A 230,686-nucleotide genomic window follows, 5' to 3' on the forward strand; every position below is an offset into this window, starting at 1 on the left:
AAAGGTGACGCGCGATCGGACAGAGCGGGATCCGTCAGAACATAGCGCCCTGCCACTCGCAGCAGCAAACACGCATGGCCTAAAAACCACAAACGATCATCCGTTCCGCTAAAATCGGCTTCCTGCCACCACTGGCTGATGAAATGGTCATAACCCTTTTCCGGCGGTGCGGGCAGCTGTTGTGCTTTACGTTCTTTGCGCCAGCGCCTGAGATCGCCCTCCTGCCGGTTATGCGGTTCAGTATTGGTAAAACCTTCAGGTGTGTGATGCGCTTTTGAGGGATCGTAATACGGATTTTTACCTGACATAGGACTCCACGGGATAACGATTTTCGTTTTAGACGGCAGTGCAAAACCATAATGAGAATTAATTAGCATACTTACTGAGCACACGACAGGATGAAAGTGAAAGATTATGTGCACGTTTTGTCGCGTTCAGAGGTTAAGGAAACCTTAATAACTGCGTGTTCTACTGGGGATGTTGAAAAGGAGGATACTCATGACCCGGAATACACAAAAAAGCCGCAAGGCATTTGCTTCGCGACTGACACATATCATGCAGATTCAGACACAGTACGGACGACTGTGGCTACGTTCACGCTTTCGCCGGATGTACATTCCGGCTTCACTGAAGATTGTGCTTCTCGCTTCGCTGGGACTTCTGGCTCTGGCACTCACCGGCACTCTGCTGTTGATTCTGGACGCGGTGGCGCTCGTCTCGGGACTCCTCAGACGCCCTTTCCGTCGCGGCAGTTTTCGCCCGCTGATCAGAAAGTCTGTATAATGCAAAACCGTGTCGGCATGACCCGGCACGGTTTGAGTTTCAGAGAGGCATTCCCGATTATCAGGCAGGCATACCACAAAGTTTGGTCAGATTTCTGGCGCCGATCATGAGGGTGGCAACATAGGATTGTCTGCGGGTCACGACTTCGACCGCAACACGCGCATCTTTATATTTTATGAGATAGGTTGAGGGCCAGCCCTGGCGACGTTTACCGTAGGCTTTTTCATGACTGTCGATAGCTGCATGAGCAACCACCAGATGGGAGAGAGTTTTATCACCTTTAATGATGCGCTTCATAATGGACTCCGCCTTAGACACAACTGTCAAAATGAGGAAACATTAATCACTTGATACGCATCGCTTTATGCGACGCTTATTCGAATCACTTCTTTGCAAAACTTTGTCACAATCTGAGTATCTCCGCGCTTTTGTTTATACGCAAGTCTTACTAAGCAGGAAACATACCATTGCTGCACGAAGCGGCCTTTTACTTTGCGCCTGCCACTGTCCCTGAGGACTGCTGATCTCCGCCAGCCACAGCGGATCACTGTGCAACTCTTTAAAATTAATGCTGATTTTGTTGGCGCAGATGATCGGCCAGGCGTCGGAGGGGTTGTTGCAGTAATCTTTGCCTTTCATGCCGCCATAGGGATACCACTTCTCTGGTTCCTCTCCGGTCAGTAAGGCAATGTTGTGGTTCACTTCGCTGTCATTTTCTTCAGACCATTTGATCATCGGTTATTCCATCCTGCAAGGCACATGCGTGGAGACTACCGGAGGAATAAGACAGTTTTATGAATAAAAGCAGAAGGAAAAGGAGGAAAGGAAGCACGGAATGAAAAACCCGCCAGAAGGCGGGTTAACGACACACATTATCTTTCAGGAATAAAACCGCGCAGGCTGAGCGCAGAATCATCGTCTGCCTCAACGGGCGGCACGTTGCCCCTTGCCTGTGCAGCCAGCACCTTGAGCAACTCGGTTTGCTGGCGTTGCTGCTCAGCAATCTCGTGTAAAAGTGCAATTTGCTCATTTGCCCTGACACTGGCGCGGCTGACGAAAAACCACACCAGAAGAAATAACAGCGCTGAGAGTGCACACAGCACCAATGAAGCCAGGCTGTTTTGGCCCATTGCGAAATCAAACATTGACTACCCTACCCCTGAATGTTCAGAGCGTTCATCTTACCACCCCCGGCAGGCCAGGGAAGCCATTCACGAAAAAACAGGGTTTTCTTAACGGTACTGAACCGCCGGAGCCGGCGGTCTGACAGTCAATGTCAGAAAGGAATAAAAGAAGTGACCGCACAGACGCCCAGATCAAAGTTTCCGCCCTGATCGCAGTAGCTGTTGAGTGCGAGCAAATACAGACCAATACAGATAAGCAGGAACAGAACGAACGTAACGATCCTCCTGGCATTGAAAACAGGCTTTTTCAATTTGATGGCAGGTCTCTTTGGGTTTACACAGCGTCTATCAGAGCTCAATGGCGATGTCCAACATATGACAGAACAGAAGGACATAGTACGACGAAAATCTTAAACAACAATATAACGAAGAGCAGGCTTTCAGACGCATAACACTGTGCAATAATCACATACGTAAATCATACATAAAAATGTATATGTTTTATCTATATATGCGCAGAGGAATGAGGTTGATCTGCATCAAATAAGTTAGCTTATCTTTCAGTACGGCCGTCAATACATCCCAGCAGCTTGCTTCCAAATAATACACCGCCCATTAGAAATCACATATCAAGATTTAAAGAAAACAAAGAAAGCTTTCTGATAAGTAAATCAACTTCTCATTCATCATGATAATATTGATTGTTGCGGCGGAGAGTCACGCTGACCGGCGTAGGAATGATGGCGGTCTGCCGCCTCCCTGAGACATACCGCGGAATGTGGCCTGCCACATCTGTTTAAAAACGAACTTTATTTGGAAGTTATATAGAAAATAATAAGTTTAAAACCGTCTGATTAATTAAATACAGCGCAAGGAGAAAGATAAAATAATTCAGTTTTATCGTAATTTCACCGGAACTTATTTATTGAATTACACTATGCATTAAAATATCATCCCGCCGTCGAACAGTTCATCTGTCTCTTCTGTTATATAAATGAAAGCATAGTGGCTGAAATAATTTTCAGCTGGTTCATGCTGACTATTTTTTGTTGAGGGATTAATAAATGCATGCATGGAATAAAAAGTTCTTCTTGTCTAAAATAGCGCTGGCCTGCGCTGTTGCGGCCGCGGCACCTGCGGCGATGTCAGCGGATATCTCGGGTACCGTTTATGACACTTTCTACCACGATTCAACTTTAGCGGGTCACATTGGCTACCGTGGCTACGCCGATAACGACGGCACCGATAACGGTTATGCCGGTGGAGATATTTACTCCTCCATCAATGACTCAGTAGTGAACGGCGTTATCTCCACTTACTATCTGGGTTTTGATAACAACACCAGCAATACGCTGAATATCACCAACACGACCGTCAATGGCATGATCACTTCAGAGTGCATGACCACTGACTGCGGCGATGCGCGTAATGATTATGACCAGTCCCGTCTGCAACTGACCATTGATAATTCCACCATCAATGACACCTACGAACATTTCGATTATGACGTGACTGATGCCAATAAAGTCCGTGACCACGAAACGCTGGATACATATGGTCTGGGTGTGGCGGTGACGTTGGATCAGGAAAGTGACATCGTTATCAAAAATAATTCTCACGTGGCAGGCATTGCGCTGTCGCAAGGTTACGAGTGGGAAGATACCGACGTTAATAACAGCAACACATTTGATAATACCCTGACGGTTAATGATTCCGTGCTGACTTCTGGTTCTTATACAGAATTGCAGACCACCGGTTTCTATGGCCAGTCCGACAAGCCAAGCGATTACGGCAATATCAGCGCAGCCGGTACTCAGGCTGACGACGTCGCATTATCCGTTGTGGCAAGTGCCACTGCGGATAACGCAATGAAAACCAATGCGGTATTCAATAACTCGACCATTACCGGTGACGTAGCTTTCGTCAGCACCTTCGATGAGAACTACTACGTTGGCGGTCATGACAGTAACGCTGATGGCACGCTGGATACCAATGGCTGGGATGACACTGACGAGCTGAACCTGACGCTCGACAACGGCAGCAAATGGGTTGGCGCAGCCATCTCAAATGTTCAGATGGACTCATCACTCTACAATCGCAGCACCAACAGCATCTGGCCGGGCTCTGTCTTCAGCAGCACAAACGGTTATCTGACCGGTGATCAGGTTTATCAAAGTGGCCTGTTCGATGTGGCGCTGAACAACGGTTCTGAGTGGGATACCACCAAAGCGTCTAACATTGACGATCTGACCGTGAACAACCATTCTCAGGTAAACGTTGCTGAATCTGACCTGCTGGCAGACCACATTTCCCTGACCAATGCCTCAACCCTGAAAATCGCTGCACACGGTGGCGTTTACACGGATGAACTGAACCTGAACTCAGGCAGCCAGGCTTCTCTGACCGAAGAAACTGCCGCCCTCTACGCCAACACCATCACTGTGGGCAACGGTTCTGAACTGAACTTAGGTCTGGGCCAGGTTGATACACATAACATGGTACTGACTGATAACGGTACGTTTGATATCGGCAGCCGTGAGTATGTCCTTAACGCTGATATGAACAATGCCCGTGACAAAACTGCCGCTGATTACGCTTATGATCAGGGAACCATCGGTATTAACTCCGACGGTCATCTGGCCGTAAATGGCGTGGCTAACGGTAACTATCAGGTGCGTATCGATAACGCAACCGGCGAAGGTCAGGTTGCTGATTATCAGAATAAAGAGCTGATCCGCATCTATGGCGGTAACGCGACCTTTACTCATGCTAACACCGCTGATCTGGGTGCTTACAAGTATCAGGCAGAACAGGCTGGCGATACCGTTGTGCTGGTAAAACAAGGCATTACTTCAACCGCAAATGCAGCACTGAGCCTGCCTTCTTCAAATGCTGCTACCTGGCATATGGAGCAAGACACCTTAGAAAACCGCATGAACAGTTCCCGTCACACCCAGGGTAATGATAAAGGCGGTGTGTGGGTTAACTACTTCGGCGGTCAGCAAAACGGTGACAATGGCGTGATTGATTACGATCAGGACGTCAACGGCATCATGGTCGGTCTGGATAAAGTCACCGAAGGTGGCGGCGAACGTCAGTGGCTGGTCGGTATGGCTGCAAGCTTCGCGAAATCCAGCCTGTCTATGGATGATGCAGATGCCGATACTGACAGCCAGTCAGCACGCGTTTACTCAAGCCTGGACTTCAACAACGGCGCATTCTTCGATTCCTCCCTGAGCTACAGCCACTTCAGCAACTCTACTGACAGCACCATGAGCAACGGTCAGCAAGTATCAGGTGACAGCACGACGGATGCCTGGGGCTTTGGTCTGAAAGTCGGTTATGACTGGAAATTCGCACCGCAAGCTTACCTGACACCATATGCAAGCGTCACTGGCGTGTTCATCGGTGATGATGATTACACCATGAGCAACAACATGCGTGTCACCGATCAGGCTTATGACAGCATGCGTTATGAGCTGGGTGGCAACGTCGGTTATACCTTCGACCTGGGTGCCGATCAGGCTATCAGCCCGTATGCCACTCTGGCGTATGTGTATGAAGATGCTAACAACGATGCAGACATCAATGGTGACCGTATCGACAACGGCGTTGATGGTTCAGCCGTTCGCGTTGGTTTAGGTGGTCAGTTCGACATGAGCAAAAACTTCACCGTTTATGCGGGTGCGAACTACCTTGGCGGCAGCGATGTTGACCAGCCTTGGGCAGCAAACCTGGGTATGAAATACCGCTGGTAATGTACTGACCTGAGTAACGTGTCTCAAAACTCATTGGCTCCTTTTCAGGAGCCAATTTTTTATGGCCACAATCCTGACAGTACTCAAATCAGAATCAAACGGAATGACATTCCCGGAAAAATAACTTCTACTAGACTTATCAATATCCTGAATTGTTCAGGAGAGCCATTAAGGGAGTTTCAGAATGGGTATCGTTAAGACCATTATTGTGCTGGCGGTGATTTATGCGATTTTTCTTTTTTCGGGTTACGGCGTGACCGTCGGCAGCAGCGAGAATGCGGCAGGACTGGGACTGAAATGTCAGTACTTAACCGCCAGAGGGATCGTCAGTTCGCAGTATATCCATTCTGACAGCGGCGTCATTGGTGTCGCAAACTGTCCGATTTTCAAGCAGGTCGGTGAAGTCGTCGACAACAAATAAAGCTCATTTTTATTGCAGGCTTTCATTGTCATGCCCGCTGATGCAGGCATGACACTGTTTATCAGCTGTCGTGCTTAGTGAATTTCAACTCGATCAGCGAAATGGCTTTCTCGATAGCACGCTTGGTCACCGGATCGGCTCCGGCAGGATGCTTGCTGAAATCAATACTTTTCAGCTGATGAGACATCTTTTCGCGCACTTCAGCAGGCGCAATAATTTCAATCACATCCAGAATTTGTTTGATCACCAGCTGGCACGCCACCAGATCGGATTCGATTTCCTGTTCTCTGTTTAAAGACTCGGACATGCGTTACTCCTTTCATTACGGTCATTCATAAAAATTATGGTCGCGAGGATATCACGCCCTTTATTGAAATTCTCTTTTCTGCCTTCGCAGGCTTTTTCACCCCCGTCAGAGCGGACAAATAAACAGCAAACGCACAGCCTCACATGTTGTTAATGCTGCATTGGATCTATGCTTAATCTGATGACAAAGGAGGAGACGCGCTATGTTCGCACTTGTTTTGACTATTTGTTATCTGGGCGGCGGATGTGAAGATTTAGTCGTGGATGCCTTTAATACTCAGAAACAATGCACGGTCGCGATGCATCAGCAAGGCTTACGCCAGGCTGGCTGTTACCCTATTGAAGATTTTATCGATGGCTACTGGATCCCGGCGCATGAGAATGCCGATTTTTAATCCTGTGTGCCACCTTTCACAGAGTGGGTCTAAAAGCCTTATAAAGATTGCTAAACTGTCCGAACAAAGGTATGAATACCCTGTTACTCATTGATATTTAACCATATTGACAGGGCAGGAAATGGCAATGACGATACGTAAAACTTATGGGTGCTTCAAAAAACTACCACTGGCACTCCTTCTCTCCGCGACGTTCATGACTTCTTTCGACACACACGCCGCGACCGTTCCCGCAGGCGTTGAGCTGGCAGCCAAACAGGAAATTGTCCGTAACAATGGCAGTGAACCCGCCTCACTTGACCCGCATAAAGTTGAAAGTGATGTGGAATTCAATATCCTCAGCGATCTGTTCGCAGGCCTGATCTCCATCGACAACCAGGGAAATGCCCAGCCATCACTCGCAGCCAGCTGGGAAACCAAAGACAATAAAACCTGGGTTTTCCATTTGCGTCCCGGCATCGTCTGGTCTGATGGTTCCCCTATTACCGCGCAGGATGTGGTGTTCAGCTGGCGCCGTTTAATCGATCCTAAAACGGCATCACCTTATGAAAGCTACCTGGGCAGTATGCATATGCTGAATGCGGCTGAAATCATTGATGGCAAAAAGCCGGCGGACCAGTTGGGCATCAAAGCGCTGGATAAACAGACGCTGGAAATTACCCTCGATCAGCCGCTTTCCTATTTCCTCGGTATGCTGGCGCATCCCTCGCTTTCCCCTGTCAGTCAGGCGGATGTTGAAAAATACGGCGACAAGTGGACACAACCGGGCAACCTGATCAGCAGCGGTCCTTTCAAACTTGACACCTGGACGGTTAACGAACGCATTACGGCGGTCCGCAACCCGAATTATTGGGATAACGCCCATACCGTCATCAATAAAGTGACCTATTTACCGATAGCCTCCGGCACGGCCGACGTTAACCGCTACAAAGCCGGGGAAATCGACATTACCAATACCATCCCCACGCCGCTATTTGCCTCGCTGAAAAAAGAACTGGGTTCGCAGGTTCATGTCAGCCCATATCTGGCGGTGTATTACTATGCGATGAACACCCAGAAGCCGCCGTTTAACGATGTCCGCGTGCGTAAGGCGCTGAATCTGGCGATTGATAAATCGATCATCGCCGATAAAGTGATGGGTCAGGGACAAACGCCAGCCTGGCATCTCTCGCCGGATAACACCGGTGGTTTTACCTTCGCCAAACCTAAAGAAGCCAGCCTGACGCAGGAACAGCGCAACGAAGAAGCGAAAAAACTGCTCACCGAAGCCGGTTTTGGCCCCAACCATCCGCTGAAATTCAACCTGTTGTATAACACCTCGGAAGCACATCAGCGCATTGCGATTGCCGCCGCGTCGATGTGGAAAAAGAATCTGGGTGTAGACGCTGTTCTGCAAAATCAGGAATGGAAAACCATGCTGGACACCATGCATCAGGGGACATATGAAGTGGTGCGTTATGCCTGGATTGCTGACTACAACGAACCCTCCACGTTCCTGAATACCTTGCGTACAGGCAACAGTGAGAACACGCCTAAATTCAGCAATGCAGCTTATGACCAGGCGCTTAATGATGCGCTGAAAGCCACAGACAAAGCGGATGTGGGCAAAGCCTATCAGCGGGCAGAAGAAGTATTAACCGAGCAGTCGCCGGTGATCCCGCTGTATCACTATGTCAGTTCACGTCTGGTTAAACCTTATGTCGGCGGCTTCAACGACAGCCTGCTCAATTACATTTATACCAAAGACTTGTATGTAATTAAGCACTAACAGCAATCCGTTTTTCCTTCCGGTGACACCCGCCGGAAGGAAAATCCTCCCCGCGCTTTCCCTGCCCTTTCGCGATCTCCGCCAACACTTGCCACGCGCTGCTCAGATGGTAGATTGTACGTAAATCACACGAAACGGGAGCGAATATGAAATTCTCGGAAAGTGAGATCCAACCGCTTTGGGATGAAGTGGCGCGTATTATCGGAGACGGTGTTATTCAGATGCGCCACAGAGGGGAACCTCTGAGTGCCGATGCGCTGATTGGTTATCTCGATCAACAACTGGCCTGTGCTACCGGTGTTCAGCGACGTATCCTGCTGGGCGCGGCCATCAATATGCTAAAAACAGACCGCCGTTCCTGAGCGCGCGACGCGACAAAACCTCGTCGCCTTTTCGGGCAACAAGTCGTCCTTTCATTTTCTTTCTGACGTCACTTAGATTGCGCTGCCCGCCCCTGTGCAAATAAAAAAATGCGCTGGGTAATGTCGTCGGCACCCAGAATATTTCCTTTCTGCTCCAGATTCGCCCTGGCATAGGCCACATCATGAGCCTGATCGACCATGCTGATCACCCGATCCCGGGTGGGCTTATCGAGTATCCCGAGCAACGTCGTCAAAATCGCCTGATAGGCATTTGAGGCATACGTCAGTTGTCTTTCACGTTGTTCCAGCGCGTCAATGCGAACCATCAGGGCCTGCAATTGTTCTTGATGCGTCATAGCGGCATCCTTCTTCACGGGTGGAAAATAACCGGAGACAGCGGAGAAAGAAGTTCTCCGCCGGTTACTGACATTAAGTTTAGCAGACTTAAAAAAGTGCATTACTTCCCCGCCTGCGCGCAAAGTAAACCCTTGTTCAATGAGTCGTTAACCGCTTCAGCAGTTGTAACTGTCCTCTTTTTCTCTTGTCACTTGCCGCATGCGGGTTCACGCCTCAGACAGGTAACAACCGCAGTACCTGCTTACAGATCGCAAAATGACAAAGCGTGGCGGGTTATGACATTTTCAGCCACAGCACGACATGTTCATTTTAGGAGAGTGAAGTTGAAAAAAACGATGTTGGGTACCGCCCTGTTCAGCATGCTGTTCATAAGCGCATTTGCGCAGGCGGAAGGCTGTCTTAAAGGCGCGGTCGCAGGAGGGGTGGTCGGTCATCTGAAACATCATGCGGTACTCGGCGCTGTCGCCGGATGTGCTATCGGACATCATCTGGCAGCGCAGGCCAAAAAACAGCAGGCCGCCGCCAAATAACCGCCATCAGGGCAGTAAGATGCCCTGATGGACTGAGTGACTCATTATTGCTGCGCGGCCACGACGCGGTTGCGGCCATCCTGCTTGGCTTTGTACAGCGCTTCATCGGCTTTTTTCAGCGCGGTTTCAGGTTCACCCTGTTGCAGATCCCAGTGCGCCACACCTAATGAAATCGTGATCGGGCGGATCCCTGGCAACACCAATGTTTCCACATTCAGTCGCAACCGTTCGGCAATCGCTTGTGCTTCTCCTGATGCCGTCCCCGGCAGTAAGACCAGAAACTCTTCCCCGCCGACACGGCAGAGAATGTCACTTTCACGGGCATTATGGCGGATTTGTTCTGCCAGCGATTTAATCACTTCATCACCGATATCATGTCCGTACGAATCATTGATCGACTTAAAGTGATCGATATCCAGCGCGATAACAGAAAATTGCTGCCGCAGCTGAACCACAGATTCCAGCGTCATCGCCAGTCCGCGTCGGTTAAACAGACCGGTCATCGGATCCGTTTGCGTTTCAAACTTGAGCTTGCCGATTTTCTTTTGCAGCAGATTAATGCCGATCAGCAGGGCGCGTTTAAGCTGGGTCGATTCAAAATACCACGACGGGATTTCGCGGATATTGGTGGAGATATCCGGCTTATCCATTTCATTGGCACTTCGCGCCAGCAGCCAGAGCGGATGCGCAATCATTCGCGAGAACAGCCAGACGCAGAGTAACGTCAGCAGCGCCAGCGGAGTCAGGTGTTTCAGCACCTTGACCATCAGCCCTTCCAGCGGTTTCAGCGTCGCCCCGGTAGGTCGCTGGGTGATTATTTCCCAGCCGGAGGACGGCACCACGGCATAACCGGCCAGCATCGCCTCCCCTGCCAGATTGGTGACCATCAGGCTGCCATTGGTGTGCTGTTTGACCACTTCCGTCACCGGACGCGGCTTCACAACTTCGCCGATACGAAACGCATCCGGGTGATAGAGGATACGGCGCTCGTTATCCAGCACCGCAATATACGAGCCGTCGCGGTAATAATGTTCACCCAGTAATTCATTGAGAATGCTTTTCTGACGCAGATAGATAGTACCGGCGATATAGCCTAAATATTTGCCGTCTGTGGTGAAAATCGGCGTGGAAATCACGATCACCAGATTCTGAGCGACCGAGATATACGGCTTGCTGATCAGCGGCCGGCGTTCTTTCAGCGCTTCGAGCGCGCCGGGCGTTTTCAGAATATGGCCAACCAGTTGCAGGCTGTCAGGGGACGTCGCCAGAATTTTGCCTTGCGCATTGGTCAGCACGACAGAATTAAAACTGTCCGTCTGGTATTTGAGCCGCGCGGTTTCCGACTGAAGAACATCAGGATCGTCGAAATGGCTCGCCGCGATCACACTGCTGTAGGCAAGCTGCTTTTGCATACTTTTCAGAAACTGTTCCGTACTGGCCGCCAGTTTCGTCGCGTACACGCGATTCTCTTCAAGCGTATTGTCGATCAGTAACTGGCGCTGAACACGATAACTGGCATAAAAGCTGTTGGCCAACGTCACGAAGGCACTCATCACAGCTAAAATCAGAATCAGGCGTCGCAGATCAATACGGAACAGAGAGTGGGAGAGGAGTGAGCGCAACAAAAAGTCATTCCTGTGGCAAAAAGTCGCTCATATGTAACACCGCAGCCGGGGATGCACAATAAGGCCGAAAAAATAAACTATTATCTGACTGAATCCGCAGTAAAAATAGGTGCTTGCTGCGGCGTTACCTTAAATCAAATTCCTGATATTTTTAGCATTAAGTCAAATTCCACCCCATCGGGTTTGCCCCTCTTCGTCTGTTTATGCCCTCAAAAAGCGCTTTCTTTTGCGGCAGGTCATTGCCTGAATAATCGCTATATGATTTATTATACAGCGCTTGATTGATGAGGAATGTGGAATGCAAAACCATTTTGGGAAAGGGCTAAAAGCGGGTCTGTCTGCCGAAAGCGCATGGCCTGCATCGCAGGTGTCAGGTTACTGCAAAGAGTATTTGCGCGGCTTTGTTTTGGGCTATGCACATCAGCAAGCTCAACTGACCGGAGATGATAATAACGCGGCTTTTGAAGCCGGGGTGTTGTCACGCAACTACTGTCTGGATAAAGATCTGGTGGCCGAGTTCTTCTCCGCCAGTGCCAGACATCCCTCCAGAGCCTTTTTTCTGGTGGGCTACGAAGGTATTGCGAAAAACGTTGAAGAAACCCCCGCGCAAAACCGCCTCAGCTGAATTTTACACATAAAAAACGGAGGCATTAAGCCTCCGCTGATCTTTCAACTATCCCGCAATTACATATTTGCGATCATGTCGTCGGCAAACTCGCTACATTTACGCAGTTTGGCGCCTTCCATCAGACGTTCGAAATCGTAAGTCACAGTTTTATTGGCGATAGCGCCTTCCATGCCTTTCACGATCAGGTCTGCGGCTTCGAACCATTCCATATGACGCAGCATCATTTCTGCAGACAGGATAATTGAACCCGGGTTCACTTTGTCCTGACCGGCATATTTCGGTGCAGTACCGTGAGTGGCTTCAAACAGCGCGCAATCAGAACCGATGTTTGCGCCCGGTGCGATACCGATGCCGCCAACCTGCGCCGCCAGGGCGTCGGAAATGTAGTCACCGTTCAGGTTCATACAGGCGATCACGTCGTATTCAGCAGGACGCAGCAGGATCTGTTGCAGGAATGCATCGGCAATCACGTCTTTAATGATGATGTCTTTGCCGTTGTTTGGGTTTTTGATTTTCACCCAAGGGCCGCCGTCGATCAGCTCGCCGCCGAACTCTTCACGCGCCAGCTGGTAGCCCCAATCCTTGAAGGCACCTTCGGTGAACTTCATGATGTTGCCTTTATGAACCAGCGTCAGTGAATCACGATCATTGGTGATGGTGTATTCAATCGCCGCGCGAACCAGACGTTTAGTGCCTTCTTCGGAGCAAGGTTTGATACCGATACCGCACTCTTGTGGGAAACGGATTTTCTTCACGCCCATTTCGTCTTGCAGGAACTTGATCACTTTATCGGCTTCAGCAGAACCCGCTTTCCATTCGATACCGGCATAGATGTCTTCGGAGTTTTCACGGAAAATCACCATGTCGGTGTCTTCCGGGCGTTTCACCGGGCTTGGTGTGCCGGTGTAATAACGTACCGGACGCAGACAGATGTACAGGTCGAGTTGCTGGCGAAGTGCCACGTTCAGGGAGCGAATGCCGCCGCCAACTGGCGTCGTCAGTGGGCCTTTGATAGCAACACGGTAATCACGGATCAGATCGAGGGTTTCTTCTGGCAGCCAGACGTCTTTACCGTACAGCTCTACGGATTTCTCGCCGGTGTAGATTTCCATCCAGGAGATTTTACGCTCACCTTTGTAGGCTTTCTGAACAGCCGCATCAACGACTTTGATCATGGCAGGCGTCACGTCAACACCGATGCCATCACCTTCGATAAATGGGATAACAGGATTATTAGGAATGACCAGTTTACCCTGAGCGTCTACTGTAATCTTTTTACCTTCAGCCGGAACAACTACTTTGCTTTCCATTAACCTCTCCTTCGAGCGCATTTTTGTTAAAAATTTGTAAGATGCCGGTCGATATTACTCGAATATTTCTCGCTAGCCAATCCGAAACATTTTTCAAGTATAATGCGCTAATTCTCTCTAACTTCAATGCCTATGAACCCGCTATCTTTTAAAAATCACAACGTTAAACGTTTCAGCAAAAGGCCCGCCAGAGCACAATCTGCCCCAAAAGGGCCGCTTAAGGTGATTCTTTTCAATAAACCGTTCGATGTACTGCCACAATTCACTGATGAAGCGGGTCGGGCGACACTTAAAGATTACATTTCATTAACAGATGTTTATGCCGCAGGGCGTCTTGACCGGGACAGCGAAGGTTTACTGGTGCTGACCAACGATGGCAAACTGCAGGCTGCGCTGACCCAACCGGGTAAACGCACCGGTAAGATTTACTTTGTTCAGGTCGAGGGCGAACCGGATGAAGCGGCGGTGAAGGCGTTGCGCGAAGGCGTCACGCTAAAAGACGGGCCTACCCTGCCCGCTGGCGCCGAGATTGTGCCGGAGCCGGAATGGCTCTGGGCGCGCAATCCGCCCATTCGTGAACGCAAGACGATCCCGACCGCGTGGTTAAAAATCACTTTATACGAGGGAAAAAACCGTCAGGTGCGACGCATGACCGCGCATGTGGGATTACCCACGCTGCGCCTCATCCGTTACAGCATGGGCAACTACACCCTCGGCGACTTGCAACCCGGCCAATGGAAGGAAATCCCACATGTTTAAACCGCACGTCACTGTCGCCTGCGTGGTGCAGGCACAGGGAAAGTTTCTGGTTGTTGAAGAAACCATTCACGGCAACGTCACCTGGAACCAGCCTGCCGGCCATCTCGAAGCCGATGAAACCTTAATCAGCGCCGCAAAACGCGAGCTGTACGAAGAAACCGGCATCCACGCCGAGCCGCAGTCATTCCTCGGTTTACATCAGTGGCAGGCGCCGGACGGCACGCCTTTCCTGCGTTTCGCCTTCGTGATTGATTTGCCTGAAATGCAAGATACCGCGCCGCAGGACGATGATATAGACCAGTGCCGCTGGGTCACCGCTGAGGACATTCTCGGGTCTGCGCAACTGCGTTCGCCGCTGGTGGCCGAAAGCATCCGCTGCTATCAGCAATCGCCGCGTTATCCTCTGGAAATCCTGCACAATTTCAATCTGCCGGAATAACGGCCCTTCTCCGGTTGTTGCCACGCAGTTAATCAGCGATGCAGCAACCGGCCTGACGTGATAAAATTTTGCGCTTCACGATTTACCTCGCGTGAAATCTTAGTAGCAGTACCTCTCTGTTCGGTTTCTGTGGTGTTCGGTTTTTTGTGATGTTTTGGATGCGCGCGGCCTTCATCCTCGTGAGTCAAGCATCAGAATAAACACCGTCAGTACCGGGCAATTAATTCATGTGTTTCGGGACTATTATGTCTGACAACAGCCAGAAAAAAGTGATCGTCGGGATGTCCGGCGGTGTCGATTCCTCTGTCTCTGCGTACCTTCTGCAACAGCAGGGTTATCAGGTTGAGGGCCTCTTCATGAAAAATTGGGAAGAGGATGACGACGAAGAATATTGCACAGCCGCCACTGACCTTGCGGATGCACAAGCCGTTTGTGACAAGCTCGGTATTGAACTGCACACCGTGAATTTCGCGGCGGAATACTGGGACAACGTGTTCGAATTATTCCTTGAGGAATATAAAGCCGGACGCACGCCAAACCCGGATATCCTGTGCAATAAAGAAATCAAATTCAAAGCCTTCCTGGAATTTGCAGCTGAAGATCTGGGCGCGGATTATATCGCGACCGGTCACTATGTCCGCCGCCAGGATATCGACGGTGTCAGCCATTTACTGCGCGGCGTTGATGGCAACAAAGATCAGAGCTATTTCCTCTACACGCTCGGTCATGAGCAGGTCGCACAAAGCCTGTTCCCGGTCGGTGAGCTGGAAAAACCGGAAGTTCGCCGTATCGCCGAAGAGCTGGATTTAATCACTGCGAAGAAAAAAGACTCCACGGGGATCTGCTTCATCGGTGAACGCAAATTCCGTGATTTCCTGGGGCGTTATTTACCGGCGCAACCGGGCGTGATCAAAAGCGTTGACGGTCAGGTGATGGGCGAACATCAGGGTCTGATGTACCACACGCTCGGCCAGCGTAAAGGTCTGGGCATTGGCGGCCAGAAAGACGGCAGCGAAGAGCCGTGGTACACCGTCGAGAAGGATGTGGAAAACAACATTCTTTACGTCGCCCAGGGCCATGAGCATCCGCGCCTGATGAATGTCGGTCTGATTGCCCAACAGCTGCACTGGGTCGATCGCCAGACGCTGACCGCGCCGCTGACCTGTACCGTGAAAACCCGTTACCGTCAGGAAGATATTCCGTGCGGGGTGACGCCACTGGGTGAAGACCGCATCGAGGTGCGTTTCGATGCACCCGTTGCTGCCGTCACACCGGGTCAGTCCGCCGTGTTTTACCTCGGCGAAATCTGTCTCGGCGGGGGCATCATTGAACAACGCCTGCCGCTGCAAGGCTGATACGGCTCAAATATGTGGTTGAATACGGGACGCTTTCGGGCGTCCCGCTTTATTTCTGTCCGGCGATGACACTCTGCACTGATTCCGAACTGTGTTTAGGAGCCGTTTTATGGCATGATCTGTCGCCATGAATTTGGGCTGTTTCTTTGTCACCGCGTCTCATCGTTTCAAAACGCTTACAGGAGTAAACGTGGCTAAAAATTATTATGACATTACGCTGGCTTTGGCGGGGATCTGTCAGGCAGCGCGCCTGGTTCAGCAACTGGCACACGAAGGCCAATGCTCGCAGGAAGAAATGTCAGTATCACTGCGCAGTTTGCTGGAAATGAATCCGGCCTCCACGCTGGCGGTGTACGGTAATAATGAAGCTAATCTGAAGATGGGACTGGAGACGCTGCTGGGCGTCCTGAACGCCAACCGTCAGGGGCCGGGCGCTGAGTTAACGCGTTACGCATTAAGCCTGATGGTGCTGGAGCGCAAACTGTACGCCAATAAAGCCGCCATGAATCAGCTCGGTGAACGCATCGATCAGCTTGATCGTCAGCTGGCACATTTCGAACTGGAATCAGAAACGATGATCAGTTCCCTGGCCTCGATTTATGTCGATGTGGTCAGCCCGGCGGGTCCGCGCATTCAGGTCACCGGTTCGCCGACTATTTTGCAAAATGCTCAGGTGCAGGCGAAGGTTCGCGCCATTCTGCTGGCCGGTATCCGTTCTGCGGTACTGTGGCACCAGGTCGGCGGTGGCCGTCTGCAACTGATGTTTTCCCGTAATCGCTTGTTTGAACAGGCGAAAAATATTCTCGCTCATTGTTAATAAGATCCCAGGAGTTGCTACCGATGGAATTATCCTCACTGACCGCCGTTTCCCCCGTTGATGGACGCTACGGTGATAAAGTCAGCGCGCTGCGTACTATTTTCAGCGAATTTGGCCTGCTGAAATTCCGTGTGCAGGTTGAAGTACGTTGGCTGCAAAAACTGGCAGCCTGTGCAGAAATCAAGGAAGTTCCTGCTTTTGATGCCGACGCAAACGCTTTCCTCGACCAGATCGTGGCGAATTTTGATGTTAATGACGCACAGCGCATTAAAGATATTGAAAAAACCACCAACCATGACGTCAAAGCGGTTGAGTACTTCCTGAAAGAAAAAGTGGCCGCCATCCCTGCCCTGCACGCGGTGTCTGAATTCATTCACTTTGCCTGTACCTCTGAAGATATCAATAACCTGTCCCACGCGCTGATGCTGCAAACCGCACGTCAGGACGTTGTGCTGCCGTACTGGAAGCAGATTATTGATGCCGTGAAAGATCTGGCGCACAAATACCGCGACATTCCGCTGCTGTCCCGTACCCACGGCCAGCCTGCAACGCCATCCACGATCGGTAAAGAACTGGCTAACGTCGCTTACCGTATGGATCGCCAGTTTAAGCAACTGCAGAACGTCGACATTCTCGGCAAAATCAACGGCGCCGTGGGCAACTACAACGCGCACATCGTGGCGTATCCGGAAGTGAACTGGCACCAGTTCAGCGAAGAGTTTGTCACGTCGTTGGGCATTACCTGGAACCCGTACACCACCCAGATCGAGCCGCATGATTACATCGCCGAACTGTTTGACTGCGTGGCGCGTTTCAACACCATCCTGATCGACTTCGACCGCGACATCTGGGGTTACATTGCCCTGAACCACTTCAAGCAGCGCACCATCGCGGGCGAAATCGGTTCGTCTACCATGCCGCACAAAGTGAACCCGATCGACTTCGAAAACTCCGAAGGTAATCTCGGCCTGTCCAATGCGGTATTGCAGCATCTGGCCAGCAAACTGCCGGTTTCCCGCTGGCAGCGCGACCTGACGGATTCCACCGTGCTGCGTAACCTCGGCGTGGGTCTGGGTTACGCGCTGATTGCGTATCAGGCCACCATGAAAGGCGTCAGCAAGCTGGAAGTGAACGAAGCCAATCTGGCGAATGAACTGGATCACAACTGGGAAGTGCTGGCGGAGCCAATCCAGACCGTGATGCGTCGTTACGGCATCGAAAAGCCTTATGAGAAGCTGAAAGAACTGACCCGCGGCAAACGTGTTGATGCGGCCGGGATGCAGGCCTTTATCGATTCTCTGGAATTACCGGAAGACGAAAAAGTACGTCTGAAAGCCATGACACCAGGTAACTACATTGGCCGCGCCACCACCATGGTTGACGAGCTGAAGTAAGTTTTTACCCTGTTATATTCAGGTGGCGGCCTCAGGGTCGCCTTTTTTATGCCGTCTCTGACGGAAGCCGTTTATAATTCGTTTAGGTTCTGTTGAGGTTTGACGCGCCCGCGTTGACCTCAGGTTGATTAAAATGTTTCTGAATCATTTACCATTGCCTCAGAATATTTAAACCATTTTCCGCGCTGTCAGGATAAGGAATCACCATGCGAATTTTAGTTATTGAAGATAACGCTCTGCTCCGTCATCACCTTTCGGTTCAACTGCGGGAAATGGGCCATCAGGTCGATGCAGCAGAAGACGCGAAAGAAGCAGACTATTTTTTGCATGAACACGCGCCGGATATCGCCATTGTCGATCTCGGTTTGCCGGGTGAAGACGGCCTGAGTCTGATCCGCCGCTGGCGCAGCCATCAGACCAATTTGCCGATCCTGGTGCTCACCGCCCGTGAAAGCTGGCAGGATAAGGTCGCGGTGCTGGAAGCCGGTGCTGACGATTACGTCACCAAACCTTTCCATCTGGAAGAAGTGCTGGCGCGTATGCAGGCGCTGATGCGCCGTAACAGCGGCCTTGCCTCCCAGGTGATCACGCTGCAACCCTTCCAGATTGATCTGTCACGCCGTGAACTGACGGTTAATGAGCAGCCAATCAAACTGACCGCGTTCGAATACACCATTATCGAAACGCTGATCCGCAATGCCGGTAAAGTGGTCAGCAAAGACTCACTGATGCTTCAGCTTTATCCTGATGCCGAGCTGCGTGAAAGCCATACCGTCGATGTACTGATGGGCCGCCTGCGTAAAAAATTACAGGCAGAACATCCGGTTGACGTGATCACGACCGTACGCGGTCAGGGTTACCGCTTCGACATTCGTCCGTAATCACCGGCATGTTCAAAGGACGCTTCATGAAAGGACGTCGTACCCGGAAACCGTTCTCCCTTCGCGTCCGCTTTATGATGGCGACCGCTGCGGTGGTGCTTGCCCTGTCGCTGGCCTACGGGCTGGTGGCGGTGGTCGGCTATATGGTGAGTTTCGACAAAACGGCCTACCGCCTGCTGCGTGGCGAAAGTAACCTCTTTTTCAGCCTGGCCCAGTGGCGCGACAACAAGCTGAGCATCAACGTTCCCCCTGATCTCGACCTCAATACGCCAACGCTGGTGTTTATTTACGACGCCAACGGAAAACTGCTGTGGGCTGAGCGCCGCATTCCCGAGCTGGAAGCGCATATCGATAAAGCGTGGATGAATAAACCGGGCTTCTACGAGCTGGACACCGACACGCAAATCAGCAGCGAAGTGCTGGGCAATAACCCGAAAGCGCAGGATAAGCTGAAGGATTACGACGACACCGACGCCAATGCGATGACCCACTCCATTGCGGTGAATACCTACAATGCCACCTCGCGCCTGCCCGCGCTGAACATTGTGGTGGTCGATACCATTCCGCAGGAATTGCAGCGTTCGGATCTGGTCTGGGAATGGTTCAGCTATGTGCTGCTGGCAAACCTGCTGCTGGTCGTCCCCTTACTCTGGCTTGCGGCATACTGGAGCCTGCGGCCTATCAAAGAGCTTATCCATCAGGTCGCCGAACTGGAAACGCACGAACGTGAATCGCTGGATGAAAACCCGCCCCGCGAACTGCGCGGACTGGTGCGTAACCTGAATATCTTGCTGCATGGCGAGCGTGGCCGTTACGATCGTTATCGCACCACACTGGCGGATCTGACGCACAGCCTGAAAACGCCGCTGGCGGTATTACAGTCCACCCTGCGCGCCCTGCGCAATGGCAAACAGACCACGATAGAAGAAGCGGAACCGGTGATGCTCGAGCAAATCAGCCGCATCTCGCAGCAGATTGGTTATTACCTGCATCGTGCGACGCTACGTTCTGAACAAAACTTGTTGATCCGTGAAGTGCATTCCGTACCGGCAATTCTGGACGGATTGTGCTCGGCGCTGAACAAGGTGTACCAGCGCAAAGGCGTGGTGATCACCGTGGATATTTCGCCGGAAATCACCTTTGTCGGTGAGAAAAATGACTTTATGGAAGTGATGGGTAACGTCATCGATAACGCCTGCAAATATTGTCTGGAGTTCGTCGAAATCAGCGCCGTACACACTGAAAATCAGCTGGTGATTTTGATTGAAGACGACGGTCCGGGCATTCCGGAAAGCAAACGTGAAGTGATTTTCCAGCGCGGACAACGTGCCGATACGTTGCGTCCGGGGCAAGGACTCGGGCTTTCGCTGGCTAACGACATCATCGAACAGTATGACGGCAAAATTATCATCGGCGACAGCCCGCTCGGCGGTGCCAGCATGCGCGTCTGTTTTGGCCTGCAACAGGGTATCGATCTGGAGTAGCGTTTTATCTGCCCATTTTGCCAGCATATTTCGGCGCAATCTTAACCATCGTGCGAAATTTGCTGGCAATTGCCCAACTCAGCCGCAACACCTTCCGTTATAATCATTTACAGACAGTCCTCTTCTTTATCCACCCTCCTTTTAATGCAAGGGAAATACTATGGATTACCAACTCGACCTAGACTGGAATGATTTCCTGCAGCGTTACTGGCAAAAACGTCCTGTCGTGCTAAAACGCGGCTTTAAAAATTTTGTGGATCCTATCTCGCCTGACGAACTGGCAGGACTGGCGATGGAAAATGAGGTGGACAGCCGTATGGTGAGCAATCACGACGGTAAATGGAATGTCAGCCACGGGCCGTTTGAAAGTTACGATCATCTGGGAGAAAACGGCTGGTCGGTGCTGGTTCAGGCCGTCGATCACTGGCACGAACCCTCTTCCCATCTGATGACGCCGTTCCGCCACATCCCTGACTGGCGCATGGACGATTTAATGATTTCCTTCTCGGTGCCCGGCGGTGGCGTAGGCCCGCACCTTGATCAGTACGATGTCTTTATCATTCAGGGCACAGGCCGTCGCCGCTGGCGTGTGGGCGAGAAAGTCGCCATGAAACAGCATTGCCCGCACCCTGATTTGCTCCAGGTCGAGCCGTTCGACGCCATTATTGACGAAGAGCTGGAACCCGGCGATATCGTCTACATTCCGCCGGGTTTCCCGCATGACGGTTATTCGCTGGAAAACTCCCTCAACTATTCTGTCGGTTTCCGTGCACCAAACGCCCGTGAAATGGTCAGCGGTTTTGCCGATTACGTGCTTTCCCGCGAACTGGGCAGCCATCGTTACAGCGATCCGGAACTGGTTGAACGTGAGCATCCGGCTGAAGTCCAGCCTGCGGAACTGAATAAACTGCGTTCCATGATGCTGGATCTGATTGGTAACCCGACGCACTTCAACAGCTGGTTCGGTGAGTTTATTTCCCAGTCCCGCCACGAACTGGATCTGGCGCCGCCGGAGCCGCCTTATCAGGCCGGTGAAATTTATGAGTTGCTGGATTCCGGTGAAACGCTGGAGCGGCTGGGTGGCCTGCGCGTGCTGCGCGTCGGGGATACCTGCTACGTCAACGGCGAAGCCATGACCACGGAACACATCGCTGCGGTGGACGCCATTGCCCGTCACAAAACGGTGACCAAAGAAATGCTGGGCGATGCGCTGGATGACCCATCCTTCCTCGCGTTGATCTCTGCGCTGGTCAACAGCGGTTACTGGTACTTTAACGACTGAGAGTAAGCGATATTTACTTTTCTTATTTCATACAGGGTGCTTCGGCGCCCTGTATTTATTAATAACCCTTCTATTTTATTGACTAATATTCTGGCCAGAAATAATAAAGTAACAGCATGAGTCATTCAGGTTTTTCCAATTTTATCATCACGCGACACTTATCTCCCCGCATTCTATTATTTAACAGACCTGCATTTTTTCACCACTGTCAAAAAAACAAACCAGACAGGAAACATCTTTATTGCCGGGTTTTATCACCCGGCAAATTTACCGAAGTTTTAGCAGGCGTTTAACGGGATTAAGGTTCAGTGATTTGGCATGTAAACTTATTTTCAGTGCGACATCTTTATCTCTGAGATAATTACAGGCTATCCCAACACGTTTAGGGGTGCAGGGTAAAAAACCACCGTGCATACAACCAAAGGCTTTAGCGCGAAACGGTGAACCGACAAGCCCCGCGTTGATGACACGACTGACAATATCAGCGCAATTCTTCCCAACGGTACGAAATGATGATCCCCCTGCTTTATGACAAATGTCATGCCAGGCTATTTTCATCGCACTTTCATCCAGGTTTATTAACCCGTAAATCACATCGGGAGCATTACCTTCTGTATGGGCGTCAGAGCGATACGTTGTTGTACTTGTATTTCCCTGACAACTAATTCTTGAAGGATATTTACCAAACATGATTTTTTTATCTTCGGTTTGTGGCCACCAGCTGACATAAGGACTGGTCTCCTGAATATCGCCAATAAACATTGACGCATGCCCTACATTCCCTCCGTCAGGATACCAGATTAAAACCCAGGCATTATAGTGAGTTCCTCTGTTCTCATTCGGGATGCGGGATCTGACCACATTACGCAACGATAAAACATCTTTTAATTCCATTAACTATAATCCGTAGAAATAAAAGAGGTATTTTACATGAGGGAATAAATGAGGAAAAATACAAAATATGGATATAAAGCCTCGATATATTATAAGTTATTATTGATTATTAAATTAATAATAACATCAGAGATAATACATTGATAATAAAGAATAAAAAAGGCTTTATATCATCGGGATTCTAATGATATAAAGCCGCGACAATCCGTTATTTCGCTTTATTTGCTGTCAGCTCAGCAATACGCATAATCACTGACACCGCTTTTTCCATCCCTTCGAGCGTGACGAATTCATGTTTGCCGTGGAAGTTATAACCGCCGGTAAAAATGTTCGGACAAGGTAAACCCCGGAAGGAAAGCTGTGCGCCGTCCGTACCGCCACGGATAGGCTTCATGATCGGCTCAATGTCACAGTCTTTCATCGCCTGCTGCGCCAGCGCGATAATATGCGGATGTTTGGCCACTTTATCGCGCATGTTGTAATAGTGGTCGTCGAGCGTCACTTCGATGTAGCAGTCACGATGCAGCCCTTTGCCGACCACATGGGCGATATCAATGATCTTTTGTTTGCGGGCTTCAAACTGCGCTTTATCGAAGTCGCGGATGATGTAATGCATTTCCGCACGTTCAACGTTGCCCTTGATGGTCGTCAGGTGATAGAAACCTTCGTAACCCTCAGTATGCTCTGGTGTTTCTTCCACCGGCAATTCGTTGTGGAAACGGGTCGCCAGCGACAGGGCATTGACCATCACCCCTTTGGCACTGCCCGGATGCACGTTGTTACCGACAATTTTGATCGTCGCAGAGGCCGCGTTAAAGTTCTCAAACTCCAGTTCCCCCACCCCGCCGCCATCCACGGTATAAGCCCATTCCGCGCCAAAGGCCGGTACATCAAAACTCTGCGCACCCTTACCGATTTCTTCATCTGGCGTGAACGCGATACGCACCGGACCGTGCGGAATATTGCTGTCTTTCAGGCGCACCATCGCGGTAATGATTTCGGCAATGCCGGATTTATCGTCTGACCCCAGCAAGGTTTTGCCGTCTGTGGTGATGATGGTATGGCCGAGGAGCTGATGTAACACCGGGAACATCACCGGAGATAAGATCTCGTCGCCATTCCCCAGCGCGATATCACCGCCGCGATAATTTTCCACAATCTGCGGATTGACATGTTTCGCCGTGAAATCAGGCGCGGTATCCAGATGGGAAATAAAACCGATCACCGGCACCTGCCAGGCGACATTCCCCGGCAAGGTCGCCATCACACAGCCTTTGTCACTGAGCGTTACCTGTGAAAAACCCAGTTCAGTCAGTTCATTACGCAGTGCCTGCGCCAGCTTGAGTTGCCCGTCGGTACTGGGCGTATGTTTAACATTGGGCTTAGATTGGGTATCGAAAGAAACATAATGAAGAAAACGATCAAGCAACTTATTCATTTGGGTATCCTCTGGCGGCTGGGTTTTATTATGCGCAGCATGAAAACCGTGAATATTGCGTCAGGTCATTTTTCACCAAGTTTAACGGGATAACGTTATGGGGCAGGCGCAACTTTTTGGCTTTACAGCGGATGAACAGGAAAAAAAGCCCGGTCTACGACCAGGCTTCATCTTTCTTCGTCAGGAATTTATGCACGAATTCCGGCACCACCTGGCTCGCCAGTCCGTAGTGCTTCATATCAAATTCGCTTTCTACCTGGCTTGGCTCAAGATTCAGTTCCACGGCACAGGCACCGCCGATACGCGCCTCGTGAACAAAACCGGCCGCCGGATAGACATGCCCGGACGTGCCGATGGCGACAAAGAAATCGGCTTTTGCCAGCGCATCGTAAATCTCATCCATGCCAAACGGCATTTCACCAAACCAGACAATGTGCGGACGCAGCGGTGCCGGGAACTGGCAGCAGTGACAGCGGTCATCCACACTCAGGTCGCCCGGCCAGTCCAGCACCTGACCCGATTGTGTACAGCGCACTTTCAGCAATTCGCCGTGCATATGGATCACACGGGAGCTGCCTGCCCGCTCGTGCAGATTATCGATATTCTGCGTGACCAGCAGGAAGTTGTCGCCGAGCGCCTCTTCCAGCGTAGCCAGCGCATAATGCGCGGCGTTAGGTTTAAGATCTTCAGCCTGCAACTGGCGGCGGCGTTCGTTATAAAAACGCTGCACCAGTTCAGGATCACGGCGGTAGCCTTCCGGCGTCGCCACATCCTCAACATGATGTTCTTCCCACAGGCCATCGGCAGCGCGGAAAGTACGGATGCCTGACTCGGCGGAAATCCCTGCGCCGGTCAGCACCACAACAAACGGTTTCTTCAGCGACGCAGCCGCCATCGAATCACGGTGGAAAATATTCGACCGGAACCGCTGATGGCGAATGCGTTTATTTTTGCGAAACCGACACAGACGATGACGTGTGCGCATAACGTGCTCCTTACTCTCTGTGTCTGAATAATACGGTTCTTAAAAAAGGATCACTGGCCGCCACTGAGCACACGGGCAGGATCGATACGGCTTGCACGGCGTGCCGGATACCAGCTTGCCAGCAAACTCAGCACCAGGGCGGTGACCAGCACACCCGCGACATCCAGCCAGTGCACTTCAGAGGGCAGGAAGTCGATAAAATAAATATCGCCGGACAGGAACTGATGTCCGGTGAGTTTTTGCAAGGCGTTGACGATATTTGTCAGCTGGAAAGCGGCAATCACGCCGATCACCACACCGGCCACGCTGCCGACCAGCCCCGCCAGTAAACCGTACCAGATGAAGACCGCGCGGATAAGCCCGTCTTTTGCGCCCAGTGTGCGCAAAATCGCAATATCACTGCTTTTATCTTTTACCGCCATCACCAGCGTCGAGACGATGTTGAAACAGGCCACGCCGATCACCAGCACCATCGCCATATACATGATAGCGCGGACCATCTGGATATCACGGTACATATATCCGTAAGTCCCGATCCAGCTGCTGATATAAACGTAAGCCTGCGTCACTTCACCGGCGTCGTGCACCAGTTTTTGTGCGGCGAAGACATCGTTCACTTTGATATCAATGCCGGTCACGCTGCTGCCCATGTCCTGATATTGCTGGGCATCGGCCAGCGGCACCATGCCAAGGCTGTGATCAAGCTGACCGCTGAGCTGCAAAATCCCGGCAACCTGCAAACGGATACGTTTCGGTTGCAACAGCTTCATTTCCGGATCGCTGTTGGGGATCATCACCGTCACCCAGTCGCCCTGCTTCACGCCTACGGCATCGGCCACGCCTTTGCCGAGGATCAGCTGCTGCTGACCGGCTTTGAAATTCTGCCATGCGTTGTTCTGCACAAATTTCGGTGCGGCACTGACACGCGGTTCGCTCTGCGGATCCACGCCTTTCAGCTGAATGGCACGCAGTTTGGCACCGTGCTCGATCAGGCCATTGAACTGGATGTAAGGCGCTGCCGCGACAATGCCCGGCACTTTTTCCACCCGATCCAGCACACCCTGCCAGTTGTTAAACGGCTGGTTCACCGGACGGATTTCGCCGTGCGGCACCACCGCCAGTACGCGCTCTTTCAGTTCACGCTCGAACCCGTTCATGGCGCTCAGGCCGACGATCAGCACCGCCACGCCCAGCGCGATGCCTAACGTTGAAATCACCGAAATCAGCGACACCATACCGCTGCGACGACGGCCACGGCTGAACCGCAGACCAATCAATAATGAAAACGGAATGCCTGACATTACTTCGCTCCCAGCAACATCGATTCCTGCTGCAGTTTGCCGTCACGCATTTCCAGCTGACGCGTCAGACGGTTCGCCAGATGCAGATCGTGCGTCACCACAAGAAACGCCGTTCCCTGACGCACATTCAGTTCACCAAGCAGTTCGAAAATACTGTCGGCATTGCGCTGATCGAGGTTACCGGTCGGTTCATCGGCCAGCACCAGCGAAGGGTTATTCACCAGCGCACGGGCAATCGCCACACGCTGACGTTCGCCGCCGGAAAGCTCGGATGGACGGTGATTGCTGCGGTGCTGTAAACCGACGGCTTCAAGCATCGCCATCGCCCGCTCCTGCACTTCCGCCGATTTCTTTTTGCCGATCAGCAGTGGCATGGCGACGTTTTCCAGCGCGGTGAAATCCGGCAGCAAATGGTGGAACTGATAGATAAAGCCCAGTTCGCGGTTACGCAATTCTGATTTCGCCGAAGACGACATGGCATTCAGCGACTGGCCTTTGAAAATCACTTCGCCGGATGTCGGGGAATCCAGTCCGCCCAGCAGATGCAGCAAAGTACTTTTGCCGGAACCGGAAGTGCCGACAATCGCCATCATCTCACCCGGCTGCATGGCGAAGCTCACGTCACGCAGCACGTCGGTGTGCATTTTGCCTTCCTGATAAGTCTTACAGAGGTTTTCACACTGCAATAATAAAGAATTACTCATAACGTAAAGCCTCTGCGGGATGGGTGGCAGCAGCGCGCCAGGAAGGATAAAGCGTAGATAATAAGGCAATGGCCATCGCGACCAGCGCAATGACAACGACCTGAACCGATTCGATATCGACCGGCAGCGACGCGCCATCGAGCATCAGCCCGATAGCCGGCATAATGGTATTCAGCTGAGTGGCCAGCACCACGCCGAGCACGGCACCGAGCAATGCGCCAATCACACCGGCACTGGCGCCCTGCACCATAAACAGCGCCATAATCTGGCGGCGGCTCAGGCCCTGCGTTTGCAGGATCGCGACTTCAGCTTGTTTCTCCATCACCAGTAATCCCAGTGACGTAATGATGTTAAACGCGGCAACGGCGACGATCAGGCTCAGCAACAGCCCCATCATGTTTTTCTCCATGCGCACAGCCTGGAACAGCTCACCGCGACGCTCGCGCCAGTCTTTCCAGCTGGTACCGTCCGGCAGTTTTTGCGCACTCAGGCTGTCGACGTCCAGCGGTTTGTCGAGGAACAGGCGCCAGCCGGTCACGTTACCTTTCGGATACAGCATCAGGCGTGAGGCGTCCTGAATGTTCACCAGCATCTGGTAACCATCCACTTCGCTGTTGGCGGAGAAGGTGCCGATCACGTTAAACAGGCGCTGACTCGGGACGCGCCCGACCGGCGTGAACTGGCTGACGCTGGTGACCATCAGACGCAACTGATCACCACGGCGCACTTTTAACTGCTGCGCCAGCTGATCGCCCAGAATGATGTTGTATTTACCGGGTTGAAGTTCCTGCTGGGCAACCCCAATTAAGTATTTCGCCAGCGGATCTTTCTGTTCTGGATCAACCCCGAGCATCACGCCCACCGCGACGCTGCCGGGGCTTTGCAGCACGACATCGCCGGTGGTCAGCGGCACCGCGCGGTTGACACTTTTCAGCGCAGACACCTGATCATGCGTGATTTTCTGTGGATCAAGCGATCCGCCCGGTGTGGTGATTAACGCCTGAGGCATCAGACCGAGAATGTTACCTTCCAGATCTTTCTCAAACCCGTTCATCACGGATAACACGGTGACCAGCGCCATCACCCCGAGAGTGATACCAATGGTGGATAACCAGGAAACAAACCGCCCGAAGCGGTCCGAAGCACGTCCGCGCATGTAGCGCAGACCGATAAATAACGCGACAGGTTGATACATAACATCCGTTTTAAGTGCTTGGCCGCAAATAAGTGCGTGGCGCAGACTAAAGTGATCAAGGATAATAAAGGCTAGCACCGCTTTATGGAACCATTAACCCAAAGTAATCGGTTTAACTTTGTGACGCCGCTGACCCTTTTATACAGACAACGGGTTGACCCCGATTACCCCTGCAAAGCAAGATACGGTCTGCTAATTGGCCTCCGACAGCCGCCAAAACGAGAACTCAAAACAGCCTATGTCTCAAGATTATCGTTATTCGTTGCCTGAACGTCCGGGTGACACCCGCCTGTTAGGCCAGCTCACCGGCTCCGCCTGCGCGCTGGAATGTGCTCAAATCAGTGAACGCCATACCGGTCCGGTTCTGCTGGTTGCGCCTGATATGCAAAATGCCCTGCGCCTGCGCGATGAAATTCAACAGTTTACTGACAACAAAGTCCTGAGTATTTCGGACTGGGAAACGCTGCCGTACGACAGTTTTTCGCCGCATCAGGAAATCATTTCATCCCGTCTGTCCAGTTTGTATCAGCTTCCTACGATGGAACGCGGCATTATCATTCTGCCGGTGAATACGCTGATGCAGCGCGTCTGCCCGCATGAGTTCCTGCACGGCCACGCGCTGGTAATGAAAAAAGGCCAGCAACTGTCGCGCGATAAACTGCGTGCACAGCTGGAACAGGCCGGTTACCGCAGCGTCGATCAGGTGATGGAGCACGGTGAGTTTGCCACCCGTGGCGCCCTGCTCGATTTGTACCCGATGGGCAGCGAAGAACCTTACCGCATTGATTTCTTTGATGATGAAATCGACAGCCTGCGCATTTTTGATGTGGATACCCAGCGCACGCTGACCGAAGTGGATCACATCAATCTGCTGCCCGCCCATGAATTCCCGACCGACAAAAATGCCATTGAGCTGTTTCGCAGCCAGTGGCGCGAAAAGTTTGAAGTGCGCCGCGACGCCGAACACGTTTATCAGCAGGTCAGCAAAGGCACCTTCCCGGCCGGTATCGAATACTGGCAACCGCTGTTTTTCAGTCAGCCGCTGACCACGCTGTTCAGTTATCTGCCGGAGAATACGCTGGTGCTGAACACCGGCGATCTGGAAGCCGCCGCCGAGCGTTTCTGGCAGGATGCCTGCCAGCGTTATGAAAGCCGCCGCGTCGATCCGATGCGTCCGCTGCTTGAGCCGGAAAACCTGTGGCTGCGGGTCGATTCACTGTACAGCGAGCTGAAAGCCTGGCCGCGCGTGCAACTGCGCACCGATTCGCTGCCGAAGAAAGCCGCGAACACCAATCTGAGCTACGAAAAGCTGCCGGACCTCTCCGTTCAGCCGCAGAACAAAACGCCGATGGATAACCTGCGCCGCTTCAATGAAGCTTTTACAGGCAGTCTGGTGTTCTCGGTAGAAAGTGAAGGCCGACGCGAAACACTTCAGGATTTGCTGGCCCGCATCAAGCTGATGCCGACGCTGATTACCCGCATTGAAGAAGCCGACACCGCCGGTCGTTACATCATGATTGGCGCGTGCGAACGCGGTTTTCTCGATGCGGATAAACAACTGGCGCTGATCTGCGAAAGCGATCTGCTGGGTGAGCGCGTGGCGCGCCGCCGTCAGGACAGCCGCCGCTCGATTAATACCGATACGCTGATCCGCAATCTGGCGGAACTGCGTCCCGGCCAGCCGGTGGTGCATGTCGAACACGGCGTCGGCCGTTATCTCGGGCTGACCACGCTGGAAACCGGCGGCATCACCGCCGAATACCTGATCCTGACTTACGCCGGTGAAGACAAACTGTACGTGCCGGTCTCGTCGCTGCATCTGATCAGCCGCTATGCCGGTGGCGCAGACGAAAGCGCGCCGCTGCATAAACTCGGCGGTGAAGCCTGGTCGAAAGCGCGGCAGAAAGCCGCCGAGAAAGTCCGTGATGTGGCCGCCGAACTGCTGGATATTTACGCCCAGCGCGAAGCCAAAAGCGGTTTCGCCTTCAAACACGATAAAGAACAGTATCAGCTGTTCTGTCAGGCTTTCCCGTTTGAAACCACACCGGATCAGTCACAGGCCATTAATGCCGTGCTGACCGACATGACGCAACCGCTGGCGATGGACCGTCTGGTGTGTGGCGACGTCGGTTTCGGGAAAACCGAAGTGGCGATGCGCGCGGCTTTCCTCGCCGTGTCCAACAACAAGCAGGTTGCCGTGCTGGTCCCGACCACCTTACTGGCGCAACAGCACTTTGATAACTTCCGTGACCGCTTCGCCAGCTGGCCGGTGCGCATCGAAATGATGTCGCGTTTCCGCAGTGCCAAAGAGCAAAACGCCGTGCTGGAAGACGCGGTGGAAGGCAAAGTCGATATTATTATCGGTACGCACAAACTGCTGCAAAGCGACCTGCGATGGAAAGATCTCGGCTTGCTGATTGTCGATGAAGAGCACCGTTTCGGCGTACGTCACAAAGAACGTATTAAGGCAATGCGCGCCGATGTCGACATTCTGACCCTGACCGCGACGCCGATCCCGCGTACGCTGAACATGGCGATGAGCGGCATGCGCGACCTGTCGATTATCGCCACCCCGCCCGCGCGCCGTATGGCGGTCAAAACCTTTGTGCGCGAGTACGACAGCCTGGTGGTGCGCGAGGCGATCCTGCGTGAAATTCTGCGCGGCGGGCAGGTTTATTATCTTTATAACGATGTCGAGAATATCGAGAAAGCCTCGCAGCGGCTGGCGGAACTGGTACCGGAAGCGCGCATCGCTATCGGTCACGGCCAGATGCGTGAACGCGACCTCGAGCGGGTGATGAACGATTTCCACCATCAGCGTTTCAACGTGCTGGTGTGTACCACCATCATCGAAACCGGTATCGATATCCCGACGGCGAATACCATCATTATCGAGCGGGCCGATCACTTTGGTCTGGCGCAGTTGCATCAGTTGCGTGGCCGCGTCGGGCGTTCGCACCATCAGGCGTATGCCTATCTGCTGACACCGCCGCCGAAGGCCATGTCTGCCGATGCCCACAAGCGTCTGGAAGCCATCGCCTCACTGGAAGATCTGGGTGCCGGTTTTGCGCTGGCGACGCACGATCTGGAAATCCGTGGCGCGGGTGAACTGCTCGGTGAAGGCCAGAGCGGCCAGATGACCAGCATCGGTTTCTCGCTGTATATGGAACTGCTGGAAAACGCCGTCGAAGCCCTGAAGGAAGGCCGCGAACCGTCGCTGGAAGACTTAACCACCAGCCAGACGGAAGTCGAAATGCGCATGCCTGCCCTGTTGCCGGAAGATTTCATTCCTGACGTGAATACGCGCTTGTCGTTGTATAAGCGTATCGCCAGTGCGAAAACCGAAGGCGAACTGGATGAACTGCGCGTCGAGCTGATTGACCGTTTCGGCACCCTGCCGGACGGTGCGCGTAATCTGTTGCAGATTGCCGTGCTGCGCCTGAAAGCTAAAGATCTGGGCATCAAACGCATTGAAGGTAACGAGCGCGGCGGATTCATTGAGTTTGGCGATAAGAATCGCGTCGATCCGGGCTTCCTGATTGGTCTGTTGCAAAAACAGCCGCAGGTCTACCGTCTCGATGGCCCGGCTAAACTGAAGTTTATGCTGGATCTGACTGACCGCCCGAAGCGCCTGAAATTCGTCGGCGATATGCTGAGTGAGTTTACTGAGCATCTGATCTGAGACTGACGACGGAAGAAAAGAAAAAGCCCGGTGAATGCCTCGTTCACCGGGCTTTTTTACAGGTTCATTTCGCTATCCGCTAAGGTTTTCGCAAGGCTTTCACCTGATCGGGGGTGATATTCCCCGGCAGACCGCCAAAGGTCACGCGCAGATAATTCACCATGTCCGCGATTTGCGCATCGTTCAGACGGTCAGCAAAACCCGGCATCGGCTGCATACTTTCACCGTTGGGGAATTCCTGCGCCGGTAAGCCATCGAGCACCGAAACAATCAGGTTGCGGCCATCCGGCTGGCGCAATGTGGCGTTATTTTGCATCGCCACCGCCACATGCGGTTTACCCGCGCCGTCCGCCATATGGCAACCGGAACACTGATCGAGATAGGTGATCCGTCCGGCGTCATTCCCGCCCTGTCGGGTTTCCACCGCCACTGCCGCTGGCGGTTTATCGCCCAGCAGATAGGTGACTATCGCACGATGATCTGCGTCGGTCAGATGACGGGTACTGAGATCGATAACCTTGTGCATTTCATCAAAAGCCGAACCTTGCGGCGCAAAACCGGTGGCGAGGAAACGGCTCAGATCCGCCGGGTTCCAGCCACGCTGCGCCAGCGCCTGCGGCGTGATATCCGGCGCGGTGATACGCCCGAGGGTGCCGCCTTGCAGATTGTTATCCGTATCCATCTGACCCAGTTTGCCGCGCGGCGTATGGCATTCGCCACAGTGGCCGAGCACGTCCGTCAGATATTTCCCGCGCTGCCAGTCAGCCGAATTACCCGGCGAGCTGGCAGGCATCGGATCGGATGTGCGGAACAGCAAATTCCAGCCGATCATCGCCATACGCTGATTGAACGGGAAAGGCATTTCGTTCTCCGGCACCGGCTGTTCCACCGCCGGACGGGTCATCAGAAACGCATACATGTCGTCTGAATCCTGACGGCTCACGCCTTTGTACGAGGTGTAAGGCATTGCCGGATACAGATGACGTCCGCCCGGCGCCACACCCTGCGTCAGCGCCAGATAGAAATCATCTGACGTCCAGCGGCCAATCCCCTGCTCCGCCGACGGCGTCAGGTTGCTGCCAAAGATTTTGCCGAACGGCGTCTCCAGCGGATAACCGCCTGCCAGCGGTGCGCCGCCGGACGCGGTATGGCACGCCGCGCAGTCAGACGCCTGTACCAGATAGCGGCCACGTTCAATCTGTGCGGTATCCGCCGTGACTTTTTGCAGCGGGCCATCCGGCGTGCGGTTTTCCCGCCACCACAGCACGGCAATCACGATGATAATCACCGCCAGCAGCGCGAGGAAAAGACGTTTTTTCATCACACAGGCTCCCGGATCAGGCCAGGGGTTTTCAGCACCACGTCACGCACCGCTTCGTAATAGCGCACATAACCGGTACAGCGGCAGATGTGATTTTCCAGCGCGCCGTTAATCGCGCCTTCCAGTTCTGACAGCGCCACCGGATGTTTTGCCAGACGTTCCAGCAACAGGGTCGCGGCGTTCACAAAGCCCGGCGTGCAGTAACCGCACTGAAAACTGTAATGCTCCATGAAAGCCTTCTGAACCGGCGACAGCGTGACTTCCCCTTTGTCATCGGTTTTCGCGTGGCCTTCGACGGTACGCACTTTTTTGCCGTTGAAGTAATGTGCGCCGGTGATGCAGGTGCGGACTTCTTCGCTGGTGCCGCTGTCATGGTCGACAATGGCGACACAGGCGTGGCAGATGCCCTGCCCGCAGCCGAGACGGCAACCGGTCAGCGCAACATATTCGTGCAGGAAGTCGATCATCATCAGGCCTTCAGGAACTTCCAGCGGGCCGTATTGTTGATGGTTAATGGTCAGCGTTAAAGGCTGCGTTTTGATGCTCATTGTAAAACCTCACGAATATTTTCAGCACGGACAGGCAAATCACGGAAACGATGGCCGGTGGCATGGGCGATGGCGTTAACCAGCGCGGCGACCACCGGGATCATCACCACCTCGGCCATGCCTTTCGGCGGATCGGTTTCCGACAGCGCGGGCAGGATATCGCTGGTCTGTTTCCAGACCGCCACATCGCTGGCACGCGGCAAATGGTAACGGTTAAAATTCCACGTTCCGTTGCCCGGTCCGTCTTCGTACAGCGGCAAATACTCGTGTAATGCGTGGCCGATACCCATCGCCAGCCCGCCCTGCAACTGGCCGGATACCAGCTCCGGCACAATCAGATTGCCGCACTCCATCACCGAATGATGGGTCAGCAGTTCGACCTTGCCGGTGGCGATCTCCACCGCGATTTCGGCCAGTGTGCCCACCGCGCTGTAATAGGTCACAGACGCGTTGTTGCGCTGCGTCGGCGGGTAATACACTGCGTCGCGCGCCAGCGTGCGGAATTCGCCCGCGCCGTTGCGCACCGCCATGCCATCCACCGGAATACGCTGACGCACATCGTTCAGGGTGAAATCCGCTTCCGCCCATTGCCAGCGGTTGAAAACATGCACCGCCGCACCGGTTATGCCGTTCATCTCGTAGGCTTTTTTCGCCAGCGTTTCGAGGCTGAGAATTTGCATGCCGTTAGCCGTCAGACCCCCTTCCACCCAGCGCGCATCTTCCTTGCGCACGACATAAGGCGCAGCCTGTCCGCCGCCGATGCCGGTTTGCCAGATAGCCATCGCCGCCGGCCAGATGCCGTTGTCGAAGATCAGGCGTGCCGCCTCGCGGGTACTGTGCGAGAAGTAATAAGCCGAGTTACTGGCGCTGGACGGCGAACAGTAAGACGGCGACCAGCGCGGATTGGTTTGCAGTTTATCCTGCTCTTCCTGCGACATAATGTACGGGTCGCCGCTGGTTTCCACCGGCAGTACCGACCAGTCTGTCACCGAGAAATGCGCCTGTTCGGCCGGTTTCCCCAGCCATTCAGCGCACAGAACGGACTGCGACGTCGACATCCCCGTGCCCATTTCCGCGCCACTGTGCCACAGGCTGATTTCGCCTTTTTCACTGAGTTCCACGCGGGCGAAAGAGGTTTCCGCGCCGGTGCCGAAATCTTTCTGCACGCAACCAAAACCGACGCCATAACGCTTGCCGGGATGCTGGCTTTCGTACTCTGCCTTACGCGTCTCGCGCTCGGTCCATAACGGATGAACCGCGGATTTTTCCAGCACTTCATCGGCACGGATTGCCCCCGCCGGAATGGCACCCTGCGTATTTTTCATGCCGGATTTCAGCACGTTGCGTAAACGAAACGCGATCGGATCCAGCTTCAGTTCGGCGGCCAGCTCATCCATCATCATTTCAGTGGCGGCCATACTTTGCAGCGTACCGTAGCCGCGTGCGGAACCCGCATCGAGCGCGCGCGAGGCCAGACCGACGGCAGATAAATCACTTTTCGGGAAGTAGTAAATCGACTGTGCCGCTGTTGCGCCAACCATCACCACCGACGGCGTGAAGTTGCTGCGCCCGCCGCCGTCTGCGGTCATTGCCGCATGGAATGACTGCAACATGCCGGTTTCACGGTTCACGGCAATGTCGTAATTCATATCAAACGCATGGCGTTTGAGCGCTGACTGGAACTGTTCAAAGCGGTCGTTAGCCAGACGCACCGGCGTGCCGTCACCGTACATCGCCGCGACGGCACCGTAATACGGGAAGTTGTAGTGATCTTTCGAGCCGTAACCGACGGTGTAGCACGGATGCATAATCAGCGTTTTCACCGTGCGGTGCGATTTTGCCATCATACGCGGCATCTCATCCGCCACTTCCTGCGGCGACTGGGTCGGCACCACCATATGCAGGGTTTGCGTCGCCGCATCGTACCAGCCGTTCGCGTTATCCGGTTCGAGGGCCGAGGTATCCACCGACTGCGTGGTGAATTTACGCGACATCACCAGCCAGTCCTGCGGCGGCGATTTCAGCTCCTCCGCCATTTCACCGGCGTAGAACATGCCCTGCTCATCCAGCTTGCCGCCTTCGCGCCCTTCCGGCCACACCGGCAGGTGCTTGCGCATCCCGACCGGGAATACCGGCATGTCTTTCAGGCTGGAGAACGTATCCTCTTCGAAAGCGGTTTCGCCGCCGACACGCACAAAACGGAACGTGCCCCACGGATCCCGTTCCAGCGGGCCGGTTTTCTCACCGTAGCGCACCACGTTGTCTTTAAATTTGAGGGCATTTTTGGCGAAACGGAACCGGGCGAAATCCTGATACACCAGAATCGCCACCGCCTGCCCCAGATAGGACGGGGTTTTGCCTTCCGGCAGCAGCATGTCTTCGCCATAAAAGGCGGGAAACGCCAGTCCGTCGCGGGCCAGCACATCGGCGGTGACCAGCTGATCGGGCTGTAAATCGTCGCCGAGCAGGGAGAGGTCTAACCCGGTATACACTTTATCGGCTTCGGTCACGCGGATGATAAAGGCGTGCGCCTGTTTTTGCGGCCAGTGCGGCATGTCCTGAGCGCGGATATCACGGGCAAACACTTTTTGCCCCATGACTTTCGCTTTGCCATCAATACGGAAACGGACGCGTTTGTTTTGCGCATCCCATTGGGGAGATTGCAGAATTTTTTCTTCGAACAGCGCGGCATAAGCACGGCTGTGCAACGGCGCGAGATAAACGGAGACACCAGCGATCACAGCGCCTTTCACAAAGCGCCGCCTGGACGGGTTGAAATTGCTCATAAATTCCTTTGCTTCTTATTGTCTTTCTTATAATTCGGTAATTTCATGACCGTTAAAATCCTGAAAATACCGTTTAACGCGGTGGATTATAGGTGTACGGCTTTCTGCAAGTCATGATGAATCACACATTTTTAATATTTCATTCACAATTTTGCGCAAATTAATGCGATAATTATTTCTGTTGCGCAAACAATGAACAAAAGGGATTGACGCCAGATGAGACAGATTTCATTGCCACTCACGGGGCATAAAAGCGATGCCCGGCCGGAAAAAACCGGGGCAGGCATCTGAATCCGCCGTCGCAGGAAACAGCATAAAATCCTGTCATCACCGCGCACCCGCTGGTTCCCCACTCTCCCGCTTATTTCGTACGGAAATCTGCATGCAGCATCTTGATAATCAGGTTATTTCTCAGGCCGCCGGATGGCTGGCCCATCAGCCGGTATGGTTGTGTACCGTGCTGGCGACCTACGGTTCTTCCCCGCGTGCGCCGGGCGCACTGATGGCGGCGACCCGTGACGGGCACTTTTGTGGCTCGCTTTCAGGTGGCTGTGTCGAAGAGGATTTTTTACAGCGCCTTGCGGCTGGCGATTATCTGCAGGCCAGTCAGGTGGTGCGCTACGGCGAAGGCGGGCTGACGCCGAATATTGCCTTGCCCTGCGGCGGCGCTCTGGATGTTCTGATCGAATACCTGCCCGCGACCACGAGCAGTGTGGATTATCTGCAAAAGATGGGCATGGCGCTGGCGGGACATTACGCGCTCAGTAAAACACTGACGCTGCCTGCCGCCTGTGATCATCTGGCCCTGACGGATTATCAGCACGGCACGCAGGTGATACACGACGGCAACACGGTGACGCTGCATCTGGCGGCCGCACCGCGTCTGCTGATTGCCGGGTTATCCGCCGTCGCGCTGTATTGCGCGGAGTTTGCCAGCGCACTGGGGTTTGAGGTGGTGGTGTGCGAATGTCGCGATGACGTGCTGGAGAATTTTCTCCCCGCACTTAAAACGGATATCCGGCTGGAAAAGCAGTTCCCGGCAAAGTATCTCGAGCGGCAGGGCTGTCATGCCAATACCGCGATTGTGGCACTGACCCACGATCCGCGAATGGATGACCTGACGCTGATGGAAGCCGTGAATACTCCGGCGTTTTATATCGGCGCGATGGGGTCTCAGCGCAACAGCGCCCGCCGCCGTGAGCGGCTGCAAAGTATTGCGGATTTCTCCCATGAGGATGTTGCCCGTGTGCACGCACCGGTTGGCTTAGCCATCGGCAGCAAAACCCCCGCTGAGATTGCCCTGGCCGTCATGGCTGACATCGTGAAGCATAAAAACGGCATAAAAAAAGCCTGAGGTTTGCGCCTCAGGCTCGTTGCAGTCTGCGTTACCCTGACATCAGGTCCGGGTAAGTTGCAGCTGTCCGCTTTTATCCAGCGGGATCTGGGTACCCGGATCGTGGTCCATGCGCACTTTCCCTTGCTGATCGCCTATTTTATAGGTCACATCATAACCCAGCGTTTTTTCATCCTTGTCGTACACGGTTTTACAGCGTTGCTGCTGCGTGGTGTACGTGTCGTTTTCCTGCATGCTGCTTTGCACGCGGTTACCTGCATAACCGCCCCCGAGCGCACCGGCTACCGTCGCGACATCACGTCCGCGGCCGCCACCAAACTGGTGACCCAGCACCCCCCCGGCGACGGCACCCAGTACCGAACCGGCAATCTGATGCTCATCCTGGACAGGGCGTCGGTGAGTGACGGTCACGTTGCGACATTCCTGACGCGGGGTTTTGGTGGTTTCTTTGATTGGCGTCGCGCTGACAACCTGCGCGTACTGCGGGCCAGATGAAAAGACATTCATGCTTGCAACGCCAGCAATGCCCAACGCCGCAGCCACTCCGATACCGACCCCAGCTAACATTGACTTGTTCACAGGACTTCCTCCGAAAATGTTACCACGCAATGGCTCCGTTACCGGCAGCCTCTCAGCGGACAACTTCACATCTGAGATCCGGCGTGCGTGAATCGCCGTCTGTGACAATCTGTTCTTGTAAACGTAATGTTAAGTGTGCACAGCAAAACGTAAGCAAACAATAAGACGAACTCTGTAAGTGGGATAAATGACGGTGCTGCCGGGTGTTTCGGAGGATTCTTAGCTGACAATGACACAATGGCGGAATGTTATGCTGTTTGCAGGGTTACCGGGGCTATAAAGAAAAAAGCCTGTCATAAACAGGCTCTTAGGTATGAAACGATTCAGCTGGCGTTGAAAAAAAACGCCAGTGAACAGGGATCAGTGCAGTTTCAGACGCGGACGGATCACGCGGTTGATGCCGCCGACCAGCATCATCAGACCGGTTTTGATGTAACCGTGCAATGCAATCTGGTGCATACGGTACAGCGAGATGTAAACCAGTCGCGCCAGACGCCCTTCCACCATCATGGAACCGCGCATCAGGTTGCCCATCAGGCTGCCGACCGTACTGAAGCGCGACAGGGAAACCAGCGAGCCGTGGTCTTTATACACGTAAGGTTTCAGGCTCTGGCCTTTGCGTTGCGCCATGATATTGGCGAAGCAGCGTGACGCCATCTGGTGCGCAGACTGGGCGCGTGGCGGCACAAAACCACCGGCCGGTTGCGGACAGGACGCACAGTCACCGATGGCGTAGATGTTCGGGTCGCGCGTGGTTTGCAGCGTCGGTTCAACCACCAGCTGATTGATACGGTTGGTTTCCAGACCGGCGATCTCTTTCATGAAGTCAGGAGCTTTAATCCCCGCCGCCCAGACCATCAGGTCTGCATCAATGAATTCACCGGATTTGGTGTTCAGGCCATTTTTATCGGCGCTGGTCACCATGGTTTGCGTCAGAACCCGCACGCCCAGTTTGGTCAGTTCATTGTGCGCCGCCGCAGAAATTCGCGGAGGCAAGGCAGGCAGAATGCGCTCACCGGCTTCCACCAGCGTGACGTTCAGCGCTTCACTGTCCAGCCCTTCAAAGCCGTAACTGTGCAACTGTTTCACCGCATTGTGCAGCTCGGCAGACAGTTCAACCCCGGTCGCCCCGCCGCCGACAATGGCGATGTTCACTTTCTTCTGCTTGTCTTCACTTGCAGAGAATTTGAGGAACAGGTTCAGCATTTCGTTATGGAAACGGTGCGCCTGATGCGGGTTATCCAGGAAGATGCAGTGATCTTTCACGCCCGGCGTACCGAAATCGTTAGAGGTACTGCCCAGCGCCATCACCAGTGTGTCGTACGCGATATCACGCACCGGCACCAGCAATTCACCGTTTTCATCGCAAATTTCCGCGAGTTTAATGGTCTGGCTGTCGCGGTCGATGTCGGTCAGTGAACCGATCTGGAAGGTAAAACCGTGGTTGCGGGCATGAGCCAGATAGCTCAGCGCATCCACGCCGTCATCCAGGCTGCCTGTGGCCACTTCGTGTAACAGCGGTTTCCAGAGATGGCTGTGGTTACGGTCGACCAGAATGATCTCCGCTTTTTTCTTACGGCCGAGTTTATGGCCCAGGCTGGTCGCCAGTTCCAGACCGCCGGCGCCACCGCCGATAATCACAATTTTCTTCATTGGTGATGTCAAAATGACCCCTCAAATGTGAACCAATTGTTATATAAGAGTAAAAATATTATCCTTATATTACATAGGGTTGCTTAAGTTAAATCGGTATCTGAGACGGAGGATATCACGCGTGGTGATTTGGTCATACCAAAATTGATATAGGTCAATTTAAATTCAATTGGATAATTTGAGTTACGGAAATGGCACGCATTTTGACATTTTTAAATCAGCGGGTTAGAGGCACATCTGGCGGAAAAACGATTTCGAAGACGGGAATGACATCGTTAAAAAAACCACTGCCCGGAGACAGTGGTTTTGAGTAATTCAGAAACGACTTGTTAAATCAGGCGAAGTTTTTGAACGCCTTAATGCGTTGCAGATGCGTCGAGATATCCCTGAATTTATGGGTCTGATGCTCGTCCCATTCAACCGGATAGTAGTGATGCAACTTCTCAGCGGTTTGACTGCTGTCGAGCACGCCATCTTCACGGGATAAAATCACCAGACAACGGTCACGGTTTTTCTCGCGGAAATCACTGATGCACTTGGTGGCGATATCTTCATATTCTTCCGGACGGTCGATTTTGCCCGCCATATTATCCTGCGGCGACAGGTTCGGGTTGAACATCACCTGACGGATCCCGCACAGAAAACCAATGCGTTCAGCCCAGAAACCGCCCAGCCCGACGCCGCAAATCAGCGCATTTTTATCGGTCGTTTCGTGCAGTACTTTATCGACTTCTTTCAGCAAATGTTGCATGTCATGACGCGGATGCAGCGTGCTGTAACTGATGAAGCGCACGTCCGGATCAATGAACTGGAGCTGCAACACTTTCTCGTGGTTACCGGGACTGGTTGAATCGAAGCCATGCAAATAGATAATCATCGTTTACCTCATCCTGAATGTGCGTTGAACCCTTCACGCGGTCGGAAAAACGTTACAGGGCAGCCTGTTTGTGTTCCTGCCAGCGGGCGTCGAGAGCGGTAAGATCGCGGTTTGCCTGCTTCCAGCGATCCGAATTTCGCAGATCCTGACGGGCCTGTTTCCCGCTGTACAATCCGCGATGATACAAGTGTGCAACACGTTCAGCGTTGACCGGGGACAGGTTATCCAGCACGCTCACCGCACCTTTGCGGTTATTACACGCCAGGATCATGTCACAACCGGCATCAAGCGACGCCTGCGCGCGCTCAGGATAAGTGCCCATGATGGCCGCACCTTCCATCGAGATATCGTCAGAGAAAATCACGCCGTCAAACTTCAGTTCCTTGCGCAGAATGTCCTGCAACCAGTATGGCGAACCACTGGCCGGACGCGGATCGGCCTGCGTATAAATCACGTGCGCGGGCATCACGGCATCCAGCAATTTACGCGCGTTAAGCTGGCGGAAGATGGCCATGTCGTGCTCACGGATCTCCGCCAGCGGGCGGTCGTCACGCGGTGTTTCTTTATGCGAGTCCGCGCTGACCGCGCCGTGTCCCGGGAAATGTTTGCCGGTGGTTTTCATGCCAGCGGAATGCATACCGAGAATATATTGCTCTGCCATGTCCAGCGCTTTCGCCGGCTCAGCATGGAACGAGCGTTCACCGATAGCGGCGCTGATATGCCCGATATCCAGTACCGGCGCAAAGCTGATGTCGATATCCATCGCAATCATTTCCGAAGCCATCAGCCAGCCACTTTCCTGCGCCAGCCGTGCGGCCTCATGGGGCGCATTGAGGGCGGCAAAAGATTGCGCCGCAGGCAAACGGGTAAAACCTTCGCGGAAACGCTGTACGCGCCCGCCTTCCTGATCCACCGCCAGCACCAGCCTGTCGTGTGACGCGGCGCGGATCTGGCGGATCAGTTCATGTAACTGATCAACATCATGATAATTACGGGTGAATAAAATCAGCCCGCCCACCAGCGGGTGCTGCAAAATTTCACGTTCTTCGGCATCCAGCGCGTAGCCAGCGACATCCAGCATTACAGGTCCCAACAAAATGGACACTCCTTTTTATTTTCAGACGATTATCACGGTCGCAACGGGTGCGCCCATTCACGGTATTTATGATCGCCGGTCTGCTGCCAGCGCACTTCAAACCACATCAGCATCAGGTAATCGATCCAGGGGATCCAGCGCTTTATCTGCTGCTGTAAACGCAAGATATCCTGATACCCTCCCGCGTCCACATACTGCTGAATGAAGACGTTTTGCTGCTGCACATCCCAGCCATTGCCCCGGATCAGTGCCGCCAGTTCCAGCGCAACATCCGCATTCGCCGCGTATTCCCAGTCAATCAGCCGCAAGCCGTCCGGCGTATCCAGTACATTTCCGGCGTGGATATCCATATGCACCAGCGCCAGTTTCAGCGGCGCAGGCGGCGTCTGCGACATCATGTTACGGTGCAAGCGCAACCAGCGTGGCGTCAGCCTGCGACGGTCAATATGCTGCCAGTAACGGGCAAACTGCTGCGGTAAATCCAGCCGGTAGCCGGACAGCGGCAACCTGTGCAGTGCGACCAGCCGCTGGCTTAATGCCTGCTGAGCCGCAGCGTCTGCAAACGCCGCAGGGGTCAGCGGCGTGCCGTCGAGCCAGTCCACCAGTAACCAGGGCGGAGAGTAAAGTCTGACACAAGGACCTAACGGATGCCGCGCGATATGCCGCAAAATTGCCGCTTCACGACGACGGTCAGCGCCTGAAACCTGCCGCTGCACAGACTGATGGCGCGCCAGCAGGGTGCCAGCGGATGAACTGATTTTCCAGCTTTCCCCCGTCAGCCCGGCAACCGGCGTTAAACGAAAACCGGCGGTTTTCACCGCCGGATAATGCTGCTCAATCAGGTGCCGGAGTTCAGCCTTAATTGCGGACGGCACCGCGACCTGACCAGACGATTTCCCCGCTCGGCGCGGTAATCAGACGCATCGACATAGTCGGCGCTTTCACGTCGCCGCTCACGGTGCTGTAAAGCACATACTGCGCTTTCACGATATTCGCCAGACCGATAGCTTTGCTGACTGACGCCAGGCTGTCATCCGGTGATAATCCCAGTGACTGTTTGGCCGACGCCAGTTGCTCAGCAGGTACCACCTGGAATGTGGTGTTGTTCGCCAGCGCATTACGCAAGGCATCGGTGGCTTTCGCCATTTGCAGCGAACCGTTGGTGCTGTTTTTCACGCTATCCACCAGCAGAACGCTGCCCGGCTGGACGCCGTCTGCTTTCAGCATTTTTGCCAGCATCGGCTCAACGGTAGACGTCCAGTCAATGTTGGCAAATTTTGGTGGCTGCGGAACGGGCTGAACCTGCGGCTGTTCCGGAACAGGCGGGTTCACCGGCGGCAACGGTTGTTGCGGCTGCTGCGGTTGTTCAGGCTGCTGTGGCTGGTTTTGTTGCTGGTTAGGCAATGTACAACCCCCGAGGATCAGTGCGGCCATCGCCACAATGAGAAAATACTTTTTCATCAACCTTCTCCGTACAGAAAATTAGAGATAAAGGTAAATACGCACACTGTACGCATCAAGATTGCCGTTCTGGGAGCTGACGTCCACGCTGCTGTTGGCAGGAACGGTCACGGTTCTGGCTTCGGCGACCGGGAATAAATCCAGCCCCTGTTTATCATACCAATAGAAACGGTAATGCAGGGTGACAGGGTGTGGCTGGTTGTTATTGAGTGTGCTGGTGGCTTTTTTCTGCCCGCCGGAGTCAGACACCGTTGGCGAGCCAGGGATAATGCCCGCCGTCAGAACGGGAGATTCCATGACCACTCTTTGTTGATTATTGAGCGCAATAGTGGGCTTGCTGCTACAGCCTATCAACAACATTACCGGCAATAACGCCATCAGAAAACGCATGTTTACCCTTACTGACGAGACAGCAATGGACCCAGTGCACGGCCACCGACCAGATGCATATGGATGTGATAAACCTCTTGCCCGGCGTCACGGTTGCAGTTGACGATCAGACGATAGCCGCTTTCTGCTATCCCTTCCTGCTCGGCAATTTTCGCGGCCACGGTCATCATTCTGCCCAATGCCGCTTCATGCGTGGCATCCACGTCGTTCATGGTCGGGATCAGGATATTGGGGATAATCAGGATATGGCTCGTTGCCTGAGGAGAAATGTCACGAAACGCGGTGACCAGTTCGTCCTGAAAAACGATATCGGCGGGGATTTCACCGCGAATAATTTTGCTGAAAATTGTCTCTTCGGCCATCTTAACTGTCCTTAACAAAGTAAAAAGCGTTGTACGCAGTATGGGTTAGAATTTCCATTCCTTTCAACCTGATTACGCTTTTTGATGCTTAATTGACGCAGAAAGCGCCAGCCAGCGCCCTGCCAAATCGCAGGCATAAAAAAAGGAGGCCGAAGCCTCCTCTTTCAGAACGGGTCAATACGCACCATTAATGGTTACGCATGTACTCGTCCATATCGGTTTTCAGGTTGTCAGACTTGGTACCGAAAATCGCCTGAACACCAGAACCCGCAACCACCACACCTGCTGCACCCAGTTTTTTCAGGCCAGCCTGATCAACTTTGGACACATCCGCCACGCTGACGCGCAGACGGGTAATACAGGCATCGAGGTTAGTGATGTTTTCTTTACCGCCGAAAGCCTGAACCAGAGAAGCAGACATTTCTGAGCCGCCCTGTGCTGAGGTTTCGCTGGTCGCGTCTTCACGGCCAGGGGTTTTCAGATCCAGTTTCGCAATCAGGAAACGGAAGATGCTGTAGTAAATGACCGCATACACCGCACCCACGATTGGGAACAACCAGATTTTGCTGCTGTTACCGCTCAGGACGATGAAGTCGATCAGACCGTGCGAGAAGCTGGTACCGTCACGCATACCCAACAGGATACAGATCGGGAATGCCAGACCGGCCAGAATCGCGTGGATCACATACAGGATCGGCGCAACGAACATGAAGGAGAATTCGATTGGCTCGGTGATACCGGTCAGGAATGCAGTCAGTGCAGCGGAAATCATGATACCGCCGACTTTTGCACGGTTTTCAGGTTTCGCTGAGTGCCAGATGGCCACCGCCGCAGCAGGCAGACCGTACATTTTGAACAGGAAGCCACCGGACAGTTTACCCGCAGTCGGGTCACCCGCCATATAACGTGGGATATCGCCGTGGAACACCTGACCTGCAGAGTTCACGTACTCACCGATTTGCATCTGGAACGGAACGTTCCAGATATGGTGCAGACCAAACGGCACCAGCGCACGTTCTACCACGCCGTAAATACCAAATGCCACAACCGGGTTCTGATAAGCCGCCCATTGTGAGAAGGTCTGAATACCTGTGCCGATAGGTGGCCAGATGAAGGACAGCACCACACCCAGGATAATCGCAGCCAGACCAGAGATGATCGGAACAAAACGTTTACCGGCGAAGAAGCCCAGATATTCTGGCAGCTTGATGCGGTAGAAACGGTTGAACATGTAGGCCGCAATCGCACCGGAGATAATACCGCCGAGTACGCCGGTATCCGCCAGATGCTTGGCTGCAATTTCTTCAGCCGGCAAATGCAGAACCAGAGGGGCAACCACCGCCATGGTTTTCACCATGATGCCGTAGGCTACAACGGACGCCAGTGCAGAAACACCGTCGTTGTTGGTGAAGCCTAAAGCCACACCGATAGCAAAGATCAGAGGCATGTTAGCGAAGACTGAACCACCGGCTTCGGCCATAACATGGGAAACGATCATTGGCAGCCAGCTAAAGTTTGCAGAACCGACGCCAAGCAGGATACCTGCGATTGGCAGTACGGATACTGGCAGCATTAGCGATTTACCGACCTTTTGAAGGTTTGCAAACGCGTTCTTAAACATAATTGAGTGTGCTCCTGAGTAATGATGCTTTTTGATACTTCATGCGGTGCAGTGTGTTAACTGACCGCTTTGCAAAAGGGTGATGAACCTTTTGCTGTCGGGTGTCTGAGCACCCCTTTTAATTTTTACGAAGGGTAAAATAATTCCCTTTGTTAATGTTTGATGGCAGTCACGTTTTTCTGAAAAATGCAGTAAGTACGTCTTAATAACCGCCATTTATCAACACAAAATCCGAAGAAAGGCAGCCTGACACCGCCAAAAACGGTGCCAAGATACCTCATTCAGAGGATTAATTACGAGGTGAAAAATAAATACAGTGAATATGACCCAGCCTAAGGCTAGATCAGACGGGCGCTGTCGATGTGAAATAATCGTGAAAAGTTTGCTGTTGTGGCTTCGGCGAGTTGCTCCACGCTCACCCCTTTGAGCACCGCCATATAATCGGCCACGTCACGTACATAAGCAGGCTGGTTTTCTTTGCCACGGTGCGGTACCGGCGCCAGATAAGGCGAATCAGTTTCCACCAGCAGCCGGTCCAGCGGCACATAACGCGCCACTTCACGCAATGCTTCCGCGTTGCGGAAGGTCACAATGCCGGAAAACGAGATGCAGAACCCCAGATCCAGCAGATATTTCGCCGTCGGTAAGTCTTCGGTGAAACAGTGCAGAACGCCGCCACACTCCCCTGCCTTTTCTTCGGTCAAAATATCCAGCGTGTCCTGGCGTGCATCGCGGGTATGCACGATGACCGGCTTGTTCAGTTCACGGCCAATGCGGATGTGTTCGCGGAAAGAGTCCTGTTGCAGTTTCAGCTGATGCGCTTCTTTCTGGTAAAAATAATCAAGACCGGTTTCGCCCATCGCCACCACCTTCGGGCTGGCCGCAAGCTGACGCAGTTCGCCGAAATCATACCCTTCGTCGATATTCAGCGGATGGACACCGCAGGAAAAAGCCACATCAGGGCGATCGCCGATCAGTTGCGTCATCGCCTGATATCCCGGCAATGTCGTTGCAACCGCCAGCATGAATTTCACATCACGCTCGCGCGCTTTTTCCAGCACGTTATCTACGCCGGAATGCAGTTCGTCGTAATCAAGGCTGTCGAGATGGCAGTGGGAATCAACTAAAAACATGGTCATTAACTCGTTACGGTCTGTTTAGATAAATCGGTATTCAGCGCGTCAGAGCAGCACTGAAAAATGAAGAGGGTGTCTTGCCCTGCAGGATCTGTTCCCATTCCAGCAACTGTTCGGTCAACAGCAGCTCGCGGTTTACACCCACGATGGAAAGCAGTTGCTGACGACAATGCATCCAGGCGGTGACGGACTGTTGCAGCGACGCATTAGATTGCGCACCGGCCAGCATCGCAATCAGCGGCTGCTGATCGTGATTGATGATGAACTGCCCTGCGTGCTGCTGCCATTTGATGGCATCCAGCAGGAGCGTCGCCAGCCAGTACAGGCGCTCCGCGGCATCGTCGTGATTCAGTTGCGGTAACAGGGAAAGCATATCGTGTTGCTGGCACTGAACGTAAAGCTGCTGGCAAAGCGCCACGCGTTGCTTCCACCGCTCAGGCTGTAACAGTTCCATCGCAGACAACGGCGCACCGTTGGTCAGGCGCAGTGCGGTTTTAATCGCGATGGGATCGGCGCTGAGCTGGCGGTTGACCCATTGGATCGCCAGCGCCTCATCAGGCACCGGCAGGTGCCAGTAGAAACAACGGCTGCGGATAGTCGCCAGCAAAGACGAAGGTTCACGGCAACCGAGCAGGAAATAGGTACCCGCCGGAGGCTCTTCCAGCGTTTTCAGTAAAGCATTGGCTGCGGCTTCGGTCAGCAATTCAGTCTGCGGGATCCACACGACTTTTGCGCCGCCCTGCTGCGAATAGTTGTACAACGTTTCAATCAGCTGACGCACCGGATCGATACCCAGTGAGTTTTTGCCTTTTTCAGGTTGCAGGATATGCCAGTCGGGATGGTTTCCGGCGATCATCAGCTGGCAGCTATGACAGGTGCCGCAACTTTTTTCGCCGTCTTTGTGCTGGCAAAGCAACCAGCGACTCAGACCGTACACCAGTGCCTCATCGCCGATGCCCGCCGCCGCATGCATCAGCACCGCGTGATGACCCCGCCCCGTCTGGTATTGCCCGGTCAGTTGTCTGTACGGGCCGGTGAGCCACGGATACCAGTTCATGATGCGTTGCCTTGCTCGTCGAACCAGTTTTTCAGCGTCAGCTCGATGGACGCAGTGACCTGTTCGATAGATTGTGAGGCATCGATAGTCTTGATGCGCGGGTCTTCGGCCGCCAGTTCAAGATAGCGCGCCCGTGTGCGTTCAAAGAAAGGCAACGCTTCCTGTTCGATACGATCAAGTTCACCACGGGCACGGGCGCGTTGCAGGCCAATAGCCGGTGGCAGATCAAGATACAGCGTCAGATCCGGCCGGAAATCGCCGAGCACGGTATCACGCAACGAACTCATCAGACTGGCATCAATCCCGCGTCCGCCGCCCTGATAGGCTTGCGAAGAAAGGTCGTGCCGGTCGCCGACAACCCATGCGCCACGCGCCAGTGCAGGCAAAATCACTGTCTCAACCAGTTGCACACGCGCCGCGTAAAGCATCAGCACTTCTGCTTTCACAGTCGGTTTTTCGCCGTCGACACCACGTTTGAAGAGATCGCGTAATTTCTCGGCCAGCGGCGTGCCGCCCGGTTCACGGGTGAAGACAATGTCTTCCACGCCATGCTCGCGCAGCGCGTTAACGACCACGTCATGTGCGGTGGTTTTCCCTGCCCCTTCGAGGCCTTCAATAACAATGAAGTTACTTTTCATTCTTGTTCTTAAGCGCCTCTATGTACACACGAACCGCCTTGTTATGGTTCTCAAGGTTAGTGCTGAAAGTATGCCCGCCTTTCCCGTCGGCGACAAAGTATAGATACGGTGTCTTCGCCGGATGCGCAGCCGCCTGGAGTGACGCCTCACTTGGCATCGCAATAGGGGACGGCGGCAGACCGGTGATCACGTAGGTATTGTACGGCGTTGGCGTTTCTAAATCTTTTTTCGTGATGTTGCCGGTGTATTTCTCACCCATACCATAAATCACGGTCGGATCGGTTTGCAGGCGCATACCGATGCGCAGACGGTTGATAAACACTGACGCCACTTCCGGGCGCTCATCTTTTACGGCCGTTTCTTTTTCGATGATCGACGCCATGGTGACCATATCAGCAGGCGTTTTATATGGCAGGGCATCAGCACGGCCTTTCCAGATATCCGCGACGGTTTTCTCCATCCGCACATGCGCACGTTTCAGCAGAGACAGGTCCGTCATACCGGCGGTGTAATGATAGGTATCCGGATACAGCCAGCCTTCGACATTTTTGCTGTCGGTGGCTCCCAGCGCGACGGCAATCTCTTCGTCACTTTTGCCGCTGAGTTCATGCTTCAGATACTCTGATTTTTCCAGCACTTTCATCCAGTCGCTGAGCTTAAAACCCTCGACAAACCGAATGCTGAATTGTGCCTCTTTGCCGCTTTTCAGCAGTTCGAGCATCTGGCGCACCGTCATGCCTTTCTCAAGGCGATAGGTGCCGGCTTTAAACTCGCTCAGTTCAGGTTCCAGACGCAGCAACCATGGGAACCACGGATTCGGCTTCATCAGCTTTTTATCGATCAGCAGCGTTTCCAGCACCACGCGGCCGGTCCCTGCTGGCAGGGTAAAGATGGTTTCACTGCTGACATTGATCGGACGATCAGCGAAGTGTTTCACTTTCTGGTAGGCAAACGTCGCCAGTCCTAAAAGGATCAGGACAATCAGGGCGAAGATTTTGGTCTTTTTGTTTGTCATTGTTTATTCACTTTTTAACAGCTCTGGAGCAGGAAATCGTACAAACGCCGCGAAGCGTAATGGTGATCATCAACCTGACTGACCGGCAGAACGGGCATCAGGGCGTTGCATAGCAGAATTTCATCCGCATCGGATAGCGTATCCGGCGTTTCACTGACGATGTGGACAACCCAGGGAGAGGTGGCTTCCAGTACGCGCAGGATATGCTGGCGCATAATGCCGTCCACACCGGACTGCGATACATCCGGGGTAAACACCTGATTTCCCTTACGCCAGAATAAATTAGCCGCACAGCATTCCACCAGGCAACCCGAGGTGTCAACCACCAGCGCCTCATTGGCCTCTGTCTGGTCAAGATGCAGGCGGATCATCACCTGTTCCAGACGGTTCAGATGCTTTATCCCCGCCAGCAGCGGGTTTTGACTGAGTCTCACCGGGCTGAGAGTGAGTTTCACGCCCTGTTGACGCCACCCGTGATAATGCGCCGGATAAGCCGACGTCGACACAATTCGGGTCGGCGCGGAGCAACCTGCTGCGCTGTAGCCTCGTCCGCCCTGTCCGCGGGTCACTACCGCTTTCACGACGGCTTCATGCTGCTGTCCGGCAGCCAGAACCATTTCCTGTTCCAGTGCAGCCCAGTCCACATTGTCGATCCGCAGCACCGCCGACGCGCGTTGCAGCCGCTCAATATGCTGTGGCAGGAAAGCGATCTCACCGTTTTGCACGCAGGCAGTCGTAAAGCAACCGTCGCCAAATTGCACCGAACGGTCGCGTGCGGGCAATGTTTCTGCCGCCACACCGTTAATCCACATGGTTACTTCCTCCGGGCCGCATGGTTAAGATCTTCAGACAGCAGAGCCTGCGTGAGCGCGACTGTTGCATCAAGTAGAGCATTCTTACTTTAGGTTCAGACAGCAAAAAGGCCCGATTAACGGGCCTTCACATACAAAGACTTTGCTGAATCACATCTTACGGAATACCAGCGAACCATTGGTGCCGCCGAAACCGAATGAGTTACACAGCGAATACTGCATGTCTTTCACCTGGCGTGCTTCGTGAGGCACAAAATCCAGATCACAACCTTCGTCCGGATTGTCCAGATTGATGGTCGGCGGTACCGACTGATCGCGTAATGCCAGCAGGGTAAAGATAGACTCTACCGCACCCGCCGCGCCTAACAGATGGCCTGTCATCGATTTGGTCGAGCTGACCATAACTTTCTGCGCATCAGCCCCAAAGACAGACTTAACCGCCTGCGTTTCTGCTTTGTCGCCTGCTGACGTCGAGGTGCCATGTGCGTTGATGTAACCAATCTGCGCCGCCGAAACACCGGCGTCACGCAATGCATTTTCCATCGCCAGTGCCGCACCCGCGCCATCTTCCGGCGGTGAGGTCATATGGAAGGCATCGCTGCTCATACCAAAACCGACGATTTCAGCATAAATTTTTGCACCGCGTTTACGGGCATGCTCGTACTCTTCCAGCACCATAATGCCTGCGCCGTCACCCAGTACGAAACCATCACGATCTTTATCCCACGGACGGCTTGCCGCCTGAGGATTGTCATTGCGCGTCGAAAGCGCGCGCGCGGCACCAAATCCACCCACACCCAGCGGGGTACTGGCTTTTTCTGCGCCGCCTGCCAGCATCACGTCAGCATCGTTATACGCGATGATACGGGCTGCATGACCAATATTGTGCACACCAGAAGTACAGGCTGTAGCAATAGAAATACTCGGCCCACGCAACCCGAACATGATACTCAGATGACCTGCAATCATGTTGACGATAGTTGAGGGAACGAAGAAAGGACTTATTTTGCGTGGTCCGCCGTTAACCAATGAGGTATGGTTTTCTTCAATCAGACCAAGTCCGCCGATACCGGAACCGATCGCCGCACCAATGCGTGTCGCGTTCTCAGCAGTCACTTCAAGCCCGGAGTCTTGCATCGCCTGAATACCGGCAGTAATACCATACTGAATAAAGGCATCCATCTTGCGGGCATCTTTGCGCGGGATGAAGTCTTCACAGTTAAAATCTTTTACTAAGCCAGCAAAACGCGTTGCGTAGGCACTAGTATCAAAATGGTCGATCAGGCTGATGCCACTCTGACCGGCAAGGAGAGCGTTCCAAGTGGACTCTACAGTATTGCCGACAGGAGACAGCATGCCCAGTCCAGTCACTACAACTCGACGCTTAGACACGTGTGTCCTCCAGGGAGGGAAAAAAGTAGTAATACCGTGGGATAAAAAAAACTTAGGCGGTCAAATGACCGCCTAACTATCTAAACTTAAAGCATGTACGCTTACTGTTGGCTAGCGTTGATAAAATCAATAGCTGCCTGAACAGTAGTGATTTTTTCAGCTTCTTCGTCAGGGATCTCGGTATCAAACTCTTCTTCCAGAGCCATAACCAGCTCAACGGTGTCGAGAGAATCAGCGCCAAGGTCGTCTACGAAAGAGGCAGCATTCACTACTTCTTCCTGTTTAACACCCAGCTGTTCAACGATGATTTTCTTAACGCGTTCTTCGATAGTGCTCATACTCTTAAATTTCCTATCAAAACTCGCTTTCGCGATGGTTTTCGTAGTGTATAAAATGTTGAAAAAGATGCAACTAAATCCAGGCTGGTCAAACCACGAATTTGCTCTATTTTGCGGTTTTTACCGCAAAAAACGCAAATAATTTCGTAATTTTTAAATCATGTACATGCCGCCATTGACATGTAATGTTTCACCCGTGATGTAGCTGGCCTCGTCAGAGGCTAAAAAAGCAACGGCGCTGGCAATTTCTTTGGCATCGCCCAACCGGTTGGCTGGAACTGATGACAAAATGCCTGCGCGTTGATCATCTGTCAACGCCCTTGTCATATCCGTCTCAATAAAGCCGGGAGCGACGACGTTGACAGTAATGCCACGTGAAGCGACTTCACGTGCCAAAGACTTACTAAAACCAATCAAGCCAGCTTTAGCCGCCGCGTAGTTCGCCTGCCCTGCGTTACCCATGGTGCCAACAACGGAACCAATTGTAATAATCCGTCCACACCGTTTCTTCATCATAGCCCGCATGACAGCTTTTGACAGCCGAAACACTGAAGTCAGGTTCGTGTCCAGGATATCCTGCCACTCGTCATCCTTCATTCGCATGAGAAGGTTATCACGTGTAATGCCGGCATTATTAACTAAAATATCAATTTCGCCAAATTCAGCTCGAATCGTCGCCAATACTTGGTCAATAGATGCAGAATCAACCACATTGAGCATGATACCTTTGCCATTATCGCCTAAATATTCGCCGATCGCTTCAGCACCTTTCTCGCTGGTCGCGGTGCCGATCACTTTCGCGCCGCCAGCAACCAGTTTCTCTGCGATTGCGCGGCCAATACCACGGCTGGCACCGGTAACCAGTGCAATTTTGCCTTCGAAGCTCATACTCATCCTCTTATTACTGCTCAAGCGCCGCTGCCAGACTTGCCGTGTCGTTCACAGCGGCAGCCGTCAGGGTGTCAACAATACGTTTAGTCAGACCGGTCAGAACTTTGCCCGGCCCCACTTCTAACAGGTGCTCAACGCCTTGTGCTGCCATGAATTCGACAGACTCAGTCCAGCGAACCGGGCTGTACAGCTGACGAACCAGCGCACTGCGGATAGCTTCAGGAGACGTTTCGATTTTCACGTCAACGTTATTCACAACAGAATACTGTGGTGCGCTGAAGGTGACATTTTCGAGTGCCACTGCCATTTTTTCAGCGGCAGGTTTCATCAGTGCGCAGTGTGACGGCACACTGACCGGCAGAGGCAGTGCACGTTTTGCGCCCGCTTCTTTACAGGCAGCGCCCGCACGCTCTACGGCTTCTTTATTACCCGCGATCACAACCTGACCTGGCGAGTTGAAGTTCACCGGAGAAACCACCTGACCTTGTGCCGATTCTTCACAGGCTTTGGCAATCGCGTCATTATCCAGACCGATGATCGCATACATTGCGCCAGTGCCCGCCGGAACGGCTTCCTGCATCAGTTTACCGCGCAGTTCAACCAGGGAAATTGCCTGTTTGAAATCCAGTACACCCGCACACACCAGAGCAGAATACTCACCCAGGCTGTGGCCTGCCATCAGAACAGGCTGAGTGCCGTTCTGTTGCTGCCATACGCGCCAGATAGCGACGGAAGCGGCCAGCAATGCAGGCTGCGTCTGCCAGGTTTTATTCAGTTCTTCAGCAGGTCCCTGTTGCACCAGCTGCCATAAATCGTACCCCAGCGCCGAAGAAGCCTCGGCAAATGTTTCTTCAACCACCGGATGCGCAGCGGCTAAATCAGCCAGCATACCGAGTGTCTGAGAACCCTGACCAGGGAAAACAACTGCAATTTTTGTCATTTTTATCATCCTGTTAAATCAAAAACGTACCAGCGCCGAGCCCCAGGTAAAGCCACCGCCAAATGCTTCGAGCAACACTAATTGCCCGCGCTGAATTCTGCCATCACGTACCGCTTCGTCAAATGCTGCAGGCACAGAAGCCGCAGAGGTGTTGCCATGACGATCGAGGGTGACCACGACTTTCTCCATCCCCATGCCCAGCTTTTTCGCTGTCGCACTGATGATGCGCAGGTTCGCCTGATGCGGAACCAGCCAGTCCAGTTCGGAACGGTCGAGATTGTTTGCTGTCAGGGTTTCATCAACAATGTGCGCCAGTTCAGTCACAGCGACTTTGAAGACTTCATTCCCAGCCATGGTGACATAGGCAGGTTTTTCCGGCTCTGACTGGCTTGGATAGGCCAGTGTCAGCAGGTTGCCATAATGACCATCGGCATGCATATGTGTGGAGATGATACCTTGCTCTTCAGACGCGCCGAGCAGTACCGCACCCGCACCATCACCAAAGAGGATCACCGTACCGCGATCTTCAGGATCGAGTTTACGGGACAGCACATCAGAACCGATCACCAGTGCGTATTTCACGGCACCGTTTTTAATGTATTGATCGGCAACGCTCAGTGCATAGGTAAAACCTGCACATGCGGCCGCCAGATCGAACGCTGCGGAATCCTTGATGCCCAGCATATTCTGCACCTGGCAGGCTGAACTCGGGAATGCATGTGAAGATGAGGTTGTTGCAACAATGATCAAACCCACGTCGCTTGCGCTGACGCCGGCCATTTCCAGTGCTTTTTCTGCAGCGTGCAGGCCCATTGTGGCCACAGTCTCATCCGGTGCAGCGATACGACGCTCACGAATACCTGTACGCGTGACAATCCACTCGTCGGAGGTATCCACCATTTTTTCTAAGTCGGCATTAGTCCGAACTTGCACGGGCAAATAGCTCCCCGTACCGAGAATCTTTGTATACATGTACGATCAGTCACTCTTGGGTAATACAGCTTCAAGGCGCGCGGCAATCCGCTGAGGGACCTGCCGCTGCACCGCCTGCACAGCCTGTTCGATAGCAACAGCAAACGCACGCTGGTTTGCTCCGCCGTGGCTTTTAATAACGATGCCCCGTAATCCTAACAAACATGCGCCATTATACTGGTCGGGGTTGAGGTGGCTAAAACGCTTTAGCAACTTCTTCTGTAAAATCCGACCTAACCATTTCAACCACCAGGCCTTCTTGCCACCCTCTCCTGAGGATTTTAACAGTGACAAAAACATCCTTATTACGCCTTCCATGGTCTTGAGCGTCACGTTTCCCACAAAACCGTCACATACCATCACATCCGTTTTACCGGTCAGTAGGTCATTGCCTTCAAGATAGCCGATATAGTTGATTAATGCGGTATTTTTTAAAATCGCGGCGGCTTCTCGGATATTATCCAGCCCTTTACTTTCCTCTTCACCGATGTTGAGCAAGGCCACACGAGGGGTCGATATCCCCACCACCTGTTCGGCCATGACAGCGCCCATTACAGCAAACTGGACCAGCATTCTGCTGTCACACTCAACATTGGCCCCCAGATCCAGCACCACCGTTTTACTGCGTTGCTGGTTGGGTAATACACTCATCAACGCTGGCCGTTCAATGCCTTCAAGAGGCTTCACGACCAGTTTGGCTAATCCCATTAACGCGCCGGTATTCCCCGCGCTGACACACGCCTGTGCGTCACCACTTTTGATCAGTTCCAACGCCACACGCATTGAGCTTCCTTTACTGGCACGTATAGCTTGCGACGCGCGCATGTCGTTGGCTATAACTGATTCAGCAGGAATTATCCGAATTCGTTCTGTTAAAGAAGGATCGGCTTTGGCTAAGAAAGGTGTGATTGCGTCGGGATCGCCGACCAGAAGGAGGTCTAATTCAGAATTAGAGATCAGTGCCTGCAATGAAGCAGGCACTGTGACGGAAGGACCGAAATCCCCGCCCATTACATCTAACGCGATGGTTAGACGAGTCAAGGTATCGCCTTGCCAGCACTTATCACGTGAATAAGTAGCAGGCAAATATCAGCCGATAACCTTGCGACCGCGGTAGAAACCGTCGGCAGTGATGTGGTGACGCAGGTGAGTTTCACCAGAAGTCTTGTCCACAGACAGAGTGGAAGTGGTCAGAGCGTCATGTGAACGACGCATGCCACGTTTAGAACGGGTTGGTTTATTCTGTTGTACGGCCATGGACCTTACTCCTTAAGTACTTTTCTTTAAACTCGCTAATACGGCAAATGGATTTGGTTTCTCCGCCTCTTCAGGCAGTTTGCCGAATACCATGTCCGCTTCGGACACTTCACAGTGTTCAGATTCATGTACCGGAACGACAGGCAGTGAAAGAATAATTTCGTCTTCAATCATTGCCAGCAAATCGACTTCGCCAAAATCATCGACTTCGATCGGCTCGTACACTTCCGGTAATGCCTCAGCCTGTTCATCATTCTGGACAGGGCTAAAACAATACGTTGTGTGAACCTGATGTTCAAACGTCTTACCGCATCTCTGGCATTCCAGAGTCACAGCAACATCGGAGTGGCCGGTAATCACAGCCAGGCGCTGATTGTCGATATTAAACGACAAAGAGGTTTGTATATCAGAATCCACACTGACCACTGATTGGGCAACACGCGTAACCTGATCGGCAGTATAGACACCTGTATAGTCTAAACGCTTCTGGGCTGTGCGAACCGCATCAAGGGTCAGGGGTAATTTTACTTTTTGCATAGGGCGCGCATATTAACTTTGTAACGACAGAGAGTCAAAGAAAAAGGCCTCAAAACCGCACCTTTCACCAATATTCGCTTCCGCAGCGGCCAACAGTTTAAAATGTGCGATTCAATAACGCTACGCTTTGTGAAAAAAAATTATGTCAGCACACTCTAAAAAACTTCTTCTGGCGTCAACATCGCTCTACCGCAAGGCCCTGCTTGATAAAACGGGTCTGGTATTTTCCTGCGCGGCTCCCGACATTGATGAGTCACCGCAGCCTGATGAACAACCTGATGCGCTGGTAAAACGCCTGGCTTTAGCCAAAGCCAGCGTGCTGGCGGCGGCCAACCCTGAACATCTGATCATAGGTTCTGATCAGGTCTGTGTTATTAACGGAAAAATAACCGGTAAGCCGCACACATTTGATAACGCCTTTCGCCAGCTTCGTGCTGCCAGCGGCAAAACCGTGACGTTTTATACCGGCCTGAGCCTGTATAACAGCGAGACACAAACCGCACAGACATTATGCGAAACGTTCGACGTATCATTCCGCCCGTTATCTGATGATGAAATTACGGGATATCTGCATCGCGAGCAGCCTTATGACTGCGCAGGAAGTTTTAAATGTGAAGGACTGGGGATCACACTTTTCGACCGCCTGACAGGACGCGACCCGAATACGCTCATCGGGTTGCCGCTGATTGCCCTGCTCTCCTTACTGCGCGAACACGGCATCAATCCGTTGCTTGAAAGTCGTTAAGTGCGAGGCATAAAAAAAGGCGCAACCAGTGCGCCTCTTTATAAGCTGATCTTTTTAACGAGCAGTTGCTTTGCCGCGTAAAATTTTCAGGCAGTTACGAAGTTTGGCATCCATAGGAGCCTCAATGCGCATGGTTTCACCGCTAGCCGGATGTTCAAAACGCAGCGCAGCTGCATGCAGGAAAAGTCGATTCAGCCCGGTTCCGGACAGTTTTGCATCGAAATCACGCTCACCATAACGGTCATCAAACGCAATCGGATGGCCAGCGTGCAACGCATGTACGCGGATCTGATGCGTTCTGCCGGTCACCGGGCTGGCTTTCACCAGCGTGGCAAACTCATAGCGTTCTTCAATTTTAAAGCGCGTTTCAGAAGGTTTACCTTCCGCATTAACCCGAACGACCCGCTCGCCGCTTTGCAAAATATTCTTCAGCAAAGGCGCCTGAATCACTTTGCAGTGCGACGGCCATTCACCACGGACCAGCGCCAGATAATCCTTCTGCATGCTCTTTATCCGCAATTGCTCATGCAGGGAGCGCAGTGCTGAACGCTTTTTAGCGACCAGTAAAACACCGGAAGTATCACGGTCCAGACGGTGTACCAGTTCCAGGAAGCGTGCTTCGGGACGAAGCGCCCGCAGCCCTTCAATGACACCGAAACTTAATCCGCTGCCGCCATGCACAGCGGTGCCGGACGGTTTGTTGAGGATCAGCAAATGATCGTCTTCATATAAGATGCAATCAGCCAGCGCAGCGACTTTATCCAGTTTGGCAGATACAGGTGCTTCATCACGCTCAGCCACGCGAACAGGCGGCACACGCACTTCATCACCGGCCAGTAATTTGTATTCCGGTTTAATTCTTTTCTTATTGACCCGCACTTCACCCTTACGCACGATGCGATAGATCATGCTCTTCGGCACGCCCTTTAGGATTTTTAATAAGAAGTTGTCGATACGCTGACCGGCTTCATCTTCAGAAATGGGGATTAATTGTACAGTTGGATTCTCAGTTTTCATGGCTCGCGATTCTAAATATCCGGCACGGTTCGCGCCACTGATTTTTATGTGCTTAACTCTTACTTTACCAGTAACAGCCGAGGAAAACCTTCCCACACCCCCTGTTTTTTAAGAAAGCTCAGGTTCAGACAATGCGGCACATCTCTCATTGAGGTAAATATCTTACCTGCTTGGGAAAAGTCACCTTGCTATCACAGTGCCTGCAATGGAATAATGAAGTCACTTTCGGCGTTGTTTCTCTTAAGTTAGGGAAAACGCAGGAATTATAGATTTGCCTGATTGCACAAAAACGCAGCAATGGCGTAAGACGTAATGTGAAATCAAGCAATTAGCGGGCTGCGGGTTGCAGCTTGGCCGGCATACGGAATGAGATCTGTTAACGTAAATTCAGAAGCTATTCCCCTAATAAAAGTGCTGCTTTCACAACGCTGGTGCCTTTAATACAGCAAAAGCAGACTTACCGAAATAATGCGCCCCTATGCAAGCGACAGCCGTGAGGTTGACGATTTGCGAGAAGACTCGGGGCCAACGGTTTACCCGGTCATGAGGTCATTTTGCCCGCAGCTCTGTCAATAATGGAATAATAATGAGTAAGTTAAGATGAAAAGAATGTTGATTAACGCGACTCAGCAAGAAGAGTTGCGCGTTGCCCTTGTAGATGGACAGCGGCTGTATGATTTGGATATTGAAAGTCCGGGCCATGAGCAGAAAAAAGCGAACATTTACAAAGGTAAAATCACCCGCATTGAACCCAGTCTGGAAGCGGCATTCGTAGATTACGGCGCGGAACGACATGGTTTCCTCCCTCTGAAAGAAATTTCCCGCGAATATTTCCCTGCCAATTATTCTTCTCATGGCCGCCCGAACATCAAAGATGTCTTGCGCGAAGGTCAGGAAGTCATTGTTCAGGTAGATAAAGAAGAGCGTGGAAATAAAGGCGCAGCACTGACGACGTTTATCAGTCTGGCCGGTAGTTATCTGGTTCTGATGCCAAACAATCCACGCGCTGGGGGAATTTCCCGCCGTATTGAAGGCGACGACCGCACAGAACTGAAAGAAGCATTGTCTTCCCTGCAACTGCCTGACGGCATGGGTCTGATTGTGCGTACTGCCGGTGTCGGCAAATCTGCCGAAGCCCTGCAGTGGGACCTGACTTTCCGCCTCAAACATTGGGATGCGATCAAGAAAGCCGCTGAAGGCCGCCCTGCTCCGTTCCTGATCCACCAGGAAAGTAACGTTATCGTTCGCGCCTTCCGTGACTATCTGCGTCCGGACATCGGCGAAATCCTGATCGATAACCCGAAAATCCTCGACCTGGCAAAAGAACATATCGCCGCGTTGGGCCGTCCTGACTTCAGCAGCAAAATTAAGCCCTACGTCGGCGAAATTCCGCTGTTCAGCCATTACCAGATCGAATCGCAGATTGAATCCGCTTTCCAGCGTGAAGTCCGCCTGCCGTCTGGTGGCTCGATTGTTATCGACAGCACCGAAGCACTGACCGCTATCGACATCAACTCCGCACGCGCCACCCGCGGCGGCGATATCGAAGAAACCGCGTTCAACACCAACCTTGAAGCCGCAGACGAAATTGCCCGTCAGTTACGCCTGCGTGACCTCGGTGGCCTGATTGTTATCGACTTCATCGACATGACCCCCGTTCGCCACCAGCGCGAAGTGGAAAATCGTCTGCGTGATGCCGTTCGCCAGGACCGTGCCCGTATTCAAATCGGTCGCATTTCCCGTTTCGGTTTACTGGAAATGTCCCGTCAGCGCCTCAGCCCGTCACTGGGTGAATCTACGCACCATATCTGCCCGCGTTGTGCAGGTACAGGTACCGTCCGTGACAACGAATCCCTGTCACTGTCGATTCTGCGTCTGATTGAAGAAGAAGCGCTGAAAGAAAACACCAAAGAAGTGCATGCTATCGTTCCGGTGCCTATCGCTTCTTACCTGCTGAACGAAAAACGTGAATCGGTGAATGCCATCGAAAAACGCCAGGGCGGTGTACGTGCAGTGATCGTGCCTAACGATCAGATGCAAACTCCGCACTACCACGTTCTGCGTGTGCGTAAAGGCGAAGAAATCTCTGCACTCAGCTATCTGCTTCCGCAGATCCATGAAGCTGAGATGCTGCAACCTTCTGAAGAATTGCCGGCTGAGCGTCGTCGTCCTGAGCAACCGGCTCTGGCTGCGTTTGCTCTGCAAAGCGAAGCCCCACCGTCAAGCTTCGAAGAACCTGCCGTTGCCGACGAGCCAGTAAAAACACGCACCACCACAGTCAATGCTCCGGCAGCCCCTGTGGCAGAGAAATCAGGTTTCGTCAGCCGTCTGCTGAGTGGCCTTAAAAGCTTGTTCGCACCGGAGCCACAGCAGGAAGTGAAACCTGTTGAAGCGCCGAAAGAGACTCAGGAAGCGACAGAAACGGATAACCGTCGTAATAACGAACGCCGTAACCAACGCCGTCAGGGCGGACGTCGTGATCGCAACGGTGAACGTGGCGAACGCAACGATCGCGGCAACCGTGGCGAAGGCCGTGAGAATAATCGTGATAATCGTGGTGAAAGCCGTGATAACCGCGAAAATAATCGCGAACAGCGTGATGATCAGCGTCGTAACCGTCGCAATCAGGAACCTGTTGTGACTGAAACCCGTAGCGAAGAAGTTGAAACTGCCTCTCGTGAAGAGCAGCAGCAACAACCTCGTCGTGAACGTTCACGTCGCCGTTCTGAAGACAAACGTAAACCACAGACTGAAGAGAAGATTCAGGACGTGGCCGTCGTTGAACAAGTGGCAGCGCCAGTTGCCGATGAAACGGAACAGGAAGATCGCCAGCCGGCTCAACGCCGTCAGCGCCGTCAGTTATCGCAGAAAATCCGCTTCGAGTCAGAAGAAGTCGATCACGAAGCAGAAGCGGCTGCGCAGCTGCTGATCACCGGCACCCGCCCTGCAGCTGTGGCAGTTGCCATCGCAGAGCAGGAACCGTCTGATGCAGAAGCGACAAACATTGCCGATAGCGATGAAAATCAGAATGACAACGCCCGTGAAAATGGTATGCCACGTCGTTCACGCCGTTCGCCGCGCCATTTGCGTGTGAGCGGTCAGCGTCGTCGCCGTTATCGTGATGAGCGTTACCCGACACAGTCTCCGATGCCTCTTGCCGGTGCGTTTGTTTCTCCGGAAATGGCATCAGGCAAAGTCTGGATCACCTATCCGGTTGCTCAGTCTTCTGAACAACAGGTTGCTGAAACTGAGACGGCTGAAGTGCTGACTGAGCAGGTTGATATTGCTCAGGCAAATACGCCGGTAATGGCAGAAATTGCAGAAGTGGCACAACAACCCGCCGCAGAACCTGCGAAGGTCGTTGAAGCCGCGCCACAAGAGACGCCAGCCGAAACCGCACCGGTTGATGCAGAGCAGCCTGTAGCCGATGAACCGGTTCTGGTTGAGCCTGAAACCGCTGAACCTGTTGAAGAAACTCCTGTGGTTCACGTTGCGCCAGAAGCACACGAGCCTGCAGTGGTGGAACCAACCCCGGTTATCGCTGAACAAGAAGTTCAGGAACCTGCGCCAGTTGCCGCGCCTGAAGTGAACGTTGAACAGCCAGCAGAACCTGTCGCTGAAGTGAAAGCGGCAGAAACTGCGCCGGTCGTGGAAGCGGCACCTGTTGTCGACGCTCCGGCAGTTGTGACTGAAACTGCAGTGGTTGCGCCACGCTTCAAACATCACGCAACCGCGCCGATGACCAAAGCGCCAGCGCCAGCTTATGTGCAGGAACCTGCGCGTCAAAGTGACTGGGTCCGTCCAGACTTCAACTTTGATGGTAAAGGTTCAGCAGGCGGCCATGCAGCCGTTACCACTGCGACAGCACCGGCGACCAAACCTGAGATGCCAGCAGAATAATTGCTGACTCACAGAACTAAAAAACCCGCTTCGGCGGGTTTTTTTATACATGTTATCTCACCAGACGCAGGGTTCAGGCCAGGGTCTTTAAGCGACGAATGGTCAGTTCTTCAAGCTTACCTTCGAGGCTCTTCGCAAATGTCTGGAAGTGCGTGGTCTTGTTATGCTGATTCAGTGCATCTTCTGAAGCCCAGCGCTCATAGAATACAAAAGTACGGTCGTTATCGAGATCCTGATGCAGCTCATATTGCAGGCAGCCTACTTCCTGTCGGCTGGGTTCAATGACCTCGAGCAACGCTTCTGTCACTTTTGTCTTAAAGTCTGCTTTGGCAACAATAGTGGCAACAACTCTGATTTCCATAATGGTTCTCCTGTTTTTTTGGTCTTGCTTCGGGGCGTACCGGGAAGCACTTCGACTAAAATCTGTTCCCACTATGAACCTTTCGACACATTGATTTCAATACAGACTTTATTTAACAGATGCAACACAACGCTTTTACGCTTATTCTTGTTCCCCGCCGTTAATGCTCCCATTACCGCACCTGATCTCTCTATCTTGTCTCTCAATGCCGGAGTTTTGCCTGATGACCGCCACACCGCAAGTTTTGAAAATCCGCCGCCCAGATGACTGGCATATTCACCTTCGTGACGATGACATGCTCAGTACGGTGTTACCTTTCACCAGTGAAGTCTTCGGTCGCGCGATTGTCATGCCGAACCTGACGCCACCTGTGACCACGGTCGCCGCAGCCCTCGCCTACCGCGAACGCATTATGGCCGCGCTGCCTGCCGGGCATAACTTCACACCGTTGCTGACCTGTTATCTGACGGATTCTCTGGATCCGGATGAAATCGCCCGTGGCTTTGAACAGGGCGTATTTACGGCAGCAAAGCTGTATCCGGCGAATGCGACCACTAACTCGCAGCATGGCGTTTCCGATGTCAAAACGATTTATCCGGTGCTTGAGCGCATGCAGAAAATCGGTATGCCTTTGCTGATCCACGGTGAAGTCACACACAGCCACGTTGATATTTTTGATCGTGAAGCCCGTTTTATTGATGAAGTGATGGATCCGGTCCGTCGCCAGTTCCCGGAGCTCAAAGTGGTCTTCGAACACATCACCACGAAAGAAGCCGCGCAGTATGTGCTTTCCGGCAATCAGTATCTCGGGGCAACCATCACCCCTCAGCACCTGATGTTCAACCGCAACCACATGCTGGTGGGTGGTGTGCGTCCGCATCTGTTCTGCCTGCCGATCCTGAAACGAAACATACATCAGGAAGCGTTGCGTGATGTTATCGCCAGCGGCGCAGATCGTTTCTTCCTCGGTACCGATTCCGCCCCGCATACCAAAGGCCGTAAGGAATCCAGCTGTGGCTGTGCGGGTTGTTTTAATGCGCCCCTGGCGCTGTCGGCCTATGCGACCGTATTTGAAGAGATGAATGCCCTGCAGCATTTCGAAGCCTTCTGTTCCCTGAATGGCCCGCGTTTCTATGGATTGCCGCTGAACGAGGATTTCATTGAACTGACCCGCACACCAGTGACACAGCCTGAAGAAATTGCCCTTGGCGACGAGTCAGTGGTGCCCTTCCTCGCCGGTCAGACGCTGAACTGGAAAGTGACATCGATGTAAATTCGATTTCTCTTCATCTGCTTATTGCACCCGACATGATTTGACTGTATAAATATACAGTCAAATCTATTCAGGAGGTCCTATGCGTGTTGAAGTCACAATCGATAAAACCAAGCCTCTGCCTGCTGGCGCACTCGACGCGTTATCGGGTGAATTGAGTAAAAGAATTAACAAACAATTTTCCGACCGCGAAAATAAAATTCAGGTCCGCTACGCCGGGGCAAATAGTCTGTCGGTACTGGGCGGTGCCAAAACGGATCGCGACCTTATTGAAGAAATTCTCCAGGAAACCTGGGAAAGCGCAGATGACTGGTTTTCGAATCAGAATGATGAATAACTCTATGAAATTTCTGAAAAGCTATTCATTTACTTCACCCTATTTATAATAATCAGGTTTATTAAAACCACGCCGCAAGGCTATTTCTGTATTTCACCGGGCGTCGCAGTCCGGTTTTTTATTCCTCATTACTGCATAAAAAACATCCATCATAAAAATAAAATTTCGCTTAATCTTAGGATTATTCTGGCGGATAAATAACCGCTACAAATTATTTACAATTAAATACCCTCAAACCCCTCCCTAAAATGATTTAACTGTTTATACTGAAAAAGCTCACCTGATAATGAGCCGCATTGATCCTCAGATAGTCACTCACGACAGTCACTACAATATAAGGGGTCTATATGGACAGAAATGATGAAGTTATTCAGACACACCCGCTTGTTGGTTGGGATATCAGTACCGTCGACTCTTATGACGCCATGATGATACGTCTTCATTACCTGTCTTCAAAAGACCAGACACCCGAGGATGCTCAGGTAGACAGAACCTTATGGTTAACTACCGACGTTGCGCGGCAACTGATTAACATTCTTGAGGCCGGCATCGAAAAGATCGAATCGAATGAGTACGAATACAGTGACCACCGAAAACACTAATCTTTACCTCCCTGCCTGAGGCACCAGCGACTTCATCCTGGTGCCTTTTTCTTTGCTTCTGCCCTGCTTGCCTTCCCCGCCTGAAACTCTCTATCATGCCCGTAGCCAGTTTGTTAAAAAATCTCACCACAGGAACGTTTGAATTATGGATTACGATCTCATTATCGTAGGCAGCGGTTCGGTCGGGTCAGCGGCAGGCTACTACGCCACCCGCGCCGGATTAAAAGTATTGATGATAGACAGCGCAATGCCACCGCATCAGTCAGGCAGCCATCATGGTGAAACCCGTCTTATCCGCCACGCCTACGGCGAAGGTGCGCGCTATGTGCCGATGCTGTTAAGGGCGCAAACCCTCTGGAATGAGCTGGCAGAATTAAGTGGCGATAAGATATTTCATCGCAGCGGGGTGCTCAATATCGGCCCTGAACATTCTGAATTCATTGGCAATGTGAAACACAGTGCAGAAACTTACCAGCTGAATACGCAATCGCTCAGCGCGGCGGAAATCCGCCAAAAATGGCCGCTGTTTACGGTGCCGGACGGTTATTGTGGGGTTTACGAGCCGGAATCAGGCTATCTGCAAAGTGAAATGGCGATCACTGCCTATATCCGTCTGGCACGCGAAGCGGGTTGTGCGCAATTGTTTAATTGCCCGGTTGAAAGCATCAGCTGGCCGGAGGGCGGCGTTGAAGTATCAACCCTCGACGGCGTTTACCGGGCGCCTAAGCTGGTTGTCACCGCTGGCACCTGGGTAACCAAGCTCCTGCCTGAGTTGCCGGTCAGACCTTTACGTAAAGTCTTTGCCTGGTTCCATGCCGATGGCCGCTACAGTGAAGAAAACCACTTTCCCGCTTTTACACTGGAAACTCAGCAGGGCGATCAGTACTACGGTTTCCCCTCAGTGAAGGATGAATTAAAGCTCGGAAAACATAATGGCGGCCAATGGATAACGGAACCCGAACAGCGTAAACCTTTTGCCAGTGTCGCTCAGGATGGCACCGAGTCCTTTAATTTCTTCCGTCATTTCCTGCCGGGCGTGGGGGTGAGTTTACGCGGTGCATCATGCACTTATGATATGACATCCGACGAGGATTTCATTATTGATACCCTGCCGCAGCGGGAAAATACGCTGGTCATTTCAGGATTAAGCGGGCATGGTTTTAAATTTGCCAGCGTATTAGGTGAAATCGTTACTCACTTCGGTAACAATCATCCTATTCCCTTCGATCTTAAACCTTTCGCTCTTTCTCGCTTCAGTTAATGTAAGAATGTTTCAGCCCTCGTGAATATTTAACGAGGGTTGTCATTATATTTCAGAGAGGGCAATTTTCTAATTTCACTTTGAACAAGATCAATAGACTGGTTTTTCCGAATTGACAGCATTATAGAAAAAAAATATGCTAGACGCAGAAATCACAGGAGTGGTTTCCATCGCGTAATGATACGCATGACAAGGACGTGATATGAAACTTTGTATAATCGAACCCTGTGGTTTTACCCGTCTCGGAATGTTCTCTTATCTTGTTGAGAATGATAGCATTGATCTGATTGATACTGTGAATATTTCTCAATCACTGAATATTATTCCTGAGTTCCAACCAGATATCATTCTAGTGAATATGACAACGCATTGTCATAATGCGGAATTATCTGAAGAGTTAAAAGCATTCTTTGAGTTCCGCCATAATGCGCGGATATATTGTTATATTGATGCTAATTATCCTGATTGCGATACACCGATTTCTGTCACCCGCGAAGTTTTTATTCTTAACAAACAATCACTGACGGCATTATTGCAAGAGATAGCATTAGACCCCGAATCGTTTACACCGATAAATAACTTTTCCATCCCGAAAACGGTATTCAGTGATCAGGAAATTCTGGTGATGTGTTACTGGATGTCGGAAATGCCGAACTACCGCATCGCCCGAAAATTGAATATCAGCAGCCGTACGGTGTATGTACATAAGCGTCATCTGGCGCAAAAAATCAAAGTCCGTAATCGTCTGGAATTCTGTTTTATTTACAACCTGATCAAGTACATGTTCTGGCCGATTGATGATATTTCTGCCACGCCGATCAGCCGTCAGATCAAAGACGATTTACAGCAGATATACAAATCCTTTAGCTGATACTTCACTGAATATGCCCTGCTTAGCGGGGCATTTTTTCAGCGCGGGTTGCACTATGATCTCAGAGGCCTACAATAGCGTTGAGCTTAGCAGACTTATCTTGAGCAACCTCATAAAATGACGACACCTACATCAGCACATGCCACCCCCGCAGAAATCACCGAAACATTGCTTTCCGTGATCCGCTTAATGAGAAAACAAGTCGATGCCGCTATGTCGGCGCAAGGGCTGTCGCTGGCGCGCGAAAAGCTGCTGACGGCCATTGCCCACGAAGGCACCTGCCGCCCGGCGGAACTGGCTATCGCGCTGCAACAATCGCCGCGAACCATTACCGATGCCATTGATGCGATGGACAGAGACGGGCTGTTGCTGCGCAAGCGCCATCCGACGGATCGGCGTTCACAACTGCTGGAACTGACCGATGCCGGGAAACAGGCTTTGCAGCAGGTGAGGAAACCGAAACAGGAAGCCATTGACCGCCTGTTTGATGGTCTGGATTTACCGGCGCGTCAGCAACTGATGACCGCCTTGCAAAGTATCGAATCGCTGGCCCAGCGTATTGAAGATCAACCGTCGCGCTAGCGTTTCGGGGGGCCGTCCCCCAGCAGCACCGCAATTTTGTGTCCGGCAGCGGTCGGTTCAAAGGCGATTTTCAGCACGATGGTCAGCGGGACCGAAAGCAGCATCCCCACCGGCCCCATCAGCCATCCCCAGAAAATCAGCGACATAAACACCACCAGCGTCGACAACCCGAGACCCCGTCCGAGAATGCGGGGATCAATGATGCTGCCAAACACCAGATTAATAAGGATATACCCCCCCGTCAGAATCAACCCCTCGCTGACACCATTGAACAAAAATGCCTGGATAATCGGCGGGATAGCGGCCAGAAAAGAACCAATGTTGGGAATGTAATTCAGCGCAAACGCCAGCATTCCCCACAGAAACGCAAAGCGGATCCCCATCACGGCGAGCAGTGCCCACACCGCCAGCCCGGTCACCACGCTGATCAGCGTTTTGATCACCAGATAACGCGTCACGCTGTCCAGCGCCCGCTGAATATTCGCCATCCCCTTCCCCGGATCATCCGACATCTGTTCCACTTTATAGGGCAGTTGCGGCACTTCAAGCAGCATAAAGGCGACGGTCATCAGCAGTAAGAACAACCCCGCCATCGCATTCGACAAATAGCTGATCAGCTTACTCACCAGATTCAAAGTTGCGGCCGGATCAATATGGCTGGCGAGCTGGTCTGGCGATAACGTCAGCTCGCCTTGCGGAAACCAGGCTTCAATGTCACTCAGTTTCTCAACAATCAGCCCGCGGTATTGCGGCAAGGTACGGGCAAATTCATTGAGCGTCACCAGCAGCTTGCTGGTCAGAAAGACCATCATGCAGATCACCAGCGTCGCCACCAGTAAAACGGCGAGTGCACGGGGCACCCGCCATTTTTCCAGCAGAACAATCAGCGGATTGAGCACAAAGGCCAGAAACAGCGCAAGAATAAAGGGCACGATGATGTCAGCTGCCGATTTGATGCCCGCGAAAATCACCACCAGCATGGCCATCATGACCACCATTTTCAGGCCCTGAGTCGTTACGATTGTTTTGCGCAAACCTTTCTCCTGATGTTGCGGATCCTCAGCGGGATTTCACCCATTCACGTAAACGCTGGATATGCACATACAACGCCGGGATAAACAGGATCCCTGCTGTCGTGGACAGCAACATGCCGCTGAATACAGTGACACCAATAATATGACGGCTCATCGCCCCCGCGCCTGTCGCCATCACCAGCGGTAACACCCCGAGAATGAAGGAGATCGCGGTCATCATTACCGCGCGGAAACGCTGTTTTGCGCCATCCTGTGCCGCTTCGCTAACCGACGCCCCTTCTTCCCTTCTCGCTTTTGAGAACTCGACGATCAGGATGGCATTTTTCGCTGCCAGCCCGATAAGGAGCACCATACCAATCTGAGCATATACGTCGTTGCTCAGCCCTGCCATGTGCAGACCGCCGATTGCGCCAAACACCGCAAAAATCACTGAAATCATGACCACCAGAGGGATACTCCAGCTTTCGTATTGCGCCACCAGGAACAGATAGGCAAACAGCAAGGCGGCGGCATAAATCAGGATCGCCTGACCGCCTGCCTGAATTTCCTGCAACGACATGCCGGTCCACTCGTAGCCGTAGCCCGCCGGAAGTTTCTCGCTGAGAATGGCCTCCATCTGCGCCATGGCTTCACCGGAACTCACGCCAGGCGCCGCTGAACCGCTGATCGCCAGTGACGGGAACTGGTTGTATTGGGTAATAAATGGCGCGCCAAGAGATGGCGTCAGTTCGACCATTTTCCCCATACTGACCAGCGAGCCGTTATCACTGCGTACCGTCAGCGTGGCAATCTGGTCGGCGCGCTGACGATCTTCCATTTCATTTTGCATCTGCACATTGAACAGACGGTTATTGATAATGAAATCGCTGACGTTGACGCCGCCAAGTGATGTCTGCAATGTGCCGAAAATCCGGCTGACCGGCACCTGCAACAACGCGGCGCGGTCGCGATCCACGCTTAATGCAATTTCAGGCACGGACGCACTGAAGGTGGTAAACACACGGCTCAGTTGCGGATCCTGATTAGCCGCCTGAATCAGCGCCTGTCCGGTTGCGGCCAGTTCCTGCGGCGATTGTCCCTGCAATGCCTGCAGGCGTAAATCCAGTCCGGAGGCAGTCCCCAGCCCGGAAATGGCGGGCGGATTGATCGCCATGATCATCGCCGACGGAATGCCCGCCATTGCCGGTTGCAGGCGTCCGATCACCTGATCCACGCTGCTGCGCTCGCCCCAGGGTTTCAGCAACACGATGCCAAAAGCGGCATTTGGCGAACTGCCGCCGCTCAGCAGGCTGAAGCCGCTGATGGCAATCACATCCTCCACCGCCGGATCTTTTTGCAGAATTTGCTGCATGTCGCCAAGCACGGCGTCGGTGCGGTTCAGCGACGCACCATCAGGCAACTGCACATTCACAAAGAAGTAGCCCTGATCTTCATCGGGCAGGAAAGATTTTGGCAGGCTGCTGTAACCCCATACGCAAGCGCCGGCAATCACCAGCACCGCAACCACGCTGGTCAGCACATGCTTGCTGATATGTCGCGTGGCCTGCACATAGACATTACGCGCCCTGTCCAGTCCCTGATTGAAAAGACGGAACACCCGAGCCGGTTTTTCAGGACGCGGCTGGAGAAGAGTTGCACATAACGCAGGCGTCAGCGTCAGCGCGTTGATACTCGAGAGGACAACAGCCGCCGACAGCGTGACCGCAAACTGACGATACAGCGCGCCGGTAATGCCCGGCAGCACCGCGATGGGCACAAACACCGCCAGCAACACGACCGTCGTCGCGATAACCGGCCCGGCAATCTGTTTCAGCGCCTTACGGGTGGCCGCCACGCGCCCGAGCGACGGATCTTCCATCATCAGGCGCTCGACGTTTTCGACCACCACGATGGCATCATCGACCACCACCGTCAGCGCCAGAATAATGGCGAACAAACTCAGTGTGTTGGCGGAATAGCCAAAGGCGTAGAGCACGGCAAAGGTGCCCAGTAAAGAGACCGGAATAGTCAGGGCGACAATAAAGGTTGCCCGCGCGCTTTGCAGGAACAGATAAACAATCGACAGCACGACGATAAAAGTGAGCACCAGCGACACCGCAATTTCATCCAGCGTGGCGCTGACGAACTGTGTCGAGTCGAATTTGATTTCATAGGTCAGATCGTCCGGGAAATTACGCGCCTGACGCGACATCTCTTCGCGTACGGCCTCAGCTACATTCAGCGCATTGGCGCCCGGCGCGGGATAGACCGACAGGAAAGCCGACGGCGTCTGATTCAGCGTTGCATTGACCTGATAATCCTGCGCGCCCAGTTCAATGCGGGCGACATCGCGTAAGCGAACTGACCCGCCGTGGGCATTTTTCCGCACAATAATATTGCCAAACTCTTCCGGCGAACTCAGACGCCCTGCGCCGCTGATGGTCAGGGTTTGCTGCTGCATCAAAGGACTAGGCGACGCGCCAATCTGCCCGGCGGCGGCCTGTACGTTCTGGTCCCGGATGGCTGCGCTGATTTCCATGCTGCTGACATCCAGCGCTTCCATTTTGCGCGGATCCAGCCAGATGCGCATGCTGTAGTCACGCGAACCGAACACCCGCACATCGCCGACACCGTCCACACGCGCCAGCGCATCACGCAGCTGAATACTGGCAAAGTTGCTGATAAACAGCATGTCATGTGTATTTTCAGGAGAAAGCAGGCTGATCCCCATCAGGATATTCGATGCCTGTTTACGCACCGAGACGCCGGTGCTCAGCACTTCCGGCGGAAGCCGCGAGCTGACCTGCGAAATACGGTTCTGCACTTCGACGGCGGCAGTGTCCGGATCGGTGCCGCTGGCAAACGTAATGGTCAGCGAGTAACTGCCGTTATTGCCGCTGTTGGACGACATATACAACATGTTGCTGACGCCATTGACCTGCGCTTCAATGGGCGCGGCGACAGATTCCGCCACGTCCCGCGCACTGGCGCCGGGATAAACCGCACTGACAGACACCACCGGTGGCGTGATATCAGGGTATTGCTCCACCGGAATAACCTTGAGCGCAACCGCCCCGATCAGCGCGGTCACCACCGCAATCACCACCGCGAAGCGGGGCCTTTTAATAAATTGCTGAAGCATTGTTATTCCTTAACGTTTTCGCGCCGTGGCGTTTGAGGCGTCTGTTTCGCCCCGTACATTGACCTTCATGCCGGGCTGGATCCATTGCAGGCCGTCGGTCACCACCCTTTCACCCCCCTGCAAACCGTCCGTCACGAAATACCCCTGACCGGTCTGCGCACCGAGGCGCACCGGTCTTGTCTCCACGCGCTGTTCAGCATCCACCAGCAGGACAAAATGCCCCTGCGCGTTTTGCTGCAGCGCCTGCGCCGGTAGCACCGGCAGCTTATGCGCGGAATTGGGTTCTGCCGCCACATTCACCGTGCCTCCCGGCAACAGACGGTGGTCAGGATTGGCCACCGTCAGCCTGACCGGCAATGTGCCCGTCTGGGCATCGATACGGTTGCCTAAAGATTCCAGTACCGGCGCATTCATGTACGGCGAACCGTCGGATAAGCGCAAAGAGAGCGTCATATTGCTGGCAGAAAAAGCGTCTTCCAGCGTGCCGCTGCTGTGGCTGGCACTCAGCACATCGCGCTCATTCACCGAAATCACCACGCGCACCGGATCAAGCTGGACGATTTCCGTAAGCGCGCCACTGGCCGGATTCACCAGACTGCCGGTGTGAAAATGGCTCACGCCGATACGTCCGGAAATCGGGGCAGTAATGCGGGTGTAGCTCAGCTGTAATTCCTGAGTTTTCAGCGCGGCCTGCGCCTGTGCCACGGCGGCGCGGGCGGTATCACGGGCGGCCCGCGCGGTATCGACGTCAGACTGACTGACGGTACGCGCATCGCCCAGACGCTGTATGCGGTTCAGATGGGTCTGCGCGTGCCGCGCGGTAGCATTGGCGCTGTCCAGTTGTGCTTTGGCCTGTGCGACGACAGCCTGATGCAGCGCGGGTTCGATTTCATACAGCACATCCCCGGCATTCACAAACTGCCCTTCTTCAAAGGCACGGCGGGCGATAAAGCCTTCGGTACGACTGGTGATATTCACCGCCTGAACGGCCTCGAGGCGGCCGAGATATGTCCGGCTGACGCCGTCCGGTTGGGTCTGAATGGTCGTGGTCGCAACCGTGGGCAAAGGCTGTGCAGCCACCACGGCCAGAGGGGAAAGAAATAATGCCATCAGTGCTGGTATAGCGATAAAGCGATGAATTGCAGGAAACATAATGTCACTCTCCATGTGATGTCGGATGCCGCGCTTCTGATTTCATTAAAAACGCATGCACCGGCAAACATCAAATATTAATCTATAAAGAAAATCCTAATACGATTTTAAAAGGATTATAAATAGCACTGGCCGTCATAAACTGATCTCGATCAGATGAATGACTAACCTGTCATTTCTTTACGCTTTATTTAATAAATATTGATATTCAACGCGTAATATTTTCAGCACACCCCAAAACACCCAATATTATTAATCACGCCTGTGATTGTTATTTTTACTCAAATTTTTAGTTCTAAGAATAACTTTACCGACAGTGACAAAACCTTACAAACCCGCATTCTGCCTGAGCATCAGATAATTCCCTGCCTTATCCTTAAACAAAAACGAAACCATTGAATAAAACAACGCAATTAGCATCAAAAATAATGAAAGAGTTAACTTAATTGCTCAAATTGAAAATAAATGTTTGCAAGGATGTTTCCAAATGTTTACTTTCCAGAAATATTAATTCTGAAGAGAATGTCACCCTATGCTGTGGAAAAATACCCCGGCCCGGTTTGGTTCTATTTCCATCATCATCCACTGGATGGTGGCGTTGGCCGTGTATGGCTTATTTGCGCTGGGTTTATGGATGGTCGGACTGGGTTATTACGATACCTGGTACCACCGGGCGCCGGAATTACATAAAAGTATCGGCATCCTGATTTTTGCGGCGATGGTATTTCGTCTTGCCTGGCGGTTTATTTCCCCGCCACCGAAATCACTGGACAGTTACAGCGCGAAAACCCGCATCGGCGCCTGGCTGGCGCATGTGCTGTTGTTTGTTGGCCTGTTTGGCATCCTGATCAGCGGCTATCTGATCTCCACTGCGGAAGGCCAGGCGGTCAGTGTTTTCGGCTGGTTTGAAATCCCCGCCACCCTGTCCGGCCTCGACCAACAGGCTGATATCGCCGGCACGCTGCATTTATGGATGGCGTGGGGCATTGTGATTGTTTCAGGTTTCCATGCCCTTGCCGCCCTTAAACACCATTTCATCGATCGCGACAGCACCCTGACGCGCATGCTGGGGCGCTGAACCGGCTCTTTACTTTTGCAGTTCACATTATGGATAAACGGAGAATAACCATGTTGAAAAAGACCACTCTGGGTTTAACACTGGCGTCGCTGTTACTGGCCGCCGGTACCGCGTCAGCAGCGAACTACAAGATTGACAAAGAAGGTCAGCACGCCTTTATTGAATTTCGTATCAAACACTTAGGCTACAGCTGGCTTTACGGCAGCTTTAACGATTTCGATGGCGGATTCACCTTTGATGAGAAAGATCCCACGGCGGATAAAGTGAATGTGACCATCAACACCACCAGCGTCTTTACCAACCATGCCGAGCGTGACAAGCATCTGCGCAGCGCGGATTTCCTGAATGTTGGCAAACATCCGCAAGCCACGTTCAAATCAACATCGGTGACAAAGGAAGGTGAAAATCTGGCCGTGACCGGCGACTTTACGCTGAACGGTGTGACTAAGCCGCTGACACTTCAGGCGAAATTGCTCGGTCAGGGCAAGGATCCGTGGGGCGGATACCGTGCAGGTTTTGAAGCGTCAGGCACCCTCGCACTGAAGGATTACGGCATCACGACCGATCTCGGTCCGGCATCGCAGAATGTTGAGCTGATCATTTCTGTCGAAGGCGTACAGGAGAAGTAATTCACTGCGCCCACAAAAAAGCCCTGAACGGCCATTGCTGTTCAGGGCTTTTTGTTATGCCGGTGCTGGTCAGTCGTTTTCCGGTGCCGGAATATGCATGGTGGTTTGCAGCAGGCCTTTGGATTTATTGAAAATCTTAATCCCGTTTTCACGACCGGCGCGCAAGGCTCGTTGCTCTTCAACCGGCAGCTTCAGCTCGGTCATACAGATTTCGCTGCAACAACCGTCAAATTTTGCTGCACAGGTCGGACACTGAATAAACAGCAGATGACAACCGTCGTTTTTGCAGTTGGTATGGCTATCGCAGGCCGCGCCGCACTGATGGCAATGTGAGATCACATCATCCGAGATACGCTCGCCCATACGTTCATCAAAGACAAAATTTTTCCCTTTGAATTTGACCGGCAAGCCCTGCTCTTTGGCACGGCGCGCATATTCGATGATGCCGCCTTCCACGTGATACACGTTTTTAAAACCGTTATGCAGCATGTAGGCGCTGGCTTTTTCACAGCGGATCCCGCCGGTGCAGTACATCACGATTTTCTTGTCTTTGTCTTCTTTGAGCATATCAACGGCCATCGGCAGCTGATCGCGGAAGGTGTCAGACGGCACTTCTATCGCGTTGTCAAAATGGCCCACTTCGTATTCATAGTGGTTACGCATATCAACAAACAACGTGTCCGGGTCGTCGATCATGGCGTTAACCTGCTCGGCTTTGAGGTACTCACCGATGTTCGACGGATCAAATGATGCATCCTCAATCCCGTCCGCCACAATGCGGTCACGCACTTTAAGACGCAGCACCCAGAAGGATTTGCCGTCATCTTCCAGCGCGACGTTCAGACGGATATTGTCCAGCGCCGGATGGCTGGAAAACAGCTCAGCTTTAAACGCCTCAAACTGACTTTGCGGTACGCTGATTTGCGCGTTAATGCCTTCTTTTGCCACATAAATACGACCAAACACGTTAAGGCGTGTCAGGCTGATGTACAGGGCATCACGGAAGGCTTTCGGATCTTCGATCTGGAAATACTTATAAAAAGAAACCGTGGTGCGCGGCTCAGTTTCAGCCAACATGCGCGCACGGAGTTCCTCATTAGAAATACGGTTATGTAACACTGGCATGGTGTACGTTCCTGTCTTTCAGGGGAATTTAACTATTGGGTACCGAATAGCTACTTTTGAAGCGGCAAGATTATACATTAAAGCAACAATGAGGACATCTCCCGTTGCAAATTCGTCTGAAGAAAAACACCTGCTGATCATTGTCCTTTTTTGAAATGCGATAACCTATTCTTAGGTGTTATCCATTTTTGCAATCCATTCACCACGCTGAATTTTAAGGGGCATGAAACATGAGTAAGCTTTTTGAACCTATTACGTTAGGGGAACTGACGCTCGCTAACCGCATTGTGATTGCGCCAATGTGCCAGTATTCCTCCGACGAAGGGAAAGCCACGTCCTGGCATCACGCACACCTCGGGCAACTCTCCTTTTCCGGTGCCGGTTTACTGATCCTCGAAGCGACCGCGGTAGAAGCCGTCGGGCGTATTTCTGCTGAGGATTTAGGCTTATGGGATGATGTCACCGAAGCCGCGATGAACGAGTTAGTGACCGGCCTGCGCGAAAACAGCGATATGCCCCTCGGCCTGCAACTCGGACATGCCGGGCGTAAAGCCTCCTGCGCGGCACCGTGGAACGGCGGCGCGCAAATCCCGTCATCCGCTGGCGGCTGGCAGGCGGTTGCACCCTCAGCACTGGCCTTCGCGGAAGGCACTGAAGCCCCGCAGGCGATGTCAGCGGAGCGTATCGCTGAACTGAAAAAAGCCTATGTGGACACCGCTCGTCGCGCTGACCGTCTGGGCTTTGATTTGCTGGAGTTGCACGGCGCGCATGGTTATCTGCTGCATCAGTTCCTGTCACCGCTTTCAAATCAGCGTACCGACCAGTACGGCGGGTCGCTGGAAAACCGCATGCGCCTGCTGCTGGATATTTTCCAGGAAATCCGCGCGGTATTTCCGGCAGAAAAACCCATCGGTGTGCGTATTTCCGCCACCGACTGGGTGGACGGTGGCTGGGATCTGGAACAATCCATTGAACTCGCCAAAGCCCTGGATGAGCTGGGTTGCAGCTATATTCACGTGTCCAGTGGTGGCCTCAGCCCGCATCAGAAAATTACCGTCGGCCCGAATTATCAGGTGCCGTTTGCGGACGGCATTAAACGCTATGTCAGGATGCCGGTGATTGCCGTCGGTCTGATCACTGAACCGGAGCAGGCGGAAGCGATTATCGGTACCGGGCAGGCGGACATGATCGCGCTGGCTCGCGGCATTTTGTATAACCCGCGCTGGCCGTGGCATGCGGCGGCGAAACTGGGCGCGAAAGTCGCGGCACCGAAACAATACTGGCGCAGCGAACCGCACAGTGTGAAAGGCCTGTTCCTGCCGAAATAATCCCCGCATCACAAGGGCAGCGTTCAGGGCTGCCCTTTCATTGACAAACAGGGCTTCTCTGCTGATATTTGAGCGGTGAGCCGTAGAAAAATGAATGCCTGCTCATAAAGAAACCACATTGTTTTCCATTCAGACAATCCATAAGTAAAATGAGGTATTAGTGCCGTGAATTTTCACCTCATTCAAAAAAAGTGCCACAATGTGTCACTTTGCTGCAAAAGATATCGGACAATGCGCATTTCGTATTGAAATGTGGCCGTATTTCTGTGGCAGGCTGCTGCACTAGACAGAGCTTATAAACTTTCTACTTCGATACATTGACGCAGAGAATCTATGACTCAGGTACCTACCTTTAACCGTTCGTTACTGCACCCACGCTACTGGCTCACCTGGATGGGTCTGGGGCTGCTGTACGCAATGGTATTACTGCCTTATCCGGTGATTTATCGCATCGGTACCGGACTGGGTCGCTTCTCCATGCGCTTCCTGAAACGCCGTTACAAAATCGCTCAACGCAATATCGAATTGTGTTTCCCCGACATGCACCCGGAACAGCGGGAAGACATGGTGGTGAAAAACTTCGAGTCCGTGGGGATGGGATTATTTGAGACCGGCATGGCGTGGTTCTGGCCTGACTGGCGCATCGAGCGTTGGTTTAAAGTCAGCGGTCTGGAGCATATTCAGCGCGCACGCGACAACAAACAGGGCGTACTGCTGATTGGTGTCCATTTCCTGACACTGGAACTGGGCGCGCGCATTTTCGGCATCCATAATCCTGGCGTCGGGGTGTATCGTCCGCACGATAATAAGCTGATGGACTGGATCCAGACCAAAGGCCGCATGCGTTCGAATAAAGGCATGCTGGATCGTAAAGATCTCAAAGGGATGATCCGCAGCCTCAAACAAGGCGACATTATCTGGTATGCGCCGGATCATGACTACGGTCCGCGCGCCAGCGTCTTCGTGCCGTTCTTTGCCGTCGACAAAGCGGCAACCACCACCGGGACTTATCTGCTGGCGCGGATGGGCAAACCCGCCATCATCCCTTTCACTCCGCGTCGCCTCGCCAATGGCAAAGGCTACGAGATGATCATTCACCCTCAGGTGGCTGACTTCCCGCTGGATGATGAAGTGGTCGCTGCCGCCTACATGAACAAAGTGGTTGAGGATGAAATTCGTCAGGCACCGGAACAGTACATGTGGCTGCACCGCCGGTTCAAAACGCGTCCGCAGGGTGAACCTTCACTCTATAAAGCCCTCAGCGATTAATCCCCGAAAACCGGTCCTTTCCCGACGGGTCCGGTTTTTTGATTTGCTTCATCAATTTTTTTCACAGACTTCTTCAAACTTATCAGATTTTATCCCGCCCCGTTTAGGCCAATACTCTCTGCATAATTTCTCCACGTGATTACTCCGCTGAATTTGGAGCCGCGTGACCCCTCGCCTCTGCGAAGGCATGTTACCTTTAAAAGGAACGTATTATGTTGGCTAAACTGAATTCCGCTTTTACCCGTGCAGTTGATCATCAGAACTTCGGTAAGCTTCTGTTACGCCTGACTTTCGGTATTCTGGTGTTATTTCATGGCGTGGCAAAAATGGAAAATGGCGTGGGCTGGATAGCCCAAATGTTACAGGCGGACGGCTTGCCGGGCTTTATTGCCTACGGTGCGTACATCGGTGAAGTTATTGCGCCGGTACTGATTATTCTGGGCATCTTTACCCGCCCTGCGGCGCTGGTTCTGGCATTCAACATTTTAGTGGCAGTTTTCCTGGTGGTCGGCGGTAAATTCTTCACCGTCACCGAAGTCGGTGCATGGGGACTGGAAGGCGAAGCCCTGTACTTCTTCGGCGGTCTGGTGATCATGTTCCTGGGCAGCGGCCGTTACTCTGTAATGAAAAATGAAGCCCTGCGCTGATACCCGTTTTATCTGTTGAGTCTGACTCTTTGGTTGTTTTTTAATTCTGTGTCTGTCGCGGCCAGCCTTATCGCTGGCCGTTTTTTTTTGCGTTTTCGCCCGCTCTGTTGATCTTCTTCATCCCGCCCGCACGCGTTAACCTGTATCTTATTTAACCTGTTACACTTCGTTAACATCATTGAAGTGAATGATAATTAGGCGCATAATTATCATGCCAATTGATTGTTACTTGTGCTCTGCCTTGTTTCTGTCTGTCATTCCAGAGCGAATCTGACCTCTTTTTTCGGTATTTTATGACTTCGGCCTCTGAACCTGAAACTGCTCCAGAACCCATAAACTGGAAACGTAATCTGTATGTCGCCTGGATTGGCTGCTTCCTGACCGGTGCCGCATTCAGTTTGATCATGCCTTTCCTGCCCCTTTATGTAGAAACCCTCGGCGTCACCGGCCATGAATCCCTGAATATGTGGTCGGGACTAGTGTTCAGTATCACCTTCCTGTTTTCAGCCATCGCATCACCTTTCTGGGGCGGACTCGCCGACCGTAAAGGCCGTAAAATCATGCTGCTGCGTTCCGCACTCGGCATGGCCATCGTCATGGCGCTGATGGGCGTGGCACAAAACATCTGGCAGTTTCTGATCCTGCGCGCATTGCTCGGTTTACTCGGCGGATTTGTGCCCAATGCCAATGCCCTGATCGCCACCCAGATCCCGCGAAACAAAAGCGGCTGGGCGCTGGGCACGTTGTCAACCGGCGCGGTGAGCGGCGCACTGATCGGCCCGCTGGTCGGCGGTCTGCTGGCCGACAGCTACGGTTTACGTCCGGTATTCTTCATCACGGCGCTGGTGCTTTTCCTGTGTTTCCTGATGACGCTGTATTTCATTCGCGAGCAGTTTGTGCCGGTGAACAAAAAAGACATGCTGAACCGCAGGCAAGTGTTTGCCTCACTGAAAAACCCCAAGCTGGTGCTGTGTCTGTTCGTGACCACGCTGATTATTCAGGTGGCGACGGGGTCGATCGCCCCGATCCTGACGTTATACGTCCGGGAACTGGCGGGTGATACCCAGAATCTGGCATTTATCAGCGGGATGATTGCGTCCGTGCCCGGCGTCGCCGCCCTGATGAGTGCGCCCCGTTTGGGCAAACTCGGCGACCGGATCGGGCCGGAACGCATTCTGGTGGCCATGCTGGCGATTTCGGTGCTGCTGCTGATCCCGATGGCCTTTGTGCAAACGCCGCTGCAACTGGGTATTTTGCGATTTATGCTGGGTGCCTGCGATGGCGCACTGCTCCCCGCCGTACAGACCCTGCTGATTTATAACTGCACCAATCAGGTGGCCGGGCGCGTATTCAGTTATAACCAGTCGTTTCGTGATGTGGGCAACGTCACCGGCCCGCTGTTGGGTGCGGCGGTTTCGGCCAGTTACGGATTCCGTACCGTGTTTTGCGTGACGGCGCTGGTGGTGTTGTTCAATGCGGTGTATTCGTACTGGTGTCTGCAACGCCGGCCGCGTCAGGCGATGGTCGATTAAATCCCGACCGGCGTCACAGGGAGAGGTTTACTTAGCTTTTTCAGGCTGCGGTGGCATTGGCATATGATCAGGCACTTCGACCACGGCCAGGCGCACTTCGTAATGTTTGCCTGCGGTGGTCGCAGGCAACACTGATGTCAGTTTCTGAATGGTTTCCGTCGGGTTTTCGCTGGCAACGCTGGCACAGAATAACTGCCCCGGATGGCAAAAGCCCATCATCATCGGTGGCGGAGGAAGCATCCCCTCGCCATGGAAAGGCGGCATACCGTGCGGCTGTTCCACCGGCGGCTGAGGATGCACATTTTCAGCGGCAGTGCTTGCTACGCTGAATAACACGCCAAGGCCGCACAGCGGCATGAGTAAAGCGCGGGAAAGTGTTGTCATAGCATTAACCTTATCTTGAGAATTCAGGGTCACTTTATGCCTCAAACTCTTCCCGTGTAGCCGGTTTGCTAAACTTTTACCCTCTCCTCCCACAGCCTTTGCAAAGCTGAAAATCTGCTGACATTTGTGGCTATGCCGTCCAGTCTCGTAACGCAAGCACCACCCGATAGCCGTCAATATCCTCAAAGGTCTTCCCGCACTGATCCCAGTAGGGATTAAACGAAGGGACGATGATAAAACCCGCCTGCAGCATCTGTTCACAGTGCATCTGCCACGCCCGATTATCCGGGATGTAGAACACCAGAAGGTTGTCTTCGGTGGGCGCACGCCCCACCTGGGAACCGTGATGATGGGTAAACTCAAGGTGATAATGATGTTGCGGATGCCCGACCAGCATGCCATCGAACCCCTGATGATCGTTAAAACTGCCGATTATTTCAAAACCCAACCCCTGCGAATACATGCGGGCTATCTGTTCAAGATTATCCGTCGGGCGCGCGACCCGTAATACTGCTTGTCGTGAAACCATCTCCACTTCCCTTTTTTAAAACCGCCGCAACATCGCAAGCAAGAAACTGAGGATAGCAGAAAAAAATGGTCTGTTTTTCATCTGAAAACTTGCATCCTGCCAGTTATCGACAACACTCATTTAATCAGGTTTTTCACTGTCAGATGGCCGTTACTTGTTCATTAATAACGCTATTTGCTGCACACCTATTCCTTTCACCTCAGGAGACAACAATGAGCATGTACGCAACGCTTGAAGAAGCTATTGATGCCGCCCGCGAAGAATTTCTCGAAGCCGCACAGGACAGAATTCACGGCGATGAAGAGCCGGTGCCGGATCAGTTCAATCTGCAAAAATACATCATGCAGGATGGCGATGTGATGTGGCAGGCGGAATTCCTCAGTGGTGAAGGGGATTCCATCGAGGCGCTGACCTTCCGCAGCGGTGCCGCGGCGCAGGCGATCTTTGATGAAGATTATGACCAGATAGAACTGGAAGAGGAATGGCAGGAAGAAGCCACGCTGTTTGAATGGGATGAAGGTGAGTTTCAGCATGAGCCGCCGCTGGATACCGAGGAAGGCGAAGCGGCCGCAGAAGAATGGGACGACGAAGACGATTATCCGGGACGTGATATCGACTAAACCGGTTTATTCGTAAGGCCTGTGGCGGGCGTCAACCGGCAGCATGAAGGTGTCGACAATCATCGACAGCGGGACATCGATGACAGTGACGTAACGCCACGGGCTGTCCCGTAAATCCCACTGTACGCCGGGATAATACTGGTTGCCATGTCCCTGCCCCGGCACAGTACGGCTGATAATACTGCCGCATCCGGTCAGCGTTGCCACAGCAAATGCCACTATACATCCCCGAAAAATAACCCGTTTAATCACTCACCCAACCTGTCGATTCAATTCAAAAGAAATGCTTTATGGAGCGCTGAATAGCGCGGCCAGCTTAGCACGCATACCGTCCCGCTTTTGTTAAGAGGAGGTAAATATTCTTGCGCCACCCGCTAAAGAGTAACCTGTCTTTCACCACAAAGAAAACGGGCAGCATGTTTGCACATGCTGCCCGTTTTTATTCACTCAATGTCATTCAGGCCGGTTTGACTTCCAGCGTCTGAGTGACAGGGAATGCCTGAACATTGCGCGGCAGTTGCGCGTAGTGAGCACTCCACGCCTGCTGATCAGGTTGCGTCCACACCGCCGAGTGTAAACGCGCCATCAGCACCGGATCGCTCAGCAGGATCAGACGATCTGCTTTGCCCAGATCCTTAGGACCGGTTTTCAGCGCATGCTCCAGATGAGCACGACGGCCGTTTTCTACCGTCTCACGCAACAGGTGACGGGAGGTTGCCATCGCCGTCGCCAGTGCGTTGAAGCCCGGATCAAAGACCGCGTGCATAAAGCCATTTTGCAGCTTACGCGAACGGTTGAGCGTCAGGTATTCTTCGGTAGCCACCAGTTCACGCGGCGGATCGAACTCTTCCGGGATCAGGAACAGTTTGGCTTTCTTACTCTTGATCCCCAGTGTCGCACGGCTCGACAGAACAGAGACGATAGGTGACAGGATCAGAGAGAAGACGATGGGTGCCAGCCACCACAGGAAACGCAAGTCCAGCCACGCCATACCGGCAGCCCAGACCGCACCCAGCAACAGCTGAGATCCGTGACGCTTAAAGGCTTCGCCCCACGGGGTGTCGTCATCGTCACGCTGCGGTGAATTCCAGACCACTTCCCAGCCCAGGAACGCGCTGACCACGAACACGGTGTGGAACAACATACGCACCGGCGCCAGCAATACTGAGAACAGCATTTCCAGGAACATCGAAACCAGCAGGCGGAATGCGCCACCGAATTGTTTCGCGCCCTTCGCCCAGATCAGCACGATACTCAGCAGTTTTGGCAGGAACAGCAACACCATGGTGGTCGAGAACAAGGCGATTGCCAGCTCAGGACGCCATTGCGGCCACACCGGGAACAACTGACGCGGTTGCAGGAAGTACTGCGGTTCCATCAGCGTATGCACCACCTGCAAGGCGGTAGACAGCGCCAGGAAGGTAAACCACAGCGGTGCCGACAGATAAGACATGACACCGGTCAGGAACACCGCACGGTGAACCGGGTGCATCCCTTTTACCAGGAACAGACGGAAGTTCATCAGGTTACCGTGACACCAGCGACGGTCGCGTTTCAGCTCGTCAAGCAGGTTCGGTGGCAACTCTTCGTAACTGCCCGGCAGATCATAAGCAATCCACACGCCCCAGCCTGCACGGCGCATCAGCGCAGCTTCCACAAAGTCATGAGACATGATGGAACCGGCAAATGAACCTTCACCCGGCAATGGCGCCAGCGCACAGTGCTCGATGAACGGCTTCACGCGGATAATCGCGTTGTGGCCCCAGTAGTGGGATTCACCCAATTGCCAGAAATGCAGACCGGCGGTAAACAGCGGGCCGTACACACGGGTCGCAAACTGCTGGCAACGCGCATACAGCGTATCCATGCCTGACGCTTTTGGCGCAGACTGGATAATACCGGCGTTCGGGTTGGCATCCATCAGGCGCGCAAGACCGGTCAGACATTCACCGCTCATGACGCTGTCGGCATCGAGGATCACCATATAGGCATATTCCCCGCCCCAGCGACGGCACCAGTCATCAATGTTGCCACTTTTACGTTTCACACGGCGACGGCGACGGCGATAGAAAATGCGACCATGACCTTCGACGTCACGACACACTTCCATCCAGGCTTTTTGTTCCGCGACGCAGATATCGGGATCGTAACTGTCACTCAGTACGTAGATATCAAACTGATCCAGATCGCCCGTGGCTTTCACTGATTCATACGTTGCACGAAGACCCGCGAAAACGCGCTCCACGTCTTCGTTACAAATCGGCATGATCAGCGCAGTACGGTTGTTCGGATTAAGCGGTTCATTGCCTTTGGTCGACGCGGTAATGCTGTATTTGTCGCGGCCGATAAGCAATTGCAAAAAGCCCATCAGTGCGGTCCAGAAACCGGCCGATACCCAGCAGAACAGAATGGCGAACAACACCAGGATCCCGGTCTGCAACACGTAAGGCAGCAGTTGCAGAACCGACTGTTGCCAGTCCTGATTCAGCATATCGCTCGGGTCGATCAGCGCCCAGCCCTGATAAGGCAGAATGGTTTTCATGTACCAGGTGGCGATGGCCGTCTGAACCAGCATCAGCACCAGCAGGATGTAACGGCGCACGGAACCGGCATGACGCCAGCGTTTTTCCGACTCTGGCATATGCGAAGTGGTGTGGCGGGAAGCCGCACTGCGCCCCATCAGGTTATCCCAGAAACGGCCCACCGGGTTGGTGCGCCAGACATCAGGGAACATGCTGGAACGTTTCACCGGCGGCATCGCACTGGCGATGGTACGCCCTTCGTTATCGACTTCATCCAGCGTGCCCTTTTCCAGGGCATCCGGCCAGCTTGCGCCAACACGGGCTTTCACTGACACCAGAGGGGCATCAGGGTCGGCCGCGTTAACAGAGGCAGTCACATCACCGCCTAAGCGGTGATGTACGGTAGCAAAAGCCTGCTCTTCCGCAGCGGGAAGCTGCTGAGTGAGCGCCGCTTTCTGTTCATCAGTAAGCGGCAAAGCTTCTACATAATCATGAGTAGAGTGCGTTGACTTATTCATTTGCAGGCAGCTGATAGCTCCAGGTTTCACTCAGAGTTTTGTCGCCATTGGCCAGAGAAGCGCGCATTTCAATCGCTTTCTTCGGATCTTTCACTTTCAGGCGCAGCGTCAGACGCCAGCCCTTGGTTACCGGATTATAGCGGACGGAGTTTTCAACCAGATCGCCGTTGTCACCTACGCTGACCTGAGACGCCACCGGAGTGTCGCTCTTCAGGGCTTTCAGATTTGGACCGACAAAATCGACCAGGAAAGCCACGCTGCCGTCAGGCTCACGGATCAGGTTCGACTGTTTCACATCGCCGGTAGAACGCATGGTACGTTCAACCCACGCCAGATCAGGAGAGTGCAATTTCTCTTCTTCACGGGTGAAGTGTAAACGATAGTTCAGACTCAGCGGTTTGCCTGCATCAGGCAGTTGATCCGGTGTCCAGAAGGCCACGATGTTATCGTTGGTTTCGTCGGCAGTAGGAATTTCCACCAGCTCGACTTTACCTTTACCCCAGTCGCCCTGCGTCTCAACCCAGCCGCTTGGGCGCAGGTCGTAACGGTCATCCAGATCTTCAAAGTTAGAGAAGCTACGGCCACGTTGCAGCAGACCGAAGCCTTTCGGGTTCTCCATGGAGAACTGGCTGACAGCAAGGTGTTTTGGATTATTCAGCGGACGCCAGATCCATTCACCGTTACCGGCGTGGATAGACAGACCGTTGGAATCATGCAGCGCCGGGCGGTAGTTCAGCACAGGCGAAGGCTGGTTTGCGCCAAACAGGAACATACTGGTCAACGGTGCCACACCCAGTTTGCCCACTTTGTCACGCAGATAAACCTGAGACTGCACGTCAACCGTGGCTTCTTTACCCGGATACACATCCAGACGGTAAGCGCCGGTCGCACGCGGTGAATCCAGCAATGCATAAATGACTAAATGTTTTTCATCCGGGTTTGGACGTTCGATCCAGAATTCACGAAAACGCGGGAACTCTTCGCCGGAAGCCAGCGCGGTGTCGATCGCCAGACCACGGGCAGACAAGCCATAAACCTGGCCTTTACCGATGACGCGGAAGTAGCTGGCACCCAGCACACTCATAATTTCGTCATCTTTGTCGGCTTTATTAATCGGATAAAGCACTTTGAAACCGGCAAAGCCAAGGTTTTTCACTGAGTCAGCGTCATGCTTAACGTTGCCAAAGTTGAAATAATCCGGGCTGTATTTGATTTCTTTAACAGAGTTAGCCGTCACTTCGTTGATTTTCACCGGCGTGTCGAAGTACATGCCCTGATGGTAGAACTCAAGCTTGAAAGGCGTATTCAGGTTTTTCCAGTACGCTTTGTCATGATTGAATTGAATCTGTTGGTAGTCTGCGAATTTGAGATCGCGGAACTGAGACGGAAGATTGCTTTTCGGCGCTTCGTAACCTTTATCGGCTAATGCCTTCGCTTGTTTGGCAACATCATCTATAGAAAAAGCCCAGGCAGATGAGGTGAACATGGTCATCAACACTGCGGCACTTAGCAAACGGACTTTGATCATACGTGACCCTATGGAAAAATTTTTATCCGACACCTTGTCTCCTTTACGTGCGCTTAACTCATTCACTGTAACTATTTTAAGGGAAGTGTCAGGTTTCCGACAACTTGAGCAGTCGATGGTTCAGCCATTGATGAACCGTTTAAGCGCAACAGGGTACAAGGATATCAATTCGTTGAAACTCCGGCTATGGAAACTTGTCCTATAACAAGGCATGTTTTAAGGTTAGAAACTAAACTAATGTCAACGATGGTCATTTTTGCTTACGTCGCAAATTACCCCTAAAGACAAATTACGCTCTAAAATTAGGATGAGCTACATACAACGGATACGTAATGAAACCACAGAAACCACAACGTGAGTTTTTCTTAGACTCCATCCGCGCATATTTGATGCTGCTGGGTATTCCTTTCCATATATCATTGATTTACTCCAGCCATATCTGGGCAGTAAACAGTGCAATACCTTCGCACGGCCTGACGATATTCAATGACGTGATCCACGCCTTCCGGATGCAGGTGTTTTTTGTTATTTCCGGTTACTTCTCTTATATGCTGTATGAGCGCTACAACCCGCAGCAGTGGCTCAAGGTGCGTCTGGAGCGGGTCGCCATCCCGCTGGCGGCGGCCTTCCCGCTCATCACGCTTCCGCAACTCTATTTCCTGATGAAGTACACCAGCAAATTCTCAGACTGGGATGCGATGGATTTCTATCAGAAAATTAATGTCACCGTCTGGGAACTGGTCTCCCATTTATGGTTCCTTTTAACATTAGTTATTCTGACCAGTATTTGTTTTTACCTGTTCAAATTTATTAAAGAAATTAAGAGCAGTCGCATTGAATTAATAAAACGGCATACAAACAGTTTAGGAAAACTCTCAATTCTGTTTTTATTTATCGGTTTAATTTACGCGACGTTCAACCGGGGCTTGTATCTTTTTGCGCCAGGTTTGCTTTCGAACGGTGCGTTTAATTTCATCGTGATGCAGACATTGTTTTATCTGCCATTTTTTGTCATCGGCGCGTTTGCTTATAAATTCTCCTGGTTGAAAGAACTGTTTCTGAAACCGTCGGCGACAGCGGGCGTGGCGAGCATCTTCCTGTTCGCGGCTTACATGTTCAATCAACATGTGAATACCCCGCAGCTGTATTCGATGGAAATCGACGCCATCATCACTACCCTGCTGGGGATCCTGATGGTAAATGTCGTGTTCTCCTTCAGCCATTACCTGCTAAATTTCCAGGCGCCGTGGATCACCTATCTGGTGAATTCGTCGCTGTTTATCTATCTGATCCACCACCCTTTAACGCTGATTTATGGCGCGTTCATTACGCCAAAAATTCACAGCGACTGGCTGGGATTCTGGCTGGGGCTGGTGTTTGTCTTCGGGATTGCCTTCCTGCTTTACGAAGTCCACAAGCGCATCCCGATCCTGCGCTTCCTGTTCTCAGGCAAGCCACAGCATCCGGCGAAAAAAGCGCCTTCAGATGCCAATCCGCCACAAAATCAGACATCCTGAACCTGATTAAGCACGCATAAAAAAGGCGACCCGGCATCAACAGGGTCGCCTTTTTGTTGCAAAATGCGTCGGTCAGCGTGTCGTTGTGTGGATTGTAGGGATCACTGACATGCCGACTTTCAGACGTTTCGCCTCAGGCTGTTCGCCGTCGAGCACGATTTTAACCGCCAGACGCTGCACCACTTTGGTGTAATTCCCGGTGGCATTGTCAGGAGAGATCGGCGAAAACGTCACGCCGGTCGCCGGAGAAATGCTGTCCACCTTGCCTTTCAGTACCACTCCCGGCAAGGCATCGACTTTGATATCCACCGGCTGCTGCGGCTGCACATCGCCCAGCTGGGTTTCCAAATAATTCGCCACGATGTAAGCACTTTTCAACGGCACGACAGCCAGAACGCGCGTGCCAGCGGCCACATATCCGCCAATACGCAGCGAACGCTGGCCGACGACGCCATCCACCGGCGCCGTGATTTCGGTGTAGGAAAGATTCAGTCTGGCCTGTGCCAGCGCCGTTGTGGCGGAATCGATAGCCGCTTTCGCTTGCGCCTGTTCAGCCTTCAGCACGTCCACCTGTTTTTCTGCTCCCAGCGCCGCAGCGATGTCGCTTTGCTGTGATGCCAGCTTCGAACGCAAATTGGCATCAGACTCATCACGCGCATCTGCCGTGCCCGAGCCGTTTTGCAGCAGACGTTTGTAACGGTCGGCGCTCTGACGCGCGTAAGCAATGCTGGCCGCATCCGCGCTGACCAAAGCCTGCGCCTGCAAAATCGTTTGCTGTTGTTTCGCCAGCTGCGCGGTCAGGCTGAGCATCTGCGCATTCGCCGTTTCAAGACTGGCTTGCGCCGTCAGCACCGCATTGCGGTAATCACGGTCGTCAATGCGTGCCAGCACCTCCCCCGCTTTTACCGTCTGGTTATCCTGCACATAAACATCGGCAAGGGTGCCGGAAATGCGTGGCGCGACAAGCGTGGAATCCGCAGAAACAAAGGCATCGTCGGTCACCGGTTTGCTATCCCCGCTGAGTATCCAAAAGGCCATCACAACCAGAAAAATCACCACCACGATGGCGAACAGCCAGCTCAGGCGGACAGGTGAGGTTTTTATCATGATTCTTTTCTCTCGTGCTTTTTTATTAGTGGAATACATTTTTCAGGCGATGCGTCACTCACGGGCGTTGCACCAAAGACTGAGGCGGATAGGTGCGTTTGGGCAAAACAGCAGCCAGCAGGATCAGGAACAACGCCAGCCCGATGATGACCCTGTAGGTATCCGCCAGCCCCAGCACCAGCGCCTGCTGTTTCACGCCCTGAGAAAACCGGGTCAGGATTTCGGTCGAAATGGCCGCGCCGCTGCCGTTGAGAGGCGCAAGGAAACTGCTGTCGCCGGCATAAGGCTGGGAGAGCAGATGGCTCACGCTGCCCGCATGATTGAGCAAAATATTGGAATGGAACTGCTCCCGATGGCTGACAAACACCGCCAGCAACGACGCGCCCATCACGCTGCCCAGCCCGCGGGTGGTATTGAACATTGCTGAAGCAAAAGGTCCTTCCTGCGGCTGCACCACGCTGGTCGCACTCATCAGGATGGGGAGCACCGCCATCGGCTGGCCGAAAGCCTGCATTATCTGGATCACATAGAAGTTATCGCGCGCCCAGACGCCGGTCAGATGCGTCCCCCAGTAGCAGGAAACCCCCACCAGACCCAGCCCGCAGGCCAGCACCCAACGGCTGTCAACCCGGCGCAGGGTCAGTACAAAAGCAACTAACGGCGCCAGCAATAATTGCGGTAAGCCAATGGTCAGCGCCAGCGGCCCGACCTGCACGGCGCGGAATCCGCCCACCTGCTCCATATAGCTTGAAGGTAACGCTGAACCGGATAAAAACAGGAACATCAGCGCAAACAGTGTAATTAAGCCATGCGCCAGATTATGACGTCTGAGCATTTGCAGTTTGAAAAGAGGCAACGGGTGATGCCATTCATTAACCAGAAAAATTGTCAGTAACCCGAGGGCGGCAAAAAACATTATCGTGATCAGGGGGGAATGAAACCAGTCCAGACGTTCACCCTGTTGCAGGGCCAGCACCAGCAGGGAAATGCCGCCCGGCCCGGCGACCATGCCCACCACATCCATCTGTTTAAAACGTTCAAAACGCAACGGGTCCTGCGGCAGACCATATGTGATCATGGCAGTTGCCAGCAGGCACGGCGGGATCACCTGCCAGAACACCCACTCCCAGCCGACGTAATCGGTCCACATCGCCGCCAGCGAGGTCGCCATATTAGGCCCGAACGTGGCGGTCAGGGCATACGCACTCAGTCCGTATAATTTGTATTGCGGCGGCATAAAACGCAGGGCGGCGGTCATCAGCAAAGGCGGCAGCGCTCCGCCGAAAATACCCTGTACCGCGCGCAGGGCGATGAACAGCGGCAGATTCGGGGCATAGGGCAACACCGCCGCCAGCAGGACAAATCCCAGCGTGACAAAAATGGTGAAACGGCGCAGTGAAAATGTCATGGCGAACCAGGGTGCCAGCATCATTGCCGACACTTCTGCTGCCTGATACACACCAATCAGCCAGGATCCCTGATCGGTACTGATACTCAGCGCGCCACGCACATCCGCCAGAGCGATGTCGGTGACGCGGTCATTTAGGCCTGAACACAACGAGGCGAACAACACGCCCAACAGCCCGATCACCAGCCTGAGGTTAAAAGGCGGTGGCACAGGCATCGCAGCGGCAGGGGCCGTCGTGATTGACTGATTCATAGTTAACTCCACCGCTTATGGATGCGGCGATAGTGAGAAGGCAGGTTTGGTGTCATGAGAGAGCAAAGACGATCGACATCACGTAAGTTTCGATGCATTGCACCACATTGCGATACACTGCAAAATACTATAATACGGTGCACTGTATTGCAATGTGATTAAAAATTGTTTTTCCCCGGTTGAGCCATTACATTGACCCTTCAGGGTCTTGGTATGGATCACGCGACGCGAATAAAGGAGAAATGATGGCTCAGGACATTCCGGCAGACGAAGAACGCAGCGGTGGGATCCAGGTGATCTCGCGGGCAGCAACCATTCTCAATGCGCTGGGGAAACACCCGCAAGGCATGAGCCTCGGGGCGATTGCCAATGACGTGGATTTGCCGCGGTCAACCGTGCAGCGGATCGTGGCGGCGCTGGCTGAAGAAGGTCTGGTGCGCTCAGAAGGCAGCGGCGGTGTACGACTTGGCCCGACGCTGCTGAAACTGGTGTCTACCGTGCATACCGATGTGATCGCCATCGCCTCGCCTTTCCTGCGTCAACTTTGCGATATCACCTGCGAAACGGTGTCCCTCGGGCGCGCGAGCGGACGGCAGATTGCCAATATCCACAGCATTGTGGCAGAAAGAGAACTGCGCGTGGTGCCCCGCGTCGGCCTGAATCTGCCGATTTACAGTACATCCGGCGGCCGCGCATTGCTGTCACTGAAAACAGATGAAGAGATCCGCATTATTGTCGGTGATGTGCTGGAACCCGCCACGGAGAATACCGTCCGCACCCTTGATTCCCTGCTGGAAAAAGTGGCGATCGTGCGGGCAAGCGGTATCGCGCTGGAAGAAGGCGAAACCGTCAGTGGCGTCACCACACTGGCGGTGGCGATAGACACCATTCTGGGACGTTATTCTGTGTCGGTGCTGTTCCCTACCGCCCGCCGCGCCGCGCAGGAAGCGCAAATCCGCGAAGCGTTACTGGAATGCAAAACTGCCCTGATTGGCGAAATCGGCAAGTTGGGTGAAAACAAATAATGGGCCGTAAATAAAGGAGTTGCCGTGTTTGATGTCATTTTGCTCGCCGTAGACGGTTCGAAGCAGTCCCCTTTTGTGGTTGATCTCGCCTGCCAGCTGGCAAAAGATCGCGCATCGACCGTGTTTGTCACCTGCTGTATTGATGAATCTTATGCGCTGGAAAACAACGGCGATATCCCCGGCGAAATCATCGATTATCCCCCGGCGGAACAGGAGCAACATACTGCGCGCTCGGTGGTGGGCCGTGCGCTGGACACGCTGGCTCAGGCCGGTATCAGCGCCAGAGGGAATCTGATTGTCGGTGCGGCGGGAGAAGCCCTGGTGGCCGAAGCGGCGAAAAGAAAGGCTTCCGTCATTGTCATCGGTCACCGTCAGCTTTCAGCCTTTGGCCGTATGATGAAAGGATCGGTGAGTGCGGAAGTGATCGCCGGTTCGCCTTGCCCGGTATTGGTTGAAGTTCGCGGAAATTAATCACGTTGATTTTCATGTAAAAAAGCGCCCTGAGGCGCTTTTTTTAATTGAGGCAATAACGGTTATTTAGTATTTATCAGGCCCATCGACGCGGCCCATTCGCTAATATGATTTCGGTAAAAGAAAGTAATATCTAATTCGAGCGAGCATTCTTTCGATGGCGTCACATTACCTAAACACGGGTATTCACGTGGCCGGAACTCAAAAAGGAAATCGTCCATTTCCTCATCAGTCAGCAACTTATCGCCTTCAATTTTATCCTGATAGAAATAAGTATCCAGCATCCAGGTGCGGTATTCGAAATCGTTTTTAATCAATTGCATAGGGATATTCTCGGTAAATGACAGGGTGCATACCTGACTGACACTATCCCTGAATGACTGCCTGTCTCAGCAAGTACGCATCGCGTTCGAGCCATCCGTTGCCGTTCCGATAACAAGAAATTAACATACTAAGGCATATAAGCAAGCAGCAATTTGTCTTAAAAAGCCCTGGTTCGCATTTTCCCTTTTATTAATTAAAAAACAGGACATTAAATATATTTAAGGTGAATGAATTAATTATTTAATATTCAGGGGGTGATTATTAAAAGAGAAGGATTATCAATAACGGGGGGGGGAACGTAAAAGGAACAGAACTGACATTGGGGATGCTTTTGCATCGCCACTGCCAACCCTGTTCCCAAAATCTGTTTTTATGCCTGTACTGCAATAATTCAGGTTCTGCTACCAGCGACCCGGCGGCGGACCTTCACGCCAGTGTCCCGGAGGGCCGTCATGCCAGTAACCCGGCGGCGGGCCTTCGTGCCAGTGCTCATGATGCCAGTGCGGCGGTGGTGGCGGAGCCGGTTCGTAATACACCCAGTGACCCCGTCCTTCATCACGATAATGATGATCCCACCAGCCTGGCGGACGCCAGTCACCACCATCCCAGTAATACCCGCGGTCATCACGGTCACCGATATGCAGTGACAGCCCCGGCATATTAACGCCAAGCTCGACGTCTGCCTGTGCGATAGCTGGCAAAGTTAGCAAAACGGCGAGAACAAGAATCAGTTTTTTCATTGTGAACCTCACGACCTGCTTATCAGGTGGTGACAAAGTACCGCCAGCTATCTTCCTGTTCTATAGGAATTTATCCCAAAAAAAATGCCCTGACGGTATCCTTACATTTGCGACAGAACGGCGTTCTGCACAGGCCATTGCAACGCTATGGCGGCAAAGGAAATTCAGTGAAAAACCGGTTCTGAAGAATAAATGACAGATACAAAAAAACCGCCGAAGCGGTTTTCTGTTTGCTGCTTTGTTGTGCAAAATCAGATTTTGCAGCCTTCGCAGTCACTTTCATCCTGAACGGCTTCAGGCACTTCTGCTGCTTTTTCCGCCGCTTTGACTTCAGCGGTTTCCAGTGCAGCATCAATGTCAAAATCAAAAATATCGTCGCTCATTCTCATCACCTTAATTGTTCAAAATCGCGTTCAGTATAAACGACAGGCCGTGTCCGGTGCCGGTTTTTTTGTGCCCTGCCACCGCCGGATTTGCATAAACGCCGTCGGGAAACCATAGTTATAGTGAATACGTTGGTGTCACGGAGACACCTTCCGAACACAATACGAGGAGAACCGGATGACGACGTCAAACATCAAAGCCTGGGCCAATACCCGTGAAACCTCTCACGAAATCGCAGAAGCTATTTTCGAGCTGGCGAAGAACGACGAGAAACTGGCACAGAAAATCTGGGAAGAAGGCAACGATGAAGTCCTGCCTATCGCTTTCGCAAAAACTAAAGACGATTATTTATTCTGGGGCGAAGAGAAAATCGATCGCAAGAACGTCTGACGACGGGATGTGAGCCTGCGGGGCCGAACCCTGAGTCACGCTCAGGGTTCCTGCATGACGGTTAGCTGTCGAAGCCAAACCCCATTTTATGTGCCCACTCAAAGATCTGCTCTTTGTAGAAGAAACGTGGCTCGCACACCCCCGGCTCGCCCGGTGTCTGGATCATCACGGCCACACAAGGATAGGCAACCGGGCGGGCATCAAAGATAAAATCATCCACTTCCTGATCGGCAAACTCAGAGGTTTCGCCTACCGCGCTCGCCTGGAATATTTCATCCATTATCCACTGACGGTATTCAAATTCGTTGTTGATAAATTTCATCATTCACCTCTGTTCGGCTTTTACTCTACATGCGGTCCGGACCGGATTAATTCAACCGTGTAAGGCATCACCGCCGCAGCAAGGACAGACTTCAGCGCGTGACACGGACATTTCCGCGCAGCCATCGCTGTCCCATTCCACCCTCAACGGTTGGCCATTGTCATTTTCAGCGCGAATGAACCGATCAAAATGCACGGCCTGTCCGGTCATGGTTTCAGTAAGCAGCAGCGTATCGCCAGCATAAATGCGTGCGGTGGCCTGTGCATCCTGTTTTTCACCGGAAGTGATTTTGTGCAGATGATGAATAGTCAGTTTGATTCGTTCCACTGTCGCTCCTGTAACGGCATCACACCCTTTTCGTGTTGGGGATCCATTCACGAAAATGATGTTCAACCGTTATTTTATCAGAGCACGCAGGGTAACGTCATGGCCTGTTGCCATGTTTACGGGCGGTATGAATGAGCTAACTGTGCGGTTCCTGCATTATCCGGCTGCTGACGTTCCAGACGCGCCAGATCATACACATCATAGAAGTCGACAAAACCTTTATGGCGGACAATCGATTCAATGCGATTTTTCACCTGCGCACTGACACCGGGGGCAGCAAGGATGGTCTGCACGGCATCAGCGGGCAGTTCACGGCTGAAATACCATTCCCCGTTGTAACACACCCGCAAATCCAGTACGCCGATATCTTCATAGCGATAAACCGGTTTGATTTCCAGCAACAACATGGCGGACATAAAGATCAGGAAAGCGGTAAAGCCGATAAACCAGCCGATGCCCATATAAGGAGAAACGTACATCACGATACCCACTGCGATGTACCCGACCAGCATCGCCAGACACAGCCACGGGTGGTTAACGAAGAACTCAGCGTTGATCCGCGCCTTACCATCGCGCCCTTCCTGACGGTTGATGCGATCAATTTCACTGTTTAATACGTTTTTGATTACGTCCATCTCATAACCTCATTGCGTCGCGACTATAATGCAATCTGATTACATAATTTTATCATGACAACTGTTATAGCGCGTAGAGCAGTTACCGTGAGTAAAGCGGCTAACTGTTATAGTTTGGCATTTGCTTAACGCTCAACAGGGAACCCACTCAATGCATGTCAGATAAAAGGAGATCATCGTGGCATTATTAATCGTAGAAAGACCAGCGAAAAAAGTGGTGAGTTATCGGGTGACCGGCCCTTATCAGGAGTCCATCCACAGCGGCTTTCAGCAATTGATGAAATGGGCTGCCCGACATCATCAGCCACAAAATGAATGGCTGACGTGGTTTCATGACAATCCTGATACCACGCCCGCAGAGGAGTTGCGCGCCGATCCGTCGGTGTGTGTGGCGGACAACTTTATTCTTGATGATGCGGAGGGGCTGACGTTGCAAACATTGCCGGGAGGCACCTATGCGGCGTATCACACCACCATTACTGATGGTAATTTTGAGAAAGCCTGGCGTGAATTTTACGCCCAGTTGCTGGCCAGCAGCAGCTATCGCCCTGACGGGAAAACCTGCTTTGAGCATTATCTCAGTGATGGCTCAAAAAATGGCATTTGGGAAGTGGTCTTTTATCAGTCAGTCGAAAAGATCCCGGCCATACGCTGAGGGCCTTAAACCCGCAGCGTGATGTCATACTGACCGCAAAAATCCCGATATTCCTGTGGTGGTTCAGCGTCGCTGACCACCACATTAAAACGCGCCAGCGGAGCAATCGCCGCCGGACGAACCTGATCAAACTTACTGCTGTCCACCACCAGAATACTTTGCGCAGAGCGCGCCATCGCCTGGTGTTTCATCAGCAGTTCATCAAAATTAAAACAGGTCACTCCGTGTTCCAGACTGACGCCCGCCGCTGAAATAAAAGCTTTCGCCGGACGGATAAAGTCCAGTTCGCTGCTGCGTCCAATGGGGGTAAAAATGCTGTTGCTGGCTTTAAAGGCACCGCCGCATAAGATGACATCGCAGTGCGGTTTTTCCTGCAGCGCCAGAAAGGTATTCAACGAATAACAGATGGCGGTAAACACCCGGTCTTCCGGGATTTTTTCAATTACATACGGCATGGTGGTGCCGCAATCAAAAAATACCGTATCGTTATTCTGAATCAGGCTCGCAGCATGGGAAGCAAGGCGTTTTTTCTCGGCGACCTGACGGGTTTTCTGTTCACTGACAAAATAATGCGTTGCCGGGGTATTGCCGGGATCCATCACAATATAACCGCCCAGCAGGATCACCGGCGCGGGTGCAGAACTGAGGTCACGGCGGATCGTCATTTCAGAAACATTAAGCAGCAAAGACGCTTCTTTCAGGTGAATTTTATCTGTCTTTTTTAAGACCAGCAGCAGACGCTGGATCCTGTCTTCACGCTTATTTTCCATGATGTTATCTCATGCCTTCCCGGTTCGCAGCCGCTCACTATACCGTTGCCCGACAGTCACCGCAAACACGCAAAAGACCGGGGGTCATTGCAGCTGTTTCAGCGTCAGATATCCCCCGAAGACAGCACCGGTATCAATGTAAAACTGATTGGCAAATTGCATCGCGTGTTCCACCGGGGTGTGGCCGAAATAAAAGGCATCCGCACCGGTTATCGGCAGATAACGTCCCGCGAGAGCCGCATTCACCCGATCGCGATTCCAGATCACCTCATACCCTTCCATTGGTTTATCGAAAATATATTCATCTGAAAGATAATCGGCATGGGCCACCACGATACGCTCTCCTTTACGCGTGGTCAGCTCAAGGATATGCGGCAAGGCGTCGGCCTGTAAAATCAACGCTTTTGCCTGCTCCTGTCCCTCTTCGTCCAGCGCGTAGAACCAGTCGCCGCCATTGCGCAGCCAGCGGGGAATATTTTCTTCATTCACCGCATCAATGGCCATCTGCTCGTGATTCCCTCTGACGCAGACAAACCACGGCTCATTCAGCAGTTGCAGACACCCGACGCTGTCCGGTCCGCGATCGGCGAGATCCCCCACCGAAAGCAACAAATCGCGGCTGGGGTCGAAAGCAACTTTTGCCAGTTGCTCTTCAAGCAGGCTCAGGCAACCGTGCAGATCGCCAACGATGTAAATCTGTCGGTAAACGGAGCCATCAATACGCTGGTACAAAGCAGAAGTCATACAGAAACAGAATCCCTGACAAGAATGAATTCTTTAAGTGTAACGCAAGAATGTGCGGAAGAAAGTCTGGAAAAAACAGCAGAAGACTTTGTGCGGCGCATCAGCGGTTTGTACGCCCTCTACACTGAGTTGACGCTGAAATCCACTGATAATTAAATTACCGTTAAGCAACTGACGCCTTTTTGTGCTAGACTACTGCCCGCTCTAAGTAAAACCGGAGGTTTTATGAGTTCCACAGTATTAAGCGCTCAAGATGAGTGTCCGTTATGTCAAAGCACGAATAAGACGTCGGTCAATATGTCGGCGAAAATTGTTACTGTGACCTGCACTTCTTGTGGCCGTTACAGTATCTTCCGCAAAACCATGGAAGAGATCTCAATCGACAGGAAGAAACGTGTTGCTCTGCAGGCGTTCTTCACCAGCCAGCCAAACTACCACCTGCCTTTATCCATCAGGGCGCTGAGCAATACAGATTCATCGGGTGAATTCTGACCCTAAAAACGCCCCTCGGGGCTGTTTTAATTCCTCTTTCGCAATCCTTCTCCCCGCAGAGATGTTTCTTCTGACGGATGCTATTGCTGCAAAAGAATGAAGGCCACTCGTGAGTGGCCTTTTTTATCAACTGAACATTCATATTGCCATTCAGAGCGTCACGCGTTCCCGACGTTTCACAGACAGATGATGCAGTAATGCCATGGCAATCGCGCCCATCAACCCAAGGACCGTGAAAATCACCAGGATGATCATTCTCTTCGGTTCATCTTTTTTCGAAGGCACTTCTGGTTTCTGCAGATACTTGAACGGCTTGAACTCAACATTATCAATCTTCACATTCTTCAGAAGGTCGATTCTCATTTTGCTGTTACGCAGATCAACGCTCATGGTAAGTGGGTCGGTAATAGACTCTTCCACTTTCAATTTTTGACTCAGGGCATCTGCGCCCAGCGAGATAGCATAATCCGGATCGTCAACGATAACCGCACCGTTGGAATATACCGGTTTCTTCAGTCCGGCAGCATCTGCAATAGAGAGTGCATATTTTAATTTTTTAATCCGCACATCACGGGCATTTTGCACCTTCTGCATTTCTAAATCGAACAATTGCTGTTCTGTTTGCAGTTTTAAGGTTGTGGCGCGTTTAATTTTGAAAATAATATCAGCCCGGACCGCTTGTTCGACGTAATCAATATAACCCTGCAACAGATTTTTTGCCGCCTCAGGGGTTTTCGCAGAAAAGTTCAGGCGATAATAGGTATAGGCTTTCTTTGCCCCTTTATCATCAGCACTGCTGAACGTCGTAATATTATTGGTGTTGATCGCGTCCAGCAAACGGCGCTTCTGCAACTGATCTTCCGGGTTTTCCTGCATCAGTGCTTTGAAGTATTCAGAGTGCTGTAAATAGTTGTCACGAAGGATCCGTGAATCAAAATAACGCATATACGTCGAGAGGAGATAATTTGAATCAATTCCGGTATCAACACCGGCCACTTTTAATTCATCAATTAAATCATCAAGTCCCATGAATTCATCAGAGGCAGGGGCAATGATCACAGAGCTGCTGGTCCATTTTTGCGGCAAGATTGCGCCCACCACCAGTCCGGCGATAACAAAAGCAACCGTGACTAAAACAATAAACTTCCTGGCTTTAACTATTACCGAGAAAATTTCAAACAGGTCAATTTCATCATGCTTTACAAAAGGACTGTTCAGAACAGGGAGAGGCGTAACTTGGTCTTGCGGTAACGTATTATGACTGCTCATTTGAATGTTCCATTATTCAACTACGTACTGACGTAATTATGACCCAATAATATATCTGGCACTCCCCGTCATAGTGCCAGGCCTGCATAAAAACCTATGCAAAAATGCACACGAACAGACGGGGTAATGTCGCGAAAATATCGTCACTAACAAAAGCGCTTTGAGATTATTCTTAGAACATCCTAACGTAAATTCTTCACTGCTTACAGTTATATACAAACTTTTTTTGAATAATAGGCACTTTATGCCTCAAATTAATAAGCAAGCTAATATAATAATTAATGGACGAAATTAGTTGATTTAGCGACAATAAAAGAGAGAAACAAAGGAAATTGAGTTAACACCGAAGAAAGGGGCGAATTTCAGGCATAAAAAAACCACCCGAAGGTGGCTATAACGACATTACTACTTTATTGCTTTTGATTATTCTGTAAATTTTCCCATGGTACCCGGGACGAGACTTGAACTCGTACAGCCATAAGCCGAGGGATTTTAAATCCCTTGTGTCTACCGATTCCACCACCCGGGCTCCGGGAAAATTGGAGGCGCGTTCCGGAGTCGAACCGGACTAGGCGGATTTGCAATCCGCTACATAACCGCTTTGTTAACGCGCCTTAAATCTTACTACTTGTCTTGCACTTAAACCAATTATTGAATCAGTTTAAGAAAATTTGGAGCGGGAAACGAGACTCGAACTCGCGACCCCGACCTTGGCAAGGTCGTGCTCTACCAACTGAGCTATTCCCGCTTTAATCAGAAACTACTGATTTTTTTAACTAATCTTCAGGCATAACACTGTCTGCCTTCCGATGCGTTGCATTCTACTGACCTGACGGTTTGAGTCAATAAAATTATCAGCTTCATGCGATCGTTTGACGGTTTTTACGTCAGTTTGATCAGGGTTCCAGCAAATCGTGGCGCGCAGCGTTCAGATATTGGAACATTGACCAGAAAGTCAGCACCGCCGCAATATAAAGTGCAACGATACCCACGCCGATCACGATGTCATCAGGACGCCATAACAGCGCGACCAGCGACAGCATCTGTGCAGTCGTTTTCACTTTGCCGATCCAGGATACCGCCACACTGCTGCGTTTACCAATCTCGGCCATCCATTCGCGCAAGGCTGAAATGATAATTTCGCGGGCGATCATGGTCGCGGCAGGCAACGTAATCCACCAGGAGTGGAAATGCTCAGCCACTAATACCAGCGCGACGGCCACCATGACTTTATCGGCCACCGGATCAAGGAATGCCCCGAAACGCGTTGTTTGCTTCCAGCGACGGGCGAGATAGCCATCAAACCAGTCAGTGACCGCAGCGAAAACGAAAATCAGCGCACAGGCCAGCGGTGCCCACGGATAATGCAGGTAGAAGGCCAGCACGAAGAACGGTATCAGTACAACGCGGAACAGGGTAAGGCACGTAGGTATATTAAATTGCATAGCGAAGGTAACTGTTTGTCCGGTGTGGATATTATGAGTATGTTGCTACATTGCCTTTAGTGTTTCAACGCATTATGAATCTTTTCTGCCAATGCGATTGAAATACCCGGTACCTGTGCAATTTCCTCTACGCTGGCATTCAGTAAAGGTTGAATGCCTCCCATGTATTTCAGTAAAACCTGACGCCGTTTTGGCCCGACGCCTTCAATCTCTTCCAGTGCACTGGTGGTACGCACTTTAGCGCGCTTCTGACGATGCCCGGTAATGGCGTGGTTATGCGAATCATCACGAATATGCTGGATGACATGCAGTGCCGGGGAATCCGCCGGTAAGGCAATCCCCTCCCCTTCCGGAACGAAGAACAGTGTTTCCAGCCCGGCTTTACGATCGGCGCCTTTGGCAATACCGATCAGCAGCGGTTTGGATTTATCCCATTCAACATTCAGCGAATGGAACACATCCAGCGCCATGCCGAGCTGCCCTTTACCGCCATCAATAAAGATGACATCAGGGATTTTGTTCTCTTCCAGCGCCTTGCCATAACGACGCTGCAACACCTGCGCCATCGCAGCATAATCATCGCCTGGCGTGATGCCGGTAATATTGTAACGCCGGTATTCGGAGCGCACCGGGCCATTACCATCAAATACCACGCAGGAGGCCACCGTCTGCTCGCCCATAGTATGGCTGATGTCGAAGCATTCCATGCGGTTAATTTCCGCAAGATGCAGGGTTTTTGCCAGTTCCGCCAGCCGCTGATGGATGGTGGACTGCTGCGCCAGTTTGGTCGTCAGCGCGGCAGATGCATTGGTCCGCGCCAGTTTCAGATAACGGGCACGGTCGCCACGCGGCTTACTTTGGATTTGCACCTTGCGCCCGGCTATTTCGCTCAGCGAGTCCGCCAGCAGATCTTTTTCCGCCAGATTGAAATCCAGCAGAATTTCGCCGGGAAGGGTGCGTTGCTGACTGCCCTGCAAATAGAATTGTCCGACGAAAGTTTGCACCACTTCACCAAGATCGGTACCGCCCGGCACTTTCGGATAGTAACTGCGGCTGCCCAGCACTTTGCCCTGACGGATAAACAGAACATGCAGACAGGCCATGCCTGACTCAAAGGCCACGCCGATGACGTCCAGATCTTCGCTGTTGCCGGAAACGAACTGCCGCTCCGTCACGCGACGCACGGCCTGAATCTGATCGCGGATCCGGCCTGCGTCTTCGAAACGCAGCGCCTGACTGGCCTCTTCCATGCGGTTCACCAGCTGGGTGACCACCTGCTGATCTTTGCCTGACAGAAACAGACGGACGTAATCCACCTGATCTTTATAATCTTCGTCGCTGACCAGTCCTTTGACGCACGGCCCGAGGCAGCGGCCAATCTGATATTGCAGACAAGGGCGCGAACGGTTGCTGTAAACGCTGTTTTCACACTGACGGATCGGGAAAAGTTTTTGCAATAACGCTAACGTCTCACGCACGGCATAGGAGTTAGGGAAAGGCCCGAAATACTCGCCTTTGGCGTGTTTTGCCCCACGGTGTACCGAAATTCGCGGATGGTTATCCGCACTGAGAAAAATCAGCGGGTACGATTTATCATCGCGCAGCAAAACGTTATAGCGTGGCTGATACAGCTTGATGTAGTTATGTTCGAGCAGCAGCGCTTCGGTTTCGGTGTGCGTGACAGTGACATCGATTTGCGCAATATTTTTGACCAGTGTTTCCGTCTTGCGGCTGGAAACCTGAACACGAAAATAGCTCGAAAGACGTTTTTTAAGGTCTTTGGCTTTACCTACATAGATTACGGTGCCACTGGCGTCGTACATCCTGTAGACGCCCGGCTGGCTGGTGACCGTTTTCAGAAAGGCTTTAGGGTCGAAACGCTCATCACTCACTGCCTGATAAAGTCTCCGTATTGAACAAACCATGTCGGATAGCCAGATGGGTTAACTCAACATCGCCGCTAATATTTAATTTACTAAACATCCGGTAACGATAACTGTTAACCGTCTTCGGGCTCAAGTTCAGTTGTTCTGAAATTTCATTCACCTTCTGCCCCTTGGTAATCATCAGCATGATCTGAAGTTCACGCTCGGATAAGGAGTCAAAAGGCGTTTCTGACTGAGGTTCGATCTGGCTCAGCGCCATTTGCTGCGCAATGTCAGACGCAATGTAGCGCTGACCCGAATCCACCAGACGGATAGCATTCACCACTTCCTGTGGTGCTGCCCCTTTACTCAGATAACCGGAAGCCCCCGCTTGCATGACCTTAGCGGGCAACGGGTTTTCAGTATAAATCGTTAACATGATGATCTTGATATCTGGGGAGAAACGGACGATTTTCTTGGTCGCTTCAAGCCCGCCGATACCCGGCATGTTCATATCCATCAGGACAATATCAACGTCATTAGTCCGGCACCATTTGACGGCATCTTCACCGCATTGCGCCTCACCAACCACTTTGATGCCTTTGATATCTTCAAGAATGCGTCGGATCCCTGCGCGCACCAGTTCATGGTCATCAACAAGAAGAACGCTAATCAAAGAGAATTCTCCAAAAAATAAGGGCGACACACCGTCAGGTTCTTCAAGCCTGTCTTACGTTCTGAACAAAATAGGTGTTCTCAGACAGCTTATAAAATGAAGAGAAGGTGGCAATAAGAGGCCAGCATCAACAAACTTGCCCCACTGCCGCACATCGGCAGTGTTTTTAAATCAGGAAGACACAGTTATTTATTATAGCCCGCGTATTTTACTCTATCCCGCCTTCCTGACCAAGGAATGTCTGCAAAAAACTAGTTTGCTGAATGTAAATGAGAAGTGCCATCAGCTGTATTAATAAATTATAAAAAAACCCAGCCGAATCAATCAACAAGCCCCATCCGCTACGTTTTCTTTCAGGCAGTAAAAAAATAAGCACAGGCTTTTTTACTGCACTAAAACAACCACAATGCGGCACTGGCTATTTAACCGCCAACGCGTACCCTGCATATATCTATGATATAACCGATTATTATTTATGATCGCACGAATTGCCGATGGCTTATATGAATAAGTTTGCACATAAACATGAGAAAGGCTCATTGAGCCATTATGTTTAGTATTCTTTACCGGGCGTTCTGTCGGGCTTATATGACTCCCTTGTTGCACGATTTTCAGCCTGCCGGCGATGCTGCACTAAAACGTGCCAACTATGCTAAAATGCGGCCACTTTTCTACTGTCCGGAATTCGGAGCACGGCCCCCGCAGCCTGCCTGAGGAGATAAACATAATGAGTAATTGCGATTTTACGACTGAAGCAAACGTTGAAACACTGGCAACGGAAGTCGCCTGCCTGAAAGCCACCCTGACCCTGATCCTCAAAGCGATCGGCCAGGCTGATGCCGGCAAAGTGATGCTGAACATGGAGCGTTTTGTTGCTCAGATGGAAGATGAGCAACAGGCAGAAGTGTTCAAAAACTCCCTGCAACAGATCAAATTCGCTTACCGTCAGTAAATGCCTTCCGGAGTCTGTCGCCAGACAGACTCTGTTTCCCCTCAGCCCCTCCCCTGAACTTCTGCTACAATCATACCCTGACCCCCTTCCCTGAGGACAACCGCATGAGTGACGGAAACAATAAAGAAAACAAAAGCAAAGCTGACGATGTTCATATCAGTGACGGGCTGGGTGAGCTGATCCAGGTTTCAGAACAACTGACCGAAGAAGAAATCGAAAGAGCGGCCGAAGAGGCGAAACAAGCCGTCGAAGATGCCAAAAAACAGAACCATCATTGATCCATGCATCGCCATTTCCTTGCCCCTCATCAGGCCATTGCGCCTCTGGCCATTGATTACCAACATGGCGACAGCGAACCCGCTCACAGCCACAGTTGCTCGCAGCTTATTCATACTTTGTCCGGCATTGTTGAAGTGCATACCTCGCTTGGCACCTGGATGGTGCCGCCCGGGCGCGGTGTCTGGCTGCCGGCAAATGTCGTGCACAGTCTGCGGTTTATCGGCGGCGTAAAAGCCCGCACGCTGTTTGTCGATCCGCTGGCACGGGCTGATTTGCCCGCCCAATGTCAGGTGGTGCAGATTTCTCCCCTGCTGCGCGAACTGATCCTGTCATCGCTGACCATTCCGGCAGATTACCTCTCCGGCGGGCGGGATGAGCGCATTATGGAATTATTGCTGGATGAACTCCGCCTCCTGCCGACGCTGCCGCTGCATCTGCCGGAACCGAAAGAGCCGGAACTGCTGAGCCTGTGCCAGCAGATACGCGCGGATTTGTGTGCTTCATGGGAACTGGAAGATGTCGCCCAGCGACTGGAGATCAGCAGCCGGACGCTTTCGCGCCGCTTTCAGCGTGAAACCGGATTGCGTTTCAGTGACTGGGTTCGTCAGGCCAAATTGCTCGAAGCCCTGAACCAGCTGGCGGCCGGTGTGTCGGTCATAGATGTGGCACTGGCACTCGGTTATGAAAGCCCGAGTGCCTTTAGCGCGATGTTCCGCCGTTCACTGGGCGTATCACCCAGTGAATATTTTAGTCAGCCATAACCGCACTGGCGGCATTGAACAGCGCCTGCAACGAGGCGCCGGAGACATCACTGTCGATGCCCACGCCATAGCAGTTTTCCCCCAACCGCCCCTGACAACTCAGATAGGCCACCGCGCGGCTGTGGCTCTGATGTCCCAGCGTATGCTCATGATAATCGCCGATTTCCAGCTGTACGTCGTAACTGCGGCGCAGTGCATCTGCCGCCCCGGACAACAAACCGTTGCCGCTGCCGGTAATATGCTGTTCTTCATTGCGATAACGGATCCGCGCACTGAAATGGCATACGTTCTGTTCATCACTGCGGATATCGTAACTCAGCAATTTCAACACCGGCTGATCGGTTAACCCGTAACGCTGACGGAACAGCCGCCAGATATCGCTGGTGCTCATCTCCTTGCCGTGGGTATCCGTTTCGCGCTGCACTGCTTTACTGAAATCGATTTGCAAACCACGCGGCAATTTCAGCCCGTGATTTTGCTCCAGCAGCCAGGCCGCCCCGCTTTTCCCCGACTGACTGTTGACGCGGATCACCGCTTCATAACTGCATCCGACGTCCGCCGGATCTAACGGCAGATAAGGCACGCGCCAGACAGGATTGTCTGACACGTTCTGCACCGCGAACCCTTTTTTGATCGCATCCTGATGCGAGCCGGAAAACGCGGTAAACACCAGTTCACCGGCATACGGATGGCGCGGATGCACCGGCAACTGGTTACATTCTTCCACCGCTTCGACTATTGCCTGCAAATTGCTGAAATCCAGTTGCGGCGCAACGCCCTGAGTATAAAGATTCAGCGCCAGCGTCACGAGATCAACATTCCCGGTACGCTCGCCGTTACCGAACAGACAGCCTTCCACGCGGTCGGCACCGGCCAGCATCGCCAGTTCGGCGCAGGCTACGCCGGTTCCGCGATCATTATGCGGATGCACACTGATGGAAACCTGCTGACGGCGGCTGAAATGGCGGCAGAACCATTCAATCTGATCGGCATAAATATTCGGTGTGCTGACTTCCACGGTCGCCGGTAAATTGATGATCATCGGGCGCGTATTGCCCGGCTCCCAGACATTGGCGACGGCCTCACACACTTCCAGCGCAAACTCCAGTTCGGTAAAACAGAAGGTTTCCGGCGAATACTCAAATGTCCATTCAGTCTGAGAATATTGTTCGCATAACTGACGGATTTGCTGAGCGCCGCGCACAGCCAGATCGCGGGTTGCCGCCTGATCCTGGTTGAACACCACTTCACGGAATACCGGCGCGGTGGCGTTATATAAATGCACGATGGCGCGCGGCACATCTTTCAACGCCTCAAACGTGCGGGCAATCAGATCCGGCCGTGAAGGCGTCAGCACCTGGATCACCACATCGTCCGGGATCACCTTGTCTTCAATCAGGCCGCGTACAAAATCAAAATCAGTCTGAGACGCGGACGGGAACGCCACCTCGATGTGTTTAAAACCACAGCGCACCAGCAAATCAAAAAACTGACGCTTGCGGGCATTGTCCATGGGTTCGGCCAGCGCCTGATTACCGTCACGCAGATCACTGGAGCACCACTGCGGCGCTTTATCGAGCACATTTCCCGGCCACTGACGGTCGGGTAAATTTACCTGCGGAAAGGGACGGTACTTTTGCGACGGGTCGTTTAACATGCGGTTTTCCTTATGATGTCGGGTCAGCGGTAAAGCTCTGTTAAACCCATAGTACGCAAACGATAACTTCGTGCGCCTGACTAACTGACAGCAACCCTCGCAAAACGGACAAAAAGAAAATGATAAATGAATCAGACTCACGCTATAGTGCATAACTAAACGCGTCCAGTCCGGCGATCAGAGGTCGTACAGAATGAAAAGGGTTCTGAATTCAAACGAAAAGAAACGGCTTGCGGCGCTGCAAAAATTAAAGATTGCAGACGGCAATCCGGATGAAGTTCTTGATCTGATTACCCGTCTTACCCAGCAAATTTTTGATATTCCTATTTGCATCATTACTCTGGTTGACCAGCATCGTCAGTGGTTTAAATCCAAAACCAACACGGCGTTGCGTTATACGGCGCGGGATATCGCGTTTTGCGATTACACCATCCGTTCCTCGTCAGTGATGGTGGTTAATGATGCCCTGCTGGATGCGCGTTTTTGCGAAAATCCGCTGGTCACCGCTGAAGAAGGCATGCGTTTCTACGCCGGCGCGCCGCTGATCACCCGTGACGGGTTCGCGGTCGGCAGCCTATGTCTGGCGGATAAACATCCTCGCGATTTTTCGGCGCAGGAAATCGATATGCTGTCGGACCTGGCGGCGATTGTCATCGATATCATCGAATCGCGCAGTACCATGAGTTTTGTGGATATTGTGACGCGGTTACCCAACCGCCAGCGTCTGATGGAAGATATCTCGCATCTGATCAAAGCACCGGACAATACCCCCTGTTTACTGATCCTGATCGATACCCTCGACACCCTCTACGCCTACGACATCGGACGCGCCATCGGCATTCCGAAAGTCGAAAACATTCTTAAAGATATCGGTTCCTTCCTGCGCAGCGAACTGAATGAGAATGACAAAGTGTACAGCCTGATGCTGGGCCGCTTTGCGCTGATTAAGCGTCTGGACGAACAGGAAGAAATTTTTAATCAGCTGGAAATCGCCGCAGCCAAAATCCAGCAAAGCATTACCAGTGACATCCCGATCAATGTACGGTTGCACGCGGGCTATACCGTGTTCTCGTCCACCTCGCCTTGCGCTGAAAACATCATGCGCCAGGGGATGTCCTCCCTGCACGAAGCCATCAGTAATAACCAGCTCATCATGCCTTATCAGCAGGAGTCGGACGTTATCCAGCGTCGCGCGTTTAACCTGCTCAATGATCTGATGGCTACCGTGGCGTCCTGCGAAGATTTTCATCTGGTTTATCAGCCGAAAATCCGTCTGGCCGACAAAAAATTTCAGGGCGTTGAGGCGCTGATCCGCTGGCAACACCCGACGCTGGGCATCATCTCGCCGTCTGAATTTATCCCGCTGGCGGAAAAAACGCCGCTGATTACCCCGCTCACCAACTGGGTGATCACGCAGGCCGTGATGCAAATTGCAGAATGGCAAAAGCGCGGCGCGCAGATTCAGGTCTCCATTAACCTGACCGCTAATAATCTGGTGGAACAGGATCTGGTTCAGCGCATTCATACCGCCCTGATCCTCCATCAGGTATCACCGTCGATGCTGGAAATCGAGTGTCTGGAGACGCAGACGCTGGCCAACAATCCGCATGCTGTGGCGTCGCTGGACGCCCTGCGTCAGATGGGGATCAGCATTGCGCTGGATGATTTTGGTGCCGGCTACAGCAACCTGAATTACCTGCAAAAAATTCCGGCGGACACACTGAAACTGGATCAATCGCTGATTCAGGGCATCAGTAATGACAGTAAGAGCAAAGTGATTGTGAAATCGATGATTGAGATGGCGCACGCGCTGAGCTATCAGGTGGTGGCAGAAGGCGTGGAAGATAACGACACCTTGCTGTGTCTGGAAGAACTGCACTGTGATTCCGTGCAGGGTTTCTATTTTTCGCGTCCGCTGCAACACGACCAGATCCTTGAATGGTCGAAGCCCTATATCTGATCCCCGGTTCATTTTCAGCAGACGTAAAAAAACCCGCTTTCAGCGGGTTTTTCATTTTAACTAGTTGCTGCTGCCTTCGGGGCGGATGTTGTAAGTACCGAAGAAGCTGCGATCCGTTTCCAGGCTGATGCTCTTGCCATTCGCATCAACGGTGATAGAACCCGTCGTTTTCGTCAGCGCACAGGCAATCCGGACATCAATGGTGCGCATCCCGTTTGGCACGTTCAGATCCACGTACTGATTAAAGTGCAGGGAAGCGACAGTCTGCCCGTCTAAAAAGACCATCAGCGGACAGGTTTTTTCGAACGGCACCAGCGACCACTGTTCCAGACGATGCAGGCGGATATGGGTCTGTCCTTCCGGCGGTGTCGCGCTTGCATTTGCGAAAGATGACTTGACCTGAAGCGTCGGTTCGTAAGGGTTACCCGCGCATCCGGCTAAAAATAAAGCAGCCAAAGCCACCAGTGTTTTTTTCATCGTTATCTCCCTGAGTTTATGAACGAATGATAGCAGTGTGCGCGCTGCGGGCAACAAAAAACCGGTAGCCTCCGTCCGCCAACCGGCCATAACCGCAAAAAGTCCGCTAAATCTGTGACATTCGTACAAAAATCGACCACCCGAATTGCTAACCGCTTCGTGCTGGTATTTGATACTCTTATTAAGATTTATCCGATCAGCCGTTCAACTCAGCGTCAGGAATTATTATGTACAGCTACACACTCATCGCACCCGCAGGGATCGTTCAGCATTACGAAGACGAATTCCGTCAGATAGGGATTGAGCTACTGGTTGCCAAACAGAACCGTTCAGAAACGGTCGTCTTACGCAGCAGCCAGTTCAGCGAAGAAAGAACCTTTATCACGCACGTACATCTGCTGATTTTCAGCCTGTGCATGCGGGTACAGAAACAACTTAAAAATGGCAATGCACCGAATACCACGATTATGTATTGATGCATTACCCCGCAGCTACCTGTTCCGGCCTCAATCAGGGGCCTGACTTATTTCAATGCCCTTCCCTCCCTTCCGCCTTTTCTGTGTTGTAAAAAGACTCCCGGCCCGTTGGTTAATTTAAATACGACACGCCTGTGCTTATTTCCTGCGTAGGGGAAATATTAATTTAAGAGGGATGTTGATGACCATGACAGGCCACTGAGTGAGTCATCACAAAAGCAGGATTTAAAACGACGGGATGTAACAGGCTGATCTGAAAGGATGTTGGTGGGTCGTGGCGGGTTCGAACCGCCGACCAATTGATTAAGAGTCAACTGCTCTACCGACTGAGCTAACGACCCAACGCACAGGATTATTCTCCTGTCGTCTGAGGATGTCAAACGCTTATCCCCACTTTATTTGCCGTTATTCTCAGAGATATTTGTGAAGCTCATCACGGGCAAAAAAGGTATTATTCCCGCCTTCGTCACTGACATTTGATTAATTAACACTCAATTATCCGCGATGTAAAAAATACGATACATTTTTTTCTTCGGCATTTTTCATGCCAGTTATAATAAATGCGCACTTAACATTACTATTACACCATCCGCAGCAACTGTCGTTCCAGTTGTGGTGATAAAAGAGCCGTTCAGAGCTCAAAAGACTGACGTAAATGAATGCGATATGGCGGAGTTCATACGCAAAAAGCAAAAAACAGGAATCAATACAACATGCAAGAAGAGTCAAAAATCCTCGTCCAGCCGGAGGAAGAGAACGCTGAAGGTTTGCGGCGAAATCTCTCCAACCGCCATATCCAGCTTATTGCCATCGGTGGTGCTATCGGTACCGGCCTGTTTATGGGCTCCGGTAAAACCATCAGCCTCGCCGGTCCGTCCATTATTTTCGTCTACATGATCATCGGCTTTATGCTGTTTTTCGTCATGCGTGCGATGGGCGAACTGTTACTGTCCAATCTTGAATACAAATCCTTCAGCGACTTTGCTGCTGACCTGCTGGGCCCGTGGGCCGGATATTTCACCGGCTGGACCTACTGGTTCTGCTGGGTGGTGACCGGCATTGCTGATGTCGTCGCCATCACGGCCTACGCACAGTTCTGGTTCCCCGGACTGTCGCAATGGGTCGCATCCCTGCTCTGCGTGCTGGTGCTGCTGAGCCTCAATCTCGCCACCGTGAAAATGTTTGGTGAGATGGAGTTCTGGTTTGCGATGATTAAAATCGTTGCTATTGTCGGGCTGATTATCGCCGGGCTGGTGATGGTACTGACGCACTTCCAGACGCCGACCGGCACCGTTGCCTCATTCAGCAACCTGTGGAATGACGGCGGATTCTTCCCGAAAGGCGTCAGCGGCTTCTTTGCCGGTTTCCAGATCGCGGTGTTCGCGTTTGTCGGTATCGAACTGGTCGGCACGACCGCCGCCGAAACCAAGGATCCGCAGAAATCCCTGCCGCGCGCCATCAACGCCATTCCGCTGCGTATCATCATGTTCTACGTCTTCTCGCTGATCATGATTATGTCCGTGACACCGTGGAGCCACGTGGTGGCGGATAAAAGCCCGTTTGTTGAGTTGTTCGTTCTGGCCGGTCTTCCGGCGGCGGCGAGCATCATTAACTTCGTGGTGCTGACGTCTGCGGCATCCTCCGCCAACAGCGGGGTGTTCTCCACCAGCCGCATGCTGTTTGGTCTGGCTCAGGAAGGCAACGCGCCGAAAGCCTTCGGTAAGCTCTCCTCCCGCGCGGTCCCGTCAAACGGCCTGACCTTCTCCTGCATCTGCCTGCTCGGCGGTGTAGTGCTGATTTACCTGATCCCGAACGTAGTGACGGTCTTCACGCTGGTCACCACCGTTTCTGCGATCCTGTTTATGTTCGTCTGGACCATCATCCTTTGCTCGTATCTGGTCTATCGTCGTCAGCGCCCGCAGTTGCATGAAGCATCCATCTACAAAATGCCTCTCGGCAAACTGATGTGCTGGGTGTGTATGGCGTTCTTCGCCTTCGTTCTGGTTCTGCTGACCTTGCAGGATGACACCCGACAGGCGCTGATGGTCACGCCGCTGTGGTTTGTGATCCTTGGGATTGGGTATGGGTTACGCAGGCGCAGCCGTAAAGCCTGAGTGATAAACTCATGAGAAGAAGAGGAGCCATCTGGCTCCTTTTTACGTTTTGGCGGATCACTCCACCTCCAGCGCCTGCCTGAACTGTGCCCACATTTTCGCCGCTGTGGGTCTGACGGAGGCCACTTTCACCGGCAGTTCCGGTGGCGCGCCGGGTTTCATTTCACCGAGATCAAACGCAAAGGTGTAATCCGGTTCCTGCCCCATGCGCAAATCACTGACCAAAATATGGCCGCCCTGTTCTTTCACGCTGTAAAAACCGTGGCTGAACCAGGCGACGCGCGCCAGAAACGCATTGTCTTTATGCGCTGCATATAAGGCTTCGCCGCGCGGATAAAAGCGGAAACGGATCGGGGAATCCGGGTGCAGCAGCGAGGTAAACCCTTCACCGTAGCTGTCACGGCGCATCACCACCACCCGCCACACCAGCGAATTGAGCGGTGTCGGCGTGACCAGCACCTGCGTGCTTTCGATATTCTGGCGTTGCAGTTCTTCGCCGACGTGCCGCGTCACCTGATGCTGTTCAACTACGGTACACACCAGATACAGGCAACTGATGCCCAGCAGCACGTTGTTCCACATGATGCCGCGCTGTTGTTCGCGATACAGCGCCAGCCCGACGCCGATGATCAGCGGTAAGGTATAAAGCGGATCGATAATGAAAACACTGCCGACCGCAAACGGATAATTTGTGAATGGCAATCCGAGTTGCGTGCCGTAAACGGTCATTAAGTCCAGCAGCGGATGGGTGATCAACGCCAGCCAGACCGCGCCCCACCAGTGGCGGAAATGTTGCCCGCCGCTGAACAGTTTTGCCATCAGCCAGGCCAGCAGCGGTGAAATCAGCGTCAGATAAAACAACGCATGGCTTTCGGTGCGGTGCATCGTCATATTGCTGATGGCGTCACCGTGATCGTAAAACACGTCCAGATCGGGCAGCGTGCCGCACACCGCCCCGGCCAGTGCGGATTTCCACACCGGCGTGCGTTTGCCCATCACCGCAATACCGATGGCCGCCCCTAACACTAACTGCGAAACCGAATCCATTCTGACCCCTTAATCCCGACGCTGGATGCCTTCGGTGATAATGCGCTGCACGTTGCTCACCGTTTGCTCAAAGTAGTCAGGATCGCTGAGCGTTTTGCCGGTGATGGCTTCGACCTGTACACCAAAATCGGCGTAATGTTGCGTGGTGGCCCACAGCATAAAAATCAGCTGCATCGGGTCAACCGGGGCGATCAGCTCCTCTTTAATCCAGCCGCGGATCACATCCGATTTATCTTCCACCAGCGTTTTCAGGCTGCCGCCCAGTTCCTGTTTCAGCAGCGGCGCGCCCTGCACCATCTCCAGACAAAACAACCGCGACGCCTGCGGGTGATCGCGGGAGACACAGAGTTTCAGGCGGATATATTCGCGGATCGCTTCCAGCGGATGCTGATCCGGCTGCAAGGCTTTCAGCGGCGCCAGCCAGATATCCAGCAGCCCTTTCAGCACGGCGATATACAAATCTTCTTTCGACGGGAAGTAATACAGCAGGTTGGTTTTCGACACGTCGGCGCGTTCCGCCACCTGATCCAGGCTGGTGCCGTGGAGACCGTACAACGAGAAAAATTCCAGTGCCGCGGCCATGATGGTGCCGCGTTTGGCCGCGACCGCCCGCGAACGTCGCGTCGGTGCTTTCGCCGCCGCTTTGCGGGGTTTTGTTTCCCCGGCGGCAGACTGCGGAGGTTCAACCAATGGCTTCACAACGTCTCCCTGAGACAAACAGCAAGGCTCAAAGCATAACAAATGGGAATAAAAGCGACTATCGCTAACCGCCGCATAAATGAAAGCAACAAAATAATAACCACAATAATTGTGTTATTTAACAAAATTGCACCATTTACGTTCAATCCTGCCTGATTTATGTGCAGTTATTTTTGACCAAATGGTCTGAAACAGACCGTTTGCTCCACCAAAAATGAAAACATATTTTCAACACACTGATAACCAAAGAGATTAAAAAACTGGCATCCGGCTTGCAATAGCGATCCTGAATTCCTTCATTCGCGTTGCATCATGAGGTGAGCTATGAAAATCGGTGTCTTTATTCCTATCGGCAACAACGGCTGGTTAATTTCAGAAACTGCGCCGCAGTACAAACCGACCTTCGAACTGAACAAAACCATTGTGCAGAAAGCGGAGCATTACCATTTTGATTTCGCGCTCTCGATGATCAAACTGCGCGGCTTCGGCGGCAAAACCGAATTCTGGGAACACAACATGGAGTCGTTCACGCTGATGGCGGGCCTCGCTGCCGTGACCTCCCGCATCCAGCTTTACGCCACGGCCGCCACGCTGGTTATGCCTCCGGCGATTGTGGCACGCATGGCCGCCACCATTGATTCCATCTCCAATGGCCGTTTCGGCGTCAACGTCGTCACCGGCTGGCAGAAACCGGAATACGAACAGATGGGCATGTGGCCGGGCGATGATTATTTCACCCGCCGCTACGACTATCTGACCGAGTACGTTAGCGTGCTGCGTGACCTGTGGGGCACCGGCCACTGCACGCTGGACGGCGAATTCTTCAAAATGGACGACTGCCGCGTCAGTCCGCGTCCGCAAAGCGAGATGAAAGTCATCTGCGCCGGACAAAGTGATGCCGGCATGGCGTTCTCCGCTAAACACGCCGACTTCAACTTCTGCTTCGGCAAAGGCGTGAACACCCCGACCGCGTTTGCGCCGACCGCCGCGCGCATGAAAACGGCGGCCGAAGCCGAAGGACGCGACGTCTCTTCTTACGTGCTGTTTATGGTGATTGCCGACGAAACCGATGCCGCCGCCCGCGCCAAATGGGATCTGTATAAAGCCGGGGCTGACGCCGAAGCACTCGCCTGGCTGACCGACCAGAGCAGCAAAGACACCAAATCCGGAGCCGACACCAACGTCCGCCAGATGGCTGACCCGACCTCCGCCGTCAATATCAACATGGGCACGCTGGTCGGTTCTTACGCCAGCGTCGCCAGAATGCTCGATGAAATCGACACCGTGCCCGGCGCAGGCGGCGTGCTGCTGACCTTTGACGATTTCGTACAAGGCATCGAAAACTTCGGTCGTTACATCCAGCCATTAATGAAAACCCGCCAGCACATCGGCACTGAGCAGAAAGAGGTCGCATGATGAACGTCGTTGAGAATCAAACTGTGGTCCGCCGCGAACCCCAAAATACCGGCGAGGAAACGATCCTCACAGCACGTCCTGAAGCCATTGCCTTTACGCCGCAACAAACGGCGCTGATCGTGGTGGATATGCAAAACGCCTACGCCTCACAAGGCGGTTATCTGGATCTGGCGGGCTTTGATGTTTCCGCCACCGCGCCGGTGATTGCCAATATCAAAGTGGCGATTGCCGCCGCCCGCGCCGCCGGGATTAAAGTGATTTTCTTCCAGAACGGCTGGGACAATCAGTATGTCGAAGCCGGAGGTGCCGGTTCGCCGAACTTCCACAAATCCAATGCGCTGAAAACCATGCGCAAGCGCCCGGAACTGATGGGCAAACTGCTGGCAAAAGGCGACTGGGATTATGACCTGGTCGACGAACTTCAGCCGCAGCCGGGCGACATTGTGTTGCCAAAACCGCGTTACAGCGGCTTCTTCAATACCCAGCTCGACAGCCTGCTGCGCAGTTACGGTATTCATCATCTGGTCTTCACCGGCATCGCCACCAACGTGTGCGTCGAATCCACGCTGCGCGACGGGTTCTTTCTGGAATATTTCGGCGTAGTGCTGGAAGACGCCACCCATCAGGCCGGACCGGAATTCGCGCAAAAAGCGGCGATTTATAACATCGAAACCTTCTTTGGCTGGGTCTCCAGCGTGCGCAATTTCTGCGACGCCGTGGGTTACAAAACTGAACAAAACGCGGCCTGACCGCTTTCTGAAAAGGACAATTAACCATGCCTAAAAGCGCCATTATTCCGGCGGGCAGCGGCGTTCCGCTGGCCCCTTTTGTTCCGGGCACCCTCGCCGATGGCGTGGTGTACGTTTCCGGCACCCTGCCGTTTGATAAAGACAACAACGTGGTGCATGTCGGCGACGCCGCCGCGCAAACCCGTCATGTGCTGGAGATCATCAAAAGCGTGATCGAAACCGCAGGTGGCACGATGGACGACGTCACCATGAACTCGATTTTTATCACCGACTGGGCGAACTACGGCGCAGTGAATCAGGTGTACGCCGAATACTTCCCCGGTGAAAAACCGGCACGCTTCTGTATTCAGTGCGGGCTGGTGAAACCGGATGCGCTGATTGAAATCGCGTCAGTTGCCCATATCGGCAAGTAAATCGTTTTTAAACCCTGTCCTGAGCACCTTGAGGAAACAACATGTATTACAAGGTATTGGGTAAGAAAAATGCGGATGCAGAAACCGTCGTACTCTCTTCGGGACTGGGCGGTTCGGGCGGCTTCTGGCAACCCCAACTGGCGATGCTCGCGGAGCATTTTCGCGTCGTGGTCTATGACCAGCACGGCACCGGTGTCAGTCAGGGCACGGTGCCTGCGGGTTACCGCATGGAAGACATGGCCGACGAACTGGCGGGGATGCTCAACGGGCTGGATATCAGCCGCTGCCATCTGGTCGGCCACGCACTCGGCGGCATCATCGGCCTGCATCTTGCCCTGCGTTATCCGGCGCTGTTGCAAAGTCTGGTGGTGATTAACGGCTGGACGAAGCTCGACAGCCAGACGCGGCGCTGCTTTGAAGTGCGGCAAAATCTGCTGCTCAACAGCGGCGTGGATGCCTATGTGCAGGCGCAGCCGCTGTTTCTGTATCCGGGGGACTGGCTTTCTGAACATGAGGCGTTATTGCAGGAAGAGCGCCAGCATCAGGTGGCGCATTTTCAGGGGATGGAAAACCTGCTGCACCGTTTACAGGCGCTGATGGATTCAGACCTGACGGAAAGCCTCGGTCAGGTGATTACGCCGACGCTGGCGTTCAGCTGTAAAGATGATCTGCTGGTGCCGTGGTCGCGTTCGGTGGATCTCGCATCCCGCCTGCCCCACGGCGAACACACCCAAATGCTGTACGGCGGTCATGCCATGAGCGTGACCGACCCGGAAACCTTTAACCCGATTTTACTGGACTGGCTGCTGCGGCATTCATCGCAAGCTTCTGCCGCACCTGCCGGTCGTCTGCCCACGGAGACATCATGGCCGAAGCATTAACCGCCAGCGCACTGGCAACCTTATTCACCGACGCCCGCACCCACAACGGCTGGCTGGATAAGCCGGTGACCGGCGCACAGCTGAAAACGATTTACGATCTGGCACGCATGGGGCCAACCTCGGCCAACTGCAGCCCGCTGCGTATCGTGTTTATTCAGAGTCAGGAAGCAAAAGAAAAACTGGCTCCGGCGCTTTCTGGCGGCAATCTGAAGAAAACCATGACCGCACCGGTCACGGCGATCATTGCCTGGGATCCGGAGTTCTACGAACTGCTGCCCGAGCTGTATCCGTCCGGCGATGCCCGTTCGTGGTTCACCTCCAGCCCGCAACTGGCGCAGGATACGGCGTTCCGCAACAGCAGTTTGCAGGCCGCGTATCTGATCATGGCCTGCCGCTCGCTGGGTCTGGACACCGGCGCGATGTCAGGTTTTGACAACGCGAAGGTCGATGACACCTTTCTGGCGCAGGAAGGCTGGAAATCCAATTTTCTGATCAACATCGGTTACGGCGACAGCAGCAAAGTGTATCCGCGCGCGCCACGCCTTGATTTCGACCGCGCATGCCGCGTGCTGTAAGCATCACTGATTAAACTCTGAGGACACGACCATGCCATCCACCCTGAACGCCACATTGCCTGCAACCAATATGCCTGCCGTTGAACAACAGGCCTTCGCCGAAAAACAGGCTGCCGTTGAAAAACAAGCCGCCGTTGAAAAACAGGAGTACCGCGATGCGATGGCGCGTCTCGGTTCTGCCGTCAACATCATTACCACCGACGGCCCCGGCGGGCGGGCAGGTTTCACCGCGTCAGCCGTGTGCAGCGTCACCGATACGCCGCCGACATTGCTGGTCTGCCTGAACCGTTCCGCCTCGGTGCATCCGGCGTTTACGCAAAATCAGGTGCTGTGCGTGAACACGCTGGCAGATTGCCATGAGTCGCTGTCCAATTTATTTGGCGGCAAAACGCCGATGGAGCAACGCTTCGACGCCGCCGAGTGGGCGCGTCTTGCCACCGGTTCGCCGATCCTCACCGACGCGCTGGTGTCGTTTGACTGCAAGGTCACGCAAATCACCCGCGTCGGCACACACGACATTTTATTTTGTGAAGCCGTTGCATTACGACGCAACGACGACAGCCACGGACTGGTGTATTTCGACCGGCGCTATCACCCGCTGATGCGTCAGATAGCCTGTTAACTCAATCCTCTCAACTTAGTAAGGGTCGTGCATGGCGAATACCTGGTTTCCACAATGGCGTAAAAGAGAAGGCAATCTGGATGGCGCGGTGATCGCGCCGGATGAGCGACTGCCGTTCGGATCGACGGTGATCATGGGGCTGCAACACACGGTGGCGATGTTTGGTGCCACGGTGTTAATGCCTTTGCTGATGGGTTTTGACGCCAACATGGCGATCCTGATGTCGGGCATCGGCACCCTGCTGTTCTTTCTGGTGGTGGGCGGACGTGTGCCCAGTTATCTCGGATCCAGCGCCGCGTTTGTCGGGCTGGTGATCGCAGTGACCGGCTACAGCGGCCACGGCGCGAACCCGAATATCGGCGTGGCGCTGGGCGGCATTATTGCCTGCGGCGTGATTTATACGTTGATCGGTTTTGTGGTGATGGCGGTCGGCACGCGCTGGATTGAGCGCCTGATGCCGCCGGTGGTGACCGGTGCGGTGGTGATGGCGATAGGTCTGAACCTCGCGCCGATTGCCATTAACAGCGTCTCGGCTTCATCGTTTGACAGCTGGATGGCGGTGATGACCGTGCTGTGTATCGGCTCGGTGGCGGTGTTCACCCGCGGTCTGGTGCAGCGTCTGTTGCTGCTGCTCGGGCTGGTGGCGGCATACCTGATTTACATGGTGATCACCAACGGCCTCGGGCTGGGCGCACCGGTGGATTTCAGCGCCGTGGCACAGGCGCCGTGGTTTGGCGTACCGACCATCACCACGCCGGTGTTCAGTTCTCACGCCATGCTGATGATCGCCCCGGTGGCGGTGATTCTGGTGGCGGAAAACCTCGGCCACATTAAAGCGGTGGCGGGCATGACCGGCAAAAACCTCGACCCGTACATGGGTCGCGCGTTTGTCGGCGACGGTCTGGCGACCTTACTGTCCGCCTCGGCAGGCGGGACCGGCGTCACCACCTACGCAGAAAACATCGGCGTGATGGCGGTGACCAAGATTTACTCCACACTGATTTTTGTCGCCGCCGCCCTCGTTGCCATTGTGTTGGGCTTCTCGCCCAAATTTGGTGCACTGATCCACACTATTCCGGGGCCGGTACTCGGTGGCGCATCGATTGTGGTGTTCGGATTGATTGCCGTGGCCGGTGCCCGCATCTGGGTACAAAATCAGGTGGATCTGGGACTTAACGGAAATCTGATCATGGTGGCGGTCACGCTGGTACTGGGCGCAGGCAACTTTACCCTGAGTCTGGGCGGCTTCAGCATGGGCGGCATCGGCACGGCAACCTTTGGCGCGATTTTGCTGAATGCCTTCCTCAGCCGCAGCAAACAGCTTAAAACGCAGCCTGAAATAAAAACTGGCACAGAAGCTGCATTAAAAGATCACTGACGACCTCAGTTTCTCCTTAGCTCATCATTTTTGATGATCGCCAGCGGTTAGCCGGTCCACCCGTCCGGATTAGCCGCTGGTTTTTTTCTTTCTGCCTCCCGCCCGTTTTCCCTAATGCCGTTTCCAGCTAACGATTGCAAAATTCCTTCGTTCACCTGCCCCTTAAATTGGTTTGTTATGGGTTCAGCACTTTGGTTCTAAGAAGCCAGAGTCATCACCTGCCACCATGACCAATAAGAAAAAGGGTTTAACGATGAAGAACATTCGCCGGATTAACGCGGTGACCCGCGCACTGGCTTTAGGGGCACTTCTCACCAGCACGTTTTCTGTTCTCGCCGCTGACGGCACACCGGTACAGGGCGGCACCCTGATTTATCTGGAACAACAGGCGCACACCAACCTGTATCCGCCCGCTGGCGGCTTCTACCCGAACGGCGGCATCCTGAATCAGATCACCGACAAACTGACCTATCAGAATCCGAAGACGCTGGAAATAGAACCCTGGATCGCCGAATCCTGGTCGTTCAATGCCGACAAAACCGAGTACACCTTCAAACTGCGGCCGGGCGTGACCTTCTCTGACGGCACGCCGCTGGATGCCAGCGCGGTGGCCAAAAACTTTGATACTTACGGTCTGGGCAATAAAGCGCATCACCTGCCGGTCTCCGAAGTCATCAACAATTATGACCACAGCGAAGTGGTCGATCCGCTGACCGTGAAGTTCTATTTCAAAAAATCCTCGCCGGGCTTCCTGCAGGGCACCGCGACCATTGGCTCCGGTCTGGTATCGCTGAGCACGCTGGATCGCAACTTTGATGCGCTGGGCGACGCCACGCACATCATCGGTTCCGGCCCGTTCGTGGTCAGCAAAGAAACGCTGGGTCGCGAAGTCGATCTGACCGCGCGTAAGGATTACCACTGGGGGCCGAAAAACCTCAAACAGCAAGGTCGCGCCAATCTTGACGGCATCAAAGTGATCGTCACCGGCGAAGACAGCGTGCGTATCGGCGCGCTGCTGGCGGGTCAGGCAGATTTCATCCGTCAGGTTCAGGCGTATGACGAGAAACAGGCCAAAGACCAGAACTTCCCGATTTATGCCGCGCCGACCAAAGGTGTCAACGACAGCATTTCGTTCCGGCCGGACAACGCGCTGGTATCCGATCTGAAAGTGCGTCAGGCGCTGCTGCACGCCACCAACAGCAAACAGGTGGTCGATACGCTGTTCTCGCCGAACTATCCGCAGGCCACCTCTGTGATTGCCAAAACAGCGGCCGGTTATGTCGATCTGAGCAACAAGCTGACCTACGACCCGACGCTGTCCAAAAAGCTGCTGGATGAAGCGGGCTGGAAACCGGGTCCGAACGGCATCCGCCAGAAAGACGGCAAAACGCTGTCGCTGACCATTTATGAATCCCTGCCACAGCCGCAGAACAAAGAGGTGTTGCAGCTGGTCTCCCAGCAATGGAGTCAGGTCGGCGCAAAGCTGAATATTCTGGCGGGCGATGCGGGCAGCCGCGTGGCGGATAACCTTGATCCCGAGAAAACCCCGGCCAACGTGGTGGAAGTCGGACGCGCCGATCCGGACGTGATCAAAAGCTCCTTCTACCCGACCAACCGCGATGCGCTGCTGCAAAAAGGCGGCCTGAGCAGCAAGGTGAACAACTTCCGCGACGACAAACTTAACGACCTGCTGACCGCCATTTCAGCCGAAGTCGATCCGAAAAAACGTCTGGCACTGACCGGCGACGTGCAGAACTACCTGCTGGATCAGGCGTATGTCATTCCGATTTTCGAAGAGCCGCAGGTGTTTGCCGGTGCGCCGTATTTCAAAGGCGTCAGCTTTGAAGCGGTCGGGCGTCCGAGCTTCTACGGCGCATGGCTGGAAAAGCATTAACAGACGAGGGTAAATCATGAGCCGATACGTGAGCGGTCGATTCGGGCAGGCATTGCTGGTGTTGTGGGCGGCGTTTACCGTCTCCTTCATCCTGTTGCAGGTGCTGCCCGGCGACGCGATCCTGATTAAATTCCAGAACCCGGACATGGGATTAAGCCCGGCGCAAATCGCCGATATGCGTGCCGCCTACGGCGCGGATGTGCCGGTCTGGCAACAATATCTGCATACGCTGGGCAATTTCCTGCGCGGGGATCTGGGCTATTCGATTCAGGCTGGCGTCCCGGTGACTGAATTACTCAGCAGCAACTTCCCGCCGACGTTGCGTCTGGCGCTGACTGGCTTCGCACTGGCCGCCGTGGTGGCCTTTGCACTGGCGTTTCTCTCCAGCCTGCTGCATTTCGGCTGGCTGAAAAATGCCTTACAGGCCGTGCCGTCGCTGTTTATTTCCATCCCAACCTTCTGGCTGGGTATCGCGCTGATTCAGTTTTTCTCATTCCATCTGCGCTGGATACCGGTGATCAATCCGGGTGAATGGGTCGGGCTGATTTTGCCGATTATCACGCTGGCGGTGCCGATTTCCGCGCCGCTGGCGCAGATCCTCATCCGCAGCATTGATCAGGTGCAAACCCAGCCGTTCGTTGCCGTCGCCCGCGCCAAAGGCGCCAGCCGCAGCGGCGTGTTGTGGCGTCATGTGGCGCGCAACGCCCTGCTTCCGGCGCTGACCATTGCCGGTTTGCTGTTTGGCGAACTGATCGCCGGCGCCCTGATCACCGAAACCGTCTTCGGCCTTAACGGACTCGGACAACTCACGCAGCAGGCGGTGAATAATCAGGATGTCGCGGTATTGCAGGCGATTGTGGTGATTTCCGCTGCCGCCTTTGTCGGCATCAATTTGCTGGTCGATTTGCTGTATCCGTTGCTCGATCCGCGCCTCAAGGCCTCTGCGTCTAAAAACTCACGGGGAGCCACCGCATGAGCAGCTTACCGCTTGGCAAAAACACGCTTTCATTACCGCTCACCCAGCGCCGCAGCTGGAAACCCGCCCGCCTGCAACCGGGCTTAATCCTCGCGTGGCTGGTGATGGCGACCGTTATTTTGTGGGCGATTGCCCCCGGCTTATTTACCGGTTACAGCGGCACCGAAGGGATTGCCGGTGCGCAGCGTCTGGCCCCGCAGGCCGGACACTGGCTGGGCACGGATCAGCTTGGCCGCGATGTCTATGCGCGCATTGTCTACGGCGCATCACATTCGCTTTCCGGGGCGCTGGTCGCCGTGGCGCTCGGGCTGGTGTTCGGCACCGCGCTCGGGCTGGCTGCCGGTGCCAGCGGCGGTCTGGTGGACGCCATCGTCATGCGCATCAACGACGTGTTGCTGTCCATTCCCGGTCTGTTGCTGTCGCTGAGTGTGATTATTTTGCTGGGTTTCGGCACGGTTCACGCGGCGATTGCCGTCGGTGTCACGTCGGTTGCCAACTTCGCCCGTCTGGCGCGCGCTGAAGTGGTGCTGGTGCGTCACAGCGATTACGTCGAAGCGGCGTATGGCAGCGGCGGTTCCTTCCTGTCGGTTCTGTGGCGGCACATTTTGCCCAACTCACTCACCACGGTGATCGCCTTCTCGGCCCTGCAGTTCGGCAGCGCGATCCTGGCGATTTCCACCCTGAGTTTTCTCGGTTACGGCACTCCGCCACCGACGCCGGAATGGGGCTTACTGATCGCCGAAGGCCGTAACTACATCTCGACTGCCTGGTGGCTGACCACCTTCCCCGGCGTGGTCGTGGTGTTAGTGGTGCTTTCCGCCAACCGCATCAGCCAGTCATTACGCAGGAGAACGCGATGAACGCACAAACGCATCCGGTACTCGAACTGGACAATCTTTCCATCGCCTACGACGGCAAACCGGTGGTGCATAACGTGTCGTTTACGATTAACGCCGGTGAAGTGCTGGCGCTGGTCGGCGAATCCGGCTCCGGCAAAACCACTACCGCACAGGCGATCATCGGTCTGCTGGAGGAGAACGGCCATATCGAACAGGGTGAAATTCGCCTTAACGGCACCGACATCAGCCAGTGGTCGCAGCGCCGCCTTGATGCCCTGCGCGGCGCACGCATCAGCCTGATACCGCAGGATCCCACCAGTTCGCTGGATCCGGTAAAAACCATCGGCTCGCAGGTTGCGGAAATTCTCGATATCCATCAGCGCCTGCCACGTCAGCAGCGCGACGCCCGCGTGGTGGAACTGCTTTCCCGCGTCGGGCTGTCGCACCCTGAACAGCGGGCGAAACAGTATCCGCACGAACTTTCCGGCGGCATGAAACAGCGCGTACTGATCGCCATTGCGATTGCGCTGCAACCGGCGCTTATCATCGCCGATGAGCCGACCAGCGCGCTGGACGTCACGGTGCAAAAACGCATTCTGGATTTGATCGACGAACTGCGCCGCGAGTCCGGCACCGCCGTATTGCTGGTCACGCATGATCTGGCGATAGCCGCCGAACGTGCCGACCGCTTGCTGGTGTTCCGTCACGGCAAAGTGCAGGAACAGGGCGTGACCGCAGAGGTGCTGAGCGCCCCGAAAAGCGATTACACCCGCCAGCTTTTCGCCGATGTCCCTGCCCTTTCCGGCCGCCACCGCGCGCACCTGCGCACGGCGGAAGATCCGGTGCTGGTGGTGGAAAACATCACCCACGATTTCACCCTCGGCGGCAAAAATCAGGCGGCGTTCCGCGCCGTGGATCACGTCTCTTTCAGCATTCCGCGCGGCACCACGCATTCGCTGGTCGGTGAATCCGGCTCCGGTAAAACCACGCTGGCGCGCATTCTGCTCGGTTTTCAGAAACCGGACAGCGGGCGCGTGCTGATTGACGGCGAAGACATCACGCGCCTGAAAGGCGAAGCCCTGCGTCAGTTGCGCAGGAAAATCCAGCTGGTGTATCAGAATCCGTTCGCCTCGCTGGATCCGTCGCAAACGCTGTTCAACGTGATCGAAGAACCCCTGCTGAATTTCGAAAAAATCCCCGCCGCCGTTCGCCGTGAACGGGTGCTGGATATCGCCCGCCGCGTGGCGCTGCCGGAAGAATTACTCAGCCGCAAACCGCGTGAACTGTCCGGCGGACAGCGCCAGCGGGTGGCGATTGCGCGCGCGTTAATTTTAGAGCCGAAAGTGCTGATCCTCGATGAAGCGACGTCGGCGCTGGATGTCACCGTGCAGGCGCAAATCCTGACGTTGCTGCAACAGTTACAGGATTCACTCGGCCTGACCTATTTGTTTATCTCGCACGATCTGGCGACCGTCCGGCAAATCTCGCACAGCGTCTCGGTGTTGAACCGCGGGCAGCAGGTGGATTCCGGCAACGTGGAAGACGTTTTCGCCCTGCCTTCCAGCGATTACACCCGCCAGCTGATTGACGCCATACCCGGCCGCCATCGCGCCGCCTGAACCGCACACGACATAAAGAGGGACATTATGAGCAGTAAACGTCTTGGATTTTTTACCCGTCTTCTGGACAACACCAGCGCGCAGGAGCGTTACCGGCTGGCGACCGAGCAGATCATTCACGCCGAACAATTGGGATTTGATTCCGCGTGGGTCGCGCAGCACCATTTTCACGAGGCCGAAGGCGGCCTGCCTGCGCCGCTGGTTTTCCTCGCGCAGGTGGCAGCGCATACCCGCTTTATCCGTCTCGGCACCGGCGTGATCACCCTGCCGATGGAGAATGCGTTGCGCGTTGCCGAAGACACCGCCGTGCTGGATTTACTCTCCGGCGGACGGCTTGAAATCGGTTTAGGTTCGGGCGGCACGCCGACGTCATTCCCGCCGTTCGGGCTGGAAAGTCAGGATCGCGGCACGGCGTTTGGCAACAACCTGCAAACCCTGCTCACCGCCTGGCGCGGCGAACCGCTGGCGGGCACCGATAACCGCTTATATCCCGCAGCACCGCAGCTGGCGAACCGCGTCTGGCAGGCGACGTTCTCGGTGGACGGCGGCGCACGTGCCGGTAAATCCGGCGACGGCCTGATGCTTTCGCGCACCCAGCCGCGCCCGCAAGATGCGCCAGATTTGCGTCTCGATGAACTGCAAAACCCGATTATCGATGCCTATCTGGATGCACTGCCGGAAGGCGTGACGCCGCGCATCATGGGATCGCGTACCGCATTCGTCACTGAAAACGGCGATGAAGCCCGTGAACTGGCGCAAAAAGGTTTACGCCGTCAGGCCGAAAACCACCGAGCCAGCGGGCAGATTGTGCAGGGCGATACGCTGGACGATTACATCCGCGCTTTCGACGTACATCTCGGCACGGCGGCACAGGTCACCGCGACATTGCAGGCCGATACTGCGCTGGCACGTGTCACCGATCTGGCGTTTCAGGTGCATTCCATCGATCCGCCGCACCCTTACATTTTACGTTCCATCGAACTGATTGCCCGTCACGTTGCGCCCGCGCTCGGCTGGGTTCGCCGCACGCCGCAGCGCCGTGTTTCCACCTCTTCCGCCGATCCCTCATTTTCAAGAGAAACCCTATGACGACTTATCAGACCGACCTGCTGGAAAAACTGGCTGACATCGCCCCCGGCTCAGCCCTCAAACAGGCACGCGACACCCGAGACGCCGCCACCCGTCACGCGCAGGGCAGCTACGACGCGCTGTTTACTGAACAGGATGGCGTGGATTTTTCGCTGGCTGAACGCCTGCGTTTAGCGCAAAACGTCGCGCGCTGGCACGGCGATTCGCAACTGACTCAGCACTATTCCGAGCGTTTGCAGGATTTGCCGGATATCGACGAAACTGCCCGCCTCGACGCCGCGCTGACGCACGGTGAACGCCTGAGTTTCAAACCGGCCAGCGCCACGCCCGCGCATTTGCAGGCACTGAAAAAAGCCGGCTGGTCGGCGGATGCGATTGTCACGCTGTCGCAACTGATCGCGTTCGTCAGCTTCCAGAGCCGCGTGTTGCGCAGCTACCGGCTGATCGGCGGCAAACCGGTGGAAAACGGCAGCAATAAACCGGTCGGCGCAGCGTTCTGGCGGACTGAACCCAATACCCACAGCGGACGCGACGCACCGCAGGCGTTTACCCAGGAAGAACTCGGCTGGGAACCGTGGATCCCGGCGAAAAAACTCGAAGAGTTTGATGATACGCAGCAGGCGATTCTGGCGAAATTCGGCCATACGGATTCCGACTACTTCCGCCTGTTAGGCCGCAATCTGCCGGTGCTCGAACAACGCACGCTGACCGACAAAGGGATTTTCTACACTTCCGGCGGGCTGCCGCGCAAAGAGCGCGAACTGGCCGCCACGGTCGCCAGCAAAATCAACGGCTGTATTTATTGCGCCTCGGTGCATTCGCGCAAAGCCAGCCAACTTTCCAAACAGACGCAAGACGTCCAGCGCCTGATCGACACCCCGCCGGGCGGCATTCTCAGCAAAGAACAATCTCCCCGCTGGCAGGCCGAAATTGATTTCGCCGCCGCGCTTTCCGCCACGCCTCCGGTCGCGACGGAGCAACACATTGCGGCGCTGCGTGAACAGGGTCTGGACGAACTGGAGATTGTCGATCTGGCGCAGTCTGCGGCGTTCTTCGCCTGGGCAAACCGTCTGATGTTAACGCTGGGAGAACCGTTTAATGACTGACATCATCCGACCGCAACTCGATCATGCGGTCATCAACGTCGCCGAACAGCTGGATCTGGCCGGGCAGCAGTTCCGCCGTCTGGGATTTCATCTCACGCCGCGCGGCCATCACTCGCTGGGATCCAGTAACCATCTGGCGATTTTCGGCGAAAACTATCTCGAACTGCTCGGCTATGAGCCGGGCAACGCCCACACCCGTACCGACCTGTGGCAGGCACCGCTGGGTCTGTCCGGTCTGGTGTGGAAAACGCAGGATGCGTCAGCGGTGTATGACCATCTGCAACAGCAAAACATTGCCGGTTCCGCACCGGCGGAGTTCTTTCGCCCGGTGGAACTGAACGATGGCACCTCGCCGAATGCGCGTTTTCGCACCGTACCGCTGGCCGCCAGCCGCGTGCCAAATGGCCGCAGTTTCTTTTGCCAGCATCTGACGCCGGAACTGGTATGGCGCAATGAATGGCAAAACCACCCGAACGGCGTGGCCGATATCACCGGATTTGTGATTTCTGCGGCACATCCGCAGGAGGCCGCAAAAGTGTACGGCGAATTGTTTGGCGCGCATGTCTTGCAGACCCAATCACAGGAAGTGACCCTGCGCGCAGGCCGCGCCACCGTCCGTTTTATCACACCCTCACAGGCCGCCCCGGAGTTCGGCATTGTGCCTGAAGGCGAAAACGGCAGCGCCCGGATGATCGGTCTGGAATTTGCCACACGATCGCTGGATGCGGTGCGCAATAGTCTGCGGGTGGGTGAAATCGCGTTTGAAGATAACGCCTCGCAGATCACCGTGCGCGCAGCGGATGCCTCAGGCGTGGCGATTAAATTCCGGGAAGAGTGATCTGTGTTGAGCCTCCCCTTCACAGGGGAGGAGTTATTGATTTAGCTCTGTCACTCCTTTCTCATTTACCAAGCCTTGATGCACAACAAAGCGCCGTACCCGTTCCCCTCTCTATAATCAGGCCCGTTTGTCTTCCCACTGGTAAATCACATGGCGTATGAACTCAATCTGGACTGGCCGGAATTTTTAGAGAAATACTGGCAAAAACAACCTGTTGTTATCAAAAAAGCGTTTTCCAATTTTGTCGATCCTATTTCGCCTGATGAGTTAGCAGGCCTTGCGATGGAACCTGAAGTGGACAGCCGTCTGGTGAGCCACAAAAACGGGGAATGGCAGGCAAGCAACGGGCCTTTTGAACATTTTGACGGGCTGGGTGAAACCGGCTGGTCGTTGCTGGCGCAGGCCGTGAATCACTGGCATCTGCCCGCCGCTGAACTGGTGAAACCTTTCCGCGTATTGCCGGACTGGCGTTTAGATGATCTGATGATTTCGTATTCCGTGCCGGGCGGCGGTGTCGGCCCGCATATCGACCAGTATGACGTGTTTATCATTCAGGGGATGGGCAGCCGTCGCTGGCGTGTGGGCGATGCTTTGCCGATGCGTCAGTTCTGTCCGCATCCGGCTTTACTGCATGTCGATCCCTTCACGCCAATCATTGATGAAGATCTTGAGCCGGGTGACATTCTGTATATTCCACCGGGCTTCCCGCATGACGGCTTTACCCATGAAACCGCCCTCAACTATTCCGTCGGTTTCCGTGGCCCTAACAGCCGTGATTTCATCAGCAGTTTTGCTGACTATGCGCTGGAAAACGATCTGGGCGGCAATCATTACAGCGACCCGGATTTAACCCTTCGCGACCACGTCGGCAAAGTGGAAGAGTATGAACTGGAACGTGTGCGCCAGATGATGGTTGAGATGATCAGCCAGCCGGAAGATTTCAAACAGTGGTTCGGTCGTTTCGCCACCACGCCGCGCCATGAACTGGATATCGCGCCCGTTGAACCGGCCTATGAAGCACATGAAATTGTCGATGCCCTGATGCAGGGCGATACCCTGATCCGTCTGAGCGGTCTGCGTGTGCTGAACGTCGGTGACCGTTTCTTCGTGAACAGCGAAGCACTGGAAACCACCCAACATGCCGCCGCCGATGCACTTTGCCGTTACATAAGCATCAGCAAGAAAGAGCTGGGTGCCGCGTTGCAGGATCCTGAATTTGTCGCCGTGTTAACGGATTTAGTGAACCAGGGTTACTGGTATTTCGACGAGTAATCCTTCGAAAATCAAATGACAAAAGGCGGCTTCCCTGCGGAGGCCGCCTTTTTATTTATCTTATTTACGGACGGTACAGTTCGACCGGCGGCTTCATTTTCCGCTCTTCCGGCACGAACAAATCAATCTCTTCACCCAGAATATATTTGGCGCGCAGCATCGATGAGATTTTATCCATGGTCATCACGATAGCCACCAGAATCAGCGTGATAAACATCACCACATCCCAGTTCCACAGACGCATGTTTTCCGCGTACACCAGACCGATGCCCCCCGCGCCAACAAAGCCAAGCACGGCGGCGGAACGGGTATTGGATTCAATCTGATACAACGAAAGTGCCAGAAATGTCGGGAAGGATTGAGTGAAAATCCCGAAACGGTGCGTCTGTAACGGGGAAGCGCCGAGCGCCCGCAAACCGCGGCTTGGTGAGCGTTCCACCGCTTCATGCCCTTCAGCATAAAGTTTACCGAGCAGCCCCAGATCCTGCATGACAATCGCCAGCACACCGGCCAGCGGTCCCATGCCGACAGCACGCACGAAAATCAGCCCCCAGATTGCCATATCCAGCCCGCGCAGCACGTCAAGAATGCGGCGGATAACCATTGAGACCGGCCTGAGTACTGGCGTCGACATCACATTTCGCGCCGCCAGGAAGGAAAGCGGTAACGCAAGAAAAGACGCGGTGATGGTACCGGCGAACACAATTGCCAGCGTGATGGCAATTTGCGAGAAGTAATACGTGAACGGCCATTCGGAAACGTTGTGCCAGACAAACATCCGCAGGAAATAACGTCCGACTTCCCGGGTGCCGCGTACCACTTCACTCCACGGAATGCCGAAATAACTGAAGAAATAGACGTAATACAGCGTAATCGCCACAGCCAGTATCGCGAGATAGCGCAGATAGCGGCGTTGCGCGGCAAACAAATGCCCGTGCTGCTGCTTCAGGCCGCTGACCACATGAGGTTCGAGCGCATCAGTTAACATCAGAAAGTGCCCTCTACAACGCGTTTACGCAATTTGCCGGAAAGATAATCCATCGCCGAGACCACCAGAATAATCAGCAGCAAGGTCATGCTGACCTGGTCATAGCGATCCAGTTTGATCGAGGTCATCAGCTCCTGCCCGATACCGCCCGCGCCGACCAGTCCGAGAATGGTTGACTGGCGGAAGTTGATTTCCAGACGCATAAAGCTGTAGGACAAGAAGATCGGTTTGACCTGAGGCCACATGGCGAAGCGCATACGTTGCAGACGCCCGGCGCCGCAGGCCCGCAGACCGCGCACCGGTTTATCCGATGCGGTTTCGATGGATTCATAGAACAGTTTTGTCAGGCTGCCGACAGTGTGTAAGGTCAGTGCGATAAAGCCGGGGATAGCGCCGACGCCAAAAGCCATCACACACATCACCGCCCAGGCCAGTTCCGGCATGGTACGCAGGAAAGCCACAAAAGTCCGGATACTGAATTTTACCCATTTCGGTGAATCCGTATTGCCCGCCGCAAGAAAAGCCAGCACCACGGCCAGCGCCGTCGATAAGATGGTCGAAGATAATGCCAGCTGAATAGTTTCCCAAATCAGCGGCAACTGTATATTGAGACGATATCCCCAATATGCCAGTGACCCTTCTGTATGTCCGTCAGCAAATAATAATGACCAGTGCAATACCGGCACCGTCTGGCCGATATAATCAAAAAAACTCGGTGCGGAAACAAAAATCGTTTTTAAATTAAGCTCGGAAACATTGCCTGACCACAGATATAACAACAGCATCAGCCCTGACCAGATCAGCGCCTCCCGCTTTTGTTTACCGCGTATCTGCTGGTAATAACGATTGAAGTCTTTGTTCAAAATAATATTTCCGATTTGCAGGAGATAATCATTATTCCTCCCCCTGCGAAGGGGGAGGCCAGGAGGGGGTATTAAAAACAACAATAACGGTAAACGCTTTCGCTTTCTGAGTTGCCATTAATACCCCACCCCAACCCTCCCCTTCGCAGGGGAGGGAGCTACGGGTTAGCGACTGCCTTTGGTCAGCTCACGCTTCATATCAATAATCTGCTGATATTCAGCCAGTGACGTTTCGCCGATATGTTGTTTACCGCCAACGGCTTTTACGAAGCAGGCGTGGTCATCTTTATCCAGTTTCTTAATGGCCGAAACCAGCTTGGCTTTAAATGCCGGTGGCAAATCGCTGCGCACTAAAATCGGGCCGTTAGGGATTAACGGAGATTCCCAGATGATACGAATTTTCTTCATCAGATCCGGCTGGTCCATGCGGATCATACGGTTGAATGCGCCGGAGGTATAACCGGTTTCGCGGTCGCCGATCATCGAGGCCCAGGTCACTGCGCCTTCAAACTGGCCGTTCAGCACACCCAAAATATCCTGCTCGTGACCGCCGGAGAAGGTGACGCTGGAGAAGAAGTTGTTGTATTTGTTATCCGTGGTACCGCCAAACTCTTTTTTGAAGGTCTGGTTCGGGATCAGGTAGCCGGAGGTGGAATCCGGGTCGGCAAAACCGAATGATTTCCCTTTCAGGTCTGACAATTTCTGGTACGGGCTGTCGGCTTTTACCACCACCACCGAATGATAGCCACGGGATTTGTCGGTATCGTCAATCACAATACCCACCAGATCCACGGCTTTCGGATTATTAATATAGACTGAGGCGAAAGATGACGGTGACATGCTCAATACCATATCGACTTTCTTGCCTAATAAACCCTGAATAACCCCTGAATAGTCAGAAGAATTACGCAGTTTGGTATCGACGTTTAATTCTTTATCGAAGAAATCTTTTACACACTGATTATCACCGATTTGCTGGGTGGCATTCTGCCCGCCCAAAATACCTAAATTTAATTCTTTAGGGGCATCTTCTGCCATGCTGTGCATCGCGGTAAAAGAACCTGCTACGAAAACTGCCAGACGTAATAACTTCTTCATGTAATGATGACCTTGTGTAGATTGAGAGAAAGTAGAAATAAGCACTGCAAAAATAATTAACGTTATTGTTTAACTGTTTATTGCTTCGTGTTCTTCACCATATAACTGATGCAAAATGCCCTCGGTTAACTGCTCCGGATGACCGTCAAAAATAATCTGCCCTTTGGCAATGCCGATCACCCTCGTGCAGTAATCTTTTACCAGTTCCACCGAGTGCAGATTGACCATCACGGCAATATTCTCTTCACTGACTTTTTTCAGTGCATTCATGATGCGCAGGGTATTTTTCGGATCCAGCGACGCAACCGGTTCATCAGCCAGCAAAATTTTCGGGTTTTGCATCAGTGCGCGACAAATCGCCACGCGTTGCATCTGTCCGCCGGACAGGTTTTCAGCACGCTGCAAGGCATGCGGCAGCATATGTAACCATTCGAGCAGAGAGATGGCGCGGGCGCGGTCTTCATCGTCGAACTGGTTAAAGAAAGATTTGAACGTGGAAGTATGGCTGAGGCGGCCGAGCAGCACATTAGTCAGCACATCCAGACGCGGCACCAGACAAAAATCCTGAAAAATCATGCCACAACCGGAACGCCAGCGACGCAGCGCTTTGCCCGTCAGGCCAGCCAGTTGCTGCTGTTCACCGTTTTCGTAATGACACACCACGCTGCCATCCGTTAACGGAATGGTGCCATTAAGCACATGCAGCAGCGTCGATTTACCGGCACCGGAACGACCAATCACCGCCACGAACTCGCCAGCGTGGAGGTCGAAGTTGATGTCATCCAGAACGCGCTGACCCGATTTATAGGATTTCACCAGGCCTTTCACGTCCAGCACTTTGTTCAGATGTTGTGGCCCGGTCTGAGGATATTCAGCCTGTGCCAGCTTAAGTTGAGCTTGCGCCATGATGCTGTCTCTCGGTTGCTTTCATTATCTGGCGTTCATTAAGCGCGAGTTTTATGACACATCAATGACGATTTAATGGACAGCGCATGACAAAAATGCAACAGATTAAGTGAAATTACCTAACGGATATCCCGAATGGCGTTTAACTTAATACCTGTCATTTAAGTCTATGATCAGAAGGCATCACATCAAAAAAGGAAGATGAAATGGATAATCAGTCACTCATCACCACGCTGAAAGAGATCGCCGGCAGCCGCCACGTATTAACCGGCGACAGCAACACCGAACGCTACCGTAAAGGATTCCGCTCCGGTGGCGGCAAGGCGCTGGCCGTGGTCTTTCCGCAGACCTTGTTGCAGCAATGGCAGTTGCTCAAAGTCTGCATCGCCGCCGACAAGATTGTCATTATGCAGGCGGCCAATACCGGCCTGACGGAAGGCTCAACGCCCAGCGGTGACGACTATGATCGCGACATTGTCATTTTCAGTACGCTGAAGCTGGACAAGATCCAACTGCTCGACGGCGGCCATCAGGTGATCGGTTTCCCCGGCAGCACGCTCTATAAGCTGGAAAAAATCCTCAAGCCTTATAACCGCGAACCCCACTCAGTGATTGGCTCGTCGTGCATTGGCGCGTCGGTGGTCGGCGGGATTTGCAATAACTCCGGCGGCTCGCTGGTGAAGCGCGGTCCGGCATATACCGAAATGGCGCTGTATGCACAAATTGATGCGCAGGGCGAACTGCGGCTGATTAACCATCTGGGGATAAATCTTGGTGAAACGCCGGAAGAAATCCTGACGCGTCTGGAAAAAGGCGATTATCTGGAAACCGATATCCAGCATGACCAGCGTCTGGCGTCGGATCATGATTATGCCTCTCGCGTTCGTGAAGTGGATGCTGATACGCCTTCACGTTTTAATGCCGATGAACGACGCTTATTTGAAGCCTCGGGCTGCGCGGGCAAGCTGGCGGTTTTCGCTGTGCGTCTGGATACTTTTCCGGCAGAAACCCAGCAGCAGGTTTTTTATATCGGCACCAACGATACCGCCGTGCTGACCGAATTGCGCCGTCAGATCCTCCGTGATTTTGCGAATCTGCCGGTGGCCGGTGAATATATGCATCGCGATATTTTCGATATCACCGAAGTCTACGGCAAAGACACGTTCCTGATGATCGACAAACTTGGCACCGACAAAATGCCGGATATGTTTACCGCCAAAGGCAAGTTCGATGCGCACGCCAGTAAAGTCCCTTTCCTGCCGAAAAACTTCAGCGACCGTGTGATGCAGTGTCTGAGCAAAGCGCTGCCCAATCATCTTCCGCCACGGATGAAACAGTATCGTGACAAATTCGAACACCATTTACTGCTGAAAATGTCCGGCCCCGGCATTGATGAGGCCCGCACCTTTTTGACGCGATTTTTCAGCGACGGTCAGGGCGATTTCTTTATCTGTTCCGCCGACGAAGGTAAGAAAGCCTTCCTGCACCGTTTCGCCGCAGCAGGTGCCGCCGTGCGGTATCACGCGGTACATGAGAAAGAAGTGGAAGATATTCTGGCGCTGGACATCGCATTGCGTCGCAATGACCGGGACTGGTTTGAAACTTTACCGGAAGATATCGACAATCAGCTGGTGGCAAAACTGTATTACGGCCATTTCATGTGCCACGTTTTCCATCAGGATTACATTGTCAAAAAAGGGGCAAACAGCAAGGCACTAAAACACCGGATGTTAGAACTTCTCGATGCCAAAGGGGCGGAATACCCGGCCGAGCATAACGTCGGGCATTTGTATCTGGCAAAACCGCATCTGAAAGAATTTTACCGGCAGGCTGACCCGACCAACAGCTTCAATCCGGGGATCGGGAAAACCAGTAAGTTGAAAAACTGGCAGGAATAATGTCCTTCAAAAGAGGAATGGCGTAGTCGGCGCAGGCAGTTTGTTCCCGGACAGCGCGGAGGACCCGGAGCGTACATAAAGTACGTGAGGAGTCCGAGCACTGCCCGGGGGCAAAATGGCAAGTAAGATAGCCATTACGTTAAAATAACTGTGTTCCGTAACCCCACATGATCACCGTCAGAGCCAGAAGTAGCTCTAAGACCAGAACGCCCATTGCCAGTGTGGAACTGGAGAACAGGAACCCTTCGCGACGGTCGATATTGAGGAAATTCGGAATGCCGAGATACAACAGATATCCGCTGTAACACAGACCGATCAGCCCGACGAACAGGCATAACCAGACCATCGGATAAAGCGCAACGATCCCGCTGAGGAACATCGGTGTGGCAACATAACCGGCAAACACAATACAGCTGTTGAGTGTCGGACGGCTGTCATAACGACGTGCCATCGAGTAGATAATCCGCCCCATCAGTGCCACGGCGACGAGCATCAGAACATAGAAAATAACAGCGATATAGGATGCGGTGAACATGGAAACCATTAGCTTCTCGCCGTCACCGAAATTCCAGCCAAGTTGTGTCGTACCGATAAAGGAACAGACAACCGGAATAAGCGCCATTAAAAGAACATGGTGGGAATACATATGTGAAACGGTTTCCCGTTCACGCTGGATTTGCAGCAGTTCGGAATCCGGATGGGATATCAGTCCCCAAACATGATTTGCCATGATACACCCCCTTGTACGCCGAAAGCCGCCAGCGGCGTGCAGTGATAAACCTTCGGGGATGCCCGTCAGATCAGGGCACAAGGAAGGTGGCGACCTGTTTATATTATAGTCGTTTTTGATTATTTTGCTGTTGCGGGCCGCTCATCGAAATCAGCGACAGCCCGCAACAGGACGCCCTTAGTGGATAAAGCGGGCCGCCGTAAACGTCACGCCTACCAAGACCAGCATCATGCTGATAATCCAGCGGGTCTGCTGGATCATGAGGTTATAAAACATCGCCTGCATGGCGCTTAGTGAGGCTTCAATCTTCACAAAGCGTGCATCCACTTGTTCAAACCGTTTATCGATTTGTTCAAACCTTGTATCAACTTGTTCAAAACGCTTATCGACTTGTTCGAACCGTTTATCGACTTGTTCGAACCGTTTATCGACTTGTTCAAACTGTTTATCGATATGCTTCAGTCGTTCGTCAATCCTGAGCAGATGCCCGTCAATGCGGCAGATGTTCTGTTCGGTTTTGCCGACCCGCACTCCGATATCGGTCACCGCATCAGTGAGTGTCACCATCTGATATTCCAGTTTGCCGACACGGAGATTGGTATCCGTGGCCACTTCTGTCAGGTGAGTGATCTGCTGCTCCACCTTCCCGACCCGCAGACTCAGCCCGGCAATTTCCTCGCCATTTTTGATCCCCTGTTTTTCAATATTGTTGATCTGATTTTGCATGTGTTTTTCCATTTGCGGTTTTCCTTTGTATTCTTCCGGCCAGACTGACGCGCCCGGAAAATAGAGCATCGGATTGACGGGTGAGATGTCCAGTGTGCGGAGCTGAAACATGGTTGTTGTCCCTCACGTGAGCTTTCCCTGTTTAGAAATCCTTAATTCGCAGGCATTTTGCACTGGATAAATAACCACCTCAAATCAATTTCCTTCTCGATAAACACGCGATCATTTATGTATCTATACATGCCATCGTTGCATTGTTTGGATGAATAAATACCAATGAAAAGAGCCTCTTACGAGGCTCTTTAACAGTTTAACTTTAGTGCCTGACGGTAGTGTCAGGGATTGTGCAACGCAGCTGCACCCCCCTGTCCGTGACGTGCTTTCGCGACTTCCTGTTTGCTGACCGCCGGCGCCTGATTTCCCCAGGCGTTACGGATGTAGGTACTCACATCGGCCATCTGCTGATCGGTCAGCTTCCAGCCAAATTCCGGCATATCGGCGCTGGTCGGATTGCTGGCCGTTGCCGCCCCCTGCGCACCGTTCATCAGCACATGCAGAATGTTGGTCGGCTGTGTAGCCTGAACACCGTTATTACCTTTCAGCGCAGGCACCATGTTGCGCACCCCTTCCCCGGAATTCTGATGACAGGCCGCGCAGTTATCGGCATACAGTGCCTTGCCGTTCGCCATGGCGGACGTAGCCGCTAAAGGCGCGGAACCGTCTTTACTGCCCGGCAAACTTTTCAGGTACACCGCAATGGCGTGCAGGTCAGCATCTGACAGGTGTTGCAGCGAGTTGGTGACGGCTTCCGCCATCGGACCTGCGGCCACGGTACGTGAATTCGCTCCGGTTTTCAGGTACTGAACTACCTCGTCATTACGCCAGTCGCCGATGCCCTGACGGCGGTTCCCGGTGATTTCCGGAGCGTACCAGCCCTGCAACTCTCCGCCCTGCAAATGCACGCCAAAGTTATCGCCGCCCAGCGGGTTTTTCGCCGTATGGCAGGAGGTACAGTGCCCCAGACCTTCCACCAGATAAGCCCCGCGGTTCCATTCAGCTGACTGCGACGGATCCGCTTTAAACGGTGCCGTATCCAGGAACAACAAATTCCAGCCAAACATCATCAGACGGATGTTATACGGGAACGGCAGGTCAGTTTTCGGGCCGTCGTAATGCACGGCAGGCACGGTATTCAGGTAGGCTTTAATGTCTTTCAGATCCTGATCGCTGACCTTCGCGTAGACGTTATAAGGCATCGCCGGATACAGATTCTCGCCGTTGATCCCTTTGCCGTTACGCACCGCATTAATGAACTGCTGATCGGTCCAGCCACCGATACCGGTTTGTTTATCCGGCGTAATGTTAGTGGCGTAGATCGTGCCGAACGGTGTGTTCAGCCCGTAGCCACCGGCAAAAGGTTTACCGCCGCCCGGCGCCGTGTGACAGGCTACGCAGTCTCCCGCCAGCGCCAGATATTTGCCGCGTTCGATGGCGGTTTTGCCGGTCATCGCTGCTGAAGGCGGTGCCTGAAACTCGCCCGACTGGCTGGCGTTGTGCCAGGTTTTAAAACCAACAAAGCCCAGGCCGCCAATGACAACCACGCCCGCGATAATTGCTAATGTCTTTTTCACGCTCATGCTCAGGCCCTCACCAGCGGACCAGGCGCTTTAAGATATTGGGTTTTGATGGCTTCGGCTGCCCATAAGGTCAGCGCACCCACGGTCCCGGTCGGGTTATATCCGCCGTTGTTGGCAAAAGCGGAAGCCCCGCACACAAAGACGTTATGGACATCCCAGCTTTGCAGATAACGGTTTACCGCACTGGTTTTCGGATCGTCACCCATACAGGCACCGCCGGTGGTGTGCGAGGAAAGGTTATCCATGGGTGAGAACGGCTTGGTGGTCGGTTCCTGCCGCACAACGGTTTTTGCCCCCATAGCGTGCGCGATTTCAACCGAGCGGTCGGCCATAAATTTCGCTGACCGTTTATCGTTTTCGATCCAGTCGAACGTGACACGCAGCAGCGGCTGGCCGTGGCGGTCTTTATATTCAGGATCGAGATCGAGGAACACATCGCGGTGCGGGTAGCTGTTACCCATGCAGTAGATGTTGTTGTAGTTCTGATAGCTGTGTTTGACCGCTTTTTTCCAGTCTGCGCCCCAGCGCGGCGTACCCGGCGGAACGTTATTGGAATAGCCAATCGGACGGCCATTGGTGGAGTGCACCAGCGCCACACCGCCGCCGATGAAATCGTGATCGGTATGATCGAAGTTGTCGCCGTTGAAATCGTCAATGGCCTGCGACAGCGCACCGGCGCCGATAAACGGATTCATCATTTCATCTTCAAAGAAGAAGCCTGCACCGGACACGGTCTGATAAGCATAGTTACGGCCCACCACACCTTCGCCGGTTTTATGATCGTACGGTTTGCCGATTCCGGAAAGCAGCATCAGACGCACGTTATCCATCTGGTAGGCAGAAATCACCACGATATCTGCCGGTTGCTCCCACACCACACCGTCACTGCCGATAAAAGTCACGCCGGTGGCGGTTTTGCCGTCGGCGGCTTTATTCACACGCAAGACTTCCGATTCGGTGATCACCGTGAAATTCGGGCGCTGCATTACCGCAGGCAGGATACAGGCATTCGGACTGCTTTTTGACCAGTTGCCGCAGCCAAAGAATTCGCAATATCCGCAGTAAGTGCAAGGCGCCATATTGATGCCGAGCGGATTGGTATAGGCGTCTGACGTGTTGCCAGCGGGTACGGCAAACGGGTGATAGCCCATTTCGCGGGTGGCTTTATCGAAAATCATCGACAACTGAGTGCGCTTGAGTGGTGGCAACGGATAATCGCGGCTGCGCGGCCCTTCGAAGACGTTTCCGCCTTCGATTTTTTCGCCTTTGATGTTGCCCGCTTTCCCGGAAGTCCCGGCGTAGCGTTCGAATTTATCGTAGAAAGGTTCGACGTCAGCAAAGGTAACGCCCCAGTCCTGAACCTGCATACCGTCGAGGAATTTATTCTTACCGTAACGCTCAACCGTCTGGCTGTAACTCTGAAAATCGTATGGCAGGAAGCGCCAGGTCATGCCATTCCAGTGGGTACCCGCCCCGCCGACATTCATGCCAAACTGATAGGTGTTAAATTCACGCAGCGGCAACGCCTGCTGGATCGGGTTGTTACGGAATGTCAGGGTTTCCACCGCCGTCGGCTGCATGATGGCGCGGCGGCTGACGAAACGCAGTTCGTCGGTATCGATGGTGGTCGGGAAATCATTACTGGTGTCGCGCCATGAACCGCGCTCAATCGCCACCACATTCAGTCCGGCCAGCGTCAGTTCATTCGCCATCAGCGAACCGGCCCATCCGAGGCCGACGATGACCGCATCGACCTTCTCACGTTGATTACTCATACGACATGTACTCCTGCAAAAATCAATTCAATCAATGACCGTTCGTGGGCGGTTTTATGATTTTTCGTATCGGGTCAGCATGCTGACGGGTTCGATATGTAAGTCTTCCCCACGGCGGTCGATGACATCACGGAAGTCATAACGCGCGCCGGGGAACCCGAGCATTTTCCAGCCCGCCATATCTTTGTTGCCGCCGTAGAGCGGATCGGAGAAGAACCCTTCGCGCATGTTCTGCACCAGCATGTTGAAGAACAGCGGGCCGTTGACACCTGCCAGCGGGATTTCGCCGGATTCCACGCGGCGCAGTAAATCGTCCTGCTGTTCGCCGGTGAGTTCAGTGAAGTTTTTCCCGCCATTGCGGGCTTTCGCCACCGTATTCAGCGCGGCCAGCCCCAGCCTGTAACGTTCGGCGGGCGTATCTTTGTATTGCGGCCCTGCCTGCGGTAAGCCATCCTGAATCACCGGCCCGAGGCGGTAAGTGGTCACGGCCTTGCCGTAATCGCCGCTCAGCTGGCGATCCAGAAACACCGCGCAGCCTGCTTCTTTACCGCCGATGCTCAGTTCGTCTGGCGGAATAATGCGGTCGGCCAGTGTTTCGACCAGACTGACTTCTTCGGGAGTGAAAAATGTCCACTCGCCCGCTACCACTGGCTCCGGCGGACGAACCGAATGGATAATCCACGGCATACCGCCCGAGAAAATTTTGGCTTTAACCTTCAGCGCGGTGCTGAATAACAGCACCGCCATCGAGGTCAGAAAATGTCTGCGTTTCACGTAATTTCTCCTGCTCACGCGCCCTGATAGGAATGTACCCACAACAGCAATGGGCTTTCATTTTGTGACGGAGATTATACGAAGATGTTAGGTGAAAGTAAGATATTTTGAACCAACTGGTTCATACTTTAGTTATTTTAAATCAACAGGTTATTTATTTTGAATTGAGTGAGTACACTAACTAACACATTTTTACAGGCGAAAACGCCCTCCCGGCGGTTAAAAAATCGTCAATTTTGAGGCAAACATTCTGCAGGAGAGATTCATGCGCATTACGTGTTTACATACGGCGGACAGCAATATTGCGGTATTTGAAACCACCGCGCAGGCTCTCGGGCTGGGTCAGCATCAGTTTCTGCACATTTCCCGCCCTGACTTGCTGGCCGCTGCCGAACAGGCAGGCGGCCTGACCGATGAAATCCGTCAGCAAACGGCGGATGTCTTGCTGGCCCTGAGTGAAAATGCTGACCGCGTGTTACTCACCTGCTCGACGCTGGGGCCTGCGGCCACGCTTGCCAGCGAAAGTGCCGCTGTGCCGGTTTTACGGGTCGATCAGGCGCTGGCAGAACAGGCCATGAAAACACCCGGTCAGGTGGTGGCGCTCTGCGCGGTAGAAACCACGCTGGAGCCAACACGTCAGTTATTTATGCTGGTGGAAAACCACCCGCTGGCACAACTTGAAATGCGGCTTGTGCCCGGCGCATGGGAAAAGTTTAAACAGGGGGATCTGGCGGGGTATTTGCAGACCATCGCGGCGGCGGCTGACGCGGAATACAGGAAAGGAGCGGCCTGCGTGGTGCTGGCGCAGGCATCGATGACCGGTGCGGCGCAGCTGACCCAAACGGGCACGCCGCTCACCAGTCCAGCCTGCGGTTTACGCGCGGCGCTGGCCTGAGTACGGTAGTCAGCAAGCAAAAAGGCAGGCAGAGACTATACTGATAAGGAATATCATTGGCTTAGCCGGATCGCCGATGACGACTGAAGAGTGTGTTAAGGAGATAACATGAAAATTATTCTGTGGATCATCGCCATCATCTTTATCGTCGGCTTACTGACCCTCACAGGGGTATTTAAACTGATTTTCTGATCATCCGCTCATTCCCTGCAAACAAAAAGTCCGGCACATGGCCGGACTTTTTCATTTTCATTAATAGCCTAAATAATTCGAGTCGCAGAAAGGCGGCAAGTAAAGAAGTCCCGATGAGCTGACATCAAGTCAGTGATTCGGGCGCCTGAGCGCAGCCAACGCATCTGCGGCTTGAAGTATGACGGGTATTTTAGTCGTCGGCTTCTTCGACGGATGGCTGCGTCTTCTGCTGCTCTTTCTGTTTGCGGTAGTTCTTAGCAATCTGCGGGACAGGCACGGTTTTGCCGGTTTCCATCCAGGTGCGCAGACGGTTGGCGTCCGCGAAAGCCGTGAATTTCCCGAAGGCATCCATGACGACCAGCGTCACCGGTTTGCCATTAATGGTGGTGCGCATGGCCAGGCAATGACCGGCTTCGTCGGTATAGCCGGTTTTCGTCAGCTGGATATTCCAGGACGGATTCATGATCAGATGATTGGTATTGCGGAATGGCAGCGCATACGCCGGATGGCTGAAGACGGCCGTTTTCTCTGCGGTGGTGCTCAGCTGGCCGATCAGCGGATAACGCTGTGAAGCCAGCAGCAGCCGCGTTAAATCGCGCGCGGTGGAGACGTTGCGTGGCGACAAACCGGTCGGTTCAACGTAATGCGTGTGAGTCATACCCAGCGATTTGGCTTTTGCATTCATCGCATTGATGAATGCGGTATAACCGCCCGGATAATGCGCGGCGAGGCTGGCTGCCGCACGGTTTTCCGAGGACATCAGTGCTAGCTGGATCATCTGGCGGCGGGTGATTTCACTGTTGAGTTTCACACGGGAGAACACACCGCGCATCTCAGGGGTATTGCTGATATCGACGTTGATGACTTCATCAAGGGGCAGATTCGCATCCAGCGTCACCATCGCGGTCATCAGTTTGGTCAGGGAGGCAATCGGCCTCACCTCATCCGGGTTACGGGAATAAATCACTTCGTGGCTTTTCAGATCCACCACCATGGCGCTGCCGGAAGCAATTTGAACAATCGGGGCGACGGCCTGCTCGTGCTTTGCAGCGATCGCAGCAGGTGCAGACAACATGCCTGTATTTAAGGCTAATAAGCTCAGAACCAGAAGACGGATTTTCACATGCATTGCTCTGTATTTAGAAAGTTGTCATAAAGTTATGTCGAAACAGCGGGCTGAATTATAAGTGAGGCGAATAGTCTTAGCACCCGCAATTTTCACTTCTATTTGTCACAAAGTCTGTCATCACCACCCGCAGTCCGTGGAATGGCGAGTAAGTGAACACTTGCGTAAGATTAGCCTGAAATGAAAAAGGGACGCTTAAAAGCGTCCCTCCAAATTCTGTCATCTCTCTGCCCGTGGAAAGACATCATGGCATCACCGGTTGATGCGTTCGGCAATTTCCTTCGACGTCTTCAGCACGCGCACTTCAGTAAATAACTCAGTCGCCTCTTCATACTCTTTACGCAAATAGCTCAGCCACTGTTTAATACGCGCCACGTGATACAAACCGGTATCGCCCTGCTTTTCCAGACGGGTGTATTTCTGTAATAACGTCATCACGTCCGGCCACGGCATACGCGGTTCGTTGTATTTCACCACCCGGCTGAGATTCGGGATATTCAGTGCACCGCGTCCGAGCATCACTGCGTCGCAACCGGTGGTTTGCATACAGGCTTGTCCGCTGGCGTAATCCCAGATTTCGCCGTTGGCGATCACCGGAATGGTCAGCCGCTGGCGGATCTCGCCAATCGCCTGCCAGTTAATGCGCTCGGGTTTATAACCGTCTTCTTTGGTGCGTCCGTGCACCGTCAGTTCGGTGGCACCGGCCTGTTGTACCGCATCGGCAATTTCAACACTGCGCGCAAGGGAATCCCAGCCGAGACGCACTTTGACCGTCACCGGCAAGTGCGCGGGAACAGCGGCGCGCATGGCCTTCGCGCCCTGATAAATCAGTTCCGGATCTTTGAGCAGTGTCGCCCCGCCGCCACTGCCGTTCACCAGCTTTGACGGACAACCACAATTGAGATCGACACCGTAAGATCCCAGTTCCACGGCGCGGGCGGCATTTTCAGCCAGCCACTGCGGATACTGACCGAGCAACTGCACGCGCACCTGAGTGCCGGACGGCGTACGGCTGGCGTGATGTAATTCCGGGCACAGGCGATAAAAGGATTTCGCGGGCAGGAGCTGATCGACCACGCGCAAAAACTCAGTGATGCACAAATCGTAGTCGTTCACTTCAGTGAGAAGTTCACGAACCAGAGGATCAAGCACACCTTCCATCGGAGCCAGTAATACGCGCATCGGGTTTCAACCTTTAAAAATGACGCGCAAGATTACCGCAAGGCCCGCCGCCGGGCAATTATCCCTGAGACAAATCGCCGTTTAATGATGTTTTCGCCCCGCCGTGCAGACGCCTGACCCGCACGGAGCGCCAGGCAATCCACACAGCCAGTAACGCAGGGAGGGCAAACAGCAGGAACATCCAGAATGCCGCGCGGGCTGCGCCGCTGTCGCCCTGATCCACACCGGCAAAGTTAGCCACCGTACCGGCTAATGCCGCGCCGAGTGCCGCCGCAAAAGACTGCACGACGGTGATCGACGCACCGGCTTTTTCGCGATCGTCTTCCGGTGCCTGTTGCAGCACGCGGGTCAGCAGATGCGGCCAGCCGAGACCAATACCGAAACCGGCCAGCGTCAGCCCCAGTACCACGCCGCTGATGTTCAGCCACGCCAGACCAAACGCCACCGGCACGGTGAACAGCAATAAAAGCAGACCGGCGGCCAGGATCAGTGGTCCGAAAATAATCGCGCCATCGGCACGGCGGCCGGTCCAGCCGGAACTCGCCACTTCACTTAATGTCCAGCCCGCGGCAGCGGCAGCCGTGATATATCCGGCCGCCAGCGGCGTCTGACCGTGTAAATGTTGCAGCAGATACGGCACAAACAGCTCGCAGCCAAGTCCGATAATCAGCAGCGTCATCACCAGATACAAACCGTAAAGCGGTGAGGAACGGCGTAATGCGTTGCGCGGCAGCAGCCGGACATCGGCGGTAAATTCGCGGTGACGCAGAATCAAAATCATCACCACCGCGATCACAAATCCGAGCAGGTTAATCAGCCCGGAGGAAGACAGACTGCCCGCCGACACCACCAGCACCGCGCCGGTCAGCAAGGCCAGCTGCAACAGCGGCAGCGGTTCTGCGGGTTGTGTGTCGCGCCGGGATTTCGGCAGGATCCGCCACACCCACAGCCCGAACAACGAGGTGACCGGCAGCAGCAAACCGAATGCCCAGCGCCAGGCGTGCAGTTCCGCGAAAATACCGCCCACCGCAGGGCCGACCAGCGTCGCGATACCCCACATGGCGGAAATCAGCGCCATCGCCCGCGGCCAGAGCGATTCTCTGAACAGCAGATTGATCATCGCGTAGGACAGCGCAAACAGGAATCCCCCGCCCAGCCCCTGCAATGCCCTGCCGAGCAGCAACACCGGCATGTTCGGCGCGGCGGTACAAATCGCGGCACCGGCAATAAAAATACCGGTTGCCATCAGATAACTGCCGCGTGGACCGGCGCTGCGCATCAGCCGTGCTGACAGCGCCGAGCCGAGAATGGAGCAGACGACATACAGCGTGGTGTTCCACGCATACCAGGCCAGCCCGCCGATATCCTGCACCACGGAAGGTAAAATCGTGATCACGATGTAGCTGTTGGTGGCGTAAAGCGCGACGCCCGCACTCAGGGTGATGGCGCTGCCCCGGTTTTCTGCGCTGAATAAATCCGCCCATCCGTTCTGACTTGCCGACATTTCTGTGCATCCCTTTGGTTTATGCTTTCCACACATTGAAGCGCGTAGTGGTTGTGGTATTATTAAAACAAGAAATAACTTGGAATATGTTTTGGGTAATCTAGAACCCGGCGAGGCAATATGTCAAGCAGTGACCTGGAAAATAAAAATGACGTCAGACAAAGTGTGGCAGAACGCCTGCTGACGTTGCTGAAAACCCGTGGGGAATTACAGGCCAGTGATGCCGGTCACCTTTTGGGCACCACCGGCGAGGCGGCACGCCAGCAGTTTGTGAAGCTGGCAAAAGAAGGTCTGGTGGAGGCCAAAGCCGTCTCGCAGGGTGTCGGCCGCCCGGCGCAGTTCTGGCAACTGACCGCCGCAGGCCATGCGCGTTTCCCCGATGCTCACGCCGATCTTACCGTACAACTTTTGCAGCTGATCCGTACCTCGCTGGGCGATTCCGCCCTGGATCAGCTGATCACCTCGCGGGAAAGTCAGACGCTGGAGAATTACCGGCAGGCGATGTCGGGGGCGCAATCACTGGAAGAAAAGCTGCAAAGACTGACAGCCATCCGCACGCGGGAAGGTTATATGGCGGACTGGAAAATGCAGGAAGACGGCAGTTATCTGTTTGTCGAAAATCACTGCCCGATTTGCGCTGCCGCGACAACCTGTCAGGGGTTTTGCCGGGCCGAGCGGGATGTGTTCAGCGAGGTGCTGGAAGCCAGCGTCGAGCGCACCGAGCATATTTTGCAGGGCGCACGCCGTTGTGCCTATGTGATCAGATAAATCAGATCAGGCAGAACGCAGGCGAAAAAAAAACCGCCGGTGAAGGCGGTTTGATAGCAAGTCAGCTGGAACTTATTTGTTGCCGCTGCCCGCATTGCCGGTGCGACGCTGGCCTACGTGTGCAGGACGCGAACGTGCCGGACGGTTCTCAGCTGAACCGCGGTTTTCTGAACCACGGTTTTCAGAGGTACCGCTGCGCTGGCCATTTCCGCCCTGACGCGGAGCGCCTGAACGTGGAGCACCGGAGCGCGGTGCGCCCGGACGCTGGCCCTGACGTGGCGCGCCACGACCGCCGCCGCCGCTGCCCTGACGACCATTAATGATCGGCTCAGCTTTGATACTCGGGTCTGGCTCGTAGCCTTCCAGCGCGATGCGCGGAATTTCACGTTTTAGCAGACGTTCGATATCACGCAGCAGTTTGTGTTCATCGACACACACCAGAGAAATCGCTTCACCGGTGGCTTCCGCACGACCGGTACGGCCGATACGGTGAACGTAATCTTCCGGCACGTTTGGCAGTTCATAGTTCACCACGTGCGGCAACTGGTCGATATCCAGACCACGCGCAGCGATGTCGGTCGCCACCAGAACACGGATCGAACCGGCTTTGAAATCGGCCAGTGCGCGGGTACGTGCGCCCTGACTTTTGTTGCCGTGAATAGCGGCGGCAGTGATGCCGTCTTTATTCAGCTGTTCAGCCAGATGGTTTGCGCCATGCTTGGTACGGTTAAACACCAGCACCTGTTTCCAGTCGCCTTCACCGATCATCTGAGACAGCAGTTCTCTCTTACGCTTCTTATCAACAAAGTGAACGCTTTGTTCAATTTGCGCTGACGCGGTGTTGCGACGCGCGACTTCCACGGAAGCCGGGTTGGTCAGCAACTTGCTCGCCAGACCTTTAATCTCATCAGAGAAGGTCGCGGAGAACAGCAGGTTCTGACGTTTGGCAGGCAGTTTCGCCAGCACGCGACGGATGTCATGAATGAAGCCCATGTCCAGCATGCGGTCGGCTTCATCCAGCACCAGAATTTCAACCTGAGATAAATCAACAGCACGCTGATGTTCCAGATCCAGCAAACGGCCAGGCGTTGCGATCAGCACATCCACACCACCGCGCAGTTTCATCATCTGCGGGTTGATGCTCACACCACCAAATACCACCAGCGAACGCAGGGTCAGGTATTTGCTGTAAGCCTGTACGTTTTCACCAATCTGCGCCGCCAGCTCACGGGTTGGGGTCAGGATCAGCGCACGAACCGGGCGACGTCCTTTGAATTGCGCGTTGGTATGGCTGAGCATATTGAGCAGCGGCAGGGTAAAACCAGCGGTTTTACCGGTACCGGTCTGCGCACTCGCCATCAGGTCACGACCTTCCAGCACGACAGGAATAGCCTGACGCTGAATAGGCGTAGGTTCGCGATAGCCCTGTTCTTCAACAGCACGCAAAATTTCGGCACTTAAGCCGAGGGAATCAAATGACATATAAGGAAAAGCTCCAGTCCACTCTAACCCGAACGGGGTTCGGTGCAGTTTCAAGAGTGGATGATCAGACGAGGCAAATGAGGCATTACCACGAGGATTCGGCACAAACTGCAGTGCGCCAGTTGTGGGGATAGTAGCACAGAACGCCGCCCCGCGTGAAGTTATCTGCCTTTCGCCTGTAACTGAAGGTGAAAACGGTAATCTCTGCTTGCGATTTCGGGCGGCATAATCTGCCGTCATAATCCGAAACTTTGATACAGGATAATCAATTATAAACCTGATGAATGGGTTCCCACTTTTTGCGTCCCACTTCACAGATTTGATTGCTATGCTTCGGTTCTCACACTCCTCTGTCCATAAGGCTACCTCGCTGCAACATGGAAACCTGGAAAGTAAATTTAATCTCCGTCTGGCTGGGCTGTTTTTTTACCGGCATGGCGATGAGTCAGATCCTGCCTTTTCTACCGCTCTACATCGAACAGCTTGGTGTGACGTCGCATGAATCCCTGAGTTTGTGGTCAGGGCTGGTGTTCAGCGGCACGTTTCTGGTTTCCGCTATTGTTGCGCCGCTGTGGGGGAGTCTTGCGGACCGTAAGGGTCGTAAACTGATGTTGCTGCGTGCCGCACTGGGCATGGCCATTGTCATGATGTTGCAGGGATTCGCCACCAATGTCTGGCAGCTTTTTATCCTGCGTACGCTGATGGGGCTGACCTCCGGTTACATTCCGAATGCCATGGCGCTGGTCGCCTCGCAGGTGCCGCGTGATAAAAGCGGCTGGGCGCTCGGTACGCTGTCTACCGGTCAGGTGTCGGGCGTGATTATCGGCCCGCTGCTCGGCGGTTTTATGGCTGACCACCTCGGCCTGCGCACGGTGTTTTTCGTCACCAGCGGCATGTTGTTTATCAGCTTCCTGATCACCTTATTCCTGATCAAAGAGCGCGTGGTGCCGGTGACCAAAGCCAACCGGCTGAGCGGTAAAGCGGTATTCACTACGCTGCCTTATCCGTGGCTGATTGTCAGTCTGTTCGTCACCACCATGATGATTCAGCTGGCGAATGGTTCTATCAGCCCGATCCTGACACTGTTTATCCGTGAACTGTCATCGGACACCAGCAATATTGCCTTTATCAGCGGGGTGATCGCCGCCGTGCCGGGGGTTTCCGCGCTGATGGCTGCGCCCAAACTCGGCAAACTCGGCGACCGCATTGGCGCGCATCGTATTCTTATCGCCGCGCTGGTGTTTTGCTTCATTCTGTTCTGTCTGATGGCGCTGATTAATACGCCGACCCAGCTGGGTATCCTGCGCTTCATGCTCGGTTTCGGCGATGGTGCGCTGATGCCTGCGGTTCAGGCATTGCTGGTGAAATACAGCAGCGATCAGGTCACCGGCCGGATATTCGGGTACAACCAGTCATTTATGTATCTCGGAAATGTGGTCGGGCCGCTGATTGGCTCCAGTGCCTCCGCCCTGCTTGGCTTCAGATGGGTGTTTATCGTCACGGCGGTGCTGGTGTTATTTAACACCGTTCAGGTGTGGTGGAGTTTCCGGCGGGTGCCGACGGGGAGAGTGCGGGTTTGATGTGCTCCTCCCCCTGCGAAGGGGGAGGACGGGAGGGGGTTTTAAGGGCTGACACCCTTATCCCTGTACACTTCAGCATTCATTTTTTGACCTTAATACCCCACCCCAACCCTCCCCTTCGCAGGGGAGGGAGCTAATAAACCTCACCAGCCGGCATAAAAAAAGGGGCACTTCTCAGTGCCCCTCTCTCATATTTGCAATCAAAAACCCTTAACGGCGGTTGCCGAAAATCCGCAGCAACATCAGGAACAGGTTGATGAAATCGAGATACAACGTCAGTGCGCCGACAATGGAGTATTTACGGAAGTTATCGCGATCATCTGCGGACAACTGCGCACCCATATTTTTCAGCTTCTGCGTGTCGTACGCGGTCAGGCCGACGAAGATCAGCACACCGGCATAGGAAATGATGTTCGCAAGGCCGGAGCTTTTCAGCCACATGTTCACCAGTGACGCCAGCACCAGGCCGATCAGCGCCATGAACAGCATGCTGCCGATACCGGTCAGATCCCGCTTGGTCACGTAACCGTAAACACTCATCGCACCGAACATCCCGGCGGCAACGATGAAAGTCCCGAAGATGGAATCACCGGTGTAGACCAGGAAAATACTGGAAAGCGTCAGGCCGGTCAGTGCGGAATACAGCATAAACAGACCGGTAGCGACGGTGCCGCTCAGTCGGTTCACCATGCCGGAAATCACGAACACCAGCGCCAGTTGCGCGATGATCAAACCGAAGAAAGTAATCTGGCTGGAGAAAACAAAGCTCATGATTTTTTCAGAGCCGGAAGCGTACCAGGCCACAAATGCGGTCAGCAGCAGACCACAGAACATCCAGCCATACACTTGCGCCATGTACGCCTGAATGCCGGTGTTCGCGCGTTCAACAATTGAACCGTTACTGCGTGGATATCGATCCATGATGATTACCCTTTTGCATGGAGGATGAAAAATGAGGCCGGAATGGCCTCCCGATTTTTAAAGCGTATCACAGATAGAGAGAAAAGCATGGGAGGTCTGCGTGCGGTTGAGCCGCTATTTACCAGCGCGCAGCGGCCTGTTTGTCGCTGTCGCGGGCATCAACCCAGCGGTCACCCTCTTCCGTGGCTTCCCGTTTCCAGAACGGTGCGCGGGTTTTCAGATGATCCATAATGAATTCATTGGCGTCGAATGCCATGCCACGGTGCGCACTGGTCACGCCGACAAACACGATTTCATCCCCCGGATACATCGGCCCGACGCGGTGATACACCGAGACACGTTGCAGCGGCCAGCGGGCGCGCGCTTCGGCAACAATTTCTGCCAGCGCTTTTTCGGTCATGCCCGGATAATGTTCCAGCGTTAACGCGCTGACGTGACTGCCCAGATTGTGATTGCGCACTTTACCGGTAAAAGTCACCACCGCGCCGTCGGCGTCAGATTGCGCCAGCCAGTTGTACTCGTCACCGACGCTGAACGGCGCGGCATCGACAATAATTTTCGTCTGATCCATCTCAGCCTCCGGTAACCGGCGGGAAGAACGCCACTTCATCACCCGCCGTCAGCGGATGCGCCATTGTGGTCAGCGTCTGGTTAACCGCCACCAGCAATTTGCCGGATTCCAGCGCCAGCGCCCAGCGGTCGCCGCGTGTGATCAGCGAGTTGCGTAATGCTTCCACCGTCGGGAATTCAGACGGCAGTTGCAGGCTGGCGGTGCCGGTCAGTTCACGCACCTGAGCGAAGAATAAAATGTCGATCATACTTTCACCTTACTTTCGGCTTTGGCTTCTGCGTTAAAGTCTCCGGATTTACCGCCGGTTTTTTCCAGCAGACGGATCGGGCCGATCACCATGTCTTTCTGTACCGCTTTGCACATGTCATAGATGGTCAGCGCCGCGACGGAAGCCGCGGTCAGGGCTTCCATTTCCACGCCGGTTTTACCGCTCAGGCGACAACGTGATTCGATGCGCACGCGGTTATGCTCCGGCTGGGCTTCAAGTTTCACTTCTACTTTTGTCAGCAGCAACGGATGACACAGCGGGATCAGATCCCAGGTCTTTTTCGCCGCCTGAATACCGGCGATACGCGCCGTGGCGAACACATCACCTTTATGGTGATTGCCGTTGATGATCATCGCCAACGTGTCAGCGGCCATTTCTACAAAGGCTTCGGCACGGGCTTCGCGGACGGTTTCCGCTTTGCCGGAAACATCCACCATGTGGGCGTCACCGGACGCATTAATGTGTGTCAGTTCAGACATACTTATTTCTTCAAATGAGGAGTGAAATTGCACGGCCCCTGACGGGCGTCGAGCTGCGCTTCAATGATGTTTTCCCAGGCGGTCTGGCAGGCACGGGTGGAACCGGGCATGGCGAAAATCACCGTCTGGTTGGCAATACCGCCGATGGCACGCGACTGGATAGTCGAGGTGCCGATATCTTCGAACGACACCATGCGGAACAACTCGCCGAAGCCTTCGATTTCGCGGTCAAACAGGGGCTTCAGTGCCTCCGGCGTATTGTTACCGGCATTAAAACCGGTACCGCCGTTGATCAAAATCGCCTGAATTTTTTCATCGGCAATCCACGCGGAAACCACGGCGCGGATGCTGTAAATGTTCTCTTTAACGATTTGCTGCGCGACAACGTGATGACCGCCGTCCGTCACCGCCTCTTTCAGGTAATGCCCGGAGGTGTCTTCCGCGTCGGTGCGGCGGTCGGAAACCGTCATGATCGCGACAGATAAAGGCAAAAACTCTTTACTGGCTTTGCTCATCAGTTTGCTCCTTAAACGATAGATCCCGGACTCAGCCGCCGATAAACGACAGGTTCTGAGTGATACCGGTATTGCCTTCATGCAGGAAGTGAGTTTGTTTTTTACGGCTGAGGCCGCCCTGAATGCGGTCCATCAGGTCTTCCTGCTGCATGTCGTCGGCTAATAAATCGCGCAGAGGAATGCCCTGCTCGCCGAAAAGACACAAATGCAGATTGCCGATGGCAGACACGCGCAGACGGTTACAGCTGGCGCAGAAGTCTTTTTCGTACGGCATGATCAGACCGATTTCCCCGAGGTAATCCGGATGGCTGAAGACCTGCGCCGGGCCATCGCTGCGGGAGCGAATCTGCAACTGCCAGCCCTGACGCACCAGTTGCTCGCGCAGCACTTCGCCGGATACATGGTGTTTACGGAACAGGTCGCCGCCGTCGCCGGTTTCCATCAGTTCGATGAAACGCAACTGGATCGGACGGGTTTTGATCCAGTCAAGGAAGGTGTTCAGGCTGGCGTGATTCACATCACGCATCAGCACGGTGTTGACTTTCACCTTGCTGAAACCGGCGTCAAAAGCGGCGTCGATACCGGCCATGACCTCATGGAATTTATTCTGCCCGGTGATGGCATGAAACTGGCGGGCATCCAGACTGTCCACGCTGACGTTGATGTTGGTCAGCCCGGCATCGCGCCATTGGGCAATATCACGCGCCATACGGTAGCCGTTGGTGGTCACGGCCAGGGTTTTGATGGAAGGATTTTCGCGCACAGCGGCAATGATTTCGCAGAAGTCGCGACGCAGCGACGGTTCGCCACCGGTCAGGCGCACTTTTTCCGTCCCTAAGTTAGCGAACGCGCGGCTGACCCGACGGATTTCATCGAGCGAGAGAAAACTTTTATTGCTGTGTCCGTGCGGCTTATAGCCATCCGGCAGACAATAGGTGCAACGAAAATTGCACACATCAGTGATCGACAGCCGCAAGTAATAAAACTTGCGGGCAAAAGCATCAGTTAGTTGAAGCACCTTAACACCTTTCCAAATACGGGAGATGCGGGCATTTCTGCCGTGCACCCTGGTGACTTTCGTCACGGCCAGGGCTCCATATTGTTTCTGTGGGAACATCGTCAGAAAGGCAACTTAGGAACCAGGGCTAGGAGTTGATTCATCCCGTCCATAGCGGAGCGATGATGAATACGGGGGTAACGGCCTGTATTCTAACGCCGCAAAGTCCGGATCGCCAAGATGGTTTTTCGTTATGCATTTTGATATATAACGATTTTTCGCGACAAAAGGCTGCATTTTCAATGCGAAAACCGCTTGTTTTTGAATGCGCTGAGAATGCTGCGAAGTGATAACATCTTGTTGCAAAATTAGGTAAAATCCGCCGCAAGAAACCCGTCCCCTCCCCCGATTCAGAAGGTAATTATGCGTAACCGAACATTGGCAGATCTCGACCGGGTGGTGGCATTAGGCGGAGGCCACGGGCTGGGCCGTGTGATGTCCTCCCTTTCCGCACTGGGTCCGCGTCTGACCGGCATTGTGACCACCACCGATAATGGCGGATCCACCGGCCGCATCCGCCGCTCGGTCGGCGGCATCGCCTGGGGCGACATGCGTAACTGCCTCAATCAGCTGATTACCGAGCCAAGTCTGGCGTCCGCCATGTTTGAATACCGTTTCAGCGGTCAGGGCGAACTGGACGGCCATAATCTCGGCAACCTGATGCTGCGCGCGCTGGATCATCTGACCGTGCGCCCGCTTGAGGCGATCAATCTGGTACGCAGCCTGCTGAAAGTGGATGCCGAGCTGATCCCGATGTCAGAACAACCGGTCGATCTGGCGGCGATTGATGCGCATGGTGAGCGCGTTCACGGCGAGGTGAATGTCGACAAGCTGACGCAAATCCCGCGCGAACTGCTGCTGGAACCGCAGGTGCCCGCCACCCGCGAGGCGCTACAGGCGATCGCCGAGGCCAATCTGATCCTGATTGGTCCGGGAAGTTTCTTTACCAGCCTGATGCCATTGCTGCTGATGAGCGATCTGACCAGCGCCCTGCGCCGCAGCCGCGCGCACATCGTGTATATCGGAAATCTGGGGAAAGAACTGAGCGTCGCCGCCGCCTCGCTGACGCTGGACGATAAGCTGGATATGATCGAGAAACGTATTGGCCGCCGTGCCGATGCCGCGATTGTCGGGCCGAAAGTGAAAATCGGTAAAAGTGCCGGTGAGCATTTGATTATTCAAAGCCCGCTGGAAGCCAGCGACATTCCCTACCGTCATGACCGCGATATGTTGCGGATGGCGGTGGAAGAAGCGCTGCAAAAAATGCACTGATGTCTGACGAACAGAAACACGAAAGGCCGCGCAATGCGGCCTTTTTTACGCAGACGAAACGGGGATTATTGCCAGTCTGCCAGAATGTCAGCGGTGGTTTTCACCGTCACCGGATTGCCCGGCACCGACAGCTCACGCCACACTTCGTTATGTTGCCCGATCAGTTGCTGCGCCGTGGCGTGTGTGCGGTCGCCGGTGGTATGCGCGTCTGACGCGACCGTCACGGCATAGCCTTTGCTGGCGGCCACTTTGATGGTGGTATCGACACAATAATCCGTTGCACAGCCACAAATCGTAAAACGGCTGGCGTTGAGTTCCTGCAAGACAGTTTCAAGCGTGGTGCGATAGAAAGCATCGCAGGCGGTTTTGGTGACAGAAATGGCTCCTTCCGGCTGATGTAACTCAGGTATCACCTGCCAGAATTCACTGCCTTCGGTCATCTCCCCTTCAGCATGCTGAATGAAAATCACGCGCCCTGCCCGGTCGATCAGCTGGTTAATGCGCTCACTCCGCCCGCTGCGGTCATAACGCGGGGCAGCCAACACCCCGTTTTGCATATCCACCACAATAAGAACCTGTTGCTCTGCCACGATCCTTCCCCTTTAAGAAAACAATCTGAATTACTTCTTCACCAGCGGATGGTTATTCCACGGGCTGTCAGCCGCCGGTTTGGCCGTGCTGACTTTTGGCTTTTGCGGTGCCTGCGCCGACAACGGCGTGCGGCGCTTGCTGCGGGTCATATCCGGGCGCAGATGGCCTTCGATGAAATCCAGATACAGCGTTTCGACTTCCTTGCGCGCCCACGGCGTACGACGCAGGAATTTCAGGCTGGATTTCACGCTCGGGTCGCTTTTAAAGCAGTTGATATTGACCTGCGACGCCAGCGCGGGCCAGCCAAAGTTATCCACCAGCGTTGTCAGCAGTTTTTCCAGCGTGACGCCGTGCAGCGGGTCTTTCGCTGCGCCAGGATGTTGTGGTGTATCTGTCATTGGCTCGCTCTTCGTTAAAATGTCTGGGTCATGATTTTTAAGCCGCGCAGTCTACCACCCTTCCCGTTATGAAATCGCAATAAACTGCTCGCGCAAGGCATGCAACTCGTCGCGGGTGTTGGCCGCTTCTTCGAACTCCAGATTCTGCGCGTGCGCATACATCTTGCTTTCCAGCTCTTTGATGCGCTGCTCCAGTGCTTTCGGCGTAAGCGATTTGAAGGTCTGCGCCGCTTCGGCATCGCGTTTGTCTTTGTTCTTTTTGGTCTTCGGCTGACCAAGTTGCAGGATGTCGGAAATCTTCTTGTTCAGCCCCATCGGCGTGATGCCGTTTTCGAGGTTATAGGCTTCCTGTTTGGCGCGACGACGCTCGGTTTCTTCGATGGCGCGGGCCATCGAATTGGTAATTTTATCGCCGTACAGAATCGCTTTACCGTTGAGGTTACGCGCCGCACGGCCAATGGTCTGGATCAGCGACCGTTCTGAACGCAGGAAGCCTTCTTTGTCGGCATCGAGGATCGCCACCAGCGACACTTCCGGCATATCCAGCCCTTCACGCAGCAAGTTGATGCCGACCAGCACGTCGAATTCGCCGAGACGCAAATCGCGGATGATCTCCACACGCTCGACGGTATCGATGTCAGAGTGCAGGTAACGCACCTTCTCGCCGTGTTCTTCCAGATACTCGGTCAAATCCTCGGCCATGCGTTTGGTCAGCGTGGTGACCAGCACACGCTCGTTAATTGCCACGCGTTTGCGGATTTCAGACAGCAGATCATCGACCTGTGTACTCACCGGCCGGACTTCGATCAGCGGATCCAGCAGACCGGTCGGACGCACCACCTGATCAACCACATCGTCACCGGATTTCTCCAGCTCGTATTTCCCCGGCGTGGCCGAGACGTAAATACTTTGCGGTGCCAGCGCTTCGAATTCCTCAAAGCGCATCGGACGGTTATCCAGCGCCGAAGGCAGACGGAATCCGTATTCCACCAGCGTTTCTTTCCGCGAGCGGTCGCCTTTGTACATGCCGCCGATTTGCGGAATGGTCACGTGTGATTCGTCGACAATCAGCAGGCCGTCGGCAGGCAGATAATCAAACAGGGTCGGTGGCGGCTCGCCCGGCCCACGGCCGGACAGATAGCGCGAGTAGTTTTCGATACCGGAGCAATACCCCAGCTCGTTCATCATCTCGAGATCAAACTGCGTACGCTGGCTGATGCGCTGCTCTTCCAGCAGTTTATTATTCGCCAGCAGCACCTTGCGGCGGTCGGCCAGTTCAACTTTGATCTCTTCCATCGCCTGCACAATACGTTCGCGTGGCGTGACGTAGTGCGTTTTCGGGTAGATGGTGAAACGCGGCACTTCATGCTGTACCTGACCGGTCAGCGGATCAAACAGTGACAGGCGTTCGACTTCCTGATCGAATAACTCGATGCGCAGCGCCAGATCGTCGGATTCGGCCGGGAAGACGTCAATGACTTCGCCACGCACGCGGAAGGTACTGCGCTGAAACGCCTGATCGTTACGGGCATATTGCAGCTCTGCCAGACGGCGCAGGATGGAACGCTGATCAATAATCATCCCTTTGGTCAGGTGCAGCATCATTTTCAGATACAGGTCCGGATCGCCCAGACCGTAGATGGCAGAAACCGATGCCACCACGATGACATCGCGGCGTTCCAGCAGGGCTTTAGTGGCAGAAAGACGCATCTGTTCGATATGTTCGTTCACAGACGCATCTTTTTCGATAAAGGTATCTGAGCTCGGGACATATGCCTCGGGCTGATAATAATCGTAGTAAGAGACAAAATACTCGACGGCGTTTTCCGGGAAGAACTCTTTCATCTCGCCGTATAGCTGTGCCGCCAGCGTTTTATTTGGCGCAAGAACCATCGTCGGACGGTTGAGGTCTGCAATGACATTCGCCACCGTAAAGGTCTTGCCTGACCCGGTTACCCCCAGCAGTGTCTGGTGCGCCAGTCCGTTCTCCAGCCCTTCTTCCAGACGGCGTATCGCCTCAGGCTGATCACCTGATGGTTTAAATTCGGAATGCAGTTTGAACTCTTTACTCATGACGGGCTACCTGACTGAAGTGGGAACGTATAAGGCCGTGCGCGCTGAATGTGTGAACAGTTTGCGGAAAAACAGTATGAAAGACTTCGCGATTTTTGCCAGCCTTGATTTAACGCCGACTATAATACTGTATATAAAACCAGCTTCCAATGAATAAAAACGGCGGCGCATTTAACCGGTTGCTGCAACTGCACTTTTTTAGTGTGAATAAGAATAGGCATTCTCACCATCAGCGCCCATTTTTGCCCGGATTTTTCCTTTCACTCACTTTCTGACCACAGCTTGACGAAGTTTGACACAACGATGACGAACGAATTACCCCTGTATTGCTTTTAACTAACTCATTGATTAAAAACAACATCATCAAAAAGCTGCGAATACGGGCAAACTGAGCGCAACCCGCATGCTGACTCGTCTGTAGCAACTTTTCTTACTCTCATGCACAAGGTTATCCACAGGAATAGTGGATAAGTCTCAGCACGCCCCGCGCTGCGGGAGTTGGTAAAAAAGCGCATTTTGCTTCTTCCGGGGCTGAGAGGGCTTTTTTAGTTATTTTTTATCTTTTTTATCTCCTTATTTATGCCTATTTTGCCTAGATTTCCGGGCTGATGTTTCTTGCAAAACCCAAAAGTGCATCTCAGCAGGATTTTTCAGCTTCCTGAATGCCCAAACCTTGCACCAAAATCAGCGAGTCCGGCACTGCCGAAGTGCAGTTTTGTTTTTACCTGGATTTCCGTGAATCACAAAATCCTGACAATACTCATGAATAATCCTAAATCATCCCTGCGCCGCCTCTTAACAGCTCTGTAACCTCGTTTTTTATCACTGTCTGGTAAAACTTGGCCTGAGAGTTGCAAATTCACTCTTTGAAGAGATTTGGTGAAGGATTCCCCTGTAGATCGCGCGTACAGCGGAACATAAATGTCAGAAACATGACAGTGGCCGTCAAAATGTTGTCCGGTGAAAAGCTCCATGAGGGAGGTATGCCTGATGTTAAGTGTAAAATCCGTTAATCAGTACTATGGGCAAAAACATATTCTGTGGGATATCAATCTCGAACTGTATCGCGGTCAGTGTACGTGCCTGATCGGCCGTAACGGCGTGGGAAAAACCACGCTGGTTAACTGCATCATGGGGCATCTGCCGGTGAAAAGCGGCGCGATCTCCTGGCAGTCACGGGATGAAGAGCCGCAAAGCCTGCTGAACCTGCCGGTGGAAAGTCGTGCGCAAATTGGCATTGGCTATGTGCCACAAGGGCGGCAGATCTTTTCGCAGATGAGTGTGGATGAAAACCTGCAAATCGCCATGATGGCCAGCCGGAATAAAACCCGTCGCGTGCCGGAAGAGGTGTATGACCTGTTTCCGACATTAAAGGAGATGGGGGCGCGTAAAGCGGGGGAACTGGATGAAAGCCAGCAGCAGCAACTGGCGATCAGCCGGGCGCTGGTTCAGGAGCCGGAACTGCTGATTCTGGATGAACCGACCGAGCACACCAGCGCGTCGATGGCGGCGAACATGGGCAATATCATTCACCGCCTGAACCGGGATCTCGGCCTGACCTTATTGCTGGTGGGTCATAAATTGCCGTTTATCCGCAGCGTCGCCGACCGGTTTTGTCTGGTCGATGGAGGACGCAACATCGCGCAGGGCACGCTGGCACAGCTCGACGACACGTTAGTCAAAAATTATCTGACCGTCTGACGTCTCACGCAGTGAGGCGTTCGAGATCCAGATACTGACCGAGATTAACGTCCGTTCCGGCGTTCAGGTACGGGATCTCGCCCAGCAGTGGCGCGGGCAGCATGCGCGTGAGCGTCGCCATGTATGCCTGATGATGCTTCCCCGTTTCCTGCACGTCGTTGGCGATCCAGCCTGCTAACGTCAGCCCGCTATTTGCGATGGCCTGCGCCGTCAGCACCGCGTGGTTGATACAACCGAGGCGCATCCCGACCACCAGCACCACCGGTAACTGCTCGGCGATAACCCAGTCGGCAAAGGTGTAATCTGCCGTCAGCGGCGTATACCAGCCCCCGGCGCCTTCCACCACCACCCAGTCCGCCAGCGGTTCCAGATGGCGTAATCCGGCGGATAACACCTGCGGGTCGATGGGCCGTTTTTCCAGTTCGCTGACGATATGCGGCGAGGTGGGTTCGATAAAGGTGCACGGGTTCACTTCGTCATAACGCAGTCCCACCGTGCTGTAAGCCTGCAAGGCCAGCGCATCGCTGTTGCGCGGCCCTTCGCCGGTCATTTCACTGCCGGAAGCCACCGGTTTATAGCCTGCTGTTTTGTGTCCGGCACGGGCGGCGGCCTGCAAAAATGCGGTAGTCGCCACAGTTTTCCCGACTTCGGTATCGGTGCCGGTAATAAAGTATTTTTGTTTCATGAAAAGCCTGGTGTTGGTTGGCTCCCTCCCCTGCGAAGGGGAGGGTTGGGGTGGGGTATTAATGGCAATTCTGACTTTCAAGTTGCCTGCAAAACCCCCTCCCAACCTCCCCCTTCGCAGGGGGAGGAGTAAATCATCGGGGGATCAGTTCTTCGACCTGCAAAATGCCGTAGACCAGCCGGTAGTTGAGCGGCAGGATGCCGTCGCGGCGGACGTAGTGTTTTTCCAGCAATTGCAGACGTTCCCTGCCTCCCAGACCGCCGAGGCGGCCATTTTTAATGTGCGTCGCGCCGATGCCTTTCAGAGAGCGCATCAGGGACATCACATCGGGGAATTCAGCGACGTGATCGCTGAACGTCACTTCATGGCGATACGGCGCGCAGGCTTCGGCGATTTTGTCCGGCGTCAGGAACTGATTCACATGACGACGGCCATCGACTTTCATCCATGCAGCCGCCAGTTCATTAAGCGAACCCTCGGCCAGCGTGGAAAACAGCACCAGCCCGCCGTTGCGGGTGACGCGGTGCATCTCTTCCAGCGCGCGCGGCAGTGCGTTGCACCACTGCACGGCCAGATTGCTGAAACAAATATCGACAGAATTGTCGGCGAACGGCAAACGTTCGATGTCGCCCGGCACGTATTCATCGGCGGAATCCAGCTCGCGGGCACGGTTTAACATGCCTTCCGAGAGATCCAAGGCGATGACATTTTTGCCCTGCGCCCGCCAGTGACGGCTGAAATATCCGGTGCCGCAGCCCGCATCGACCACGATTTTTCCCGCATCTTGCAGATACGGCGCAGCCAGTGCCAGCAATTCCTCACCCACGTCACGCTGCAATTGTGCGGCGTTTTCATAACTGATGGCGGCGCGACTGAACGCGTCGGCCACCGCTTGTTTGTTCACTAATTCAGTGACTGCACCCATCAAGGGACTCCAGCAAAAAATCGATATCTTCCGGCTCATGCGCCGCCGTCAGGGTAATACGCAGCCGCGCACTGCCCGGAGGCACCGTCGGTGGACGGATGGCGCTGACCCATAATCCGCGTCCGCGCAAGGCGGAGGCCAGATCCAGCGCAGGCTGATTTTCACCGACAATCAGCGGCTGGATCGCCGTTTGCGAACCGGTCAGCGGATAAGGCAAACCGGCGGCACCCGCGCGAAAACGGGCAATATTGGCCGCCAGTTTATCACGCAAGCCGTCATCCTGCCGGATTCGTGCCAGCGCAGCCTGCAAGGCACACACCTGCGCGGCGGGCATCGCCGTGCTGTAAATCAGGTGACGGGCGAACTGCAACAGGTAACCGGCGGTCGCATCATCACACAACACCGCCGCGCCGCTGCAACCGAAAGCTTTACCGAATGTGACCACCAGCAGCTCCGGCCGGATGCCCTGCTGCCAGCAACTGCCGCGCCCTTCTTCACCGGTGACGCCCACACCGTGCGCGTCATCCACCATCAGCCAGCCGCCGTGGGCTGCCGTCAGTTTATGCAGGTCAGCCAGCGGCGCGGTATCGCCATCCATACTGAACACGCCTTCGGTGACCACCAGCGTTTCGCCGCTGACCGGTTTTTCCAGCAGACGTTGCAGGGAATCCGGCTGATTGTGGTGAAAACGCCGCAGTTGCGAAGGCGCATGGGCTGCAGCTTCCAGTAAAGAGGCATGGCTGAGTTTGTCCGCCAGCACGCGGTCTTGCGCCTGCATCAGCGCCGCGAGAATGGCCTGATTGGCGGCAAAACCGGAGATAAACAGCAAAGCTCGCGGATAGCCCTGCCAGTCCGCCAGTTGCTGTTCAAACTGCGCATGTGCTTCGCTGTAGCCGGTGACATGCCCGGAGCCGCCGCTGCCGACGCCGTATTTTTCTGCGCCCTGCTGCCACGCGGCGATCACATCGCGGTCCTGACTCAGACCGAGATAATCGTTACCGGAAAAGTTCAGATAACGCCGGTCGTCCTGCGTCAGAAACCGCGCGCTGCCGCCACGGTTTGGCTGACGCACACGAAAGGCCGCCGCCTGTTTACGCGCCGCGACCGCGTCGTTAATCCGCGTTTGCCAGCTCATCCGTTATACGGCGGCGTTGTAGAACTGGTCGGTATCGGCGTGAACCAGCTGTTCGGCCAGCGCCGCCTGCTGCTGGTTATCGCCCATTTCGGTTTCAAATGACTGCGGGTTCAGCCCCAGTTTGCCGAACAGAATTAAGTCTTTGTCTTCCGCCGGGTTCGGCGTGGTCAGCAGTTTGCAGCCGTAGAAAATCGAGTTGGCACCGGCCATAAAGCACATCGCCTGCGTCTGCTCGCTCATCTGTTCGCGACCCGCGGAAAGGCGCACGTAAGATTGCGGCATCATGATGCGCGCCACGGCAATGGTACGGATAAAATCGAACGGATCGACATCGTCGTTATCGGCCAGCGGCGTGCCTTTGACTTTCACCAGCATGTTGATCGGCACACTTTCCGGCGGAACCGGCAGGTTCGCCAGCTGCATCAGCAAACCGGCGCGGTCTTTGACGGTTTCACCCAACCCGACAATGCCGCCGGAACAGACTTTAATGCCCGCGCCGCGCACTTCCGCCAGCGTATCCAGACGTTCCTGATAGCTGCGGGTGGTGATGATGCTGCCGTAAAATTCCGGCGAGGTGTCGAGGTTATGGTTGTAGAAATCCAGTCCGGCGTGCGCCAGACGCTGCGCCTGCGTGGTGTTCAGCGTGCCGAGTGTCATGCAGGTTTCCATGCCCATTTCCTTCACGCCCTGCACCATCTGCTCCAGATACGGCATGTCACGGTCGTGCGGGTTTTTCCACGCCGCCCCCATGCAGAAACGGGTCGAACCGGCGGCTTTCGCCTGACGGGCGGATTCCAGCACCTGCTCAACCTGCATCAGACGTTCTGATTCCAGCCCGGTTTTGTAGCGGGAACTCTGCGGGCAATATTTACAGTCTTCCGGACAGGCACCGGTTTTGATCGACAGCAGGGTGCTGACCTGAACCTGACGCGGGTCGAAATGCTGACGGTGAATTTGTTGTGCTTCGAACATCAGCTCTAAAAAAGGCTTATCGAACAGGGCCTGAGTTTTTTCCAGCGTCCAGTGGGTGCGGGCAGTCATTGCGACTCCTTTAAAAAGTGTTCAGTTATATTTTTTTCATAATCCGTAAACCATTTTTAATTTGTTTTGGTTTACCGTCAACGTTAAAATTATTTTTTGGTTTACAACTTTCCGCCTGCAGGACTTTCTATGACACCCGCCGACATTGAATTCGATCAGCGCCACATCTGGCATCCGTACACTTCCATGACCAAACCGCTGCCCGCGTATCCGGTGGAGTCGGCCTCCGGCGTGATGCTGCAACTGGCTGACGGACGCCAGCTGGTTGACGGCATGTCGTCGTGGTGGGCGGCGATCCACGGTTACAATCACCCGCAACTGAATCAGGCGGCAGTCGAACAAATCGGCAAAATGTCCCATGTGATGTTTGGCGGGATCACCCATCCTTCCGCCATTGCGCTGTCACGCCGCCTGGTTGACATGACACCCGCCGGTCTGGAATGCGTGTTTCTGGCGGATTCCGGCTCGGTGGCGGTGGAAGTGGCGCTGAAAATGGCGATGCAATACTGGCAGGCGCGCGGCGAAAAGCGCCAGACGCTGCTGACCCTGCGCCACGGCTATCACGGCGACACCTTTGGCGCGATGTCGGTTTGCGACCCGCAAAACTCGATGCACAGTTTGTATCAGGGATATCTGCCGGAGCATCTGTTCGCGGACGCGCCGCAGAGCCGTTTCGACGGTGAATGGAATGAGGCGGATATCGCGCCGTTTGCGCGCCTGCTCGACGAGAATCACCGCAAAATCGCGGCCGTGATTTTAGAGCCGGTGGTACAGGGCGCGGGCGGGATGCGGATTTATCACCCGCTGTATCTTAAAGGCGTGCGCAGGTTATGCGACGAATACGGTGTGCTGCTGATTGCCGATGAAATCGCCACCGGTTTTGGCCGCACCGGCAAGCTGTTTGCCTGCGATCATGCCGGGATTTCGCCGGATATTTTGTGTCTCGGCAAGGCGCTGACCGGCGGCTATATGACCCTTTCCGCCACGCTGACCACGCGCCATGTCGCGGAGGTGATCAGCAACGGCGAGGCCGGATGTTTCATGCATGGTCCGACGTTTATGGGCAATCCGCTGGCCTGTGCAGTCGCCAATGCCAGCCTGCGTTTACTGGCGGAAAACCGCTGGCAGGCGCAGGTGTTCAGTATTGAGCATCAACTGAAAGCGCAGTTACACCCACTGGCGGAGCACCCTGCGGTGGCGGATGTGCGCGTGCTGGGCGCAATCGGCGTGGTGGAGATGCGCCAGCCGGTAGACATGGCGCAGTTGCAGAAACACTTCGTTGCGCAGGGCGTGTGGATCCGCCCGTTCGGCAAACTGATTTACCTGATGCCGCCGTACATCATTTCCCCGCAGGAACTGGCGAAACTGACCGGCGCGATTGCCAGCGCACTGGCGGCACTTTACTGATCAGTTGGCACTGACTAACCGGTGCGACGTGGATAACAGCGCGCTCAGTTTTTCCCGGCTGAGCCGCGCTTCCTCATTAAGAAAATCAATCGCCACTTTCAGCGCAGGCGTCGGATTTTCCGGATATAACAGCGTGTAGGATGCGCCACTCGCCACGCATAACGGGAACGGCGCAATCACCCTTCCCGCCTGCAAATCGTCTTCAATTAACGTCAGATCGCCAATCGCCACACCGTACCCCTGTAAGGCAGAATTGATCGCCAGATCCAGCGTATCGAAATGCTGAGATTTTGCCGACGGCAATCCCTGCCCCCCTTCTTCCCGCAGCCACAGCAACCAGTCGCGACGGTCGCGTGTCGGATGCAGTAAGGTTTTATCGGCCAGATCGGCCACTTCCGTTTTTCCCTTACGGCGCGGCAGGAAATCCGGCGTGCAGACCGGCGTCAGCACTTCATCAAACAGATGATGCGCGCGGCGCTGCGATTCCGGCGGACGGCCAAACACCACGGCGGCATCAAAATGTTCGTTGCTGAAATCCACCCCGTGCGCGATGGACGCCGTCAGTTCAATCTGCATATCCGGCCGGTCGTTTTGCAGCTGGATCACACGCGGCAGCAGCCAGCGCATCGAACACGTCGGGCATTTAATGCGCAGGGTATCAGGATGCGAACCGACGCGTTTCAGGGCTTCGCCCATCAGCGCCAGCGCCTGTTCCACCGGCGGCAGTAACTGCGCACCGCGCGGGGTCAGCGTCAGCCCGCGAGCCTGACGTAAAAACAACGGATAACCGAGCGACACTTCCAGCCCGGTGATCTGCCGGCTGACCGCGCCCTGCGTGATGTGCAGCAGGGTGGCGGCATGCGTCAGATTCAGTGTCTGCGCCACCACCGCAAAGGTTTTCAGCACATTGAGCGAGGGCAGATTCAGCGCGTTCAGGTACGACAGTTCAGGGGAAAGGGTCACAGTTACCTCAGAAAAATGATTACTCAGCCATGATCGGAGATCATAGTGAGTATGACAAATTTTCTATTGTCGGCACAGGGGAACTGTTGCTTAATCATTCAACAGCTAAATAATCAGCGCCTTGTCTCCGGAGCCACACACACCATGAAAAGCGCCCTGTCACCGCAGTCAAAATTACCTGATGTCGGCACCAATATTTTTACCGTCATCGGCCAGCTCAGCGCCGAGCACAATGCCCTGAATTTATCTCAGGGGGCACCGAATTTCTCATGTCAGCCTGCCCTGATCGACAGCGTGGCCAAAGCCATGCGCGACGGTCATAACCAGTACGCGCCAATGAGCGGCGTGACCGCCTTGCGTCACGCCCTTTCCGCCAAAGTCGAAGCACTTTATGGCTGCAAATATGACGCTGACAGCGAAGTGACGGTGATTGCCAGCGCCAGCGAAGGGCTGTATTCCGCCATCAGCGCCCTGGTGCATCCGGGCGATGAAGTGATTTATTTCGAGCCGTCATTTGACAGTTATTCGCCGATTGTCCGTTTACAGGGTGCGACGCCGGTTGCCATCAGCCTGTCGATGGATGATTTCAGCATCGACTGGGATCAGGTAGCCAGCGCCATCAACAGCCGCACGCGGATGATCATCATTAACAGCCCGCATAATCCGACCGGTGCGATTTTCACGGATTTCGATATCGAGCGCCTGACCGCGCTGACCAAAGACACCGATATCGTGATCCTGTCCGATGAAGTGTACGAACATGTGGTGTTCGACGGTGAGCGCCACGAGAGCATGGCCTGCCATCAGCAACTGGCTGAGCGCAGCGTAATTGTCTCCTCTTTCGGCAAAACCTATCACGTCACCGGCTGGCGGGTGGGCTACTGTCTGGCACCGGCAGAACTGATGGAAGAAATCCGCAAAGTGCATCAGTTCATGGTGTTCTCCGCCGATACACCGATGCAGGTCGCGTTCACCGAAGCGTTAGCCGATCCGCAAAGCTATCTCGGTCTGGCGGATTTTTATCAGCAGAAGCGCGATCTGCTGGCCGAAGCCCTCAGCGAATCCCGCTTTGAATTACTGCCGAGCCGTGGCAGTTTCTTTATGCTGGCGCGTTTTAGTCATTTCAGTCCGCTCTCCGACGACGACTTTGTGCTGAACCTGATCCGTGAACATCAGGTCGCGAGCATTCCGCTGTCGGCGTTTTACAGCAATAACAAACCTACCGGGCTTATCCGCCTGAGTTTCGCCAAAGATAACGACACGCTGTACGAAGGCGCGCGCCGCCTGTGTCGCGTCTGAGCCTTTTATCTGCCTGAATAACGCTGGGAATTGTGAATAATGAAAAAATTGAAAATCGCATTGCTGTTAGGTTGTGCCGCCGCGTCTTTCTCCGCGCTGGCTGACGGTTCCACGCTAAAATTTGGTCTGGAAGCACAATATCCGCCGTTCGAATCGAAAAGCGCGACCGGCGAATTGCAGGGTTTTGATATCGATCTGGGCAACGCCGTGTGCGCCGCCGCCAGCGTGAAATGCGACTGGTACGACACCTCGTTTGACGGCCTGATTGCGGCCCTGCAGGCGCGTAAATTTGATGCGATTAACTCGGCGATGAACGTCACGGAGAAACGTCGTCAGGCGATTGATTTCACCAACGTGATTTACCGTGTCCCGACCAAACTGATTGCCAGGAAAGATTCCGGCCTGCTGCCGACCACTGAGTCGCTGAAAGGCAAGCATATCGGCGTGTTGCAGGGTTCGATTCAGGAAAGCTACGCGCAGGCCCACTGGGCACCAAAAGGCGTGGATATCGTCTCTTATCAGGATCAGAACCAGGTGTATCTGGACCTGTCATCTGGTCGCCTTGATGGCACCTTAGTGCTGGCCCCGGCCGGTCAGAGCGGTTTCCTGTCACGTCCCGACGGTAAAGACTATGGCTTCGTCGGCGACGCCGTGCGCGATGACAAGATCCTCGGCAGCGGCATCGCGTTTGGTCTGCGTAAAGGCGATACCCAGCTGAAAGAGAAGCTGGACGCGGCGATCGAGAAAGTGCAAAAAGAAGGCGTGGTCAAATCGCTGTCGAAGAAATACTTCGGTGATATTGATGTGAGCGTGAAGTAAAGAAGCTTGTGGCTGCCCGGCTTTGCTCCTCCCCCTGATTCGCGATTAATACCCCACCCCAACCCTCCCCTTCGCAGGGGAGGGAGCAGAACGGTGTGCTCAATACTCAGAATTCACAATCACTTCTTCGCCAAACACACCGGCCTGCGGCAATGGTTTATAGCTGGAGTTTGAGGCGCGCAGAACACGAATCCCCCTCGCGCTGACGGCCTGAGCGGCAGTGATGTCGTTATCCGAATCGCCGTAAAACATTTTAATCTGCTTATCTTTCAGCCACTGGACTTTAGTGTTTTGCCCGGCTTTGTCACCGGCAAAAATCACCGGATTCACTTTGTCCTGCGGGATCTGGAAATCGTTCTGTAAGGTTTTAGTCACGGTCTCAGTTTTGGTTTCACTGCGTCCCGTCACGAAATAAATGCTGTCGCCACGCTTAAGGTGCATAGCAATCAGGCTCTTAGCCACCTCTTTTGGCATGCTGAAATTATCCCAGCCGTTGTTCATTTTCTCCCAAAACTGCGGGTTCTTCAGATAATCCTGTTTCCCCGGCGAAAACTCCACCTGACCGCGGTAAAAGCCCGGCGAGGAGAACAGCACCGTGTCATCAATATCAAAACCTACCGCCATCGGCGGGCGGCCATTGAGGCTGTTTTCAATCTGAGCGACCGACACCCAGTGAACCGGAGCTTGCTGCGCGAGTTGTGCAACATTCACACCGGGATAAAGCGGTGCAGGCGTGGCGTCTTTAGCCATAACAGACTGATTCAGGCTTAGCAGCAGGAAGATGGCACTCAGTGCCAGAGGAGTTTTACGCATCAGGATCCCTTTTTTATGCTTATTTATCTTGCAGGTAAAGTGGAGCAACTGGTCAAAAATCTTAACGACCATACCTGCGCAACTTCCAGATTTAAAGGAATTTTCCGGCGGATATCATAGGAAAAGATGATGGTCACATTTCCATGTAAAACCGTCTGAATTATTCAAACATGGCATAAACCGCTTCGTTCCAAAACTGTTTAGCGTCCTATACTTATTTCCAAATACATTGGCTTTTATCTTTCTTATAAGAAAACGAAAAGGAATGACCATGCCTCAGTTACAGTCTGAAAACCGCCGCATCGTGCTGGCGTCACGTCCGCACGGTAAACCTGTCGATGAAAATTTCCGTCTGGAAAAATCCCCGTTGCCGCAAGCGAAAGACGGCCAGTTGTTGCTGCGCACCGTCTGGCTCTCACTCGACCCGTACATGCGTGGCCGCATGAGCGACGCGCCTTCTTACGCCGCGCCGGTGCAAATCGGGGAAGTGATGACCGGCGGTGCGGTGTCCCGCGTAGTGGAATCGAAAAGCCCGGATTTCAAAACCGGTGATTTAGTGGTCGGCAGCACCGGCTGGCAGGATTATGCCGTGGCCGATGCCAATACCGTGAAAAAACTCGAAGGTGCCGCGCTGAAACAGCCTTCCCTGGCGCTCGGTGTTTTGGGCATGCCGGGCTTCACCGCGTTTATGGGGCTGCTGGATATCGGCGAGCCGAAAGCAGGTGAAACGCTGGTCGTTGCCGCAGCGACCGGACCGGTGGGTTCGCTGGTCGGGCAGATTGGGAAAATCAAAGGCTGCCGCGTGGTGGGCATCGCGGGCGGCGAGGAGAAATGCCGCTATGCGGTTGAGCATTTCGGCTTTGATGAGTGTCTCGATCACCGTGCGCCGGATCTGGATACACGCCTGAAAGCGGCCTGCCCGGACGGCATTGATGTCTATTTCGAAAACGTCGGCGGCGCGGTATTCGACGCGGTGCTGCCGCTGCTCAATACCAAAGCGAGGATTCCGCTGTGCGGGCTGGTGTCGCAATACAACGCGACCGGCCTGAAAGAGGGACAAGATCGTCTGTCGCTGCTGACCGGCACCATCCTGAAAAAACGGATGCGTATGCAGGGCTTTATTATTTTTGATGATTACGGCCACCGCTACCCTGAATTTGCAAAACAGATGAGCGAATGGTTTGAAGCCGGGAAAGTGAAATTCCGCGAAGATGTCGTGGAAGGATTAGAGAACGCACCGCAGGCGTTCTTTGGTCTGCTTGAGGGTAAAAACTTTGGCAAACTGGTCGTTCGTGTCGGTCAGGACTGATCTGTTTCACGTCAGCTGACGGCGTCCACAGGAGGTAACATGAAATTACTGATTGTATTGACATCACACGATAAGCTTGGCGAAACCGGCAAGAAAACCGGTTTCTGGCTGGAAGAATTCACCGCGCCCTACTACGAATTTCTCGATGCAGGCGCTGAACTGACACTGGCCTCGCCGAAAGGCGGACAGCCGCCGCTCGATCCGAAAAGCGATGAGCCGGACGCGCAGACCGAAACCACGGAGCGTTTCCGCAAGGATACAGACGCACAGCACGCCCTGGCCTCGACGGTCAAACTCAGTGAAGTCAGCGCGGAGGATTTCGATGCGATTTTCTATCCCGGCGGTCACGGGCCGTTGTGGGATCTGGCCGAAGACCCGCACTCCGTTGCGCTGATCCAGGCTTTCTGGGCAGCGGGCAAGCCGGTTTCTGCGGTATGTCACGCACCGGGCGTGCTGCGCGGGGTTCTGGTGGAAGACGGCACGCCGCTGGTGAAAGACAAGCGCGTGACAGGCTTCAGTAACAGCGAAGAAGACGCGGTCGGGCTGACTGATATCGTGCCTTTCCTGGTCGAAGACGAGCTGAAAAAACATGGCGGCGATTACAGTAAAGCGGCGGACTGGCGGCCTTATGCGGTCACCGACGGCAAGCTGATCACCGGCCAGAATCCGGCCTCTTCCAGAGCCGTCGCGCAGGCGTTGCTGAAAATGCTGGGCGGCGGCGAGATCGGCAAGTAATCTGACCGTTAACATTTCACCATCTGAAGAGGGTTTTATGGCTTTTACACTGACCAGTAATGATTTGCGCGACGGCGAAAAAATGCCGGAAACGCAGGTTTTTAACGGCATGGGCTACAACGGTGACAACCTGTCGCCGCATCTGGCCTGGTCCGGTGCGCCTGAAGGCACCAAAAGTTTTGTGATAACGGTGTACGATCCGGATGCACCGACCGGCTCCGGCTGGTGGCACTGGGGTGTGGCCAATATTCCGGCTGACGTCACCGAACTGCCGCAAGGCGCAGGCTCCGGCAAAGGCGGTTTACCCGCTGGCGCGGTTCAGACCCGTACCGACTTTGGTAAAGCCGGTTATGGCGGCGCAGCGCCTCCGCAAGGCGAACACCATCACTATCACTTCACCGTCTACGCCATCGATACTGAAACGCTGGAAGTCGATGAGAACGCCAGCGGCGCGTATCTCGGCTTCAACGTTCACTTCCATACTCTCGGCAAAGCATCACTGACAGTGATATACAGCTGATTCCTGTGGTATAAAAGACGCAGAAAAGGTGGTCAGTTTTTACTGGCCACCGTTTTTTTATTGCGGCTCTGGCCGCGACATTGAAAAAAAAGAATAACCTTCTTCATCAAGGAGTCAGTCCAAGTGAAAATTTCCACCCTGTCGCGCGCGTGCGCTATCTTGTCGGCCAGCCTGATCCTGGCGGCATGTAGCAGCAGCCATGAAGGCTTATCCAGCCAGGTTGCGCCGGGCACCGCGTCACTGCCCGTGTTATCAGCGGACGAAGCGGCCAATTTTACAACGAAAAATTATCTGGCCTTTGGCGGCCCTTCTTTGCAGGTTCAGCAGCAGGGCTGGTTCCCTAAACTGGCAAGCACTGACGGCGTGAAAACCAACTTCGTGGTCGGCCCGCAGTTAGGCACCGACGGCGCAGAATATTCCAGCGTTCAGATGGCGGTAAACGCCGCGCTGGCGGTACGTAACCACGGCGAGCGTATCTTCATTAAAATCCTGCCGGGTACCTACAACGGCGCAGTTTACATTCCGGCTGGCGCACCGCCAGTGACCTTATTCGGTGCAGGCAACAGCTCTGCGGATGTGACCCTCGCACAGGGTCTGGAAGCCTCAGTAGCGCCAGCAACTTACCGTTCTACTGTCAGCCCTAACGGTCAGTTCCTGCCGGGCGATCGCGCATTCTATATGTTCCAGAATTGCGCTACTCAGACCACCGACACCATCGGTACCGGTTGCAGCGCGACCGTCTGGTCACAAAGCAACGGTCTTCAGGTGCAGAACCTGACCATCGGCAACTCCCTGCTCGATACCGTGGATGCGGGCGATCACTCCGCCGTGGCACTGCGTACCGACGGCGACAATGTGATTCTGGATAACGTGCGCCTGATTGGCCGCCAGAACACCCTGATGGTTAACACCGCCAATATCCACAACCAGATCAACAACAGCCGTTACAGCCGTGCTTACGTGCATAACAGCCTGATCGTGGGTGATGTGGATTACGTGATTGGCCGTGCAAGCGCGGTATTCGACCATGTGGAATTCCACACCGTCAGCAGCCGTGGCGTGAAACAGGCATCCATCTTTGCACCGAACACCCCGGCTATCGCGCCTTATGGTTTCCTGGTGATCGACAGTAACCTGACCGGTGACCGTGGCTTCGAACAGGCAGCGAAAGCGAAAATGGGCCGTGCGTGGGATGCCAGTGATGCCAACAGCCAGCTGGTGATCCGCGACAGCAGCTTCGACAACAGCTATGACCAGATGAACCCGTGGGGTGCTTCCGTCTTCTCCGGCCAGCCGTTTGTCGGCAATGTGCCGAAAGATGAAAAACAACAGCGCAACGTGAATGACACCAACTTCAACCGCCTGTGGCAGTACAACAACGTGCTGACTCAGCCTGCGAAGTAATTCAGTCTGATGTTGTGAAAAAACCGCCGGGGTTGCCTCCGGCGGTTTTTTTTCATCACAAGGAAATGTTATCGCGCGTCGTTACCAAGGCGGAACACCGACACGGTACGTTCCAGATTGACCGCCTGCTCATCGAGCGACGCCGCCGCGCTGGCAGACTGCTGAACCAGCGCCGAGTTTTGCTGCGTCACGGTATCCATTTCCGCCACCGCCAGCGCAATCTGGCTGATGCCACGACTTTGCTCGTCCGACGCTGAGGCAATCTCATGAATAATTTGTGTCACATGACGGACCGAGCCGACAATCTCTTCCATGGTGTCACCGGCTTTCCCGACCAGCACCGAACCGTTGTTGACGTTAATCACCGATTTGTCGATCAGCCCTTCTATCTCTTTCGCTGCCTGCCCGCTGCGCTGCGCAAGATTGCGCACTTCGCTGGCGACCACGGCAAAACCACGCCCCTGCTCGCCTGCGCGTGCCGCTTCCACCGCCGCGTTCAGCGCCAGAATATTGGTCTGGAAAGCGATGCTGTTGATCACCGTGGTGATTTCTGAAATCTGCTTCGAGCTGACGGTGATTTCTTTCATCACGCCCACCACATCGGCCACCAGTTTACCGCCACGCGCCGCCGTATCCGCCGCATCCGAGGCCAGCTGACTGGCCTGACTGGCGTTGTCGGCGTTCTGTTTCACCGTCGAGGTAAGCTGCTCCATACTCGCCGCCGTTTGCCCGAGCGCCGCCGCCTGCTCTTCAGTACGGGCCGACAGATCGATGTTGCCCGCCGCAATCTCCCCAGAGGCGCGCGTCACCTGCGTCACGCCCTGACGGATATCACCGATAATGCCGTGCAGGTTCTGATTCATGGTTTCGATCGCCCGGCTCAGTTGCCCCACTTCGTCAAAACTGTGACTGGCTGAATGCGTGGAAAGATCCCCGGCGGCGATGCGTTCTGCGGTTTGCAGCGTACGGCGCAACGGCAGCGTCAGCTGACGGGTCATCCGCCACGAAATCAGCACACCGGCAATCACGGTCGCCACGATGATCACCAGCATTTCCTGAATGGTGCGTGTCACTTCGTTGTGCAGGTTATTCATCTCGTGATCGAGCAGTGTGTTCGACGCTGAGGTCAGCGCCAGCCCGGCGGCAGCCAGTTTTGCGGTAATGTCCTTGGCATCGCTGCCCGCCGGAGGATTCAGCGTTTGCTGCCAGTTTTCACGGTAATGACGGATATTTTCCGGCATGGCATCCACCAGCGGCTGATCCCGCGGATCCCATGAATAGGCTGCCACCTCGGTCTGCCGGGTTTCCAGCTTATCCAGTGCCTGTCGGTTTTCTTCAACAAATTTGGGGTCTTTGCTGGCCATGTATGACAGCCGGGTGAATTTCGCATCGCTCAGTAAATCGTTGACGGTTTTGAGCAAGGTGGCTTTTTCTGCGCGTTGGTTGATGCTGGTCAGATGGGTGATACCGGACACAGCGACAAAGGATCCCAGCAGCAACACCAGCGCAAATCCTGCGCCGAGTTTGTTAGCGATTGTGGCATGGCGAACCCGGCCAGCGATCCCTGAAAGTACATTCATTTTCTTCTCCCTGATAAACAAAAGGACTGACTCTGAAGTGGCAACGCCACCGAAGAATGAGTGAATAACGGGAGAGTTATCGACCAGTGATGTTCAACATTTAGAGGGACGTTAAAATATTTCTTATCAATAGCACGTCCGGCACAGGCAATAAAAAAGCCCCTTATTACAGGGGCTTGATCATTATTTCACAGCGGTATTATTGGTCAGTTAAAAATAAAACATTAACTAAACTCATCAGTAACTCTGTGTGATTAATGAATTTCCAGAATGCTTACCCACATCGGACCTTTACCCACGGCGTACGTTTTCAGGGTGGTCAGCTGACCGTTTTGCGGATCAATCTTCGCCACTTCGATGGCATCGGATTTCTGACCGGCGGTGATCACATACTGGCCGGTATGATCGATATTGAAACCGCGTGGCTGCGTCTGGGTGGCATGATGGCCGACCAGCTCCAGCTCGCTGCCGTCTGCTGAAACGCTCAGCACGGAAATCAGGCTGGCGGTACGATCGGAGGCATACAGGAATTTGCCGTCCGGCGTGATGTGTAAATCCGCCGCCCAGCAGGTGCCGGTGAAATCCGCAGGCATAATGCCGAGGGTCTGCACCTGACGGTATTCGCCGCTTGTCACGTCTTTCTGGTACACGTCCACGCTGCTGTTCAGCTCATTTACACAGTAGGCAAAATGATGATTCGGGTGGAATGCCATATGGCGCGGACCGGCACCGGCGACGGTTTTCAGCTCCGGCGCGTCATGCGGCGTCGCTTCGCCGTTCACACTGAAGTCGAACTGACGGATGCGGTCTTCTTTCAGTGCCGGGATCATCAGCAGCTGATTCGTCGGGTCAATATTGGCAGAGTGCGGCGCCTGGATGTTTTCCAGTACCTGAGTCGGCGCCAGCGCGAGACCTTTTTCATCCAGCGGATGAATGCTGACGTTGTTAAAACTGTAGGACGCGGAGAACACAAAACGCCCCTGAAGATCGATACCCAGATGAGTCGGGCTGCCCGGCAGCGGAGCCATCGCAGCTTCTTCCAGCTGACCTTCGTGGTCGATGCGGTAAGTCAGCACGCCGAATTCCGGACGCACGCCGACATACAAACGGTGGCCATCAGGATGAATCACCATCGGCTGAACCTGTCCCGGAACCTCAACGGTTTGCAGCAGGCTCAGTTCACCATTATCTGCCAGACGAAAAGCATGGATTTGCTGGCTCTCAGGGCTGGCAACATAGACGATTTGCTTCATCACATCTCCTTATTAAATCTCAATGGACAGTTATGTTTTGTAAAAGCGTAGCTCAGGTTAGCACGATAACCCAGCTCACCGGCGGCACCTTTAGTGCCGGATACGCGGTTTAATTAGCAGGCTAAAAAAGGTAACATGGCGATAATTTCCCCGATCCACCTACACTTACGATGGACTGCTCATGACTTATCGCATTATTGCGCTCGATCTCGACGGGACGCTGCTTGACCGCCAGAAACGTATCCTTCCAGAGTCCCTCGCCGCACTGGCCGATGCCCGCGCGCAGGGTATCAAAGTGGTCGTCGTGACCGGACGCCATCATGTGGCGATCCATCCGTTTTATCAGGCATTGCAACTCGATACACCTGCTATCTGCTGTAACGGGACGTATTTGTATGATTATCAGGCGCGTAAGGTCTTAACCTCCGATCCGCTGGATCCGGTTAAGGCGAAGAAAGTCGTGGATTTGCTGGAGTATCACGGTATTCACGGTTTGCTGTATGTGGATGACGCGATGCTGTTTCAGCAGCCAAGCGGTCATGTGAGCCGTTCTATCGCCTGGGGACAAACCCTGCCGGAACATCAGCGTCCGACGATTACTCAGGTTAACAGCCTGCGGGACGCCGCGGACGCCGCGCAGTCCATCTGGAAATTTGCCACCTCGCATCAGGATCTCGACGCGCTGCATACCTTTGCGGCACAGGTGGAAAACGAGCTGGGTCTGGCCTGCGAATGGTCATGGCACGATCAGGTGGATGTCGCGAAAGGCGGCAACAGCAAAGGCCGTCGTTTGCAGGAATGGGTTGAATCTCAGGGCATGAGCATGCAGGACGTGGTGGCGTTTGGTGATAACTATAACGACCTGAGCATGTTAGAAAATGTCGGTCTGGGCGTGGCGATGGGCAATGCCGCCGATGCGATCAAAGAACGCGCCGCGCTGGTCATCGGCGACCACGAAACGCCGGGAATTGCCGACGTGATCCGCAGCAAAGTCCTCAGCTAACCCCCGCTTTATCCGCCTTCCCCTGTTAAACGGGGAAGGCGACACGTCTTTTGTGGATATCACTCCGTTTTCACTGCGGCTTTTTTTCTCGGTGCAATGATATTCCGGCGTATTAACCTGCACTCTTCGTCAAAATACCGGCTCGGCCAGATCACCCACGGATGAACGCCCAGGGCGCGGGCGATCAGCATTTCCCCTTTCGGCCACGGACGTGCCAGCGCATTGGCCAGTGTCGAGGATCCTAAACCCGCTCTGCGTGAAACTTCTGCCAGCGTGGTTCTTTTTTTGCGCAGCCCGGCGATGATATCCGCCTGATGCCAGTCTTTTAATGTTCCCTTCTCCATCACTCTTCCTTTGTTGTGCCTGCAGCCAACAGAAAGCTCGACTACACTTTCCGATAACGATGTCCAGTAACTCTAAACAACAATTATGTTAAGTGATGCTAAACATAACGTCAATACAGTTTCTATGGTTATTGATGATGATCCCACACCGACTTAAATCAGCCCGCAAGAAAGCCAAACTGACGCAGGAAAAATTAGGGGTTTTAGCGGGAATTGATGAGAGCACTGCGCGTTCGCGGGTGTCGCAATATGAAAGCGGCACATACAGCCCGAACTTTGACACCATGTGTCATTTCGCCCGCGTACTGAATGTGCCGGAATGCTATTTTTATATCATTGACGATGCGTTTGCCGAAGACGTTGTGGTGCTTTACGAGGCCTTTAAGGCCGCGAAGAGCTAACGATTTACCGAGACACTTTTGATCTGCGCATACAGCCACTGGCCTGCGCGGATCATCAGCTCATCCCGCGCCCACGGCGTGATACGCGCCCAGATAATGTGATCCGCCATCGCCAGTTTCACTTCGACCTGATTGCTGACATCCAGACATTCCAGCACCTTAGCGGGCAGCACATTTCGGATGCTGCTGTTGTTGGCCGTCGGTTGCAGCACCAGTGACACATCCGTGGCATTCACGCGGATCCGCAGCGCGGTGCCGGGTTCCTCATCCACTTTGCTGATCCACAGGCGCTGATCGCCAATCGCCAGCGCTGTCATTTCATAGCGCGGATGATGTTCGAGCACGCTGACGTTGAGCACACTGCTTTGCTCTTCTTTCGGCAGCCACGGACGCATGACATTGCTCGCCCAGACCTCTTCCAGCGTGCCCATCGCCAGCACTTTACCCGCATCCAGCACCAGCACTTTTTCCGCCAGACGAAGGATCTCATCCAGACTGTGCGTGACATACAAAATGGGGATGCTGACTTCCTGCGCCAGCCGCTCCAGATACGGCATCAGCTCGCGTTTACGCGGGATATCCAGCGCGGCCAGGGGTTCATCCATCAGCAGGATTTCCGGCGCGGTCAGCAGCGCACGGCCAATCGCCACACGCTGTTTTTCGCCGCCGGACAAGGTGAGCGGAAAGCGATCCAGCAGCGCGCCGATCCCCAGCAAACGCACAATGCTGTCGAACTGACCGCGCATCGACGGCGCCATGCCGTATTGCAGGTTGCCCTTTACCCGGTAATGCGGAAACAGGCGCGCATCCTGAAAAACATAGCCGACACGGCGTTTTTCAGGCGGCAGGAAAATGCCATTTTGCACATCCGATAAAATGCGGCCATTGAGCGTGATATGGCCGGTGTCCGGGATGGTCAGCCCGCCGATGGCATTGATCAGCGAGGTTTTGCCCGCGCCGGAAAGACCAAAAATGGCGGTGATCCCCTGCGCCGGTAAGGTCTGCGTGACCTGTAATTCCAGGCTGCCCAGCGTCTGGCTGAAATCGAGTTCAAGCATGTCAGCCTCCCAGCCGGATACGGCTGCGTTTTGCCAGCCAGTCAGAAACCAGTAACGCCGCCAGTGACAGCAGGACCGCCAGCACGCAAAGCCGCGCGGCGGCCCCTTCCGCGCCCGGCGTTTCAATCAGGGTGTACATCGCCAGCGGAATGGTGCGGGTTTCGCCCGGAATATTCGACACAAAGGTAATGGTCGCGCCAAACTCACCGAGCGAACGGGCAAACGCCAGCACCACGCCGACAATCACTCCCGGCACGGAAAGCGGCAACGTGATGGTGAAAAACACCCGCCACGGCGACGCACCCAGCGTACGCGCCGCGAGTTCCAGTTTCGGGTCAACGGCCTCGAGCGACTGGCGGATAGCCCGGACCATCAGCGGAAACGCCACCACCGCCGAGGCCAGCACGGCACCGTGCCAGCTGAAACTGAAACTGAAGCCAAACCAGTCGTAGAGCCGCTCGCCGATAAACCCGCGACGCCCCATCACCACCAGCAGCAAATAGCCAATCACCACCGGCGGTAACACCAGCGGCAGATGGATAATGCTGTCGAGCAGGGATTTGCCGGGAAAGCGGCAGCGGACCAGGATCCACGCCATCAGAATACCAAGCGGCAGACTGCAAACAACGGCCAGGCTCGATACTTTCAGACTGAGAAGTACCGCCTGCCACTCATATTCACTCAACATCATGTCGGTTTCTTAATCCTGAATTTATGTGTCGCAGAGATAAAATATCGGCAAAAATTTCGAAGGCTTTAGTTCCCGTCGCAGTATAGAGAATCACAGAGGGGGAAAGAAACACAGAGATGGCGCAGCTCAGGTCCGGGTAACCCGCAAGACCTGAGCTGTTTTCAGCAAAAGCGATGAATTAACCGCGTGGCGTGAAACCGTATTTTTTGAAGATTTCCGCCGCCGCAGGCGTTTTCAGATACTCATAGAAACCGCTGACTGTGGCGTTTTGATGGCCTTTGACAATCGCCATCGGGTATTCCACCGGCTTGTGGCTGGACGCCGGGAAAATACCGACCACTTTCACTTTCTTGCTGGCGACCGCGTCAGAACCGTACACAATCCCGACCGGCGCTTCTTCACGCTCAACCAGTGCCATGGCGGCACGCACGTCACTGGCGCGCGCCAGTTTAGGTTCCAGCGTGGTCCAGGCGCCGAGTTTTTGCAGCGCTTCTTTGGCATAAATCCCGGCCGGAACGTGATCAGGGTCGCCCACCGCCAGACGGCTGTCGCCAATCAGTTTGGTCCATTCGGTTTTCTCTGAGATATCCACTTTGTCGATTTTGCTGCCAGCCGCAGAAATCAGCACCAGCTCGTTGCCCAGCAAGGTGTAGCGGGTGTTATCCACCATCTGCTGTTTGCTGATGGCGTAATCCATCCATTGCTGATCGGCAGAAATAAACATATCCGCCGGTGCGCCCTGCTCAATCTGGCGCGCCAGCGTGGAGGAAGAGGCGAAGGAAGACACGACCTGCACGCCCTTTTCTTTCTGATACTGTGTCGCGATATCCTGCAACGCATTGGTCAGTGACGCCGCTGCAAATACGGTGATTTTGTCTGCCGCCTGCGCCTGTACACCCAGCCCTGCCACCAGAACGGTCGCGGTGAATACTTTGCCCCATTGAACTGTCATCGGTTTCCTTCGCCTTATGAAGAGATGTTACGTTATGTAAGCATTAATATAGCGTGGCAGAAAATGATGTCATCCGTTTTTATGTATCAGGGCGGGAGAATGTGCAGTTTGTTGATCTGAACTAAAAAAAGAAAACCCGGCACAAAGGCCGGGTTCTGTGAATTTGCGTTTTCAGTGGAAACGACTCATTTAGTAATGAGGTTTCTCGCGGGATTCTTTTGAGTGCCCCACGTGGGAGATAAAGTTGAACACTTCGCCCAGTCCCCAGATCAGGCCCAGGATCACCGCGATGAATACCGGTACCATGATGGCAGCGAAAATCAAACTTTCTAATAGTTCTAACATGATAGCCTCACTCGACTGGCTGAATCGCCCGAAGACGATGTAGGACTTCCTGTATGAAGTCAAAACGAAAAATCAAACTGTTGCGGATAATAACAGCACGGGACTGTAATTACTTTAGCATTTAGCCAACTTGCCTGCCTGCAGGTTTAGCGGCGACAATAAGGCATGATTCTAATAAGGAAGCTGCAATGCAAGCCGAAATTCTGTTAACCCTTAAACTTCAGCAACGTTTGTTTGCCGATCCGCGCCGTATCGAATTGCTGCGGCAGGTGCGCCATACCGGTTCGATCAGTCAGGGCGCGAAGCTCGCCAACATCAGCTATAAAAGCGCCTGGGATGCCATCAATGAAATGAACCAGCTCGCCGATCAGACGCTGGTGGAACGCAGTACCGGGGGCAAAGGCGGCGGCGGCGCGGTCCTGACCCCTTACGGCGAACGCCTGATCCAGCTTTATGAGTTACTGGCGCAGATCCAGCAAAAAGCCTTTGATGTGCTGAAAGAAGATTCCCTGCCCCTCGACAGTCTGCTGGCGGCCATTTCCCGCTTCTCCCTGCAAACCAGCGCCCGTAATCAGTTTTTCGGCACCGTGGTGGAACGCGGTCACGGCATTGTGCAGCAGCATATCGATATCCTGCTGGCCGACGGCAAGACGCAAATCCGCGCGGCGATTACTGAGCAAAGCGCCGACCGTCTGGCCCTGACACCGGGCAAAGAGGTGCTGGTACTGATCAAAGCACCGTGGATCACCCTCGGCTTCACCGCCGAAAATCCGCATAACGCCTTGCAGGGCAATGTGACCAGCATCCAGCGCGGTGAAAACAGCAGCGAAGTGTTGATCAAGCTGCCGAGCAGCGAAACATTGTGTGCGACCGTGGCGAACAGCAGCATCGACAAGCTGGCACTGAAAAGCGGTCAGACCGTTTTTGCCCAGTTTGATGATGACAAAGTGATCATCGCCACGTTGTGCTAAAAAAATATTCAGAATCAGGATCTTGCAAAATCAGCGTTTTCATTTTGCAGATTTGTCAATTGACTTGCAGAGGTGCAGCGCATATCCCTTATTTTATAATCATTTCAAAATGAGAGATAAAAAATGTCGTCGTTGCATATTACGCAAGGTGTTTTCCGCCTCAGCGATACCCGAACCCTCACACTTTCTGATCTGAACATTGAACAGGCCGACAGCTGGGCGTTTGTCGGCTCGAATGGCAGCGGGAAATCCGCGCTGGCTCGCGCGCTGGCAGGCGATCTGACGTTACTGAAAGGCCGCCGCGAGAACAGTTTCTGCCATATCGTGCGCCTCTCATTCGAACAGTTGCAGAAGCTGGTCGCCGATGAATGGCAGCGCAACAACACCGATTTGCTGAGCGAAGGCGAAGACGATACCGGCCGCACCACCGCTGAAATCATTCAGGATGACGTGCGGGATCCGGCGCGCTGTGCCGCCCTTGCAGCGCAGTTTGGTATTGAGAAATTGCTCGACCGCCGCTTCAAATATTTATCCACCGGCGAAACCCGCAAAACCTTGCTGTGTCAGGTGCTGATGCAGAAACCTGATTTGCTGGTGCTGGATGAGCCGTTTGACGGGCTGGACGTCAATGCCCGTGCGCAACTGGCGCAACTGCTGGAAACACTTTCCGGCGAAGGCCAGACGATGGTGCTGGTGCTCAACCGCTTCGACGACATTCCTGCGTTTGTGAAGAATGTCGGCGTGCTGGCCGATTGCACGCTGGCGTCGGTCGGCCCGCGGGAACAGGTGATGGCCGACGCACTGGTCGCGCAACTGGCGCACAGCGAAAGCCTGAATGGCATGGCGGTGCCGGAAGCGGAAGATCCCACCGCGCGCGTCAGCCCGCCCTCCGGCAGCCCGCTGATCGTACTGCGTGACGGCGTGGTGCAATATAACGATAAACCGATCCTGCATCATCTGAGCTGGCAGGTGGATCAGGGCCAGCACTGGCAGATCACCGGTCAGAACGGCGCGGGGAAATCCACCCTGCTGAGCCTGATCACCGGCGATCATGCGCAGGGCTACAGTAATGATCTGACGCTGTTTGGCCGCCGTCGCGGCAGCGGGGAAACCATCTGGGATATCAAACGCCATATCGGCTACGTCAGCAGCAGCCTGCATCTTGATTACCGCGTCAGCACCAGCGTGCGCAATGTCATCACTTCCGGCTTCTTCGATTCCATCGGCATTTATCAGGCGGTGTCCGATCGCCAGCGGTTGCTGACTTCGCAATGGCTGACACTGCTCGGTCTGGGCGGCGATGCCGGGGAATCGCCGTTCCACAGCCTGTCCTGGGGGCAACAGCGTCTGGCGCTGATTGCCCGCGCGCTGGTCAAACATCCGGCGCTGTTGATTCTTGATGAACCCTTGCAGGGGCTGGATCCGATCAACCGCCAGCTGGTGCGCCGTTTTGTCGATATCCTGATTGGCGAAGGTGACACGCAGTTGCTGTTCGTCTCACACCACGCAGAAGATGCGCCGCAGTGCATTACCCATCGTCTGAGCTTTATTCCTGACGGGGAAATCTACCGTTATCAGATCGACGCGCTGTAATCCCTTTCCGGCCTTCCGTCTGCGCAAGGCCGGCTTCACTCCTGCGCCATCAGCGCGGTGACCACGCCCTTTCCCCATCATCTTCCCGGTGCAAATGACTCTCTGGTGACCACCCCGGAGAAAAAAGACCGGCCAGATATCGTGACCCTGCGCCGCTGGCTGCTCAGCAATCTGTCGCCCGACACCGGGTTGTAGTCTGAAAAAATTAGCGAAAACCCGGATCCGTATAACGCATCGCCTTCCGTGTAAGCGATTACACAAGCCGGTCATTCCGGCTTCACCGCCGTTGCCGCTGGCTTTCTGAACCGCGCGCGCCCTCTGTCTGGTCGGGTTGAAAGGTGATAAACTGTTTGTGTAAGCGATTCCATTTTATTGGGGATGGATCACCTTTTTCAGCCTTGCAGCGTGATATCGTTGCATCAAGATAATCATCGGGGAGCTATTATGTACGTCTTAGTCACAGGTGGTAGCGGTTACATCGGCAGTCATACTTGCGTTCAATTGATTGATGCAGGCTATACACCCATCATTCTGGATAATCTTCACAACAGTAAAGTCAGCGTGCTGGAACGCATCAATACCCTGACCGGCAAAACGCCGCTGTTCTATGAAGGCGACATCCGCGACCGTGCGCTTCTCGATAAAATTTTCAGCGAACACCACATTCATTCCGTCATTCATTTCGCAGGCTGGAAAGCGGTCGGCGAATCCGTGGCGAAACCGCTGGCTTATTACGACAACAATGTCACCGGCACGCTGGTGCTGATCGAAGCGATGCGCGCGGCGGGCGTGAAAAACCTGATTTTCAGCTCCTCCGCCACGGTATATGGCGATCAGCCCAAAACCCCTTACGTCGAAGATTTCCCGACCGGCAACCCTTCCAGCCCGTACGGCCGCAGCAAACTGATGGTCGAACAAATTCTGGAAGATGTTCAGCGCGCTGAGCCTGAGTGGAGCATCACCTTACTGCGTTACTTCAACCCGGTCGGTGCCCATCCGTCTGGCCTGATGGGTGAAGACCCGCAGGGCGTGCCGAATAACCTGATGCCGTTTATCGCGCAGGTCGCGGTAGGCCGCCGTGAGTCTCTGGCTATTTTTGGCAATGACTACCCGACGCCGGACGGTACCGGTGTGCGCGACTATATCCATGTGGTTGACCTCGCTGACGGCCATCTGGCCGCGATGAAAACCCTGCACAATAAAGCGGGCGTGCATATCTACAACCTGGGCGCGGGCTTCGGTCACAGCGTGCTGGAAGTGGTGAATGCCTTCAGCAAAGCCTGCGGTAAACCGGTGAATTACAAATTTGCGCCACGCCGCGACGGCGATTTACCGGCGTACTGGGCGGATCCGACCAAAGCGGCGAAAGAGCTGAACTGGAAAGTCACCCGCACGCTGGAAGACATGGCCAATGACACCTGGCTGTGGCAGTCGAAAAACCCGCAAGGCTACCCGGACTAAGGCGCACTAAGGAAAGTTTATGACCACGTTTAACCCGATTGATCACCCACATCGCCGCTACAATCCGCTGACCGATCAGTGGATTTTAGTCAGCCCGCACCGGGCCAAACGCCCGTGGCAGGGTCAGCAGGAAGCGGTTTCTCAGGAAATCCTGCCTGCGCATGACCCGGACTGTTTCCTGTGTCCGGGCAATACGCGCGTGACCGGCGATGTGAACCCGAAATACACCGGCACCTTCGTATTTACCAATGATTATGCGGCGCTGATGCCGGATACGCCGTTTGCGCCGGAAAGCGACGATCCGCTGATGCGTGTGCAGAGCGCACGTGGCACCAGCCGCGTGATCTGCTTCTCGCCGGATCACAGCAAAACCCTGCCACAACTGTCGGTTGAGGCGCTGACGGAAATCGTCAGAACCTGGCAGGAGCAAAGCGCGGATCTGGCAAAAACCTATCCGTGGGTACAGGTTTTCGAGAATAAAGGCGCGGCGATGGGATGCTCTAACCCGCATCCGCACGGGCAGATCTGGGCCAACAGTTTCCTGCCAAACGAAGCCGAACGGGAAGACCGTCTGCAACGCGCGTATCTGCAACAACAGGGTTCGCCGATGCTGGTTGACTATGTGCAGCGCGAACTGGCTGACGGCAGCCGTACGGTGGTGGAAACCGAACACTGGCTGGCCGTCGTCCCTTACTGGGCGGCATGGCCGTTCGAAACCCTGCTGCTGCCGAAAGTGCACGTTAAACGCATCACTGAGCTTTCCGATGAACAGCGCGGTGATCTGGCGCTGGCGCTGAAAAAACTGACCAGCCGCTACGACAATCTGTTCCAGTGCTCCTTCCCGTATTCCATGGGCTGGCACGGTGCGCCATTTACCGAAGGCGACAACGAACACTGGCAGTTGCATGCCCATTTCTATCCCCCGTTGCTGCGTTCAGCCACGGTACGCAAATTCATGGTCGGCTACGAAATGCTGGCTGAGACGCAACGCGACCTGACGGCGGAACAAGCCGCTGAACGTCTGCGGGCGGTAAGTGATGTCCATTATCGTGAGGCCGGAGAAAAATAATGAAACTGAAAACCAAAACCCTGGAAATCTTCGCCGATAAATTCGGCTACCCTGCGACCATTACCATCAAAGCGCCGGGTCGCGTGAACCTGATCGGTGAACATACCGATTACAACGACGGTTTTGTGCTGCCCTGCGCCATCGATTATGAAACGGTGATCGCCTGCGCCCAGCGTAATGACCGCACGATCCGCGTGATCGCCGCCGATTACGACAACGACGAAGACAGCTTCTCCCTCGACGAACCGATCCTGCACAGCGATGCGCACCCGTGGGCCAACTATGTGCGCGGCGTGGTAAAGCATCTGATGCTGCGCAACAAAGATTTCTCCGGCGCTGATATGGTGATCAGCGGCAACGTGCCGCAGGGCGCGGGTCTGAGCTCTTCTGCCTCGCTGGAAGTGGCCGTCGGTCAGGCATTGAAATCCTTATACGATCTGCCGCTGGATGGCGTGGCGCTGGCGCTGAACGGTCAGGAAGCAGAGAACCAGTTTGTCGGCTGTAACTGCGGCATCATGGATCAGCTGATTTCCGCGCTCGGTAAGGAAAATCACTCCCTGCTGATCGACTGCCGTTCACTGGAAACCCGCGCGGTCTCTATGCCGACAAACGCGGCGGTGGTGATCATCAACTCCAACGTGAAACGCGGTCTGGTGGACAGCGAATACAACGCCCGTCGCGAACAGTGCGAAGTGGCGGCCCGTTTCTTCGGCGTGAAAGCGCTGCGTGACGTCGATCCTGCCCTGTTCTTCTCCATTCAGGATGAACTGGATCCGGTGGTTGCCCGCCGTGCGCGTCACGTGATCACTGAAAACGACCGTACGCTGGCAGCAGCAGATGCCCTGGCCAGCGGTGACCTGAAACGCATGGGCGAACTGATGGCGGAATCTCACGCGTCAATGCGTGATGATTTTGAAATCACCGTGCCGCAAATCGACAAGCTGGTTGAAATCGTCAAAGAAGTGATTGGCGATAAAGGCGGCGTGCGCATGACCGGCGGCGGCTTCGGCGGTTGCATCGTGGCGCTGGTACCGGAAGACATGGTGGATAAAGTCCGTCATGCGGTGGAACAGCAATATCAGGCGCACAGCGGCCTGAAAGAAACCTTCTACGTTTGCACCGCTTCACAAGGAGCAGGCATATGTTAAAACCTGAAAACACACAGCTGGCGCCCGATGGCCAGCCGTTTGAACAGGTGACGCTACAGAATGCGGCGGGTGCCACCGCCACATTCATGGACTGGGGCGCGACCTGGTTATCCTTCACCCTGCCGCTGGCGGATGGCACGACGCGCGAGTTGCTGCTCGGCTGTCAGTCCCCGCAGGAATACATGAACCAGAGCGCGTATCTCGGCGCGACCGTGGGACGTTACGCCAACCGTATCGCCCGCGCGCAGTTTGAAATCGACGGCAAACCGCATCTGGTGGTCGCAAATCAGGGCGTTCATCAGCTTCATGGCGGGCCGGAAGGTTTCCATGCGCGCCGCTGGACGATCCTGGAACAGACCGCGCAGAAGCTGACGTTCCAGCTGTTTTCGGCCGACGGCGATCAGGGTTATCCGGGCAATATGACCGCGAAGGTGCATTACCAGCTGACGGACGATAACCGTCTGGAAATTCGTTACGAAGCCACCGTGGATAAGCTGTGTCCGGTCAATCTGACCAATCATGCCTATTTCAATCTCGACGGCGAAGGCACCGATGCGCGCCAGCACAAGCTGCAACTGTTCGCTGACCGCTTCCTGCCGGTCGACAGTGACGGCATTCCCTGTGCGGATCCGACCCCGGTTGAAAACACCGGCATGAATTTCAACGCGGCAAAAACGCTGGCGAAGGATTTCCTCAAGGATCGCGATCAGCAGCGGGTGAAAGGCTATGATCACGCCTACCTGCTGAACCGCACCTGCAATACCGGCACGAATCCGGCGGCGCATTTGTGGTCCGCTGACGGCAAAGTCAAAATGACCATGTTCACCTCCGCACCCGCCGTACAGCTTTACAGCGGCAATTTCCTCGGCGGCACACCGAACCGCAGCGGCGGCGAATATGCCAGCTACAGCGGTGTGGCGCTGGAAAGTGAATTCCTGCCAGACAGCCCGAACCACGCGACCTGGCCACAGCCCAGCTGCTGGATAAAACCGGGACAGGCGTATAAATCCGCCACCACCTATCAGTTCTTCGCGCTGTAATTTGCTCAGGACAGGGTCGCCCGGCCCTGTCTTCCTCTGTTCCGACTTGTGCGAATTTGTGACTCACGGCGCATCTGACCCGGCACATTTTCAGCTAAAGGCATTTCCCGCATCTACGCTTAGAGAGTGTCCTGCGTAAAAGGACGTTTAATAAGGAGTTCGTTATGCGTTTACCTGTTGTGTTATCCCTGCTGGCCACATTGTGCGCGGCGGGTTCCGCGCTGGCGGCCGACCCGGTGAAAGTCCCTTCCCCTGCTCAGACTGAGCAACGCCAAAAGATGACCGACTGTAATCAGCAGGCCACCACGCAGTCGCTGAAAGGCGATGAGCGGAAAAAATTCATGAGCAACTGCCTGAAAGCAGAGGCAAAAACGGACGATAAACTGAATCCGCAACAGCAGAAGATGAAAACCTGTAACGCAGACGCGGCGAAACAAGATCTGAAGGGCGATGCCCGTAAAACCTTCATGAGCACCTGCCTGAAAAAAGCCAGCTGATCCCCCGGTCTGGTGGATAAAACGCGCTGTCCGGCGAACGGTCTGCGCGTTTTGTTTTACATCGCCGCAGCAAATTCGTTATGTTTAATACAAACGGACTCCCGCGAAGCCTTCCTGACGTAGTTTCAGATTGCTGAGTGGGACGCCCAGACCCTATAATGATAACTGTTATCATTGAAAATTCAGTTAACTGAGGAGTTTAGCTATGGCTGTAACCAAGCTGGTGCTGGTAAGACACGGTGAAAGTGAGTGGAACAAAGAAAACCGTTTTACCGGTTGGCATGATGTTGACTTGTCCGAGAAAGGCCGCACTGAAGCAAAAGCTGCGGGTCAGCTGCTGAAAGACGAAGGCTTCCAATTTGATTTCGCTTACACCTCCGTGCTGAAACGCGCCATCCATACTCTGTGGAACGTTTTGGACGAACTGAACCAGCCATGGCTGCCGGTTGAGAAATCCTGGAAACTGAACGAACGTCACTACGGTGCGTTACAGGGTCTGGATAAAGCTGAAACCGCACAGAAATACGGTGACGAGCAAGTTAAACAATGGCGTCGTGGTTTTGCTGTGACACCACCAGAACTGGATCGCGCTGACGAACGTTTCCCGGGCCACGATCCGCGTTACGCTAAACTGACGGCTGCAGAACTGCCAACGACAGAAAGCCTGGCGCTGACCATTGACCGCGTTATCCCTTACTGGACTGACGTGATCAAACCACGCATCGCCAGCGGCGAGCGCGTCATCATCGCGGCACACGGTAACTCCCTGCGTGCACTGGTTAAATATCTTGATAACCTGAGCGAAGAAGAAATTCTGGAACTGAACATCCCTACCGGTGTTCCGCTGGTTTACGAATTCGACGAAAACTACAAACCCCTTAAACGTTACTATCTGGGTAATGCCGACGAAATCGCAGCGAAAGCCGCGGCCGTGGCAAACCAGGGTAAAGCGAAGTAATTTCGCGTTTTCTGCATGAAGCAGAAAGAGTTGAAGTTGAATAGGCACGCGAAAGCGTGCCTTTTTTGTCTCTGGACCTGAGGAGAAACCGATGCCCGTCAGACTCGCGTCGCCAGATGAAGCAGAAATACTTTGGGAAATAAGAAATCAGGCTATCCGCCACGGATGTAAAAATACCTATGGCGCAGACATTGTAATGGCGTGGACGCCCGAACAGATGCCTGCCGGATACCGCAAAGCTATTGCGGAGAATCCTTTTTTTGTCGCACAGGTGCACGGGCTGGACACACCCGTGGCAACAGGATTTCTGGATCTGAAAAATGGCAGTGTGGAAGCGATTTTTACGCTGCCAGAATACGAAGGGAAAGGTCTTGCCACCCAAATTCTTGCTGCCATAAAAGCAGAAGCGAAGTCGAGAGGATTCACAGCACTTACTCTGGCGTCTACGCCGAATGCCTTTGAGTTTTATAAGAAGAATGGATTCTGTCTGGTTAAAGAGAGTCTTTATCGCTCTGAGATGGCGAATGCTGATTTGCGTTGTATGGATATGCGCTGCGAACTGTGAGTCATTTTGCCCTTTTTCACCAAAGAAAAAGCCCCGCATAAACGGGGCTTCTGTACGCAGGGGGATGCGAAACTATTTAACCGCGGCGTGCTTTTACCGCACCTGCCAGGCTGCGCAGCAGCACTTCGGTATCTTCCCAGCCGATGCAGGCATCGGTCACGCTCTGGCCGTAAACCAGCGGCTCGCCGCTGTCGAGGCTCTGATTACCTTCCACCAGATGGCTTTCCACCATCACGCCCATGATGGATTGTTCGCCGCCAGCAACCTGACCGCAGACATCTTCACACACTTCCATCTGCTTTTTGAATTGCTTGCTGCTGTTGGCATGGCTGAAATCGATCATGATACGGGCTGGCAGGCCGCCTTTCTTCAGGCCTTCTTTCACTTCCTGCACATCCTGAGCACTGTAGTTTGGCTTTTTACCGCCACGCAGAATGATATGGCAGTCGTTGTTCCCGCTGGTGTTCACGATCGCGGAGTGACCCCATTTGGTGACAGACAGGAAACAGTGCGGTGCGCCTGCGGCGTTGATGGCGTCGATAGCCACTTTGATGGTGCCGTCAGTGCCGTTTTTGAAACCTACCGGACAGGACAAACCGGAAGACAGCTCACGGTGAACCTGAGATTCTGTGGTACGCGCGCCGATTGCGCCCCAGCTCATTAAATCCGCCAGATATTGTGGCGTGATCATGTCCAGGAACTCGCCTGCAGCAGGCAGACCGGTGTCATTAATATCCAGTAACAGTTTGCGGGCAATGCGTAAACCGTCGTTAATCTGGTAGCTGTTGTTCATGTGCGGGTCATTGATCAGCCCCTTCCAGCCCACCGTGGTACGCGGTTTTTCAAAGTAAACGCGCATAACCACTTCCAGCTCGCCCTGCAATTCTTCACGCATTTTCAGCAGACGGGCGGCATATTCTTTCGCGGCTTTCGGATCGTTAATAGAACAAGGGCCAATAACAACCAGCAGACGATCATCGTTTCCTTTCAGGATCTTATGGATTGCATTACGCGCCTGAGAGACTGTTTTTGCCGCTTTGTCAGTGGCGGGGAATTTTTCCAGAAGGGCAACCGGCGGTAATAGTTCTTTAATTTCTTTGATGCGCAAATCGTCGTTTTGATAATTCATAACTGTTCCATTCGGGTGTTCATAAGAGACAAAGCGAAACGCTGACCGCGTTCAATCTAGCCGTATTGCATGACGGTGTAAACCTGCTTTTACACTTCCGAATAGTCTCAATTTGATTTAGCACATGAATTGTTTAGCTAGTCTTTTATCAGACACATGAAAAACGACCACGGACCTTTCTGCAACAATGGAGATGAAATTATGAAAAAGCTCGCAATCATGTTACTGACCGCAACCATGGCGCTGACCACCGGTGCTGCTTTCGCTGCCGGTGAAACATCTGCCTCCGATAACAACGGCCAGGCGAATCAGTCGAATTCCCCGGGTTCAATTCAGAAAATTGCGCCTAAAAACGTGGATAACGACCAGATTAATAACACCAATAAACCTGCCGATGAGGTGAATACCCAGACGGATACCACCAAACATCATATGAGCAAAACGCAGGAACATGAGAAAACCATGTGCAAAGACGGACGCTGTCCAAACCAGACGCCGGGGACTTCCGAGTCTAAAGCCACCGGTAACTAAGCCCGTCATAAACTGCTCATTCAGGAGGAACTTCGGTTCCTCCTTCACGTTTACGCCCCTTCTTGCAACGCCTCCTGATTACGCTATTGTGATCTTCTCTGTTCATCATTCTTGTGAATATAACTATGTCTTCTACCCTGTTACCGCAGGATAAAAACAGCCGCCGGCTGCTGCTGGCCTTCCTTGTGACGGTCATTTTTATGATTGCGGAAGTAATTGGCGGGCTGATCTCCGGCTCGCTCGCCCTGCTGGCCGATGCCGGGCATATGCTCACCGACGCCGCAGCGTTGCTGGTTGCGCTGCTGGCGGTGCGTTTCGCGAAACGTAAACCCAACTCTCGGCATACCTTTGGTTATCTGCGTCTGACCACTCTGGCGGCATTTGTTAACGCCGCGGCGTTGCTGGTCATCGTGGTGCTGATTGTCTGGGAAGCCATCGCCCGTTTCGTCAATCCGCAGCCCGTCATGGGCACCACCATGCTGGTGATCGCCATCGCCGGTCTGTTTGCCAATATTCTGGCGTTCTGGCTGCTGCATCAGGGTGAAGAAAAAGCCAATATCAACGTGCGCGCCGCCGCCTTACATGTGCTTGGCGATTTGCTGGGTTCGATCGGTGCCGTCGCTGCCGCGCTGATTATCATGAACACCGGCTGGACACCCATCGACCCGATTTTGTCGGTACTGGTTTCCTGTCTCGTCCTAACCAACGCCTGGCGGTTGCTGCGGGAGAGCTTCCACGAGTTGCTGGAAGGCACGCCGGAGGAAATTGATATCGACAAACTGCGCCGCGATTTATCCATGAGCATTCCGGAGGTGCGCAACGTACATCATGTTCATGTCTGGCAGATTGGCGAACAACGGTTGATGACCCTGCATGTGCAGGTGATACCGCCTCACGATCACGACGCGCTGCTGGAACGCATCCGGCATCATCTGCTGGAGAAATGCCGTATCGGGCACGCGACTATTCAGATGGAATATGGCAGGTGTGAAGCGCCGGATTGCGGCATCAATGATGTGCCCGTCGTCAGCGCAGGTCATGATCATCACGGTCACAGCCACGCGCACCATCATCACTGATCGCGCCGCCAGCGGCAGAAAGCAAAAACGCCTCCGTCACGGAGGCGTTTTTGTCAGCGCAGCATCACACTGTTTGTAGCGGCCGCGAGCCATTTTGCTTCGCGCTTTTGATCCACAGCCAGGAGCCGTTCAGCGCAATCAGCGTCAGCAGGACATATTCCAGCGCCATTGCATAAACGCCCTGATAGGCAAAGATCGCCACACTGATCACATCGATGATGACCCACAACAACCAGTTCTCGACGTATTTACGGGTCATCAGCAGCATGGCGACAATCGACAGCACCATCATTGAGGAATCCCAGAACGGGAAAGCATCAGGCTGAAGTGCCGGCATCTGCACAGACAGGCCAAGCGCCTGCATCAGATTGACTGCCAGCAGCGTCAGCGCGGCAAAAACGCGGTCAATGTTAAATGTCATCAGCAGAATGCCCGCGATACACACCACGCCCCATACCAGCGCTTTCGTGCGCGGTAACCAGCGGATTTGCAACTCAGCCTGCTGATCGGCCGTCTGTCGGCTCCATGCGTACCAGCCATAAATATTGGCGGCAAAGAAAAAGACCTGCAGCAGCAAACTGGCGTAAAGCTGGATCTGGAAAAAGATAACCGCAAACAGCGTGACGTTGATCAGACCGAAAGGATAGTTGATCAGTTTCTCTTTGCTGGCGAACCAGATACACAGCAAGCCAAATATCGTGCCGACGGCTTCAATCCATGACAGATCGTATCCGCCTTTTCCAATCGGAATATGAACCAGAATGTTGCCGGTACTGAAAAAATCCATCATCACATGCGTTCCTTTTTGTCAGTCACAAAACCTTGCCGGTCATAAAAGAGGGGCTTACAGCGCCTTCGGTTGCGTACGCAATGTTAACTGCGCCGCGAAATCCAGCATACGGTTCAGCGGGATCAGCGATTTCACGCGTAACGCTTCATCCACCTCAATCGCATGTTCCGCTCCGCCATGTTCAAGTCCTTCCGCAATGGCTTTCAGGCCGTTCATCGCCATCCACGGACAATGCGCACAGGTGCGGCAACTTGCGCCCTCGCCTGCCGTCGGCGCTTCGAACAATTCTTTGTCCGGGCACGCCTGCTGCATTTTGTAGAAAATGCCGCGGTCAGTCGCCACAATCAGTTGCTGGTGCGGCAGGGTTTTCGCCGCCTGAATCAGCTGACTGGTGGAACCCACGGCATCCGCCATATCCACGATCGCCTGAGGAGACTCAGGATGCACCAGAACAGCGGCGTTCGGGTACAAACCTTTCATTCGGGTCAGGGCCTGCGTTTTAAACTCGTCATGGACGATACAGGCGCCCTGCCAGCACAATACATCCGCCCCCGTCTGCTTACGGACGTAATTCCCAAGGTGGCGGTCCGGCGCCCAGATGATTTTTTCCCCCAGACTATCAAGGTGTTCAATCAGCTGTACCGCGATACTGGATGTCACTACCCAGTCGGCTCTGGCTTTTACGGCCGCGGAGGTATTAGCGTAGACCACAACGGTGCGGTCGGGGTGCTGATCACAAAAATCTGAGAACGCCTGTTCAGGACAGCCCAGATCCAGTGAGCATTCCGCATTCAGGGTCGGCATCAGCACGGTTTTTTCCGGGCTGAGAATTTTGGCTGTTTCGCCCATGAACCGCACGCCCGCAACCAGCAAGGTCGAGGCAGGATGCTGACTGCCAAAACGCGCCATCTCGAGGGAATCCGCCACAATGCCCCCGGTTTCTTCGGCAAGCGCCTGAATCTCAGGATCGGTGTAGTAATGCGCCACCATCACAGCATCACGTTCCTTCAGCAGTTTTTTAATCTTCTCTTTATAGAAAGATTTTTCATCTGCATTCAGAACGGCGGGTTTCGGAGGGAAAGGATAAACCGCCGCATTCAGATCCAATGTTTCGCTCATACTCGTCATCTCATTCAGTCAGGCAGCATGCCCGGAAGGCCAGAAGCCACAACAAATTCCATCCGGAAATCTGTTGGTTTTGTATGCTAAACAAAATACCGCAAAATGTAGGGAAAGTCGTCCAGATATTAGCCATAAGGCTTAAAATGTTTACTGCACTTAAAAGAGATGAGATTGCGCCGGATTGTGAGAAAGGATTTTATCGCTGCGGGGATATTTTGGGGTTCAGATGCGAAAAAAGCGCCAAAAGGCGCTTTTCTCTGAATTCTGCAATTTAGATGGCTTCACTTAAAGTGGTGGGCCGTGCTGGATTGACTCGGTTTCACCTCGCCCTGCGGGCAACGCTTGCGCGTTGTCGTCTCGCTTCGCTCGGCTCGAACCCCTGGTTCTCATCCTGCACTGCTTCACTACATTTTCCACTTTAAAAGTGGTGGGCCGTGCTGGATTCGAACCAGCGACCAATTGATTAAAAGTCAACTGCTCTACCAACTGAGCTAACGGCCCATCTAAATGCTGGGTACTTCTGGCTTCACTAATTATTCAGGGCGCATCACTTTAAAAGTGGTGGGCCGTGCTGGATTGACTCGGTTTCACCTCGCCCTGCGGGCAACGCTTGCGCGTTGTCGTCTCGCTTCGCTCGGCTCGAACCCCTGGTTCTCATCCTGCACTGCTTCACTTCATTTTCCACTTTAAAAGTGGTGGGCCGTGCTGGATTCGAACCAGCGACCAATTGATTAAAAGTCAACTGCTCTACCAACTGAGCTAACGGCCCCGCCTGAATACTTCTTCTGCCTGCGTGTCTTGCAGTTGGTGTGCAAGCCACATGCAATAAATGATTTAGATTTGGTGGGCCGTGCTGGATTGACTCGGTTTCACCTCGCCCTGCGGGCAACGCTTGCGCGTTGTCGTCCTGCACTGCTTCACTACATTTTCCACTTTAAAAGTGGTGGGCCGTGCTGGATTCGAACCAGCGACCAATTGATTAAAAGTCAACTGCTCTACCAACTGAGCTAACGGCCCTTCTAAACCTACTGCATATTGCCTAAATCTCTGACAGCGTTAGCCGTTTGGAGTTGTCTGGGCAACGGCGGCATATATTACTTATTTAACTTTTCAGTGCAACTTTAATTTTCAGAAAGAGTGCTAACTGATGGCGTTTCACACACTCAAGCCCAGAAAATGCACGATATGTACATTTTCCAGACCTGAATGAAGAACTACTTTGCAGATAAACGTTTTTGAGCTTGTTTTGCCGCATCGGTATTTGGGTACTGTTTTACGACCTGCGAGAAGACGGCTTTGGCTTTATCAGCCTGACCTTTCTCCTGCATGATCACCCCAACCTTGTACATCGCGTCAGAACTTTTTGGGGACTTAGGGTAATTTTTCACCACGACTGCAAAATAATACGCAGCGTCGTCTTTTTTACCCTTGTTGTAATACAACTGTCCTAACCAGTAGTTGGCGTTAGGCTGATACGTTGAATCTGGATATTTTTTAACGAAACTCTGAAAAGCCGCAATGGCTTCATCATACTGTTTCTTTTCCAGCGCCAGTGAAACAGCAGCGTTGTAGTCGCTGTTCACATCGCCTGTGCTCGCAGGGGCTTGTGCAGCACCCGCATCAGGCGTTGTCGCAGCATCACCACCAGACGCATCACCGGTTGCTGCGGCAGCGCCCGTACTGGCGGCTCCGGCGGCACCCTGGCTAAGGCTGTCCATCTGGTTAAAGATCTGCTTCTGACGATCAGCAAGCTGACCCAACTGATACTGGTTCTCCTGGATTTGACCACGAAGCGTATCCATATCACGTTGGGAATCAGAAAGTTGCTGCTGGAGTTGAGTTAATAGCTGGCTGTGAGCGTTAGAAATACGCTCCAGAGAGGTGACCCGATCTTCAATCGAGCCTGAGCCGACATCACTGATTGGCGCTTGGGCAGTAGCGGCCCATGGGACCGCTACGCCAACCAGTAACGACAGACTCAACAGGTGAGTTCTGAAGTTACTGCTCATACTATTCTCTTAGTATACCAGTACGGCACGACGGTTTTTAGCGTAAGCCGCTTCGTCATGGCCCAGTACAGCTGGTTTTTCTTTACCGTAAGAAACGATAGAGATTTGGTCAGCAGAAACGCCTTTGCCTTGCAGGTACATTTTAACAGCAGTAGCACGACGTTCGCCCAGGGCGATGTTGTACTCTGGCGTACCACGTTCGTCAGCATGACCTTCTACAGTCACTTTGTAAGACGGGTTGCTACGCAGGAATGCTGCGTGCGCGTCTAACATCTGAGCGAATTCAGAAGACACATCGTATTTGTCCAGGCCAAAGTAAACGATGTTGTTTTTCTGCAGTTCTTGCATCTGCAGGCGAGCTTGCTCTTCTGAAGACATGTTAGCGTTTTCAGTGCCTGCGCCAGAGTTCAGACCCATACCAGATTGGTCGTTGTCTGCGTTCTTGTGAGAACTACAAGCAGCTACTGCCAGTACAGGCAATGCCAGCATCAGCCCTTTCAGCACTTTGTTCAGTTGCATCTATTCGATCCTTTTATAATTTTTTGCCATACATAGTTTTTCTATGCATTACAGATACGGCGACCAGGCAGGAAATTTGACCTGTCCATCAGTTGCCGGAAGACGCGCTTTGAAGCGCCCATCAGTCGATACCAACTGCAACACGGAACCCAGTCCCTGAGAGGAGCTGTAAATTACCATTGTGCCATTTGGTGCGAGGCTAGGCGTTTCATCCAGGAACGTGTCCGTCAATGTTTGAACGGCTCCCGTTGCCAGATCTTGTTTAGCGATGTGCTGTGTACCGCTGGCGCTGCTCACCATCACCAGGAACTTGCCGTCAGTGCTGACGTCAGAGTCCTGATTTTGCGAGCCTTCCCAGGTCAGACGCTGAGGCGCACCGCCATTAATATTGACTTTATAAACCTGTGGACGACCGCCCTGATCCGACGTGAAGGCCAGATTCTGGCTGTCCGGGTACCAGGTTGGTTCGGTGTTGTTGCTGCGTCCGTTTGTCACCTGACTGATCTGACCGGAAGCCAGATTCATCACGTACAGGTTCAGGCTGCCGTCTTTAGACAAGGCGAAGGCCAGTTTGCTGCCATCAGGTGAGAATGCCGGGGCACCGTTGTGGCGTGGGAAAGAAGCAATCTGTTTGATTGCGCCGTTTGCCAGCGTCTGCACAACCAGTGCTGAACGACCGCTTTCAAAGGTGACGTAAGCCAGTTTGCTGCCATCCGGAGACCAGGCTGGAGACATCAGCGGCTCAGGGGAACGGTGAACCACGAACTGGTTGTAACCGTCGTAATCCGCCACGCGCAGTTCATACGGGAATTTGCCGCCGTTGGTCTGCACGATATACGCGATACGGGTGCGGAATGCGCCTTTAATACCGGTCAGTTTTTCGAAGACTTCATCACTGGCGGTATGGGCGGAATAACGCAACCATTGTTTGGTCACTTTATACTGGTTTTGTGCCAGTACGGTGCCCGGCGCGCCAGAGGTGTCTACCAGCTGGTAAGAGACCACATAGCTGCCATCGGCGGCAGGCTGAACCTGGCCGATCACAACGGCATCGATACCCAGCGCGGTCCAGGCTGCAGGAGTGACTTCTGCGGCTGAGGTTGGCTGCTGAGGCATACGGGATGCATCAATAGGATTGAATTTACCGCTGTTACGTAAGTCAGCAGCAACGATACCACCCACATCTTCAGGTGGTGTACCCGGGCCAGCCCATTTGAATGGCACAACGCCAATCGGGCGAGCTGTGTCTACCCCTTGGGTAATTTCAATGCGAACTTCTGCATGTACTACAGATGCCCACATCATCAAAAGGCCGAACGCTACTCGAAATGCCTGCTTCATTGTATCTCCCTTATCTGGACGTATCTGCCCGCGATAATTTAGCAGAATTTTAACAAACCAACGCACACAAAACTAGAATTACACCCTGCAAACCATCGTAAAAATCTGAAAAGTTATCATTTTCATCTTTTATTGAGGTTTGAAATCTATCGGAGCATTTTTAAACACTTCATAGACTGCTTCAGAAGGCGGTTTAGGGAACTTCGCCTGTCGGGCGGCGGCAAGCGCAGCCTGACAAAGTGCAGGATCCCCACCTTCAGCCGACACACTGATTAATGAGCCGTCAGGGTTCATTTTAATGCGCAACGAACAGGTTTTACCTGCATAAGATGACGCGTCATAGAATCTGCTCTCGATGGCAGCCTGAATCTGGCTACCATAGTTCGCAATATCAGCACCGGATGCGCCCGCCTTTTTCTGAGTCCCCTTCCCTGACGGAGCAGAAGCGCCTCCACCTGTTGAGCCTTTCGGCGCATTTTTGGAGTCGGCCAGGCCATCAAATAAGTTATTCGCATCCGCCGCTTCCTTGGCAGCCGCAGCGGCGGCAGCCTTTTTATCGGCAGCGGCTTTCTTCGCGGCAGCAGCAGCTTCGGCTTTCTTCTCAGCAGCAGCGGCAGCTTTCGCATCAGCGGCGGCTTTCGCATCGGCATCAGCCTGGGCCTTCGCGTCAGCGGCGGCCTGAGCCTTCGCGTCAGCAGCAGCCTGCTTTTTAGCTTCTGCTGCCGCTTCTTTCTTAGCGTCAGCTTCTGCTTGTTTCTTCGCTGCGGCCGCAGCGGCAGCCGCTTCAGCCTCGGCTTGTTTTTTAGCATCCGCAGCGGCTTTTTTCTGTGCATCAGCCTGCGCTTTTGCAGCTTCTTTTGCCGCATCCGCCTTGGCCTGGGCCGCTGCTTTTGCCGCTTCCGCCTTGGCCTGCGCCGCGGCAGCTTCGGCCTGTTTCTGCTGTTCTTTCGCCTGTTCGGCAGCCTGTTCAGCTTGTTTCTGCTGCTGGGCCTGTTCCTGAGCCTGCTGCTTCGCATCTTCCTGCGCTTGCAGACGCTCTTTCTCAAGTTCTTTCAGGCGCTGCTGTTCTGCGGCCTGTTTCTGTTGCAGCTCTTCAGCCTGTTGCTCTGATTTTTTCTGACGCGCTGCGGCAGCACGTTGGGAATCAGCCTGTTGCTGTTGCTGACGGTTGTACTGATCGACCACCGCACTGGGATCAACCATTACGGCAGAGATATCGCTACCGCCACCGCCGCCACTCATGCTGGTATCTTCGTCCAGCGATCCCCAAATCAACAGGGCTATAATGATGATATGCAGAACGACCGAAACAATAACGGCGCGTTTGAGCTTATCGTTTTGTTCAGTTGCAGTTGCCTTTACCAAAATAGATTTCCCAAGACAGGATTACTAAAAACCCGGTTTCCTGCAGCCCTGTCGTACTCTTTTAGCAAGCCAGAAAATGCCGGGTTTCAAATAAGTGTTACAAATTACCTATCCTCAGATAGGTTGTGTCATCAATCCGACCGACTTCACGCCAGCCTGATGCAGCATGTTCAGCGCCTTAATGATTTCATCATAAGGCACATCTTTCGCGCCGCCGATCAGGAATACCGTCTTCGGATTGGCCTGAATACGGCTGGTCGCTTCTGCGATAACCTGCTGTTCAGGCAGCTGTTCCATACGCTGATGATCCACCACAATGGTGTATTGACCGACGCCAGACACTTCAACAATCACTGGCGGGTTATCATCGCTGGATACCGTTTTAGAATCCGTTGCGTCAGGCAGATCGACTTCCACACTCTGGGTAATAATGGGTGCTGTTGCCATAAAAATCAGTAACAGAACCAGCAATACGTCCAGCAGCGGAACGATGTTGATCTCAGACTTACCTTCGCGACGGTTACGACGACCTCGTGAACGAGCCATACTCTCCCCCTTTAGTTACTGCTGGTTTCGCGAGAGAAAGCCTGACGGTGCAGGATAGCCGTGAATTCTTCCATGAAGTTATCGTAGTTTTGCTCAAGCTTGTTCACACGCTGATTCAGGCGGTTGTACGCCATAACAGCAGGGATAGCGGCAAACAGACCGATCGCGGTGGCGATCAGTGCTTCTGCGATACCCGGAGCAACCATTTGCAGCGTTGCCTGTTTCACAGAACCTAAACCGATAAAGGCGTGCATGATCCCCCAGACTGTCCCGAACAGACCGATATACGGGCTGATAGAACCGACAGTGCCAAGGAACGGAATGTGTGTTTCCAGTGATTCAAGTTCGCGGTTAAAAGAGATACGCATCGCACGCGAAGACCCTTCAATCACGGCTTCAGGCGCATGGCTGTTAGCACGATGAAGACGGGCAAACTCTTTAAAACCGGAATGGAAAATTTGCTCTGCCCCGCTCAGGGTTTCGCGGCGGCCCTGGCTTTCCTGATACAGACGGGAAAGCTCAATACCGGACCAGAATTTATCTTCGAACGCTTCTGCCTCGCGGGTGGCGGCATTCAGCACCTTCGTGCGTTGAATGATGATCGCCCAGGACGCGATAGAGAAGCACACCAGGACAAGCATAATCAGCTTGACCAGGATGCTGGCCTTCAAAAATAAATCAAGAATGTTCATGTCAGTCACTGCTTAAACTCCGCGACAATAGACTTAGGAAGCGCTCGGGGCTTCATTTGGTGTGGATCAATGCATGCGATCAACACTTCTGCAGAACTCAGAAGGTTTCCATGCGAATCAAGAATTCGTTGTGCAAAAGTAAGAGAAGCTCCGCGAATGGACGTAATCTCACTCTGAACATCCAGCAGGTCATCTAAGCGAGCTGGTGCAAAGTATTCGACCGTCATGCGGCGGACAGCAAAAGCGACATGTTCTCCCAGCAACTGCTGCTGGTGAAAATTGCGTTGGCGCAACATCTCTGTGCGAGCCCTTTCAAAAAAGGCGACGTATCGGGCATGGTAGACCACGCCTCCCGCGTCTGTGTCTTCGTAGTAGACACGAACCGGCCATCGGAACAACGAATTACTCACTGTACATCCCGTAATGCAATTTGACGGCACTACTATACGCAAGAGAATTGGGGTTGGGAATGGGTAGCATTGCTGGAATGAAAATAATTATGGGCCGCAGCGGCCCATAAGAAAATTACTGTAAATCTGTGTCTTTATTCAGCTAAAAAAGTACAGAAGACCCGCAGCCAGCGCAATCATTGCAAGCAAAGGTGAAAAGAATGCCTTCCAGATTGTGCGCTGTGGGCGAAATCCGAGACCGTGGATCACGCCGCTGCAGACGGCCCAAATCAGAATGATCCCATGCCAGACTTCCAGCTGACTGGTCGATGAAGCAAACATGCCCGGTTTCCAGAACACGCAGCCCGCCATGACCAGTGACATCACAAGGGAAAGGGCCCGCAAGGGGCCCTTGTCTGTGATGGCGTAAAGTTTATCCGCGATCACACTCATTATTACTTCTCTTCTTTCGCCGCTTTATTGGCTTCGCTGTGTTCAAACGCCAGCGCGGTAATGATACCGAATGAGCAAGCCAGTAAGGTGCCGAGGATCCAGGCAAAATACCACATGGTGTTCTCCTTAATACAACGAATGCTTGTTGTTCTCGATGTAGTGTTTATCGAGGCGCCCGAACATCTTGTAATACGCCCATGAGGTGTAAATCAGGATGATTGGCACAAAGATGCAGGCTACAACGGTCATCACTCTCAGCGTCAGCAGTGTGGATGTCGCATCCCACATGGTGAGGCTGGCATTCGGTTCAGTGATGGAAGGCATCACGAACGGGAACATTGTGATACCAGCCGTCAGGATCACACAGGCGATAGTCAGTGAGTTACTGATAAACGCCAGTGCCGCTTTATTCATGCGTGAGAACAGAATGGTCAGCAGCGGCAGGATCACGCCCAGTGCAGGGATTGCCCACAGACCCGGCATCTTATTGTAGTTAGCCAGCCATGCACCGGCTTCATGAGAAACCGTTTTGCGCAGCGGGTTAGACGGGCCAGCGTGATCCATCACGGAGGTCACGGTGAAACCATCAATCCCTTTCACTAACCAGATACCTGCCAGCAGGAAGCACACCATCATCACCAGCGCAGAAATCTGCGACGCGGTGCGGGTACGCAGGTGCAGTTCACCCACAGTACGCATTTGCAGATAGGTCGCGCCCTGAGTAATCAGCATGGTCAGGCTGACCAGACCGGCCAGAATGCCGTACGGGTTCAGCAGGCCAAACAGGTTGCCGGTGTAGAACAGACGCAGGTCACCGTCGATATGGAACGGCACACCCAGCAGCAGGTTACCGAAGGCCACACCGAAGACCAGAGCCGGTACGAAGCTCCCGATGAAAATGCCCCAGTCCCACATGCCACGCCAGCGCGCGCTTTCCAGTTTTGAACGGTAGTCAAAGCCCAGCGGACGGAAGAACAAGGCGCACAGCACCAGCACCATCGCGGCATAGAAGCCGGAGAATGCCGCCGCGTAAACCATCGGCCAGGCAGCGAACAAGGCGCCACCGGCGGTGATCAGCCAGACCTGGTTACCGTCCCAGTGCGGGGCGATGGCGTTGATCATTACACGGCGGTCAGTATCGGTTTTCCCGATAATGCGCACCAGAATGCCCACGCCCATATCAAATCCATCGGTGACCGCGAAGCCGATAAACAGCACGCCAATCAGCACCCACCAGATGAACCGTAAAACTTCATAATCAAACATAAGTGGACTCCCTATTACCGAGCTTGCTCAAGTGGCGCTGAAGTTTGTTCATAATGATAACGACCTGTTTTCAGGCTGCTTGGCCCCAGGCGCGCATATTTGAACATCAGGAACATTTCAGCGACCAGGAACAGGGTATACAGGCCGCAGATGAGGATCATCGACGACAGTACATCACCCACTGTCAGTGAAGAGTGCGCAACCGCAGTCGGTAACACTTCACCAATCGCCCAGGGCTGACGGCCATACTCGGCCACGAACCAGCCCGCTTCGACAGCAATCCACGGCAATGGCAGACCGATGAATACCGCACGGTGCAGCCAGCGTTTCTGACCAATCTTGCCGCGCAGCACGGTGTAGAAGGACAACGCGATCAGAACGAACATCAGGATGCCGCAGGCCACCATGATACGGAAGGCGAAGTACAGCGGCAGAACGCGCGGGATAGAATCTTTGGTGGCTTTCTGAATCTGTGCGTCAGTCGCACCCGCCGGGTTGTCGGTATAGCGTTTAAGCAACATACCGTAGCCCAGATCCTGTTTGCTGTTTTCGAAATCACTGCGGACTTTCGGGTCAGTGTTGCCCGAACGCAGTTCTTCCAGCAGGGTGTAGGCTTTCATACCGTTACGGATACGGACTTCGTGTTGCGCCATCAGGTCTTTCAGACCGGTCACCGGCGTATCCACAGAACGGGTCGCAATCAGACCCAGCAGGTAAGGAATTTGAATCGAGTATTCATTTTCCATTTTGTCCTGATTTGGCATGCCGAACAGCGTGAAGCTGGCAGGCGCCGGTTGGGTATCCCACTCGGCTTCGATGGCAGCCAGTTTGGTTTTCTGCACGTCACCCATTTCGTAACCGGATTCATCACCCAGAACGATAACGGAGAGCACCGCAGCCAGACCAAAGCTTGCTGCGATAGCAAAGGAACGCTTGGCAAAGCCAACGTCACGGCCTTTGAGCAGGTAGTAAGAGCTGATAGCCAGAATGAACATCGCGCCAGTCACATAACCGGACGCTACGGTGTGAACGAATTTAACCTGCGCAACCGGGTTCAGAACCAGCTCGGAGAAGCTGACCATTTCCATACGCATGGTTTCGTAGTTGAAGGTCGATGCAATCGGGTTTTGCATCCAGCCGTTCGCCACCAGGATCCACAATGCTGACAGGTTTGAGCCAAGGGCCACAAACCAGGTCACCGTCATGTGCTGAACTTTAGACAGGCGGTCCCAGCCAAAGAAGAACAGACCGACTAACGTGGATTCCAGGAAGAACGCCATCAAACCTTCAATCGCCAGCGGCGCACCGAAGATGTCTCCCACGTAATGTGAGAAATATGACCAGTTAGTCCCGAACTGGAATTCCATGGTTAAACCGGTAGCAACACCCAGCGCAAAGTTAATTGCGAAGAGTTTGCCCCAGAATTTGGTCATATCTTTATAGATTTGTTTGCCGGAAAGCACATAAACCGTTTCCATAATTGCCAGTAAAAACGCCATACCCAGCGTTAATGGGACAAATAGGAAATGGTACATGGCTGTTAAAGCAAACTGTAAACGCGACAGTTCAACGATATCAAACATCTTGACCCCTTGCTCCTCGGAGGAAGACCCCAAATTGCGATCTTTGACGAACCGGTTGCCGGAACGCCTCATGACTACCAGTATTCAAATGTGTGTAGAACAGAAATGTCAGCGTTCAGTTTGCGTAAAGCCGTCGACCAGACATTCTGAGCCCGGAAAAAGCGCGAGCAGCGGGCCTGTAACAGGCTGATGAACGGGCAAAATCACGGGGAAAAGTAAACATACAAAAAACGGATGTTACAGGACCAATATGTTACGCCAGTAATCCCACACATTAAATAGGTTTTTTTAGTGACCCAAAGCGGATTTCCGTGTACAGGTCAATTTAAGACCAAAACAGCAAAAAAGCCTGTAATTGATCTGCCGCAATTTAAGCCTATCTCCTTGTTTATTTCTATAATATCCACATCAATTTCTGAAAAAATATTTCAGTATGTTAACCGTTGGTTTCACTGGGCTTTAATGGTGGCCTTATTGTTAATTAATTGTGTTTTTATAGTTGTCACTAATATCCAATTTGCTACCTTCTAAAACCCAATTATTAACCTTTTATTTCCAATGAACCTATCGTGCTGTGTTAATAAATATAGCTCAATTCAGCGAATGTTAAATATTTAGCTTAAAATAAAAAAGGCCACCCGAAGGTGGCCAACATGTCGAATCTTTTTCTTTTATAAACAGTCTTCACCCGCACCGAATTTCGCCGGTGCGGGAGGGTAAAACTTATTGCGGAAGCAATGATTTCACGGCTTCGCCGATATCGGCCAGGCTGCGAACGGTTTTCACACCCGCCGCTTCCAGCGCAGCGAATTTATCGTCAGCGGTACCTTTACCACCGGCAATGATGGCGCCTGCGTGGCCCATACGTTTGCCTTTTGGCGCAGTCACACCCGCGATATAACCCACAACCGGTTTGGTCACATGGGCTTTGATGTAGGCCGCCGCTTCTTCTTCCGCGTTACCGCCGATTTCACCGATCATCACGATCACTTCAGTCTGTGGATCTTCCTGGAACAGTTTCAGGATATCGATGAAGTTAGAGCCCGGGATCGGGTCGCCGCCGATACCGACGCAGGTAGACTGGCCGTAGCCGTAGTCGGTGGTCTGCTTAACGGCTTCATAGGTCAGCGTACCGGAACGGGAAACGATACCCACTTTGCCCGGCAGATGAATGTGACCCGGCATGATGCCGATTTTGCATTCGCCCGGGGTGATCACGCCCGGACAGTTTGGCCCGATCATCATCGCATCGCTTTGATCCAGTTTCACTTTAACCACCAGCATATCCAGCGTCGGGATGCCTTCAGTGATACAGATGATCAGTTTGATGCCTGCATCCAGCGCTTCCAGAATGGAATCTTTACAGAACGGAGCCGGAACATAAATCACAGACGCGGTAGCGCCGGTGGTTTCAACCGCTTCACGTACGGTATTGAACACTGGCAGACCCAGATGTTCAGTGCCGCCTTTGCCCGGCGTGACGCCGCCGACCATTTTGGTACCGTAAGCAATGGCTTGTTCGGAGTGGAAAGTCCCCTGGCTACCGGTGAAACCCTGGCAGATAACTTTGGTGTTCTTGTTGATTAAAATCGACATTATTTCCCCTCCACTGCCGCGACAACTTGTTGAGCCGCATTCGTCAGGCTGGTCGCTGCAATGATGTTCAAACCGCTGTCTGCCAGTTTTTTGGCACCCAGCTCAGCATTGTTACCTTCAAGACGCACCACAACCGGCACGCTGACGCCCACTTCTTCCACCGCACCGATGATACCGTCGGCGATCAGATCGCAACGTACGATACCGCCGAAGATGTTGACGAAGACGGCTTTCACTTTTTCATCAGATAGGATGATTTTGAAAGCTTCGGTCACACGTTCTTTGGTTGCGCCACCGCCAACATCCAGGAAGTTAGCCGGTTCGCCACCGTGCAGTTTCACGATGTCCATGGTACCCATTGCCAGACCGGCACCGTTCACCATGCAACCGATGTTACCGTCGAGGGCAACGTAGTTCAGTTCCCACTGCGCTGCCTGAGACTCACGGGCATCTTCCTGGCTGTAATCGCGCATTTCACGCAATTCTGGCTGACGGAACAAGGCGTTGCCGTCCGCACCCAGTTTGCCGTCGAGGCAGATCAGGTCACCAGCGGTAGTCACTACCAGCGGGTTGATTTCGATCAGCGCCAGATCGCGCTCAAGGAAGATGTTCGCCAGACCCATGAAGATCTTAGTGAACTGCTGAACCTGCTTACCGGTCAGACCCAGTTTGAAAGCCAGTTCGCGACCCTGATACGGCTGCGGGCCTGCCAGCGGATCCAGTGCCACTTTGTGGATCAGGTGTGGCGTTTCTTCTGCCACTTTCTCAATTTCCACGCCGCCTTCTGTAGACGCCATGAACACCACGCGGCGGGAGCTGCGATCAACGACCGCGCCGAGATACAGTTCTTTATCAATGTCAGTCGCGGATTCAACCAGGATCTGGTTAACCGGCTGGCCACCGGCGTCTGTCTGGTAAGTCACCAGACGTTTGCCCAGCCAGTGCTCAGCAAAAGCGCGGATCTCTTCTTTGCTTTTCACCACTTTCACGCCACCCGCTTTACCGCGGCCACCGGCATGAACCTGACATTTCACCACCCACGGACCGGCACCGATTTTCGATGCAGCCTCTTCCGCTTCACGCGGGGTGGAACAGGCGAAGCCTGTTGGTGCTGGCAGGCCGTAGCGCAGGAAAAGCTGTTTCGCCTGATACTCGTGTAAATTCATGATGTTCTATCCATTCTTATTCGGTAAGTAGGAAGGCTTATCAGGGCACAGCGAGAACTGTGCCGCAGATTTTTCGATCTCTTATCTTTCGCTGTGCCGGGACTAAACGTCCAGCAGCAGACGAGCCGGATCTTCCAGCATCTCTTTAATGGTCACCAGGAAGCCGACGGACTCGCGGCCATCCACCAGACGGTGATCGTAAGAGAGCGCCAGATACATCATTGGCAGGATCACAACCTGGCCATTCACCGCCATCGGACGATCTTTAATGGCATGCATGCCCAGGATCGCACTCTGTGGTGGGTTGATGATCGGGGTGGACATCAGGGAGCCGAAGACGCCGCCGTTGGTCACGGTAAAGTTACCGCCGGTCAGTTCTTCCACTTTCAGTTTGCCGTCACGGCCTTTGATCGCCAGCTCTTTGATTTGCTTCTCGATATCCGCCATGCCCAGCGTATCCACATCACGCAGAACCGGGGTCACCAGACCGCGTGGCGTAGACACCGCGATGCTGACATCGAAGTAGTTGTGGTAAACCACATCATCGCCATCGATGGAAGCATTCACTTCCGGGTAGCGTTTCAGCGCTTCAACCACGGCTTTCAGATAGAAAGACATGAAGCCCAGACGCACGCCGTGACGTTTTTCGAAACCATCACCGTACTGCTTACGCAGATCCATGATGGGCTTCATGTTGATTTCGTTGAAGGTGGTCAGCATCGCAGTGCTGTTTTTCGCTTCAAGCAGACGCTCAGCAACACGTTTACGCAGACGGGTCATCGGTACGCGTTTTTCGCTGCGTGAACCCAGTGCCGGTGCAGCGCTGGTCGCGGCCGGAGCGGCGGCTGGCGCGGCGGCCGGTTTCGCGTCTTTGGCTTTCGCCAGGTGCTGTTCGATATCTTCACGGGTCAGACGACCGCCGACACCGCTGCCTTTGATCGCGCTGGCATCGAGAGAATGTTCAGCAATCAGACGGCGGATAGCCGGGCTGAGGGCGTCATTGCTCTCTTCTTCCAGTGCTGCTGTGTGGCGTGCCGCAGGAGTCGCTTCTTTATCGGAGCTTTTCTCAGTGCTTGGCTTACCGGTGCTGTTACCCGGACGGATACGCGCCAGGATCTGACGGGAAATGACCGTCGCACCTTCGTCTTCGATAATGCTGTCCAGAATACCGGCTTCACTTGCCGGGACTTCCAGAACCACTTTATCGGTTTCAATTTCTACCAGTACATCGTCACGCTCAACACTGTCGCCCGGTTTTTTGTGCCAGGTGGCAACCGTCGCATCCGCAACGGATTCAGGAAGGTCAGGGACCAGAATATCTACGCTACTCATTATAAATCCTTCTTATGTTCCATAGTGTTAACTCACGCCAACGCGTTATTTAACGTTCAGCGCATCGTTAACCAGATCTTGCTGTTGCTTCTGGTGAACGGACATGTAACCCACTGCCGGGGAAGCAGAGGCCGGACGTCCTGCGTAACGTAAAGAAGCCCCGAAAGGAATCACTTCACGGAAATTGTGCTGGCTGCAATACCACGCGCCCTGGTTCAGCGGCTCTTCCTGACACCAGACGAAATCATGAACGTGTGAGAATTTCTCAAGCACTTCCTGAATCGCTTTGTGCGGGAACGGGTACAGCTGCTCGATGCGGACAATCGCCACATCGGTTTGCTCGTTTTTGCGACGTTGTTCCAGCAGGTCGTAGTAAACCTTACCGGAGCACATGACCACGCGCTTAACCTGTTTCGGATCCAGCTCGTCAACTTCACCAATCGCGGGCAGGAAGCTGCCGTCGGCCAGTTCTTCCAGCGTAGAAACCGCCAGAGGATGACGCAACAGTGACTTCGGTGACATCACGATCAGCGGACGGCGCATACCGCGCAGTGCCTGACGACGGATCATGTGATAAACCTGCGCCGGAGTAGACGGGATACACACCTGCATGTTTTGCTCAGCGCAAAGTTGCAGATAACGTTCCAGACGCGCGGAGGAGTGCTCCGGCCCCTGCCCTTCGTAGCCGTGCGGCAGCAACATCACCAGACCACACATGCGGCCCCATTTCTGTTCGCCGGAACTGATGAACTGGTCGATCACCACCTGCGCACCGTTGGCGAAGTCACCGAACTGCGCTTCCCAGATGGTCAGGGTGCGCGGTTCAGCCGTGGCATAACCGTATTCAAAGGCCAGCACCGCTTCTTCGGAAAGCACGGAATCCCAGACGTTGAATTCGCCCTGACTGTTATGAATATTGGCCAGCGGCACGTACACGGAACCGTTTTTCTGGTTGTGGATCACGGCATGGCGGTGGAAGAAGGTGCCGCGACCGGTATCTTCACCGGACAGACGGATCGGAATCCCTTCGTCTACCAGCGTGGCGTACGCCAGATTTTCTGCGCCGCCCCAGTCGAATTTCTTGTTCCCTTCGGCCATCTCGTTACGGTCGCCATAAATCTTGGCAACGCGTGACTGCATTTCGATCGCATCCGGCACATGGCTGACGCGACGCGCCAGTTCCTGCAGACGTTTCAGCTCGACCTTGTTCGGATAAGGCTCGTCCCACTCATGATTCAGATACGGTGACCAGGTGAAAGTGTGCATGTCATTCTGACGCCACTCTTCCACCACGCATTCACCGGCATCCAGCGCATCGCGGTACAGGTTGACCATTTCCGTGGCATCTTCGAGGCTGGCAACGTTCTGCTCAGTCAGGACATCAGCGTAGATTTTGCGTGGCGTCGGGTGTTTCTTGATCTTGGTATACATCAGTGGCTGGGTTGCGCTTGGTTCGTCGGCCTCGTTATGGCCGTGGCGACGATAGCAAACCAGATCGATCATGACGTCACGTTTAAAGGTGTTACGGAAATCCAATGCCAGGCGGGTCACGAAAGCCACCGCTTCAGGGTCATCGGCATTGACGTGGAAAATCGGTGCCTGCACCATTTTCGCAATATCGGTACAGTAATCGGTGGAACGCGCATCTTTCGGATTCGAGGTAGTAAAACCTACCTGGTTATTGATGACGATACGCACGGTACCGCCCACTTCATAACCGCGTGCCAGCGACATGTTCAGGGTTTCCTGCACCACACCCTGACCGGTAATCGCCGCATCACCGTGAATGGTGATAGGCAGAACCATGTTGCTGCGCGCTTCGTCCAGACGATCACGACGGGCACGCACAGAACCGATCACCACCGGGCTGACGATTTCCAGGTGCGACGGGTTAAACGCCAGCGCCAGGTGAACCATCCCGCCTTCGGTTTCCACATCAGACGAATAGCCCATGTGGTATTTCACGTCACCGGTTCCGAGATGTTCTTTATGCTTGCCGGAGAATTCGTCGAACAGGTCCTGAGGCTTTTTGCCCAGCACGTTGATCAGCACGTTCAGACGGCCACGGTGCGCCATACCCAGCACCACTTCGCGCGTACCGTTTTTGCCGGCATGACGGATCATGTCTTTCAGCATCGGCACCAGCGCATCGCCACCTTCCAGCGAGAAGCGTTTGGCGCCCGGGAATTTCGCGCCCAGATAACGCTCCAGACCTTCGGCTGCGGTCAGTTCTTTCAGGAACGTTTTCTTCTCATCATTGGTGAAGTTCGCACGACCGGCCACGGATTCGATACGCTGTTGGATCCAGCGTTTCTCTTCGGTGTTGGTGATGTGCATGTATTCCGCACCAATGGAACCGCAATAGGTTTGCTTCAGGGCTTTATACAGCTCGCCGAGCTGCATGGTTTCCTTGCCAATGGCAAATGAACCGACATTGAAGGTTTCCTGGAAATCAGCTTCGGTCAGATGATGAAACGCCGGATCCAGATCAGGCACATCGTCCAGTTTCCACAGGCCGAGGGGATCAAGGTTCGCGTTCTGATGACCACGGAAGCGGAAGGCATTGATTAACTGCAACACCTTAACTTGCTTGGCATCCGTTTCCGGATCGCTGATGGAGGAATTATAACGTGACGCGTCTTTCGCCAGACGGCGGAAGTAGTCTCGTGTTTGAGAATGGAGTTGCTCTGGTTTCACACCCACTGTTGGTAGCTGTTTAAAAATCGAACGCCAGCTATCGTCAACGGAACCAGGATCGGTTAAGTAGTCTTCATAGAGTTGCTCTATGTAAGACTGGTTTGCACCCGCCAGATAGGAGGAATCCAGCCAGGCCTTCATTGCGCCGTTCTGCATCGTGATCCCTTAAGCTTTGAAGCTTTAGTTTTCGCCGTGGTTAATAATATTGACCGTGATACACCGCGGTAAAACGGTTTTCCATACTAAAACAGTTCGTTGGTTGAGCGGTTGGCTCTTCAAGGAACCTTCAGAAATCCGCCAGATGCGTGACTGATTTTTGAAGTTACCCTGCGTGTTTCTGCTGCCTTTCCGGGGTGTGTTTATCTCCCTGATTTTGACCCGGCTATCTTACTCCAGTCAGGCGCAACTTTGTTGCACTTGTTGCTACTTTGTTATTAAAAATTTAATTATTTGCTATCACTGCCTCAGTTACCACATTTGTAACTAAAGAAAGCGCAAAGCCGGTGGTATCGAAATAACAGCGGGAACCTGAGTTCCCGCTGTGCGTGGCTTATCAATCAGGCACCGCGTTGTAGCAGCATCGATTTGATATGGCCGATAGCCTTGGTCGGGTTCAGTCCCTTCGGACATACACTCACACAGTTCATGATGCTGTGGCAGCGGAATACGCTGAAAGCATCGTTCAGATCGTCGAGGCGCGATTGTGTTTCGGTATCGCGGCTGTCGATCAGGAAACGGTAAGCGGCCAGAAGGCCCGCCGGGCCGACAAACTTGTCCGGATTCCACCAGAAAGACGGACAGGACGTCGAACAGCAGGCGCAGAGAATACATTCGTACAATCCGTCCAGCTTTTCGCGGTCATCCGGCATTTGTAAATGTTCACGCGCCGGAGGATTTTTCCCATCATTCAACAAGTAAGGCTTAATCTTCTCATACTGCTTATAGAATTGTCCCATGTCTACAACAAGGTCACGGACAACCGGTAACCCGGGCAACGGACGGATAACAATTTTCTTGCTGCCGTTACGCAGTGTCGACACTGGCGTGATACAGGCCAGACCGTTTTTACCGTTCATGTTGACGCCATCGGACCCGCAAACGCCTTCACGGCAGGAGCGGCGGAACGCCAGCGTCGGATCCTGTTCTTTCAGCAAAATCAGCGCGTCGAGCAACATCATGTCGCGCCCTTCTTTGGCTTCCAGCACATAATCTTTCATGTACGGCACGTCATCGACGTCCGGGTTGTAGCGATAAATCGAAAATTCAATTTTCATAATCTGTCTCCGCTCCGCCCTAGTAAGTACGCGCTTTCGGCGGGAACGCCGCGCGAAGCTTAGGCTGCATGTTCACCTCACGGCGGGTCATGCTTTCTGTTTCCGGCTGATACAGCGTGTGGCACAGCCAGTTCGCATCATCACGCTCAGGGAAGTCGAAGCGGCTGTGCGCGCCACGGCTTTCAGTGCGGTAGTTTGCGGAGACGGCGGTAGAGAACGCGGTTTCCATCAGGTTATCCAGCTCCAGACACTCAACGCGCTGGGTATTGAATTCTGATGATGTATCGTCCAGACGGGCAGATTTCAGACGCTCGCGGATCACTTTCAGTTCTTCCAGACCTTTCGCCATCGCATCACCTTCACGGAAGACCGAGAAGTTATTCTGCATGCACGATTGCAGGTCTTTACGGATAGCCACCGGATCTTCACCTGAACGGGTGTTGTTCCAGCGGTTCAGACGTTCCAGAGACACGTCGATGTCATCCTGAGACGCTTCACGGCTTTCGCCCTGCTCGGTAATGGATTCCTGCAGATGCATGCCCGCCGCACGGCCAAACACCACCAGGTCCAGCAGCGAGTTACCGCCAAGGCGGTTAGCGCCATGAACGGATACGCAGGCGATTTCGCCGACCGCGAACAGACCCGGGATCACTTCATCCTGACCCTGTGCGTTAACACGCAGCGCCTGACCGGTCACTTTGGTCGGAATACCGCCCATCATGTAGTGGCAGGTCGGGATAACAGGGATTGGCTCTTTGACCGGATCGACGTGTGCGAAGGTACGCGACAGTTCCAGGATGCCCGGCAGGCGGGATTCCAGAACGTCTTTACCCAGATGATCAAGTTTGAGTTTGGCGTGCGGGCCCCACGGACCTTCGCAGCCACGGCCTTCACGGATTTCGATCATGATGGAACGCGCCACCACGTCACGACCCGCCAGGTCTTTGGCATTCGGCGCATAACGTTCCATGAAACGTTCGCCGTCTTTATTAAGCAGATAACCGCCTTCACCACGGCAGCCTTCTGTCACCAGTACCCCTGCACCGGCGATACCGGTCGGGTGGAACTGCCACATTTCCATGTCCTGCACCGGCACGCCTGCACGCAGCGCCATGCCGACACCGTCACCGGTATTAATGTGGGCGTTGGTGGTGGACTGATAAATACGCCCTGCACCGCCGGTGGCCAGCACGGTGGCTTTGGCTTTGAAGTACACCACTTCACCGGTTTCGATACAGATAGCCGTACAGCCGACGATGGCGCCGTCCTGGTTTTTCACTAAATCCAGTGAATACCATTCGGAGAAAATCGTGGTGCCGTTCTTCAGGTTTTGCTGATACAGCGTGTGCAGTAACGCGTGACCGGTACGGTCAGCCGCTGCGGCAGTTCGTGCCGCCTGCTCGCCGCCGAAGTTTTTCGACTGGCCACCAAACGGACGCTGATAGATACGACCGTCTTCAAGACGGGAGAAAGGCAGCCCCATGTGTTCGAGTTCCAGAATCGCTTCCGGCCCGGTTTTACACATATATTCAATGGCGTCCTGGTCACCGATATAGTCGGAACCTTTTACGGTGTCGTACATATGCCATTCCCAGTCATCCTCATGGGTGTTACCCAGCGCGACGGTGATACCACCCTGCGCTGACACCGTATGGGAGCGGGTCGGGAAGACTTTAGAAATCAGGGCACAAGACAGCCCCATTTGTGAAATTTGTAACGCGGCACGCATACCGGCGCCACCTGCACCGATAACGACAGCATCAAACTCTCTGACTGGCAGATTCATTTACTACGCTCCCCAAACAACAATTGTTCCGTAAAGTAGGTAAACCACTAATGTCACGACAATGGCCAGTTGCAGCACAAGCCGGACAGCTACCGGTTTCACATAGTCCGTTAACACCTGCCACATGCCGATCCACGCGTGGATCAGAATCGACAGCAGCGCCAGCAGTGTGAATACTTTGGTGATGGAGGAAGAGAAGAAGCCATGCCAGACATCAAATGTCAGTTCCTGAGCCAGAACCACGAAGCCCAGAATATAGAGGATGTACAGGGTGAGGATGATGGCGGAAGCACGCAGTAACAGCCAGTCGTGCACACCATTGCGCCCTAACGCAGAAACGTTGCTTACCATACGAGGACTCCAGCCAGAATTGACAGCACGACGGTCAGACCGATTGCCACCTGGGCAGAACGGGTACCGGCAGCCAAACTCTCTTCGATATAGCCAAAATCCATCAGCAGATGGCGGATGCCACCGCAAACGTGATAGGCCAGCGCAGTGAGTATTCCCCAAAAGATGAATTTGACGAAGAAGCTATTCATGATGGCGGCAGCATGTGCAAACCCTTCAGGAGAAGAGAGAGACAGGCCTAACAGCCAGAGGAGGATACCGACGGCGACGAAGGTAATTACGCCAGAGACTCGGTGTAAGATGGACGCTATCGCAGTAACAGGAAACCGGATCGTTTGCAGATCCAGATTGACAGGTCTTTGTTTTTTCACGGTTTTGCCCACACAGCTCTTATTATTTTACTTCCTCCGGCCCGGAGCAGTATGTCAGACAGCACCCTTTCCTTCGTTCTTGTCGCTGTGGGTGCGTTGGCTGCGCGCGCTCACCCTAATCACTGACCTATGTCAGCTCATAGGGATTCGGTTGCTTGCCGTCTTCCCACAACACCAATAACTTTGGAAAGCTGAGCTAAAAGCTCATCAGTTTTCGCGCTCAAAGGACGACATCCAGTGTGCTTAAAAGGCGCGATAAACGTATTTTCGTAGCCGTAACGTAAAGGGCGAAGAAAATGATGCTGGGTGCTCCTACTTCGGATTGCCCGGAGACCTTGTAGGAGTATAGGTTGATCACATTCTTATTACAATTGCCCTACAAATGCTTTATTCACATTTCTCCGAAACAGTGAGTTAGCTCTCACTTTCTATAAAAGACACAAAATAAATTATCGAGTTTGACATTTGATCAACATTTCCATTACAAATGAGCTATCCCTATAGGACTGTGATTCTGAGCACATACCGGCTTTGCCCTCTCGCACCAAAATGGTGAAAGTTTCTGAAGAATCAGTGGATCACACAATCAACATACGGGGTCTTCCCTGATGGCCCAAGTTATGCAAAAGTGGTGATTGTGTAAATCCTCATACTCTTCACAGGTACTGAGCGACAGAACAGTAATGATTTACCGAATCGTTAACAACGATGAAACGCCGCTTGTTTGTCACAGAGCAGTCTGAGACTGCACTTCGACTCAGCTCTACGTTCCCTTCCCATTCGATCGCAGAGCTAAGGCTGACAATAATAATGACCTTACAAGGCGTCGCTTCCAGGCATTTCTGTTGTTACTGATTTTTAAAAATAAGGCGCTAAGGAGACTGTAAATGGCTGATAAGAAAGCGACACTTACCCTACAAGGTCACGACCCGATTGAACTAAACGTGCTGTCCGGCACGCTGGGCCAGGATGAAGTGGATATCCGCACCCTCGGTTCTAAAGGTCTTTTCACCTATGACCCCGGTTTCACCTCTACTGCATCCTGCGAATCCAAAATCACCTATATCGACGGTGAAGAAGGCATTCTGTTGCACCGTGGTTTCCCGATTGACCAGCTGGCACAAGAATCCACGTTCCTTGAAGTGAGCTATCTGCTGCTGAACGGCGAAGTGCCGACGCAGAAACAGTTTGACGAATTCAAGACCAATGTCACCCGTCACACCATGGTGCATGAGCAAATTACCCGTCTGTTCCACGGCTTCCGTCGCGACTCTCACCCGATGGCGGTGTTGTGTGGCGTGACCGGCGCACTGGCCGCGTTTTATCACGACTCCATCGACGTCGAAAACGAACGTCACCGTGAAATCGCCGCTTACCGTCTGCTGTCCAAAATGCCGACCGTGGCCGCCATGTGTTACAAATATTCTATCGGTCAGCCGTTTGTGTATCCGCGCAACGACCTGTCTTATGCCGGTAACTTCCTGCACATGATGTTCTCCACGCCGTGTGAAGAATATAAAGTGAACCCGATTCTGGAACGCGCCATGGATCGTATCCTGATCCTGCACGCTGACCACGAGCAAAACGCGTCAACATCCACCGTGCGTACCGCCGGTTCTTCCGGCGCGAACCCGTTCGCCTGTATCGCTGCGGGCATTGCGTCCCTGTGGGGACCGGCTCACGGCGGTGCCAACGAAGCGGCGCTGAAAATGCTGGAAGAAATCAGCAGCGTGGATCACATCCCTGCTTTCGTGAAACGCGCGAAAGATAAAAATGATTCCTTCCGCCTAATGGGCTTCGGTCACCGTGTTTATAAAAACTATGACCCGCGCGCCACCGTGATGCGTGAAACCTGTCATGAAGTGCTGAAAGAGCTGGATCTGAAAGACAACCTGCTGGAAGTGGCGATGGAGCTTGAGCACATCGCGCTGAACGACCCGTACTTCATCGAGAAGAAACTGTACCCGAACGTCGATTTCTACTCCGGCATCATCCTGAAAGCGATGGGCATTCCGTCTTCCATGTTCACCGTGATCTTCGCGATGGCCCGTACCGTAGGCTGGATTGCACACTGGAGCGAAATGCATCAGGAAGGCATCAAAATCGCCCGTCCTCGTCAGCTGTATACCGGCTACGACAAACGCGATTTCCATTCTCAGCTGAAAAAATAAGTCCTCCGTAATATATAAGGCCGATGAATAACTCATCGGCCTTTTTTATTTACCATCCCCACGAATTCTTAATCGTATATTCAGACTTCTTAATAAGACTGAATATTAACACCATTAATTGACGCTTTACATTTCGTGATATATCCTCCCCAGAAATTTGTCATGTAATAAAAACGATGAGTCATTATTATGATTCCATATTAACTCGTTAGATAAAAAAACGATTAACTGGAACAGGTAATATAAACACGCCATTATTCAACACAGGACATTCTGACATGGAAGAAAATCGGAACAGCTCGCGTTCGTTTAAAAAAACATTATTATCGAGTGCTATATTAAGTCTTTTATTGCCTTCATTTTCAGCATTGGCAACCGCGACATACGCTGGCGGTGATTATGAATTTCCAAGTATTAATTCTTCCTCGACACCTGGTAATGACGGCATTGCCTATATCATCACCGATGCAGGAACAAAAGTCACCGTGGCCGGAGAAATGGCCCTTCCGGGTATTCCTGCTCCTATTCCTCTTAAATCCGTCGTTTCAACCACCGGCAACGAAGCCTATGCCTTCAATATTATTAATCAAGGTAAGCTGATACTTAACTATGCTGACGTGAGCACAACAAATTCCAGTAAGACATTTAACATAAAAAGTGGCGGCTCCGCCGAAATTTATAACGCAGATATTAGTTCAGGGAAAAATGGCAGCAGCGTTATTTATGTTTCAGATAACAATTCCACCTTGCTCGGTGATGATATTCGAATAAGTAGTGACGCGACTCAGGCGGTAGGGATTGATATTCGCGCAGGTGCTCGTGCGAATATCAGCAATGTAAATATTGAATTATTAGTTGACGGAAAAAGAGCAGTCTCTGTTGAAGAAGCATCTGCTTATATTAACGGACTCACTGTTAATCAGCAATCTTCGGGATCTCCCGAAAGTCAAAGTGCTATTTATGCCTTAGGGGGAAAAAATACCGTCATTGCTGACGTCACCATCATTGATGGCAACGTTCAATTAACAGGCACCAACAGTTCCATCGTCGATGCAAATGCCTACAGTAAGGTCAGGTTAGACGGCGGCATTTATGAGGCAAATGGCAATAATACCAGCGGATTTAACATTGCGGCGTCCAGCGCAACGTTAACAGCAAGTAACCTGCAACTGACGACACACGGCGCAAATTCCGAAGCAATAAATGCACGTGGAGATACCGGGTTAGACCATGTCACCGTCACGACAACAGGCGACAGTTCCTATGCGTTATACGTCGATTCTGGCGAATTATCAGATACACCCAATGCGCAACCGGTGACCTTGACCGGCAAAGATATGCACATCATCACAACAGGCGTCAGTTCAGCCGCGGTGGTCGCTGCCCGTACAGGGATTATGGATCTTGATGGTGCTGAGATTACAACCAGCGGAAGAAACAGTAATCTGCTGGTTGCGATGAATGATTCTACCCTTGAAGCCAACGCGGTTAAGGGGAATTCAACCGGCGAAGGTGCGTCCGCTATCCGTTCCTATGCCAACAGCCAGATGACCATCAGCAACAGCGAGTTATCGACCACCGGTGCATTAGCAAATGGCATTTATGCGCAGGGTTTTAATGCAGACCATCAGGCCGTCGTGACGCTGGATAAAAGCGTTGTCAGCAGTGCCACCAGTGAGGGAATACTCGCCGAAGGGGCAAATACTCAGATAAATGTGAATAACGGATCAACCGTGCAAAGCGGAAACGGCGTGATGCTGAAAGCCAGGAGTTATACCAGTACCAGCACCGGTGTTACCACACAAAGCCAGATCAACTTGTCGGCCAGTGACTCTCACATGGAAGGCGAAATCATTGCCGATACCGGCAGTGTTGTGGATGTGTATCTTAACAGCGGTTCGGAATGGGAAGGGGTGACGGGCAGTACCCACAGCGTCAACATCGACGACTCCAGTCAGTGGACTGTAACGGGTGATTCCACGATTTCGCAGATGAACTCCGGCGGTACTACCCTCTTCACTCACAGCGGTAATGATTACTCTGAGCTCACCGTGAACGGCGATATGACCGGCGACGGCGTTTATCGCATCAATACTTATCTGGATGACAGTAACTCGCCGACAGACCAAATCCATGTCACTGGCGACGTGACGGGAAAGAATACCCTGTATGTCACCAGCACCGGCGGGAGCGGTAACTATACGCTGGGCAACGGTATCGAAGTGATCACCGTAGCAGGCACCAATATTCAGGGAACGGATGCCTTCGCGCTGGGTAATTCTGTTTCAGCTAACGCCTTCAACTATGGTCTGCGTAAAGGTGATATCACCACCGGTGAGGGCGAAAACTGGTACCTGAGCACCTGCACGAATTATGATTGCACCACACCGATCCCGGATCCTGATCCTATCCCTGACCCGACACCGGATGACAATCCTGACGATAATCCCGACGATGTCCCGGACGACATCCCTGACGATGTTCCGGATGACAACCCGGATGTGAACCCAACCCCGACGCCAACCGATGATAATCTGCCATGGCGCGAGGAAGTGCCGGGGTATATCGCCGCACCGGTGCTGAACATGCAGTACGGCTTCGATGCCATCGGCACTTATCACCAGCGTACCGGCGGCGATGTGCTGCATAAAGACGGCGCATGGGGCCGGATTGTCGGCACGCACACCGAAAATGACGCAGGCCGTTTCAGCTATGACACCGATACCTGGTTCGCGCAGTTGGGTATGGATCTGATGTGGGATAAAGACGCAGAAAACACCGAACGCAGCGCCGGTATTCTCATGACACTTGGACGCCAGAATACCGACGCGGAAGACAGTCTTCGCAACAACAACCCGCTGTATTCCGTACAAACCGGCAGTATAGACAGTGACATCTACAGCTTCGGCGGTTACTACACGCTGAAAGCGCAGGATGGCGGCTACATTGACGCGGTGGGCATGGGCAGCTGGTATAAAAACAGCTATGACAGCACGCATGATGCGGATCAGGACGGATATGGCATTGCCTTATCGGTCGAAGCGGGCAAGCCTTTTACCTTGCATGAAAATCTGAAAATTGAACCGCAGGCGCAGGTGATCTATCAGTATCTGAATCTGGACGATTTCAGCGATGGCATCAGCCATGTTTCCGGCGTCTCCACCAGCAATGCGCAGGCGCGCGGCGGTGTGCGTTTATTCCTGGATAATCCGACCTGGACGCCCTACCTGACGCTGGATGCCGTCACCACGATCGGCAATGAACCGGATGTGCAAATCGCCGACAGACGCCTGAAAGCCGAATTCAGCGACAGCTGGTGGCAGAGTGGCGCAGGTCTGGCGGGTAAACTTGGCGAAAACACCACGATTTACACCGACATCCGCTACCAGAAAGGTTTCGATTCGGATATGGAAGGCTACAGCGGCAATCTGGGTGTGAAAGTCAATTTCTGACCCTGCTCTCCTTTCTTAAGGGCACTCCGGTGCCCTTTTCTTTTCATCCGCTACACCTGACACACCGGGCACCAGAAAAACGGTCGCGATGACACACTGGTTTTCATGATCGGATCACCGCAACGTTCACACGGCAGGCCCGTCCGGCCAAACACCTTAAAACGAAACAGCGCACCGTGATGCACATTTTCATCCATCGTGCCGCGTGTGGCATAGGATAACCGCGCAACCGACAAACAGGCATCCGCCAGCGCATCCAGTTCCGTTTCATTCAGTTCTTTGGGTTTATGTTCCGGCAGCAGCTTCGCCAGCCAGAGAATTTCCGCCCGCAGATAATTACCCAGCCCCGCCAGAAACGCCTGATCCAGCAGCATTCCGCCTAACTGACGGTTGCGGAATTTTGGCGAGAGTAACCGCTCACGAACCTGCGCGACCGTCAGACGCTCATCCAGCACATCCGGCCCGATACGTTGCAGGAACGGATGCCTTTCGATATCCACCGTATCGTAAATGCCAATCTCGGACGCGCTGTAAAGCAGGATCGCCGCGTCGGTGGTTTGCAGTTTCACCCGCAGCGACCGTTTGGTTTCTTTCGCCACTTCACCGGCATTCAGTACCCGCCAGACACCGTAAAGCTGATTGTGGCTGTACAACGTCAGGCCATTGGAGAAGTGCGTCAGCAGGGCTTTTCCGCGTGTTTCAATGGCGGTGATGGTGGTTCCGCGCAACGCAGACTGATAGGGTTTCAGTGCCGGAAACGCAAACCAGACTTCCGTCAGGGGCTTATTCACCACCGCTTCTGACAGCAAATCAGCCGCGCGCCGGATTTCAGGACCTTCTGGCATCAGTGAGTCGCACCCTCTGCAATTTTCAAATCCTGCTCCGTGTGCAGCGCGATGGCGATAGTCAGCTCAAGGGCGTTGAGGACAGTGTGTACTGACATACTTGGCGCGCCGGGATGTTGCGCGGCCTGTTCCGGCAGATAAGGAATATGGATAAAACCGCCCTTCACCACTTTGCAGGCCGGTTGCGCCAGACGGTGCATCAGGCCGTACATCACATGATTACAGACGTAGGTGCCTGCGGTCTGCGACACGGAAGCCGGAATACCCGACTCGCGCAATCCGCTGACAATGGTCTTGAGCGGCAGGGTGGAAAAATACGCCGCCGGACCGTCTGCGACAATGGGTTCGTCCACCGGCTGATGGCCGTCGTTGTCTGCAATACGCGCATCATCGACGTTAATCGCCACACGTTCGAGGCTGAAATCACATCGCCCGCCCGCCTGACCGACGCAAATCACCATTTCCGGCAGCACGTCATCAATCGCCGCATTCAGCGCATCAATCGCTTTACCAAATACGCACGGCAACTGACGGACCACAATCTGCGCACCGGATAATTCCAGATCGCCCAGTTGTTTCACCACTTCCCATGAAGGATTGACACGTTCGCCGCCAAAAGGCTCAAAACCGGTAACTAACACTTTACGCATAGGGACTCCCCGGAAACTGCAAAAATCAGCCTGCGCTGACCTGAATAGCCTGCTCATTAAACGCCGCACGCAGACGACGCGCAAAGGTCAGCGCGTGCTCACCATCACCGTGAAGGCAGACGGTATCGGCGTTAACCGGCACCCAGACGCCTTCGCGGCTGAGCACTTTTTTCTGTTGCACCATCGCCAGCGTCTGATCCAGCGCCAGTTCGTCGCTTTCGATCATCGCATCCGGCTGACTGCGCGGCACCAATGTGCCGTTGTGCTGATAACGCCGGTCGGCAAACACTTCCTCGCGGGTGGTCAGTCCGAGACGCTCACCGGCGCGGATAAGCTCACTGCCCGCCAGCCCGACCAGACGCAATGCGGGATCGACGTCATACACCGCGCGGGCGATGGCATCCGCCAGCACCGCATCGGTTGCAGCCTGGTTGTACAGCATGCCATGTGGCTTCACATGCACCATCTTTCCGCCCTGCGCACGGGTGATGGCGGCCAGCGCCCCCAGCTGATACACCACCTGCGCATACACCGTTTCGGCAGGCAGTTGCATGGCGGTGCGGCCAAAGTTTTCCCGGTCAGGGAACCCGGGGTGCGCGCCAATCGCCACGCCGTATTTCAGCGCCCAGCGAACCGATTGCTGCATGGTCTGCGCGTCACCGGCGTGAAATCCGCAGGCAATATTGGCGGAGCTGACCAGTTGCAACAGCGCCTCGTCATGGGCGCAGCCTTCGCCCAGATCGGCATTGAGATCAACGATCATACAACCCCCGTTTAATCTGTTCGATAAAGAGTGACTGCTCACGCAGCGTTTTCTGCGCCTCTTCCGGCGTGCATTTTACAAAGTGAACCGGCTCGCCAAGGCGGATCTGCGCCAGATTGTACAAATCGGCTTCGATGACGCAGGCGATACGCGGATAGCCGCCGGTGGTCTGGGCATCGGCCATCAGCACAATCGGCTGTCCGCCATGCGGCACCTGCACCACGCCGGGCAATAAGCCGTGCGAGAGCATTTCGCGGTCGGTTTCGCGTTTCAGGGTGTGGCCGTGCAGACGGTAACCCATGCGGTTACTTTGCGGGCTAAGCTGCCACGATGCGCGCCAGAATTCTTCCCGCGACTGCGCACTGAATTCCTGATATTCCGGCCCCGGCAGCGCACGGATGCGGTTACCGAACAGCAGCTGTTTGATGCCACCGGCAATTTTCGGATGATGGAAAGTATCGCCGGTCGGCAACATATCGCCGTCCTGCAACGGACGCCCGTGGAAGCCGCCGAAACGGGCTTTCAGATCGGTGCTGCGCGATCCCATCACTTCCGGCACATCAATGCCGCCGGAAATCGCCAGATAGCTGCGCATCCCGCGCACCGGCGTTTTCAGGGTCAGTACCTGGCCCGGCCTGACCGCATAGCGCCAGCCGGTCCAGACGTCTTTGCCGTCAAGCTGCGCGTGGCAGCCCGCCCCGGTCAGTGCGATCCAGCCTTCGCGGTGAAACTCGGCACTGAATTGTCCGAGCGTGATTTCCAGCCCGGCGGCATTTTCATCGTTGCCGACCAGCAGGTTAGCGATACGCAACGCCGGTGTATCCAGCGCACCGGACTGACTGACGCCCTGCTGGCGATAACCGTTGCGTCCCATATCCTGCACCGTGGTGAACATCCCGGCGCGTAAAACCTTCAGCATACGCCCTCCTTTTGCGGCACGAAACGCACGCTGTCACCCGGTAACAGCAAGGTCGGCGTCGCACGCAGCGGATCAAACATCGCCAGCGGCGTCTGCCCGATCAGCTGCCAGCCACCCGGCGTCGCCAGCGGATAAATCCCGGTCTGACTGCCGCCGATCCCAACCGAACCGGCAGGCACCGACAATCGCGGTTCGCCATGGCGCGGCGTCGCCAGCGTTTCCGGCAGACCGCCGAGATAAGGAAAACCGGGCTGGAAACCGAGAAAATACACGGTGTAAGCCGTCCCGGCATGGCATTCCACCACCTGACGCGGCGTCATGCCGGTATGGCGCGCCACGTTGTCCAGATCCGGCCCCTGCACACCGCCGTAAATCACCGGAATTTCGATCAGCCGCGATTCCGGCTCAATGGCCTCACTTTCTTCCCACCAGTTTTGCAGACGCTCGATGGCATCCAGCGCGGAACTTTGCGCCTCGGTGAGTAATACCGTCAGATTATTCATACCGGGAATGACTTCGCGTACGCCCGGATAGGTGGCGCGATCCTGTAAACGTTGCGCCAGCCCCCAAATTCGCTGCTGGCTTTTCAGCGACACCGGCGGTTCCAGCTCCAGCACTACCGCGCGTTCACCCAGCAGGTAACATCGTGCTCGTTGCACTCAGACACTCCTCAAAGAAGGGTTGTGGATCATCGGGTTATTCATCAAATCAATAGCGTGAGATTTGTTATCAGTTATGCGGGAAACAGAGTGCTGATGTCAACTCATCTGCCCGTTTGCGCGGGACACTGAGGTTTCGCCAGCCGCCTGCACCTGCTACTCTCAGAAATGTTGCTGTTTTTTTAGCGTTTGGATAACGCCTTCGTTACACAATAGGGATGGCCTGTGAGAAAACCATTAGCACTCTTTTTTCCGCTCTATACCACGACGTTACTGATGCTGCTGGGTTCCGGCCTGCTGACGACTTATATTTCCCTGCGTCTTTCGGCGGTTCACGTCAGCGGCGCGATGATCGGGGCAATCATTGCGGCCAACTACATCGGGCTGGTGATCGGCGGCAAAGTCGGCCACATCCTGATCGCCCGCGTCGGTCACATCCGCGCTTACGTTTCCTGTTCCGGGATCATCACTGCCGCCGTGCTCGGTCACGGCCTGACGGACATCATTCCGGTCTGGGTGGTGCTGCGCCTGATCATCGGCTTATGCATGATGGTGCAATATATGGTGCTGGAAAGCTGGCTCAATGATCAGGCGGAGGCCAACCAGCGCGGCGTGGTATTCGGCTTTTATATGGTGGCGTCTTATCTCGGCATGGCGCTCGGCCAGGTGGTGCTGATGCTCAACAGCGATTTAGGCGTCAGTACGCTGATCGTTATCGCGTTGTGTTTCGCGCTATGTCTGGTGCCGATTGCGCTGACCACCCGCACCAACGTCGGCCATATGTCTCCGGCGCCGATGGAACTGAAATTCTTTATTGGGGCGATCCCCAAAGTGCTGGCGATCACGCTGTTAATCGGCATGGTCGTCGGTTCGTTCTACGGACTCGCGCCGATTTACACCAGCCAGCAGGCACTGAGCACGCAGCAAACCGGCCTGTTTATGGCGCTGGCGATTTTCGCCGGGCTGCTGGCCCAGTTTCCGCTCAGCTGGTTGTCGGATCGCTATAACCGCAACATGCTGATGCGCATTAACGCCATTCTGCTGGCAGTGGCTGCCCTGCCGCTGGCGCTGGTCAGCCACATTTCGTTTCCGCTGCTGCTCGGTATTGGCTTTGTCGTCAGCCTGATGCAGTTCACGCTGTACCCGCTGGTCGTCGCACTGGCGAATGACATGATTGAACCGGAACGCCGCGTGTCGCTCTCAGCTTGTCTGCTGATGGCCTTTGGCGTCGGTGCCTGTATCGGCCCGCTGGCGGTTGGCGCGCTGATCCAGCCATTAGGCGGCAATATCCTTTACGCCTTTTTCGCCCTGTGTGGGGCCGGAATTGTGGCGCTGAGCCGGACGTCGAAGAAAGAAGAAGAAACCCAGATGGCCGTCGATGCGCCGGTGCCGCACATCGCCATGCCGGACAGCCTGAGCAGTTCCCCGCTCTCCCCTGCACTGAACCCGGCGTTTGACGAACAGATGATTCAGGAGACCATGCCCGCCCCGGAAAACGTGGTGGAACCGCAGGTTGAGGAAAGCGAAAACGTGGAGGAAGAAGAAGAAGAGGAAAGCAAGTATCCACCGCAGGGCGCAGACCCTGAAGTGGATACCGGATTACAGCGGGCGTTTACCCTGCTGGAAGACAGCGTGTCTGATGAGTCATCGGATAAAATGTCTCAGAAGTGAGGGGCGTAATCGTTGCAGTCAGTTTGGATCCGGCCAGCGCACAGGGACAGGAGCGTACAGTGAGTACGTGACTGGCACGCGCACTGCCCGGATTCAAAATGGCAAAAAAGATAGCCCCTAGGCTGGGTTATCGATGTCGATAAACATAACGTCCAACCCATGTTCCGCTGCCAACCATTCACCCAGTGCTTTCACGCCATAACGTTCGGTGGCGTGATGGCCTGCGGCGAAGAAATGCAGCCCCATTTCGCGGGCGATGTGTATGGTTTGTTCGGACACTTCACCGCTGATGAAGGCATCGACGCCAAATTCCGCCGCTTTCTGAATATAGCCCTGACCGCCGCCGGAACACCATGCCACGCGGCGGATTTCAGCCGGGGCATTCTGTGAGCTGTGCAGCACGTTGCGATCCAGCGTGACTTCAATCCGCTGGCGGAATTCCTCACCGGTCAGCGGTTTTTCCAGTTCACCGTAGGGCAGCAAAATAGCGATTTCACCCTGCACGGTGATACCGAACAGTTTTGCCAGTTGCGCGTTATTGCCGAGTTCAGGATGTCCGTCCAGCGGCAGGTGGTAGGCGTACATGTTGGTGTCTGTCGCCAGCAGGGTTTTGAGACGGTTGCGTTTCATGCCACGGATTTCCGTCGGCTCGTCTTTCCAGAAATAACCGTGATGCACCAGCACCGCGTCCGCTTCAACGGCTATCGCGGCATCCAGCAGATCCTGCGACGCCGTCACGCCGGTGACCACGCGCTGTACTTCGCGACGTCCTTCGACCTGCAATCCGTTCGGTGCGTAATCTTTGTAATTGCTGATATCCAGTTTCTGGTTAATCAGCTGTTCAAGCTGGAGGTTGTTCATGGCGTTCCACTCTTCATTAAATATCGTCAGAGGATAACGCAAGCGGCGGCCCGACAACAGCCACCGGGCCGGTTAGTTAAACCATTTTCCGGCTTTAACTTCCTGCGCCTTGCCTTCACTGATCATCTTCGCCTGACTGCCCTGTGATAAATTGCGGTTAGCATCCGCCTGAGACTGGGTGACATCCGTCTGTGCGGCCTGCTGTTTGAGATCCTGCGCAATAAACTCATTTTCATGCGCAGTACGCGCCTGCAGCTGCTGCAATTCCAGTTTCTTTTTATCCACATTTAACTGTCGTAGCTGATCTTCATAATTCTGATCGCGGTGTTTATCTTTTAACCGCTCGGTTTCCCGCGCTCTGGCGCGTGCATTGGCGGCGGCAATCCGTTTATTACGCTCGGCCTCACGGTAACGGTAATAAGCCTCTTCGCGGGCCTGATAATCATCCCATCGTGCCTGCTCTTCCGCCTGCCCCTGATTTTCTGCCTGCGCGACATTCGATAATTGTTGCTGTAAATCGGCTGAAAAAACGGCAGCCGGAGACACTGAAAGGAATAACATCAGTAATACAATTTTATTTTTCATGATATCCCTTATTTATTTTCCAGCCGGACAAGTGCTGTTTGGCTGAATACGGGTTTCATTCTTTTGCGTCATAAAGACTACCGCCAGCCCGTTAGTAAACTGACAGGCGCGCCCGACCTGAACCGAAGTATATATTTTCGTATCATCTTTATAACTGAGGCTGACCCCTTCCACCGTATTACGGCTGTTCACCGCAGAGCCGGTGACGCCGCCAAGCGTAGCCCCGCCCACCGCGCCACCGACTGCCGCCAGATCACCGCCATGCCCCAGCGCATAGCCCGCGACACCGCCGGCGATAGCGCCCAGAACCGAGCCTACCAGCGTGGCGGTATTCCGGTTATCCTGATTATTGACCGTTATTTTGGCGGGTAAGACTGAAAGTATATTGACCGTACGCGTTTCCTGTCGCGTATTTAACTGGTCAGTGGTAAAGGTATCCGCAGCATATTGATCGGCATTAGACTGACAGCCGGTTAATAAAGCCATTAACACGAAAGATGAAACCGCTATTTTTGTTTTCACAATTATTCCCTGTGGTTTATGTTCTTTATTATCAGAACACCTTGCGGGAATAATACGGCGGAGAATTTTTACCTGCTGTCAGGATTTGTCTTTCGTCATGACGAATTCTTTACACTTAATCCATAATTCATGTTCCGAAGCCCGTTGCAGAGTTTTCATTTCTCCACAATTGACTCGGAACAATCTTAATTAAAAATCAGGCCAGAATAAGGGGGGTAACGCATCAGAATTTCAGCCGTTCACCCTGCTGCATCCGCACAAACTTCACCCCCAGATTATTGCCTTTTTCCAGCTGCGCCATGATGGCTTTTTCAGGATCGGCACCGGCCTGCAGGGTCGGTTTAACGTGGCTGATGATCACGGTCAGGTCTTTCAGTGACCCCTCGCCGCCCGCAGAGTTTTGCAGATGCGTCAGTTCTTTTAACAGCCAGTCAGGGGTGAGGTGCCCGAACAGTTTGCTGTCAGGCACACCGTCGGGATAAGAGGTTTCGATAATGATGCCTTTCAGGCGTTTGGCTTTGATTTCGTCGCCCAATACGCGCCAGACGGTATCGAGATTTTTGGATTTCTCGACCTCATCCGGGCCGGTGTCGCCGAAGAAAGCAAACGACGCATTATTGCGGCTGATCAGGATCATGCTGGAAGGCGTGCCGCCATGACTAAGCGGATAAAGGGTGCCATCCAGACCGGTCAGGCCGAGGGAGAATCGCTGTGCCGGACGCTGCTGATTCAGGCGATAGGTGCCGATGCGAAAACCGCTGCCGGAGTCGGTGAAATTCGGCCAGACGCGGCCATTGAAGTAATGCTGGCGCAGCGTGCCGATGGTATCCGCCGTGCCGTAAATCGGTTTTTTACTGTCTTCCGGCGAGCTGATGATCAGCCCCGCCAGATGGTCGAGATGGCCGTGGCTGATAAAGTATCCGCCAATCAGATTGCGGAACACCGCACCCTGCGGCGTCAGCGGCGCAGCGTTTTCTGCGGTCACCTCAGGAAAACTGCCTTTGGCCAGTCCCTGGCTGATGCCCGGCAATACCGAACCGGCATCCAGCCCGAGATACAATTTCTGATCGTCACTTTTAATCAGATACGAGGTCAGATTGCCCTCTTCCACCCCGCCGTTCACGCCCAGCGCCACCACATCGAACGCCGCAGTGGCCTGTCCCGCCCAGCACGCCAGCATCAGCGCCAGCAGGTATTTTTTCATCACATCGCTCCTTGTCGTGGTGAGAGACAAACGTCAGTCTGCCCGGTTTTTCGCGGCCTCAAAGGCGGCAAGCGTGTCTTTTCGCGCCCGCGCGTGATCAATCACCGGCAGCGGATAGTCTAGCACGCGATGATGTTTTTCTGCCCAGCGATGCGGGGTGTGAATGTCTTTTTCCGGCACATCCGACAATTCTGGCAACCAGGCCTTGATAAAACGTCCGGCTTTATCAAAGCGTTCGCCCTGCGTCGTCGGGTTGAAAATGCGGAAATACGGCGCGGCATCGGTACCGGTGGACGCGCCCCATTGCCAGCCGCCGTTGTTTGCGGCCAGATCGCCATCCAGCAGTTGCGACATAAAATAGCGTTCGCCTTCACGCCAGTTGATCAGCAAATCTTTCACCAGAAAACTGGCGACAATCATGCGCAGACGGTTATGCATCCAGCCGGTTTGATTGAGCTGACGCATTGCCGCATCGACGATGGGATAACCGGTTTTGCCCTCTTTCCATGCCTGCAAATCATCCGGCGCATGACGCCAGCGCACGTTGTCAGTCCACGCAACAAACGGCTGATGTTTGCAAAGCTTCGGCCAGGCGACGATCAGATGACGGTAAAACTCCCGCCACACCAGTTCATTCAGCCAGCCGAACGCGCCGCCGTCGGTTTTCTCCAGAACGTGCGGGCATTCCGTGCGCACACGGTTCAGACACTGGCGCGGCGACAGCACACCAATCGCCAGATACGGCGACAGCGAACTGGTGCCGTCAACGGCGGGTAAATCGCGCTGTTCGAGATAATCCTGTACCTGTTCACGACAAAAACTCCGCAGCTGATGTCGCGCGGCGTCCTCGCCAATCGCGAAGTCTTCACCGATATCTGCCAGCGGATAATCAAAGGGCATCAGCCGGTGCATCACTACTTTTCCCTGATGTTCGCGGGCTTGCGGCGCAGGCAGAGAGCGGCTGTCCGATTCGGTCAGACGGGATAAAAAGGCCCGGCGAAACGGCGTGTAAACCTTGTACATTTCATTGTTGCCGGTGGTCACGGAACCCGGCGGCAACAGCAGACTGTCGTCAAACGCATGGCAGGTGACGGATCCGCCCACGGCCATTTCTGCCGCGTCATCCCGCTGACGCTCGTTGATTTCATACTGTTTGTTGTA

At 53.8% G+C, this 230,686-nt stretch carries 228 protein-coding genes, 7 tRNA genes, 2 other RNA genes and 1 riboswitch (2 of these 238 only partly in view); of the genes, 92 read left to right on the top strand and 145 right to left on the bottom strand.

Translation table 11 applies throughout. From position 1 onward, the window contains the following. Positions 1-308 carry the beginning of an MBL fold metallo-hydrolase gene (locus tag J9880_RS00340; protein ID WP_119826443.1) on the bottom strand. 682 nt of this gene lie to the left of the window's left edge, so 308 of the gene's 990 nt are visible here — the first part of the coding sequence; it begins with the start codon at positions 306-308; its stop codon lies beyond the left edge, outside the window. Between the two features lie 190 nt (positions 309-498). Here J9880_RS00340 and J9880_RS00345 point away from each other — a divergent pair, with 190 nt between their 5' ends. Then, positions 499-783, top strand: a complete 285-nt coding sequence (locus tag J9880_RS00345) for a hypothetical protein (RefSeq protein ID WP_095925098.1) — start codon at positions 499-501, stop codon at positions 781-783. A gap of 60 nt (positions 784-843) precedes the next feature. On the opposite strand, the gene J9880_RS00350 is transcribed toward J9880_RS00345, so the two are convergent. From J9880_RS00350 to mgrB, 4 genes are all read right to left on the bottom strand, one after another. Beyond that, positions 844-1,080 carry a DUF4060 family protein gene (locus J9880_RS00350; protein ID WP_013576199.1) on the bottom strand — a complete coding sequence of 79 codons (237 nt, stop codon included), beginning with the start codon at positions 1,078-1,080 and terminating at the stop codon, positions 844-846. Positions 1,081-1,215: 135 nt separating this feature from the next. Continuing rightward, positions 1,216-1,518, bottom strand: coding sequence for a phage protein NinX family protein (locus J9880_RS00355; protein ID WP_095921381.1), 303 nt, complete (start codon positions 1,516-1,518; stop codon positions 1,216-1,218). A gap of 137 nt (positions 1,519-1,655) precedes the next feature. Continuing rightward, a complete protein-coding gene (locus J9880_RS00360) occupies positions 1,656-1,928 on the bottom strand; it encodes a YebO family protein (RefSeq protein ID WP_095921380.1) in 273 nt (90 codons plus the stop codon). Positions 1,929-2,059: 131 nt separating this feature from the next. Beyond that, on the bottom strand, positions 2,060-2,188 hold the full coding sequence (gene mgrB, locus J9880_RS25230) for a PhoP/PhoQ regulator MgrB (RefSeq protein ID WP_456300344.1): 129 nt from the start codon (positions 2,186-2,188) through the stop codon (positions 2,060-2,062). Between the two features lie 783 nt (positions 2,189-2,971). On the opposite strand from mgrB, the gene J9880_RS00365 reads away from it, so the two are divergent. Further along, on the top strand, positions 2,972-5,665 hold the full coding sequence (locus J9880_RS00365; protein ID WP_232769943.1) for an autotransporter outer membrane beta-barrel domain-containing protein: 2,694 nt from the start codon (positions 2,972-2,974) through the stop codon (positions 5,663-5,665). A 184-nt stretch (positions 5,666-5,849) separates the two neighbouring features. After that, positions 5,850-6,086, top strand: a complete 237-nt coding sequence (locus J9880_RS00370; RefSeq protein ID WP_095921377.1) for a YobH family protein — start codon at positions 5,850-5,852, stop codon at positions 6,084-6,086. A 61-nt stretch (positions 6,087-6,147) separates the two neighbouring features. Here J9880_RS00370 and J9880_RS00375 read toward each other — a convergent pair whose 3' ends face one another. Further along, positions 6,148-6,393, bottom strand: a complete 246-nt coding sequence (locus J9880_RS00375) for a DUF2766 family protein (RefSeq protein WP_015697897.1) — start codon at positions 6,391-6,393, stop codon at positions 6,148-6,150. 202 nt (positions 6,394-6,595) lie between these two features. Between J9880_RS00375 and J9880_RS00380 the strand changes: the two genes are divergently transcribed. From J9880_RS00380 to J9880_RS00390, 3 genes are all read left to right on the top strand, one after another. Beyond that, positions 6,596-6,787, top strand: a complete 192-nt coding sequence (locus tag J9880_RS00380) for a YdfD/YebW family protein (RefSeq protein WP_095921376.1) — start codon at positions 6,596-6,598, stop codon at positions 6,785-6,787. Between the two features lie 127 nt (positions 6,788-6,914). Beyond that, positions 6,915-8,555 (top strand): ABC transporter substrate-binding protein, encoded by a 1,641-nt coding sequence (locus J9880_RS00385; protein ID WP_232769944.1) that lies wholly within the window; start codon positions 6,915-6,917, stop codon positions 8,553-8,555. 146 nt (positions 8,556-8,701) lie between these two features. Continuing rightward, positions 8,702-8,917: a hypothetical protein gene (locus J9880_RS00390; RefSeq protein ID WP_095921374.1), complete on the top strand. Its 216-nt coding sequence runs from the start codon at positions 8,702-8,704 to the stop codon at positions 8,915-8,917. Positions 8,918-8,985: 68 nt separating this feature from the next. On the opposite strand, the gene J9880_RS00395 is transcribed toward J9880_RS00390, so the two are convergent. Then, positions 8,986-9,273, bottom strand: a complete 288-nt coding sequence (locus tag J9880_RS00395; RefSeq protein ID WP_013576208.1) for a hypothetical protein — start codon at positions 9,271-9,273, stop codon at positions 8,986-8,988. Positions 9,274-9,597: 324 nt separating this feature from the next. Here J9880_RS00395 and J9880_RS00400 point away from each other — a divergent pair, with 324 nt between their 5' ends. Continuing rightward, complete coding sequence (locus J9880_RS00400) at positions 9,598-9,804, top strand: hypothetical protein (RefSeq protein ID WP_408637212.1); 207 nt, start codon at positions 9,598-9,600, stop codon at positions 9,802-9,804. Positions 9,805-9,848: 44 nt separating this feature from the next. Here J9880_RS00400 and J9880_RS00405 read toward each other — a convergent pair whose 3' ends face one another. After that, positions 9,849-11,357, bottom strand: a complete 1,509-nt coding sequence (locus J9880_RS00405; protein ID WP_162928693.1) for a sensor domain-containing diguanylate cyclase — start codon at positions 11,355-11,357, stop codon at positions 9,849-9,851. Between the two features lie 84 nt (positions 11,358-11,441). Between J9880_RS00405 and J9880_RS00410 the strand changes: the two genes are divergently transcribed. Both J9880_RS00410 and J9880_RS00415 read left to right on the top strand, forming a co-directional pair. Beyond that, a complete protein-coding gene (locus J9880_RS00410; protein ID WP_131694519.1) occupies positions 11,442-11,714 on the top strand; it encodes a hypothetical protein in 273 nt (90 codons plus the stop codon). Between the two features lie 13 nt (positions 11,715-11,727). Continuing rightward, positions 11,728-12,054, top strand: a complete 327-nt coding sequence (locus tag J9880_RS00415; RefSeq protein ID WP_095921372.1) for a DUF2623 family protein — start codon at positions 11,728-11,730, stop codon at positions 12,052-12,054. A 59-nt stretch (positions 12,055-12,113) separates the two neighbouring features. Here the strand turns inward: J9880_RS00415 and icd are convergent, their stop codons facing one another. Continuing rightward, positions 12,114-13,367: an NADP-dependent isocitrate dehydrogenase gene (icd, locus tag J9880_RS00420; protein ID WP_095921371.1), complete on the bottom strand. Its 1,254-nt coding sequence runs from the start codon at positions 13,365-13,367 to the stop codon at positions 12,114-12,116. 132 nt (positions 13,368-13,499) lie between these two features. Between icd and rluE the strand changes: the two genes are divergently transcribed. The 8 genes from rluE (at position 13,500) to J9880_RS00460 (ending at position 21,778) form a co-directional block, all read left to right on the top strand. Then, entirely contained in the window at positions 13,500-14,126 is a 627-nt protein-coding gene (gene rluE, locus J9880_RS00425; RefSeq protein ID WP_095921370.1) for a 23S rRNA pseudouridine(2457) synthase RluE, read from the top strand. Continuing rightward, positions 14,119-14,565: an NUDIX hydrolase gene (locus J9880_RS00430; RefSeq protein ID WP_095921369.1), complete on the top strand. Its 447-nt coding sequence runs from the start codon at positions 14,119-14,121 to the stop codon at positions 14,563-14,565. Before rluE ends, J9880_RS00430 begins: the two co-directional genes overlap by 8 nt. Positions 14,566-14,810: 245 nt before the next feature. Next, entirely contained in the window at positions 14,811-15,920 is a 1,110-nt protein-coding gene (mnmA, locus tag J9880_RS00435) for a tRNA 2-thiouridine(34) synthase MnmA (protein WP_232769945.1), read from the top strand. 190 nt (positions 15,921-16,110) lie between these two features. After that, positions 16,111-16,737 (top strand): high frequency lysogenization protein HflD, encoded by a 627-nt coding sequence (gene hflD, locus J9880_RS00440; RefSeq protein ID WP_095921368.1) that lies wholly within the window; start codon positions 16,111-16,113, stop codon positions 16,735-16,737. 23 nt (positions 16,738-16,760) lie between these two features. Beyond that, positions 16,761-18,131, top strand: coding sequence for an adenylosuccinate lyase (gene purB, locus J9880_RS00445; protein WP_095921367.1), 1,371 nt, complete (start codon positions 16,761-16,763; stop codon positions 18,129-18,131). Between the two features lie 206 nt (positions 18,132-18,337). After that, a complete protein-coding gene (phoP, locus tag J9880_RS00450; protein ID WP_095921366.1) occupies positions 18,338-19,012 on the top strand; it encodes a two-component system response regulator PhoP in 675 nt (224 codons plus the stop codon). A 26-nt stretch (positions 19,013-19,038) separates the two neighbouring features. Beyond that, positions 19,039-20,496 carry a two-component system sensor histidine kinase PhoQ gene (phoQ, locus tag J9880_RS00455; RefSeq protein WP_131692557.1) on the top strand — a complete coding sequence of 486 codons (1,458 nt, stop codon included), beginning with the start codon at positions 19,039-19,041 and terminating at the stop codon, positions 20,494-20,496. Positions 20,497-20,656: 160 nt separating this feature from the next. Continuing rightward, complete coding sequence (locus tag J9880_RS00460) at positions 20,657-21,778, top strand: ribosomal protein uL16 3-hydroxylase (protein ID WP_131692558.1); 1,122 nt, start codon at positions 20,657-20,659, stop codon at positions 21,776-21,778. Between the two features lie 267 nt (positions 21,779-22,045). On the opposite strand, the gene J9880_RS00465 is transcribed toward J9880_RS00460, so the two are convergent. From J9880_RS00465 to lolC, 6 genes are all read right to left on the bottom strand, one after another. After that, on the bottom strand, positions 22,046-22,672 hold the full coding sequence (locus tag J9880_RS00465; RefSeq protein WP_133822633.1) for a hypothetical protein: 627 nt from the start codon (positions 22,670-22,672) through the stop codon (positions 22,046-22,048). 208 nt (positions 22,673-22,880) lie between these two features. After that, the gene (gene pepT / locus J9880_RS00470) at positions 22,881-24,110 is read right to left on the bottom strand and encodes a peptidase T (RefSeq protein WP_131692559.1); all 1,230 of its coding nucleotides are present in this window, start codon (positions 24,108-24,110) and stop codon (positions 22,881-22,883) included. Positions 24,111-24,264: 154 nt separating this feature from the next. Next, on the bottom strand, positions 24,265-25,095 hold the full coding sequence (gene cobB / locus J9880_RS00475; RefSeq protein WP_119826453.1) for a Sir2 family NAD+-dependent deacetylase: 831 nt from the start codon (positions 25,093-25,095) through the stop codon (positions 24,265-24,267). Positions 25,096-25,145: 50 nt separating this feature from the next. Then, the gene (gene lolE / locus J9880_RS00480; RefSeq protein WP_037037364.1) at positions 25,146-26,396 is read right to left on the bottom strand and encodes a lipoprotein-releasing ABC transporter permease subunit LolE; all 1,251 of its coding nucleotides are present in this window, start codon (positions 26,394-26,396) and stop codon (positions 25,146-25,148) included. Continuing rightward, a complete protein-coding gene (gene lolD / locus J9880_RS00485; protein WP_095921360.1) occupies positions 26,396-27,100 on the bottom strand; it encodes a lipoprotein-releasing ABC transporter ATP-binding protein LolD in 705 nt (234 codons plus the stop codon). The genes lolE and lolD overlap by 1 nt, the downstream gene beginning before the upstream one ends. Next, complete coding sequence (lolC, locus tag J9880_RS00490) at positions 27,093-28,295, bottom strand: lipoprotein-releasing ABC transporter permease subunit LolC (protein ID WP_232769946.1); 1,203 nt, start codon at positions 28,293-28,295, stop codon at positions 27,093-27,095. The genes lolD and lolC overlap by 8 nt, the downstream gene beginning before the upstream one ends. Positions 28,296-28,533: 238 nt before the next feature. On the opposite strand from lolC, the gene mfd reads away from it, so the two are divergent. Then, complete coding sequence (gene mfd / locus J9880_RS00495) at positions 28,534-31,977, top strand: transcription-repair coupling factor (RefSeq protein WP_131692562.1); 3,444 nt, start codon at positions 28,534-28,536, stop codon at positions 31,975-31,977. Between the two features lie 79 nt (positions 31,978-32,056). On the opposite strand, the gene J9880_RS00500 is transcribed toward mfd, so the two are convergent. Genes J9880_RS00500 through J9880_RS00510 form a run of 3 tightly spaced genes read right to left on the bottom strand, consistent with a single transcriptional unit; the run spans position 32,057 to position 36,632 of the window. Further along, entirely contained in the window at positions 32,057-33,298 is a 1,242-nt protein-coding gene (locus J9880_RS00500; protein WP_232769947.1) for a cytochrome c, read from the bottom strand. Then, on the bottom strand, positions 33,298-33,846 hold the full coding sequence (locus J9880_RS00505) for a (2Fe-2S)-binding protein (protein WP_232769948.1): 549 nt from the start codon (positions 33,844-33,846) through the stop codon (positions 33,298-33,300). The genes J9880_RS00500 and J9880_RS00505 overlap by 1 nt, the downstream gene beginning before the upstream one ends. After that, positions 33,843-36,632: a xanthine dehydrogenase family protein molybdopterin-binding subunit gene (locus tag J9880_RS00510; RefSeq protein ID WP_232769949.1), complete on the bottom strand. Its 2,790-nt coding sequence runs from the start codon at positions 36,630-36,632 to the stop codon at positions 33,843-33,845. The genes J9880_RS00505 and J9880_RS00510 overlap by 4 nt, the downstream gene beginning before the upstream one ends. 382 nt (positions 36,633-37,014) lie before the next feature. Between J9880_RS00510 and J9880_RS00515 the strand changes: the two genes are divergently transcribed. Beyond that, a complete protein-coding gene (locus J9880_RS00515) occupies positions 37,015-37,986 on the top strand; it encodes an XdhC family protein (protein WP_119826465.1) in 972 nt (323 codons plus the stop codon). Positions 37,987-38,028: 42 nt separating this feature from the next. Here the strand turns inward: J9880_RS00515 and J9880_RS00520 are convergent, their stop codons facing one another. The 22 genes from J9880_RS00520 to yceD all read right to left on the bottom strand — a co-directional run bounded on the left by J9880_RS00520 (position 38,029) and on the right by yceD (position 57,010). Further along, a complete protein-coding gene (locus J9880_RS00520) occupies positions 38,029-38,565 on the bottom strand; it encodes a glycine zipper 2TM domain-containing protein (protein WP_095921353.1) in 537 nt (178 codons plus the stop codon). A 360-nt stretch (positions 38,566-38,925) separates the two neighbouring features. Beyond that, complete coding sequence (locus tag J9880_RS00525; protein ID WP_095921352.1) at positions 38,926-40,230, bottom strand: NAD(P)/FAD-dependent oxidoreductase; 1,305 nt, start codon at positions 40,228-40,230, stop codon at positions 38,926-38,928. A gap of 322 nt (positions 40,231-40,552) precedes the next feature. Then, positions 40,553-41,095, bottom strand: a complete 543-nt coding sequence (gene ycfP, locus J9880_RS00530; protein ID WP_232769950.1) for an alpha/beta hydrolase YcfP — start codon at positions 41,093-41,095, stop codon at positions 40,553-40,555. Positions 41,096-41,147: 52 nt separating this feature from the next. Further along, complete coding sequence (gene nagZ / locus J9880_RS00535) at positions 41,148-42,176, bottom strand: beta-N-acetylhexosaminidase (protein ID WP_119826470.1); 1,029 nt, start codon at positions 42,174-42,176, stop codon at positions 41,148-41,150. A 47-nt stretch (positions 42,177-42,223) separates the two neighbouring features. Beyond that, positions 42,224-43,030 (bottom strand): phosphotransferase, encoded by an 807-nt coding sequence (locus J9880_RS00540; protein WP_232770503.1) that lies wholly within the window; start codon positions 43,028-43,030, stop codon positions 42,224-42,226. A gap of 19 nt (positions 43,031-43,049) precedes the next feature. Next, on the bottom strand, positions 43,050-43,652 hold the full coding sequence (gene lpoB, locus J9880_RS00545) for a penicillin-binding protein activator LpoB (protein ID WP_095921349.1): 603 nt from the start codon (positions 43,650-43,652) through the stop codon (positions 43,050-43,052). Between the two features lie 21 nt (positions 43,653-43,673). After that, positions 43,674-44,042: a YcfL family protein gene (locus J9880_RS00550; RefSeq protein WP_095921348.1), complete on the bottom strand. Its 369-nt coding sequence runs from the start codon at positions 44,040-44,042 to the stop codon at positions 43,674-43,676. A gap of 8 nt (positions 44,043-44,050) precedes the next feature. Further along, positions 44,051-44,404 carry a purine nucleoside phosphoramidase gene (hinT, locus tag J9880_RS00555; RefSeq protein ID WP_232769951.1) on the bottom strand — a complete coding sequence of 118 codons (354 nt, stop codon included), beginning with the start codon at positions 44,402-44,404 and terminating at the stop codon, positions 44,051-44,053. 187 nt (positions 44,405-44,591) lie between these two features. After that, on the bottom strand, positions 44,592-46,025 hold the full coding sequence (ptsG, locus tag J9880_RS00560) for a PTS glucose transporter subunit IIBC (RefSeq protein ID WP_095921346.1): 1,434 nt from the start codon (positions 46,023-46,025) through the stop codon (positions 44,592-44,594). 338 nt (positions 46,026-46,363) lie between these two features. Continuing rightward, entirely contained in the window at positions 46,364-47,158 is a 795-nt protein-coding gene (locus tag J9880_RS00565) for a metal-dependent hydrolase (RefSeq protein ID WP_131692568.1), read from the bottom strand. Between the two features lie 40 nt (positions 47,159-47,198). After that, complete coding sequence (holB, locus tag J9880_RS00570) at positions 47,199-48,218, bottom strand: DNA polymerase III subunit delta' (protein WP_095921345.1); 1,020 nt, start codon at positions 48,216-48,218, stop codon at positions 47,199-47,201. Continuing rightward, complete coding sequence (tmk, locus tag J9880_RS00575; protein WP_095921344.1) at positions 48,215-48,856, bottom strand: dTMP kinase; 642 nt, start codon at positions 48,854-48,856, stop codon at positions 48,215-48,217. Before tmk ends, holB begins: the two co-directional genes overlap by 4 nt. After that, the gene (gene mltG, locus J9880_RS00580; RefSeq protein ID WP_119826474.1) at positions 48,846-49,871 is read right to left on the bottom strand and encodes an endolytic transglycosylase MltG; all 1,026 of its coding nucleotides are present in this window, start codon (positions 49,869-49,871) and stop codon (positions 48,846-48,848) included. Before mltG ends, tmk begins: the two co-directional genes overlap by 11 nt. Before the next feature lie 14 nt (positions 49,872-49,885). Beyond that, complete coding sequence (gene pabC, locus J9880_RS00585; protein WP_232769952.1) at positions 49,886-50,683, bottom strand: aminodeoxychorismate lyase; 798 nt, start codon at positions 50,681-50,683, stop codon at positions 49,886-49,888. 150 nt (positions 50,684-50,833) lie between these two features. Next, positions 50,834-52,075 (bottom strand): beta-ketoacyl-ACP synthase II, encoded by a 1,242-nt coding sequence (fabF, locus tag J9880_RS00590; RefSeq protein ID WP_095921341.1) that lies wholly within the window; start codon positions 52,073-52,075, stop codon positions 50,834-50,836. A gap of 101 nt (positions 52,076-52,176) precedes the next feature. Beyond that, on the bottom strand, positions 52,177-52,413 hold the full coding sequence (gene acpP, locus J9880_RS00595) for an acyl carrier protein (protein ID WP_015690190.1): 237 nt from the start codon (positions 52,411-52,413) through the stop codon (positions 52,177-52,179). A 153-nt stretch (positions 52,414-52,566) separates the two neighbouring features. Then, positions 52,567-53,301 (bottom strand): 3-oxoacyl-ACP reductase FabG, encoded by a 735-nt coding sequence (fabG, locus tag J9880_RS00600; RefSeq protein ID WP_131692572.1) that lies wholly within the window; start codon positions 53,299-53,301, stop codon positions 52,567-52,569. A gap of 13 nt (positions 53,302-53,314) precedes the next feature. Beyond that, positions 53,315-54,244 (bottom strand): ACP S-malonyltransferase, encoded by a 930-nt coding sequence (gene fabD / locus J9880_RS00605; protein WP_095921339.1) that lies wholly within the window; start codon positions 54,242-54,244, stop codon positions 53,315-53,317. A gap of 18 nt (positions 54,245-54,262) precedes the next feature. Next, positions 54,263-55,216 carry a beta-ketoacyl-ACP synthase III gene (locus J9880_RS00610; protein WP_095921338.1) on the bottom strand — a complete coding sequence of 318 codons (954 nt, stop codon included), beginning with the start codon at positions 55,214-55,216 and terminating at the stop codon, positions 54,263-54,265. Between the two features lie 6 nt (positions 55,217-55,222). Next, the gene (gene plsX, locus J9880_RS00615) at positions 55,223-56,257 is read right to left on the bottom strand and encodes a phosphate acyltransferase PlsX (protein ID WP_131692573.1); all 1,035 of its coding nucleotides are present in this window, start codon (positions 56,255-56,257) and stop codon (positions 55,223-55,225) included. 48 nt (positions 56,258-56,305) lie between these two features. Continuing rightward, on the bottom strand, positions 56,306-56,473 hold the full coding sequence (rpmF, locus tag J9880_RS00620; RefSeq protein WP_013576249.1) for a 50S ribosomal protein L32: 168 nt from the start codon (positions 56,471-56,473) through the stop codon (positions 56,306-56,308). Positions 56,474-56,485: 12 nt separating this feature from the next. Next, positions 56,486-57,010 carry a 23S rRNA accumulation protein YceD gene (gene yceD, locus J9880_RS00625; protein ID WP_232769953.1) on the bottom strand — a complete coding sequence of 175 codons (525 nt, stop codon included), beginning with the start codon at positions 57,008-57,010 and terminating at the stop codon, positions 56,486-56,488. 142 nt (positions 57,011-57,152) lie between these two features. Between yceD and J9880_RS00630 the strand changes: the two genes are divergently transcribed. Further along, positions 57,153-57,755 (top strand): Maf family protein, encoded by a 603-nt coding sequence (locus J9880_RS00630; protein ID WP_131692574.1) that lies wholly within the window; start codon positions 57,153-57,155, stop codon positions 57,753-57,755. Positions 57,756-57,809: 54 nt separating this feature from the next. On the opposite strand, the gene rluC is transcribed toward J9880_RS00630, so the two are convergent. Beyond that, positions 57,810-58,772, bottom strand: coding sequence for a 23S rRNA pseudouridine(955/2504/2580) synthase RluC (gene rluC / locus J9880_RS00635; RefSeq protein ID WP_131692575.1), 963 nt, complete (start codon positions 58,770-58,772; stop codon positions 57,810-57,812). Positions 58,773-59,372: 600 nt separating this feature from the next. On the opposite strand from rluC, the gene rne reads away from it, so the two are divergent. Continuing rightward, positions 59,373-62,672 (top strand): ribonuclease E, encoded by a 3,300-nt coding sequence (rne, locus tag J9880_RS00640; RefSeq protein WP_131692576.1) that lies wholly within the window; start codon positions 59,373-59,375, stop codon positions 62,670-62,672. A 73-nt stretch (positions 62,673-62,745) separates the two neighbouring features. Here the strand turns inward: rne and J9880_RS00645 are convergent, their stop codons facing one another. Further along, positions 62,746-63,033 (bottom strand): putative quinol monooxygenase, encoded by a 288-nt coding sequence (locus tag J9880_RS00645; RefSeq protein WP_095921333.1) that lies wholly within the window; start codon positions 63,031-63,033, stop codon positions 62,746-62,748. A 223-nt stretch (positions 63,034-63,256) separates the two neighbouring features. Here J9880_RS00645 and pyrC point away from each other — a divergent pair, with 223 nt between their 5' ends. The 6 genes from pyrC to J9880_RS00675 all read left to right on the top strand — a co-directional run bounded on the left by pyrC (position 63,257) and on the right by J9880_RS00675 (position 67,959). After that, positions 63,257-64,306: a dihydroorotase gene (pyrC, locus tag J9880_RS00650; RefSeq protein ID WP_095921332.1), complete on the top strand. Its 1,050-nt coding sequence runs from the start codon at positions 63,257-63,259 to the stop codon at positions 64,304-64,306. An 82-nt stretch (positions 64,307-64,388) separates the two neighbouring features. Continuing rightward, a complete protein-coding gene (dinI, locus tag J9880_RS00655; protein WP_013576257.1) occupies positions 64,389-64,643 on the top strand; it encodes a DNA damage-inducible protein I in 255 nt (84 codons plus the stop codon). A 347-nt stretch (positions 64,644-64,990) separates the two neighbouring features. Next, positions 64,991-65,245: a biofilm formation regulator BssS gene (gene bssS / locus J9880_RS00660; protein WP_013576258.1), complete on the top strand. Its 255-nt coding sequence runs from the start codon at positions 64,991-64,993 to the stop codon at positions 65,243-65,245. A 145-nt stretch (positions 65,246-65,390) separates the two neighbouring features. Next, complete coding sequence (gene solA / locus J9880_RS00665; RefSeq protein ID WP_119826487.1) at positions 65,391-66,506, top strand: N-methyl-L-tryptophan oxidase; 1,116 nt, start codon at positions 65,391-65,393, stop codon at positions 66,504-66,506. 202 nt (positions 66,507-66,708) lie between these two features. Further along, positions 66,709-67,377 (top strand): LuxR C-terminal-related transcriptional regulator, encoded by a 669-nt coding sequence (locus J9880_RS00670; protein WP_131692577.1) that lies wholly within the window; start codon positions 66,709-66,711, stop codon positions 67,375-67,377. Between the two features lie 117 nt (positions 67,378-67,494). After that, positions 67,495-67,959, top strand: coding sequence for a MarR family winged helix-turn-helix transcriptional regulator (locus tag J9880_RS00675; RefSeq protein WP_119826489.1), 465 nt, complete (start codon positions 67,495-67,497; stop codon positions 67,957-67,959). On the opposite strand, the gene J9880_RS00680 is transcribed toward J9880_RS00675, so the two are convergent. Genes J9880_RS00680 through J9880_RS00690 form a run of 3 tightly spaced genes read right to left on the bottom strand, consistent with a single transcriptional unit; the run spans position 67,956 to position 73,266 of the window. Further along, a complete protein-coding gene (locus tag J9880_RS00680) occupies positions 67,956-68,993 on the bottom strand; it encodes an AI-2E family transporter (protein ID WP_232769954.1) in 1,038 nt (345 codons plus the stop codon). The two genes, J9880_RS00675 and J9880_RS00680, sit on opposite strands and share 4 nt — an antisense overlap. 25 nt (positions 68,994-69,018) lie before the next feature. Further along, positions 69,019-72,114 (bottom strand): efflux RND transporter permease subunit, encoded by a 3,096-nt coding sequence (locus J9880_RS00685; RefSeq protein ID WP_131692578.1) that lies wholly within the window; start codon positions 72,112-72,114, stop codon positions 69,019-69,021. 9 nt (positions 72,115-72,123) lie between these two features. Next, positions 72,124-73,266 (bottom strand): efflux RND transporter periplasmic adaptor subunit, encoded by a 1,143-nt coding sequence (locus J9880_RS00690; RefSeq protein ID WP_232769955.1) that lies wholly within the window; start codon positions 73,264-73,266, stop codon positions 72,124-72,126. A gap of 532 nt (positions 73,267-73,798) precedes the next feature. Between J9880_RS00690 and J9880_RS00695 the strand changes: the two genes are divergently transcribed. After that, positions 73,799-74,344 carry a cytochrome b gene (locus J9880_RS00695; RefSeq protein ID WP_095921325.1) on the top strand — a complete coding sequence of 182 codons (546 nt, stop codon included), beginning with the start codon at positions 73,799-73,801 and terminating at the stop codon, positions 74,342-74,344. Positions 74,345-74,397: 53 nt separating this feature from the next. Beyond that, entirely contained in the window at positions 74,398-74,973 is a 576-nt protein-coding gene (locus tag J9880_RS00700) for a YceI family protein (RefSeq protein ID WP_131692684.1), read from the top strand. A gap of 69 nt (positions 74,974-75,042) precedes the next feature. On the opposite strand, the gene trhO is transcribed toward J9880_RS00700, so the two are convergent. Further along, positions 75,043-76,098 (bottom strand): oxygen-dependent tRNA uridine(34) hydroxylase TrhO, encoded by a 1,056-nt coding sequence (gene trhO / locus J9880_RS00705; RefSeq protein ID WP_095921323.1) that lies wholly within the window; start codon positions 76,096-76,098, stop codon positions 75,043-75,045. 230 nt (positions 76,099-76,328) lie between these two features. Between trhO and J9880_RS00710 the strand changes: the two genes are divergently transcribed. From J9880_RS00710 to mdtG (J9880_RS00725), 4 genes are all read left to right on the top strand, one after another. After that, positions 76,329-77,426, top strand: a complete 1,098-nt coding sequence (locus J9880_RS00710; protein ID WP_232769956.1) for an NADH:flavin oxidoreductase/NADH oxidase — start codon at positions 76,329-76,331, stop codon at positions 77,424-77,426. Between the two features lie 333 nt (positions 77,427-77,759). After that, positions 77,760-78,695 (top strand): Kdo(2)-lipid IV(A) acyltransferase, encoded by a 936-nt coding sequence (locus tag J9880_RS00715; protein WP_095921321.1) that lies wholly within the window; start codon positions 77,760-77,762, stop codon positions 78,693-78,695. Positions 78,696-78,907: 212 nt separating this feature from the next. Further along, positions 78,908-79,342 (top strand): DoxX family protein, encoded by a 435-nt coding sequence (locus J9880_RS00720; RefSeq protein WP_095921320.1) that lies wholly within the window; start codon positions 78,908-78,910, stop codon positions 79,340-79,342. A 293-nt stretch (positions 79,343-79,635) separates the two neighbouring features. Then, positions 79,636-80,874, top strand: a complete 1,239-nt coding sequence (gene mdtG / locus J9880_RS00725; RefSeq protein ID WP_095921319.1) for a multidrug efflux MFS transporter MdtG — start codon at positions 79,636-79,638, stop codon at positions 80,872-80,874. A gap of 27 nt (positions 80,875-80,901) precedes the next feature. On the opposite strand, the gene J9880_RS00730 is transcribed toward mdtG (J9880_RS00725), so the two are convergent. Further along, complete coding sequence (locus tag J9880_RS00730) at positions 80,902-81,258, bottom strand: hypothetical protein (protein WP_119826499.1); 357 nt, start codon at positions 81,256-81,258, stop codon at positions 80,902-80,904. Positions 81,259-81,388: 130 nt separating this feature from the next. Then, a complete protein-coding gene (locus tag J9880_RS00735; RefSeq protein ID WP_232769957.1) occupies positions 81,389-81,787 on the bottom strand; it encodes a VOC family protein in 399 nt (132 codons plus the stop codon). A 212-nt stretch (positions 81,788-81,999) separates the two neighbouring features. Between J9880_RS00735 and J9880_RS00740 the strand changes: the two genes are divergently transcribed. Further along, complete coding sequence (locus J9880_RS00740) at positions 82,000-82,407, top strand: MysB family protein (RefSeq protein ID WP_095921316.1); 408 nt, start codon at positions 82,000-82,002, stop codon at positions 82,405-82,407. A 6-nt stretch (positions 82,408-82,413) separates the two neighbouring features. On the opposite strand, the gene J9880_RS00745 is transcribed toward J9880_RS00740, so the two are convergent. The 3 genes from J9880_RS00745 to J9880_RS00755 all read right to left on the bottom strand — a co-directional run bounded on the left by J9880_RS00745 (position 82,414) and on the right by J9880_RS00755 (position 86,975). Next, on the bottom strand, positions 82,414-82,659 hold the full coding sequence (locus J9880_RS00745; protein WP_232769958.1) for a YceK/YidQ family lipoprotein: 246 nt from the start codon (positions 82,657-82,659) through the stop codon (positions 82,414-82,416). 205 nt (positions 82,660-82,864) lie between these two features. Then, positions 82,865-85,447, bottom strand: a complete 2,583-nt coding sequence (mdoH, locus tag J9880_RS00750) for a glucans biosynthesis glucosyltransferase MdoH (protein WP_119826501.1) — start codon at positions 85,445-85,447, stop codon at positions 82,865-82,867. Next, positions 85,440-86,975 carry a glucan biosynthesis protein G gene (locus J9880_RS00755; RefSeq protein WP_119827424.1) on the bottom strand — a complete coding sequence of 512 codons (1,536 nt, stop codon included), beginning with the start codon at positions 86,973-86,975 and terminating at the stop codon, positions 85,440-85,442. The genes mdoH and J9880_RS00755 overlap by 8 nt, the downstream gene beginning before the upstream one ends. Positions 86,976-87,307: 332 nt before the next feature. Between J9880_RS00755 and mdoC the strand changes: the two genes are divergently transcribed. Further along, positions 87,308-88,492 carry a glucans biosynthesis protein MdoC gene (mdoC, locus tag J9880_RS00760; protein WP_095921313.1) on the top strand — a complete coding sequence of 395 codons (1,185 nt, stop codon included), beginning with the start codon at positions 87,308-87,310 and terminating at the stop codon, positions 88,490-88,492. Between the two features lie 72 nt (positions 88,493-88,564). On the opposite strand, the gene J9880_RS00765 is transcribed toward mdoC, so the two are convergent. Together J9880_RS00765 and J9880_RS00770 are read right to left on the bottom strand one after the other, a co-directional pair. After that, positions 88,565-89,599, bottom strand: a complete 1,035-nt coding sequence (locus J9880_RS00765; RefSeq protein ID WP_232769959.1) for an HlyD family secretion protein — start codon at positions 89,597-89,599, stop codon at positions 88,565-88,567. Positions 89,600-89,657: 58 nt separating this feature from the next. Continuing rightward, positions 89,658-91,259 carry an MFS transporter gene (locus tag J9880_RS00770; RefSeq protein WP_232769960.1) on the bottom strand — a complete coding sequence of 534 codons (1,602 nt, stop codon included), beginning with the start codon at positions 91,257-91,259 and terminating at the stop codon, positions 89,658-89,660. Positions 91,260-91,504: 245 nt separating this feature from the next. Between J9880_RS00770 and J9880_RS00775 the strand changes: the two genes are divergently transcribed. Beyond that, the gene (locus J9880_RS00775) at positions 91,505-92,284 is read left to right on the top strand and encodes an IclR family transcriptional regulator (protein ID WP_232769961.1); all 780 of its coding nucleotides are present in this window, start codon (positions 91,505-91,507) and stop codon (positions 92,282-92,284) included. Positions 92,285-92,308: 24 nt separating this feature from the next. Then, positions 92,309-92,755, top strand: a complete 447-nt coding sequence (locus J9880_RS00780; RefSeq protein ID WP_232769962.1) for a universal stress protein — start codon at positions 92,309-92,311, stop codon at positions 92,753-92,755. A gap of 62 nt (positions 92,756-92,817) precedes the next feature. On the opposite strand, the gene J9880_RS00785 is transcribed toward J9880_RS00780, so the two are convergent. The 3 genes from J9880_RS00785 to J9880_RS25060 all read right to left on the bottom strand — a co-directional run bounded on the left by J9880_RS00785 (position 92,818) and on the right by J9880_RS25060 (position 94,202). After that, positions 92,818-93,078 (bottom strand): hypothetical protein, encoded by a 261-nt coding sequence (locus J9880_RS00785; RefSeq protein ID WP_095921308.1) that lies wholly within the window; start codon positions 93,076-93,078, stop codon positions 92,818-92,820. Between the two features lie 402 nt (positions 93,079-93,480). Then, the gene (locus tag J9880_RS00790) at positions 93,481-93,819 is read right to left on the bottom strand and encodes a DUF2502 domain-containing protein (RefSeq protein ID WP_095921307.1); all 339 of its coding nucleotides are present in this window, start codon (positions 93,817-93,819) and stop codon (positions 93,481-93,483) included. Positions 93,820-94,070: 251 nt separating this feature from the next. Continuing rightward, positions 94,071-94,202, bottom strand: a complete 132-nt coding sequence (locus J9880_RS25060) for a hypothetical protein (RefSeq protein WP_013576285.1) — start codon at positions 94,200-94,202, stop codon at positions 94,071-94,073. 178 nt (positions 94,203-94,380) lie between these two features. On the opposite strand from J9880_RS25060, the gene J9880_RS00795 reads away from it, so the two are divergent. Beyond that, on the top strand, positions 94,381-94,593 hold the full coding sequence (locus J9880_RS00795) for a YccJ family protein (protein ID WP_095921306.1): 213 nt from the start codon (positions 94,381-94,383) through the stop codon (positions 94,591-94,593). Between the two features lie 61 nt (positions 94,594-94,654). Here J9880_RS00795 and J9880_RS00800 read toward each other — a convergent pair whose 3' ends face one another. From J9880_RS00800 to J9880_RS00810, 3 genes are all read right to left on the bottom strand, one after another. After that, on the bottom strand, positions 94,655-94,918 hold the full coding sequence (locus J9880_RS00800) for a hypothetical protein (protein WP_229920945.1): 264 nt from the start codon (positions 94,916-94,918) through the stop codon (positions 94,655-94,657). 48 nt (positions 94,919-94,966) lie between these two features. Beyond that, the gene (locus J9880_RS00805) at positions 94,967-95,242 is read right to left on the bottom strand and encodes a hypothetical protein (RefSeq protein ID WP_119826509.1); all 276 of its coding nucleotides are present in this window, start codon (positions 95,240-95,242) and stop codon (positions 94,967-94,969) included. A 116-nt stretch (positions 95,243-95,358) separates the two neighbouring features. Then, complete coding sequence (locus tag J9880_RS00810; protein ID WP_095921304.1) at positions 95,359-95,877, bottom strand: YlaC family protein; 519 nt, start codon at positions 95,875-95,877, stop codon at positions 95,359-95,361. Positions 95,878-96,055: 178 nt separating this feature from the next. Here J9880_RS00810 and J9880_RS00815 point away from each other — a divergent pair, with 178 nt between their 5' ends. Beyond that, on the top strand, positions 96,056-96,532 hold the full coding sequence (locus J9880_RS00815; protein ID WP_095921303.1) for a GyrI-like domain-containing protein: 477 nt from the start codon (positions 96,056-96,058) through the stop codon (positions 96,530-96,532). A gap of 5 nt (positions 96,533-96,537) precedes the next feature. On the opposite strand, the gene deoR is transcribed toward J9880_RS00815, so the two are convergent. Both deoR and J9880_RS00825 read right to left on the bottom strand, forming a co-directional pair. After that, a complete protein-coding gene (gene deoR, locus J9880_RS00820) occupies positions 96,538-97,302 on the bottom strand; it encodes a DNA-binding transcriptional repressor DeoR (protein ID WP_232769963.1) in 765 nt (254 codons plus the stop codon). 84 nt (positions 97,303-97,386) lie between these two features. Next, a complete protein-coding gene (locus tag J9880_RS00825) occupies positions 97,387-98,046 on the bottom strand; it encodes a metallophosphoesterase (protein ID WP_232769964.1) in 660 nt (219 codons plus the stop codon). A 225-nt stretch (positions 98,047-98,271) separates the two neighbouring features. Here J9880_RS00825 and J9880_RS00830 point away from each other — a divergent pair, with 225 nt between their 5' ends. Beyond that, entirely contained in the window at positions 98,272-98,538 is a 267-nt protein-coding gene (locus J9880_RS00830) for a hypothetical protein (RefSeq protein ID WP_015697978.1), read from the top strand. Positions 98,539-98,688: 150 nt separating this feature from the next. On the opposite strand, the gene wzz(fepE) is transcribed toward J9880_RS00830, so the two are convergent. From wzz(fepE) to uvrY, 7 genes are all read right to left on the bottom strand, one after another. After that, a complete protein-coding gene (gene wzz(fepE) / locus J9880_RS00835) occupies positions 98,689-99,807 on the bottom strand; it encodes an LPS O-antigen length regulator Wzz(fepE) (RefSeq protein ID WP_119826516.1) in 1,119 nt (372 codons plus the stop codon). Positions 99,808-100,250: 443 nt separating this feature from the next. After that, a tRNA-Leu gene (locus J9880_RS00840) sits at positions 100,251-100,336 on the bottom strand. 11 nt (positions 100,337-100,347) lie between these two features. Beyond that, positions 100,348-100,421, bottom strand: a tRNA-Cys gene (locus tag J9880_RS00845). Between the two features lie 58 nt (positions 100,422-100,479). Then, positions 100,480-100,555: transfer RNA gene (locus tag J9880_RS00850), tRNA-Gly, on the bottom strand. Between the two features lie 148 nt (positions 100,556-100,703). After that, positions 100,704-101,252 carry a CDP-diacylglycerol--glycerol-3-phosphate 3-phosphatidyltransferase gene (gene pgsA, locus J9880_RS00855; RefSeq protein WP_095921300.1) on the bottom strand — a complete coding sequence of 183 codons (549 nt, stop codon included), beginning with the start codon at positions 101,250-101,252 and terminating at the stop codon, positions 100,704-100,706. 56 nt (positions 101,253-101,308) lie between these two features. Then, positions 101,309-103,144: an excinuclease ABC subunit UvrC gene (gene uvrC / locus J9880_RS00860; protein ID WP_269812095.1), complete on the bottom strand. Its 1,836-nt coding sequence runs from the start codon at positions 103,142-103,144 to the stop codon at positions 101,309-101,311. Then, the gene (gene uvrY, locus J9880_RS00865; protein WP_013576296.1) at positions 103,137-103,793 is read right to left on the bottom strand and encodes a UvrY/SirA/GacA family response regulator transcription factor; all 657 of its coding nucleotides are present in this window, start codon (positions 103,791-103,793) and stop codon (positions 103,137-103,139) included. The genes uvrC and uvrY overlap by 8 nt, the downstream gene beginning before the upstream one ends. Positions 103,794-104,520: 727 nt before the next feature. Between uvrY and J9880_RS00870 the strand changes: the two genes are divergently transcribed. The 3 genes from J9880_RS00870 (at position 104,521) to J9880_RS00880 (ending at position 105,785) form a co-directional block, all read left to right on the top strand. Then, the gene (locus J9880_RS00870) at positions 104,521-104,745 is read left to right on the top strand and encodes a DUF2594 family protein (protein ID WP_015697982.1); all 225 of its coding nucleotides are present in this window, start codon (positions 104,521-104,523) and stop codon (positions 104,743-104,745) included. A 104-nt stretch (positions 104,746-104,849) separates the two neighbouring features. After that, positions 104,850-105,023 carry a hypothetical protein gene (locus tag J9880_RS00875; RefSeq protein WP_162928667.1) on the top strand — a complete coding sequence of 58 codons (174 nt, stop codon included), beginning with the start codon at positions 104,850-104,852 and terminating at the stop codon, positions 105,021-105,023. Positions 105,024-105,026: 3 nt separating this feature from the next. Then, positions 105,027-105,785 carry an AraC family transcriptional regulator gene (locus tag J9880_RS00880; RefSeq protein WP_095921297.1) on the top strand — a complete coding sequence of 253 codons (759 nt, stop codon included), beginning with the start codon at positions 105,027-105,029 and terminating at the stop codon, positions 105,783-105,785. Here the strand turns inward: J9880_RS00880 and leuA are convergent. Next, positions 105,772-107,442, bottom strand: coding sequence for a 2-isopropylmalate synthase (gene leuA, locus J9880_RS00885; protein WP_095921296.1), 1,671 nt, complete (start codon positions 107,440-107,442; stop codon positions 105,772-105,774). The genes J9880_RS00880 and leuA overlap by 14 nt on opposite strands. Before the next feature lie 193 nt (positions 107,443-107,635). Here leuA and J9880_RS00890 point away from each other — a divergent pair, with 193 nt between their 5' ends. Further along, the gene (locus tag J9880_RS00890) at positions 107,636-109,402 is read left to right on the top strand and encodes a sensor domain-containing phosphodiesterase (protein WP_119826519.1); all 1,767 of its coding nucleotides are present in this window, start codon (positions 107,636-107,638) and stop codon (positions 109,400-109,402) included. Between the two features lie 60 nt (positions 109,403-109,462). Here the strand turns inward: J9880_RS00890 and J9880_RS00895 are convergent, their stop codons facing one another. Beyond that, a complete protein-coding gene (locus J9880_RS00895; protein ID WP_119826521.1) occupies positions 109,463-109,879 on the bottom strand; it encodes a hypothetical protein in 417 nt (138 codons plus the stop codon). A 227-nt stretch (positions 109,880-110,106) separates the two neighbouring features. Between J9880_RS00895 and J9880_RS00900 the strand changes: the two genes are divergently transcribed. After that, complete coding sequence (locus J9880_RS00900) at positions 110,107-110,355, top strand: hypothetical protein (protein ID WP_095921293.1); 249 nt, start codon at positions 110,107-110,109, stop codon at positions 110,353-110,355. A 265-nt stretch (positions 110,356-110,620) separates the two neighbouring features. Here J9880_RS00900 and J9880_RS00905 read toward each other — a convergent pair. Further along, positions 110,621-110,696: transfer RNA gene (locus J9880_RS00905), tRNA-Lys, on the bottom strand. 372 nt (positions 110,697-111,068) lie between these two features. Between J9880_RS00905 and cycA the strand changes: the two genes are divergently transcribed. Further along, complete coding sequence (cycA, locus tag J9880_RS00910; protein ID WP_095921292.1) at positions 111,069-112,469, top strand: D-serine/D-alanine/glycine transporter; 1,401 nt, start codon at positions 111,069-111,071, stop codon at positions 112,467-112,469. 57 nt (positions 112,470-112,526) lie between these two features. Here cycA and J9880_RS00915 read toward each other — a convergent pair whose 3' ends face one another. After that, positions 112,527-113,516 carry a metal-dependent hydrolase gene (locus J9880_RS00915; RefSeq protein ID WP_232769965.1) on the bottom strand — a complete coding sequence of 330 codons (990 nt, stop codon included), beginning with the start codon at positions 113,514-113,516 and terminating at the stop codon, positions 112,527-112,529. A 9-nt stretch (positions 113,517-113,525) separates the two neighbouring features. Next, complete coding sequence (gene rutR, locus J9880_RS00920; RefSeq protein WP_095921290.1) at positions 113,526-114,215, bottom strand: HTH-type transcriptional regulator RutR; 690 nt, start codon at positions 114,213-114,215, stop codon at positions 113,526-113,528. A 324-nt stretch (positions 114,216-114,539) separates the two neighbouring features. Here rutR and rutA point away from each other — a divergent pair, with 324 nt between their 5' ends. The 15 genes from rutA to J9880_RS00995 all read left to right on the top strand — a co-directional run bounded on the left by rutA (position 114,540) and on the right by J9880_RS00995 (position 129,882). Further along, positions 114,540-115,631: a pyrimidine utilization protein A gene (gene rutA, locus J9880_RS00925; RefSeq protein WP_119826523.1), complete on the top strand. Its 1,092-nt coding sequence runs from the start codon at positions 114,540-114,542 to the stop codon at positions 115,629-115,631. Continuing rightward, positions 115,628-116,380: a pyrimidine utilization protein B gene (gene rutB, locus J9880_RS00930; protein WP_181955514.1), complete on the top strand. Its 753-nt coding sequence runs from the start codon at positions 115,628-115,630 to the stop codon at positions 116,378-116,380. Before rutA ends, rutB begins: the two co-directional genes overlap by 4 nt. Positions 116,381-116,406: 26 nt before the next feature. Continuing rightward, complete coding sequence (rutC, locus tag J9880_RS00935; RefSeq protein ID WP_047606165.1) at positions 116,407-116,793, top strand: pyrimidine utilization protein C; 387 nt, start codon at positions 116,407-116,409, stop codon at positions 116,791-116,793. A 41-nt stretch (positions 116,794-116,834) separates the two neighbouring features. Beyond that, on the top strand, positions 116,835-117,674 hold the full coding sequence (gene rutD / locus J9880_RS00940; protein ID WP_095921288.1) for a pyrimidine utilization protein D: 840 nt from the start codon (positions 116,835-116,837) through the stop codon (positions 117,672-117,674). Continuing rightward, positions 117,659-118,249: a malonic semialdehyde reductase gene (locus J9880_RS00945; protein WP_095921287.1), complete on the top strand. Its 591-nt coding sequence runs from the start codon at positions 117,659-117,661 to the stop codon at positions 118,247-118,249. Before rutD ends, J9880_RS00945 begins: the two co-directional genes overlap by 16 nt. A gap of 31 nt (positions 118,250-118,280) precedes the next feature. Next, a complete protein-coding gene (rutF, locus tag J9880_RS00950; protein ID WP_165772318.1) occupies positions 118,281-118,871 on the top strand; it encodes an NADH-dependent FMN reductase RutF in 591 nt (196 codons plus the stop codon). 31 nt (positions 118,872-118,902) lie between these two features. Then, on the top strand, positions 118,903-120,249 hold the full coding sequence (rutG, locus tag J9880_RS00955) for a pyrimidine utilization transport protein G (protein ID WP_095921286.1): 1,347 nt from the start codon (positions 118,903-118,905) through the stop codon (positions 120,247-120,249). 253 nt (positions 120,250-120,502) lie between these two features. Continuing rightward, entirely contained in the window at positions 120,503-122,143 is a 1,641-nt protein-coding gene (locus J9880_RS00960) for a TIGR04028 family ABC transporter substrate-binding protein (protein ID WP_232769966.1), read from the top strand. Between the two features lie 16 nt (positions 122,144-122,159). Beyond that, positions 122,160-123,119, top strand: a complete 960-nt coding sequence (locus tag J9880_RS00965; RefSeq protein WP_095921284.1) for an ABC transporter permease — start codon at positions 122,160-122,162, stop codon at positions 123,117-123,119. After that, on the top strand, positions 123,116-123,979 hold the full coding sequence (locus J9880_RS00970) for an ABC transporter permease (protein WP_119826529.1): 864 nt from the start codon (positions 123,116-123,118) through the stop codon (positions 123,977-123,979). The genes J9880_RS00965 and J9880_RS00970 overlap by 4 nt, the downstream gene beginning before the upstream one ends. Next, positions 123,976-125,577, top strand: coding sequence for a dipeptide ABC transporter ATP-binding protein (locus tag J9880_RS00975; RefSeq protein ID WP_232769967.1), 1,602 nt, complete (start codon positions 123,976-123,978; stop codon positions 125,575-125,577). The genes J9880_RS00970 and J9880_RS00975 overlap by 4 nt, the downstream gene beginning before the upstream one ends. Before the next feature lie 27 nt (positions 125,578-125,604). After that, on the top strand, positions 125,605-126,666 hold the full coding sequence (locus J9880_RS00980; protein WP_232769968.1) for a putative FMN-dependent luciferase-like monooxygenase: 1,062 nt from the start codon (positions 125,605-125,607) through the stop codon (positions 126,664-126,666). Then, on the top strand, positions 126,663-127,772 hold the full coding sequence (locus J9880_RS00985) for an alkylhydroperoxidase domain protein (RefSeq protein ID WP_232769969.1): 1,110 nt from the start codon (positions 126,663-126,665) through the stop codon (positions 127,770-127,772). Before J9880_RS00980 ends, J9880_RS00985 begins: the two co-directional genes overlap by 4 nt. Continuing rightward, positions 127,765-128,610 (top strand): VOC family protein, encoded by an 846-nt coding sequence (locus tag J9880_RS00990; RefSeq protein ID WP_232769970.1) that lies wholly within the window; start codon positions 127,765-127,767, stop codon positions 128,608-128,610. Before J9880_RS00985 ends, J9880_RS00990 begins: the two co-directional genes overlap by 8 nt. Positions 128,611-128,760: 150 nt before the next feature. Then, positions 128,761-129,882, top strand: a complete 1,122-nt coding sequence (locus J9880_RS00995; protein WP_095921278.1) for a ribosomal protein uL16 3-hydroxylase — start codon at positions 128,761-128,763, stop codon at positions 129,880-129,882. 64 nt (positions 129,883-129,946) lie between these two features. On the opposite strand, the gene phnE (J9880_RS01000) is transcribed toward J9880_RS00995, so the two are convergent. The 4 genes from phnE (J9880_RS01000) to phnC form a co-directional block, all read right to left on the bottom strand. Beyond that, positions 129,947-130,870, bottom strand: a complete 924-nt coding sequence (gene phnE, locus J9880_RS01000) for a phosphonate ABC transporter, permease protein PhnE (RefSeq protein ID WP_232769971.1) — start codon at positions 130,868-130,870, stop codon at positions 129,947-129,949. Then, complete coding sequence (gene phnE / locus J9880_RS01005) at positions 130,870-131,733, bottom strand: phosphonate ABC transporter, permease protein PhnE (protein ID WP_195816855.1); 864 nt, start codon at positions 131,731-131,733, stop codon at positions 130,870-130,872. Before phnE (J9880_RS01005) ends, phnE (J9880_RS01000) begins: the two co-directional genes overlap by 1 nt. A 165-nt stretch (positions 131,734-131,898) precedes the next feature. Continuing rightward, positions 131,899-132,780, bottom strand: coding sequence for a phosphonate ABC transporter substrate-binding protein (phnD, locus tag J9880_RS01010; RefSeq protein WP_408637241.1), 882 nt, complete (start codon positions 132,778-132,780; stop codon positions 131,899-131,901). 120 nt (positions 132,781-132,900) lie between these two features. After that, positions 132,901-133,737: a phosphonate ABC transporter ATP-binding protein gene (gene phnC, locus J9880_RS01015; protein WP_095921275.1), complete on the bottom strand. Its 837-nt coding sequence runs from the start codon at positions 133,735-133,737 to the stop codon at positions 132,901-132,903. 206 nt (positions 133,738-133,943) lie between these two features. Between phnC and dld the strand changes: the two genes are divergently transcribed. Further along, a complete protein-coding gene (gene dld, locus J9880_RS01020; RefSeq protein WP_095921274.1) occupies positions 133,944-135,635 on the top strand; it encodes a D-lactate dehydrogenase in 1,692 nt (563 codons plus the stop codon). A gap of 139 nt (positions 135,636-135,774) precedes the next feature. On the opposite strand, the gene J9880_RS01025 is transcribed toward dld, so the two are convergent. The 5 genes from J9880_RS01025 to J9880_RS01045 all read right to left on the bottom strand — a co-directional run bounded on the left by J9880_RS01025 (position 135,775) and on the right by J9880_RS01045 (position 141,277). Further along, on the bottom strand, positions 135,775-136,365 hold the full coding sequence (locus tag J9880_RS01025; RefSeq protein ID WP_232769973.1) for a Yip1 family protein: 591 nt from the start codon (positions 136,363-136,365) through the stop codon (positions 135,775-135,777). Between the two features lie 177 nt (positions 136,366-136,542). Next, positions 136,543-137,202, bottom strand: a complete 660-nt coding sequence (locus tag J9880_RS01030; protein WP_232769974.1) for a hypothetical protein — start codon at positions 137,200-137,202, stop codon at positions 136,543-136,545. A 224-nt stretch (positions 137,203-137,426) separates the two neighbouring features. Beyond that, complete coding sequence (locus J9880_RS01035) at positions 137,427-138,728, bottom strand: c-type cytochrome (RefSeq protein ID WP_232769975.1); 1,302 nt, start codon at positions 138,726-138,728, stop codon at positions 137,427-137,429. A gap of 2 nt (positions 138,729-138,730) precedes the next feature. After that, a complete protein-coding gene (locus J9880_RS01040) occupies positions 138,731-140,503 on the bottom strand; it encodes a GMC family oxidoreductase (protein WP_119826548.1) in 1,773 nt (590 codons plus the stop codon). Positions 140,504-140,557: 54 nt separating this feature from the next. Further along, positions 140,558-141,277 carry a gluconate 2-dehydrogenase subunit 3 family protein gene (locus J9880_RS01045; RefSeq protein ID WP_232769976.1) on the bottom strand — a complete coding sequence of 240 codons (720 nt, stop codon included), beginning with the start codon at positions 141,275-141,277 and terminating at the stop codon, positions 140,558-140,560. 265 nt (positions 141,278-141,542) lie between these two features. Between J9880_RS01045 and J9880_RS01050 the strand changes: the two genes are divergently transcribed. Both J9880_RS01050 and J9880_RS25235 read left to right on the top strand, forming a co-directional pair. Then, complete coding sequence (locus tag J9880_RS01050; RefSeq protein WP_131692606.1) at positions 141,543-142,172, top strand: aspartate/glutamate racemase family protein; 630 nt, start codon at positions 141,543-141,545, stop codon at positions 142,170-142,172. Between the two features lie 108 nt (positions 142,173-142,280). Next, on the top strand, positions 142,281-142,364 hold the full coding sequence (locus J9880_RS25235) for a small membrane protein YohP (RefSeq protein WP_019105993.1): 84 nt from the start codon (positions 142,281-142,283) through the stop codon (positions 142,362-142,364). Between the two features lie 190 nt (positions 142,365-142,554). On the opposite strand, the gene pbpG is transcribed toward J9880_RS25235, so the two are convergent. From pbpG to J9880_RS01065, 3 genes are all read right to left on the bottom strand, one after another. Further along, positions 142,555-143,493: a D-alanyl-D-alanine endopeptidase gene (gene pbpG, locus J9880_RS01055; protein WP_165497927.1), complete on the bottom strand. Its 939-nt coding sequence runs from the start codon at positions 143,491-143,493 to the stop codon at positions 142,555-142,557. Positions 143,494-143,742: 249 nt separating this feature from the next. Continuing rightward, complete coding sequence (dusC, locus tag J9880_RS01060) at positions 143,743-144,672, bottom strand: tRNA dihydrouridine(16) synthase DusC (protein ID WP_232769977.1); 930 nt, start codon at positions 144,670-144,672, stop codon at positions 143,743-143,745. A gap of 58 nt (positions 144,673-144,730) precedes the next feature. Further along, a complete protein-coding gene (locus tag J9880_RS01065) occupies positions 144,731-146,176 on the bottom strand; it encodes an MFS transporter (RefSeq protein WP_232769978.1) in 1,446 nt (481 codons plus the stop codon). Between the two features lie 120 nt (positions 146,177-146,296). Between J9880_RS01065 and J9880_RS01070 the strand changes: the two genes are divergently transcribed. Further along, positions 146,297-146,944, top strand: a complete 648-nt coding sequence (locus tag J9880_RS01070; RefSeq protein ID WP_095921261.1) for a helix-turn-helix transcriptional regulator — start codon at positions 146,297-146,299, stop codon at positions 146,942-146,944. Positions 146,945-147,016: 72 nt separating this feature from the next. Here J9880_RS01070 and rhlE read toward each other — a convergent pair whose 3' ends face one another. After that, positions 147,017-148,426 carry an ATP-dependent RNA helicase RhlE gene (gene rhlE / locus J9880_RS01075; RefSeq protein ID WP_232769979.1) on the bottom strand — a complete coding sequence of 470 codons (1,410 nt, stop codon included), beginning with the start codon at positions 148,424-148,426 and terminating at the stop codon, positions 147,017-147,019. Between the two features lie 377 nt (positions 148,427-148,803). On the opposite strand from rhlE, the gene mdtG (J9880_RS01080) reads away from it, so the two are divergent. Next, a complete protein-coding gene (mdtG, locus tag J9880_RS01080) occupies positions 148,804-150,006 on the top strand; it encodes a multidrug efflux MFS transporter MdtG (protein WP_095921259.1) in 1,203 nt (400 codons plus the stop codon). A 210-nt stretch (positions 150,007-150,216) separates the two neighbouring features. On the opposite strand, the gene J9880_RS01085 is transcribed toward mdtG (J9880_RS01080), so the two are convergent. The 6 genes from J9880_RS01085 to moaA all read right to left on the bottom strand — a co-directional run bounded on the left by J9880_RS01085 (position 150,217) and on the right by moaA (position 153,778). Next, a complete protein-coding gene (locus tag J9880_RS01085; RefSeq protein WP_013576373.1) occupies positions 150,217-150,927 on the bottom strand; it encodes a Bax inhibitor-1/YccA family protein in 711 nt (236 codons plus the stop codon). Between the two features lie 118 nt (positions 150,928-151,045). Then, positions 151,046-151,498 (bottom strand): molybdopterin synthase catalytic subunit MoaE, encoded by a 453-nt coding sequence (moaE, locus tag J9880_RS01090; protein ID WP_095921258.1) that lies wholly within the window; start codon positions 151,496-151,498, stop codon positions 151,046-151,048. A 1-nt stretch (position 151,499) separates the two neighbouring features. After that, positions 151,500-151,745 (bottom strand): molybdopterin synthase sulfur carrier subunit, encoded by a 246-nt coding sequence (gene moaD / locus J9880_RS01095; RefSeq protein ID WP_095921257.1) that lies wholly within the window; start codon positions 151,743-151,745, stop codon positions 151,500-151,502. After that, positions 151,742-152,245 (bottom strand): cyclic pyranopterin monophosphate synthase MoaC, encoded by a 504-nt coding sequence (gene moaC, locus J9880_RS01100; protein WP_095921256.1) that lies wholly within the window; start codon positions 152,243-152,245, stop codon positions 151,742-151,744. Before moaC ends, moaD begins: the two co-directional genes overlap by 4 nt. Positions 152,246-152,247: 2 nt before the next feature. After that, positions 152,248-152,760, bottom strand: a complete 513-nt coding sequence (gene moaB / locus J9880_RS01105; protein WP_095921255.1) for a molybdenum cofactor biosynthesis protein B — start codon at positions 152,758-152,760, stop codon at positions 152,248-152,250. Between the two features lie 31 nt (positions 152,761-152,791). Further along, positions 152,792-153,778 (bottom strand): GTP 3',8-cyclase MoaA, encoded by a 987-nt coding sequence (moaA, locus tag J9880_RS01110; protein ID WP_095921254.1) that lies wholly within the window; start codon positions 153,776-153,778, stop codon positions 152,792-152,794. Then, positions 153,768-153,924, bottom strand: a riboswitch (molybdenum cofactor riboswitch). It overlaps the preceding gene by 11 nt. Positions 153,925-154,180: 256 nt before the next feature. Between moaA and J9880_RS01115 the strand changes: the two genes are divergently transcribed. Further along, a complete protein-coding gene (locus tag J9880_RS01115; protein ID WP_095921253.1) occupies positions 154,181-155,089 on the top strand; it encodes a gluconeogenesis factor YvcK family protein in 909 nt (302 codons plus the stop codon). Positions 155,090-155,154: 65 nt separating this feature from the next. Here the strand turns inward: J9880_RS01115 and J9880_RS01120 are convergent, their stop codons facing one another. The 3 genes from J9880_RS01120 to uvrB form a co-directional block, all read right to left on the bottom strand. After that, positions 155,155-155,646: an isochorismatase family protein gene (locus J9880_RS01120; protein ID WP_229921011.1), complete on the bottom strand. Its 492-nt coding sequence runs from the start codon at positions 155,644-155,646 to the stop codon at positions 155,155-155,157. 63 nt (positions 155,647-155,709) lie between these two features. Further along, on the bottom strand, positions 155,710-156,078 hold the full coding sequence (locus tag J9880_RS01125; protein ID WP_095921251.1) for a VF530 family protein: 369 nt from the start codon (positions 156,076-156,078) through the stop codon (positions 155,710-155,712). A 66-nt stretch (positions 156,079-156,144) separates the two neighbouring features. Then, a complete protein-coding gene (uvrB, locus tag J9880_RS01130) occupies positions 156,145-158,151 on the bottom strand; it encodes an excinuclease ABC subunit UvrB (RefSeq protein ID WP_095921250.1) in 2,007 nt (668 codons plus the stop codon). A gap of 990 nt (positions 158,152-159,141) precedes the next feature. On the opposite strand from uvrB, the gene J9880_RS01135 reads away from it, so the two are divergent. Further along, positions 159,142-159,852 carry an ABC transporter ATP-binding protein gene (locus J9880_RS01135; protein ID WP_095921249.1) on the top strand — a complete coding sequence of 237 codons (711 nt, stop codon included), beginning with the start codon at positions 159,142-159,144 and terminating at the stop codon, positions 159,850-159,852. A gap of 4 nt (positions 159,853-159,856) precedes the next feature. On the opposite strand, the gene bioD is transcribed toward J9880_RS01135, so the two are convergent. The 4 genes from bioD to bioB all read right to left on the bottom strand — a co-directional run bounded on the left by bioD (position 159,857) and on the right by bioB (position 163,638). Beyond that, positions 159,857-160,537, bottom strand: coding sequence for a dethiobiotin synthase (bioD, locus tag J9880_RS01140; protein WP_133822670.1), 681 nt, complete (start codon positions 160,535-160,537; stop codon positions 159,857-159,859). Between the two features lie 133 nt (positions 160,538-160,670). Beyond that, a complete protein-coding gene (gene bioC, locus J9880_RS01145; protein WP_095921247.1) occupies positions 160,671-161,462 on the bottom strand; it encodes a malonyl-ACP O-methyltransferase BioC in 792 nt (263 codons plus the stop codon). Then, positions 161,446-162,597, bottom strand: a complete 1,152-nt coding sequence (gene bioF, locus J9880_RS01150) for an 8-amino-7-oxononanoate synthase (protein WP_133822671.1) — start codon at positions 162,595-162,597, stop codon at positions 161,446-161,448. The genes bioC and bioF overlap by 17 nt, the downstream gene beginning before the upstream one ends. A 3-nt stretch (positions 162,598-162,600) precedes the next feature. Next, positions 162,601-163,638, bottom strand: coding sequence for a biotin synthase BioB (gene bioB, locus J9880_RS01155; protein WP_013576387.1), 1,038 nt, complete (start codon positions 163,636-163,638; stop codon positions 162,601-162,603). A 129-nt stretch (positions 163,639-163,767) separates the two neighbouring features. Here bioB and bioA point away from each other — a divergent pair, with 129 nt between their 5' ends. Further along, positions 163,768-165,045 (top strand): adenosylmethionine--8-amino-7-oxononanoate transaminase, encoded by a 1,278-nt coding sequence (gene bioA / locus J9880_RS01160; protein ID WP_232769980.1) that lies wholly within the window; start codon positions 163,768-163,770, stop codon positions 165,043-165,045. Here the strand turns inward: bioA and J9880_RS01165 are convergent, their stop codons facing one another. Then, positions 165,046-166,008, bottom strand: coding sequence for a LysR substrate-binding domain-containing protein (locus J9880_RS01165; RefSeq protein WP_232769981.1), 963 nt, complete (start codon positions 166,006-166,008; stop codon positions 165,046-165,048). Between the two features lie 144 nt (positions 166,009-166,152). Between J9880_RS01165 and J9880_RS01170 the strand changes: the two genes are divergently transcribed. Further along, complete coding sequence (locus J9880_RS01170) at positions 166,153-167,307, top strand: methionine aminotransferase (protein WP_119826567.1); 1,155 nt, start codon at positions 166,153-166,155, stop codon at positions 167,305-167,307. A gap of 39 nt (positions 167,308-167,346) precedes the next feature. Beyond that, the gene (locus tag J9880_RS01175) at positions 167,347-168,126 is read left to right on the top strand and encodes an ABC transporter substrate-binding protein (protein ID WP_131692614.1); all 780 of its coding nucleotides are present in this window, start codon (positions 167,347-167,349) and stop codon (positions 168,124-168,126) included. Positions 168,127-168,225: 99 nt separating this feature from the next. On the opposite strand, the gene aphA is transcribed toward J9880_RS01175, so the two are convergent. Continuing rightward, on the bottom strand, positions 168,226-168,939 hold the full coding sequence (gene aphA / locus J9880_RS01180; RefSeq protein WP_095925088.1) for an acid phosphatase AphA: 714 nt from the start codon (positions 168,937-168,939) through the stop codon (positions 168,226-168,228). 271 nt (positions 168,940-169,210) lie between these two features. On the opposite strand from aphA, the gene J9880_RS01185 reads away from it, so the two are divergent. From J9880_RS01185 to J9880_RS01200, 4 genes are all read left to right on the top strand, one after another. After that, positions 169,211-170,248 carry an NADP-dependent oxidoreductase gene (locus J9880_RS01185; RefSeq protein ID WP_095921241.1) on the top strand — a complete coding sequence of 346 codons (1,038 nt, stop codon included), beginning with the start codon at positions 169,211-169,213 and terminating at the stop codon, positions 170,246-170,248. 39 nt (positions 170,249-170,287) lie between these two features. Then, the gene (locus J9880_RS01190; protein WP_119826571.1) at positions 170,288-170,983 is read left to right on the top strand and encodes a type 1 glutamine amidotransferase domain-containing protein; all 696 of its coding nucleotides are present in this window, start codon (positions 170,288-170,290) and stop codon (positions 170,981-170,983) included. A gap of 37 nt (positions 170,984-171,020) precedes the next feature. Then, complete coding sequence (locus tag J9880_RS01195) at positions 171,021-171,503, top strand: kinase inhibitor (RefSeq protein ID WP_095921239.1); 483 nt, start codon at positions 171,021-171,023, stop codon at positions 171,501-171,503. 123 nt (positions 171,504-171,626) lie between these two features. Next, positions 171,627-172,907, top strand: coding sequence for a putative acyl-CoA thioester hydrolase (locus J9880_RS01200; protein ID WP_232769982.1), 1,281 nt, complete (start codon positions 171,627-171,629; stop codon positions 172,905-172,907). Between the two features lie 68 nt (positions 172,908-172,975). Here the strand turns inward: J9880_RS01200 and J9880_RS01205 are convergent, their stop codons facing one another. Both J9880_RS01205 and pgl read right to left on the bottom strand, forming a co-directional pair. Beyond that, the gene (locus J9880_RS01205; RefSeq protein WP_232769983.1) at positions 172,976-174,487 is read right to left on the bottom strand and encodes a methyl-accepting chemotaxis protein; all 1,512 of its coding nucleotides are present in this window, start codon (positions 174,485-174,487) and stop codon (positions 172,976-172,978) included. Positions 174,488-174,741: 254 nt separating this feature from the next. After that, positions 174,742-175,740, bottom strand: coding sequence for a 6-phosphogluconolactonase (gene pgl, locus J9880_RS01210; RefSeq protein WP_232769984.1), 999 nt, complete (start codon positions 175,738-175,740; stop codon positions 174,742-174,744). A gap of 181 nt (positions 175,741-175,921) precedes the next feature. Between pgl and J9880_RS01215 the strand changes: the two genes are divergently transcribed. Further along, positions 175,922-176,743, top strand: a complete 822-nt coding sequence (locus J9880_RS01215; protein ID WP_095921235.1) for a pyridoxal phosphatase — start codon at positions 175,922-175,924, stop codon at positions 176,741-176,743. 59 nt (positions 176,744-176,802) lie between these two features. On the opposite strand, the gene J9880_RS01220 is transcribed toward J9880_RS01215, so the two are convergent. Beyond that, positions 176,803-177,087, bottom strand: coding sequence for a helix-turn-helix domain-containing protein (locus J9880_RS01220; protein WP_095921234.1), 285 nt, complete (start codon positions 177,085-177,087; stop codon positions 176,803-176,805). 137 nt (positions 177,088-177,224) lie between these two features. On the opposite strand from J9880_RS01220, the gene J9880_RS01225 reads away from it, so the two are divergent. After that, positions 177,225-177,488: a helix-turn-helix domain-containing protein gene (locus tag J9880_RS01225; protein WP_095921233.1), complete on the top strand. Its 264-nt coding sequence runs from the start codon at positions 177,225-177,227 to the stop codon at positions 177,486-177,488. Here the strand turns inward: J9880_RS01225 and modC are convergent. From modC to J9880_RS01245, 4 genes are all read right to left on the bottom strand, one after another. Then, positions 177,485-178,546 (bottom strand): molybdenum ABC transporter ATP-binding protein ModC, encoded by a 1,062-nt coding sequence (gene modC, locus J9880_RS01230; RefSeq protein ID WP_232769985.1) that lies wholly within the window; start codon positions 178,544-178,546, stop codon positions 177,485-177,487. The two genes, J9880_RS01225 and modC, sit on opposite strands and share 4 nt — an antisense overlap. A 1-nt stretch (position 178,547) precedes the next feature. After that, entirely contained in the window at positions 178,548-179,237 is a 690-nt protein-coding gene (modB, locus tag J9880_RS01235) for a molybdate ABC transporter permease subunit (protein ID WP_232769986.1), read from the bottom strand. 178 nt (positions 179,238-179,415) lie between these two features. Beyond that, a complete protein-coding gene (modA, locus tag J9880_RS01240; RefSeq protein WP_095921230.1) occupies positions 179,416-180,189 on the bottom strand; it encodes a molybdate ABC transporter substrate-binding protein in 774 nt (257 codons plus the stop codon). 189 nt (positions 180,190-180,378) lie between these two features. Continuing rightward, complete coding sequence (locus tag J9880_RS01245; RefSeq protein ID WP_232769987.1) at positions 180,379-180,534, bottom strand: AcrZ family multidrug efflux pump-associated protein; 156 nt, start codon at positions 180,532-180,534, stop codon at positions 180,379-180,381. A 188-nt stretch (positions 180,535-180,722) separates the two neighbouring features. On the opposite strand from J9880_RS01245, the gene modE reads away from it, so the two are divergent. The 10 genes from modE to J9880_RS01295 all read left to right on the top strand — a co-directional run bounded on the left by modE (position 180,723) and on the right by J9880_RS01295 (position 189,836). Then, positions 180,723-181,505 carry a molybdenum-dependent transcriptional regulator gene (modE, locus tag J9880_RS01250; RefSeq protein WP_119826586.1) on the top strand — a complete coding sequence of 261 codons (783 nt, stop codon included), beginning with the start codon at positions 180,723-180,725 and terminating at the stop codon, positions 181,503-181,505. A gap of 123 nt (positions 181,506-181,628) precedes the next feature. Then, positions 181,629-183,098, top strand: a complete 1,470-nt coding sequence (gene modF / locus J9880_RS01255) for a molybdate ABC transporter ATP-binding protein ModF (protein WP_095921228.1) — start codon at positions 181,629-181,631, stop codon at positions 183,096-183,098. A gap of 57 nt (positions 183,099-183,155) precedes the next feature. Then, entirely contained in the window at positions 183,156-183,293 is a 138-nt protein-coding gene (locus J9880_RS01260) for a hypothetical protein (protein WP_232769988.1), read from the top strand. Positions 183,294-183,542: 249 nt separating this feature from the next. Then, entirely contained in the window at positions 183,543-184,559 is a 1,017-nt protein-coding gene (gene galE, locus J9880_RS01265; protein WP_095921227.1) for a UDP-glucose 4-epimerase GalE, read from the top strand. A gap of 19 nt (positions 184,560-184,578) precedes the next feature. Next, positions 184,579-185,628, top strand: coding sequence for a galactose-1-phosphate uridylyltransferase (galT, locus tag J9880_RS01270; RefSeq protein ID WP_095921226.1), 1,050 nt, complete (start codon positions 184,579-184,581; stop codon positions 185,626-185,628). After that, positions 185,625-186,776 (top strand): galactokinase, encoded by a 1,152-nt coding sequence (gene galK / locus J9880_RS01275; RefSeq protein ID WP_195817016.1) that lies wholly within the window; start codon positions 185,625-185,627, stop codon positions 186,774-186,776. The genes galT and galK overlap by 4 nt, the downstream gene beginning before the upstream one ends. Next, positions 186,770-187,816 carry a galactose-1-epimerase gene (gene galM / locus J9880_RS01280; RefSeq protein WP_095921224.1) on the top strand — a complete coding sequence of 349 codons (1,047 nt, stop codon included), beginning with the start codon at positions 186,770-186,772 and terminating at the stop codon, positions 187,814-187,816. The genes galK and galM overlap by 7 nt, the downstream gene beginning before the upstream one ends. A 164-nt stretch (positions 187,817-187,980) precedes the next feature. Beyond that, positions 187,981-188,313 (top strand): PsiF family protein, encoded by a 333-nt coding sequence (locus J9880_RS01285; protein WP_095921223.1) that lies wholly within the window; start codon positions 187,981-187,983, stop codon positions 188,311-188,313. 205 nt (positions 188,314-188,518) lie between these two features. After that, positions 188,519-189,271, top strand: a complete 753-nt coding sequence (gene gpmA, locus J9880_RS01290) for a 2,3-diphosphoglycerate-dependent phosphoglycerate mutase (protein WP_095921222.1) — start codon at positions 188,519-188,521, stop codon at positions 189,269-189,271. A gap of 91 nt (positions 189,272-189,362) precedes the next feature. After that, positions 189,363-189,836, top strand: coding sequence for a GNAT family N-acetyltransferase (locus J9880_RS01295; RefSeq protein WP_095921221.1), 474 nt, complete (start codon positions 189,363-189,365; stop codon positions 189,834-189,836). Between the two features lie 76 nt (positions 189,837-189,912). Here the strand turns inward: J9880_RS01295 and aroG are convergent, their stop codons facing one another. Next, entirely contained in the window at positions 189,913-190,965 is a 1,053-nt protein-coding gene (gene aroG / locus J9880_RS01300; RefSeq protein WP_095921220.1) for a 3-deoxy-7-phosphoheptulonate synthase AroG, read from the bottom strand. A 201-nt stretch (positions 190,966-191,166) separates the two neighbouring features. On the opposite strand from aroG, the gene J9880_RS01305 reads away from it, so the two are divergent. Beyond that, positions 191,167-191,496 (top strand): protein YbgS, encoded by a 330-nt coding sequence (locus J9880_RS01305; protein WP_095921219.1) that lies wholly within the window; start codon positions 191,167-191,169, stop codon positions 191,494-191,496. 125 nt (positions 191,497-191,621) lie between these two features. Next, entirely contained in the window at positions 191,622-192,575 is a 954-nt protein-coding gene (zitB, locus tag J9880_RS01310) for a CDF family zinc transporter ZitB (RefSeq protein WP_095921218.1), read from the top strand. 64 nt (positions 192,576-192,639) lie between these two features. On the opposite strand, the gene pnuC is transcribed toward zitB, so the two are convergent. The 26 genes from pnuC to sdhC form a co-directional block, all read right to left on the bottom strand. Next, the gene (gene pnuC / locus J9880_RS01315) at positions 192,640-193,362 is read right to left on the bottom strand and encodes a nicotinamide riboside transporter PnuC (protein WP_095925087.1); all 723 of its coding nucleotides are present in this window, start codon (positions 193,360-193,362) and stop codon (positions 192,640-192,642) included. 57 nt (positions 193,363-193,419) lie between these two features. Further along, a complete protein-coding gene (gene nadA, locus J9880_RS01320; protein ID WP_131692626.1) occupies positions 193,420-194,484 on the bottom strand; it encodes a quinolinate synthase NadA in 1,065 nt (354 codons plus the stop codon). Positions 194,485-194,778: 294 nt separating this feature from the next. Further along, positions 194,779-194,898: non-coding RNA, RtT sRNA (locus tag J9880_RS01325), on the bottom strand. A 14-nt stretch (positions 194,899-194,912) separates the two neighbouring features. Continuing rightward, positions 194,913-194,988 (bottom strand) — tRNA-Lys (locus tag J9880_RS01330). Between the two features lie 58 nt (positions 194,989-195,046). Continuing rightward, positions 195,047-195,166: non-coding RNA, RtT sRNA (locus J9880_RS01335), on the bottom strand. Positions 195,167-195,180: 14 nt separating this feature from the next. After that, positions 195,181-195,256 (bottom strand) — tRNA-Lys (locus tag J9880_RS01340). Between the two features lie 172 nt (positions 195,257-195,428). Further along, a tRNA-Lys gene (locus J9880_RS01345) sits at positions 195,429-195,504 on the bottom strand. Positions 195,505-195,701: 197 nt separating this feature from the next. After that, complete coding sequence (gene cpoB, locus J9880_RS01350) at positions 195,702-196,496, bottom strand: cell division protein CpoB (protein WP_095921215.1); 795 nt, start codon at positions 196,494-196,496, stop codon at positions 195,702-195,704. A 9-nt stretch (positions 196,497-196,505) separates the two neighbouring features. Further along, on the bottom strand, positions 196,506-197,015 hold the full coding sequence (gene pal / locus J9880_RS01355) for a peptidoglycan-associated lipoprotein Pal (RefSeq protein WP_095921214.1): 510 nt from the start codon (positions 197,013-197,015) through the stop codon (positions 196,506-196,508). A 48-nt stretch (positions 197,016-197,063) separates the two neighbouring features. Then, positions 197,064-198,356 (bottom strand): Tol-Pal system beta propeller repeat protein TolB, encoded by a 1,293-nt coding sequence (gene tolB / locus J9880_RS01360; RefSeq protein ID WP_095921213.1) that lies wholly within the window; start codon positions 198,354-198,356, stop codon positions 197,064-197,066. A 129-nt stretch (positions 198,357-198,485) separates the two neighbouring features. Next, the gene (tolA, locus tag J9880_RS01365) at positions 198,486-199,721 is read right to left on the bottom strand and encodes a cell envelope integrity protein TolA (protein ID WP_131692628.1); all 1,236 of its coding nucleotides are present in this window, start codon (positions 199,719-199,721) and stop codon (positions 198,486-198,488) included. A 114-nt stretch (positions 199,722-199,835) separates the two neighbouring features. After that, entirely contained in the window at positions 199,836-200,267 is a 432-nt protein-coding gene (gene tolR / locus J9880_RS01370) for a colicin uptake protein TolR (RefSeq protein WP_013576429.1), read from the bottom strand. An 11-nt stretch (positions 200,268-200,278) separates the two neighbouring features. Next, on the bottom strand, positions 200,279-200,968 hold the full coding sequence (tolQ, locus tag J9880_RS01375; RefSeq protein ID WP_013576430.1) for a Tol-Pal system protein TolQ: 690 nt from the start codon (positions 200,966-200,968) through the stop codon (positions 200,279-200,281). Continuing rightward, on the bottom strand, positions 200,965-201,369 hold the full coding sequence (gene ybgC / locus J9880_RS01380; RefSeq protein ID WP_095921211.1) for a tol-pal system-associated acyl-CoA thioesterase: 405 nt from the start codon (positions 201,367-201,369) through the stop codon (positions 200,965-200,967). Before ybgC ends, tolQ begins: the two co-directional genes overlap by 4 nt. A 138-nt stretch (positions 201,370-201,507) precedes the next feature. Then, entirely contained in the window at positions 201,508-201,801 is a 294-nt protein-coding gene (ybgE, locus tag J9880_RS01385; protein WP_095921210.1) for a cyd operon protein YbgE, read from the bottom strand. A gap of 2 nt (positions 201,802-201,803) precedes the next feature. Continuing rightward, positions 201,804-201,917: a cytochrome bd-I oxidase subunit CydX gene (gene cydX / locus J9880_RS01390; RefSeq protein WP_013576433.1), complete on the bottom strand. Its 114-nt coding sequence runs from the start codon at positions 201,915-201,917 to the stop codon at positions 201,804-201,806. Positions 201,918-201,927: 10 nt separating this feature from the next. Next, positions 201,928-203,067, bottom strand: coding sequence for a cytochrome d ubiquinol oxidase subunit II (gene cydB / locus J9880_RS01395; protein ID WP_095921209.1), 1,140 nt, complete (start codon positions 203,065-203,067; stop codon positions 201,928-201,930). Positions 203,068-203,081: 14 nt separating this feature from the next. Then, positions 203,082-204,650: a cytochrome ubiquinol oxidase subunit I gene (gene cydA / locus J9880_RS01400; protein ID WP_119826602.1), complete on the bottom strand. Its 1,569-nt coding sequence runs from the start codon at positions 204,648-204,650 to the stop codon at positions 203,082-203,084. Positions 204,651-205,373: 723 nt separating this feature from the next. Then, positions 205,374-206,246, bottom strand: coding sequence for a succinate--CoA ligase subunit alpha (gene sucD, locus J9880_RS01405; protein WP_232769989.1), 873 nt, complete (start codon positions 206,244-206,246; stop codon positions 205,374-205,376). Beyond that, complete coding sequence (gene sucC / locus J9880_RS01410) at positions 206,246-207,412, bottom strand: ADP-forming succinate--CoA ligase subunit beta (protein WP_095921206.1); 1,167 nt, start codon at positions 207,410-207,412, stop codon at positions 206,246-206,248. The genes sucD and sucC overlap by 1 nt, the downstream gene beginning before the upstream one ends. 102 nt (positions 207,413-207,514) lie before the next feature. Beyond that, positions 207,515-208,744 carry a 2-oxoglutarate dehydrogenase complex dihydrolipoyllysine-residue succinyltransferase gene (odhB, locus tag J9880_RS01415; RefSeq protein ID WP_095921205.1) on the bottom strand — a complete coding sequence of 410 codons (1,230 nt, stop codon included), beginning with the start codon at positions 208,742-208,744 and terminating at the stop codon, positions 207,515-207,517. 45 nt (positions 208,745-208,789) lie between these two features. Continuing rightward, positions 208,790-211,597, bottom strand: coding sequence for a 2-oxoglutarate dehydrogenase E1 component (gene sucA / locus J9880_RS01420; protein WP_095921204.1), 2,808 nt, complete (start codon positions 211,595-211,597; stop codon positions 208,790-208,792). 401 nt (positions 211,598-211,998) lie between these two features. After that, a complete protein-coding gene (locus J9880_RS01425) occupies positions 211,999-212,715 on the bottom strand; it encodes a succinate dehydrogenase iron-sulfur subunit (RefSeq protein WP_013576440.1) in 717 nt (238 codons plus the stop codon). A 19-nt stretch (positions 212,716-212,734) separates the two neighbouring features. Then, complete coding sequence (gene sdhA, locus J9880_RS01430) at positions 212,735-214,501, bottom strand: succinate dehydrogenase flavoprotein subunit (protein WP_131692630.1); 1,767 nt, start codon at positions 214,499-214,501, stop codon at positions 212,735-212,737. A 3-nt stretch (positions 214,502-214,504) separates the two neighbouring features. Then, a complete protein-coding gene (gene sdhD / locus J9880_RS01435) occupies positions 214,505-214,852 on the bottom strand; it encodes a succinate dehydrogenase membrane anchor subunit (protein WP_095921202.1) in 348 nt (115 codons plus the stop codon). Then, on the bottom strand, positions 214,846-215,235 hold the full coding sequence (gene sdhC, locus J9880_RS01440) for a succinate dehydrogenase cytochrome b556 subunit (RefSeq protein WP_015698116.1): 390 nt from the start codon (positions 215,233-215,235) through the stop codon (positions 214,846-214,848). Before sdhC ends, sdhD begins: the two co-directional genes overlap by 7 nt. A gap of 875 nt (positions 215,236-216,110) precedes the next feature. Between sdhC and J9880_RS01445 the strand changes: the two genes are divergently transcribed. Both J9880_RS01445 and J9880_RS01450 read left to right on the top strand, forming a co-directional pair. Continuing rightward, positions 216,111-217,394, top strand: a complete 1,284-nt coding sequence (locus J9880_RS01445; RefSeq protein WP_095921201.1) for a citrate synthase — start codon at positions 216,111-216,113, stop codon at positions 217,392-217,394. Positions 217,395-217,879: 485 nt separating this feature from the next. After that, positions 217,880-220,846: an autotransporter family protein gene (locus tag J9880_RS01450; protein WP_232769990.1), complete on the top strand. Its 2,967-nt coding sequence runs from the start codon at positions 217,880-217,882 to the stop codon at positions 220,844-220,846. A 50-nt stretch (positions 220,847-220,896) separates the two neighbouring features. Here the strand turns inward: J9880_RS01450 and nei are convergent, their stop codons facing one another. From nei to pxpB, 5 genes are read right to left on the bottom strand one after another with little or no spacing between them, the layout of a single operon-like run. Beyond that, complete coding sequence (gene nei / locus J9880_RS01455; RefSeq protein WP_232769991.1) at positions 220,897-221,691, bottom strand: endonuclease VIII; 795 nt, start codon at positions 221,689-221,691, stop codon at positions 220,897-220,899. After that, on the bottom strand, positions 221,691-222,341 hold the full coding sequence (gene pcp, locus J9880_RS01460) for a pyroglutamyl-peptidase I (protein WP_095921198.1): 651 nt from the start codon (positions 222,339-222,341) through the stop codon (positions 221,691-221,693). The genes nei and pcp overlap by 1 nt, the downstream gene beginning before the upstream one ends. A 25-nt stretch (positions 222,342-222,366) precedes the next feature. Then, positions 222,367-223,104, bottom strand: coding sequence for a 5-oxoprolinase subunit PxpA (pxpA, locus tag J9880_RS01465; RefSeq protein ID WP_095921197.1), 738 nt, complete (start codon positions 223,102-223,104; stop codon positions 222,367-222,369). Next, the gene (gene pxpC / locus J9880_RS01470; RefSeq protein ID WP_232769992.1) at positions 223,094-224,023 is read right to left on the bottom strand and encodes a 5-oxoprolinase subunit PxpC; all 930 of its coding nucleotides are present in this window, start codon (positions 224,021-224,023) and stop codon (positions 223,094-223,096) included. Before pxpC ends, pxpA begins: the two co-directional genes overlap by 11 nt. After that, entirely contained in the window at positions 224,017-224,682 is a 666-nt protein-coding gene (gene pxpB, locus J9880_RS01475; RefSeq protein ID WP_232769993.1) for a 5-oxoprolinase subunit PxpB, read from the bottom strand. Before pxpB ends, pxpC begins: the two co-directional genes overlap by 7 nt. A gap of 276 nt (positions 224,683-224,958) precedes the next feature. Between pxpB and J9880_RS01480 the strand changes: the two genes are divergently transcribed. After that, the gene (locus J9880_RS01480) at positions 224,959-226,353 is read left to right on the top strand and encodes an MFS transporter (RefSeq protein WP_408637227.1); all 1,395 of its coding nucleotides are present in this window, start codon (positions 224,959-224,961) and stop codon (positions 226,351-226,353) included. A gap of 117 nt (positions 226,354-226,470) precedes the next feature. Here the strand turns inward: J9880_RS01480 and J9880_RS01485 are convergent, their stop codons facing one another. The 5 genes from J9880_RS01485 to phrB all read right to left on the bottom strand — a co-directional run. Beyond that, positions 226,471-227,214 (bottom strand): type 2 GTP cyclohydrolase I, encoded by a 744-nt coding sequence (locus J9880_RS01485; RefSeq protein ID WP_119827436.1) that lies wholly within the window; start codon positions 227,212-227,214, stop codon positions 226,471-226,473. 72 nt (positions 227,215-227,286) lie between these two features. After that, positions 227,287-227,799 carry a DUF5384 family protein gene (locus J9880_RS01490; RefSeq protein ID WP_232769995.1) on the bottom strand — a complete coding sequence of 171 codons (513 nt, stop codon included), beginning with the start codon at positions 227,797-227,799 and terminating at the stop codon, positions 227,287-227,289. 12 nt (positions 227,800-227,811) lie between these two features. Continuing rightward, positions 227,812-228,285, bottom strand: coding sequence for a hypothetical protein (locus J9880_RS01495; RefSeq protein WP_095925084.1), 474 nt, complete (start codon positions 228,283-228,285; stop codon positions 227,812-227,814). A gap of 259 nt (positions 228,286-228,544) precedes the next feature. Next, positions 228,545-229,525: an MBL fold metallo-hydrolase gene (locus J9880_RS01500; protein ID WP_131692636.1), complete on the bottom strand. Its 981-nt coding sequence runs from the start codon at positions 229,523-229,525 to the stop codon at positions 228,545-228,547. Between the two features lie 33 nt (positions 229,526-229,558). Continuing rightward, positions 229,559-230,686, bottom strand: the 3' portion of a protein-coding gene (gene phrB / locus J9880_RS01505; RefSeq protein ID WP_119826614.1) for a deoxyribodipyrimidine photo-lyase. It continues 303 nt past the right edge of the window; 1,128 of the gene's 1,431 nt are visible here — the last part of the coding sequence; its start codon lies off the right edge, out of view — the gene reads right to left on this strand; it ends in the stop codon at positions 229,559-229,561.

Source organism: Rahnella victoriana (assembly GCF_021276285.1).
In the GTDB taxonomy this organism is placed as follows: Bacteria; Pseudomonadota; Gammaproteobacteria; order Enterobacterales; family Enterobacteriaceae; genus Rahnella; species Rahnella victoriana.

Coding starts and splice junctions, on each gene's coding strand:
- phnE (WP_232769971.1), bottom strand. CDS start 130,870: ATGTTAACTGATGCGCTCGAACCTCATGTGGTCAGCGGCCTGAAGCAG.
- cpoB (WP_095921215.1), bottom strand. CDS start 196,496: ATGAGCAGTAACTTCAGAACTCACCTGTTGAGTCTGTCGTTACTGGTT.
- rluE (WP_095921370.1), top strand. CDS start 13,500: ATGAACCCGCTATCTTTTAAAAATCACAACGTTAAACGTTTCAGCAAA.
- galT (WP_095921226.1), top strand. CDS start 184,579: ATGACCACGTTTAACCCGATTGATCACCCACATCGCCGCTACAATCCG.
- J9880_RS00990 (WP_232769970.1), top strand. CDS start 127,765: ATGACTGACATCATCCGACCGCAACTCGATCATGCGGTCATCAACGTC.
- J9880_RS01190 (WP_119826571.1), top strand. CDS start 170,288: ATGAAATTACTGATTGTATTGACATCACACGATAAGCTTGGCGAAACC.
- J9880_RS01185 (WP_095921241.1), top strand. CDS start 169,211: ATGCCTCAGTTACAGTCTGAAAACCGCCGCATCGTGCTGGCGTCACGT.
- J9880_RS00415 (WP_095921372.1), top strand. CDS start 11,728: ATGCAAAACCATTTTGGGAAAGGGCTAAAAGCGGGTCTGTCTGCCGAA.
- pnuC (WP_095925087.1), bottom strand. CDS start 193,362: ATGGATTTTTTCAGTACCGGCAACATTCTGGTTCATATTCCGATTGGA.
- purB (WP_095921367.1), top strand. CDS start 16,761: ATGGAATTATCCTCACTGACCGCCGTTTCCCCCGTTGATGGACGCTAC.
- trhO (WP_095921323.1), bottom strand. CDS start 76,098: ATGCCAGTGTTACATAACCGTATTTCTAATGAGGAACTCCGTGCGCGC.
- nadA (WP_131692626.1), bottom strand. CDS start 194,484: ATGAGCGAAACATTGGATCTGAATGCGGCGGTTTATCCTTTCCCTCCG.
- bioD (WP_133822670.1), bottom strand. CDS start 160,537: ATGAAACAAAAATACTTTATTACCGGCACCGATACCGAAGTCGGGAAA.
- J9880_RS00715 (WP_095921321.1), top strand. CDS start 77,760: ATGACTCAGGTACCTACCTTTAACCGTTCGTTACTGCACCCACGCTAC.
- pyrC (WP_095921332.1), top strand. CDS start 63,257: ATGACCGCCACACCGCAAGTTTTGAAAATCCGCCGCCCAGATGACTGG.
- J9880_RS00675 (WP_119826489.1), top strand. CDS start 67,495: ATGACGACACCTACATCAGCACATGCCACCCCCGCAGAAATCACCGAA.
- cydA (WP_119826602.1), bottom strand. CDS start 204,650: ATGTTTGATATCGTTGAACTGTCGCGTTTACAGTTTGCTTTAACAGCC.
- J9880_RS01425 (WP_013576440.1), bottom strand. CDS start 212,715: ATGAAAATTGAATTTTCGATTTATCGCTACAACCCGGACGTCGATGAC.
- J9880_RS00500 (WP_232769947.1), bottom strand. CDS start 33,298: ATGAAAAAACGTCTTTTCCTCGCGCTGCTGGCGGTGATTATCATCGTG.
- acpP (WP_015690190.1), bottom strand. CDS start 52,413: ATGAGCACTATCGAAGAACGCGTTAAGAAAATCATCGTTGAACAGCTG.
- icd (WP_095921371.1), bottom strand. CDS start 13,367: ATGGAAAGCAAAGTAGTTGTTCCGGCTGAAGGTAAAAAGATTACAGTA.
- nagZ (WP_119826470.1), bottom strand. CDS start 42,176: ATGCTGGATGTCGCTGGCTACGCGCTGGATGCCGAAGAACGTGAAATT.
- sucC (WP_095921206.1), bottom strand. CDS start 207,412: ATGAATTTACACGAGTATCAGGCGAAACAGCTTTTCCTGCGCTACGGC.
- dusC (WP_232769977.1), bottom strand. CDS start 144,672: ATGCGCGTATTACTGGCTCCGATGGAAGGTGTGCTTGATCCTCTGGTT.
- mltG (WP_119826474.1), bottom strand. CDS start 49,871: ATGACAAACAAAAAGACCAAAATCTTCGCCCTGATTGTCCTGATCCTT.
- J9880_RS00735 (WP_232769957.1), bottom strand. CDS start 81,787: ATGGTTTCACGACAAGCAGTATTACGGGTCGCGCGCCCGACGGATAAT.
- J9880_RS01445 (WP_095921201.1), top strand. CDS start 216,111: ATGGCTGATAAGAAAGCGACACTTACCCTACAAGGTCACGACCCGATT.
- J9880_RS00965 (WP_095921284.1), top strand. CDS start 122,160: ATGAGCCGATACGTGAGCGGTCGATTCGGGCAGGCATTGCTGGTGTTG.
- pgl (WP_232769984.1), bottom strand. CDS start 175,740: ATGAAGCAAATCGTCTATGTTGCCAGCCCTGAGAGCCAGCAAATCCAT.
- dinI (WP_013576257.1), top strand. CDS start 64,389: ATGCGTGTTGAAGTCACAATCGATAAAACCAAGCCTCTGCCTGCTGGC.
- mfd (WP_131692562.1), top strand. CDS start 28,534: ATGTCTCAAGATTATCGTTATTCGTTGCCTGAACGTCCGGGTGACACC.
- J9880_RS00795 (WP_095921306.1), top strand. CDS start 94,381: ATGACGACGTCAAACATCAAAGCCTGGGCCAATACCCGTGAAACCTCT.
- modC (WP_232769985.1), bottom strand. CDS start 178,546: ATGCTTGAACTCGATTTCAGCCAGACGCTGGGCAGCCTGGAATTACAG.
- rutF (WP_165772318.1), top strand. CDS start 118,281: ATGCCATCCACCCTGAACGCCACATTGCCTGCAACCAATATGCCTGCC.
- gpmA (WP_095921222.1), top strand. CDS start 188,519: ATGGCTGTAACCAAGCTGGTGCTGGTAAGACACGGTGAAAGTGAGTGG.
- pcp (WP_095921198.1), bottom strand. CDS start 222,341: ATGCGTAAAGTGTTAGTTACCGGTTTTGAGCCTTTTGGCGGCGAACGT.
- J9880_RS00830 (WP_015697978.1), top strand. CDS start 98,272: ATGAGTTCCACAGTATTAAGCGCTCAAGATGAGTGTCCGTTATGTCAA.
- J9880_RS00875 (WP_162928667.1), top strand. CDS start 104,850: ATGAGTGACGGAAACAATAAAGAAAACAAAAGCAAAGCTGACGATGTT.
- nei (WP_232769991.1), bottom strand. CDS start 221,691: ATGCCAGAAGGTCCTGAAATCCGGCGCGCGGCTGATTTGCTGTCAGAA.
- J9880_RS00960 (WP_232769966.1), top strand. CDS start 120,503: ATGAAGAACATTCGCCGGATTAACGCGGTGACCCGCGCACTGGCTTTA.
- J9880_RS00890 (WP_119826519.1), top strand. CDS start 107,636: ATGAAAAGGGTTCTGAATTCAAACGAAAAGAAACGGCTTGCGGCGCTG.
- rutA (WP_119826523.1), top strand. CDS start 114,540: ATGAAAATCGGTGTCTTTATTCCTATCGGCAACAACGGCTGGTTAATT.
- J9880_RS00645 (WP_095921333.1), bottom strand. CDS start 63,033: ATGGAAATCAGAGTTGTTGCCACTATTGTTGCCAAAGCAGACTTTAAG.
- ptsG (WP_095921346.1), bottom strand. CDS start 46,025: ATGTTTAAGAACGCGTTTGCAAACCTTCAAAAGGTCGGTAAATCGCTA.
- J9880_RS01305 (WP_095921219.1), top strand. CDS start 191,167: ATGAAAAAGCTCGCAATCATGTTACTGACCGCAACCATGGCGCTGACC.
- bssS (WP_013576258.1), top strand. CDS start 64,991: ATGGACAGAAATGATGAAGTTATTCAGACACACCCGCTTGTTGGTTGG.
- J9880_RS00765 (WP_232769959.1), bottom strand. CDS start 89,599: ATGATAAAAACCTCACCTGTCCGCCTGAGCTGGCTGTTCGCCATCGTG.
- rutG (WP_095921286.1), top strand. CDS start 118,903: ATGGCGAATACCTGGTTTCCACAATGGCGTAAAAGAGAAGGCAATCTG.
- J9880_RS00380 (WP_095921376.1), top strand. CDS start 6,596: ATGTTCGCACTTGTTTTGACTATTTGTTATCTGGGCGGCGGATGTGAA.
- J9880_RS01115 (WP_095921253.1), top strand. CDS start 154,181: ATGCGTAACCGAACATTGGCAGATCTCGACCGGGTGGTGGCATTAGGC.
- cycA (WP_095921292.1), top strand. CDS start 111,069: ATGCAAGAAGAGTCAAAAATCCTCGTCCAGCCGGAGGAAGAGAACGCT.
- galM (WP_095921224.1), top strand. CDS start 186,770: ATGTTAAAACCTGAAAACACACAGCTGGCGCCCGATGGCCAGCCGTTT.
- J9880_RS01205 (WP_232769983.1), bottom strand. CDS start 174,487: ATGAATGTACTTTCAGGGATCGCTGGCCGGGTTCGCCATGCCACAATC.
- J9880_RS01495 (WP_095925084.1), bottom strand. CDS start 228,285: ATGGCTTTATTAACCGGCTGTCAGTCTAATGCCGATCAATATGCTGCG.
- ybgE (WP_095921210.1), bottom strand. CDS start 201,801: ATGAGTGTGATCGCGGATAAACTTTACGCCATCACAGACAAGGGCCCC.
- rluC (WP_131692575.1), bottom strand. CDS start 58,772: ATGAAAACTGAGAATCCAACTGTACAATTAATCCCCATTTCTGAAGAT.
- J9880_RS00730 (WP_119826499.1), bottom strand. CDS start 81,258: ATGACAACACTTTCCCGCGCTTTACTCATGCCGCTGTGCGGCCTTGGC.
- J9880_RS00995 (WP_095921278.1), top strand. CDS start 128,761: ATGGCGTATGAACTCAATCTGGACTGGCCGGAATTTTTAGAGAAATAC.
- J9880_RS01490 (WP_232769995.1), bottom strand. CDS start 227,799: ATGAAAAATAAAATTGTATTACTGATGTTATTCCTTTCAGTGTCTCCG.
- J9880_RS01485 (WP_119827436.1), bottom strand. CDS start 227,214: ATGAACAACCTCCAGCTTGAACAGCTGATTAACCAGAAACTGGATATC.
- J9880_RS00770 (WP_232769960.1), bottom strand. CDS start 91,259: ATGAATCAGTCAATCACGACGGCCCCTGCCGCTGCGATGCCTGTGCCA.
- galE (WP_095921227.1), top strand. CDS start 183,543: ATGTACGTCTTAGTCACAGGTGGTAGCGGTTACATCGGCAGTCATACT.
- J9880_RS00460 (WP_131692558.1), top strand. CDS start 20,657: ATGGATTACCAACTCGACCTAGACTGGAATGATTTCCTGCAGCGTTAC.
- modE (WP_119826586.1), top strand. CDS start 180,723: ATGCAAGCCGAAATTCTGTTAACCCTTAAACTTCAGCAACGTTTGTTT.
- J9880_RS01085 (WP_013576373.1), bottom strand. CDS start 150,927: ATGGATCGATATCCACGCAGTAACGGTTCAATTGTTGAACGCGCGAAC.
- hinT (WP_232769951.1), bottom strand. CDS start 44,404: ATGGCCGAAGAGACAATTTTCAGCAAAATTATTCGCGGTGAAATCCCC.
- mdoH (WP_119826501.1), bottom strand. CDS start 85,447: ATGAATAAGTCAACGCACTCTACTCATGATTATGTAGAAGCTTTGCCG.
- aphA (WP_095925088.1), bottom strand. CDS start 168,939: ATGCGTAAAACTCCTCTGGCACTGAGTGCCATCTTCCTGCTGCTAAGC.
- J9880_RS25060 (WP_013576285.1), bottom strand. CDS start 94,202: ATGAGCGACGATATTTTTGATTTTGACATTGATGCTGCACTGGAAACC.
- J9880_RS00690 (WP_232769955.1), bottom strand. CDS start 73,266: ATGTTTCCTGCAATTCATCGCTTTATCGCTATACCAGCACTGATGGCA.
- J9880_RS01065 (WP_232769978.1), bottom strand. CDS start 146,176: ATGTCGGCAAGTCAGAACGGATGGGCGGATTTATTCAGCGCAGAAAAC.
- J9880_RS01285 (WP_095921223.1), top strand. CDS start 187,981: ATGCGTTTACCTGTTGTGTTATCCCTGCTGGCCACATTGTGCGCGGCG.
- J9880_RS01030 (WP_232769974.1), bottom strand. CDS start 137,202: ATGTTTCAGCTCCGCACACTGGACATCTCACCCGTCAATCCGATGCTC.
- J9880_RS00980 (WP_232769968.1), top strand. CDS start 125,605: ATGAGCAGTAAACGTCTTGGATTTTTTACCCGTCTTCTGGACAACACC.
- J9880_RS00515 (WP_119826465.1), top strand. CDS start 37,015: ATGCAGCATCTTGATAATCAGGTTATTTCTCAGGCCGCCGGATGGCTG.
- mdtG (WP_095921259.1), top strand. CDS start 148,804: ATGGAAACCTGGAAAGTAAATTTAATCTCCGTCTGGCTGGGCTGTTTT.
- J9880_RS25235 (WP_019105993.1), top strand. CDS start 142,281: ATGAAAATTATTCTGTGGATCATCGCCATCATCTTTATCGTCGGCTTA.
- J9880_RS01295 (WP_095921221.1), top strand. CDS start 189,363: ATGCCCGTCAGACTCGCGTCGCCAGATGAAGCAGAAATACTTTGGGAA.
- fabG (WP_131692572.1), bottom strand. CDS start 53,301: ATGAGCTTCGAAGGCAAAATTGCACTGGTTACCGGTGCCAGCCGTGGT.
- J9880_RS01225 (WP_095921233.1), top strand. CDS start 177,225: ATGATCCCACACCGACTTAAATCAGCCCGCAAGAAAGCCAAACTGACG.
- J9880_RS01050 (WP_131692606.1), top strand. CDS start 141,543: ATGCGCATTACGTGTTTACATACGGCGGACAGCAATATTGCGGTATTT.
- J9880_RS00390 (WP_095921374.1), top strand. CDS start 8,702: ATGAAATTCTCGGAAAGTGAGATCCAACCGCTTTGGGATGAAGTGGCG.
- J9880_RS00785 (WP_095921308.1), bottom strand. CDS start 93,078: ATGCAATTGATTAAAAACGATTTCGAATACCGCACCTGGATGCTGGAT.
- J9880_RS01170 (WP_119826567.1), top strand. CDS start 166,153: ATGAAAAGCGCCCTGTCACCGCAGTCAAAATTACCTGATGTCGGCACC.
- moaE (WP_095921258.1), bottom strand. CDS start 151,498: ATGGATCAGACGAAAATTATTGTCGATGCCGCGCCGTTCAGCGTCGGT.
- J9880_RS01215 (WP_095921235.1), top strand. CDS start 175,922: ATGACTTATCGCATTATTGCGCTCGATCTCGACGGGACGCTGCTTGAC.
- pbpG (WP_165497927.1), bottom strand. CDS start 143,493: ATGCATGTGAAAATCCGTCTTCTGGTTCTGAGCTTATTAGCCTTAAAT.
- modB (WP_232769986.1), bottom strand. CDS start 179,237: ATGATGTTGAGTGAATATGAGTGGCAGGCGGTACTTCTCAGTCTGAAA.
- J9880_RS00405 (WP_162928693.1), bottom strand. CDS start 11,357: ATGAGTGCCTTCGTGACGTTGGCCAACAGCTTTTATGCCAGTTATCGT.
- pxpC (WP_232769992.1), bottom strand. CDS start 224,023: ATGCTGAAGGTTTTACGCGCCGGGATGTTCACCACGGTGCAGGATATG.
- fabD (WP_095921339.1), bottom strand. CDS start 54,244: ATGACAAAAATTGCAGTTGTTTTCCCTGGTCAGGGTTCTCAGACACTC.
- pal (WP_095921214.1), bottom strand. CDS start 197,015: ATGCAACTGAACAAAGTGCTGAAAGGGCTGATGCTGGCATTGCCTGTA.
- J9880_RS01500 (WP_131692636.1), bottom strand. CDS start 229,525: ATGAAAAAATACCTGCTGGCGCTGATGCTGGCGTGCTGGGCGGGACAG.
- rne (WP_131692576.1), top strand. CDS start 59,373: ATGAAAAGAATGTTGATTAACGCGACTCAGCAAGAAGAGTTGCGCGTT.
- tolB (WP_095921213.1), bottom strand. CDS start 198,356: ATGAAGCAGGCATTTCGAGTAGCGTTCGGCCTTTTGATGATGTGGGCA.
- J9880_RS00465 (WP_133822633.1), bottom strand. CDS start 22,672: ATGGAATTAAAAGATGTTTTATCGTTGCGTAATGTGGTCAGATCCCGC.
- J9880_RS00510 (WP_232769949.1), bottom strand. CDS start 36,632: ATGAGCAATTTCAACCCGTCCAGGCGGCGCTTTGTGAAAGGCGCTGTG.
- moaB (WP_095921255.1), bottom strand. CDS start 152,760: ATGAGCAAAGCCAGTAAAGAGTTTTTGCCTTTATCTGTCGCGATCATG.
- J9880_RS01025 (WP_232769973.1), bottom strand. CDS start 136,365: ATGGCAAATCATGTTTGGGGACTGATATCCCATCCGGATTCCGAACTG.
- J9880_RS00550 (WP_095921348.1), bottom strand. CDS start 44,042: ATGCGTTTTCTGATGGCGTTATTGCCGGTAATGTTGTTGATAGGCTGT.
- J9880_RS00695 (WP_095921325.1), top strand. CDS start 73,799: ATGCTGTGGAAAAATACCCCGGCCCGGTTTGGTTCTATTTCCATCATC.
- J9880_RS00350 (WP_013576199.1), bottom strand. CDS start 1,080: ATGAAGCGCATCATTAAAGGTGATAAAACTCTCTCCCATCTGGTGGTT.
- J9880_RS00430 (WP_095921369.1), top strand. CDS start 14,119: ATGTTTAAACCGCACGTCACTGTCGCCTGCGTGGTGCAGGCACAGGGA.
- J9880_RS00685 (WP_131692578.1), bottom strand. CDS start 72,114: ATGCTTCAGCAATTTATTAAAAGGCCCCGCTTCGCGGTGGTGATTGCG.
- yceD (WP_232769953.1), bottom strand. CDS start 57,010: ATGCAAAAAGTAAAATTACCCCTGACCCTTGATGCGGTTCGCACAGCC.
- phoQ (WP_131692557.1), top strand. CDS start 19,039: ATGAAAGGACGTCGTACCCGGAAACCGTTCTCCCTTCGCGTCCGCTTT.
- J9880_RS00355 (WP_095921381.1), bottom strand. CDS start 1,518: ATGATCAAATGGTCTGAAGAAAATGACAGCGAAGTGAACCACAACATT.
- phoP (WP_095921366.1), top strand. CDS start 18,338: ATGCGAATTTTAGTTATTGAAGATAACGCTCTGCTCCGTCATCACCTT.
- J9880_RS00810 (WP_095921304.1), bottom strand. CDS start 95,877: ATGGACGTAATCAAAAACGTATTAAACAGTGAAATTGATCGCATCAAC.
- J9880_RS00870 (WP_015697982.1), top strand. CDS start 104,521: ATGAGTAATTGCGATTTTACGACTGAAGCAAACGTTGAAACACTGGCA.
- bioF (WP_133822671.1), bottom strand. CDS start 162,597: ATGAGCTGGCAAACGCGGATTAACGACGCGGTCGCGGCGCGTAAACAG.
- J9880_RS00915 (WP_232769965.1), bottom strand. CDS start 113,516: ATGGATTCGGTTTCGCAGTTAGTGTTAGGGGCGGCCATCGGTATTGCG.
- J9880_RS00755 (WP_119827424.1), bottom strand. CDS start 86,975: ATGATCAAAGTCCGTTTGCTAAGTGCCGCAGTGTTGATGACCATGTTC.
- J9880_RS00395 (WP_013576208.1), bottom strand. CDS start 9,273: ATGACGCATCAAGAACAATTGCAGGCCCTGATGGTTCGCATTGACGCG.
- bioA (WP_232769980.1), top strand. CDS start 163,768: ATGACACCCGCCGACATTGAATTCGATCAGCGCCACATCTGGCATCCG.
- J9880_RS00895 (WP_119826521.1), bottom strand. CDS start 109,879: ATGAAAAAAACACTGGTGGCTTTGGCTGCTTTATTTTTAGCCGGATGC.
- J9880_RS01175 (WP_131692614.1), top strand. CDS start 167,347: ATGAAAAAATTGAAAATCGCATTGCTGTTAGGTTGTGCCGCCGCGTCT.
- aroG (WP_095921220.1), bottom strand. CDS start 190,965: ATGAATTATCAAAACGACGATTTGCGCATCAAAGAAATTAAAGAACTA.
- J9880_RS01035 (WP_232769975.1), bottom strand. CDS start 138,728: ATGAGCGTGAAAAAGACATTAGCAATTATCGCGGGCGTGGTTGTCATT.
- J9880_RS01135 (WP_095921249.1), top strand. CDS start 159,142: ATGTTAAGTGTAAAATCCGTTAATCAGTACTATGGGCAAAAACATATT.
- phnC (WP_095921275.1), bottom strand. CDS start 133,737: ATGGCGCAAGCTCAACTTAAGCTGGCACAGGCTGAATATCCTCAGACC.
- J9880_RS00945 (WP_095921287.1), top strand. CDS start 117,659: ATGGCCGAAGCATTAACCGCCAGCGCACTGGCAACCTTATTCACCGAC.
- J9880_RS00790 (WP_095921307.1), bottom strand. CDS start 93,819: ATGAAAAAACTGATTCTTGTTCTCGCCGTTTTGCTAACTTTGCCAGCT.
- J9880_RS00720 (WP_095921320.1), top strand. CDS start 78,908: ATGTTGGCTAAACTGAATTCCGCTTTTACCCGTGCAGTTGATCATCAG.
- lolE (WP_037037364.1), bottom strand. CDS start 26,396: ATGTCAGGCATTCCGTTTTCATTATTGATTGGTCTGCGGTTCAGCCGT.
- zitB (WP_095921218.1), top strand. CDS start 191,622: ATGTCTTCTACCCTGTTACCGCAGGATAAAAACAGCCGCCGGCTGCTG.
- J9880_RS00975 (WP_232769967.1), top strand. CDS start 123,976: ATGAACGCACAAACGCATCCGGTACTCGAACTGGACAATCTTTCCATC.
- rutC (WP_047606165.1), top strand. CDS start 116,407: ATGCCTAAAAGCGCCATTATTCCGGCGGGCAGCGGCGTTCCGCTGGCC.
- J9880_RS00900 (WP_095921293.1), top strand. CDS start 110,107: ATGTACAGCTACACACTCATCGCACCCGCAGGGATCGTTCAGCATTAC.
- pabC (WP_232769952.1), bottom strand. CDS start 50,683: ATGTGGATTAACGGTGTGGCGGCAGAAACATTGCCCGCACGCGACCGT.
- cydX (WP_013576433.1), bottom strand. CDS start 201,917: ATGTGGTATTTTGCCTGGATCCTCGGCACCTTACTGGCTTGCTCATTC.
- J9880_RS01220 (WP_095921234.1), bottom strand. CDS start 177,087: ATGGAGAAGGGAACATTAAAAGACTGGCATCAGGCGGATATCATCGCC.
- J9880_RS01245 (WP_232769987.1), bottom strand. CDS start 180,534: ATGTTAGAACTATTAGAAAGTTTGATTTTCGCTGCCATCATGGTACCG.
- J9880_RS00775 (WP_232769961.1), top strand. CDS start 91,505: ATGGCTCAGGACATTCCGGCAGACGAAGAACGCAGCGGTGGGATCCAG.
- J9880_RS00630 (WP_131692574.1), top strand. CDS start 57,153: ATGTCAGCACACTCTAAAAAACTTCTTCTGGCGTCAACATCGCTCTAC.
- mnmA (WP_232769945.1), top strand. CDS start 14,811: ATGTCTGACAACAGCCAGAAAAAAGTGATCGTCGGGATGTCCGGCGGT.
- rutD (WP_095921288.1), top strand. CDS start 116,835: ATGTATTACAAGGTATTGGGTAAGAAAAATGCGGATGCAGAAACCGTC.
- dld (WP_095921274.1), top strand. CDS start 133,944: ATGGATAATCAGTCACTCATCACCACGCTGAAAGAGATCGCCGGCAGC.
- leuA (WP_095921296.1), bottom strand. CDS start 107,442: ATGTTAAACGACCCGTCGCAAAAGTACCGTCCCTTTCCGCAGGTAAAT.
- J9880_RS01195 (WP_095921239.1), top strand. CDS start 171,021: ATGGCTTTTACACTGACCAGTAATGATTTGCGCGACGGCGAAAAAATG.
- rhlE (WP_232769979.1), bottom strand. CDS start 148,426: ATGTCATTTGATTCCCTCGGCTTAAGTGCCGAAATTTTGCGTGCTGTT.
- uvrB (WP_095921250.1), bottom strand. CDS start 158,151: ATGAGTAAAGAGTTCAAACTGCATTCCGAATTTAAACCATCAGGTGAT.
- moaD (WP_095921257.1), bottom strand. CDS start 151,745: ATGATCGACATTTTATTCTTCGCTCAGGTGCGTGAACTGACCGGCACC.
- tolR (WP_013576429.1), bottom strand. CDS start 200,267: ATGGCTCGTTCACGAGGTCGTCGTAACCGTCGCGAAGGTAAGTCTGAG.
- J9880_RS00345 (WP_095925098.1), top strand. CDS start 499: ATGACCCGGAATACACAAAAAAGCCGCAAGGCATTTGCTTCGCGACTG.
- holB (WP_095921345.1), bottom strand. CDS start 48,218: ATGAACTGGTATCCGTGGCTCACCGGCCCGTACAGACAACTGACCGGG.
- sucD (WP_232769989.1), bottom strand. CDS start 206,246: ATGTCGATTTTAATCAACAAGAACACCAAAGTTATCTGCCAGGGTTTC.
- bioB (WP_013576387.1), bottom strand. CDS start 163,638: ATGACTGCCCGCACCCACTGGACGCTGGAAAAAACTCAGGCCCTGTTC.
- bioC (WP_095921247.1), bottom strand. CDS start 161,462: ATGGGTGCAGTCACTGAATTAGTGAACAAACAAGCGGTGGCCGACGCG.
- J9880_RS00370 (WP_095921377.1), top strand. CDS start 5,850: ATGGGTATCGTTAAGACCATTATTGTGCTGGCGGTGATTTATGCGATT.
- J9880_RS01125 (WP_095921251.1), bottom strand. CDS start 156,078: ATGACAGATACACCACAACATCCTGGCGCAGCGAAAGACCCGCTGCAC.
- J9880_RS00880 (WP_095921297.1), top strand. CDS start 105,027: ATGCATCGCCATTTCCTTGCCCCTCATCAGGCCATTGCGCCTCTGGCC.
- J9880_RS01070 (WP_095921261.1), top strand. CDS start 146,297: ATGTCAAGCAGTGACCTGGAAAATAAAAATGACGTCAGACAAAGTGTG.
- pepT (WP_131692559.1), bottom strand. CDS start 24,110: ATGAATAAGTTGCTTGATCGTTTTCTTCATTATGTTTCTTTCGATACC.
- mdtG (WP_095921319.1), top strand. CDS start 79,636: ATGACTTCGGCCTCTGAACCTGAAACTGCTCCAGAACCCATAAACTGG.
- J9880_RS00365 (WP_232769943.1), top strand. CDS start 2,972: ATGCATGCATGGAATAAAAAGTTCTTCTTGTCTAAAATAGCGCTGGCC.
- pxpA (WP_095921197.1), bottom strand. CDS start 223,104: ATGATCGTTGATCTCAATGCCGATCTGGGCGAAGGCTGCGCCCATGAC.
- J9880_RS00375 (WP_015697897.1), bottom strand. CDS start 6,393: ATGTCCGAGTCTTTAAACAGAGAACAGGAAATCGAATCCGATCTGGTG.
- rpmF (WP_013576249.1), bottom strand. CDS start 56,473: ATGGCCGTACAACAGAATAAACCAACCCGTTCTAAACGTGGCATGCGT.
- J9880_RS00740 (WP_095921316.1), top strand. CDS start 82,000: ATGAGCATGTACGCAACGCTTGAAGAAGCTATTGATGCCGCCCGCGAA.
- J9880_RS00710 (WP_232769956.1), top strand. CDS start 76,329: ATGAGTAAGCTTTTTGAACCTATTACGTTAGGGGAACTGACGCTCGCT.
- J9880_RS00385 (WP_232769944.1), top strand. CDS start 6,915: ATGACGATACGTAAAACTTATGGGTGCTTCAAAAAACTACCACTGGCA.
- J9880_RS01480 (WP_408637227.1), top strand. CDS start 224,959: ATGCTGCTGGGTTCCGGCCTGCTGACGACTTATATTTCCCTGCGTCTT.
- J9880_RS00505 (WP_232769948.1), bottom strand. CDS start 33,846: ATGAGCATCAAAACGCAGCCTTTAACGCTGACCATTAACCATCAACAA.
- J9880_RS00565 (WP_131692568.1), bottom strand. CDS start 47,158: ATGTTTTTAGTTGATTCCCACTGCCATCTCGACAGCCTTGATTACGAC.
- deoR (WP_232769963.1), bottom strand. CDS start 97,302: ATGGAAAATAAGCGTGAAGACAGGATCCAGCGTCTGCTGCTGGTCTTA.
- modF (WP_095921228.1), top strand. CDS start 181,629: ATGTCGTCGTTGCATATTACGCAAGGTGTTTTCCGCCTCAGCGATACC.
- J9880_RS01120 (WP_229921011.1), bottom strand. CDS start 155,646: ATGCAAAACGGGGTGTTGGCTGCCCCGCGTTATGACCGCAGCGGGCGG.
- J9880_RS00985 (WP_232769969.1), top strand. CDS start 126,663: ATGACGACTTATCAGACCGACCTGCTGGAAAAACTGGCTGACATCGCC.
- phnD (WP_408637241.1), bottom strand. CDS start 132,780: ATGCACAGCATGGCAGAAGATGCCCCTAAAGAATTAAATTTAGGTATT.
- J9880_RS00610 (WP_095921338.1), bottom strand. CDS start 55,216: ATGTATACAAAGATTCTCGGTACGGGGAGCTATTTGCCCGTGCAAGTT.
- solA (WP_119826487.1), top strand. CDS start 65,391: ATGGATTACGATCTCATTATCGTAGGCAGCGGTTCGGTCGGGTCAGCG.
- lolC (WP_232769946.1), bottom strand. CDS start 28,295: ATGTATCAACCTGTCGCGTTATTTATCGGTCTGCGCTACATGCGCGGA.
- ycfP (WP_232769950.1), bottom strand. CDS start 41,095: ATGATTATCTATTTGCATGGCTTCGATTCAACCAGTCCCGGTAACCAC.
- pgsA (WP_095921300.1), bottom strand. CDS start 101,252: ATGCAATTTAATATACCTACGTGCCTTACCCTGTTCCGCGTTGTACTG.
- sdhA (WP_131692630.1), bottom strand. CDS start 214,501: ATGAATCTGCCAGTCAGAGAGTTTGATGCTGTCGTTATCGGTGCAGGT.
- rutB (WP_181955514.1), top strand. CDS start 115,628: ATGATGAACGTCGTTGAGAATCAAACTGTGGTCCGCCGCGAACCCCAA.
- odhB (WP_095921205.1), bottom strand. CDS start 208,744: ATGAGTAGCGTAGATATTCTGGTCCCTGACCTTCCTGAATCCGTTGCG.
- J9880_RS00825 (WP_232769964.1), bottom strand. CDS start 98,046: ATGACTTCTGCTTTGTACCAGCGTATTGATGGCTCCGTTTACCGACAG.
- lpoB (WP_095921349.1), bottom strand. CDS start 43,652: ATGAAAAAGTATTTTCTCATTGTGGCGATGGCCGCACTGATCCTCGGG.
- cydB (WP_095921209.1), bottom strand. CDS start 203,067: ATGTTTGATTATGAAGTTTTACGGTTCATCTGGTGGGTGCTGATTGGC.
- J9880_RS00360 (WP_095921380.1), bottom strand. CDS start 1,928: ATGTTTGATTTCGCAATGGGCCAAAACAGCCTGGCTTCATTGGTGCTG.
- tmk (WP_095921344.1), bottom strand. CDS start 48,856: ATGAAAAGTAACTTCATTGTTATTGAAGGCCTCGAAGGGGCAGGGAAA.
- J9880_RS01040 (WP_119826548.1), bottom strand. CDS start 140,503: ATGAGTAATCAACGTGAGAAGGTCGATGCGGTCATCGTCGGCCTCGGA.
- cobB (WP_119826453.1), bottom strand. CDS start 25,095: ATGCGCACACGTCATCGTCTGTGTCGGTTTCGCAAAAATAAACGCATT.
- modA (WP_095921230.1), bottom strand. CDS start 180,189: ATGACAGTTCAATGGGGCAAAGTATTCACCGCGACCGTTCTGGTGGCA.
- mdoC (WP_095921313.1), top strand. CDS start 87,308: ATGAAACCACAGAAACCACAACGTGAGTTTTTCTTAGACTCCATCCGC.
- sucA (WP_095921204.1), bottom strand. CDS start 211,597: ATGCAGAACGGCGCAATGAAGGCCTGGCTGGATTCCTCCTATCTGGCG.
- J9880_RS00800 (WP_229920945.1), bottom strand. CDS start 94,918: ATGATGAAATTTATCAACAACGAATTTGAATACCGTCAGTGGATAATG.
- J9880_RS00670 (WP_131692577.1), top strand. CDS start 66,709: ATGAAACTTTGTATAATCGAACCCTGTGGTTTTACCCGTCTCGGAATG.
- lolD (WP_095921360.1), bottom strand. CDS start 27,100: ATGAGTAATTCTTTATTATTGCAGTGTGAAAACCTCTGTAAGACTTAT.
- moaC (WP_095921256.1), bottom strand. CDS start 152,245: ATGTCTGAACTGACACACATTAATGCGTCCGGTGACGCCCACATGGTG.
- J9880_RS00970 (WP_119826529.1), top strand. CDS start 123,116: ATGAGCAGCTTACCGCTTGGCAAAAACACGCTTTCATTACCGCTCACC.
- sdhD (WP_095921202.1), bottom strand. CDS start 214,852: ATGGTAAGCAACGTTTCTGCGTTAGGGCGCAATGGTGTGCACGACTGG.